Source organism: Methylosinus sp. shoA, from assembly GCF_059718125.1.
In genome coordinates, this window is record NZ_AP046091.1 from 2,950,801 (window position 1) to 3,176,421 (window position 225,621).

Genomic DNA, 225,621 nt, shown 5'->3' on the forward strand with positions numbered 1-225,621 from the left:
GACAAGGACGGGCGCCGGATCGACAAGATCCTCGCGCGCCGCCTCTTGCTCGGACAAAGGCGCGCCGCCGGGTGAAGCGGCGCGCCGAACCGCTCAGTCGCCGAGCGGCAGCTCGCCGGCATGAGTCGACGGCTCCTCGCCGGTCGAGGCCACGACGCCATTGGCCTCGTCACCGTTCGCGCGCGGACGACGACGGCGGCGCGAGTTGAGATGAAAACCGGCCGCCGCCTCCTCATGCTCGCGAACGGCCGTGCGCTCGGCGCGCGCGAAGGATTCGCCCGCATCCTCGCCGCCCGAAGCGCGAATCGGCGTCGGCGCGGTGATGAAGGAGGGCAGAGCGCCCGGCTGCTCGTCGGCGACGGGCGCCGGCTGCGGACGCGGCTGGAAGCGACGATTGTCGCGATTGCGGTCGAACCGCTCGCCGCCCGCTTCGGCGTTGCGCTCGCCGCCGCGATCGCGATCGTTCCGGTTGCGGTCACGGAAGCCTCGGTCCTGGCGCGGCTGACGCTCGTAGCGGGGCGGCTGCTCGCCGCCGCCGATCGGGCGCTCCTCATAGGGCTGGGGCTGCTGGCCGAATTGCGGCGGCGGATTGAAATGCGGCTGCGCCGCGGGCTGCGGCTGATAGGCCGCCGGGGCGTAGGGTTGCGCCTGATAGGCGACCGGCTGCGGCAGACGCTCCGACAATGGCGCGAAGCGGTCCTGCGCTCCGCCGAGATCCTCCTCCTCCTCGCCCGTATCGGCGTCGGCGTCGAAGGAGCGGCCGTAGCCGTTCTGCTGTTGCTGCGCGGCCTGGGCGGCGGCGATGAGGCGGAAATAATGCTCGGCGTGCTGCAGCAGGCTTTCGGCCATGATCGTGTCGCCGGAGGATTGCGCGTCGCGCGCGAGCTGCAGATATTTCTCGGCGATATGCTGCGCCGTTCCGCGGATCTTCACATCGGGGCCGTTCGACTCGTAGGACCGCGTCAGCGGATTGGGTCCCTTACGATTGCTGCGGCCGCGGATACGCTTGTTCTGTCCTGGTCTCATCGAATATCCTCGAGAAGGTCCGTCGCTATTCTGCATGGGCGTCGCCGTTTCATCCGTGATGCCTTTGGTCGAGCGCACAAAGCGCATGAGACGCGACCGGACGTGCGCTCGACGAAGCGTGGTCGCGCGACGAGGCCGCTCGCGATCCGAATCGGCGGCTTCACTCGCTTCTTTCTTGCCGCGCGATCTCGCCCCATGGCGGCCGCGCAAAGGCGCAGCGCTCGATCCGAACGCGTCCGCGCCTCGTCGATCATCTTCTCCCGAGCGTCGGCCGCGACGCTTCGGCGCGACGCCGACCCTTTCCCGTCCGTTCGAGACGAAACTCTTCGGCCCTCGGCCGCGTTTTTCGGCGCGACTCCGGCTTCCTGTCGCTACGACGCTTTCGCACGGCGGTCTGCGCCTGTCGAGAAAGTCGTTCGGCGAGGGCCATCCCACTCACGGCCCGAACGCGCTGCACTTCAGATCCGCTCGATTCGGAGCCTCGACCGCTCTATCCAGCGAGACGGGCTTCTCCACGATCGAGCCGTTTGTTCCGTTATGGGCGCATGTCCCCAGCGGATGACGGGCGTTTCGCGTCGCACGGCGACGCCCGTGAAATCAGCGTTCAATCGAGAAGGACTATAATCTAACGCCTTCGCCCCGCCAAGCGCGAGATCGCGCCTTCGCTCATTTAAATAGGGAGTGTAGCGAATTTGTCACGACCCTGCGCGAACGAAACGCGACGTCCGCGTGAGCTTCAGTCGCGGCGGCGCGCGGCGACGGCGCGTTCGCAGCCGGAAAAATCCCTGCGGATTTCGGCGATCTCGAGGCCCGCCGCAGAAAGAAGCGCCGCAATGGACGACGCCTGCCCCGCTCCCGCCTCGAACAGAGCGAGCGCGCGCGGCGCCAGGAGGCGCGGCAGATCGGCGATGATCTCACGATAACGCGCGAGCCCGTCGGCGCCGCCGTCGAGCGCGAGCGCCGGGTCGTGGCGCCTCACCTCGGGCGCGAGCATGGCGATCTCTCCGCTCGCGACATAGGGCGGATTGGAGACGACGAGATCGAAGCGCGCATCGAGCGCCTGCGCCCATCGTCCGCGCAGGATCATCGCGCGAGAAGCGAGGCCGCAGCGCGCGACATTGACGGACGCGGCCACGCATGCGCGCTCCGAAAGATCGACGGCGACGGCGCGCGCGAGCGGAAGCTCGGAGAGAAGCGCGCAGACGATGGCGCCGGAGCCGACGCCGAGATCGAGGATCGTGAGCGCCTCGCCCCGACGCGCGTGAGAGAGATCGAGCGCGAGCGCGACCAGAGTCTCCGTGTCGGCGCGCGGATCGAGCACATCGGGTGCGACGACGAGATCCTGCGTCCAGAAGCCGCGCGCGCCGAGAATGCGCGACACCGGCTCGCGCGCCGCGCGCCGCCGGGCGAAATCGTCGAGCCGTCGCCGCGCCGCCGGCGCGAGACGCGCGTGCGGCTCGAGCAGCAGATCTGCCGACGTCATCTCTCCCGCCGCGAGGAGGAGCGCGCGCGCGTCGCGGCGCGGCTCCTCGACGCCGCTCTGCTCGAGAAGGCGGGCGATGCGATCGAGCGCCTCGGCGCGCGTCTCCTCGCGCGCGAGCGACGCGCCGTCCATCAGACGGTCTTGGCCAGCAGGGCCGTCACGCGCTTGGCGAAGGCTCCGGCGTCGAGCGGCGCTTCGCCGTCGGCGATGCGCGCCGTATCGAACAGGAGCCAGAAACCGTCCTCGGCGCCCGCTCTGTCGGCCTTGGCTTTCTTCGCCAATGCGACGACGACTTCGTGAACCGGATTGATCTCCAGCACCGGCTTGCCGATGAGACCCTTGCCGCTCTCCGCGAGCATGCGCGCGAGCTGCAGATCGAACCCGTGATCGGCGGCGACGAGACAGGCCGCGCTCTCGCGCAGGCGCGTCGACACGCGCACATCGTCGACATGCTCGCCGAGCGTCTCCTTCATCATCGCGGTGAGCAGAGCGACTTCGGAAGAAGCTTCCGCCGGCGGCGGTTCGGACGCGCCTTCCGGCGTCGGAACGGAGTCGATATCGGCCTTGCCCTGCGTCGCCGATTTGAACGGCTTGCCGTCGAAGCCGAGCGCGCTCGTCACCCAGAAAGAGTCGACGGCGTCGTCGAGCAGGAGAACGTCGACGCCCTTGGCGCGGAACGCCTCGAGCTGCGGGCTCGCGGCGAGGCGCTTCTTGTCGTCGCCAGCGATGTAGTAGATCGCGGTCTGATTGGGCTTGAGACTTGCGACATAGTCCTTCAGCGACAATCCGCCGTCCGGATGCAGCAGGCTGGAGAAGCGCGCGATGGCGAAGATCTCGTCGCGTCGCTGCGGATCCTCGTGCAGGCCCTCCTTGATCACGGCGCCGAAATTCTTCCAGACGGAGGCGAATTTATCCGCGTCCTTCGTGGCGAGATCGGTGAGCTCTTTCACGATGCGCGAGGCGATCGCCTTGCGCATGGCGTCGAGTAGCGGATTGTTCTGCACCATCTCGCGCGAGACGTTGAGCGGCAGATCGGCGCTGTCGACCACGAGGCGCACGAAGCGCAGCCAGGGCGGCAGCAGATCGATCTCGCGCGAGATCAGCACACGGCGCACATAGAGCTTGGAGCGGCTCTTGCGCGCGGGATCGAAGAGATCGTAAGGGCGCGATCCGGGCACGAAGGCGAGCACGGTATATTCGATGCGTCCTTCGGCGCGCCAATGCACGGTGAGCGCCGGCGCGTCGAACTGACCCGAGAGCTGCTGATAGAAGTCTTCATACTCCTTCTCGGCGATCTCGGACTTCGATCGCGTCCACAACGCCGAACCGTCCGTCAGACGGCGCGGCTCCTTGCCGGGCGCCTCGACGAGATCGATCGGAATGGCGATGGCGCCCGAATGCTCGCGCAAGATCCGCTCGATGCGCGAGGGCTCGAGGAACTCGTCCGATTCCGCGTTCAAGTGCAAGGTCACGCGCGTTCCGGGATCGGGCGCGGCGTCGAGCGGCAGCGATGCGATCTGGAACGAGCCCTTGCCTTCCGACGTCCAGAGATAGGCCTCGTTCGAGCCCGCGCGCCGCGTCGCGACCTCGACTTTGTCGGCGACCATGAAGGCGGAATAGAAGCCGATGCCGAAGCGGCCGATGAGCGAGGCGCTCTTCTCGCCGTCCTTCTTCTCGAGGTCGTCGAGAAAGGCGCGTGTGCCGGAGCTCGCGATCGTGCCGAGCGCGGCGACGAGATCCTCGCGCGACATGCCGACGCCATTGTCGGCGACGAGAAGCTCGCGCGCATCCTTGTCGATGGAGATGACGACGAGCGGCGCCGCGGCCTTCGCCGCGAGCGCCTCGTCCGACAAGGCGTCGTGGCGCAGCTTCTCGATCGCGTCGGCGGCGTTGGACACGAGCTCGCGGAGAAAAATATCGCGCTCGGAATAGACCGAATGGGTCATGAGCTCGAGCAGGCGCGCGACATCGGCCTGAAAGCCGTAATCGCTCTTCGAAGCGTCGATCGTGTTGGTCTGGTCGTGATCGCTCACGGGGTCGTCTCCAATCCTCGCGCTCGCCTCCCTTGTCGCCGCCGAGCGGCGCCGAGGCGCGCAAACGTCTTCATTGGTCGGCAATCTTGCCGCTCCGCCCGGCGGCTGGCGCGGGCGGGGCGCGAGCCCTCATATCGGCGATCGATCCGAGAGTTGCAAGGCGGCGGGAAACGGGAAACAAGACGGGCCGGCGCGAGCGTCGCTCGGCCGGCCCGTCCATCGCCACGAACGCTGAACTGCTCGAAACACGCCCTTCCGGGGGGCTGGGGGGCTGACGAATTCCGGAAGCACGCGATCCGAGCCTGTCGAGGCAATGATCCGAATATTGGTCGCCTCCTTTGGCGCGCAAGGGGCTCGATATTGGCAAAAATGTGAATTCGTCGCTGCGGCCGAGCCGAGGCGTCGCGCGAGTGTCACAAATGCGCTTGCTCTCGCCGCGCGCCCGCGCGATCATGGCCGGCGAGCGAGGGATCGGCATGAAAGAAACGGAGACGACGGATCCGAGCGGGCGGCGCGGCCCGCTCTCCGTGGTGGCGGGTCGCGCGATCAATCCGGACAGGAACGAACCTTCGCGGCGCGAGGCGGCGCCGGTCGTCTCTTTCGATCGGCGGGAGCTGCGCATTCTCTTCGATCTCTACGGCGCCAAGGTCGCCGCCGGCGAATGGCGCGATTATGCGATCGATTTCTCGCCGGCGAAGGCGGTGTTCTCGATCTTCCGGCGCACCAGCGAAGCGCCGCTCTACCGCATCGAGAAAGATCCCGAGCTCGGCCGCCGCCAGGGCGCATTCAGCGTCGTCGCCGCGAGCGGGCTCGTCATGCGCCGCGGCCATGATCTCGCGCGCGTGCTGACGGTGCTGCAGCGCAAGCTGGAACTGGTGCGGGATTGAGCGCGCTGGTTTTTACGCGTCGTGCTCGAGCAGGTCGGGCAGGCGTTTGGCCAGGCTGCGCAGCACGCTGTCCGCGCCTTTGAGCATGATGTCGTAGAGCGCGTCGGCCGCCGGGCCCGCCTCGATCCCTTCCTGGACGAAGTGGAAATGCGTCCGGCCGTCCGGCAGCTCGGAAATCGTCCAGGTCACCACCACATCCATGTAATGGCCGAAGCCCTTGAGCTCTTCATGGCCGCCTTTCCAGCCGAACTGCAGCATCTTGCCGGGCTCGATGGCGAGCACGCGGCATTGGAACTCGCCGTCCCAGCGCTCGATCGGCCGGCTCCAGATAGTGAAGGAATGTTTTTCGACGGGTTTGATGTCGTTCGGAAAGAACCAGACGGCGAGCCATTCCGAATCGGTCATGGCGCGCCAAACGGCGTCGACGGGATGGTCGAGGTCCTTTTCGGTCGTGATGCTTCGCGTCTCGGTCACGGCGCTGCTCCTGTTGCAGAATGTGAAGCAACAACCGCGCCAGCAGCGGGCGCGAGACGCCCACGTCTCGAGAAGCGCCCTCGAGGCGCGCCTTCTCGAAACACGTCGACGCGACTGCTAATCGCGAGGCGCTTTCCATTCCGCGACGGGGGCCGCAGGCGCGGCGGCGCCCGTGGGGGTGGTCTGCGCCGGCGCTTCCGGCGCCGGGGCCGCGGGAGCAGGGGCTGGAGGCTTCGGCGCGGTCGCAGCGGCGGCCGGAGCGCTCGCGGGCGCTTTCGGTGCGGGCGTCGTCGCGGCGGCCGGCGCCGCGGGCGTCTTCATCGCCTTGGACGGCGGGACATGCGGCGCCGCAGGGCGGGGCGCGGCCGCCGCGCGAGGCGTCGCCGGCTCGGGTCGCTCGGATGCGACGGCGCGGAGCAGTGGCGCTGGACGCTTCTCTTTCTCCGCATGGGTGTGCGATGCGGCGATCCCCGGCGCCGGCGCGACGCCTTTGTCGAGACGGCGCCGCTCCAAAATTTCGCCGTCGTCGGAGTCGAGCACGAAACGAACATGGCCGCCGCGCGGGTCGACGCCGACCGCGACGATCACATCGTCGCGATAGACGGGCGGACGCGCCAGCCGGAAGCCGCGCCGCGCCAGAAGCTCGACCACTTGGCGCGGAGAGAGCTCGAACACGGGCTCTTCGGAACGATGCGCGGAATAGCCGAAGAACGGCCGGAAGAAGAGGTCCGCCGCCGCGGTCGTCGCGGTCGTCGCGCTCGCGGCGAGCGCCGCCAGCAGGATCATCGTTTTCGGCCGCAGGCCGGGCATGTTCATCATCGGCTCCGTAACAAAATCCCTCTCGTCCGCTCGAGCTTCGAGCAACATTGCGGCGAGCTTTGGACGGGGCGCTTTTCTCTCGGCGCGGCGGCTTCTTGCGCCGCGCCGCCGGTTCGGCTAAGCAACCGTGCTTCATCCACTCCAGCCCGCCGGATAAGCCGTGGCGAAGTCGAAGAAGCCTGTCGCGATCATCATGGGGTCGCAGTCCGACTGGGCCACCATGCGCCATGGGGCCGAGACGCTCGATCAGCTCGGCGTCGGCTATGAGGCGCGCGTCGTCTCCGCCCATCGCACGCCGGACCGGCTCGTCGCCTTCGCCAAGGGCGCCGAGGCGGAAGGGTTCGAGGTGATCGTCGCAGGCGCCGGCGGCGCCGCGCATCTGCCCGGCATGACCTCCGCCTTCACGCTATTGCCCGTGCTCGGCGTGCCGATCGAGTCGGCGGCGCTGTCGGGCATGGATTCGCTGCTCTCCATCGTGCAGATGCCGGGCGGCGTGCCGGTCGGGACGCTCGCCATCGGCAAGGCCGGCGCGATCAACGCGGCTCTGCTCGCCGCCGCCATTCTCGCGCGCTCCGACGCCGAACTCGGCGCCCGCCTCGCGCAATGGCGCGAGCGCCAGACCGAGCAGGTCGCCGCGACGCCTGCGGACGACGCCTGACGCCGATGCCGAAGCCCGGAGCGACCATCGGAATTCTGGGCGGCGGCCAGCTCGCGCGCATGCTCGCCTGCGCCGGCGCGAGGCTCGGCCTCAGATCGCATGTCTTCTCGCCCGTCGCCGACGATCCGGCCTTCGACGTCTGCGCCGCGCGCACGGTCGCGGATTTCGAGGACGAGGCGGCGCTCGCCGCCTTCGCCGCCGCGGTCGACGTCGTCACCTATGAATTCGAGAATGTGCCCTCGGCCACGGCCGCCTTTCTCGACGCCCATGCGCCGGTGCGGCCGAGCGCCCGAGCGCTGGCGCTGACGCAGGACCGGCTCGTCGAGAAGGAGTTCGTGCGGAGCCTCGGCATAGAGACCGCGCCTTTCTCCGATGTCGCCGACGAGGCGGGGCTCGCGCAGGCGGTCGAGGCGATCGGCATGCCCTCGATCTTGAAGACGCGACGTTTCGGCTATGACGGCAAGGGGCAGAGGACGCTGCGCGAGCGGGCCGATCTCGCCGGGGCCCGGGCGCTCGTCGGCGCGCCCTGCCTATTGGAGGGCTTCGTGCCCTTCGCGAAGGAAGTGTCCGTGGTCGCCGCGCGCGGCGCGGATGGAGAATTTCGCGCCTACGACCTCTGCGAGAATGTGCACGAGAACCATATTCTCGCGCTGACCGTCGCGCCGGCGCGCGTCTCGGATCGCACGGCCGAGCAGGCGATCGGGATCGCGCGGCGCATCGCCGAGGCGGCGGATCATGTCGGCGTTCTCGCCGTCGAGATGTTCGTGGTCGAGGAGGCGGGGGGGGAGCGGCTCGTCGTCAACGAGATCGCGCCGCGCGTGCATAATTCCGGACATTGGACGCTCGACGGCGCCGTCGTCTCGCAATTCGAGCAGCATATGCGCGCGGTGGCGGGTTTCCCGCTCGGCTCGACCCGCCGCTGCGGCGCGCGCGTCGAGATGCGCAATCTCATCGGAGATCAGGCGGAGCGCTGGTGGGAGATTCTGGCGGAGGAGGGCGCCCGCCTGCATCTCTACGGGAAAAAGGAGACGCGTCCGGGCCGCAAGATGGGCCATGTCACGCGGGTGATGGACATTTGACCCTGCGGACGGCTGCGACATATTGACGCTGAACAACATTATGAACATAGACCTGGGTTTGCGGATGTAGGAAATGAGAACTCCTCGTTCGGAGAGGAGTATCCGATGACTCAAAGGTACTACGTCTACCAAAATTGGACCCGAAATCGCGGTCGTGTTCACAAAGCAGAGTGCGGAATGTGCAACCACGGCCGTGGAACGCACGCACACGATTCTGGTCACCATGGAAAATGGGACGGCCCGTTCAACAATCGTGACACAGCTTTCGAGCATGCAGCCCGTCTTCGGCGCCTCAACATGCGTGCCTGTGCCATTTGCAGACCATAAATTTCACAGCTCCGCGGCTGGACCCGATCGTCGGTCGCTCGGTAGCACGGCGATCGGTTCTAACTATCTGTTTTCAATAACTCTAATCTGGTTGTCCGGCCTTTGGGCGCATAGTATCACAAATTTTGTTAACTATGATTGGACTGTTAAGCTTAACGAATGCTCGCTATCAAAGGCGTCGCTCACGTTTCTGATCGGTTTCTGCGGGCGCGCCGAGTGAAGTCTGTTTCTCGTTTTCTCAGCGTGGTGACGCTGGTGGCGCTCTGCGGCGCGACCGCGCCGGCGCGCGCTTTCGATTTTTTCGGGCTCCTCGGCTCCGAGGAGGAGCCGCCTGCGCCGAGCCGGGAGGCGTTGCCCTATAAAATCGAATTCGCCGGCCTCGACGACCACCCCCAGCTCGAGCGCGCGCTCGAGGATTCGTCCAGCGCCTGGCGCCTGCGCCTGCAGCCGCCCGCGGCCGGCGCCGGGCTCGCGCGTCGCGTGGTCGCCGATCTGCCGCGCCTCGTCGAGGCGCTCTGGGCCAATGGCTATTACGACGCCGAGGTGACGGTGAGCGTCGTCGGCGTCCCCGTCCAGCCCGACGGACATGGAGCCGATGCGGCGGCGCTGGCCGCCGAGCGGCTGCGCGGGCAATCGCTCGCGCCGATCCGCATCGAGGTTTCGCTCGGCGAGCAGTATCATCTGCGCAAGGTCGTGATCCGCGATGCTCGCGCGCGCGCGCCGATCGACGAGGCGCTGCTGCCGAAAAAAGTCTATGAGCCCGACGCCGATTCGCCGGCCCGCGCCGCCGCGCTGCAATCCATGCAGGCGGCCTGGATCGACGAATTGCGCGCCCATTCCCATCCGCTCGCCAAAATCATCGAGGTGAAGCCGGTCGTCGACCATCGCGAGAAGGCGATGGATGTGACCGTCGCCGTCGATCCGGGCCCGCGCGCGGGGATCGGCGAGGTGACCGCGACGGGCTCGCCCGGGATCGATCCGGATGTGATCCGCTCCTTCATCTATCTCGAGGAGGGCGAGGATTATTCGCCGAAGAAGCTCGCCGACGCGCGCAAATCGGTGGCGCGCATAGAGGCCGTCGGCTCCGTGAAGGTCGAGGATGGCGCGGCGCTCGACGCGAACGGCAATCTTCCGATCATCATCGAGACGGCCGAGCGCAAGCGCCATGCGATCGGCGCCGACGCCGGCTTTTCCAATGTCGACGGGCCGGGCGTGCGCGCCTATTGGATGGATCGCAATCTGTTCGGCGGCGCCGAGCGGCTGCGCGTCGATCTCGAGGGCGGGCTCGCGCCCTTCGGCTCCTCGCCCGGCTACAATGGCCTGTCCTCGATCCGGCTGAACGATCTCGTCGGACGCGCCAAGGCGAGCTTTCTCGCGCCGGCGCTGCTCGGCGCGCGCGACGATCTGCTCGTCGACGGGATCGCGGTGCGCGAGAAGGTCGACGATTATCGCGCCTATTTCGGCAATCTCACACTGTCCGCGCGACATCGCTTCAGCGACGTCGCCTCCGTGCAGGCGGGCGTCGAATTCGAGCGCGGGCACACTTATGACGCTTTCGGCCCGCATGATTATTCATTGCTCGGCTTTCCGCTCTCGGGAAGCTACGACGGCACGGACAATCTGCTCGCGCCGACGTCGGGCGTGCGCGCGATCGCCAGCGTCACGCCTTATGTGAAGACCCTCTCCGACAGCGTCGGCATGCTGCAGTCGAAAGCGCAGGTTTCCGGCTATCATGCGCTGGACGAGGACGGCTGGTATGTGCTCGCCGGCCGCGTCGCCGCGGGCTCGATCGTCGGCGCCGGCATCGCCGACATTCCGGCGAGCCATCGCTTCTTCGCCGGCGGCGGCGGCTCGGTGCGCGGCTATCGCTATCGCTCGCTGAGTCCGGACGAGGGTTTCGGCTTCCCGGTCGGCGGGCGCAGCCTGCTCGAGGCCTCCTTCGAGGCGCGCATCAAGGTGACGCCGGAGATCGGGATCGTGCCCTTCTACGACGTCGGCGCCGCCTTCGCCTCGCCCTTTCCGGATTTCCGGTCGGAGATGCGCTCCGCCGTCGGCCTGGGCCTGCGCTATTACACGGCGATCGGCCCGGTGAGGCTCGATGTGGCGACGCCGATCGGCCGCCGTCCGGACGAGAACAAATTCGCGATCTTCATCGGCGTCGGGGAGTCGTTCTGATGGCGCGCGCTGCGAGAGGCTTCTCTTTCCTTTTTTCACGCACATCGAACACGCCGGGAGGTTCGCGCGCGATCCTCTCCCGGAGGGAGAGAGTGACCGCAGAGCGGCCGGGCGAGGGGTTTCCCACGCGCCGATTTTCCTGCGGGGCCCTCATCCGACCTCGCTTCGCGAGGCCGCCTTCTCCCGTAGGCGGGAGAAGGAGTCGCACCCGATGACGCCGCCTCCCGCCAAGCGCCCGCGCCGCTTTTTGCGCATCCTCCTCGGCGCCCTCGTCCTGCTCGGTCTCGCCGCCGTCGTCGGCGCGCGCTGGAATATTCGCGAGGGACGCAGCTTCCTCGCCGATCTCGTCTCGCGCGCGGCGTCCTCGCCCGGCATGAAGATCGAGATCGGCGCCTTCGAGGATCCGCTGTCGACGCAGCCCACCCTGCGCGACATTTCCATCGCCGACGAGAAGGGCGTGTGGCTGACGGTCGATCATGTGGCGCTCGCCTGGTCGCCGCTCGCTCTGTTCGCGCTCGAGGTCGACGTCGAGCGGCTCGACATCGGGCGCGTCGCGGTCGCGCGCCGGCCGGCGCCGGGGCCTGCGTCCACGGCCAAGAGTGGCGGCGGCGGATTTTTCGTTCCCCAGCCGCCGGTGCGAATGAGGCTCGGCCGCTTGGCGCTCGGCGAGATCGCGCTCGCCGAGCCGGTTCTCGCCGCCGCCGCCTCTTTCTCCGTCACCGGCGATGCGGCGCTGCGCAGCGACGCCGCCCATCTCGCGCTCGAGGTCAAACGGCTGGATGCGCCGGGCGAGATCGTCGTGACGGGCGAGCTGACGCCGGGCACGAATGCGCTGCGCTTTTCGCTCACCGCGCGCGAGCCCGAGGGCGGGGCGATCGTTCGCCTCGCGCAGATCCCGGGACTGCCGGCGTTGAACGTCGCGCTCACGGGGGAGGGGACGTTCGACGATCTGACCGCGCGCCTCTCCGCCGAGGCGGGCGAGATCGAAGCGAGCGGCGCCGCGCATCTCGCGCGCGCCGGCGCCGCGCGGCGACTGGATATCGATCTCGGCGCGCGCGTGGAGCCGCTGCTGCCGAAGTCGGTCGCTTTCCTCTTCGCCGGCGCGACGCGTCTCGCAGGCGCCGCGACTGTCTCCGACGACGGCGCCGCGACGATCGAGCGCATGACGCTCGCTGCTTCGGCGCTGCGCGTCGAGGCGACGGGCCGCCTCGGCGCCGACGGCGCGCTCGCCGCAGAATTGACCGCCCATGGACTCCCCGCTTCCGATGAGGCGCAATTCCGCGCGAAGACGCTCGACGCTACGGTCCATGTCGCCGGCAGCCTGTCGCGGCCGACGGCGCAGATCCGCTGGCTCGTCGAGGACGCGCGCGCGCCCTTCGGCCGCATCGGCCGCAGCGACGGCGAGTTTTCCATGGCCGCCGCCGCGGACGGCGTCGACCGTTTCGATCTCTCGGGCGCGGCGCAGGGCTCGGATCTGTCCTTCGCCGATCATGGATTGGCCGAGGCGATCGGCGACAAATTCTCCTTCCTCCTGCGCGGCCGCGCGACCCGCGCCGGCGAGGCGGAGATCGACGTCGCGAAACTCGAGTTCGGCGCCGGCGAGGCGAGCTTCGCCGGGCGCGTCGGGCCGGCGCTCGTCGACGGCAAGGCGAGCCTCGCTGCGCCGCGCCTCGCCCGCTTCTCGCGTCTCGCGGGGCGCGATCTGCGCGGCGCGCTGGCCCTCGTCGCGGCGCTGAAGGGCGTTCCGAAGGACGAGGCGCTGACAGCGACGCTCGACGGCGCGATCGACTCGCCCGCGACCGGCGCCGCCGCGCTCGACGGCCTGCTCGGCCGCCGCCTCGTCCTCACGGGAGCGGCGGGCCTCGCGCCGGGCGGCGGGCTGCGTTTCGATCGCCTCGCGCTCGGCGCCGATCATCTGCAGGCGACGATCGACGGCGCCGCGATGCGCGAGAGCGCCGACATCGTCGCGAAGATCGCGCTTCCCGATCTTCGTCCGGCGGACGCGCGCCTCTCCGGCCGCGCCGATGTCGAGGCGAAGATCGTCGGCTCGCTGGCAAAGCCCGACGCGCGCCTCGAGGCGGTCCTGACCGATGTTCGCGCAGCCGGCCGCGCGATCCCGAAACTCTCTCTGCGCGCGGATGCGCGCGATCTGCTCGGCGCGCTGGATCTCTCCGCCGTGCTGCAAGGGACGATCGACGGAAACGCCGCGCGCGGCGGCGCCCATGTCGCGAGAGCGGGCGACGGCTGGACGGTCGACAAGCTCGACGTCGCGATCGGACGCGCCGCGCTGAAAGGCGCTCTCGCGCTCGACGCCGCGGGCCTCGCCAGCGGGCGGCTCGCGCTCGCCGCGCCCGATCTCGACGATTTCTCCGCCTTTGCGCTGCAAAAGCTCGCCGGCTCGCTCGACGCCGACATCGCGCTCGACGGCGCGAATGGCGGGCAGAATATTCGCATCGACGCCAAGGGCGCGCGGATTCGTGCGGCGGAGGCGTCGATCGAGCGGCTCTCCGCCAAGATCGCGGCGCGCGATCTGCTGCGCGCTCCGGCGCTCGACGGCGAAGCGGCGCTCGACGATGCGCGTGTCGGCGGCCGGACGATCTCGAAAGCGCGGCTGCGCGCGAGCCCGGCGGAGGGCGGCAGCGCGCTCGATGTCTCCGCCGAGGCGATGGGCGGGGCGTTCGCCGCCCGCGGCGTGCTCGCCCGCGGCGAGCCCATGCGGCTCGATCTCCGGGCTTTGTCGCTGGAGCGCGGCGGCAAGCGCGTCGCGCTCGCGCGGGCGACGACGATCACCCTCGACAAGGGCGTCGTCGTGCTGAAGGATTTCGCGCTCGCGGCGGGCGCCGGCCGGCTCGGCGTCGATGGACGCATCGGCGAGCGCCTCGATCTCGTCGTCGCGGCGCGCGGCCTTCCGCTGTCGATCGCCGCCATGGCCGATTCGAGCCTCGCGCTCGACGGCGCGCTCGACGCCGACGCGCGCGTCGAAGGGCCGGCCTCCGCGCCGAACGGCGAATGGAAGATCAAGCTCGCCAAGCTCTCCGCTCCGCAGACGCGGACCAATGGCCTGCCGCCGATCGACATCGGAGCGCGCGGCGCGCTCGGCGGCGCGCGCACGACGCTCGACGCGGACATGCGCTCGGCGCCGCCGGCCGAATCTCCGTCGCCGGATCGGCGCCGCTCTCGGCTTCCGGCGCGCTCGATCTCGCGATCAGAGGAACGGCGGACGCCAAGCTCCTCGACACGGCGCTCGCCGCCGGCGGCCAGACCCTGCGCGGCAAGGCGACGATCGATCTGCGCGTCTCGGGCGCCGCTTCCGCGCCCCAGTTCGCCGGCGTCGTCGCCCTGCGCGACGGCGCGTTCGCCGATCCGCTCAACGGCGTCAATCTCGATCACATCGACGCGCGCATCGAGGGCAAGGGCCGTGAGCTGAACATCGCGCAGCTCGGCGCGCAGACGCGCAATGGCGGGCGCATCGCGGTGACCGGCCATGTCGCCGTGGCGCCGGAGACGGGATTTCCCGGCGCCATTCGCATCGTCGCGCGCAACGCGCAGCTCGTCGCGAGCGAACTCGTCACGGCGACGGCCGATCTCGATCTCGACATCGGCGGCGCCCTCGCACGCGCGCCGCGCATCGGCGGCCGCGTGAAGCTCGCGAGCATGGAGGTCAATGTTCCCGACCGCCTGCCGGCCTCCGCTCTCGCGCCGCCCGGCGCCACGCATATCGCGCCGGGCGAGTTCGCGAAGCGCATCATCGCGCTCGAGCGAAAGGCGAAAGAGAAGGCGGGAAAGAAAACCTCTTTCGACGCCGCGATCGACCTCGCCATCGCCGCGCCCAACCGTATCTTCGTGCGCGGCCGCGGCATAGACGCGGAATTCGGCGGCGGGCTCAGGCTGACCGGGACGCTGCAGAAGCCGGCCGTCGACGGCGCCTTCGATCTGCGCCGCGGCCGGATGCAATTGCTGACGCAGCGCATCGACATTTCGCGCGGCCGGCTGACCTTCGCCGGCGGCCTCGTCCCGCAGCTCGACTTCTCCGCCGAGACGACGGCGGGCGACGTGACCGCGACGATCGGCGTCTCCGGACCGGCGGCGCTGCCGACCTTCACCTTCGCCTCGACGCCCTCGCTGCCGCAGGACGAGGTGCTGTCGCGGCTGCTGTTCGCCAAGGCGTCGGGCTCGCTGTCGCCGTTCCAGGCGGTGCAGCTCGCCGCCGCCCTCGCGCAATTCTCGGGCGCGGGAACGGGCGTCGACGCCTTCGAGAAGATGCGCCGCGCGCTCGGCGTCGATTCGCTCGATCTCGAGGCCGGCGGCGCCGGCGGCCCGAAGGTGGGCGCCTCGCGCTATATTTCCGACAACATCAGCGTCGGCGTGCGCACCGGCATGAAGCCCGAGCAGACCGCGGTCGGCGTCGGCGTCGACGTGACGAAGAACGTGCGCCTGAAGGGCGAGACGCGGGTGGACGGCAAGAGCTCGGTGGGCGTGGGCGTGGAATGGGAGTATTGACCCCTCGGCGCAGGGCGCCTAATCGAGACTCTCGACGCGCGCTCCTTCTCCCGCTCGGCGGGAGAAGGTGGCCCCGCGAAGCGGGGTCGGATGGGGGTCCGACCCGCCCCAAGGATCTCGGAGCTTCTTCACGAGCCGCGAACCGCCGCCGCCCTCATCCGACCCGGCTACGCCGGGCCACCTTCTCCCGCAGGGCGGGAGAAGGGAGCGCCCCATGCTCTGCTTCTCGGATGGTCGCCCACCGCCTCGGAGCCATCGCATGACCGCCGCCGCCCGCTTGTCGCCGAAAAACTCCTTTCAGGGGCTCATCCTCACGCTGCAGAATTTCTGGGCGGAGCAGGGCTGCGTCATTCTCCAGCCCTATGACATGGAGATGGGCGCCGGCACGTTTCATCCGGCGACGACGCTGCGCGCGCTCGGCCCCAAGCCTTGGAAGGCCGCCTATGTGCAGCCGAGCCGGCGGCCCAAGGACGGGCGCTACGGCGAAAACCCCAACCGGCTGCAGCATTTCTATCAATATCAAGTGATCCTGAAGCCCTCGCCGCCCGATCTGCAGACGCTCTATCTCGCCTCGCTCGCGGCGATCGGCGTCGACGCGAAGCTGCACGATATTCGTTTCGTCGAGGATGATTGGGAGAGCCCGACGCTCGGCGCCTGGGGGCTCGGCTGGGAATGCTGGTGCGACGGCATGGAGATCTCGCAATTCACTTATTTTCAGCAGGTGGCGGGTTTCGATTGCGCGCCGGTCTCCGGCGAGCTGACCTACGGCCTCGAGCGCCTCGCCTGCTATCTGCAGGGCGTCGACGCGATCATGGATCTGAATTTCAACGGCGGCGAAGGCGCGGAGAAGGTCACTTACGGCGACGTGTTCCTGCAGGCCGAGCAGGAATATTCGCGGCATAATTTCGAGGCCGCCGACACGGCCAAGCTGTTCTCCGATTTCCGCGCCGCCGAGGCCGAATGCCGGGCGCTGCTCGACTTCGGCGACAAGGGCGCGGACGGGCGCCATCTGATGACGCTGCCGGCCTATGACCAATGCGTGAAGACGAGCCACGCCTTCAATCTGCTCGACGCGCGCGGCGTGATCTCCGTGACCGAGCGGCAGAGCTATATTCTGCGCGTGCGCGAGCTGGCGCGGGCTTGCGGCGCCGCCTGGCTGCGGACGGAGGGCGGCGGCGCCGGCTGAGCGCCCTCGCGCCAATTCTCGCGCCAACCCACGCAACACGCGCGCCGACACGCGCGTGTTGACAGTGTTCTTTTTATGTTCTAAGTTCGTTCACGGTCCAATTCGGCCGTTTTCATTTCTTCGTGAGGTTGATCATGCAGGTGATCGACGCAGAGTCTCTTTCGCCCGGCGCTCTCGCCGCGCCGTCGTGCCGGGGCCGGGAGCTGGCGTCGCTGAGCGCCAGCGCGCTCGGCGAGCGGTTCTACTCCTGGCGCTCGTCCTGCGGACGGCTCTATGTCTGCTCGATCTTCCAGGCGGAAGAGGACTCGCTGGTCGCGTCCTTCGCCGGGGCGGCGGTCATCGGCGTGGCGCGCGAGGGCGTAGCCCGTCGTCCAGTCTGCGTCTTCGCGTCGGACACGCTGGCGACGGTGGCGGGACGCCGGCTGCGGGCGGATGCGCGCCGGCTCGGCGTGAACGAATGGCATGTGCGTTTCTGCGCCGGCGACCGCGAATTGACGCGCCGCTTCGCGCAGGCGCTGCTGAGCTGAAGGCCGTCGCTCCGGGAGACGAAAAATCCTTCTGGCGTTCGCCGCCGCGCGGACCACAATGGAGCGCGGCCGAATCGCTCGTTCGGCCGCATCGATCGGAGCGAGGCTGTGACGGGCAAGGACGAAGGCGCTTTCCGCACGATCGGCGAGGTCGCGGAGAGCCTGGATCTGCCGCCGCATGTGCTGCGCTTCTGGGAGACGCGCTTTGCCGAGATCGAGCCGGTCAAGCGCGCGGGCGGGCGGCGCTATTATCGCCCGCGCGACGTGGAGCTCGTCGCCGCCATCCGCCATCTGCTCTATGGCCGCGGCTATACGATCAAAGGCGTGCAGCGCCTCTTGCGCGAGCAGGGCGTGCGGGCGGTGATCGAGAATGTGCGCTCCGGCGCGCTCGATCCGCGCGCCGGCGATCTCCGCGAGTCGGAACGCGAGGCCGAGCCATCGCTGTTCTCGCAACGGGCCGAAATCCTCGAGGAGCCCTCGACGCCCGCGCGGCCCTCCGGCGCAGGCTTGGTCGCGCTCGCGCCGCCGCGCGAGCCGCCGACGCTCGACCTGCCGGCGATGCGTCTCTCCGAAGCTCCCGCCTGCGGACTCGATCCGCAGGACGTGCGGCGCCTGCGCAAGGCGCTCGAGCATATTTCCGAGTGCCGGCGCATGCTGCTGCTGACCCAGCGCTGACTTTGTTCGTGCGGCGTTGCCAGCGACGGCTGCGCCCTCTATAAGGACGCCCGTGTCGGAGTGTAGCGCAGCCCGGTTAGCGCACTTGTCTGGGGGACAAGGGGTCGTGGGTTCGAATCCCGCCACTCCGACCAAAACAAAAAAACAACGCCCCATTGGCGAATCTGACCGGGGAAACTGGCGAGACTATTCGTCCGGCTTTCAGGCTCGCCTTCAGCGAGAGAGAGAGCAAATGGCGAAACAACCATTGATCGCCCTTCTGCAGTCGAAGCTGGATGACGCGCGAAAGGAATTGCGGGCCGCTGTGGTGAATTTCGATGTTCCCGACGACAAGCTGCTCGAGTTGCGCGAGACCGCTCGCCGCACCTATCTCGAGTTGAAGGAACAGGACCGTTTCTTCGCTCGCAAGGGATTCTTCGAGTCTCTCAAATTCTGGTGACGATCGAAAATCTCCGCCGTGGCGCAACGTCGCAGGGCGAAATGCTGCTTGTGCTGTAGGAAAATACGCGACAAAATCAGCGGCGGCCGCAACCAGAGTCGAGGCGAATCGCCGAGACATGTGCGCCGCCGAGGAAAACGCCTATGAAAAATAAAGGTATCGCTCTCGCACTCGCGTTCGGCGCCGCGCTCGCGTTCGGTTCGGGCCAGGCCCTTGCCGACGACCGCCTGGACAAAACCAAATACCATATCCAGGAGGCGATCACCCACGCGAAGCTGAAGGATACGGGGCTGCTCGCCTATCATGCCGATCTCGCGCTCGAAAAAGCCGAGGGCCTGCAGAAATTCAAGCCCGACCCGCATCTCGCCGAGGCGATCGTCCACATCAAGGCCGCGATCGAGGAGGGTCATGCCGACCATCTCGCTCCGGCTGGCGAGCACGTCAAAGCCGCATTGTCCGAGCTCGAGCAGGTCGCGCAGTAACGCGAGGCGTCGCCACGGCGAGCCGGCGTGGCGACGCGCCGGTTGCGCGCTCGGGGTTTCAAGCCTTGCCGCCTCGATGCACGACGAGGGCGGGACGGCGCGCCGCCGGATACGGACGGATTGCGCCTGTCATCGGCAGAGGCGCGTAGCGCCGCGCCTCGCTCGGCGCGATCACCCGAAAGGAATTCAATTTCAGCGGGCGGGCCGGCGTCAGGCCGAACCAGCGCGGACGTCGCGCCGGAGCCAGCGCGCCGAGCACGCGCGCATGAGTCTTGCCGAAATGACGCAAGGGCAGCAGCAGCAGCTCGAGTTCCAGCCATTCGTGTCCGGCGCCCGTAGTCGCTTCGACGCCCGCGACGACCGGGGCGACCCCGTCGACGACCGTCATCACGACCGACTCCAGAGTGTGACGATCCTCTTTGTCGAACAGCTCGAGGAAGGAGCGGCCTTTCTGCTCGGCGAGCCACAGCGCGTTGAGCCGCGTTCCGGAGAGCCGGAGCGGGAAGGTCGCGGCCGGGTCGACCTCGATGATGAACGAATCGGCGAGCGCGTCGCGAATTTCCGCCGGATCGATCTCGGAACGCTCGGGCGCAGAACGCGCGCCCTTGAGCCGATGCCAATAATCGTAAAGATGCTTGTTGACCGCTTGTCTCATTTTGTTTCCGAACGGCACGAGTTCGACGACCTTGCGTCGGGTTGGGGCGCGTCACGCCCGTCTTCCGAAGGGCGTGAGCTGGGCAGCAGCTGCCGTGCCAGATTCGGCGGGACGGTTTGAGCTTTCGGCAACCATGCCGGCCGACGGCTGCGAGAGGATCGAGGAATGAACGAGTGGCGCGAAGCCCGGCGCGGCGGCCGGGAGAGGATTCTCAATCTGCCCGCCGTGGTCTCTCTGGTCCTCGGCGCGCTGCTGGCGATCCAGCTGGCCATGGGCGCGCTCCCGGCGTCGGCGGTCGAGGGCGTCTATATCGAGCTCGCCTTCATGCCGGGGCGCATCGCCTTCCCCTTTTGGCCGGAGGCGGCCGCACGTGCGATGGCCGAGGCGCTCCCTTCGAATCTCGATCCGGCGGAACTGGCGCGCGCGCTCAGCGCCGAGCCCGTCCCTTGGTGGACGTTCCTCACCTATGCGCTGCTCCACGCCAATTGGACGCATCTCACGGTCAATGGCGTCACTCTGGCCGCTTTCGGTTCACCGCTGGCGCGGCGCTTCGGGCCCGCCCGCTTTCTTCTGTTTCTGGCGCTGACGGCGATCGCCGGCGCGGCGGCCCATCTCGCGGTTCATCCTTTCGATCTCGCGCCGGTCGTCGGCGCTTCGGCGGCGATCTCGGGAACCATGGCGGCGAGCGCGCGTTTCGCCTTCACCCGGTTCTCGGCGGAGGGGGAGCCGTCGGCGTCGCCGCAGGGCGGCGCGGGCCTTTCGGAATTGTGGCGGAACCGACAGGCGCTGACTTTCGTGGCGCTGTGGTTCGGCGCCAATCTGCTGTTCGGCCTGTTTCCGCGGGCGGCGGGCGGGACCGAGCTGATCGCCTGGGAAGCGCATGTCGGGGGATTTGCCGCCGGCCTGCTGCTGTTCGGCCTGCTCGACCCGCGGAAGGCCGCCGCAGATCGCGCCATTTGAAAGAGCGAGGGGAGGTTTTCGAGATGAACGTCGCCCGCATACTCGCATATAAAGGGACGGAGGTCGCCACCACGACGCCCGCCCGCAGCCTCTTGGACGCGGCCGCGGATTTGACGCGGCGGGGAATTGGCGCGCTGGTCGTCGTGGACGAGGACGATGCGGTCGTCGGGCTGATCACCGAGCGCGACATCGTCGCTGCGATCGCCCGCCACGGCGTCGACGCGCTCTATGACGAGGTTGCTCGCTTCATGACCGCCGACCCCCTATCCATCGCCGAGCACGACAGCCTCGACGCGACGATGGAGGCGATGACCATCGAGCGCCGCCGCCATTTGCCGGTGATGCGCGACGGGCGGCTCGCGGGGATCGTGTCGATCGGCGATGTCGTCAAATGCCGGATCGACGAGATCGAGTCGGAGCGGCGCGAGCTCCGCGCCTATATCGCCTCGGCCTGACCGCGCTGTGAAAAGCGAGTCTTCGGGGGCGCACGCGTCTATGGCGTCGCGCCGACCAGCGGAATATGCGCGAATATGTTCGGCAGCGAGCGTTTCGTCGCCTCGTGGCCGAGCTCGATCAGCTCCTTTGCGCGATGGAAGTCGAACATTCCGACATCCTCGTGCCGGGCGTGGATCGTCGCGTCCGGCGGATCGCCCGCCATGCGCGAGCGCAGAATGCGATCCTGGATGATGTTGAAGGCGTCGATCATCGAGGCGGCGACATTGGGCGCGGCGCCCGGCCGGCGCTGGAAATAGCGCGGCAGAAGATGTTCCGCGACCGCATTGTCGCGGCGCTCGGCGAAAGGCGCGTGCGCCGCATCCTCGCCGCCCTTCTCGCCGTGATGGTCATGGATGATGTGCGAGCGATACATCGTATCCGCCGTCACATTGACGGCGATGACGAAATCGGCGCCGAGCGCGCGGCAGACGGTGATCGGAATGGGATTGACCAGCGCGCCGTCGAACAGCCAGCGGTCGCCGATGCGCACGGGCTCGAAAATGCCGGGCAGGGCGTAGGAGGCGCGCACCGCCTGCGCCAGCGGCCCGCGCTTCAGCCACACCTCGTGGCCCGAGCCGACCTCCGTCGCGACGACGGCGAAGGCGACGGGGAGGTCCTCGATGCGCTGATCGGCGAGCTCGCGCTCCAGCGCGGCGCGCAGGCGCTCGCCGCCGATGAGGCTCATGCCCGAGAAGGAGAGGTCCATCATGCGGAAGACGCGCCGCTTGGTCAGCGACAGCGCGAAGGTCTCGATCTCGTCGAGCTTGCCGGCGGCGTAGCAGGCGCCGACGACGGCGCCGATCGAGGTGCCGGCGACGACGTCCGGGACGACGCCATGGGCCGCGAGCTCGCGCAGCACGCCGATATGCGACCAGCCGCGGGCGGCGCCGGCGCCGAGCGCGAGACCGATTTTGGGCCGTGCGGCTTCGGGCTGCGGCTCGGGAGGAGCAGGCGCGCGGTCGACAGGGGGAGCGTCGGCTCCGCCATCGGCCGCCCATCTGTCGAAGGGATTACGAAAAAAGGCCGTCATCGCGCCTCTCCTCCGTCTCCGCCCGTCGGGGTTTTTTCTATATTGGGTCGAAAGCTGCGCGCAGAAAGTGGCCGGGCCGTTAACGGCGCCGGGGCGACGCGGGGCCGGCTCCCTGCGCTTCGACCGCGGCCGTCGAACGCCGCCGATGGAAATATCCGCTGGCGGAAAATTTCTCCATTCGCCGGAAAAGGAGAAAGGAATTTTTCGTCGCGCGCCGTGGACTCGGCCGCGGGCCCGGCGAAGACTCCGCCGGCGCATCGTTTCTTCCGCGCCGCCGCCTTCCGCCGTGAAACCCCAGATTTGCGCTTTCGCCCGAAAGCGCGCTATCGCGGAGTCGACGCGCGGGCGCGCCACTCGAATGGCGCAATCTCGAGCTTGATGCGACGCGTGGCCGAGGCTTCGGCCACTATGATCTGTTCAGGGGAAACGACATGCAGAGACTGGGCGCGGCCGTCGCCGTCCTCGCGCTTCTGGCGATCGCCGCCGGGCTTCACCGCGGCGGCGCCGATCTGTTCCTGCTCGCCGGCGGCGCTGCGGTCTGCGCCTATACCACTTGGCGCAGCGCGGCGATGTCGAGCTTCCTGAAGATTTTCGCTGCGATCTTCTCCACAGAGACGGTCGTGTTCGGCGTGGCGCGCCTGCTCGATGTCGAGGGCCTGTGGCCGGCCTCGCTCGCCGATTACGCCCTGCCGGACAGTTTCGCGCTGACCGTCGCCGTCTTCTCCATCCTCGTCTATGCGGTTTCGCATATTCCGGTCGTGCGCGAGATGACGCGCATCGCCGACCTCTATTTCGACGCCGACGACCGCGCCGAGCTGCGGCTCTGGCGCGTTCCCGCCTTTCGCCTGCGCGAGCCGGCGATCGCCATAGCCATGATCGTCGCTCTGGTCCTCATCAATCAGGCGCAGGTCGGCATATCGGTGCGGCTCTCCTTCATCCGCCGCGATTATTACACCGCCTTGCAGGAGATGAACGGGGCCGAGTTCTGGCGCCTGTTCCTGTACGGATTCACGCCGTGGGCGTTCACCTTCGTCTTCTCCGCCGTGCTCGAATATGTCGTGCAGTCGCTGCTGATCATCCGCTGGCGCGAATGGCTCACCCGCCATTATATCGGACGCTGGCTCGGCGGACGCCGGCACTACGCCATGGCGCTCGCCGGAAGCGCCGCGGACAACCCCGACCAGCGCATCGCCGAGGATGTGAACCGCTTCATCGACGGCGGCGATTCCGGCCTCGGCATCTACTCCTATTCGATCCTGCTGATCTCCAAGGTCAGCTCGCTCGTCTCCTACTCGATCGTCCTCTGGGACATATCGACCGCCTTCACTTTTCCGGGAACCGACCTCGCCGTTCCCGGCTTCCTGTTCTGGTGCGCGCTGTTCTACGCGACCTTCGGCACGGTGACGACGCATCTCATCGGCCGTCCGCTGACGACGCTCTTGTTCGAGAAGCAGCGCCGCGAAGCCGATTTCCGTTTCTCGCTGGCGCGGCTACGCGAATACACCGAGCAGATCGCGCTGCTCGGCGGCGAGGGCGCCGAGCGCGCCTCGCTCGGACGCAGATTCGCTGCGATCGTCACCAATTTCTATGCGATCATGAATCTGCGCAAGAAGCTCGCCGCCTTCACCGCGACCTATAGCCAATTGTCGATCATCATTCCTTTCGTCCTCACGGCGCCCTTCTTCTTCGCCGGAAAGATCAAGCTCGGCGTGATGCGCCAGGCCGCCGACGCCTTCGCCGATGTCGAAGGCGCTCTCGCCTTCTTCATCGATTATTACGTCTCGCTGTCCAACTATAAGTCGGTGCTCGACCGGCTCGCCTCCTTCGACGCCGCGGCGGATCGCGCCGAGGAGCTGATCGCCGCGCAGCCGGCCGTGCGCGCCGAGCGGCGCGACATCGCACTCGACGTCGTGCTGGCGCTTCCCGACGGCCGCCGCATCGTGGAGGCGAAAGGCGTCGATCTGGCGCCGGGCGAATCGGTGCTGCTCACCGGTCCCTCGGGCTCCGGCAAATCGACGTTGTTCCGCGCCGTCGCGGGCGTCTGGCCCTATTGCGAGGGGCGCATCGCCATTCCCGCCGGCGCGACAGTGATGCTGCTGCCGCAGCGGCCCTATGTGCCGATCGGCTCGCTCGCCCGCGCCGTCGCTTATCCCGCCGAGCCGGAGGCGTTTTCGCGCCACGAGATCGCCGAGGCGCTGGAGGCCGCGCGTTTGCCGGGTTTCGTCGCCCATCTCGAGGAGGAGGCCAATTGGGGCCAGCGTCTCTCGGGCGGCGAGCAGCAGCGCGTCGCCATCGCGCGGGCGCTGCTCGCAAAGCCCGACTGGCTGTTCCTGGACGAGGCGACTTCGGCGCTCGACGAGAAGCTCGAGAGCGAAATCTACACGATGCTGGCGGAGCGCCTCCCGGCGACGACGATCGTCTCGATCGGCCATCGCTCGAGCCTGCTCGCCTTCCACCGCCGCCACATCGACATGGAGCCGACCGATGGGGGCGTCTTCGCGCCGCGCGAGGCGGTTCCGGCGTGACCAAATCCGGCGCATCGGGGCGGGAAGGCGGCCGCTCGCTGAAGACGCGTGTGAAGACGGCGAGAAAGCGCTCGCTGTCCTCGACGCTCTGGCTCGAACGCCAGCTCAACGATCCATACGTCGCCATGGCCAAGCGCGACGGCTACCGATCGCGCGCCGCTTATAAGCTCATCGAGATGGACGAGCGCTTCCATCTGTTCAAGCCCGGCCAGCGCATCGCCGATCTCGGCGCCGCGCCCGGCGGCTGGTCGCAGATCGCCGCGCGCCGGATCAAATCGGCCGACGGGAAGGGCAGGGTCGTCGGAATCGACCTGCTCGAGATGGAGCCGGTTCCGGGCGTCGAATTCACCGTGATGGATTTCAACGACGCCGATGCGCCGGAGCGCATAAAGGCGATGCTCGGGGGGCCCGTCGACGGCGTGATGTCCGACATGGCGGCCAACGCCACCGGGCACAAGCAGACCGACCATTTGAAGATCGTTGCGCTCGCCGAACTCGCCGCCGATTTCGCGCGCGAGGCGCTGGCGCCCGGCGGCTTCTTCGTCGCCAAAGTGTTGCAGGGCGGCACGGAGCATCGGTTGCTCGCGGAGCTCAAGCGCGATTTCGTCCAGGTGCGGCATGTGAAGCCCGCGGCGAGCCGCTCCGATTCGGCCGAGCTCTATGTGCTGGCGACAGGCTTTCGCGGCGGCGCGCGCCGGGAATAAGGCGGCTTTCGCAGAGCTGGGTCCGAAACCTCCAACAAAATTGTCTGAAACCAGACAAAACTCTAGGGTCTTGATAACAAATAAAAATTTCTTGACTGCCCCGGCCGTGCTGACGTTATGTAATCTTGCTATATGAACGCGGGGGGCGCGATGGCGCGCAATCCATACCTTCCAGAACGGCCGATCCGCTGGCGGAGCGGAACCGCCAAAGGGATCGCCGGCATCCCCCCTCTCGCTCGCGACCCGCTCGGCGCCGGCGAGCGCGATTCGACCCCGGCGGATTATCGGAAGGACGCGCGCGGACGAAAGCCGAAGGCGAGCCGCGGACCCGAGAGCGCCGCCGCGAAGACCTCCGCCGAGCCGCGCGTCGCGCGGGCCGCCAGGGATTATCCCGACGCAGGGAAGATCAGCGACTGCGCGGGCTCCTTCTTCTCCGAGAGCAATGCGGGCTGGGGCGGCAATCTCGACATGGCGCAGCTCGCGCACGGGCCGATCGGCTGCGGCCTGTTCACGCAGGCGGCGCGCCTCGATGCGCCCGGATTCGAGCAAGGCGTCGAGAGCTTCACCTCTTTGCACGCTTGCACCGATCTGCGCATCGACGATTTGGACGACGGCGGCGACGCCCGCCTCGCCGCCGCGCTCGATGAGCTGTTCGCGCTGTTTCCCTTGGCTCGGGGCGTCGCCGTGCTCAACGAGGATCCCCTCGTCCTGCTCGACAGCAACGCCAAGGGGATCGCCAAGGCCAAGCAGAAGGAGCGCGGAGCGCTGATCACGACGATGTCCTGCGAGAGCGCTCGCGAATGGTCGCCCTGGGTGCGCGAGACGGCGGCGGGCTTGAAGGCGGCGGCGGCCCTTCTGAAGCCGAGAGCGCGACGCAATGAGGTGGCGCTGCCCTTCTACCGCGACGCGGCGGGTCTGGTGTGGATCGTGTCGAAGCTGCTGCACGAGATCGGCCTCGATCCCGTGCATGAGATCACGGGTTCGTCGACGAGCGACATGGCGCGCATCGGGCAGTGCCGGCTCGTCGTCTGCTTCGCCGAGAGCCTCGACGCGCCGCACGAGCCAGCGCCGGGCGGCTTCGCCTGGCTGCTGCGGCGATGGTTCGACATTCCGGCGGCGAGCGCCTGTTTCGCGAGTCCGTCGGCGACCGACGCCTCGCTGCGCGCCATCGCCGCGCGCTTCGACGGCGGCGTCCGCGCGCGCGCCGAGCGCGTCATCGCGCGAAATCGAGAGAAGGTCGAGGCGACGATCGCTCGATACAAGCCGCGCCTCGAAGGCAGGCTGATGGTGCATTTCCATCCCATGACGAGCGAGCAGCTCGAGCCTTATCGGCTGCTCGGCCTGCGCATCGGCGACGTCTCGGGCTGGCCCGGCAAGACGGTCGCCCGCCGCGTGCCGCGTCTCGTCTGCGATCCGCATAATCCCAGCGAGCGAGCCATCGAGGCTTATCTCGCCGATGCGAAGCCCGACATCGTGCTTCGTCGCGACCATGACGAATATGACGCGCGCAAGCAGGGACGCGGCGCATTGTCCCTCGGACCGCTCGCCGATCGGCACGGCAACGCCTTCTGGGCCTATGACGGCTTCGCCTGCTTCGCCGCGGCGCTCGATCGGGCCGTGAACGCGCCCTGGCGGAAGCTGCCGCAACCGCCTTGGCGCCCGAGCGGATAGCCGCTCCGACATCTTCCGCTCGCTTCCATGACCGAACCCACGAGGCGGCGCGACGCGTCGGCGCCCGACGCGGCGACTCGTCTTTTTTCACCCGACTGAAAGCGCGTTCCGCGCCGAGAAAACGAGGTCCACCATGATCGACCAATTCGTCCTGCCACCGACGCCTCGCGCGAAGGACCGTCGCCTTTCGCTCGCCTCCGTTTCCGCGCTCGCCCTGTTCGGCGCGATCGGCGGGGCGCGCGCCGAAGAGGCGACGCTGCTGCCGCCCATCGACGTGGCGTCGCCGCCCGCCGCCGCGATGGCGCTCGGCGTCGCCGCGGCGCTGCAATCCGACGCGACCGCCTCGAAAGGCTATCGCGCCGATCATCTGGCGAATGTCGGTCCGCTCGGCTCCAAATCCGTCCTCGAGACGCCCTATTCGATCGGCGTCGTCTCGCGCGAACTCCTCGAGAACGCGCAGGCGCGCTCGACGGACGACGTGTTCCGTCTCGATCCGTTCACGCAGAATAATTTCCCGATCAATCGCGGCAATCCCTACTCTGTCGTGGTCAGAGGCTTCGTGACGGGAACGACGACGCTCGACAATATGCGCATGTGGAACACGGCTGTTGTCGACGTCGAAGGATTGGAGCGGGTCGAGGTCGTCCGTGGTCTTTCCGGCTTCCTCTATGGCGCGACCGATCCGGCTGGCATGGTGAATTTCGTCGTCAAGCGACCGACCGCCACGCCCTTCGCGCAATTGACGCTCGGCGGCCAGGGGATCGGCCCCTCGAGCGGCGGCGCGGCTTATGGCCATGCCGATTTCGGCGGACCGATCGACAAGGAGGGACGCTTCGGCTATCGCGTCAACATCGTCGGCCAGATCGGCGACACGGCCGTCTCGTCGCAGCGCATCGAGCGCAATTATCAGAGCGTCGCGCTCGACTGGCGCGCTACGCCCGAGGTGCTGGCGCAGGTCAACGCCTTTCACAGCTATTATCGCGTCGCGTCGCCCGATCCCTTCTGGTTCGTCGGCGGGGGCGCGCGGCATGCTCCCGCGCCGGCCGCGCGGCGGAGCTGGAGCGAGCCCTGGGGCTATTACGCCAATGAACAGACCGGCGTGCAGACCAAGCTCACCTGGAAGCCGAACGACGTGCTGACGACGCGCGTCGGTTTCCTCTACATCGACGGCCGCCAGTCGGATGTGAGCATCAACAATAATGTATTCGCCACCGACGGGACCTACACGCAGGGCGTCGTCGCGGACGCCGCGGGCTCGCTCACGACGCTCTCGGGCTACGCCTTCGCGGATGCGGATTTCGACACGGGGCCGGTGCGGCACAAGGTGACGGGCGGCTATTTCGCGCAGCGCTACGAATCGGTGTTGCCCGAGGATGCGGGCGCCTTTCCGGGCGTGTCGGGCTCGTTCTCCTTCCGCGCCCCCTATTACGGACCGAAGCCCGACTTCACGGTCGGCGCGCGGCCGTCGTCGCTTTATTTCACGCGCAGCAATCAGAATGTCGTGCTCGGCGATCAGCTCGACTTCGGCCCGGTGAGCGTCATCGGCGGCGCCACCTATGCGATGATCCAGACGACGAACTATTCCTATCTGCCGCCGGTAGGGACGCCGAGAACCTTCTCCTCCGCCTATGACGAGGGCCGCCTGACGCCGAGCGTCTCGGGGCTCGTCAAGCTCACGCCCTGGCTCTCGGCTTATGCGAGCTACGTCCAGGGACTGGAGCCCGGCGACAGCGCGCCCTCCTATGCGGCCAATGCGGGCAAGACGCTTCCTCCGCAGCTCGCGCAGCAATATGAGATTGGCGCCAAGGCGAGCCTCGGCGGCGTGCTGGCGACGCTCGCCTTCTTCGACATCGACAGAGCCTATTCCTACGTCGATGCGACGACCAGTTTGTTCCGCTCCGCCGGCCGCGAGCGGCACCAGGGCGTCGAAGCGTCTGCGAGCGGCAAGGTGACCGAGGATGTGACGATCTATGGCGGCTTCACCTTCCTCGATCCGAGAGTGACCAATGAACCGACGCTCACGGGGCTGCGGCCGATCAATGTCTCGAGCCGAATGGCGAAGCTCTATGCCGAATATGCGCCGCCCTTCCTTCCCGGCCTGACGCTCACCGGCGGCGTGCAGCACTATGGTTCTTTCGCGGCCAATGCGGAGAACACCGAATTTCTGCCCGACTACACGATCGCCGATCTCGGCCTGCGCTACGAGACGAAGCTCTTCGACACGCCGATCACCGCGCGCTTCAACGTCACCAATCTCACCGACCACAGCTATTGGATGTCGTCGCGTTTCGTCGGAACGCCGCGGTCGATCTCCTTCTCGATCGCCGCGCGCTTCTGATGAATGGGCGTCAGGCTTCCGCCGCGTCGGCTTTGCTGGTCAATCCCTCGCCCGCCGTCGCGGCGAGGGGCAGGAAGAACAGGATCGAGGCGGCCGACACCGCCGCGACGATCAGAAAGGCCGGCTCGAAATCCGCATATTGCAGCTCTCCGCCGCCATGCAGCGCCCGAGCTCCTTCGAGCGCCGCGGCGCCGAGCGACACTCCCGCCGACAAAGACAATTGCTGTCCCGCCGAGGCGAAGCTCGTCGCCCGGCTGATCGCATGCTGGTCGATGTCGGCGTAGCCGATGGCGTTGAGCGCGGTGAATTCGAGCGAGCGGAAGAAACCGCCGACGAGCAGGATCATCATGATCGCCCAATGCGGCGTCGCCGGCGTGAAAAAGGCGTTGACGCAGAAGAAGAAGGCCGAGATCAGCGCATTGACGATCAAGATCCGGCGAAAACCGAAGCGATTCAAGATCGGCTGTGCGGTCGTCTTCATCGCCATGGCGCCGATGGCGGCGACGAAGGTCAGCGAGCCGGATTGAAAGGCCGAGAGGCCGAAGCCCGTCTGCAGCATCAAGGGCAGCAGAAAGGGAACGGCGCCGAGCCCCGTGCGGAACACGAAGCCGCCCGCCACCGCCGCACGAAAGGTCGGCACGCGCAGCAGCGACAGATCGATGATGGGATAGGGCTCCCGCCGCGCATGGCGCACATAGAGCATGAGCGCGAGCGCGCCCCCGCCGATCAACGCCGCGACGAAGGGAGGCGCGACGAAGCCGGGCCCGGCGACGCTCAGTCCGAAAACGAGGCTGGAGAGGCCGAAGCCCGACAGCAGAAAGCCCTTCACATCTAGCGGCCACACCTGCTCCTCGCGCAGATCGGGAATGAAGCGCGTGACCAGCAGCACGCCGAGAAGGCCGATCGGCACATTGATCCAGAAGATGTAACGCCAGTGGAAATAAGTAGCGATGAAGCCGCCGAGCGGCGGCCCGATCATCGGCCCGATCAGCGCCGGCACGGTGAGATAGGCGAGCGCCCGCACCAGCTGCTCGCGCGGGGCGACGCGCAGCAGCACGAGCCGCCCGACAGGCGTCATCATCGCGCCGCCGAGCCCCTGCACGACTCGCGACAGGACGACGCCGGCGAGCGAGGTCGACAGGCCGCAGAGAATGGAGCCGAAAGTGAAGACGATGATCGCCGCACGAAACACGCGCCGCGCGCCATGGCGGTCGGCGACCCAGCCCGAGACGGGGATGAACACGGCGAGCGAGAGCAGATAGGAGGTGAGCGCGAACTTCAGCGCGACCGGATCCTCATGGAGATCGGCCGCCATGGCGGGCAGGGCCGTCGACAGCACGGTGCCGTCGAGATTCTCCATGAACAGCGCCGTGGCGACGATGAGCGGCGTGACAGCGAAGGAAGGCAACGGACCTCGTGACGTGAGTGAAACGACCGGGCGCTCGGGAGGAGCTTCCCGAAACTGTTTCTATATGCCTATCCCGTGCGCATTGTCGAAACGCGCCATTGCGAGGCCAAAGATGAATTGCCTGGCGGCTTACGAGCCGACGAACCGGCTGAAGAGCGTGGCCGAAGAGGTGCATCTCGTCGACGGTCCGGTGACCGGCACGGGCTATATGGGCCTTTCCGTCCCCTTCACCACACCCATGACGATCGTGCGTCTTTGGGCGGGCGGCTGTCCGGGCGGAGATCGCGGCGCTCGGCGCGCCGTCCTTTTCTGATCGCGCGCCTTCAGGCGCGCATCTGCAGCGACCGCGCCGCGGCGCGGCTCGCGCGGTGCTGGGCGTGGCAGATAGCGACGGCGAGCGCGTCGGCAGCGTCGGGACTTTCCACCCGGCTCGCCGGCAGCAGCACGCGCACCATCATGGCGATCTGCGCCTTGTCGGCATGGCCGTTGCCGACCACGGTTTTCTTGACCAGATTGGCGGCATATTCGGCGACCTCGATTCCGGCGAGCGCCGGGGCGGCGAGCGCGACGCCGCGCGCCTGTCCGAGCTTCAGCGCCGATTGAGGATCGCGATTGACGAAAGTCTCCTCGATCGCCGCCTCATGCGGGGCATGCGCCTCGATGACGGCGGCGAGCCCGCGCTGCAATTGCGCGAGCCGTTCGGCCATGGAGGCGTCGGCTTCGGAGCGCAGGCGGCCGCAAGCGACGAAGGCGAGCCGCGACCCGCGCGACGCCTCGACGATTCCCCAGCCCGTGTTGCGGAGGCCCGGGTCGATGCCGAGAATGCGAATCGTCTCGTCCGTCATTCCGGCAGGTTAGCGCAACGCGCGCAATCTGGAAGATTTGCGCTCCCTTCTCCCACAGGCGCCGCTCGCGGGGAGAAGGGGGGTGCGTCCGAGGCGCTCAGTGGGCCCGGCCGGCCTCACTCGCTTTCGGGACCTCGATCAGGCGGCCCGTGGCCACGTCATAGATATAGCCGTAGATCGGAATATCGGCCGGAACGAGCGGATGCTCGCGAATGCGCTTCACATCCTGCAGCACGCTCTCCTCCTGCGATTTGATCGTGTGCCATTTGACGAAATGGCCCGCCGCGCAGCCGCCGCCATGCTTGGGATTGGACCAGCTCGCGCCGTCGAAGGCGGCGGTCTCGAGACTGTCGTCGAGAAGATCCGCCATCATCTCGTCGCTGAACAGCTCCATGCCGCAATTGGTGTGATGGATCACGAACCATTCGAGTGTGCCGAGCAGCTTGTGCGAGATCACCAGCGAGCGGATGGCGTCGTCGGAAGCGCGGCCGCCGGCGTTGCGGATCACATGGGCGTCGCCCTCGGAGAGGCCGGCGTATTTGGCCGGATCGAGGCGCGCGTCCATGCAGGTCAGAATGGCGAAGCGCCGCGCCGGCGGCAGCGCGAGCTTGCCCTTGTCGCCGAAGCCGGCGACGTAAGTCGCGTTCGCCGCCAATACTTCCTGAAGAATCGTCATTTCGTCCTCCCCTCGGGCGCGACCGCCCCGCCGGGATTTTTTACGGCCCGGGCTCGAGGGGGGTAAATGCGTACTTTTCATGGGATCATGAAATTCATTCATCAGGCTTCGCGGTAGACGAGCAGCATCAGTCCGGCGAGCATGAAGCCGACGGGCCAGAGGAGGCCCGCGATCCGCCCGGCGCGATCCGGCAGGCGGATCTCCAGCCAGCGCGCCGCGGCCGACGCCACGCCGACCAGCGCCAGCGGCGTATGGGTGATCTCGATCAGGAACTCCTGCTTCATATCGACCAGCCCGTGCGAATGGGCGAGCAGCAGCGCGCCGCCGAGCCCGGTGATGAGCGGGAAGGCCAGGGGCGCCCAGGCGGCCGCGACTTTCTTCGTGCGCACGCGCCATTCGAATAGGCCGAAGGCCACGACGAGGGCGAGAAAGACGCGATGCTGGGCGATTTCGGGATCGCGCAGGCTCTCGATGAGTCCGAGCTCGCCGAGCGGCCATACCGCTTCGTCGGCGCGCAAGAAGAGGAAGCCCGCGAGGCCGAGCATCAGCAGCGGCCAGTGGCGCGCCGCCGGCGCCGCGCGCGGCCAGTGTTCCATGAGCGCCAGAAAGCCCATCGCCAGAACGAACAGGCCGGCGATGTGGTGGTTGTATTCCGACCAGGCAATATCCTCGGCGTTGCGCGGGGCGGCGGCGACCGCAGCGACGACGGACGGGGCCTCGGCCGGCAGCGCGGCCGGGTCCGGCGCCGGCCGCGCGACCGACAGGGTCGAATGGTCCGGGCTCTCCAGCCGGATCGGCCATTGCGGCGTCAGCCGCTCGACGATCTCGGAAAAGCTCACGCGACCGCGCGGCTGATCCACGGCGGGCGGCAGCGAGGACAGCGACGCCGCTGCGAAAATGGCGGTGAGCCCGAGGCCGATCTCCGCTTCGGCGAAACGGCGCAGCCGCAGGAGCGGGCCGGCGCCCCTCCCGCGGAGGCGCCGGACGGCGAAGAAATTGAACGCGCCGAGCGTCAAGAGCCCGGCGAGCAGCGCGCCTTTCGCGCCGACCATCACGCCATAGGCGAGGCCGTAGAAGGCTTCGAGCGAGCCGATGTAGACGCCGGACATGGCGAGCCCGCCGCCGAGCAAGAGGGCGGCGCCGGCCATGGAGACGCGCGAGAACAGCCGTCCGACGATCGCCTGCGCCTCGGCGTCCGGCGCGCGGGCGAGCGCCAGGAGAAAATAAGGAATGCCGCCGATCCACAGAGCCGCGCCGGAAAGATGCGCGAGCTCGGCGAGAGCGAGCCATGGCGGACTCTCGACCCGGCTGACCGCATGAGTGGTTCCGAGCCGCGCGCCGAGCAGCGCCAGGGCCGCCGCGAGGAGAAGCCCGCGCGAAGGGGTGAGGCGGCTGGCGGCCGCCAGGACGAGCGCCGGCCCGAGCGCAAGCGCGTCCGCCCTCACGGCGTCGGCGGTCATCGCCGAATACGGATCGAGCTCTAGAGTCGTGATCAGCATCAGCGACAGAGCGGAGGCGTCGAGCGCGACGAGGCCGACGAGCGCGAGCGTGCTCCAGAACACGATCTTCCTGACGCTCGCGGCGGTCGGCGCGCCCCCCGGGCCGAGCCCTGCCGCAACCAACAGCAGAAAGCCGACGCCGCCTGCCGCCAACGATTGCGCGACCGAGATCGCGCCGCGCAGCAGCACGCCGAGAAACCCGTAGATCTCGATGAATTGCTGCATGCGGTCAGCGCAGGACGCGGAAGGAGATATCGCCGCGCGTGATATGACCGTCGATGCTGAGCACCTGCCAATGCAGCTGATAGACGCCCTGCTGCAGATCGCCGAGATGGGCTCTGACGGCATCGGGCGCGGCGGCCTCGACGAGAGGCAGGACAGCGCTGCGCAGATCCGGCCCGATCACCAGCACGCGTGAACGCTTCGCGTCGATACGGCAATTGAAGCGCAGCTCTATGGGCACGTCGGGGCTCGTGACGAGCTGCGCCTCGCGGGGCGTCGAATCAGAGAGGACCGCATGCGCCTGCGAAGGCGAGGCCGCGAACGACGTCCAGAAGGCGATCGCCCCGATCGCCAGGGCGAAATCCCGACAAGACCGCATGCCCCCTTCCCCGCTGTTTCGGCCGCGGGGACAATAGCGCGCCGAGCCGGCCAGTGCTCGGCTTTTTTGCGGGCGCCGGAGCGGAGAACGACGCGCTTATTTCTTGAACAGGCCCTCGGCGGCGGCGAGCGAGGCGGCCTTGGCGGCCCGGGCTCGCTCCAGCCGCTCGATTTCGGCCCGCAGCAGCGCGATGCGCTCGTCGAACTCGGCCAGAGAGAGGGCGTCGAGCGGCTGGCCGAGACGATGTGACGCAGCGTCCTTGTCCTGCGGGCCGCGCGGACGGTCGTCCTCCTCCATCGCTTTCCCCTTCACTCCGTGGTGATCGCCGTCTCGACGTCGCTCGGATCGATTCGCCGCGCGAGGCCGGCCGCGAGCTTTCCCCGATCGAGCTCGCCCTCCCACCAGGCGACGACGATGGCCGCGACGCCATTGCCGCAAATATTGGTGAGCGCCCGACACTCGCTCATGAATTTGTCGACGCCGAGCACCAGGGCCATGCCCGGCGCGAGGCGCGGGTCGATGGCGGAGAGTGTCGCGCCGAGCGTGATGAAGCCCGCTCCGGTGACGCCCGAAGCGCCTTTCGAGGTGAGCATGGCCACCACGAGTATCGTCGCCTGCTGGCCGGCGCCGAGCTCCACCCCCAGCGCCTGGGCGATGAACAGGCTCGCCAGCGTCATATAGATATTGGTGCCGTCGAGATTGAAGGAATAGCCGGTCGGCACGACGAGGCCGACCACGGACTTCGAGCATCCCAAGCGCTCGAGCTTCTCCATCAGCTGCGGAAGCGCGCTCTCCGAGGACGACGTGCCGAGCACGATCAGCAATTCGTCGCGGATGTAGGCGAGAAAGCGAAGGATGTCGAAGCCGACGAATCGGGCGACGAGGCCGAGGCCGAACACGATGAAGAGAACGGCCGTCAGATAGAAGGAGCCGACGAGCCAGGCGAGATTGACGAGCGACTGCGTCCCATATTTGCCGACCGTATAGGCCATGGCGCCGAAAGCGCCGATCGGCGCCGCCTTCATCACCAAAGCGATGACGCCGAACATGGCGTGGCCGAGATCGTCGACCACCGCGCGCAGCGCCCGGCCGCGCTCGCCCATGGCGAGCAGCGCGAAGCCGAACAGGACCGAGAACAGCAGCACTTCGAGGATGTCGCCCTTGGCGAAGGCGCCGACGACGCTCTCGGGAATGATGTCGAGAACGAAATCGACGCCGGTCTTCTGCGCCCCGGGCTGGAGATATTTGGCGATCGCGCCTTCGTCGGCCTTGCCGGCAAAGCCCGCCCCCGGCCGGACGAGATTGCCGACCAGGAGGCCGAGCGCCAGCGCCAGGGTCGAGACCGCCTCGAAATAGACGAGCGCCTTGACTCCGACACGCCCGACCTTGGCGGCGCTCTCGATATGGGCGACGCCGGAGACGACGGTGCAGAAGACGATCGGCGCGATCACCATTTTGATGAGCTTGACGAAGCCCTTGCCGAGCGCCTCGACCCAGGGGCTCGCGGCGATCTCCGGCGCGAGCGCGCCGAGCGCCGCGCCGGCGAGAATGGCGGCCAGCACCTGGACATAGAGGAGGCGATGAAGCGGCTTGCGCACGGGCGTCGCGGCCGTGGTCACAGGAGGGTCCTCGATCGTGGCTCGCTCGTTCCTAGACCGCGGCGGCGGGCGAGGCAATGACGGGCGCGCGGCGCGCAGCTCCGCTTTGTCGACAGGATCCTCCAGGGGTGATCGGATGAAGGTTTCTCATGCCGAGGAGGCTCCGGAGGAGCCGTCTCGAAGCATGCGGAAACCTTCATCCGATCCGCCCTGCGTGAATTGACTCCGCCGCGCGAACGGCCGACAACGTCTCCGGCGCCACGAATGGACCACAGGAATGGCCAAAGTCACGCTCATCGACAATTACGACAGCTTCACCTTCAACCTCGTGCATTATTTCGGGTCGCTCGGGGCCGAGGTGACGGTCTGGCGTAACGATGCGATCTCGGCCGACGCGGTGCTGGCGGCGGGGCCGGACGCCATCGTGCTCTCCCCCGGCCCCTGCACGCCCAAGGAAGCCGGCGTCTGTCTCGACCTGATAGCCGCCGCCTGGGCCGACGTGCCGATCTTCGGCGTCTGCCTCGGCCATCAGTCGATCGGCCTCTCCTTCGGCGGCGACGTCGTCCGCGCGCCGCTGCCCGTCCACGGCAAAATGGCGACGATCCTGCACGGGGGCGAGACCATTTTCCGGGGCATCGAAGGGCCGTTCCTGGCGACGCGCTATCACTCGCTGATCGTCGCGCGCGAGACCCTGCCTTCCTGTCTGCGCGTCACCGCCGAGACGCCGGACGGGCTCGTCATGGGCCTCTCGCACGAGAGCGCGCCGGTGCATGGCGTGCAGTTCCATCCCGAAAGCATCACATCCGAGCACGGCCACAAGATTCTCGGCAATTTCCTCGATCTCGCGCAGGAGTGGAACGAGACCCGCCGCCGCGCGAAAGTGGCGTGATGGCCCTGTCCATTAAACAGTCCCCTCACCCTGAGGAGCGCGCGAAGCGCGCATCTCGAAGGGGGGGACGCCGCGCGCCCTCTGGAACATCCTTCGAGACGCGCCCTGCGGGCGCTCCTCAGGATGAGGGCGTCGGGCGCGAATGACCGATTTGGCGCCCTTCCTCGCGACCATCGCCGCCGGCGCGACGTTGCCGCGCGAGGAGGCGCGTGCGGCGGTCTCGGTCATTCTGGAGGGCGGCGCGACGCAGGCCCAGCTCGGCGCCTTTCTGATGGGGCTGAGGCTGCGCGGCGAGAGCGTCGAGGAGATCATCGGCGGGGCGGAGGCCATGCGCGCGGCCATGGCGCCGGTCGAGGGCGCCGCGGACGCCATCGACATCGTCGGAACGGGCGGCGACGGCGCCGGCACTTATAATGTCTCGACCTTGGCCGCGCTGATCGTCGCCGGCTGCGGCCTGCGCGTCGCCAAGCATGGCGGCCGCGCCGCCTCCTCGCGTTCCGGCGCGACGGATGTTCTGGCCGAGCTCGGCGTGCGCGTCGGCGTTTCGCCCGCCCATGCGGCGCTGTGCCTCGCCGAGACGGGCCTCTGCTTCATGGCCGCGCCGACTCATCATCCCGCGCTGCGCCACGCCGCGTCCGCGCGCAGCGAGCTGCGCCTGCGCACGATCTTCAACCTGCTCGGCCCCTTGTGCAATCCGGCCCGCGTCGAGCGCCAGCTGATCGGGGTCTATTCGAAGGAATTGCTCGAGCCGCTGGCCCGAGCGCTCGCCGAGCTCGGCGCGCGCCGCGCCTGGCTCGTCCATGGGAGCGACGGGCTCGACGAACTGACGACCGCCGGCCTTTCTCATGTCGTGGCGCTGGAGGACGGCCGGCTTCGCTCCTTTTCCGTCGCGCCGGAGGACGCCGGCCTCGAGCGCGCCGAGGCGACGGATCTCGTCGGCGGCGATCCTGCTCATAACGCCCGCGCGCTGCGGACCGTGCTCGCGGGCGAACGGAACGCCTATCGCGACATTGCGGTGCTCAACGCCGCGGCCGCGCTGATCGTGGCGGGCGCAGCCGCCGACCTGCGCGAGGGCGCCGCGCTGGCGGCGCGGGCGCTGGACGAAGGCGCGGCGAGGGAAAAGCTCGCCGCGCTCGTCGGCGTCTCGAATCGGCCGGAGCCCGCGGCGCCGTAACGCCCTGCGGCGCGCCGCCGCGCCTGTCGAAAACAGGCGAAGCGCGGTATTTTCATGCTAATCTCGTTCAGAGAAGCGCGCGCGGTTCCACTGTCGGCGATTCCGTTCTAGGTAAGCAGCATGACCGACATTCTGAGCAAGATCGAAGCCTATAAGCGAACCGAGATCAACGACGCGAAGGTGCGCATGCCGCTCTCGACGCTCGAGCGCAATGTGCGCGACCATGATCCGCCGCGCGGTTTCGTCCATGCGATCGAGGCCAAACTCGCCGAAGGCCGCATCGCGCTCATCGCCGAGATCAAGAAGGCGAGTCCCTCCAAAGGCGTGCTGCGCCGCGACTTCGATCCGCCGGCTCTCGCCCGGGGCTATGAGGCCGGCGGCGCCGCCTGCCTGTCCGTCCTGACCGACGGCCCCTCCTTCCAGGGCCGGCTCGAGGATCTGGAGGCCGCGCGCAAGGCGACGCATCTGCCGGCGATCCGCAAGGACTTCCTCTATGATCGCTATCAGGTGTTCGAGGCGCGCGCCTTCGGCGCCGACTGCATATTGATCATCATGGCCGCCGTCTCGGACGAAGAGGCGAAGGCGCTCAACACGGCGGCGCATGATCTCGGCATGGACGTGCTGGTGGAGGCGCACAACGAACGCGAACTCGATCGCGCTCTGGCGCTGGAGACGCGGCTCGTCGGCGTCAACAACCGCGATCTGCATACGTTCGAGGTCACGCTCGAGACCACCGAGCGCCTCGCCGAGCGCATTCCGAAGGACCGCATCATCGTCGCCGAGAGCGGCGTCGCCAGCCATGAGGATTGCCTGCGGCTCGAGAAATCCGGCGTCTTCGCCTTCCTCGTCGGCGAGAGCCTCGTGCGCAAGGACGACGTGACCGCGGCGACGCGCGCGCTTCTGCACGGCGCGTCGGCGACCGAGCACAGGCGGGCGCGCGTTTGAGATGGGCGCTCTGACGCATCTCTCGAACAAGGGCGAAGCGCATATCGTCGACGTCTCCGACAAGCCGGAGACGAAGCGCTTCGCGCGCGCGAGAGGCCGCATCGTGATGGCTGCGGCGACCCTCGCGCTCGCCGTCGAGGGACAGGCGAAGAAGGGTGACGTATTCGGCGTCGCGCGCATCGCCGGGATCATGGCGGCGAAGAAGACGCACGAGCTGATTCCGCTGTGTCATCCTCTGCCGGTCACCAAGATCGCCGTCGAACTCGAGCCGGATGAAACCCTGCCCGGCGTGACGGTCACGGTGGAAGTCTCTGTCACCGGGAAGACCGGCGTCGAGATGGAGGCGCTGACGGCGGTGAGCGTCGCGCTGCTGACCGTCTACGACATGCTGAAGGCCGTCGACCGCAGCATGCGGATCGAGGGCGTGGGGCTCCTGGAAAAGCGCGGCGGACGCTCGGGCGAATGGCGCCGCGACGAAATGGACCAAAATGGCTGACGACAAATTGCTGTCCGTGGACGAGGCCCTCGCCCGCGTGCTCGCCGGCGTGACGCGTCTGTCCGGTGGGGAAGACGTACCGCTCTCCAAGGCCCTCGGCCGCACTCTGTCGAAGGATCTCGTCTCGCGCCGCACCCAGCCGCCGGTCGCCGTCTCGGCCATGGACGGCTATGCGCTGCGCGCCGCCGATCTCGCCGCGCCCGGCGCGCGGCTCAGACTCGTCGGCGAGAGCGCCGCCGGTCATGGCTATGGCGCGCCGCTGGCGCCGAGCGAAACCGTCCGCATCTTCACCGGCGCGCCCGTGCCCGAGGGCGCCGACACGATTCTCCTGCAGGAGGACGCGACCGTCGACGCCGGCGGCGTCGGCGTCGGCGCCGCCTCTGCGCCCCCGGCGGGCCGCCACATCCGCCCGCGCGGGCTCGACTTCCGCGAGGGCGACGCGGCGCTTTTTTCGGGAACGCGCCTCGGGCCGAGCGAACTCGCGCTGACCGCGGCGATCAACCATCCTCTGCTGCCCGTCGCGCGACGCCCGCGCGTGGCGCTGATCGCCTCGGGCGACGAGCTGGTCCCGCCCGGAGTCGAGCCCGGGCCGGCTCAAATCATCGCCTGCAACGGCTACGCCGTGGCCGCCATCGCGGAAAGCGCCGGCGCCGAGGCGATCGACCTCGGCATCTTCCGCGACGACATCGCCGAGCTGGAGAAAGGCTTCGCCCGCGCCCGTGAGGAGAAGGCGGATGTGCTGGTGACGCTCGGCGGCGCCTCGGTCGGCGACCACGACCTGCTGCGGCCGGCGCTCGCGCGCCAGGGCATGACTCTGGATTTCTGGCGCATCGCCATGCGGCCGGGCAAGCCGCTGATCCATGGGCGTCTCGGCGACACGCGCATTCTCGGACTGCCCGGCAATCCGGTGGCGGCGATCGTCTGCGCTCTGGTGTTTCTGGCCCCGCTGATCCGCGCGCTGCAGGGCGATCCGCGCGCCGGGGCCGACGAGAGCGAGGCTGCGATCGCCGGCGCGCCGCTGAAGCCCAACAAGGGCCGCCGCGATTATATGCGCGCGAGCCTCGCGCGTGACGCCGAAGGCCGCCTGGTCGCGACGCCGCAAGCCTTGCAGGATTCGTCGCTGCTGACCGAACTGGTCCGCTCCCAGGCGCTGCTGATCCGCGAGACCGGCGCGCCGGCGGTCGCGGCGAGCGGCCCCTGCCGGGTGCTGCGGCTGCCGGGAGCGTTCGTCGCCGGCCGGTGATTGACGCTGTTCGTTTTTTGCTGCAATTTTGACTGCCGAGTTTTGGCTCGGCGTGTCATTCGCTGGATTCTCGGTCCAGCAGCGCCGGAGATTCGTCGCTTTCGGCCCGCGGATTTCGATCGACACGCCGACGTAGCGAGGAGTTGTTTCGTGAGACATCTCTCGATTGCCGCGTCGATGGCGCTCGGCGTTTCGATGGGCTCCACGCTCGCCGCGGATCTCCCTTCGAAAAAGGAGCCGCCTTTTCTACCTCCTCCGCCGCCGTCGTGGACCGGTTTCTATGTCGGTCTCAATGCAGGCTATAGCTGGAGCGACCAGGGCCTGCTGATTGTGCAGCAGGGCGACGGGACCGCCGGCTCGCTGGGCTCCTCGTTCGGCTCGGCGGCGGCTGCGGCCGGCGCCTCCAACGACGGGTTCATCGGCGGCGGCCAGATCGGTTATAATCGACAATTCAATAGTTTCGTCGCGGGTATCGAAGCTGACATCCAAGGCCTCGCCGCCTCGAATGGAAATATCCGCCAGTCCAGTCCCCTACCGTTCGCGCAACAGAACAGCATCACGCGCAACGTCGATTATCTCGGCACAGTGCGCGGCCGCGTCGGCTATCTCTTCCTGCCGACGCTGCTCGTCTATGGCACGGGCGGTCTCGCCTATGGCCAAGTGAATCTGAGCATCAACGGCTCTCAGTCGGTCGCGCTTCCCGGAACGCCGACCAACGCCTTCTCGGGCACCGTCTCGGATACGCGCGTCGGATGGACGGCGGGCGGCGGCGCCGAGTGGATGTTCCTGCCGCAGTGGAGCGCCAAGGTCGAATATTTGTATTATGACCTCGGCCGCGTTTCCACCAGCGTCTCCCCGGCCTCGAACACCTATGTGAGCGGAAACGCGATCGTCATGCTCGGCTCTCCCGTTCCGACCTCGCAATTCAAAGGGCATGTCGTCCGCGTCGGCGTGGACTATCACTTCGATTTCTTCCGTCCGTCGGCGAGCCCCGTAGTCGCCAAATTCTGATCGCTCTTTTCGACAAAAGGCACAGACAGTCGGCGCGACTTCGCGCAAGTCGACTGCATTTCCCCAATGATGCGGGACGGCGACCGCGCGGTCGACTTCGAAAGCGCGGCCGCCGTGCAATCGTCGGATCGTCCGACGTTCCCTCGCCCGAACGCTTTCGCCAAAACGCTTTCCTGTGTTATCGGACCCTTCGGAGGGAGACCGAACACATGACCGAATCCGCTGCGCCCCGTCGCGATAAGCCCTGGCTGTTCCGCACCTACGCCGGCCATTCCACGGCCAAGGAGTCGAACCGTCTCTATCGCTCCAATCTCGCCAAGGGCCAGACGGGTCTCTCCATCGCTTTCGACCTGCCGACCCAGACCGGTTATGACAGCGACCATATCCTCTCGCGCGGCGAGGTCGGCAAGGTCGGCGTGCCCGTCTCCCATCTCGGCGACATGCGCACGCTCTTCGACGGAATCCCCATCGCGGAGATGAACACGTCGATGACCATCAACGCCACCGCCGTCTGGCTGTTCGCGCTCTATATAGCGGCGGCCGACGAGCAGGGCGCGCCGCGCGGAAAGCTCCAGGGGACGACGCAGAACGACATCATCAAGGAATATCTTTCGCGCGGGTCTTATGTGTTCCCGCCGGCGCAGTCGCTGCGCCTGACGCAGGACCTCATTCTCTTCACGACGAAGGAATGCCCGAAGTTCAATCCGATGAATGTCTGCTCCTACCATCTGCAGGAGGCCGGCGCGACGCCGGCGCAGGAGCTCGCCTATGCGCTCGCGACGGCTTGCGCCATTCTCGACGGCGTGAAGTCCGCCGGCCTGTCGGATGCGGATTTCGCGGAGGTCGTCGGCCGCATCTCCTTCTTCGTCAACGCCGGCATGCGCTTCGTCACCGAGCTGTGCAAGATGCGCGCTTTCGTCGAGCTGTGGGACGAGATCACCCGCGACCGCTATGGCGTGGCGGACGAGAAATCGCGCCGCTTCCGCTATGGCGTGCAGGTCAATTCGCTCGGCCTCACCGAGCAGCAGCCCGAGAACAACGTCTACCGCATTCTGATCGAGGCGCTGGCGGTCGTGCTGTCGAAGACCGCCCGCGCCCGCGCCGTGCAGCTGCCGGCCTGGAACGAGGCGCTCGGCCTGCCGCGGCCCTTCGATCAGCAATGGTCGCTGCGCATGCAGCAGATCATGGCCTACGAGACCGACCTTCTCGAATATGGCGACATTTTCGACGGCAATCCCGTGATCGCCAAAAAGGTCGCGGCGCTGAAGGCCGAGGCCATGGCCGAGCTGAAGAAGATCGGCGAGCTGGGCGGCGCCGCAGCGGCCGTCGAGATCGGCTATATGAAGTCGAAGCTCGTCGAGAGCAACACCTCGCGGCTCGAGGCGATCGAGGCCGGCGAGCAGATCGTCGTCGGCGTCAACAAATTCACCGAGGGCGAGCCCTCGCCGCTCACCTCCGGCGACAACCAGATCATGGTCGTGCCCGAGCATGTCGAGGCCGAGCAGATCGCGCGGCTGAAAGCTTGGCGCGAGCAGCGCGACGCCAAGGCTGCGCAGGCGGCGCTCGACCAGCTGGTGCGCGCGGCGAAGGAGGGCGGCAATATGGTCGAGCCCTCGATCGCCGCCGCCAAGGCGGGCGTCACCACGGGCGAATGGGGAACCGTGCTGCGCGGCGTCTTCGGCGAATATCGCGCGCCGACGGGCGTCTCCTCCACCGCTCGCCAGGTCGGCGGCCAGCTCGACGCCGTGCGCGAGGAGGTGCAGCGCGTTTCGACCAAGATCGGCAAGCGCGCGAAATTCCTCGTCGGCAAGCCGGGCCTCGACGGCCACTCCAACGGCGCCGAGCAGATCGCCGTTCGCGCCCGCGACGCCGGCTTCGACGTGATCTACGCCGGCATCCGCTCGACTCCGGCGGAGCTGGTCGAGACCGCGCAGAAGGAAGGCGCGCATTGCGTCGGCCTCTCCATCCTGTCGGGCTCGCATGTGACCCTCGCGCACGAAGTGCTGCGGCTGATGAAGGAGAAGGGCCTCGGCGAAGTGCCGCTCGTGGTCGGCGGCATTATTCCGCCGGCCGATGAGAAGCTGTTGCGCGAGAATGGGGTCGCCGCGGTCTATACGCCGAAGAATTATGATCTGAACGCGATCATGACCGATCTCGCCCATCTGATCGAGAGAAGCGTCGAAGGGCGGGCGTGACGCTCACGCGAACTCGAGCCGCCGAGTCTTCCCGTCGGCGAGACGGCGATAGAAGCAGGATTTGCGTCCCGTGTGGCAGGCCTTGCCGTCGCCGCCGGGCTCGACCCTGAGCAGCAGCGCGTCCTGGTCGCAATCGACCTCGATCGACAGCACTTTCTGCACTTGGCCGGAGGTGTCGCCCTTGCGCCAGAGGCTCTGGCGCGAGCGCGACCAATAATGCGCGATCCCGGTCTCGATCGTCTTGTCGAGCGCGAGCTCGTTCATATAGGCGACCATCAATATCTCCTTGGTCGCCGCCTCGACGGTGATGCAGACGACGAGGCCCTGCGCGTCGAAACGGGGCGCGAGGACGAGCCCTTCCTCGATTTCGCGCGCCTCGGCCGGCGGCAGTGCGGACATGGGCGCGTCTCCCGGCGAAAGGCGCTCAGCGCGCGCCGCGCAGAAGCGTATAGAAATGCACCTGCTCGGCCGGATCGTCGCGGAACACGCCCGAGAATTGCACGGTCACGGTCGAGGAGCCCTGCTTCAGCACGCCGCGCATGGACATGCACATATGCTCCGCCTCGACCAGCACGGCGACGCCGCGCGGCGCGAGATGCTGGTTGATGGCCGACGCGATCTGCGCCGTCATCGCTTCCTGTGTCTGCAGCCGCTTGGCGTAAATGTCGACGAGCCGGGCGAGCTTGGAGAGGCCGACGACGCCGCCGGTCGGATAATAAGCGATATGGGCTTTTCCGACGAAGGGCACGATATGGTGCTCGCAATGCGACACGAAGGGGATGTCGCGCACGAGGACGAGGTCGTCATAGCCCTCGACCTCCTCGAAGACGCGCGCCAGCGCCTCTCCCGCATCCTCCTGATAGCCGCGGAAAAATTCTTCATAAGCCTTCACCACCCGGCGCGGCGTCTCCTTCAGCCCTTCGCGGTCGGGGTCGTCCCCCGCCCAGCGCAGCAGCACGCGCACCGCCGCCTCGGCTTCTTCGCGGCTCGGCCGCTCGACGGGCTTCTCGGCCGTCTCCGGACGGCTGAGCAAGGACTTAACCACGGCATCCATGTGGCGCCTCCAGGAAAACAAAGAAGCCCGACGGTCTTCGGGGAAGATGGCCGCTTTCGGCGCGGCCCGAGGAATTATATACTCAGTGGAAGAAATCCACGTAACCCCCCGCTAGCAACTTATCGGCCACATGCTCGATCAAGTCTATAACCAGCGCATTCTGGAGCTCGCCGCGCAGATCCCGCGCCTCGGCCGGCTCGAGGCTCCGGACGCCAGCGCCACCGCCCATTCCAAATTGTGCGGATCGACGGTGACCGTCGACGTCACTCTCTGCGACGGAAAAGTGGCGGATTTCGCCCATGAGGTGAAGGCCTGCGCGCTCGGCCAGGCCGCCTCCTCGATCATGGCGCGCAACATCGTCGGCTCCACGCCGCGCGAGCTGCGCGAGCTGCGCGAGATCGTCCGCAGGATGCTCAAGGAGAACGGCGCTCCGCCGCAAGGCAAATGGGGCGACGTCGCACTCCTCGAGCCGGTGCGCGATTTCAAATCGCGCCACGCCTCGACGCTTCTGACCTTCGACGCCGTCGTCGACGCGATCGGACAGATCGAGCACGCGAGGTCGTGACGCGCGACTCCTTCCGGATGAATCGCGATAAGGGTTTCTTGGCGACTGATCGTTAGCCTCGATTTCGGGACGCGCTCTTTCTCCCGCGAGCGGGAGACGGCGTCGCGCGCGGGGATTTCGCAAGGGAAGACACGAATTGAAGGTTCTCGCCGCCTTCCTCGCCAACACGATCGCCAATTTCCTGATCGGCCTGCTGGTCGCGAAATTTCTCGGCCCCGAGGAATATGGCCGCTTCGCCCTCGCTTTCGCCATCGGCGTCGTCATTCAGACCGCGCTGTTCGACTGGATGCGCCTTTCCGCGACGCGCTTCTACTCGACGCGGGTGCGCGAGGCCGAGCCGGCCATCCGTTCCACGCTCGATTTCGCTTTTCTCGCCGTCACGGCGGCGCTCGCGCTCTGCGGCGGCCTCTTTCTCCTCTTCGCTCCCTCCGTCTCGCTCGGCGACGCGCTGATCGCTCTGGCGCTGGCGACCGCCGCAATCAACGGACTCTTCGATTATTCGACGGCCCTCCTGCGCGCGCGTTTCGAAGACAGGCTCTACGGCCGCGTCGTGCTGACGAAGAATGTTCTCGCCCTGCTGCTCACAGGCGGGGGCGCCTTCGTCTTTCATTCGGCCGGCATGGCGCTCGCCGGGAGCCTCGCGAGCCTGTTCGGCGCCGTGCTGACGGCGCGCGCATCCCTCGCCGATCCGGGCGCTTCGCCCCGCGGCGCGCGCCTCGCCACGGCGCATACGCTCGTCTCCTACAGCGCGCCGATCGTCGCGGCCAATATGCTCTACCAATCCGTGCCGCTGGCGGCGCGGGCGCTGGTGACGAGCTATTACGGCTTCGCCGAGACGGGGCAGTTCTCGCTCGCCTATGACCTCGGCATTCGCGCCATCTACGCGCTCGGCTCGGCGCTCGACGTGCTGCTGTTCCAGATCGCCGTCGCCGCCCAGGAGCGGCACGGGTCGCAGAAGGCCAAGGAGCAGATCGCCCGCAATATGACGATCGTCGCCGCCTTCCTCATGCCCGCCTGCGCCGGGACTTGGTTGACGATGCCGTCGATCGAGGAGCTGATCGTGCCCGCGCAGTTCCGCGGCCCCTTCGGCCATTATCTCGATCTGCTGCTGCCCGGCCTCTTCGCCATGGGGCTCATCCAATTCGCCGTCAATCCGGTGTTCCAGATCGAGAAGAAGACCGCGCCGCTGATCGGCGCCGCCTCCGTCGCCGTGGTCTCCGGCCTCGTCTTCGCGCTCGCTCTGCCGCGGGGCGCCGACGCCTCGAGCCTCGCGCTCGCCCAATGCGGCGCCTATATCGTGGCGCTCGCCGCGCTCGTCGCCTTCGCCGCGCGCACGGCGCCGCAATGGCCGCGCCTGCGCGACATTCTCGCCGCGCTCGCCTCCACCGGCGCGATGATTCTCGCGGTGCGGCCGCTCGCCGGGCTTCCCCCCGGCGCGGCCACGCTGCTCATGCAGATCGGCGTCGGCGCTTTCGTCTATTGCGGCGCGACGCTGCTCCTCGACACCGCCGGGCTGCGCGGCCTGACGCTCCAGATCGCGCGGCCGCCCCTCTCCCGCGTCTTGGCCAGAGCTCGGACCGCGCTATAAACTGCCGGGCGGCGGCGGCGGCGACCTCGATTTCGGCCGGATGGGGAGAGATGTGCGATGGTGCTGCCGCTTCACGACGACGCGCCGCTGCGATATGTGCGGCGGCCGCTCGTCAACTGGTCGCTGATCGCGATCAACGTCGCCGTCTTCGTCGCCGTGTTCAGCGAAGCTTTCGGCGATCCGCTCACGGTTGTCCGCGGCTTCGGCCTCATTCCGGCGGTGCTGTTCGGCCGCGCCGAGCTCGCCCACTGGATCGTCACGCCCGGCGCCGACTGGACCGTGCTGACGAGCCTGTTCTTCCATTCGGGGATCGGTCATCTCGCCGGCAATATGATCTTTCTCTATGTCTTCGGCGACAATGTCGAGGACGGGATGGGCTCTCTTCCCTATCTCGCTTTCTATCTGCTCTGCGGCGTTTCGGCGGGGCTGCTGTTCGCCTTCGGCGCGCCCTTCACCATTCACCCGCTGGTCGGCGCTTCGGGCGCGATCTCTGGCGTCTGCGCCGCTTTCATCCTGCTCTATCCACGCTCGACCATCTTCGGCCTCGTCGCCGGAATCATCCCGATCCATGCGCCGGCCTCGCTCTTCGTCGGCACCTGGATTTTGCTCCAGCTGTTCAACGCCCTCACGGACGAGCAGGGACAGGTCGGCTGGTGGGCGCATGTCGGCGGCATTCTCGCCGGTCTCGCGCTGACGCCTCTGTTCAAGCGGCGGGACGTCCGCTGGTTCGGCCCGAAGCCTTTCGTCGGCCCGTGGCAGTGAGGCCGGCGGGGCTGCAATTGTTCGAATATCGCCGCATACGAGAGATCGCGGGGGCGCCTGACATGTATATTGCGGGATTCGTCATTCCTGTTCCCGACGACAAGATGGACGCCTATCGTCGATGGGCCGAGAACAGCGCGGCGCTCTTCAAGGAATACGGCTGCGTCGAGATCGTCGAGGCCTGGGAGGACAATGTTCCCAGCGGCAAATATACGGACTTCCGCCGCGCCGTCGACGCGAGGCCGGGCGAGAAGATCGTGTTCTCGTGGCAGGTGTGGCCCGACAAGGCGACCCTCGAATCCGCCGAAGCGAGAATGCATGAGGACGAGCGCTTCGCGATCCCCGGCGAAATTCCCTTCGACCCGGTGCGCCTCATTCTCGGCTGTTTCGCGCCGATCGTCACGATGGGCCGCTGAGAACCTGCCGGCCCGCCCTCCGAAGGAGACGCGCGACGAGCGGGCCCGCGCCTTTGGGCGCGGTGACCGTTTGACAGGGATGCACGCCGAGGTTACCAGAGCATTATCCGAGCGTTCCGCGCGCGCTCCGCGCCCCGGAGCGGGTTCCTTCGTTCTCGACGCGGCGCTCGAAGGGCGGCTCGATTTTTCGAACATTCGAGACGAACGTCAATCTCGCCTGGAGTTGCGCGATGAAGGTTCTCGTGCCCGTCAAACGGGTGGTCGACTATAACGTCAAGATCAGGGTCAAGGCGGACGGGACCGGCGTCGACGTCGCCAATGTGAAATTCTCGATGAATCCCTTCGACGAGATCGCCGTCGAGGAGGCGCTGCGCCTCAAGGAACGCGGCAAGGCGACCGAGGTGGTGCTCGTCTCCATCGGCCCGGCCAAGGCCGACGACACGATCCGCGCCGGCCTCGCCATGGGCGCCGACCGCGCCATTCATGTGAAGACCGACGAGACGGTCGAGCCGCTCGCCGTCGCCAAGATTCTCGCCAAGATCGCCGCCGACGAGCAGCCCGGGCTCGTCATTCTCGGCAAGCAGGCGATCGACGACGACAGCAATCAGACCGGCCAGATGCTCTCCGCGCTGCTCGGCTGGGGGCAGGGCACTTTCGCATCCAAGGTGGAGATCGGCGACGGCTCGGTGAATGTGACGCGCGAAGTCGACGGCGGCCTGCAGACCGTCACCCTGAAGCTGCCGGCCGTGGTGACGACGGATCTGCGCCTCAACGAGCCGCGCTACGCCAGCCTGCCGAACATCATCAAGGCGAAGAAGAAAGAAGTGGCGGTGAAAGCGCCCGCCGATTATGGCGTCGACATTTCGCCGCGCCTCGAGGTGCTGAAGACGGCCGAGCCGCCGGCGCGCAAGGCGGGAATCAAAGTGGGCTCGATCCCCGAGCTGCTGGAGAAGCTCAAGACTGCGGGAGTTCTTTGAACATGACGGTCCTACTCGTCGCGGAAACCCGAGGGCCCGCGCTCGCCCCCACCACCGCCAAGGCGCTGACCGCCGCGCTGCAGATCGGCGGCGGCGTGCATGTCCTCGTCGCCGGCGAGGGCGTCGGCCCGGCCGCCGAGGCCGCGGCAAAGCTCGCGGGCGTCGACAAGGTGCTCGTCGTCGACGATGCGCTCTATGCTCATCAGCTCGCCGAGCCGCTGGCGGCGCTGGTCGTCGGCCTCGCCGGCGCCTATGACGCGATCCTCGCGCCCTCGACCTCCTCGTCGAAGAATGTGCTGCCGCGCGTCGCGGCGCTCCTCGACGTGGCGCAGGTCTCCGACATCATCAAAGTAATCGCGCCCGACACGTTCGAGCGGCCGATCTACGCCGGCAACGCGATCCAGACCGTGCGGTCGAAGGACGCCAAGAAGGTGATCACCGTGCGCACCGCGTCCTTCGCCGCGACCGGCGACGGCGGCGCGGCTTCGATCGAGGCGGTCGGGGCGGGCTCCGATCCGGCGCTGTCGAGCTTCGAGAGCGAGGCGCTGGCGAAGTCCGAGAGACCGGAGCTCACCGCCGCCAAGACCATCGTCTCCGGCGGCCGCGGCCTCGCGAGCGCGGAGAATTTCCAGGAATATATCGAGCCGGTGGCCAATCGGCTCGGCGCGGCGATCGGCGCTTCGCGCGCGGCGGTCGACGCCGGCTATGCGCCCAATGATCTGCAGGTCGGCCAGACCGGCAAGGTGGTGGCGCCGGACCTCTATATCGCCGTCGGCATTTCCGGCGCGATCCAGCATCTCGCCGGAATGAAGGATTCGAAGGTGATCGTCGCGATCAACAAGGACGAAGAGGCGCCGATCTTCCAGGTCGCCGACTTCGGCCTCGTCGCCGATCTTTTCCCCGCGCTGAAGGAGCTCGACGCCGAGCTGGCGAAAGCGGGACGGTGACATGCCTCGCCCGGCTCCTCGGCGCCGGGCGCGCCCCGCGCGGATACGGGCCGCAAGCTCGCCTTTCGGTCGGTAAGCCGGTTTTCAGACCGGCGGTTCGCGCGCTATACTGATCAGAACCGGCTCCGCTTGGTGAAGCGAGAGCGTTCACGGCTGTGGTGTCAAGAAAAATGACCTCGGAAATTCGCAAGGTCGGCATCGTCGGCGCCGGGCAGATGGGCAGAGGCATCGCTCAAGTCTGCGCCCTTGCCGGATTCGATGTGGCGCTCAACGACGTGTCGGAACAGCGCATCGCGGCCGGCATAGACGATATTTCGGCGCATCTCTCGCGCGCGGTCGAGAAGGGCGCGCTCGTCGAGGGGGACCGCGACGCCGCCTTGGCGCGCATCCGTCCCGCGAAGGATTTCGCCGCCTTCGGCGACAGCGACATCGTGATCGAGGCCGCGACCGAGAACGAGGAGGTCAAGCGCAACATCCTCGCCGCGCTCGGTCCGGCTCTGCGTCCCGGCGCGATGATCGGCACCAACACCTCCTCGATCTCGATCACCCGCCTCGCCGCGGTGACCGGACGGCCGGAGCAGTTCATCGGGATTCACTTCATGAATCCCGTGCCCAAGATGCAGCTGGTCGAGATCATCCGCGGCATCGCCACCGAGGACAAAACCTTCGAGGCCGCCAAGCAATTCGTCTCGGGGCTCGGCAAGACGGTGACGGTGTCGGAAGATTTCCCGGCTTTTATCGTCAATCGCATTTTGCTGCCGATGATCAATGAGGCGATCTATACGCTCTATGAGGGCGTGGGGTCGGTCGAGGCGATCGACACGGCGATGCGGCTCGGCGCGAATCATCCGATGGGCCCGCTCCAGCTCGCCGATTTCATCGGCCTCGACGTGTGCCTCTCGGTGATGCAGGTGCTGCACGAGGGGCTCGCCGATTCGAAATATCGCCCTTGTCCGCTGCTCGTGAAATATGTCGAAGCCGGCTGGCTCGGCCGCAAGACGCAGCGCGGCTTCTACGATTATCGCAGCGGCACGCCGGTGCCGACGCGGTGATTGGTCGAAGTGCGGGACGGTCGACGCGCGTTCCTTCTCCCACTCGCGAAAGTAAGGTGGCCCGGCGAAGCCGGGTCGGATGAGGGGCCGTCTCACTGCAGCGATCTTGAAGACGTCGTCGGAACCGCGAACCGCAGCAGCCCTCATCCGACCCTCGCTGACGCGAGGGCCACCTTCTCCCGCAAGCGGGAGAAGGGAGCGCCCTTCACCCGCGCCGCAGCAGCTCCGGCCGCCTCTCGCGGGTGAGCCGCAGCGCCTCTTCCTTCCGCCATTCCGCGATCTTGCGATGATCGCCGGAGAGCAGAATCTCCGGGATGGCGCGGCCTTCGAACTCGCGCGGCCGCGTATAATGCGGATATTCGAGAAGGCCAGTCTCGAAGCTCTCCTCGACGCCCGACGCCGCTTCGCCCATGATGCCGGGCAGCAGCCGCACGCAGGCGTCGAGCAGCGCCATGGCCGCGATCTCGCCGCCCGAGAGCACATAATCGCCGATCGAGATTTCCTCGAGCGCGCGCGCCGCGATAATGCGCTCGTCGACGCCCTCGAATCGCCCGCACAGGACGACGACGCCTTCGCCTTCGACGAGGCTCCTCACCCGCGCTTGAGTCAACGGCGCGCCGCGCGGGCTCATCAGCAGCCGCGGCCGCGCGTCGCCCTCCGGCGCGGCGACGTCGATCGCGGCGGCGAGAACGTCGGCGCGCATGACCATGCCGGGGCCGCCGCCGGCGGGCGTGTCGTCGACGGCGCGATGCCGACCGAGCCCATGCTCCCGAATATTGTGCGCCTCGAGCGCCCAAAGCCCGTGTGCGAGCCCGTCGCCGGCGAGGGACAGGCCCAGCGGGCCCGGAAACATTTCGGGAAAGAGGGTGAGGACGGTCGCGCGCCACATGGGGCGGGTTATGACATGGGGGCAGGGGAGGGGGAAGACGGCGCGCTTCGTGCGGCGTGATCGATCCGAGCCATGCAGCCGATTGCCATCATCGCGAGCGCAGCAAAGCGAGGGGGCTTCTGGATTGCTTCGTTGCTTCGCTCCTCGCAACGACGGCCTCGCTCCAGGCGTTCGGCTCTCCTCCCCTCAGCCTCTGCCGCGCCGCGCGAGGCGCCAGTCCGGACGCAGATTGGCGATGAGGACGATCTCCGCGAGGCTCTGGCGGGTCAACAGGCCCGCGAGCGCGCCGTCTGCGTCCAGAACGCCGATCGCCGCCGCATTGGCAAAGCTCTCGATCGTCTTGTCGAGCGGGGCGTTCGCGCCGACGGTCGGCGCGTTCCGGCGCACATAAGGCGCGATCGGCGCACTGCGCGCTTCGCTCTTCAGCGCCTCGATGATGTCGGCGCGGCCGAGCAGGCCCATGAAGCGCCCGCCGGCGGAAACGACCGGAAACTCCTCCTGAGAGGTGGCGAGCAGAATATCCACCGCTTCGGCGAGATCGGCGCCCCAGTCGATCGCGGCGATGCGCGTCTCCATCGCGTCGGCGACGGCGAGGCCGCGGGTCGCTTCGCTCGCAACGGTCATCTGCGCCTCGCCGGCGGCGGCCATGTAGACGAAGATGGCGATGAAGACGAGCAGAGGATTGCCGAAGAGGCCGAGAAAGCCGAGTACGAAGGCGAACATCTGCCCGACCGAGGCGGCGATGCGCGTCGCCTTGGCGCGATCGAGCCACATGGCGAGCGCCGCGCGCAGCACGCGGCCGCCGTCCATCGGAAAGGCCGGAATCATGTTGAAGACGGCGAGGAACAGATTGGCCGCGGCGAGACGCGGGAGAAGCCCGAGATGCGGATCGTCGAGCTGCGTCAGCGCCTCGGGGTGAAAGGTCCCCAGAGTGACGAAGAGCGCGATCGCGATGACGATGTTCACCATCGGGCCGGCGATCGCCACCAGCAGCTCCTGGCCCGGTTTCTCGGGCATATGCGCGAGATTGGCGACGCCGCCGATCGGCAGCAGCGTGACCTCGGTCGAGACGATGCCGAAGCGGCGCGCGGTCAATATATGACCGAACTCGTGAAGCACCACGCAAGCGAAGATCAGCGTGATGAACAACAAACTGTCGCGCGCCGCCTCCCATCCGCCGCTGCGATAGGCCGAGAAGCCGATCCATGCGAGCAGCAGGATGAAGGTGACATGAATGCGCACAGCGGTGCCCTTGAAGCTGCCGAGCGTGAGCGACCAGCGCATGTTTGCCTCTCTACCGGGAGAAGGACGTCGCGATGACGAAGCGCGTCATTGCGAGCGAAGCGAAGCAATCCAGACGTCGCAGGGCGGCGCGACGAGGTCGTACTCATATCAGAATTTCGCCGAGACGAAAAAAGGGCGATCGACGCATCAGCGGCGACCGCCCGCGAGGAGGCGATGGAGGGGGAGGGGAGCGTCAGAGACGATAGCGGATCTGATCGGTCCAGAAGCGCTCGAGGCGCGTCAGGGCCGTGTTGACGGTGCGGAATTCGGAGGGCGACACGCCGCCGATCTGCTCGACCGTTGTCGCATGCTTGTCGTAGAGCGCGGCGACGATGTCGTGGACCTCTTTGCCCTTGGGCGTCAGGCTGATGCGCACAGAGCGGCGATCGATCCGCGAGCGGGCGTGATGGAGATAGCCCATCTCGACGAGCTTTTTCACATTGTAGGAGACGTTGGAGCCGAGATAATAGCCGCGCGTGCGCAATTCGCTCGCGGTCAGCTCCTTGTCGCCGATATTGTAGAGAAGCAGGGCCTGCACCGAATTCACATCGCCGCGATTGCGGCGGTCGAACTCGTCCTTGATCACATCGAGCAGCCGGCGATGCAGGCGCTCGACCAAGGTCAGCGACTCGAGATAGATCGGTCGTATCTCGTTGATCTTGTCTGTGCGCGCCTGCGCCGCTTCGGTCTTCGACGCCGTATTCATGAACAAGCTCCGTCTCGTCTATTCGCGCCGGATGTCGAGCTCCGGCCTATCCATGGGCGGACCTTAGCGAGCGCGGATGAAGACCGCTTTAAGCAACAGTCTGAATCCGCCGTTTACCTCCACTACCGCTCGCGCGGTGAAGGCGCGGTAAATAGATTCAGTCGAATTTTCTGCGCTTTGTCGCTTATTTGCGAGGCGCGCGACCTACAGTCCGTCGAGCCGCGCCAGCGTCTCGCGGGCGCGGCGCAGCCAGCGCTCGAGAAGGCTCTCGTTCATCTCGATCTCGGGCGCGCGGCGCCGGCGCCGCTTGTCGCGCAGCCGCTGCGCTTCATAATCGCGTCCGGCTTCGAAAGTCAGGAAAAAATAGAGGCCGATCAGCATGAGATCGAAGGCGACGAGCCAATAGCCGCCGAAGAAGAAGCCGGGGGCGGTCGCGGTCACGAAGATCTGCGCGCTGGCGATGAGCAGCCACAGCACGCCGCCCCAGGGCGTCGCCAGCCACAGGCCGACCCCGGCGATGAGATCGAGCACGGCGAAGAACACGACGGCGAGCGCGACATGCGTCGGCAGCGTGTCGAAGATCGGCTGTGCGGACGTGAGCATGAGGCTCCATTGCATCACGCCCTGCGCGAGCCAGAACAGCGCCATCACGCGCATGAACAGAGTGAGCAGCTGGCCCCATCGCGTCGCTTCGGTCGAGACGCTCGCCTCTCCGACGCGGATCGGCCGGTGCGGATCGTCGGCGTCGTCGTAGAGCGTGTGCTCGGTCACGCGAAGCCTCTTTCGTCGATGCAAAGCTGCACGACTCTTGACACGCGCTTCCTTCTCCCGCGGAGCGGGAGAAGGAAGCGCGCCTTTTTCTGCGAGCGTTTCTGTTTCACTTCCACTTCGACTACTGTCCGCGCCTGGGCCGCGTCGCGAAGCGCACGGCTTCCTCTGCGGCGCGGAATAGCGCCTTCGATTTGTTCACCGTCTCGCGATGCTCGTATTCGGGATCGCTGTCATAGACGACGCCCGCGCCCGCCTGCACATGCATCTTGCCGTCCTTGACGATCGCCGTGCGCAGCACGATGCAGGTGTCCATCTGCCCCCCGGCGCCGAAATAGCCGATGCAGCCGCCGTAAGGCCCGCGCTTGTCCGTCTCCAATTCGTCGATGATCTCCATTGCGCGCACTTTCGGCGCGCCGGAGACCGTGCCTGCGGGAAATCCCGCCGCGAGCGCGTCGATGCAGTCACGCGACGCATCTAGCGCGCCCTCGACATTGGAGACGATGTGCATGACGTGGCTGTAGCGCTCGATGGCGAAGCTCTCCGTCACCGTCACCGTTCCCGTCGCCGCGACGCGGCCGACATCGTTGCGTCCGAGATCGAGCAGCATCAGATGCTCGGCGCGCTCCTTCTCGTCGGCGAGAAGATCGGCGGCGAGGCGCTCGTCCTCGGCCTTGTCGGCGCTGCGCCAGCGCGTGCCGGCAATGGGGCGGATCGTCACCTTGCCCTCGCGCACGCGCACGAGGATCTCCGGCGAGGAGCAGACGATCTGGAACGCGCCGAAATCGAGGAAGCACAGGAAGGGCGCCGGATTGACGCGGCGCAGCGCGCGATAGAGCGCGAAGGCGGGCAGCGCGAAGCATGCGGTGAAGCGCTGCGACAGCACGACCTGAAAAATATCGCCGGCGCGGATGTAGTCCTTGGCGCGCTCGACCATCCCGAGAAAGCGCTCGAGCGCCGTGTTGGAGACCGGCTCCTGCGCGAGCAGCAGCGGATCGGCCTGCGTCTCGCGCTGCTCGAGCGGCGTCTCGAGCGTCGCGACGACGGCGTCGAGACGCGCGAGCGCGGTCTCATAGGCGGCTTTCGCCGCGACGCCCGGCTGCGGACGCGCGGGCGTGACGATGATGATCTCGTCGCGCACCGTGTCGAACACGACCATCACCGTCGGCCGCAGCAGAATCGCGTCGGGAACGCCGAGCGCGTCGGGCTTGGCCGGCGGCAGCCGCTCCATCAGCCGCACCGTGTCATAGCCGAGATAGCCGAACACGCCGGCCGCCATCGGCGGCAGATGCGCGGCCTGATCGACCGCCGACTCCGCGATGAGCGCGCGTAGCGCGTCGAGCGGCGGCGCATCGCAGGGCTCGAAGGCGTCGGCCTCGCGCAGCGCGCGGCGATTGATCGACGCCCTCTCGCCGTCGATGCGCAGGATGACGTCGGGATCGAGACCGATCATCGAATAGCGGCCGCGCGCGGCGCCGCCTTCGATCGACTCGAGCAGGAACGTGTTCGAAGGCCGCGCGCGCGTGAGCTTCAGATAGGCCGAGACAGGAGTCTCGAGATCGGCGACGAGCCGCGTGACGACGAGCGCGGCGCGCCCGTTCTCGTGCTCGGCCGCGAAGGCCTCGAACGACGGCTCGAATGGCGCCTCGCTCACTGGCCCTGGTCTCCGCCGGTCGCCGCTTCGAGCGCGTTCTGATTGATGCTGACGTTGTAGATCTTTTCCAACGCGCCGACATATTGCTCGAGGATGTCGTTGGTGAAGGCGGGCTTCAGCTGTTCCGCCGCCGCCTTGGCCTCGAGCGAGGTCGCGTCATAGGGCTGCGTCGTCGCATTCTCGACGACGAACGCCAGCCGGCCGCCCTCGATCGCCACCGAGCCCGCGCCATGCACGGGCGTGTCGAAGATCGCGATGATCGCGGCGTTGGGGATTGCAGGATTGGGCGCGCGCTTCACCTCATTGGCGCGCTGCGCCTCGGCCCCCACGGATTTGGCGACGTCGGCGATCGGCTTGCCGGTGCGCAGCTCCGCAGCGAGCGCGTCCGCTTTCCCGGCGAGCGCCTTCTGCAGCCGCTCCTCGCGCACCGCGGTTTCGACGCTCGGTTTCGCCTCCTCGAAAGTCCGAGCGCGCGCGGGCTCGACCTTGGCGACCTCGAACCAGACATAGCCGCCGTCGCGTGTCGCCACCGTGTCGTTGTCGACGCCGACATCGGAGGCGAACGCCGCCTTGAGCAGGTCCTCGGAGCCGAAGACGCTCGGAATCTCCTGCCCCGACTTGTCGCGGCCGGTCGCATCGGTCGCCTCGACGGTCGTCACCTCGAGCCCGACGGAGTTCGCCGCCTCGGCGAGCGCCTTGCCGCTCGCGCGTTGATCCTCGATCGCGTCGTGGACTTTGCGGACCTGCGGCGCGGCGCGCTCGCGGGCGATCTCGCCGCGCAATTCGTCGCGGGTCTGCTCGAAGCTGCGCGTGACGACGCTCGGAACGATCTTCTCGACGTCCAGAATGGCGAAGCCGAAGGCGGTCTGAACAGGACCGACAAAGCCGGGCTTGTCGGAGGCGAAGACCTTGTCGGAAAGCTTGATCTCGCCGAGATCCTTGGCCTCGAGCAGGCCGAGGTCGATGTCCTTGGGCCCGAGCTTGCGCTCGTCGGCGAGCGTGTCGAAGGAGAGGCCGCCCTCGAGGCGCTTCAGCGCCTGCTCGGCCTCCTCCTTCGTGGCGAAGAGGAGCTGGCGCAGATGACGCTTCTCGGGCGTGCCGTAGCGCTTCGTCTTGACCTCGTCATAGAGCTTGCGCGCTTCCTCCTCGGAGACGTCCTGCGGCTTGGCGAGGCTCGCGGGCGTCGCGGAGAGAATGGCGAGCCTGCGATATTCCTTGGCGCGGAAGCTCTGCTCGCGATCCTCGAAATATTTCCTCAGCTCGTCGTCGCTCGGGGCGGCGATTTCCCCGGCGGCGGAGGCGGGCAGCTCGAAATAATCGACGTCGCGCGCTTCGTTGCGGAAGCGGTGCAGCGCCTCGAGCACGAGCTGCGGCGGCTCCAGCGCGGCGACGACCGAATCGGTCAGCTCCTTGCGCACATAGCCGCTCTTCTGCTCGGCGAGGAAGCCGCGCTCGGTATAACCGGCGTCGCGCAGGATCTGCTTGAACCGGTCAGGGTCGAACTTGCCCGTGGGGCCTTTGAACACCGTCTCGTCGCGGACGAGCTTCAGCACCTCCGGGTCGCCGATGGCGAGGCCGAGCGCGCGCGCCTTCTGATCGAGCGTGAGCTCGGTGATGAGACGCTGCAGCACCTGCTCGTCGAGGCCATAACGGCGCGCCTCCTCATTGGTGATGGCGCGGCGGGCGCGCTGCTGCAGGCGGCGAAGCTCGTTCTGATAGGCGGCGCGATAGGCGTCGACGGAGACTTCGCCGGAGCCGACCTTGGCGAGCCGCGTCGTCGAGAAGCCGCGGAACACGTCGCCTATGCCCCAGACGGCGAAGCTCAGAGCGATGAAGCCCATGACGATCCCGAGGATGATGCGGCCGATCCGATGTTGCGATGCGGTGCGCAGGCCTTCCAGCATGACGTTCTCGATCCCCTGGGCTCGGCTGATCCGGCTCTTTCATTCGCGTTCCGGCCGGAATTGGCGCGGACTATAGGTACCGTCGTCTCCACTTGCAATCGCGCCGTCGCCGCCCGCTCGGGCGGGACCATGCGCGCCGCCGCTGTGTCGAATCGGGGAACCCGAGCGGCGCCCGCGCGTTTGGACGCCCTGGGGGGCGCCGCGGCCTCTCTCGTAGAGCTCGCGATCCGGAGTGTGCAGATGAACCTCATGAAGACACTGACGATCGGCGCGGCTGCGCTCGGATGGCTCACTTTTGCCGGCCAGGCCAGCGCAGCGCCGTCAGGCTCCTCGTCCAAAGAGGCGAAATATGCTGCCGCGACAAATTACGAGAGTCGTCCGTCGCAAGGACGCAGTGGCTCCTATCACCGTGCGGCGACCGGCCGCTCGGCCTATGCGCCGCGCGGCATAGAGGCGCGCTGCGCGTCGAAAGGCGGCCGCCTGATCCACGAGCGAGGCGGAGAATGGCGGTGCGTGACGAGAGGGGGGCGGAGCGTCTATGCGCCGCACGGGAAGGGCACATACGGCAAGGGCGCATACAGGAGCCGGGGAACCTATCAGGAGCGCGGAATGAGGGGCGGCCGCTCGGCCTATCCGCAGCCCCGCGGCGGCCGATCGATAGAGATGCGCGAGCGGGGCTCGAGCTATTGGCAGGGACGCGGAACGGGCGCGCAGGCTCGATCCGCCCAATCCGCGCGCGGAGCGACCGAAGGCCGCTCCGTCCAATCTCCCAAGTCTCCCAAGGGCGCGAGCTCGTCGCCCGGAGCGCATGGCCTGGCGCCCTATAGCGACATTCCGAGCAAATCCATGAAGAGCGGCGGGCGTTCCGGCGCCACGTCGCACGGCGCGCAGCCGAGCCGCTGAGGCGGCTTCTCGGAGCCCGGCTGCCGCCGGGCTCCGTCAGGCGTCGGCGAGAGGTTGTGCGCGTCGCCTCTCACGCCACCACTGTGAGCCTCTGCGCCGCGCGCGTGATTCCGGTGTAGAGCCAGCGGGCTCGGTGCTCGCGGAAGGCGTGCGATTCGTCGAACAGCGCCACATCGTCCCATTGCGAGCCCTGCGCTTTGTGCACGGTCAGCGCATAGCCATAGTCGAACTCGTCCGAATCCTTGCGCTGCGCATAGGGAATCTCCGCCTCGCCGCCGTCGAAGAATTGCGGCAGCACGCCGACCCGCTGCAGCTTGCCCGCCGCCTCCTCCGATTCGACCAGCAGCCGCACCTTGCCGCGCCGCACGGCGCCGGCGCTCTTCACCGTGAACAGCGCGCCGTTGAGCAGGCCCTTCTTGCGATTGTTGCGCAGGCAGACGAGCTTCTCGCCGGTCTGCGGCAGCGCGCCTGAAAAGCCGCGCAATTGGCGCAGCCGGGCGTTGTAGGCGCGCCGCGTGCGATTGAGTCCGACCAGCACCTGATCGGCGCCCGTCACCAGCGCCGGATCGAGCGCGTCGCGCCGCACCACGCGCGTGTCGCCATAAACGCCATGGTCGAGCCGCCCGCCTTCACGTATGATCATCGACAGGCGCACGATCGGATTGTCGGCGGCCTGGCGATGCACCTCCGTCAGCATCACGTCCGGCTCGGCCTCGGTGAAGAAGCCGCCGCCCTTCACCGGCGGCAATTGCGCCGGATCGCCGAGCACCAGCACCTTCTTGCCGAAGGAGAGGAGATCGCGGCCCAATTCTTCGTCGACCATGGAGCATTCGTCGATGATGATGAGCGACGCTTTGGCCGCCTCGCTGTCCTCGTTGAGCTCGAAGCTCGGCTCCTCGGTCTCCGAATCGGTCGCGCGATAGATGAGGCTGTGAATGGTGCGCGCGTCCTTGCAGCCCTTGGAGCGCATGACCAGCGCCGCCTTGCCGGTGAAGGCGCCGAAGGCGACGTCGCCGTCGACGTTCTCGGCGATGTGGCGCGCGAGCGTCGATTTGCCGGTCCCGGCATAGCCGAACAGGCGAAAGACCTGCGGGCGGTCCTTCAGCCAAGCGGCGACGGAGGAGAGGGCGCGCTCCTGTTCGCTGGACCAGACGGGCATGGATCGGTTTCTCGACCAGGAGCAGGAAGTCGCGGACACGATGACCGCGTCATGGGCGTCGGCAACGCGGGTGGAGTTTGTAAACGGTCGGCTCGGGAGAGGACGCGCATATGTCTCCGTCGACTTGACGGCCGGCCTCTCGGGTGGCGCCGAGCCATTGCCGGCGCGGAGACCTTCGATCATTTCTCCATTCCGGATATATCTAAATTCCTGAGGCGCCAAGCGCCGTCAACCATTCCGATTTCGCCCGCGCCGACCTCGTCCTGCGGCTCGCGCGACGACGATTGCTCGGGCGGCGACTGCTCGGGCGACGACGTCCGGCGGGCGCTGGCGGCGGCAATATCTCGGCCGCGGCGAAGCTGCTCGGCGTCGGCCGGGCGACATGGCGCCGGAAGCTCGACCGTCTCGGGCCGCTCGAGGCGCCTGACGTAGAGAATGCCGTCGTCGCGCGTTTTCCCACTGGCGGGCTCTCGCGCGCGGGCAGACATTGGAGCCACGACGCCGCGAACAGAACGCAAGAGCGCGTGACGAAGAGAGGAGACCGCCATGACGAGGCCCGAATTCATCCGCTCCGCCGAGCCGCAGTTCAAACCCCGCTACGAGAACTACATCGGCGGCCGCTGGGTCGCGCCGGCCAATGGCCGCTATTTCGAAAACAAGACGCCGGTGAACGGCCGAACCCTGTGCGAGGTCGCACGCTCCGACGAGAACGATATCGAGAAGGCGCTCGACGCCGCTCATGAAGCTCGCGACGCCTGGGGCCGGACCAGCGTCTCCGAACGGGCGCGGCTGCTCAACGCCGTCGCCGACCGCATGGAGCAGAATCTCGCCGCGCTCGCGGAGGCCGAGAGCTGGGACAATGGCAAGCCGATCCGCGAGACGCTGGCCGCCGACATTCCGCTCGCCGTCGATCATTTCCGCTATTTCGCCGCCGCCATCCGCGCGCAGGAAGGCGCCATATCGGAGCTCGACCACGACACCGTCGCCTATCATTTCCACGAGCCGCTCGGCGTCGTCGGCCAGATCATTCCGTGGAACTTCCCGCTGCTGATGGCCGCCTGGAAGCTCGCGCCCGCGCTCGCCGCCGGCAATTGCGTGGCGCTGAAGCCGGCCGAGCAGACTCCGGCCTCCATTCTCGTCTGGGCCGACCTCGTCGGCGACCTGCTGCCGCCCGGCGTCGTGAACATCGTCAACGGCTTCGGCCTCGAGGCGGGACGGCCGCTCGCCTCCTCCAAGCGCATCGCCAAAGTAGCCTTTACCGGCGAGACCGGCACCGGACGGCTCATCGGCGAATATGCCGCGCGCAATCTCATTCCGGTCACGCTGGAGCTCGGCGGCAAATCGCCCAACATCTTCTTCGCCGACATCGCCGCCGAGGACGACGCCCTGCTCGACAAGGCGCTCGAGGGCTTCGCCATGTTCGCCCTCAACCAGGGCGAAGTGTGCACCTGCCCGAGCCGCGCGCTGGTGCACAGAAGCATCTACGACCGCTTCATGGAGCGCGCGCTGCAGCGCGTCGGCGCCATCGTGCAGGGTGATCCGCTCGACGAGAAGACCATGCTCGGCGCGCAGGCATCGCAGGAGCAGATGGAGAAGATCCTCGGCTATTTCGACATCGGCCGCAAGGAAGGCGCGGACATACTGATCGGCGGCGGCCCCGCCGAGCTCGGCGGCGAGTTCGCCGGCGGCTATTATGTGAAGCCGACCGTGCTCGCCGGCAACAACAAGATGCGCGTGTTCCAGGAGGAAATCTTCGGCCCCGTCGTCTCGGTGACCGTGTTCGATTCCGACGAGGAAGCGGTCATGATCGCCAATGACACGATCTATGGCCTCGGCGCGGGCTTATGGACGCGCGACATCAATCGCGCCTATCGCGTCGGCCGCGCCATTCAGGCCGGCCGCGTCTGGACCAATTGCTACCACGCCTATCCGGCGCACGCCGCGTTCGGCGGCTACAAGCAATCGGGCGTCGGCCGCGAGAATCACCGGATGATGCTGGATCATTATCAGCAGACCAAGAATCTGCTGGTGTCCTACAACCCCCGCAGCCTCGGCTTCTTCTGACCGCTGCGGGCGAAGCGATCCGGAGCCGTGGACGAGACTCTGGATTGCTTCGTCGCTGCTCGCAATGGCTGCGCCTCGGAGGTCGCTCGTCATTGCGAGCGAAGCGAAGCAAGGGACCGGCGTCGAATTTACGCTTAGGTAATTTAACCCGCTGTTAACCATGCTGGCATGAAATGGGACTCGCAGCAGAGCTTGCGAGTCCGCGCCGTTGACCGAATCTTCATCCTCCCACATCCGCTTCCGAGGCCGGTCCTTTCCGGTCCTCGCCATCGAGCCCGACGCGCCGATCGACGGCTGGATCGAGAAGCTCGACGCCTGTCTCGAGCGCTCGCCCGCCTTCTTCGCGCGCAAGGCGATCGTCATCGACCTTTCCAAGCTCGGCCTCGAACGCGACGAAGTCGTCGGTCTCCTGGATCGGCTGTCCGAACGCAATGTCCGCGTCATGGGCCTGACCGGCGTCGAGCCCGCCTGGGCCTGCGAGGAACTGCCGCCGATCCTCATGAGCGGCCGCGCGCTCGCCTCCGACGAGCCCTCGAGCGCCGAGCAGCAGCAGCCGGCGCCGCTGACGCCGCACGAGCGGACCGCTTTCGCCGAGATCGGTGCCGCGCTGCGCGGCGAAAAGACCGCAGCCCCGGAGAACGCCGAAAGCGATCGCCATGCCGCGCCGCTCGTCGTCGAAGCGCCGGTGCGCTCGGGCCAATCGATCTTTCATCCCGCCGGCGACGTCATCGTCATCGGCTCGGTCGCCTCCGGCGCCGACGTCATCGCCGGCGGCTCCATTCATGTCTATGGCGCGGTGCGCGGCCGCGTGATGGCCGGTTCCTACGGCGAGACGCGCGCGCGCATCTTCTGCCGCAAGATGGAGGCGGAGCTCGTCGCCGTCGGCGGCTTCTACATGACGGCGGACGAAATCCGCGCCGATCTGCGCGGGCGCGCCGTGCATGCTTTTCTGCAGGACGAAACGATCAGAATCGTCAGGCTCGACTGAGGGGGACGACGAATGTCCAAAATATTGGTGGTCACATCCGGCAAGGGCGGCGTCGGCAAGACGACGTCGACCGCGGCGCTCGGCGCGGCGCTGGCCCAGTCGAATCACAAGGTCGCGGTCGTCGACTTCGACGTCGGCCTGCGCAATCTCGATCTCGTGATGGGCGCCGAGCGACGCGTCGTCTACGACCTCATCAATGTCGCCAATGGCGACGCCAAGCTGCATCAGGCGCTGATCCGCGACAAGCGCGTCGACACGCTGCATCTGCTCGCCGCCTCGCAGACGCGCGACAAGGACGCGCTCACCGAGGAGGGCGTGCGCCGCGTGATCGACGAATTGCGCGAGCGCTTCGACTGGATCGTCTGCGACAGCCCGGCGGGAATCGAGCGTGGCGCCACTCTCGCGATGCGCTTCGCCGATGTCGCCGTCGTTGTCGCCAATCCGGAGATCTCCTCGGTGCGCGACTCCGACCGCATCATCGGCCTGCTCGACGCCAAGACCGAGCGCGCCGAGCGCGGCGAGCGCATGGAAAAGCATCTGCTGCTGACGCGCTATGACGCGGGACGCGCCGCGCGCGGCGAGATGCTGCATGTCGACGACGTGCTGGAGATTTTGTCGATCCCGCTGATCGGCATCATCCCGGAGAGCGAGGACGTGCTGCGCGCCTCCAATGTCGGCAGCCCGGTCACGCTGCACAGCACGACCAGCGCGCCGGCGCGCGCCTATATGGATGCCGCGCGGCGCCTTTGTGGAATCGAGGTGCCGATGGACATCCCCGCCGACAAGAAGGGGCTTCTCGTGCGCCTGTTCGGCCGGAGGGCGGCATGAACTTGTTCAAATTCCTCGACCGCCGCAGCTCGGCGCCGGTCGCGCGCGAGCGACTGCAGATTCTTCTCGCGCATGAGCGCGCCTCGATCTGCAACTCCAATCTGGTCGCGCTGCTGCACAAGGAGGTGCTCGCCGCGGTTTCCAAGCATATAGAGATCGACCCGGAGCGCGTGGAGGTCAATCTGCGCGAGCGCGACAAGGTCTCTCTGCTCGAGATCGACATAGAGATCGACGCGGCGATGAAACGGATCCACGTCGGCGAAGCAGCGTGAGCGCCGTGCGGTCGCGCGCCGTTCGAGACTATTCGAACCAGGGTCGGCCGCGACGTGGCCGCCCCTACGTGTTACTTCGAATGAGAGACGCGCCAGATCGTTCCGTTCGCGTCCTCGCTGAAGAGCAGCGCGCCGTCTTTCGCGACGGCCAAGGAGACCGGCCGCGCCCATACGCGCGCGTCGTCCAGCACGAAGCCGGTCAGAAAATCCTCATATTCGCCGGTCGCTCTTCCCTTCTCGAATGCGAGCCGGACGATCTTGTAGCCCGTGCGTTTCGAGCGGTTCCATGATCCGTGCAGCGCCACGAAGGCGTCGCCCGTGTAGTCGGACGGAAACTGGCTCCCGTCATAGAAGACGATTCCGAGCGGCGCCGAATGCGGCTGGATCAACACGTCCGGCGCGCTCGCCCGGCCAGCGAGGTCCGGCCGCTCGCCGGCATGTCGAGGGTCGACATGATCGCCGATATAGCGCCACGGCCAGCCGTAGAAGGCGCCCTCGCGAACCCGCGTCGCATAGTCGGGCGGCAAATCGTCGCCCAACATGTCGCGCTCGTTCACCACGCACCAGAGATCGTCGGTCTTCGGCTGGACAGTCATCCCCGAGCAATTGCGCAGGCCGGTTGCGAAGACCCGTCTGTTGCGCCCGTCGGGATCGAAGGCGAGCACATTGGCGCGCAGCCGCTCGACGCCGCCGCTCGCGCCGACGCCATTGGCTCGTTCGAGCGCGGCGACATCCGCGGGCGAGGGTTGCGCATGTCCTTCGGCGACATTGGAACGCGAGCCGACGGCGACGAACAGCGTCTTGCCGTCAGGCGAGAAGACGATGTCCCTCGTCCAATGCCCCTCCGTCGGCAAATCCGAGACGATGATTTCGGCGGGGCCGGAGGCCTCGAGATCGCTTTTTCGATAGGGATAGCGCCGCACCTGCGACACTGTCGCGACGTAGAGCCATTGCGGGTTCGGGCCCGGCGGATAGAAAGCGAGGCCGTAGGGCCGCTCGAGGCCCTGCGCGAAGATGCGATCGGCCTCGGGCTTCGACCCGCCGGCGTCGAGGCGGAAGGCGCGCACGCGTCCGCCATTGCTCTCGGCGACGAAGACATCGCCGTTCGGCGCGATGCGGATGACGCGAGGGCCTTCCAGATTTGTGGCGAAGACGCTCGCCGAAAAGCCCGGCAGAGTGTTCGGCGACGCGTTCTGCGGCCGTGCGGCCACCTGCGAACGCGACGCGGCGGGGTCGCTGGCCAGAGGCGCGGGCAGATCGCCGATGGAGATTTTTCGCCGCACGCCCGGCGCATCGGCGCGCCAGTCGGAAAACGCCTGCGCGCCGGTGAGAAGCGGCGAGGTCTGCGCCTGCGCGGCGCCCGAGACGGCGAACGGAAGCAGAATGCAATGCGAGAGAGTCGAAAGACGAAATCTCATATCCCGCCGCCGTTGTCGAAAGTTTCGATGGCGCGCGCCTGGGTGATGTTGCTCCCCGGCGGCACGCTGTGCGTGAGCCAGACATTGCCGCCGATCGACGAGCCGCGGCCGATCGTGATGCGCCCGAGGATCGTCGCGCCGGCGTAGATGACCACGTCGTCCTCGACTATGGGGTGACGCGGCCGGCCTTTGACGAGCGCGCCGCTCTCATCCGTCTCGAAGCGCTTCGCCCCGAGCGTGACGCCTTGGTACAACCGTACGCGCTTGCCGATGCGCGCCGTCTCGCCGATCACGACGCCCGCGCCGTGATCGATGAAGAAGCTCGAGTCGATTTCGGCGCCCGGATGAATGTCGATGCCGGTCTCGGAATGCGCGATCTCGGCGACGATGCGCGCGAGCATCGGCGCCCCGAGCGAAAAGAGCTCGTGCGCGAGGCGATGGCGCACGACTGCGGCGACGCCGGGATAGCAGAACACGATCTCGTCGAGACTGCGCGCCGCGGGATCGCCGTCGAAAGCGGCGCGTATGTCGGTGTCGAGCAGCGAGCGCACGCGGGGCAGCGCGCCGAGGAAAGCGTCGGCGATCCCGCGCGCGTCGCTCTCCCTGTCGCGGCTCTCGTCCTCCTCCGCGAACAGCAGCAATTCCTTGCGAATCTGCTCGGTCAGAGAGTGCAGCGCGCGCTTCAGCGTCGTCGATACGAAAGCGTCGACGGTCTCGATGGTGAGATGGGAGGGGCCGAAATGGCGCGGATAGAGGACGGCGACGAGATCCGCGACGATGTCGACCACCGCCGCGCGCGAGGGAAGCTCGGGAAGAGCCCGGCTCTTGTAGCGGCTCTTCTGCGAGGTCTTGCGCAGAGCGCGCAGCGCGTCGACGACCTGATCGATCGCCGCGCCCTGCGCGTCGCCGTCGTCGACCGGCTTTCGCTCGTCGCCGACGCGCGCGTTCACTTCAGCTGATCCGCGATCTTGTCGATTCCGGCCTTGGCGCAGGCTTCGTCCTTGTCGCCTCCCGGCGCGCCCGAGACGCCGACCGCGCCGATCGTCTCCTCGCCGACCTTGATCGGCAGCGCGCCCTGAATCGCGATCACCCCGGAGAGATGAACGAGGCCGAGGCTCGGATTTTCCTTCACCCGTTGGGCGATATCGCCGGAAGGCGCGCGGAAGGTGCGCGACGTATAGGCCTTGCGCTGGCTGTTCTCGAGCGTGTGCGGCGAGGCGCCGTCCCCGCGCAGAGAGACGATCGCCTGTCCCTCCGCGCCGACGATGGTGACGGAGACGCGATAGCCCTGGGCGACGCAAGCGTCGTGGGCGCCCTGCGCCACCGCGAGGGCGGCGCTGAGGGGAAGGAATTTATGCGCCGGCAGCTCGGCCAGAGCCGCGGGGGCCGCCATGCATGCGACGCCGAGAGAAAGAAGAGCCAGAGGGCGGGCCGGGAATTTGCTCATGGTCGATCCATCCGTTCGAGGATGGGCGCATGCTAGCATTATTTATATCAACTGCAAGGGTATGACTTGAGCAGCGTCGTGGAAGCGCGGAGGATTTTTATCGAATTCATGCGCCTTTCGCGCTTGACCGCCGTTTGCCCATTCCGGATACTCGGCTTACAAAAGAGGAAAAATGGATGACTCGAGAGGCTCCTGGAATCGTGAAGCGCGATCGTTCTTCTCCGGAGCGGCTCTCGCGGATCGTCGCGGAACGGCTCGAGCGGCTGCTCAATCGTCGCGGACGCTCGCTGGCGCGTCTGTCGGAGCAGACCGGCATAGAGGCGGGCGAGCTCGCGCGCATCGCCGCGGGCCGCCAGGCGCCTTCTCTCGGCCATCTCTGGCGCATCGCCAATGCGCTCGGCGTTCCCTTCGGCAGCCTCGTCGCCTCCAAGGAGCGCCAGGGCGTGCTCGTCATTCGCAAGAGCGAGCCGCAGACGGTCGAGTCCGTCGGCGGCGCTTTCGTCTCTCGCGCTCTCTACCCTTATGACTGCCGACGGCCGGTCGAGTTCTACCACCTCACGATCGGCCCCAATCACATCGAGCGCTCCGAGGCGCATGCGTCGGGCACGAAGGAGAACCTCGTCGTCGCGCGCGGCTCGATCGAGGTCGTCGTCGGCAAGGAGCCGGCCGTGCAGCTCGACGAAGGCGACGCCGTCGACTTCCTCGCCGACGTGCCGCACAGCTATCGCAATCTCGGCGTCGTCCCTGCGACGGTCTATCTGGTCATGTCCTATGCCGACGGGGGCGAGGAGGGCTGAGACGATGCTGTAGATCCGCGCTAGTTCGCTCGGTATATCGTTCTTGTAGACGTATACAAAGCAAATATGATTGAACAACATTATCCGTGTAGAATAATTTTCTATTACAAATACTATTGATCGTCCCGAGACCCTCTTGTAGGGATGACGTGCGGCGTCGAATTGGCCGCTCCTTTCGATGCCGGCCGACGTTCTTCGGCGCTCGCGGACCGCCCGCGCGCGTCGGACGCCTCGTTCAATCGCCCCGAGGAACGAATTCAAATGACCACCGAACCCGAAGTCCGACGGACGCTGAGCGAATCCGCGGCCCGTCAACTCGCCAATGCGACGAAGACGAGAGCGCAATGGTCGGGCATAACGCCGCGCTGGCTCGTGTCCTTTCTGCCTTGGACGCCGGTCGAGGCCGGCATCTATCGGCTCAATCGCGTGCGCGAGGATAGCGCGCTCACCGACGCCGACGTGACCTGCAGCCCGGCCCGCGACCGCGACGCCGATCTGCCCGAGACCTTCGTCGATTACGAGGATGCGCCGCGCGAATATTCGATGAATGCGGTGACGACCGTGCTCGACGTGCAGACGCGCGTCTCCGATCTCTACAGCCATCCTTACGATCAGATCCAGGAGCAGGTCCGCCTGCTCACGGAGAAGGTCAAGGAGAAGCAGGAGAGCGAGCTCATCAACAATCCGGAATATGGATTCCTCGCCAACGCGCATCCGTCGATGAAGATCAAGACGCGCACCGGGGCGCCGACGCCGGACGATCTCGACGAGCTCATCGCCAAGGTCTGGAAGGAGCCGGCTTTCTTCCTCGCCCATCCGCGCGCCATCGCCGCCTTCGGGCGCGAATGCACGCGCCGCGGCGTGCCGCCGCCGACGGTGACTCTGTTCGGCTCGCCCTTCGTCACCTGGCGCGGCCTGCCGCTCGTGCCGAGCGACAAGCTGTTCATCGACGAAACGGGCAAGACCAATGTCCTGCTGCTGCGCACGGGCGAGAAGAAGCAGGGCGTGATCGGCCTGTTCCAGCCGGGCATTCCGGGCGAGGTGGCGCCGAGCCTCTCGGTGCGCTTCATGGGCATCAACCGCAAGGCGATCGCCTCCTACCTCATCTCGCTCTATTGCTCGGCCGCCGTGCTGACGCATGACGCGCTCGGCGTGCTCGAGGGCGTCGAGGTGGGCAAATATCACGACTACGGCGACAAATACGTCTGATCTCGTCGGCGCCGGCGGCGCATCGCCGCCGGCGCGTCACTCCAGAAATAGCGCCGAGAGAGAACGATCATGACTTCTGCGCCGTCCAATTCTCCGGCCTTCGGCGCTTCGGCGCCGGACACGCCTTCCGAGGAGACGCTGACGCGCCATGGAGCGCCGGCCTTTCCCGATCCGGCCATGATCGCCCGCATCGCCAATTCCTTCTTCCAGGCGAATGAATCGCCGGCGACGCTCTCTCCCGGGGCGCCGATCGTGCCGCCGGCGCTGCCCGAAGCGCCCGCGCCCTCCCTCGTGACCAGCGTCGCGCCGCTCGCGCCGGCGCGGCCGCCGATGGGGGCGCCCGACGTTCCGCCGACGACCATTCCCTCCATCGCGCCGACGCCCAATCTCTCCTCGCCCTCCGCGCCGGTCGGCCTGCAGCCGGCGGTTCCGCCCTATGGCCTGTCGGACGTGCCGCAGCCGGGCGCATCGGCCGGCGCTTTCGAGCCCGGAAGCCCCGCCGCGGCGGCGATCGACTATTCGGCGGTCCCCAATTCGTTCGCGCAGTTCGGCGGCGTTTCGCCGCTGCAGGCGCCGGCGCCCTATGGCGGCTATGGTCCCGACTCCGCGCCGGGCGGCATGAAGGCCGCGCCGGCCGACAATCTCTATTTCCTGCGCGACCGAACGCCGGCGGTCGCGCCCGGCGCCGCGCCTTCCGACCCCTCGCTCTCGCTCGTCGACCGCTACGACGCCGGGCTTTCAGGCCCGACGGCCACCGCCGACGCCGCGCCGGAGACCTTTGCTTATTCCGGCCCTTCGGAGGCCGATCCGCATCGACTCTCCGACGCCTTCGCGCTCGCGACGCCCAATGTCGCTCTGCCGGAAATCTCCGGCCAGGAGCGCAGCTTCGCGCCGGGCGCGGCCGGACCGGCGGCGACCGATTCGCTCTATTTCCTGGATCGCGCCGGCATGGCCCCCGCCGCGCCGACCGCCGCTCCGGAAGAGCCGCAGGGCTTTGCGCCGCAGCTCGTCGCCCATGCGCCGGCGAGCCGCGGCGCCTTCGATCCCCACGCCGTGAAGCGCGACTTCCCGATCCTGCGGCAGCAGGTGCACGGCAAGCCGCTGGTGTGGCTCGACAACGCCGCCACCACGCAGAAGCCGCAAGCCGTCATCGACCGGCTCGCGCATTTCTACGAATATGAGAATTCCAACATCCATCGCGCCGCCCATGCGCTGGCGGCGCGCTCGACCGACGCCTATGAGGCGGCGCGCGAGAAGGTGCGCCGCTTCCTGAAGGCGCCGTCGGTCAAGGACGTCGTCTTCGTGCGCGGCGCGACGGAGGCGATCAATCTCGTGGCGCAATCCTGGGGCCGGCGCAATGTGCAGGCCGGCGACGAGATCGTGATCTCCTGGCTCGAGCATCACGCCAATATCGTGCCCTGGCAGCAGCTCTGCGCCGAGAAGGGCGCGCGGCTGCGCGTCGCGCCGGTGGACGATCGCGGCCAGATCATCCTCGAGGAATATGAGAAGCTGCTCAACCCCAAGACGCGCATCGTCTCGGTGACGCAGGTCTCCAATGCGCTCGGCACCGTCACGCCCGTACGCGACCTTACGGCGATGGCGCATCGCCACGGGGCGCGCGTGCTGATCGACGGCGCGCAATCGGTCTCGCATATGCCGGTCGACGTGCAGTCGATCGACTGCGACTTCTTTGTTTTCTCCGGCCATAAGGTGTTCGGCCCGACCGGAATCGGCGTCGTCTTCGGCAAGGACGAGGTCCTCGCCGACATGCCGCCCTGGCAAGGCGGCGGCAATATGATCGCCGACGTCACTTTCGAGAAGACGATCTATCAGGGCCCGCCCGAGCGCTTCGAGGCCGGCACCGGCAATATCGCCGACGCCGTCGGGCTCGGCGCCGCGCTCGACTATGTCGAATCGATCGGCATGGAGGTCATCGCGCGTTACGAGCACGACCTGCTCGTCTATGCGACGGAGAAGATGCGGCTCGTGCCGGGGCTGACGTTCATCGGCACGGCGGCGGAGAAGGCGAGCGTGCTCTCCTTCGTGCTCGACGGCCACCGGACCGAGGACGTCGGCAAGGCGCTCGACCGCGAAGGGATCGCCGTGCGCGCCGGACATCACTGCGCACAGCCGATCCTGCGCCGATTCGGCCTCGAGGCGACCGTGCGTCCCTCGCTCGCCTTCTACAACACTTGCGAGGACGTCGACGCGCTCGTCGCCGCGCTCCTGCGTCTGCAGAGCGCTCAATGGGGCTCCGCCCGCTATCCTTGATATGTCGATCGCCTTTGTTGACTGATCGGTCTTGCGCCCATAGTCTATCATTTTTGTAGACGGGGAAGGGCGCTTTGCTGACAAAGAAGGGCAAATACGGCCTCAAGGCGATGGCGTATCTCGCGCGATTTCCGCCGGGACGCCCGGTGCCGGTGACGGAGATCGCGACCACCCAGAATATTCCCAAAAAATTCCTCGACGCGATCCTGTGCGAGCTGCGCAACTGCGGCTATGTCGTCTCGAAGATGGGAAAGGGCGGAGGATACACTCTCGCCCGTCCATCCGAACAGATCACCATCGGCGACATTATTCGCGCGCTCGACGGCCCTCTCGCCCCGCTCCCCTGCGCCAGCAGGACGAGCTACAAACCCTGTGACGACTGCGACGACGTCGAACGCTGCGCCGTGAGGCTCGTCATGCGAGACGCGCAGCGGGCCTTATCCGGCGTGCTCGACAATTACACGCTCGCACAAGCCTGTGAATTGGCCGACAACATCCCGCTCAGCTATGAAATTTGAGAGAGGAGCCATTCTCTCCCCGGCGGCTGCCCGGTCGCGAAGAACGCTCGATTCCCGCCGACGACTCGCATGGACGCGGGGCCGTCTTTTCGCGTCCTCTCCTCCTGTCCGCCTCTCAGGAGCGAGAGCGCGATTTTTTGTTATAATACCTACTTCATAGGTAGACATATTTCGAATTCGAGCCTAGAGTTCACCGACTGGCCCCGCAATTCGAGGCCTCGCCGTACAGCCGGCTGCGACCAATGTCGCCGAAGGAAATCGACGGCTTTTCAAAAACCCGATCGAGGTTGTCGCATATGACGAAGACCCTGAGACGATCAGCGTTCACCGTGTTGTTGTTGAGCGCCTCGGCGAGCGTCCTCGCCGTGGCCGACGAACAGAAGCCCCTCTCCCCGAGCGTCGCCGCCGAGTCGCCCTCGCGCCCGGCGAGACTACATTGGGCTTGGCAGCCGGTTCAGCCTCCCTCCGTCCCGAACGTCGATCAGAAGGAATGGGTCCGCTCTCCGCTGGACGCGTTCGTTCTTGCCAAAATCCGAGCCAACGGGCTGGCGCCGTCGCCGGAGGCGGATCGTGCGACGTTCATCCGCCGCGTGACGCTCGACGTCTGGGGCCTCATTCCGACTCCGGAGGAAGTGGCCGCTTTCGAAAACGACCAGAGCCCCGACGCCTATGCGAAGCTCGTCGACCGGCTGCTCGCTTCGCCGCGCTACGGAGAGCGTCAAGCCCGTCAATGGCTGGACCTCGCCCGCTACGCGGACAGCTCTGGATTCCAGAACGACACCACGCGACCGAACATGTTTCGCTATCGCGATTACGTGATCAAGGCCTTCAACGAGGACAAGCCCTATTCGCAATTCATTCGTGAGCAGATCGCCGGCGACGAGATCGCGCCGGGCGATCAGGACGTGCTCGTCGCGACGGGATTCCTCGCCGGCTATCCGGACAACAGCAATTCGCGCGATCTCGTGCAGCGCAAATATCAGATCACGACAGACATGACCGACACGGTCGGTCAGGCGATTCTCGGCACGACCGTCGGTTGCGCGCGCTGCCACAATCACAAGACCGACAAGTTCACGCAAAAGGACTATTTCTCTCTGCAGGCCTTCTTCGCCAACACCGCCTTCGACGAAAAAATTCCTGCCCGCAAAGGCGAGGTGGAGGCCACCTTCGAGAAGGATCGGGCGATCTACGACGAGGCGACCAAGGCGATCCGCGCCCGTCAGAAGGAGATCATCGATTCGGTCCGCGAGGCGGCGTACAAATATCACAAGGAACGGTATCTCACCGATAGCCGTGAATCGATCTTCAAGCCCAAGGACCAATGGACGCCGCTCGATCGCTGGGTCAATCACCGGCTCGAGGCCGTGACCACGGATCTCGAACTCGGCGCTTTCCTGCGCTATGTCGCCGACGACAAGTCCTCGCCCCAGCACAGCGAGGAGATCGTCAAGAAGGCGGAAGAATATCAGAAGCTCGCGCAGGAGCTGCGCAAATTCCAGAACCTGCGCCCGACCAAGGGCTCACTGAGCTACACCGCGGCGACCGAGCTCGGCCACAACGACTCGCCGCCGACCCATGTCCTCTTCGTCGGAAATCACGAAAAGCCGCTCGAGGAGGTGCAGCCCGCCTTTCCGGAGGCGATGACCAGCGAAAAGCCGAACATCAAGCCGACCGCGACCTCGTCCGGCCGACGCACAGCGCTCGCCGACTGGCTCGTGAGCGAGAAAAATCCGCTCACCGCGCGCGTCTTCGTCAATCGCGTGTGGAACCAATATTTCGGCAAGGGCATCGTCGGCACGGTGAGCGATTTCGGCAAGGCCGGCGACAAGCCGACCAATCAGGAGCTGCTCGACTTCCTGGCCTATAGTTTCGTGCAGGACGGCTGGAGCATCAAGAAACTGCATCGCGCAATTCTTCTCTCCTCCACCTATCGTCAGTCTTCCGCCTATCGCGAGGAGGTCGCCAAGGCCGATCCCGAGAACAAGCTCGTCGCCGTCTTCCCGCGCAAGCGGCTCGAGGCGGAAGAAATTCGCGACTCGATTCTCGTCGCTTCGGGCAAGCTGAACGAGCAAGTCGGCGGCCCGAGCGTGTTCCCGCCCATTCCCGCTAATCTGACCGGCGGCGGAAACTTCGCCTATGATCCGTCCTGGTCCACGGCCAAGGATCCGAACGACTTCAACCGCCGCAGCCTCTACATCTTCACGCGGCGCAGCCTGCCCTATCCGCTGCTCGAAACCTTCGACATGGCCAATCCGCAGCAGATTCACAGCAAGCGCGACGTGACGACGACGCCGCTGCAGGCGCTGACGCTCTACAACAGCGACATCGTCTTCAAATGGTCGCAGGCGCTCGCGGGACGCATCATCGAAGAGGCCGGCGCCGACGAATCGGCGCAGCTCGACAGGCTCTATCTCGTGCTGTTCGGCCGCAAGCCGTCGGATGCGGAGCGTGCGGCTCTCCTCGCTTTCCTCGACCGGCATCGCAATACCATTGCCGGCAAGGCGGAGGACGGCAAGCTGGCGCTGGCCCTGCCGATCGTGAAGGCCAAATTCGTGGATCCGTTGCGCGCTTCGGCCTTCGTCGATCTCGTGCACACGGTCGTGAACAGCAATGACTTCGTCTACCGCTTCTGAAGCGGCTCCCCGATAGGAGGGAATCGAGATGCTCATCAAGACTACACGTCGAGAATGGCTGCGCGGCGCAGCCTATGGGGTCGGCGGCTTCGCCGTCGGCGGAATGATGCCCGGCGGCGGCTGGTTCGGCGCGCCGCTGGCCAATGCGGCGGGTTTTGTCGATCCGCTCGCGCGCAAGGAGCCGCATTTCCCCGCCAAGGTGAAATCGGTCATCTGGCTGCATATGGACGGCGCGCCCAGCACGCTCGATCTCTATGACTACAAGCCCGAGCTCGAACGGCTCGCCGGACAGGATATTCCCGCCTCCTTCCTCGAAGGGATCAAGACCAGCACGCAGGGCGGCGTCGGCAAGCTGTTCGCTTCGAAGCGCACGTGGAAGCAATATGGCGAGAGCGGAGCCTGGTTCTCCGACTGGCTGCCCAATCTCGCGCAGCACGCCGACAAGCTCACTTTCATCAAGTCGAGCGTCACCATCGGCGCGACGCACGACATCTCGATCTTGAAGCTCAACACCGGCGATGTGAACCCCGGTCGCCCGTCGCTCGGCTCCTGGGTCGCTTATGCGCTCGGCGCCGCCAATCCCGATCTGCCGGCTTATGTCGTGCTCTATGGCGGAAAGCGCGAGCCGCGCGCCGGCTCGGTGAATTGGAGCTCGGGATTCCTGCCGGCCGTCTATCAAGGCACGGCGTTCCGTCCCGGCGCGCAGCCGATCCTCTATCAGGCGCCGCCGGAGCTGATCGGCCTGCAGCAGCAGCGCGAGAGCCTCGATCTGCTGAAGAGCCTCAATGATCTGCGCGCCGCCGCGCACCCGGAGGATTCCGAGCTCGCCGCGCGCACCAATTCCTATGATCTCGCCTATCGCATGGAGGCGACGGCGCCGGAGGCGGTCGATCTGTCGAAGGAGACCGCCGCGACCAAGGCGCTCTACGGCATCGACCAGGATGCGACGCAGGACATGGGCACAGTGCTGCTGCGCGCGCGCCGTCTCGTCGAACGCAATGTGCGCTTCGTTCACGTGATTTCGGGTCCGGTCGAGCAAGCTGGCGCCGACGATCAGAGCTGGGACGCGCATCGCCAGCTCGAGCAAAATCACTCGGCGCATACGCGCGCGATCGACAAGCCGGTCGCCGGCCTTCTCGCCGATCTCGAAGCGCGCGGCCTGCTCGATCAGACGCTCGTCGTGTGGACGTCCGAATTCGGACGGACGCCCTATGGTCAGAGCGGCGACGGACGCGACCATAATCCATGGGGCTATACGCAATGGCTCGCCGGCGCCGGAATCAAGCACGGCCTCACCTACGGCCGCACCGACGAACTCGGCTTGAAGACGGTCGAAAACCCGGTCGACACCTATGATTTGCATGCGACCGTGCTGCAACTGCTCGGGCTCGATCATCTGAAGACTGTCTATCATCGCGCCGGCCGCGCCGAGCGGCCGACCGTCGTCTACGGAAAAGTCGTCAACGACATTCTCGCATGAGCCGAAAGCCGGGAAGGAGCGACGGCGTCGTCCGCGCTCCTTCCCGCCTTCCCCCCAATTTGTTTCGCTTTCGATGGCGCGCCGCGCGGCGCGATCCATGACGAGAGGTCGCGTCGCCCAGTCTGGATGTTTGTTACGACATGAAAAATAAGGCAAGCTATCGCAACATGTTTCTACGCGTGGGGTGGGGCGTCCTGTTCCTCGCGAGTCCTGCGTTCGCGGAGTTGGATCTGCGTGATTACGACAACGATCTGATGCGCGATCTCGACAGGACCATCAAGTTCTTCGAGCCGGACATCACGGCCCAGAATGCGTCGGCCGCCAGGGAAGATGCGGCCATCTTGCTGGAAGGCTTCCACTATACGGAAGACTATTTCGGCAAGAAAGGCGTCGCGGACGCCGTGGCGATCTCCCGCGACGGCTCCAAGCTCGTCGATGCGGTGCTGCGCAATGTCGAAAAAGGCGATTTCGACGCTGCCGCCGCCGCCGCGCGCGACACGACGCAGGTCTGCAAATCCTGCCACGACCTCTACAAACCCCGCCTCGCCCGATGAACCAGAAGTGAGACACCCATGACGAGGAAGACCGCGAGAGATTTTCCGGCGGAAGTCCTGAAGCTGTTCGATTTGTTCGTGCATGGCGACATCGATCGGCGCGGTTTCGTCGAAGGCGCGAAGAAAGTCGCGATCGGCGCCGTGGCGGCCGGCGCTCTTCTCGACGAGCTGCTGCCGCGCTTCGCCGAAGCGGCGCAGGTCGACAAGGACGATCCGCGCATCGCCGGGAAGACGCTCGAAATTCCTTCGCCAGATGGATATGGAACGGTTAAGGGTCTTTTCGTCCATCCCGCTAAGGTCGACGGCAAGCTGCCGACCGTGCTCGTGGTTCACGAGAATCGCGGGCTCAATCCCCATATCGAGGATATCGCGCGCCGGCTCGCGCTCGAGAATTTCGTCGTCTTCGCGCCGGACGCGCTGACGCCGCTCGGCGGCTATCCCGGCGACGAGGACAAGGCGCGCGCGCTCTTTGCGACTCTCGACCAGGGCAAGACGCGCAACGACTTCATCGCCGCTTATGGCGCGCTGAAGAACTGCCCGATCGGCAATGGCAGGGTCGGCGCGATCGGCTTCTGCTACGGCGGCGGCGTCGTCAATTTTCTCGCGACGAAGCTCCCCGATCTCGCGGCGGCCGTGCCCTTCTATGGCGCGCAGCCCGCCGCGGAGGACGTGCCGAAGATCAAAGCGCCGCTGCTCATTCATTACGCCGGAAGCGACGATCGCATCAACGCCGGCTGGCCGGCCTATGAAGCCGCTTTGAAAGCCGCGGGAGCGAATTATCAGGCTTTCCTCTATCCGGACGTTCAGCACGGCTTCAACAACGACACGACGCCGCGCTACGATCAGGCTGCCGCCGCGCTCGCCTGGAAACGCTCCGTCGACTTCTTCAACGCCCGTCTTCGGGCTTGATCGCCACGCATGAGAAAGGTCGAACCGATGCGCGCGCCGACGCTGTTGCTCACCCTCCTGCTCTTCCCCGCGGCCGCCGCGGCCGCCGACAATCCGGCCCCGACCGCCGTCGCTGCGCCGGCCGTCACCCCGGCCAATGATCCCGCTTACACCTACAAGACGCTTCGCCTCAATCGTGCGGCCTTCGACGCGCTGCTCGCCAAGCCGGAAGATTTGCTGGTCCTCGACATCCGTCGCCCCGACGAGCTCACCAAGTTCGGCGGCTTTCCCGTCTATCTCAGCATTCAGACCGCCGGCGTGCAGAAGAACCTCTCCTATATTCCGCGCGACCGGCTCATCGTCACCGTGTCCAATCGCGCGCATCGCGCCGGAGCGGTCGGCGACATTCTGACCGGCCTCGGCTATCGCGTGGTCGGCGCGATCGGCGTCCTCGACTATCAGGACGAAGGCGGCGTCTTGACCAAGATCGCTCCGCCGCCGCCGAAGCCGACCAATGAAGCCGCGGCCACAGGAGGCGCCAAATGAGCACGCTCGGAAAAAAGACGATCTTCGCCGCGCTCTGCGCCATGCTTGCCGCGGAGCCGGCGCGCGCTGCGCTGAAACCCGGCGACCCGGCGCCGGATTTCACGGCCGCGGCGGCCATCGGCGGCAAGGATTTCTCGTTCTCGCTCGCGGATGCGCTGAAGAAGGGACCCGTGGTCCTCTATTTCTATCCAAAGTCCTTCACGAGGGGCTGCACGATAGAGGCGCATGAATTCGCCGACCAATATGAGAGCTTCGCTGCGGCGGGCGCGTCGCTCATCGGCGTCTCGGCGGACACGATCGAGACACAGCGCGAGTTCTCGACCAAGGAATGCCGCGACAAATTTCCGGTCGCCGCGGATCCGCAACTTTCCGTGATCGAAGCCTATGACGCCAAGCGCGGCGCGCCCTTGCAGAGCGGCGCGACGGTGTCGGATCGGATCTCCTATGTCGTGACTCCGGATGGAAAAGTGGCCTTGTCTCTGATCGACTCCGATCCTATCAAGCATGTCACGCAAACGCTCGATTTCGTGCGCCGATGGCGAGAGAGCCATGCGCGCTGATCATCGTCGATAAAGAAGGAAGCACCATGAGTTTGTCGTCGCACATTGCGCGCATCGCCGTCGTCGGAGGTCTGGTCGCGGCGGGCCAGGCGGTGTCCTCTTTCGCGCAGAACGCGCCCGCGGGCGGGCCTTCTTCCGCCAAGCAGGCGGTCGAAAATCGCCGCGCGGCTTTCACGCTGATCGGAAATTCGTTTCGCTGGTTCGGCGGCGTCGCCAGAGGCGCCGCGCCCTATGACGAAGCCGAGGCGACCAAGCGTGCGGCGCGCATCGCCTTTCTCGCCGATCAGTTCGACGACGAGTTTCCGCAGGACTCCAATCTCGGCGAGCCGGCGAGCAAGGCGACCGCGGATATCTGGACCGGTCGCGCCGACTTCGACAAGAAGCTCGCGAAATTCAAGGAGGACGCGCGCGCGTTTCAGGTGGCGGTCGGCAAGGAGAAGGGCGCGACCGATGGCTTCAAGGCCGCAGTCGCCTCTCTCGGCCAGGACTGCAAGGGCTGCCACGATGCTTACAAGGCGAAATAATCAGACAGACGACCAATGACCATCGTCGAGAACAAGCCCGAACTCCGCACGGCTCCGCGACCCGCGGACAAGCAACGGCTCGTGTGGGATCTGCCGGTGCGACTCGTGCATTGGTCCCTGGTCGTCTCGTTCGTCGGGGCTTTCGTCACCAATCGGCTCGGCGTCGCGTGGTTCGAATGGCATGTCCGTTTCGGCTATGCGGTTCTCGGTCTCGTCGCGTTTCGGATCATCTGGGGGATCGTCGGCACTAAGCACGCGCGATTTGCGAGCTTCGTCCGCGCTCCTTCCGAGACGCTGCGCTATGTGCGGCATCTCGTGCGAGGCGACGTCCCGAGTTTCGTCGGCCATAATCCTCTCGGCGCCCTCATGGTTGTCGCGCTCCTCGTCGGCCTCGGCGTCCATGCCGCTCTCGGACTCTTCTCGAACGACGAAATATTCAATACGGGGCCGCTCGCCGGCCGGATCGCCAAGGAAACGAGCCTCCTCCTGACGTCTTGGCATCGGCGCGGCTTCTATATCCTCGCCGCGGCGGTCGCCGTCCACATCGCCGCCGTGACGGCGCATGTCCTGTCGAAGCGCGACAATCTCGTGCGCGCGATGATCACCGGCCGCAAGCCGGCGAGCCACGTGCCTTTCGGCGAAGAGATTTCCGGCTCCCGCATCGCTTTCGCGATCGCCGCGCTGGCTTGCGTGATCGCGGCGTTCGAGGCCATGAGCTTGTTCGCCGTCGCCGATGCCGAAGCGGACTCCTTCTGAAGAATCGATCGTCGCGTAACGCGCCGCCGAGCGGGATCCTTCGCAGCCCGCCAAGTCGAGGGACGTTGCTGCTCATGCGGGGGAAATCGGCTATTTTCATATTGCGTCGATAGGAATTATAATGTTTAATGAAGATATATTCGCAATGAGGGTGGGCCAATGTCGTTAGCGACCGCATCCAGATACGCTCCAACATTCGAAGAACCGACGATCGGCCAACCTGCGTCCGGCGTGCAGGGTCTGCTGCAGCCCGACGCGCCGCGTCCCAATTATGTCGCGCGCGGCGTAGCGGTGGGACTCTATGCGGCGGCTCTCGTCGCGGTCGTCACGCTCGGCTTCAGAGCGGTCGACAATCCGGTCGAGGAAGAGAACGTCATCGAGCTCGCGCCCATGCCTGTCGAAGATCCGCCGCCCGACGAGCCGCCGCCGCCGGACGAGCCCGACCTTCCAGAGCCTCCTCCCCCGGAGCCGGAAGCGCTCGCTCCGCTGCCGGAGGTCAAGCCGCCGCCGCCGAAGCCGGTCGAAAAGCCGAAGCCGAAAGTCGAGAAGGAGCGCCCCCGGCAAGAGCCTCGTCCCGCGCCTGCGCTTCCCGCGGCCCGCGCTCCGGCGGCGTCTCCCGGCGCCACGCCCTCCGCGATCGCCAACCATTTCCATGGCTGCATGCAGCGCGCAGCGTCCAACGCCTATCCCGACTCCCAGGCGCCGCGCACGGCCCGCGTCGGCTATCGCGTGACGTTCAGCGCCTCGGGCTCGCTCCTCTCCTTTTCGATCACGCCGTCCGGAAACGCCGTCTTCGACGCCATCGCCAATCGTCTCGGCGCACGCTGCGCCTCCGTGCCGGCCCCGGGCAAGACAGTCAGCCTGCCCGGCTCCCTGACCTTCAGTCCCTAGCAGAAATTCGCCACTCCAACCCGAAAGGTCGCAATTCATGAGTGACGCCGCTTCCGCATCGACCGCTCTCGCGCACAGCCTGACGCCGGTCGAATTGTTCCTGCAAGCCGATCCGATCGTGAAGACCGTCATCGTGCTGCTCATCGTCGCCTCCGCCTGGGGCTGGACCGTGATCGCGGAAAAGCTCATCCGTCTCGGCGTGCTGCATCGCCGCGCGGCGCGGCTCGTCGAGAGCATCCAAGAGGGCCTGCCGGTCGCGAGCGTCGCGGAGACCTTCGGCGCCGCGTCGCCGCAAGATCCTCTGGTGCAGGTCTATCGCGCCATGGTCGACGAGCATTCCCGATCGTCCGACCTACAGCAGACCGAGGCGCAGCGCGACGCGCTGCAGGAGCGTGTGCATCGCGTCGGCCAGCTCGCCGCCGCCAATGCGCTCGATCATCTTCAGGCGCGGCTGCAGGGTCTCGCGACGATCGGCTCGGTCGCTCCCTTCGTCGGCCTGTTCGGAACCGTCTGGGGCATCATGAACTCGTTCCAGGGAATTGCCGCCTCGAACAACACCAGCCTCGCGGTCGTCGCGCCGGGCATCGCCGAAGCCTTGTTCGCCACGGCGCTCGGACTCGTCGCCGCCATCCCGGCCGTGATCTTCTACAATCGCATCAGCGGCGACATCGGCGCCTATGGCAAGCGCCTCACCTCCTTCATCGGCGTCTTCGAAGTGGAGCTGTCCCGTCAACTCTCGCGCAAGGGAGACCGCAATGGCCTTCGCGCTGCGTAAGCACGATTCCGAGTTCGATCCCGCGCCGATCGCGGACATCAATGTCACGCCGCTCGTCGATGTGATGCTCGTTCTGCTCATCGTCTTCATGGTGGCCGCGCCGCTGATGACCTCTGGTGTTCCCGTCGATCTGCCGAAGACGCAGGCCAAGCAGCTCGACGACCAGCAGCCGCCGATCGTCGTGAGCGTCGACGCCAATGGCGTGTTCTTCGTCGACAAGCGCGAAGCCGGCAATAATGACGGCCTCCTCGCTCTGCTCGAAGAGGCGAGCAGCCGCAACAAGGACCGTCGCGTCCACCTCAGGGCCGACAAGGCGGTTCCCTACGGCAAGGTCGCCGAGGCGATGGGGATCGTCAGCGCCGCCGGCTACTCCAAGGTCGCGCTCGTGTCCGAAGCGGCGAGGAGCGCAGCGTCTCGCTGAGCTCCGGCCTCGTCCAGACGGTCCCTCCCATGATTCTATGGAGATGCGAGCGATAGGAATAGATTGCGCCTCCGACGACGCTGCCCACGGCGTCGAGGAGGCCAATCGCCCGTCATGCTGTCGCACAAAGCAAAATATGATCTGAAAGCGCTCATGCGCCTCGCGGGCGCCGAAGACCGGAGTCTCGCAGGGGATATCGCGAGAAACAACAACATTCCGAGAAAATTTCTCGACGCAATTCTCGTCGAGCTCGGAAACGCTGGAATAATCAACAGCAAAGAGGAAGCACGGGCGGCTATTTGCCGACGCGCCCGTCGGACGGGTATTCGTATTCTTGGCGCCCATTGCCTGCGCCAGCAAGACGGCCTATCGGCGCTGCGCCGATTGCTCCGACGAGGGACGCTTGCGCCGTCCACGACATCACGCCGGATGTTCGTGAGTCATCGCCCTCATTCTCGATCACACCAGCATCGCGTCGCTGCGCAATAGGGGCGGCGGCGAAGCGAGAGAGTTACGCCGATCGGAGCTTTCATGAACGTCCGCTCGATCTGGCGAGGAGCCGGTCTGCCGACGGCCTCGGCGGAGCCGAGCAGCGCGTGACGACGCCGATGGAAACAATGGCCGGGTTTCCCGAGTGCGCCCCCGTGGTATCGTCAAGCTCTGGACACCCGCTGCTCGGCTCTGATAATACGGTAGGAAAGCGCGCGCCTATCGTTCTTTCGACACGTTATCAAAACCGCCGATTCCGAGGATCGCATCATGAAAGCGGCAGTCATTGCATCGTGTCTCATCGGAATTTCCAGCTCTTCCCTCGCGCAGTCGCTGTTCGAAGGCTTCGGCGGGCCGGAACAGCCCGTGCAGTGCGGGACCTCGCCGGAGGAGAAACAATGGAGGGCGATCGTGGCCCGCCAGCTTCGCGAGCGCACGCCCAGGCTCAATCTCGGACCCGGGCGGGTGTTCATTCAATTCGATGTCGATTATGCCGGGCGCATCTCAAAAATTGCTTTCGAAAAATATGACAGCAATGCTCAGGCCCTCGTCGCCGCCAGCGTGGTCACCTCGCTGAAACTGCCGCCGCCGCCGGAGTCCGTCGAGAGACGCTGTCGCTCCTTCATGCAGCGGTTCTACTTCCATTGAACCTCCGCGGGCTCGCGGAACGCGGCCGAGCCGCCGCCGCTCCGCGATCGCGACAATTCGACGCCTCGAACGTAATAACCCTTGTCGATAACTAGCGATCCTTCGCCCGCGCCGCCTCCCGCGCCGTGCGTCGCGCCACATTTCGTTCCTATTTGGACCATTCCGGGATCGGGATTATGGTTCGATCCGCACTGCGGCCAGCCGGGCTCAAGCTCGGAGCCGGGCAGGGGATGACATGCACGCGAGAGAGACCCGCCGTTTCATATTCGTCCTTTGCGCTTCGGTCGCCGCCACAGCGGCGCAGGCGGCGCCGTCGGTGGTGATCGACGTGGCCTCGGGACAGATCCTCGAGCAGGATCAGGCGACGCAGTCCTGGTATCCCGCGTCGCTCACCAAGCTCATGACCGTCTATGTGGCGCTCGACGCCGTGCGCGCCGGCCGCATCTCCTATGAGACGCCGCTCGTCGTCTCGCCGCGCGCCGTGTCCATGGCGCCCTCCAAGATGGGCTTCCCGCCGGGCTCCGAGGTGACGCTGCGCAACGCCCTCGTCATGCTGATGGTGAAATCGGCCAATGACGTCGCCGTCACCATCGCCGAGGGCGTTTCCGGCTCGGTCGAGGCCTTCGCGGACGAGATGAATCGCGCCTCGGCCAGGCTCGGCATGCGCGAATCCTATTGGGTCAATCCCAACGGCCTGCCGGACGAGCGGCAGGTCACCTCGGCGCGCGATCTCGCCATTCTCGGCCGCGCGCTGCTCGTCGAATTTCCGGAATCGGCCGCCTTCTACAACATCGGGGCGATGAAGTTCGGTAGCCAGATTCACCCGACCCACAACGGCCTGCTCGGCCGCTATCCGGGCGCCGACGGCATGAAGACCGGCTTCACTTGTCCGGCCGGCTATAATCTGGTGGCGAGCGCCACCCATGGCGGGCAGAAGCTCATCGCCGTCGTGCTCGGCGCGCCCTCGGCGGCGGCGCGCACGGCCAAGGCGGCCTCGATTCTCGATCGCGCCTTCCAGACCGGCTCGCCCTCGGGCTCGCTCGTTTCGCTGCCGACCTTCGGCGTCGCGGCGGCGCCCGATATGCGCGACAGCGTCTGCCGCCATCGCGGCAGAGCCAGCGCGGAGTTCATGGCCGAAGTCGAGGACATGACGATCGCCATCCCGCACGAGAACGGCGCGACCGAGGCGGTCGATGTGAAGACCATCGCGCAATTGCCGCGGCCGCGCTTCGAGCCGACGCCCGTGCGCCTCGGTCGCGAGCCGGGCTATGCGGGCCCGGTCGCCGGCCCGCGCGACCCGGGCTCGCCGGTCGGCTCGCCCTCGACCGTCACCGCCTTCGCGCCCGAGAAGCCGGCGGTCCGCCCTTCGCCGATCGGCCGGCCCGCGCCGGACGCGCTGTCGCTGCGCCGCCCCGCCGGACTCAAGGCTGTCGCCCATGCCAAAGGACCCGCCGGCAAGGCGCACGCGCCGGCGGCCAAGGCGCGATCCTCGAAATCCGTCGCAACCAAGGCCGACAAGCGGGCGGTCGGCGACAATGAGCCGAAGAAAACCGATCGATGACCTCCCCACGCGAGCGCCGGCCGCCGCCGCCCATTCCGCTCACCATCCTCACCGGCTTCCTCGGCGCCGGTAAGACGACGCTGCTCAACCGCCTGCTCGCCGCGCCGGAGTTCGCCGACACGCTCGTGCTCATCAACGAGTTCGGCGAGGTCGGCATCGATCATCTGCTCGTCGAGACTGTCGAGGGCGACATGATCGTGATGAGCTCGGGTTGCGTCTGCTGCACGATCCGCGGCGATCTCGTCGCAGCGCTCGAGGACGCGCTGCGCAAGCTCGACAACGGCCGCATCCGTCCCTTCCGGCGTATCGTGCTGGAGACGACCGGCCTCGCCGATCCGGCGCCGATCCTCCACACGATCATGTCCCATCCTTACCTGATCCTGCGCTATCGGCTGGACGGGGTGGCGACGCTCGTCGATGCGGTCAATGGCGAGGCGACGCTCGACGCGCATGAGGAGGCGGTCAAGCAGGCCGCGGTCGCCGACAGGCTGGTGATCACCAAGACCGACACGCTCGAGGGAGAGGCGCGTCTCGCTGCGCTCGACGAACGTCTGGCGCGGCTCAATCCGGCTGCGCGCCGTCTCGTCGCCGCGCGCGGCGAGGCGACCGCGGCCGCGCTGCTCGACTGTGGGCTTTATGACGCGTCGGGGAAAATTCCGCAGGTCGCGCGTTGGCTCAATGACGAGGCGGTGGCGGCCGCGCGTGAACGCGACCATCGTCACGATCACGACCATCATCACAATCATCATCGCGAGCACGCCCATGGCGATGTGAATCGCCACGACGATCACATCCGCGCCTTCTGCGTCGCGAGCGAGACGCCGCTCTCGCCGCAGGCTTTCGACATGTTCGTCGAAATCCTGCGCCAGGCGCATGGCCCCAATCTCCTGCGCGTGAAGGGAATCATCGGTCTGACCGATGATTGCGAGCGGCCCGTCGTCGTTCACGGCGTGCAGCACATGTTCCATCCTCCGCATCGCTTGGCGGGCTGGCCGGACAGCGACCGCCGCACGCGCCTCGTCTTCATCGTCAAGGATCTCGACGAGAGCTTCGTCTCGAGGCTCTATGCCGCCGTGGCGGGCGTTCCGGCGCCGGGCGCGCCCGACGCCGCCGCCCTCGCCGACAATCCGCTCGCGCCGAAAAAGGCGGGGCTGCTGGGCTGACGCCCTCGCGCCGGAAAAGACGTCATGAGCGTAACATTCGCTGCGAACGCTCTGCGGCATCGCGTTGTGGTCCTGCGATTCTTCTCTGCTACGCCCGCCGCGCGCGGCCTGGGCGCTTCCGCGTGATGCGGCTCTCCGCCCTTCTTCGCTCGGCGGGCCGCGCGCTGCTCGATATCGTCTATCCGCCCGTGTGCCTCGTCTGCCGCGAGGCGGTGGCGAGCCATGACGCGCTGTGCCCAGCCTGCTGGGGCGAGATGGGCTTCATCGAACGGCCCTTCTGCGAGCGGCTCGGCCTTCCCTTCGACCGCGACCTCGGCGCCGGCGCGATCTCGCTCTCGGCCAGCGCCGATCCGCCGGTGTTCGCGCGGGCGCGCGCCGTCGCCCGCTTCGACAGCGACAAGGCGCGCAGCCTCACGCATCGGCTGAAATATTACGACCGCCTGGAGCTGGCCGAACCGATCGGACGATGGATGGCGCGGGCCGGCGCGGAACTGCTCGCGGAGGCGGATCTTCTCGTCCCCGTTCCGCTGCACCGGCTGCGGCTCGCCTCGCGCCGGTTCAATCAATCGGCGGCGCTGGCGCGGGTCGTCTCGCGCGAGAGCGCGGTGCCGGTCGAGACCTCGGCGCTGGAACGCATTAAGCCGACGCCGCCGCAGGTCGGCCTGTCGCGCACGCAGCGCGCCGTCAATATGCAGGGGGCCTTCCGGCTGAACCAGGAGAAGGCCGCCGCCGTCCACGGCCGAAACATCGTGCTGGTCGACGACGTGCTCACCACCGGCGCCACCGCCAACGCCGCGGCCCGCGTCTTGCTGAGGGCGCGGGCGGCGCGTGTCGATGTGCTGGTGTTCGCGCGCGTCGTCGACGCCGCATGACCCGAACGGCGTTGAAATCACGCCTGCAGCGCTTATAAGAACGCGGGAGGTCACGGAACCGTCATGCCGCAGATCGTCATCTACACTACCTCGACCTGCCCCTATTGCCGCGCGGCCAAGCAGCTGCTCGAGCTGAAGAAGGTCGACTATGAGGAGATCTCCGTGGAGGGCGAGCCGGCCAAGCGCGCCGAGATGAGCCGGCTCGCGGAAGGGCGCAGCACCGTTCCGCAGATTTTCATCGACGGGCGGCCCATCGGCGGCTGCGACGATCTCTATGCGCTGGAGTCGGCCGGCGAGCTCGACCCTCTGCTGGCGGCGAGCGAGCAGGCGTCGTGATCCGCTGTTCGTTCGAGCGCCCGACACAGGTTTCGAGCGCTGGTTCAGAGCGAGGCGCAGGCGCTGATCGGGGAGAGAATCGAGATTCTGCCGATCCCGGACTCTTCGACGCCATCGAGGGCTGCGGAACCGATCGAAATCTCGCGCGCGGGACTGGACAAGGGCGATCGCCCTTTCTATAAGGCCGCACTCTGGCGTCCCCGCGGCGCCGACGCCCAGGTAGCTCAGTTGGTAGAGCATGCGACTGAAAATCGCAGTGTCGGTGGTTCGATTCCGCCCCTGGGCACCATTACCCTAAGCTCCCGGTATCCCAGAACGTCTCAGCCAGCCTCATAGCACCTTGAGACTATTATAGAATTTCAGCTCATGACGCCTTCCGCCGTCTCAATCGGCATCTTCGGATATCGCCCGATCTCATGAATTTGTTGGCCTTGATGTTGGCCTCGCCCTGGTATCTGCTGGCCCGAGGCCAACAGCCGGGAGGCGTCAATGCCCCTGACAGATACAGCGTGCCGCGCCGCCAAGGGCCGGGAGACGGAATACAAGCTCTCCGACGGCGGCGGGCTCTACCTCCTTGTGAAGCCGAGCGGCGCGCGGCTCTGGAACCAGGCATACCGGTTCAGCGGTAAGCAGAAGAAGCTCTCCCACGGCGCCTATCCCTCCGTTCCCCTCGTCGAGGCGCGGCGGCTGCGCGACGAAGCCAAGAAGCTGTTGGCCTCGGGAGTCGATCCTGGGGCCAACAAGAAGGCTGCGAAACTGACCGCCGTCATCTCGGCGACGAACACCTTCGGGGGCGTGGCCGAGGAATATCTGCAACGCATCGAGGACGAGGGCGCCGCCGCGTCCACCATCACGAAGAACCGGTGGCTGCTCGTCGATCTTGCCGGCCCCGACCTTGGCGCCCGACCAATCGCGGATATCACCCCGGCGGAAATCCTCGCGTTGCTGCAACGGATCGAACGCAGCGGGCGCCGGGAGACGGCGCGGCGGCTGCGTAGCCTGATCGGCACCGTCTTCCGGCTGGCTGTCGCTACGCTGCGGGCCAAGGACGATCCGACTCTCCTGCTGCGCGGCGCCCTGATGGCGCCGAAGGTGCAGCATCGGGCAGCAATCACCGACGAGAAGCATCTCGGTGCGCTTTTGGTGGCCATAGACGCCTATGACGGCTGGCCGACTCTCCGGTGCGCTCTTCAATTCACCGCGCTGACGTTCGCCCGCCCCGGCGAGGTCCGCGGCGCCACATGGGCGGAAATCGACGCGGAGGAGGCAATCTGGCGCATCGACGGCGCCCGCACCAAGGTTCGCCGGCCACATGACGTGCCGCTCTCGCGACAAGCGCTCGATGTGCTGCGCGAGGTGAAAGAGGTCGCCGGCAGGAGCACGCTCGTGTTCCCTTCTATCCGCTCCAATGCCCGCCCCCTGTCGGAGAACGCCATGAATGCCGCGCTGCGGCGCATGGGCTTTACACAGGATGAGATGACCGCGCACGGCTTTCGGGCGGCTGCAAGCTCGATATTGAACGAACGGGGTTTCCGGTCCGACGTGATCGAGGCCGCGCTCGGGCATCAGGATCAGAACGAAATCCGGCGCGCCTACAACCGGGCGAGCTATTGGCCAGAACGAATCGAGCTGATGCGGGCATGGTCAGACTGCATTGAAAAATTGAAACGAACGCCTTGACGAAAGACCTCGCTGATCGTGCACTGAATGTAAGGGCGCGCTGGCCTCACTGACCATCATCGACCTCTTCCACCGGCCGCCACGAAAGGGGGTTGGCGACCCAGCGGTCGATTTCGGATTCATGCCAGCCCGCGCCGTTGGCGCTGATTTTGATCTGTGCGGGGAAGGTGCCCTCGGCGATCTTTCGGTAAATGGTGGACCGGGAAAGGCCGGTCCGAGTGAGGACGGTTCTCAGGCGGATGATACGGTCTGGTTGGCGCACGGTTGCCTCGACTTCTGCAGGCTTTGTCTGACTGCTCCCGAGCCAGACAGGACAAGGATTTATCGCCGTGCAAGAGGGTTTTACGCGCCGTCGCAGCGTGGCGCGCCGGCGGCGGAAAATAGGCGGGGTCAAAGTCCGATGTTCCGGCCTCTACCGAGGTTGATGCCTTGACTGAAGGCGAGTTCCAATCCGAGTCGGCGGCCCGATTCGACCCCGATGCCGAGGTCTCGCTTGCGGCCGGCGAGGACCGATTCGAGCTGCGGATCGCGTTCGAGGCTCTGCGCCATGTCGCCCATCGCCGATCGCGTGGCCTTGTAGCCGGACATGTCGGCCGCCTGATACTGGCGTTGGCTGGTCTGGCCGAGTTCCCGCCAGCGTTCCACGAAGCGATCGGCGCGGCGCTGCGGATCGGTGCGCAGTTCGGTTTCGAGCTGTAGGGCGCGGATGGCGCGGGCGGTGCGCCCCATGGCCGCTTGAACCGCCCCGGGTATGCCGGAGGCCCCAACTCTTGAGAGACTGAGGTCATGGAAGCAAAGAAGACGACGAACAAATTTTCATCTGAGGTCCGCGAACGGGCGGTGCGGATGGTTCAGGAGCATCGCGGCGAATATCCGTCGGAATGGGCGGCGCTGAACTCGATCGCCTCGAAGTTCGGCTGCACCGGGGAGACGCTGCGCAGTGGGTCCGGCAAGGGGAGCGCGACGCCGGATCGCGCGCCGGTCTGACGACCGACGAAGGGGCGCGCTTAAAGGCGCTGGAGCGGGAGAACCGCGAACTCCGGCAGGCCAACGAGATTTTGCGCAAGGCGTCGGCCTATTTTGCCCAGGCGGAGCTCGACCGCCGGTCGAAGCCATGATCGCCTTCATCGACGAGAACCGCGACAGCTACGGGGTCGAGCCGATCTGCGAGGTCTTGCCGATCGCCCCGTCCAGCTATCGGACGCATGCTGCGGCGCAGCGGCGTGATCCCTCGAAGCGCTCAGTGCGGGCGCGGCGCGACGCCGGGCTCACCGAGAAGATCCGCCGCGTTTTCGCGGAGAATTTTTCGGTCTACGGCGCCCGAAAGGTGTGGCGGCAATTGCGGCGCGAGGGCGAGGATGTCGCGCGCTGCACGGTGGAGCGGCTGATGCGGCGCATGGGCTTGCAGGGCGTCGTGCGCGGCAAGGCGATCAAGACGACGGTGAGCGACAAGAAGACGCTTTGCCCGCAAGACAAGGTGAACCGGCAGTTTGCGGCGGATCGGCCGAACCGGCTGTGGGTGGCGGACTTCACCTATGTCGCGACCTGGCAGGGCTTTGTCTATGTGGCCTTCGTCATCGATGTCTTTGCTCGGCGGATCGTCGGCTGGCGCGTCTCGCGTTCGGCGAAGACGCCCTTCGTGTTCGACGCGCTCGAACAGGCGCTGCATGATCGCCGGCCTGTTCGCGGCGGTCTCGTGCATCACTCGGACCGAGGCGTGCAATATGTCTCTATAAAATACACGGAGCGCCTCGCCGACGCTGGCGTCGAGCCGGCCGTCGGCAGCGTCGGCGACTCTTACGACAATGCGCTCGCCGAAACGATCAACGGGCTCTACAAGGCCGAGGTGATCTGGCGATGCGGACCGTGGCGCAGCCTCGAGCAGGTCGAGTTCGCCACGCTCGAATGGGTGGACTGGTTCAACAACAAGAGACTGCTGGAGCCGATCGGAAACATCCCCCCGGCCGAAGCCGAAGCGCGCTACTATGCGCAGATCAAAGAGCACGCCATGGCGGCGTGGCTCAAACAAAACGGCCTCCGGCAAACCCGGGGCGGTTCAAGAGGCGCCTCAAGCGCATGACCGCCGCCTGGGACGACGACTTCCTCGCAAGCCTCGTCGCAGCCTGAAATCCTTCACCCGATTCCCCTGGCCGCAGACCAGTGCGCAATCCTAAATCGTTAAGCGGCGAACAAGGTTGTGCGGCAAGTGGGGTCGACGCAGGCGCGCAGCGCTTTCGGCGCATGGAGCCCTTGGTCTTGTCGGCCTCGAGGATGTTGAAGGCGGCGTGTCGGATCACGGCGAAGTTCACGGGCGAATGATCCTTGCGCGTGCGGCAGCGGTCCTCGTCGAAGATCACGTCCATCGTCCAATGGAGGTTGTTCTCGATCGCCCAGTGGGCGCGCACTGCGGCCGAGAGAGCTTGCAGGTCCGGCTCGAACGACGAAATATAGAACCGCGTCTCGACGCTTTCCGCGCCGGTTCTCTTGTCGAGGCGCCGCGAGGTGATCGCCACGAGAGAGCGCAGGCTCTTCCACTCCGGGTGGCTTTTGGCGAGCCAGGCGGCGTCGGTGGCGCTGCACGGGCGCTCCTCGATGCGTCCGTGGCCCGCGCCGATGTCGGTCTCGCGCGCGCATGTGGCGGCGCAGGCCGGGTCGGCGAAGAACAACCTTGCGTCGTCATGCAGGCTCGTCTGATTGCCTTTGAGCGCGAGCACATAGTCCGCGCCCTTCTCGACGATGCGCGCGGCGATGGCCTTCTGCGTCTCCACGGCGTCGACGGAGACGATCGCGCCTTTGATGTCGAGCATATCCACTTCGTCTCGTGGCTCGGCATTGACCAAGACGCCGGCCGAGGTCATCGCCATCGACGGCAAGATCTCGCACCGCTCCTATCAGGAGAAGGGCGCGAAGGAGCACCGCCGCCAGCTCGTTCAGATCGACGCTGCGCACCTGCAAAGCCGTCACGATCAGCAGTGACAATCCCTCGCGCTGCTTCTTGTCCTGCCGAAGGAAGCCGCGCCGAGAGCTCCTTGCCGATCGCCGTCGCGATTTGCGCCCCGCGCATCCACCTGTCTCCGCCGAAGCAAAGGCGGATTCCGCGAATCACATCGGGATTCCTCAGGGCAAGAGATTTTTTGATGGGTGGTGAGACGTGCGTCTCTTCCGTCTTGCCCCGAGGCCGGCCGTTTGCACGGCGTTAACCTTAATGCCGTCTATTCGCCCCGAAGCCCCGCGCCGGGATCGATCGATGCGCCGGAATGAGCCCGGCCGGAACAGCGCAAATGCGAGACCACGACCAACTGTCCCGATCCGTCCCGCTCGCTTTCGACCTGTCGCTCGGCTCCCGCCGCAGGCGAATCGAGCTCGGCGCAGGCGGCGCGATCGCCCTCGGCGTCGTCCTCGTCGCGGCGTTCATCATCCTTCCCTGCGCCGCTGCTTATTTCGCCTTTCGCGACGACATGCTCGCCGATCTCGGCGACCGCCAGGCGCAGATGCGCTATGCTTACGAGGATCGTCTCGCGGCGCTGCGTCTCAGGCTCGATCAGGCGACCAGCCGCCAATTCGCCGATCAGGACGACGTCGAGAGCAAGCTGCGCGCGCTCGTGCTGCGTCAGGCGAAGCTTGAGACCCGCGCCGCCGTCGTCGCGCGGCTCGTCGAAGGCGTCGCCGGCGAGGACAAGCTCATTCCGTCCGCGCCCGGCCCCCGTTCCGCCGTCTCGCCGCCGCCCGCCGCGCGCGCCTATGCCGGCCAGAGCGCGGAGCGTCCCGCCGCCTTCGCCGTCGTCGACAAGCCCGAGCCCGTCGGCATGGAGCTGCGCCTCGGCCATGAGGAGGAGAGGCGCGCCGCCGCCCTTCCGCCGCCGAAGAAAGGCATGGACGCGGCCGCGCTCCTTCCCCCGCCGGACGCGGGCGAGCCGCTGCCGGATCGCATCGAGCGCGTCTCCGCCTCGATGGACCGGATCGAGCGCGAGCAGACGGCCAAAGTCGCGCGGCTCGTCGAGCCGATGCGCGCCGCCGCGCGGCGGCTGCGCGGCGCTTTCGACGCCGCCGGCCTTTCGGCCGAGCGCTTCGTCCGCAAGGCGGCGCCCGCCTTCGTCGGCGGCCCCTATGTGCCTGTGGAGCGGCGGAGCAGCGATCTCTTGTTCGAGCGCGAGCTGTTCGCCGCCCAGGACGCGGCGGCGGCGCTCGACGGCCTGCGCAAGGCGTTGCCGAGCGTCCCTCTGCGCAAGCCGCTCGCGGGCGAGCTCGATCTCACCTCGACCTTCGGCTATCGCACCGATCCCTTCCTCGGGCGCCCGGCGCTGCATACGGGCGTCGATCTGCGCGACGATTATGGCGCGAGCGTCCGCGCGACGGCGGCGGGCGTCGTTGTCTTCGCCGGGTCGAGCGGCGGCTATGGGCAGATGGTCGAGGTCGACCACGGCTCCGGCTTCGTCACCCGCTATGCGCATCTCTCCGCCATTCTGGCGAGCGTCGGCCAGCCGCTGGAGGCGGGCGCCGTCGTCGGCCGCATCGGCTCGACCGGGCGCTCCACCGGGCCGCATCTGCATTACGAGGTCAGGATCGACGGCGAGCCGGTCGATCCGACGCGATTTTTGCGCGCGGGGGCGGCGCTGGCGGAGGCGCGGTGAGGGGCTCGTCGCGGTCGCCCGGAAACTTTCGGCGCCGTCCGTCCGGAGCCGGGCGTCGTACGCCTGATATGTTTCCGACTATTCGCCAGCAGAGGCCACGACAAGTATGACATTGGTTTCAGCTAAAAATCGACAAATCGCAACGTTTGTCTGGTCTGGAAAGTGTTTCCGTACGGCCACGGCGGCACGGTAGCACTCGACAACAGTCGCTTCGTGAAGCGAATCAATTCGACATTTGTCGTGGACGTGACTCTGATATTGCTGATATGCCCTTTGCTGTATTGATATTCACTGTCCCCACAATCCCACGGTGGTTCTTGCCGATCGCTCTGGCCTGAATCGCCTGCGCCACGCTATTGACATAAGCAACAATTTCCGCAGTCGTCGGCGTCGCGGCTTTGTACCGGATCGTGTGGAGGCGGTTTGTCGGGCCGAGAGCGACGAAAGGCTTCATTGCCGGCTCGGCGCAAGCGGGCGCACAAACGAACGAAGAGATCGCGGCGTAAAGGAGGATGTGCAATAATCTCATGAACACGCTTTCTTTTTTCGTTGTCATGCCTAGTAGGCGACGGCGGGCGGGGAGTTGTATCGTCATTTCAGGCGGCGAGATTTTCTGAATTCGTAATCGATCAGCGAGGTCGACGACAAGCCAGCATCCGCCCTCGTCCTTGCTGATCTCCAATTTGCAGGGGGCGCAGGCGCATAAGCGCGGTTTATGACCGGTGCGACCGCGTGCGAAAAATCCGCCGCGACACGACCGCCATCGCCGCCGCTGGCGTTTGCGGGCACATCATATAAAACACGGCCCTGCCGAAGGGCCCGCTCTCGGCCTCGCTCTTCCAACGCCAAGGACTCATGGCCGCTCCTCCGCTCCTGTCGCTTCAATCGATAGCGCTCACGCTCGGCGGCGAGCCGCTGCTCGAAGCGGCCGATCTCGCCGTCGCGCCGGGCGAGCGGCTGTGCCTCGTCGGCCGCAACGGCTCGGGCAAATCGACGCTGCTGAAGATCGCCGCCGGGGAAGTGGAGGCGGATGGCGGAACGCGCTTCCTGCAGCCCGGCGCGAGCCTGCGCTATCTGCCGCAGGAGCCGGACCTCTCGGGCTTCGCGACGACGCTCGATTATGTCGTCGATGGGCTCGGGCCCACCGACGATCCGCATGTGGCGAAAGCCATGCTGATCGAGCTCGGCCTCACCGGCGATGAGAGTCCCCGCAATCTCTCGGGCGGGGAGGGGCGGCGCGCCGCGCTCGCCCGCGCGCTCGCGCCGGAGCCCGACATCCTGCTGCTCGACGAGCCGACCAATCATCTCGATCTGCCCGCCATCCTCTGGCTCGAGGAGCGGCTTTCGGCGCTGCGATCGGCGATCGTCGTCATCAGCCACGACCGCCGCTTTCTCGAAAATCTCACCCGCTCCACCGTCTGGCTGGACCGCGGACGCACGCGCGCGCTCTCGCGCGGCTTCGAGGAGTTCGAAGCCTGGCGCGACCGCGAGCTCGACGAGGAGGAGAAGCAGCAGCATAAGCTCGATCGCAAGATCGTCGAGGAAGAGCATTGGTTGCGTCATGGCGTGACCGGACGGCGCAAGCGCAATCAGAAGCGGCTCGCCGGCCTCGTCGAGCTGCGCGCGGCGCGGCGGCGCCATGTCGGCGCGCAGGGCGATGTGAAGCTCGAGGCGAGCGAGGCGCAGCTCTCCGGCGCTCTGGTGGTCGAGGCGCGCGGCATTTCGAAATCCTTCGGCGAGCGCGTCATCGTCGAGAATTTTTCGACGCGCGTGATGCGCGGCGACCGGCTCGGAATCGTCGGCGCCAATGGCGCCGGCAAGACGACTTTGGTGAAGCTCCTGACCGGCGTCCTCGCGCCCGATCGCGGCTCGGTGAAGCTCGGCGCCGCGCTCGCCATGGCGACGCTCGATCAGAGCCGCGCGAGCCTCGATCCGCAGACGACGCTGAAGGACGCGCTCACCGGCGGCGGCTCCGACTTCATCGAGATCAACGGCGAGCGCAAGCATGTCGTCGGCTATATGAAGGACTTCCTATTCGGGCCCGAGCAGGCGCGCACGCCGATCGGCCGGCTCTCCGGCGGCGAGCGCGGCCGGCTGCTGCTCGCGCGCGCGCTCGCCTTGCCGTCCAATCTGCTGGCGCTGGACGAACCGACCAACGACCTCGATCTCGAGACGCTCGACATGCTCGAGGAGATGCTCGCCGATTATCCGGGCACGCTGATCGTCGTCAGCCACGACCGCGATTTTCTCGATCGCATCGCGAGCTCGGTGCTGATGTCGGACGGAAACGGCCGCTGGATCGAATATGCCGGCGGCTATTCGGACATGGCGGCGCAGCGTGGCGAGGGCGTGCGGGCGAGGAACGCCGCGCCGGCGCCGCGCGCCGAAGACAAGCCGAAGGCGGCGCCGAAACAAAAGCCCGCCGCCAAGCCGCGTCTCTCCTTCGCCGAGCAGCATGCGCTCGCGACATTGCCCGCGAGAATGGAGGAGCTGCGCGGCAAGAAGGAGAAGCTGCAGAGGCTCATCGACGATCCGACGCTCTATGCGCGCGATCCGGCGAAATTCTCCGAGGCGACGAAGCTGTTCGCGAAACTGGAGGCGGAGCTCTCCGCCGCGGAGGAGAGCTGGCTGGAACTGGAGATCAAGCGCGAGGAGATCGGAGGGTAGAGCGCCGCGCGCCTCGAGCCCGAGTCCACACGGCCCTCGCCCCGAGGAGCCCGCGAAGCGGGCGGACCGATGCGCCGCCTTCTGAAGCGTCCTTCGAGGCCTTTTGCCTCCGGCAAAAAGGCGCCTCGGGACGAGGGGACTGGACTTGGTTCGGACCGAGAAGGTCTGATTTCCCGGCGCGAGAAAATGATCTATGTTCGCGCCGTCTCGCGACCCGATGGAGCCTCCATGTCCATTCTCGACTTTCGTATTTCCCGTCGCGCCGGGCTCGCCGTCGCGGCTTCGGCGCTGATCGGCTCCGTCCTTCCGGCCGCGGCCGAGAAAGCCGGCAGCGGAAAGGTCTCGGTCGAGGAGCTGATGGCGCCGAACGCGCTGCCCGACGTCGTCGAGGGCAAAGCCGACGCGCCCGTTACAATCGTCGAATATGCGTCGATGACCTGCAGCCATTGCGCCGCCTTCCATCGCGACGTCTATCCGACGCTGAAGAAGAACTACATCGACGCCGGCAAGGTGAAATTCATCCTGCGCGAGTTTCCGCTCGACCCGCTGGCGACGGCGGCCTTCATGCTCGCCCGCAACGCCGGCGACAAGCGCGACGCGGTGATCGACCTCTTGTTCGCCCAGCAGAAGAACTGGGCCTTCGTCGAAAAGCCGCTCGACGGCCTCGCCGGCGTGCTGAAGTTCACCGGCCTCGGCCAGCAGGCCTTCGAGGCGACGCTGAAGGACGAGCTGCTCTACGAGAATGTGAACAAGGTGCGCGACCGCGCGGCGGAGAAGTTCGGCATCAATTCGACGCCGACCTTCTTCATCAACGGCGAGCGCTACAGCGGCGAGATCAGCGTCGCCGATCTCGACAAGATCATCGCGGAAAAGTCGAAGTCCTGACGCCGAAGGCCGTCGTCGCGAGCGGAGTGGTCCGGAGCGGCGGGGCGGCCTCGGATCGGCGCCTCATTGCGTCGCGTTTCGCGTCAGAACGCCGTGCGCCGCTCGAGCGCGGCGGCGAGCGTGCCTTCGTCGAGATAGTCGAGCTCGCCGCCCACTGGCACGCCATGGGCGAGGCGCGTCGTCTTCACGCCGAGCGGCGCGAGCAGATCGGCGAGATAATGGGCGGTCGTCTGGCCGTCGACCGTGGCGTTGACGGCGATGATCGCCTCGCGCACGCCGCCCGCTCCGATGCGTTGCGCGAGGCTGCCGATGTTGAGCTCGTCCGGGCCGACGCCGTCGAGCGGCGACAGCACGCCCCCGAGCACGTGATAGCGCGCCGCGAGCAGGCCGGCGCGCTCCAGCGCCCAGAGATCGGCGACCGTCTCGACGATCACCAGCAGCCCGGCGTCGCGGCGTGGATCGCGGCAGATCGCGCAAGGATCGCTGGTGTCGATATTGCCGCAGACCGAGCAGGCGACGATGCGCTCATGGGCGACGCGCATGGCGTCGCCGAGCGGCCCGAGCAATTCCTCGCGCTTGCGGATGAGATGCAGCACGGCGCGGCGCGCCGAGCGCGGCCCGAGCCCGGGCAGGCGCGCCAGTAATTGCACGAGACGTTCGATCTCCGGGCCGGCGATACGATCGGCCATTGGGGTCCTGGGGCAACAGGGGCGTTCGTGAATAGGCGGTAGTGAGCAAGGCCGCACCGCTCACTACTCCCCACTCGCTCAGAAGGGCAGTTTCAATCCGGGCGGCAGCTGGAGGCCGCCGGTGACGGCCTTCATCTTCTCCGTCACCGCTTCGTCCGCTTTCGCGCGCGCCTGGGCGTGGGCGGTGACGATGAGGTCCTCGACGATGTCGCTCTCCTCGGGCTTCAGCAGGCTCCCGTCGATCTTCACATGCTGCAGGGCGCCTTTGGCGGTCATCGTCACCTTCACGAGTCCGCCGCCGGCCTCGCCCTCGACCAGTATCTGGTCGAGCTCGGCCTGCATCTCGGCCATCTTCGCCTGCATGGCTTGCGCCTGCTTCATCAGTCCCATGAAGTCGAGCATGTCGGTCTCCTCACGTCGTCGGCGGCGCTACCAGGGCTCGTCCGGCTCGGCCTCGTCGTCATAAGCCAATTCGGCGCCGGGCGCTTGATGTGTTTCGTTCTCCCGGCCGCGCACGGCGACGATCTCGGCGCCGGGGAAGCGCGCCATGATCGCCGCGACGAGCGGGTCGGACTCGACGCCGGTGCGTTCCTCTTGCCTGCGCGCGGCCGCCTGCTCGCTCAGCGTCGGCGCGCCGCCCGTGGGCGCGAGGGCCACCAGCCAGCGCGAACCGGTCCATTCCTGCAGCCGCTGCATGAGCTGCTGCGGCAGGCGGGTGGAGCCGCCCGGCGCGAGCTCGAATTCGATTCGCCCCTGCTCGAAACGCACGAGCCGCACATCGGTCTCGAGCGCCATCTTCAATTGCATGTCGCGCTTCTCGCCGGCGAGGGCGACGAGCGCGGAAAAATCTGCGATGGCCGCGCCGGCGGGGGCGGAGAGCTCGGGCCGCGGCGCGGCGAGGCTCCGCGCCGCCGCTTGCGGCGCCGGGGCGAGCGAAAGTGACGGGCCGGGACGTTCCTGAGGCGGCGCCGGCGTCGGTCGCGCGCCCTCGGCCGGGCGCTGCTGGCCGAAGCCGAGCTTACGCAGCGCCTCTTCGGGCGAGGGCAGCTCGGCGGCGTGGGTGAGGCGCACCAGCGCCATATCGGCGCTGGTGAGCGGCCGCGGCGAGCCGCGCAGCTCCTCCACCGCTTTCATCAGAATTTGAAAGGCGCGGGTCAGCGCCGAGACGGAGAGGCTCTGCGCCGCCGCGGCGCCGCGTCTTTTCTCTTCCTCTGTCAGCGCCGAGGAGCGCTCGGCGCCGGGCGCGAGCTTCAGCCGCGTGACGAGATGCGTGAATTCCGCGAGCTCCAGCAGCAGCTGGCCGGGGTCGGCGCCGCCGTCGTGCTGGTCCTGCAGCAGAGCGAGCGCCGTCGCGATCTCGCCCTTCATCGCCGCCTCGAACAGATCGATCACGCGCGACTTGTCGGCGACGCCGAGCATATGGCGCAAATCTTTCGCCGCGATGGCGCCGCCGCCCTGCGCCGCGCCATGGGCGATCGCCTGATCGAGCAGCGACAGCGCGTCGCGCGCCGATCCTTCCGCCGCGCGCGCGATCATCGCGAGCGCTTCGTCCTCTATGTCGACGCTTTCGAGATCGCAGATCTTGCGCAAATGGCCGGCGAGCAGGCCGGCGTCGATGCGGCGCAGATCGAAGCGCTGGCAGCGCGAGCGCACCGTGACCGGCACCTTGTCGATCTCCGTCGTCGCGAAGATGAACTTCACATGCTCCGGCGGCTCCTCGAGCGTCTTCAGCAGGCCGTTGAAGGCGGCCTTGGAGAGCATATGCACCTCGTCGACGATATAGACCTTCACCCGCGCCATCACCGGCCGGTAGCGGGCGTTCTCGATGATCTCGCGAATATCGTCGATGCCGGTGTGCGAGGCGGCGTCCATCTCGAGCACGTCCGGATGCCGCGAATCGATGATCGCCCGACAATGGACGCCGGGCGCGTCCATATGGATCGTCGGCCGGTCGATCGGCGGCCTTCCGTCCGTTGCGGGCAGCTCGTAATTGAAGGCGCGGGCGAGAATGCGCGCGGTCGTGGTCTTGCCGACGCCACGCACGCCGGTCAGCAGATAGGCCTGATGGATGCGGTTCAGCGCGAAGGCGTTCTCGAGCGTGCGCACCATCGGCTCCTGGCCGATGAGGTCGGAAAAGCCCGAGGGACGGTATTTGCGCGCCAGCACGCGATAGGCGCTCTGCGCCTCTCGCTTTTCCTGCGGTTCGGCCGGAAACAGCGGCGCGTCGGAGGGCGCGTCCCGCGAATGCTCGTCGTCCATCGCGTCGCCCGAGGAGAGGAACGGCCCGTCTGATTGATCGGCGCCCGGGCGCGGCGCGGTGGGAGGCTGGACGAAGACCCGCCCGGAACTCGTTAGGGCTGCTTCCTTCCGGACCTGACCCGGTTGGCGAGTGGAGCGTCCACCGCCAACCTCCCGCGCCCTATGTGGCAAAACTCCCGCCCCGGCGCAAGGGCGGGGCGGCCGTGGCTGCGCTCCACTTGCTCCTCTGGAGGAGGAAGGGCCGATGGCGGCGCTCTCGGCCGATGCGGAGTTCTGCGCCCTCGTCGTCGATTGCGTCGACATGCTCGCTGACGGCAAGATGGCCGCGGATCGATATCCCGTGTCCTCGCCGGCATCGATCTCGCGCCGCTCGATCGAGCGGTGGAACAACATCACCGAGAAGGCTGCGATCCCCCGCGCAGGACCTCGACGCTTCCGACGCGCCCGGATGAATCCATCGCGATCTCTCGAATTGGTTTTCGCAATCTTACGGATAAAAGGCGTTCGTCACCATGCCGACATTTCGAGATGCGGTAAACTCCGCAGTTATGCGGGGGGCATGCGGGACGTGGACATTCTGCTCCGCATATGTTCTAGCTCTGTTCGTGTGACCTGTCGGTCGGGAGATGTTCATGACGTCGGATCGCAAGCTGACCTTCTATCATTCGCCCAACACGCGCTCGACGGGCGTCTTCACTCTGCTCGAGGAGCTCGGCGCGCCCTATGAGCTGAAGGCGCTGAACATGAAGGCCGGCGAGCAGCGCCAGGGCGCCTATCTCTCCATCAATCCGATGGGCAAGGTCCCGGCCATCGTCCATGGCGACGCGCTGGTGACGGAGCAGGGCGCCATCTACATCTATCTCGCCGATCTTTTTCCCGAGGCCGGTCTCGCGCCGGCGATCGGCGACGCGCTGCGCGGGCCTTATCTGCGCTGGCTCGTCTTCTACGGCTCGAGCTTCGAGCCGGCGATCGTGGACCGCTGGGCGCAGCACGAGCCCGCGCGCGCGAGCACCTCTCCCTACGGCGATTACGACACGATGCTGGCGACGCTCGTCGGACAGCTGCGGCAAGGTCCCTATCTTCTCGGCGAGCGATTCACCGCCGCCGACGTTCTATGGGGCTCGGCGCTGCGCTGGACCACGGCTTTCGAGCTCGTGCCCGAGCGTCCCGAGATCATGGCCTATGTCGAGCGCGTGACGTCGAGGCCGTCCTTCGGCGCGATCGCGGCGCGGGACGCCGAGCTTGCCGCGCGCCATGCCGCGGAGGCGCAGGCGTGAACCGCGCATCGATCCGCGCTATGTTGACGGATCGGAGCGCGCGCGGGGGCGGCCGGCGCGAGAGCGAGCGGGGACGATCGGGTGAACCTGGAGCAGCGCGAGATTTTCGGCCGCAGGCGTCTCAATTCGACGCTCATCGAGCTGATCGTGAGGCTCTCCGCGCTGGGAGCGCTCGCCTATTGGTCCTTTCAGCTCGTCCAGCCCTTCATCGCCATCGTCACCTGGAGCGCAATCCTCACGGTGGCGCTCTATCCGGTGTTCGAATGGCTGGCCGGCGCGCTCGGCGGGCGTCGCCGGTTCGCGGCGACGCTCATCACCCTCGTCGGTCTCCTGGTCGTCATCGGCCCGGCGACATGGCTCGGCGTCGGCGTCGTCGAAGGGCTGCGCAGCCTCGCCGGCCGCATCGAGAGTGGCGGCATATGGGTGCCGCCGCCGCCGGAGACCTTGCGCTCTCTGCCCTTCGTCGGCCAGTCGGCCTATGATTTCTGGGAGCTCGCCTCGACCAATCTGCGCAGCGCGGTCGCGCAGATCGCCCCGTCCCTGAAGCCGCTCGGCGAATTCGCGCTCGACGCGACCAGAAACGCCGGGACCGGCGCATTCAAATTCCTGCTGTCGGTGATCATCGCCGGCTTCATGTTCGCGCCGGGGCCTGCGCTCGTGCGCGCCATCAAGACGGCGGCGACGCGCATCGATTCCAAGCGCGCCGAGCATTTCGTCGGGCTCGCCGGCTCGACCATCCGCACCGTCTCGCGCGGCGTCATCGGCGTGTCGCTGCTGCAGGCCGCGGTCGGCGGCCTCGGCCTTCAGTTCGCCGGCGCGCCGGGCGCGAGCCTGCTGACGCTCTGCATACTGGTTCTGGCGATCATCCAGATCGGACCGATGCTGATCGTCATTCCTTCCGTCATCTGGAGCTGGACAGCGCTGCCGGGCGTTTCCGCCTTCCTGTTCACCTGCTGCATGCTGACGGTGACGCTGATCGACAATGTGCTGAAGCCGCTGATCATCGCGCGCGGCCTGACGACGCCGCTGCTCGTCATCGTGGTGGGCGTCATCGGCGGCGTCATCGCGCACGGCATCATCGGCCTGTTCGTCGGGCCGGTCGTGCTGGCGGTCGCCTGGGAGCTGCTCGGCGCTTGGCTCGGCGGCGCCGAGCCGGGCGCCGCCGCCGGCGCCGAGGAGCCGGCGATCGAGACGCGCCCGGACGCCCCGCGCATTGCCGCGACGCCGGAATGCTGAGGGCGTCCGGGCGCCGGCGGCGGCGATTTCAGCTGGCGTCGTCCAAGAGCTCGATCATCTGGCGGATGTCGTCCGGGACGAAGGGCTTTTCGATGACGGGCCGGCCGGACCTCGCGATGAATCGCTCGGCCGCCGGCCCGAGAACGTCGCCGGTGACGAAGACGATGCGGCCGGCGATGCGCGGCCGCTCGGCGCACAGCCAATCATAGAAGGCGGGCCCGTCGCCGTTCGGCATGCGAATGTCGCACAAGACGAGGTCGAATGCGACGGCGGAGGCTTCGAGCGTCCGCTTCGCGGCTTCGCCGCTCGAGGCGTGCTCGCAATCGAAGCCCAGGCGCTCGAGGATCTCCGACAGCAGCGCGATGATCTCGACTTCGTCGTCGACGACCAGCGCGCGACGGCGGCGCATTTCCCGTGGCGCCGGCGCGGCGGCGGCGTCCGTCGTCTCGCCCGCGGATCGGCCCGGACCGATCGGCAGACGGATGACGAAGGTCGCGCCTTTGCCGGCTCGCATGGGCTCCAGGACGAGCGAGCCTCCGTGCGCCTCGATCAATCCGCGCGAGACCGCGAGGCCGATCCCTGTGCCCACGCCCTGAGGCTTGGTGGTGAAGAACGGCTCGAAGATGCGGGTGCGAATGGCCTCCGGGACCCCCGGGCCATTATCCGAAATATGGATTTCGAGCGCGCTGCCGGAATGATCCCCGCGCGCGGCGATCGAGACGCGTCTCGGCGTGGGCTCGGCCTCGAGGGCCTGCTTGGCGTTCATGACGAGGTTGAGCAGCACTTGATGGAGCTGGTCGCTGTCCGCCCAGAGCGTCGGCAGCTTTGCGGGAATGTCGGTCGTCACGTCGATGCCGGCCGTGCGGAGCCCATAGGCCAGGAGATCGAGCACTCTCTCGATCAGTTCTGGAACCTTCACCTCGCCGCGTTCGGCCTCGCGCTGCCGCGCCATGGCGAGAAAAGTCTTCACGATGCGCGTGCAGCGATTGGCGGCGGCTTCGATCTTGGCGCCGCGCTCCGCGAAGCTCTCGAACTGTCGGTCGAGCTCGGCGCGCTCCTGCGCCGCCTCGCGCAGCATGAGGGCTTGGCCGAGGACGATGGAGAGCGGATTGTTCAGCTCATGGGCGACGCCCGCCAGCAGCGAGCCGAGCGCCGCGAGCTTCTCGTTCTGATAGAGCGCCTCCTTCTGCCGCTCGATCTCGGCGCGCGCTTCGCGCGCCGGCCGCAAATCGCGCAGATGCGCGGTGAACAGGGCGCCTGCCCCGGTCCCCACGGCCGTGATAGCGAGCTCGATCGGTATGCGCGACCCGTCGGCGCGCATCGCCTCGAGCTCCACGCGGCGGCCGAGGACGGAAGAGGGGCCATTGGCGCGGAAGCGCTTCAGGCCCTCCGTGTGGCTGTCGCGCAGCTCGGGCGGAACGATGAGCTCGGCGACCGTCTTGCCGATCGCCTGCTCGCGGCCATAGCCGAAGGTCGCGGACGCCGCCGGATTGAACTCGACGATCCGGCCCTGCGCGTCGATGACGATGATGCAGTCGAGCGCCGAGTCGACCACTGCCGCATGGATCGCCTCCCGCGTCCGATGTGTGTGCAGCAGCTCCGAATGCGCGCGCTGCCGCTCCTCGCCGCCGAGCTCCCTCAGCACGGAGACGACGCCGCGCAGATCGCCGCCCCCGGGAGCGAACGGCCGCAGCTCTTCCTCGACGCATCGACCAGCGCCGTCCACGTCCGCGATCCACCGCCGCGTATGAAACGGCTCGCCGGCGGCGAGCGTCGTCAGGGCGGAGCGATAGAGCGCGGCGGCGTGCGCGCCGAGCACGTCATCGACGGATCGTCCGACGACGGCGTCTTCGGATGAGCGGAGATGCTCGAGAAATTCGCGATTGACGAAGCGGTAGCGCAGCTCCGTGTCGAGAAAGGCCGCCCGGCCGGGAATCGCGTCGAATAGCGCGCGGAGCAGCGCTCCGCCGTCGGCCGCCTGCGTCGTCGCTCGCCCAGACACGCTCTGTTCCAGCATCGGGTCTCGCTCAATCGGGAGCCGCGGCTGCGAGCGCGGCGTCGGGATGTTCGTGCAGCCAGAGCCTCACCGGCTCGACGATGTTCTTGAGCTCGCGTTCTCGGGCGACGAAGCCGGCCTGCGCGCGGCCGCGGGCCAGGGCGTGCGCGACGTCCGAGATCATCACCGAGCCGGGCGGGGCGGCTTCCTGAATGCGCGTGGCGAGCGCGACCACCTCGCCGAACCGGTCGCCGTTGCGCACGACGACGTCGCCGACGGCGACGCCGATGCGCAGGCGCAACGTTTCGGCGCGCGGCTCGCCGGCCTCGACGGCCAAGGCGTCGCGCTGGCAATCGAGCGCCCATTCGATGGCGTCCTGCGCGCTGGCGAAATCGATCAGCGCGCCGTCGCCGAGCATCTTGAACAGATTGCCGGAGCGTGCGGGCAGCGTGCGCATGACGATGTCGCGGAAGAAGGCGTCGGTCAGCGCGAGCCCGCGCTGCTCGTCGCGCCGGATGAGGCGCGTGTAGCCGACGACGTCGATCGAGACGATCGCCGCGAGGCGCTTGCCCGAGAGCATCGCGCGCGTCATCTTGCGCCGGCGCGACAGGCCGCGGATGCGCGCGAGGATCTCGCGCATGTGATAGGGCTTGGTGACATAGTCGTCGGCGCCGGACTCGAGCCCGACGATGCGGTCGATCGAGGAGCCGACCGCGGTCGCGAAGATGATGCCGGTCGAGCCGCGCGCATGCAGCCAACGCGCCAGCGACAGACCGTCCTCGCCGGGCATGTTGATGTCGAGGATCGCCACATCGACCGACTCGAACTCGACCATCTCGCGAAACCGGGCGGCGTTCTCCGCGGTGAGCACGCGATAGCCGTTCGTCGAGAGGAACTCGGCGAGCAGATCGCGCAAGCCCTGTTCGTCTTCGGCGATCGCTATGGTCTCGAGCATCAGCCGGCGCGTCCGAGCGAGTGAAGTTCCCGTGGCGCCGTGACATTATCGTCATACCGACCCGGTCGCAATCGACCGTGAGCGCGGGCGTGCGGACGGCTCTAGTCCTGCAGCGGGCCCCAGGACGGGTCGGAGGCGTAGGAGGGCGTCGGCACCGGGAATTCGGAGCGGCCGAAGATGTCCACCATGTAGATTTTCGCGCCCGACTGGCCGCCCGGCTCGCGGAAGAACATCAGGAACAGGCCGTTGGGCGCCCAGGTCGGGCCTTCGTTGTGGAAGCCCTCCGTGAGGATGCGCTCGCCCGAGCCGTCCGGCTTCATCACGCCGATGCCGAAGGAGCCGCCCGACTGGCGCGTGAAGGCGACATAGTCGCCGCGCGGCGACCAGACCGGCGTCGAATAATGGCCGGGGCCGAAGGAGATGCGCCGCGCGCCGCCGCCATTGGCGCTCATCACATAGATCTGCTGCGACCCGCCGCGATCCGATTCGAACACGATTTCCGCGCCGCTCGGCGAATAGGAGGGCGAGGTGTCGATCGCATTGGTGTCTGTCAGCCGCGTCGTCGTGCGCGAGCGCAGGTCCATGGCGTAGAGATTGGTCGAGGCTCCCTGCGACAGCGACATGATGATCTTCTGCCCGTCGGGCGAGAAGCGCGGCGCGAAGGTCATGCCGGGGAAATTCCCCACCACCTCGCGCTGGCCGCTCTCTATGCTGAGCAGCAGCACCTTGGGGTCGCCCGCGCCGAAGGACATGTAGGTCACGTCCTGCGAGGAGGGCGAGAAGCGCGGCGTGACGACGAGATCGTCGCCGCGCGAGAGATAGCGCACATTGGCGCCGTCCTGGTCCATGATGGCGAGCCGCTTGCGCCGGCGCTCCTTGGGCCCGCTCTCGTCGACGAAGACCACGCGCGTGTCGAAGAAACCCTTCTCGCCGGTGACGCGCGTGAACACCGCGTCGGACACGAGATGGGCGACGCGGCGCGCATAGGCCGCCTCGGTGACATATTGCTGGCCCGCGGCCTGCTCGCCGGTCGTGACGTCGAACAGGCGGAACTCGGTCTTGAGCCGCCCGTCGGGCCCGCGCAGCGAGCGGCCGGTGACGGCATATTGCGCGCCGATCGAGCGGAAGAGGTCGAGGTCCGGCGCGCCGTCGGCGGCGGTCTGCTCCGGGAGGGTCCCCGGCTCGATCGGCCGCAGAAACACCGAGCGCTTGAAATTATTGACGATGACGCTGGTCAGCGTGCGCGCCGCCTCGTCGCCGGCGAAAGAGTTGACGGCGACCGCGATAGGCTGGAAGCCGCCGCTGGCGCGCAGGTCGAGGACGCGTCCGGCGCGGGCGGGCGTCGCGACGAGCGGGGCGAGCGCGGCGCCGGCGATGAGGCCGGCGGCGGAGCGGCGGGTGAGATCGAGCGTCATTGGATGATCCGGAACGTTTCGGAAGGCGGGGGCGGAAGCGGGGCGCTACATATCGTCGGTCATGTTGAACACTGGGTTACGCCAATGTTCATAGTAGGGGGTGAAGAATTCCGGGATCGGCATCGGACTGCAGCGCCTGATCGCGCCGAGCGCTTGCTCGCCACGACTGCGTTCGACGGGATCCGACGAAGGGTTGAGCAGCCTGGGCGGCCCTTCGAGAGCGCCGTCGCGTCTCAGATGAAACTCGACGACAGGCACATAGGAGCGCGCATTCTTCACCAGAGCGGCTTGCCAGCATCGACGATAATTTTCGATCAGATAGTCGTTTATTCTCGCTTCGATCGTCGGCGACATGCGGGGCGCGCTCGCGGTCGGCGCGCCGAGCGAGGCGGTTCGGGTCATCTCCCGGCCGGCCGCAGCGCGGCGCTGGGGCGCCTCGCGGCTCAGCAGATTGGCGATGCTGGCCGCGTCGAACTTCGACTTGGGCGCCGTCTCGTCGCCGGATTTCGGCTTGGCGGCGGGCTTGTCGGACTTGCTGTCGGGCGGGCCGTCGCCGGCTATGGCTTTCTCCGCGCTCTTCTTGCGCTCGAGCAGCTTGGCCACCTCGTCGACCTTCAGCCGCGGCTCGTCCTTCGGCTTCGGGCGCTCCGCCGCCTCCTGTTTGGCCTGCTTCGCAGGCTTCTCCGGCTCCGCCCGCTCCGCTTTCTCGGGCGCCGGGCGCGGCGGCGGCTTCGGCCGCACGATCTCGGCTTCCTCCGGCTCGCGTTCGGGCGGAGCAGGAGCGGCCTCGGCCTTGGGTTTCGACGGCTCGGGCTTGGCGCGCTCGATCGGCTTTTGCGGCTCCGGCTTCGGGGGAGAGGGGCGCGTCGGCGGCTCGGGCGTCGGCGGCAGGGCGGCGACGCGCTTGGGGGGCGGCGGCGCCTCGGGCTTGTCCTCGGTCTCCTCCTGGCGGCGCCGCAGCTGCGGGGGCGGGGCGGAAATATCCTTCTTCGCCTCGGCGAGCGGCGGCAGCGGCTTGGTCTCGGGCGTCGGCGCCTGCTTGTCGGCGCGTTGGACGGGCTTGACCTCCTTGGCGGTCTTCTCGCCCTTCGTCACTTCATTGACCATGGAATCCGTGACGATGTCGATCGGCACGGATTCCTGTGCGTCCTCGAATTTCCTCGCGTCCGGAAAAGCCAGCAGCGCCGCGAGCAGCAGCCCGACATGGGCCGCCGCCGAGACCGGAAGGCCAGGCTGCGGACGCGTCTTCTTCAATGCGAGCCTTCATTTCTTGTCGGACTCGGTCACCAATGCGACCTTCTTGTAGCCGGCCGTCGTCACCAGCGACATGACCTCGGCCACGCGACCGTAATTCACCGTCTTGGACGCGCGCATATAAATTCGCTCGTCGAAGCCCGCCTTGGCCGTCTCCTTCAGCCGGTCGAGCAGCTTGTCGAGCTCCACCGGCTGATCCATGAGGAAGAGCTGGCCCTTGTCGTCGACGGCTATGGACAGGGGCTTCTGGTCGATGTTGAGCGGGCCGGCCTTGGTCTGCGGCAGGTCCACCGCGACGCCGGTCGCGAGCAGAGGCGCCGCCACCATGAAGATGATGAGCAGCACCAGCATGACGTCGATGAAAGGCGTCATATTGATGTCCGCCATGGCGCCGTAGCGCGGCGTCCCGCGCCGCCTGCGCCCGCCTCCGGCCTTGCGCCCCGCCGCAGCCGACATGCCCATGAGCGCCTCCCCGTCAGGCCGCGCGGTCGCGGCCGCCGGAATGGCCGGCGTGCTGATCGATCTGGCGTGACAGAATAGCCGAGAATTCGTCGGCGAAGCTCTCGAGCCGCGCCTGAGCCCGCGCCACGTCCCCTTGCAGTTTGTTGTAGGCGACGAGCGCCGGAATGGCGGCGAAGAGGCCGATCGCGGTGGCGAGCAGCGCCTCGGCGATGCCGGGCGCGACGACGGCGAGCGAGGTGTTCTTCGACGCCGCTATGGAGCGGAAGGAGGTCATGATGCCCCAGACCGTGCCGAACAGGCCGACGAAGGGGCCGGCCGAGGCGACGGTCGCGAGCACCAGAAGATTGGATTCGAGCTTCTCGATCTCGCGGGCGATCGACACGTCGAGCACTTTGTCGATGCGCGCCTGCAGGCCCATGAACGAGGCGCCGGCGGTCTGGAAGGAGCGCTTCCACTCGCGCATGGCGGCGACGAACAGGCTCGCCATGGCGCCGGTCGGCCGATCCTGGAGCTTGGAGTAGAGATCCTCGAGCGAGGAGCCGGACCAGAACACTTCCTCGAAGCGGTCCATGGCGCGGCGCGTGCGCGCGAAGAGAATGGCCTTGTCGACGATGATCGCCCAGCACCAGATCGAGGCGGCGAGCAGCCCGATCATGACCAGCTTCACGACGATATGGGCGCCGAGAAACATGCCCCAGATGGAGATTTCGGCGGGCGCGGCGGCGATGGGGGCCGCGATTTCGGCTGGGTTCATCGATCAAGGTCCTCGAAACGCGCCTGAATGGCGGAGACGGCGCGGGATCCAGGCCGCTCGCCTGCGAAAGCGCGCGCATGCGGCGACGCCCGGCCGCCGCCCAAATCCGCATATGGCCCCGAAATCCGCCTGGATTTGGGCCTCGATGCGATGCACAATCAAATTTGAACGAAAGGATTAAGGCGAAGTAAAGGACCTATCGGCGGCGTCCTGCGCAAAATCCGGGCGATGCGCCGATTTCACGGGGTCGGCTCGGCGGGGACGAGCGCCGATTCGAATTTTTGCCGCACGTCGGGCGGCAGGCGTCGGGCTTTCCCGCCCTCGACGGCGGCGACCTTGACGAGGGCCGTTACCAGAGCCTCCTCCCCGCGCAGAATGCGCTGGGCCAGATCGGCCGAGGCGCCGGCGACCTGCTCGACCCTCGTCTCGACCGTGAGCAGGTCGTCCATCAGCGCCGGGCGGCGGAAGTCGATGGTCATCGCCCGCACCACGAAGAACAGCCCGCCGCCTGGACCCTCGAGCAGCGCGCGCTGGAAAATGCCGAGGTCGCGCAACAGTTCGGTGCGGCCGCGCTCCATGAAGCGCAGATGCGAGGCGTGGTAGACGAGCCCGGAGAAATCCGTGTCCTCGTAATAGACGCGGAGGGCAAGGCGGTGCGGAACGGGGACGGTCATTCGGCGCTGGGCGTGTAGTCAAGGGGAGCGCCGGCCCCCTCGGCCGGAGCGCCTAGTCCGCTATACAGCAGGGCGGCGCGGGGCGCAGCCGCTTTCGAGCGAGATCTGCTGCGTTCGGGGCGAATGGACGAACAGGGTCGCGAGCGATATGTATTATTGTTATATACCGAAAGCGTCCGCGAAGGCCGGGCGCGGCGCAGCGCGAGTCTCGAAGCGATGAACAAGGAGAAATGCCTGCTCGTCTGCGGCCTCGGCGAAACGGCTTCCGCCGTGGCGCGGCGCCTGATCGGCGAGGGTTATGCGGTGGTGCTGCATCAGGAGACGGCGCCGCACGTGCTGCGCCGGCGCATGTGCTATGCCGACGCCTGGTTCGACGGGGCGACGACGCTCGGCGCCATCGAGGCGCGCCTCGTCCGCTCGGCGAAGGATTTTCTGTGCGGCATGCAGACGCGGCAGTTCATTCCGATCCTGCTGCGGCCTTTCGAGGAAGTCGTCGAGCGCTGGCCTTGGGATGCGATCGTCGCCGCGCCGGAGGGAGGCCGGCCGGCGCGGCGGCTCGTCGATCTCGCCGAACTGACCATCGGCGTCGGCTCCGGCTTCGTCGCCGGCTCGCATTGCGATCTCGTCGTCTGCGCGGAGGGGGCCGACCCCGGAGCCGTGCTGCGCGCCGGGGACGCGCCGCCGCGGCCGCGGATCGAATATGACCGCCGCGCGCTCGAATATTGGGATGTGATCGCGCCCGCCGACGGCGCTTTCGCCGCGGCGCAGCCGATCGGCGCCAAGGTTGCCGCGGGCGATCTCATCGGCCGCATCGGCGAGACGGAGATCCGCGCCCCGGTCGCCGGGCGCGTCAGCGGGCTGGCGCGCGCCGAGTTCGCCTGCTTCGCGGGAATGCCCGTCGCCGAGATCGCGACCGCCGAAGCGGCGCCGGTCGCAGGCGTCGGCGAGCGCAACAAGCTCATCGCCCGCGGCGTCTCCTTCGCGGTGGAGATGGAGTCGCGGGGTTTTGCGCCGGTGGCGTTCGGCTCGCGCTTCCGCGGAGGTTAGACGAGCGGCCTCGAGTGCGGATAGTTCACTCTCGAGGTTGACTGGCGTCCTGACTTCAAACGCGGTGGAAACTTGAAGCTGCTTCTCGATGAGCGCCTCCATTACGTCGAGAAAATCGGGTTCGAATGTTTCCTCGACATGGCGTTGGTTCCATAAGCCCGAACGTCGAACTTTTCCATGTCCCGAGAAACTACCGAGCCATGACGACGACGGAGGATCTATAGACGCAGCGTCGTAGTTGCTCACCAACGCAATGACGTTTCGCTCGATGTAACCGCGAAGAGAGTTTGGTCCAGGGTCGTCATCGATTGAAAGCCAGAGAAACGGCAACCGAACAAAGTAGCTCGAGACTGAGGCTTCGATATGCGATTCCTCCGTCTCTAAGAGGCTGACTGAAAATGTTGTTGAGTGATTTCAGGAGGTTGTGATTCCTTTGGATTTGCGAGAATCGAAGGGATCATAATGGCCTGGACTGAAATCACTCGGCGCAAGTATGGGCGTGCGGGGCTGCGCTACGCAAGTCATTTGACGGACGCCGAATGGGCGTTGATCGCGCCGCTGCTTCCGCCGGGCTCAAAGCTCGGCCGACCGCGCGAAACCGATCTGCGCTCGGTCGTGAACGCGATCTTGTATATGGCGTCGACGGGCTGCCAGTGGCGGCAATTGCCGAAGGAATTTCCACCCTACTCGACGGTGCAGAGCTATTTCTACGCTTGGTCGCGCGCCGGGCTGTTTGCGAGCATCAATCACGTCTTGGTCATGGCGGCGCGTGAGAAGGCGGGACGCGAAGCGAGCCCGAACGCCGGCGTCATCGACAGCCAGTCGGTGAAGACCACGGAAAGCAGCGGCCCGCGCGGCTTCGACGCCGGCAAGAAAATCAAAGGCCGCAAGCGTCACATCGTCACCGACACGCAAGGAAACCTCGTCGGCCTCGTCGTGCATGAAGCCGATATTCAAGACCGCGACGGCGCGCCGCGTGTGCTTGCTTCGATCCGCTCGCTCTATCCGTGGCTGCGTCATATCTTCGCCGATGGCGGTTACGCCGGGGACAAGCTGCGTACTGCTTTGAAGAGCAAAGGGTCGTGGACGCTGGAAATCATCAAGCGCTCGGACAAGGCCAAGGGCTTCGAACTTCTTCCGCGCCGCTGGGTGGTCGAAAGGACATTTGCGTGGCTTGGTCGCTGCCGTCGCCTCGCCAAGGACTTCGAAGCGACGATCGACAGCGCTGCCGCGTGGGTCCTGGTCGCCCACATCAGAACACTTACCCGACGTGTCGCAAGACCTTGATCCAAAAACTGAACATTTTGAGTCCGACTCTTATATAGCGATCAAAAACGAATTTCCGGATGCGATCGGCTTGACTCATCGTTCGCTCTCAATCGACGGTCAGAGGAAGACCACCGCATTAAATGCACAGTCCTTCCACGATCACAATAGAAATCGTTAGGTTGTCTTAGGTTGTTTGATGGCTGCCGAGCTCTTCGAACCAGCTGGCTTTCAGGATAATTTCCTTTAGCGAATTAAAATCGCGGAAACGGGCTCTCTGGTGACGAAGGTGACCGAATGCAACAAAGGTGATCGTGACCATGTCGCTTTCGGAAAAGGAAGTGCGTGGCCAGAGACCGATCCGCTTGGCTCGAACTCTCGAGCCTTATTCTTCTATCCAATGCGCAGGCGGCGCCGGTCGCAGGCGTCGGCGAGCGCAACAAGCTCATCGCCCGCGGCGTCTCCTTCGCGGTGGAGATGGAGTCGCGGGGCTTTGCGCCGGTGGCGTTCGGCTCGCGCTTCCGCGCCGATTAGGCGACAGCGGGCGTGTCGAACACGCCTGCTCAGTCCGAGCCCTCGGGGGAACGATCGCTCCGGCGGGGATTTGGCGGGAAGCGTGCAAACGGAGACGAGGAGGACACAATGCGCAAGCCCGCGGCTTCACTTGCATTCGCCCTCTCGCTCGCCGGCGCGCGGCGCCGCTGAGCGCGGGCCTCTCGGCGCTTACTACAATCCGATTCCAGACGTGAAGGGAGGCGACCTGTCGGTCCCGTCCATCGCGGAATATATTGCGCGAACGGCGCCTGGCGCTATGGATGGCGGTCGTGGAAGCACAGCCTTGTGGTCGAGGCGAACTGTGGCGGCGCCGCCTCACAGACGCCGCGTTGGATCGAGCGGAAGCGCTCCGACGCGACCGCCCTTTTCGCGTCAGGTCCGGATCGCATCGAAAATCGCCGCCGCCTCGGCCGGGTCGAAATCGGCAATGGCCGCCGGCGAGAGCGGGTCGTCGCCTGCGGTCCAGCGCAATTCGGCTTGCGGCGTCGACAGCGCCAGCGCCACCGCGCCATTGAGTTCGTAGAGGCCCCAGGCGAGGCCCGCCCCGCGCAGCGAGGCCATCATCGCGTTCTGCACGAGGCTCCGCACGACGAGATGCGGCGTCGAGATCGCCGCTTCGACATTGGCGCCCGCCGTCGCCTCGCGGCAGGCGGATTCGTCGTAGGACGCATGGCCGCGGCAGGCGAGCGGGCGTACGCGATAGGCGAGGCAGAGCCCGTCCTCGATGAAGGGGCAGATGCGCTTCAGCGCCATGCGCTCGCGCTCGCCGAGGCCGGCCGCCGCCGCGGCGGTCTCGCGGATGCGCGCGACGAGATCGACCCCATGCTGCGCGAGGAAGGCGGCGTTAGCCGCGACGAAACGGGCGACGAGGAAGATTTCCGGCGCCGTCGCGACGACGCGCAGCACGCAGCAGGCGGGGCAGTCGCCCTTGCAGGCGAGCGCCGGCGCGCCGTCCGCCTGGATGGCGACATTGCCGTCGAAACTGTCGAAGGCCTGCAGGCACACAGCGCCGACGAAATCGTGCCGCCCGCGGCGTTCGCGGATCGTGCCGTCGAAGGCCTGCGTCATCGCCGCGAAGAAGGCCCCCGGCCCACGGTCCTCGGCCCCGCTCATCGAACGCCCCTCGCTCGTTCCGTCTCGTTATATAGTAATACTATATGCGGAAAGCGGCCGTCTCGGGAAGCCCCGACGCTGGCCTCCCACGCTTGATCTCGCCATCGTGCTTCGAGACGCGCCCTTCGGGCGCTCCTCGCCATGAGGGCGAGGACCCGATCGCCTGTTTCGAACACGCCGCGCCGATGCTATGCTCTCCTCGAATTATTTTCGATTTTCGAGATTGCGTCGAGACGCCGGGACGCCGGCCTCGCCAGAAAGAGAAGAGCGGCGATGAGATTCGTGATTTCCGCCATCGCATTCAAAGCGGCGTCTCGGGCGTTCTCCTATCCTGCGGCGATCGGGGCCGCATCCGGCAATCACCTCGGGTGACGATCGTTTCGGCGCAGGAGGCGGGGGCCGGCGATCGCGCCTCGCTCGCGCGCATTTTTCGACGCGGCGCGAAGCGTCTTCCTCTTCGCTTCTGGCCTCGGAAGGCGTCGCGACCATCGCGTGAGGCGCTGCGGTCGTCTCCGGCTGCGCTTTTCATTGTCGTCACGTTCGCCATCGGCCGCGCGCAGGCGCTCGACCTCGACGAGGATTATGGCGGAGCTCTCGCCGCCTATCGTGAGGCGGCGCGCCGGCTCGACGCTTCCGGCGAGGAACTGGCGATCCGCGGCGTCTGCGCCTCGGCCTGCACCATCTTCCTCGGCCTGCGCGAGGTCTGCGTCGCGCCGAGCGCCATTTTCTGGTTCCATGCGGCGCGGCTGCCCGGCGTTGCATCCCCCGACCCGCTCGCCACGCTCGAAATGCTGTCCCTGTATCCGCGCGAGGTCCGCGACTGGGCGATCAGAACCCATGCGCTGGAGCGGCTCGATTTCGACGCGGCGGCCTCTCTCACCGGCCAGGAGCTCATCCGCATGGGAGCGCGGCCCTGCCGCGCGCGCTCGGCGGCGTCTCGTCGCGAATAGACGCTCTTTCCCTCAGGCTCGGTCGATCCGCGCCGCGAGGCGATTCCACAGGGCGTTCTCGGCCGAGAACACATAATCGAGCTTGGCGCTCGTCACCGTTTGCGCGCCCTTGGCGATGAGCCAGTCGGCGAATTGCGGCGCGGCGTCGGCCGGCGCGCCGAAGCTGGCGAAGCCGCTGTCGCTGCGCTCGCGCAGGCTCGCGCCGAAGCTCTGCGCGGCTTCGTTCAGCAGCGCCTCGTCGAGCGCGGGCAGGCGCGCGCGCAATTCGCGCGTCGTGCGCGCCAGCTCCTCCGCCGCGATGCGCGAGAGGATCACGCGCGCCGCCTCCTTCGCGCGCGGCGTCCAGGGCGCCGTCAGCGAGGCCACGAGATTGGCCTGCGAGCGCAGGATCACGCCGTCGTCCAGCGTCTTCAGCGCATTGGCGGCGAGTGTCGCGCCGGTGGTGGTGATGTCGACGATGAGATCGGCCGAGCCCGCCGCCGGCGCCCCCTCGGTGGCGCCGGAACTCTCGACGATGCGATAATCGCCGATCGCATGGGCGGCGAAGAAACGCCGCGTGGTGTGCACATATTTGGTCGCGACGCGGAGACTCCGGCCGTGGCGGACGCGAAAGCCCGCGGCGACATCGGCGAGATCGGCCATGACGCGCACGTCGATCCAGGCCTGCGGCACGGCGACCACCACATCGGCGCGGCCGAAGCCCAGGGGAGTGAGCAGCTCCACGCGGCTCTCGGCGTCGGCGATCGTCTCGCGCACGAGATCCTCGCCGGTGACGCCGAGATGCGCGTCGCCGTTGGCGAGCCGCGCGGTGATCTCGGAGGCCGAGAGAAAGGCTGCTTCGGCGCCGTCGACGCCCGAGAGGCTGCCGCGATAGTCGCGCGCGCCGCGACCCTGAGCGACCTCGATTCCGGCGCGGGCGAAGAAGGCGTTGGCGTTCTCCTGCAGCCGGCCCTTGGATGGGACGGCGACGATGAGCTTGTCGGTCGCGGCGGTCATCGCGGCTGTCCTCGCGCAGCGAGCCGGTCGACCCAGATGGCGGCGCCGACGGCGGGAATATCGGTCTTCGCGCCGAGCGTCTTCAGCAGCCGGTCGTAGCGTCCGCCGCCGATCAGCGGCGGCTCGGCGGCCTCGCCGGAACGCGCCTCGAAGACGAAACCCGAGTAGTAATCGAGACGGCGGGCGAAGCTCGTCGAGAAGCGCACGCGCTCGATGTCGATGCCGCGCGCGGCGAGGAAGCTCGAGCGCGTGTCGAGCGAGTCGAGCGCGTCGGAAAGGTCGATCGAGGCGTCGGCGGAAAGGCGCCGCAGCGCCGCCGAGGCTTCGTCGATCTGTCCCTCGATGGAGAAGAAGGCGTCGACCAGCGCGTGGGTCTCGGCGCTGACGCCGGCCCCGTCGGCGAGCGCGGCCTGGTCCAGGAAGCGCTCGGCGATCTCGGCGGCGCTGCGTCCGCCGACCGCGGAAATGCCGGCGATGGAGAGCAGATCCTCGACGAGCGCGCGCGCCTCCCTGGCGTCCATCTTGGTGAGCGCCGCCAGCACGCCGGCCTGCTCCTTGCCATTGGCGGGCGGCGCGAAGATTTCGGCCGGCGGCTCACCTCGCGCATGTCCGATCTCGATGCGGCGGCGCCAAGCGGACGGCAAGTCGAGCCGGTCGAGGAAGGCGGAGACGAGGCCGGCGTCGCCGGCGCCGATCGCGAGGTCCGAGGCGCCGGCGCGGGCGGCCGCCTCGAGCGCCGCGGCGAGGATCTCGGCGTCGGCCGCTTCGCGGTCGTCGCGGCCGAAGCTCTCGAGCCCCGCCTGCCGCAATTCGCCGGCGCCGCGCTCGCCTTCCGAGGGGAAGCGGAACACCGGTCCGCCATAGGCGTAGGAGGCGGCTTCGCCCGCCTCGCCCGAGGCGAGATAGGCGAGGCAGACGGGGATCGTATATTCGGGCCTGAGGCAGAGATCGGCGCCGCCCGCGTCGCTGGTGAGATAGAGCCGGCCGCGGAAGTCCTCGCCCGAATGATCGAGGAACACGCCCGCCGGCTGCAATATGGACGGCTCGCAACGCTCAAAGCCCGCGCGCGCGAAGGAGGCGAGGATCGCGCCCAGGGCTTCGCCGCTCTCGAGATCAGGTTTCGCCGGCTCGTTCACCGCCTTGGTCCCTCCACGTTCGGCCCTCCTTTAGCAAGCGCGGATGGCGGGCGCATCCGCTTTCGGGCGTGAGCGTGAACGAAAAAATTCGGGGGGAGCCGGTTTAGAATCGGCACTCTTTCGGCCGCGTCCCGCCGGCGTCCGGCCAGTCGGCGAGCAGGATCGTCTGCGCCCTGAACTCGACCTTCTTGCCGTTGCGCATTCCTTTTCCTGTGAGAAAATTGAGGTCGCAGGAGCCGCCGCCGTTCGGGTCGAGCGTGTCGCGCGCGGCGAAGCTCAGCCCGGCAACGACGAGCGCGCCATTGCGGCGGACGATGGTCACCGTCTCGCTCCAGCGGTCGCGGCCGATCGCGTCATTCTCGGATTTGATGAGCAGCGAACCTTTGTCGCTCACGGCGAGCGAGGGCAGCGTTCCGGCCCCGCCGCCGACCCAGGCCGCATTCTTCTTCACGAGGCCCGGCTCGGCCGCTCCCTCGGGAGCGTTCGGATCGACGCCGAAATAGAGATAGAGATCCGCGCCTGCGTCGCGATTGTCGACGAGAAGGGCGAGATCATAGCCGCCGCCCTCCGAGAGATGGAGCGTCGTCGCGGAGAGCACGCGCTCCAATCCGGGCGTTTGTGCGAGCGCGGGAAAGGTTGCGAGAAGGAAAAGCGCGGTCGCGGTGAAACGAAGGGGCATTTGCAGGTCGGCTCCGGCGATGAGCGAGACGGCTTCAGGATGCGGGCGGCGAGGGTTCCGTCACTACGGCGCGTGACAGTCGTCAAGGCATCGTTAATGACATTCGGCCCCTGTCGTTGCTCGACGGTAAAGCCTAACCTAGCCTTTCGGCGACAGCAGAGCGAAGGCGATAAGGATATCGTGCCGAGTTTCGAGACGCCGAAATGACTTATGTCCTCGACCGCGCCATGGAGCCCGTCGTCGCCGTCGCGGAGCCGCGGGCGGCCACGAGGAGCGCGACGCGAATCCGGCTCGGCGAGCTGGACGGCGTGCGCGGCTGGGGCGCCTTTTCGGTCCTGCTCTATCACTCCACCTGGGAGATCTTCGGCCAGGCGCAGCCCGTCTTCCGCAGTCTCTTCGCGGGCTGCTCTATGGGCCGCTCGACATCTGCGTCTTCTTCGTCGTGTCCGGCGCGGCGCTCGCCGCGCCATTCTATGCGGGCGGCGGCGCGGCCTATGTCGTCTCGGCGGCGCTGCGGCGCTATCTGCGCCTCACCATCCCGATCGTCGTCGGCGCGCTCATCGTCTATGTCGCGTCGCTGCTCGGGCTCGTGGCGAGCCACGAGGCGTCCGAGCTCGCCCCGAGCTTTCTCGCCGAGGACATTCTCGATCCCACTCTGGCGCAGACGCTCAAATGGGCCTGCTGCAATGTCTACACCAAGCCGGACGTGCTGGGCCCGATCCTGCCCTTCATGTGGACCATGCAATGGGAGATGATCGGCTCGCTGACGCTGTTCCTGACGCTCGCCTGCTATCCGGCGATGAAGAAGCCGGAATTCACCATGCTCGTCGGCGCCTGCTTCCTGGCGATTCCCTTCCCCTATCTCGCCGCTTTTCTGTTCGGCGCGCTGATCGGCCGGGCGCGGGTGCTCGGCCTCGGGGAGAAGGCGACGGCGGCGCTCGCCGCGCTCGATCGCAGCGGGCTGAAGATCGCGGCCGGCCTCGCGCTCTACGCCGTCGCCGCCGGCACGCTGGGCAAGCGGACCTCGCATATGGAAGTGGTGATTGCGCTCGCCGCCGTCGTGCTGATCACGAGCTCGCGGCCGGTCCGCGCCTTTCTCTCGGATCATCCGGTCTCGCAATTCCTCGCGCGAATTTCCTTTCCGCTCTATCTCGTCCATTACATCGTTCTGATCACCTTCACCTCCTGGCTGATCGTGTTCTGCGGCAAGACGCCGGAGATTTGGCAGGCGTGCCTGATCGCCGCGGCGACGGTGGTCGTCTCGATCTTCGCCGCCGTCGCCTTCGCGCCCGTGGAGATGCTGGCGCATCGCGTCAGCCGGCGCTTCTCGACCTTCGTGCTGGAAGGGAAGTGATCAGCCGGGGAAGGGGCCGAGCGCGGCCTTGATCTTCTCCGCATGCGCCTTCAGCCTCTCGCCGTCGGCCATGGTTCCCGGCGGGCGCAGCGCGACGCCTTCGAAGCGAGGCAGGATGTGGAAGTGCAGGTGGAAGACCACCTGTCCGCCGGCGCTCTCGTTGAACTGCTGCAGCGTCAGCCCGTCGGCGGCGAAGGCGGTCTTGGCCGCCCTGGCGACATGCTGGACGCGTGTGATCAACGCCGACAGCGCCTCGGGCGCAATATCCAGCAGTCCACGCGCGGGAACCTTGGGAATGACGAGCACATGGCCGTCGGCGCGGGGCATGATGTCCATGAAGGCCAGCGCCACATCGTCCTCATAGACCTTGTGCGAAGGGATCTCTCCACGGAGAATCTTGGCGAACACATTGTCGGAGTCGTAAGCTGCGGCCATGGACGGTCCCTCGCTCTCGGGCCTCTCGCGAAAAGGCGACGGCGCGCCTTCTACGCCAGCCGGCGCGTGATCGCAATTTGCGGAGCGGACTCCGGCCCGATCGGCTGTTCCAAAGGCGCGCCGCGCGGTCTAGACAGTCTCGCGTCCCGCCTGCTGCGCCGAGGTCCGCCATGGTCGCCGTCAAGAGCCGCGACGCCCAGCGCTTCGTCGAAGCGCCGCCCGCGGCGATCTTTCTGTTCCTGCTCCACGGCGCCGACGCCGGCCTCGTGCGCGAGCGCGCGCTCGCGCTCGTCGGGAAGCGCGTCGACGACCGCCGCGATCCGTTCCAATGCGTCGAGATGAGCGGGGACGCCGTCGCCGCCGATCCGCTGTCGCTGCTCGACGAGGCCAATACGGTCCCGCTGTTCGGCGGACGCCGGGCGATCCTCGTCGAGGCGGGGGCGAAGTCTTTTCTCGCGCCGCTCGAGCAATTGCTCGCCGCGCCGCCCGAGGATTGCGCGGTCGTGGTGACCGCGGGCGCGCTGAAGCGCGACGCGCCGCTGCGTAAGCTGATCGAGCCGGCCAAGCTCGCCGCCGCGATCGAATGCGAGCCGGACGCCGGGCAGGAGCTCGAGACCCTGATCGACGAGAGCCTGCGCGCGGCGGGCCTCTCCGTCGCGCCGGACGCGCGCATGCTGCTGCGCGCGGCGCTCGGCGAGGATCGCCGCATGAGCCGCGCCGAGCTCGCCAAGCTCGCGCTCTACAAGCATGGCGCGACTTCGGTCGAGGCGCGCGACGTCGAGGACATTGTCGCCCACGCCTCGACCATCGCCTCCGACCGGCTGGTGATCGACGCATTCTCCGGCGAGTCGGCCGCGGCCGGAGAGGAACTCGACCGCGCGCTCGCCGGCGGCGCCGATCCCGGGCAATTGCTCGGCGGCGCGCTGCGTTACGCGATGGCGCTGCATCGGGCCCGGCTCGCCGCCGACCGCGAGGACGGCCGCCCGGACGCCGGAATGACCCTATTGATGCGCAGCGGCTTCGGCGTGTTTCCCCGATCGGCGCTGGAGCGCCATTTGAAGAGCTGGACCGCGGCGAAGATCGCGGCCGTCATCACCCCCTTGCGCGAGGCGCAGAGGCGCGCGAGGGTCGACGCCTCGGTCGCCGGCATGGAGGCCGGGCGCGCGCTGCTGGCGATCGCGGCGAGGGCGGGGCGGAAATAGAAGGGTGAGCACCATGGATCGATTGAAGCAACGCCTCTCCCGCGCCTTCTGGTTCACGCTCGCCGTGCTCTTTCTCGTCGAGAGCTGGCTGTGGGACAATGTGAAGCTCGCGCTGGTCTGGCTCGCCCATGCCTCGGGCCTGAAAGATCTGGAGCCGCGGGTTCGGTCCTTCATCGCCGGGCTGTCGCCGATCGCGACGCTCGCCGTCTTCGCCGTTCCGGCGGTCGCTATCTTTCCCTTGAAGCTGATGGCCGTCGCCGCCATCGCGCACGGCCATGTGCTAACGGGCCTCGGCGTCATTTTCGCCGCCAAGACCCTGGCTCTGGGCGTGACGTCCTTCCTCTTCGACGCCAGTCGCGAGAAGCTTCTGCAGCTCGCCTGGTTCGCGCGGGTCTATGCCCTCGTGCTGCGGGTGAACGCCTGGGCGCACGGCCTCGTCGATCCGGTCCGCCGGCGCCTGCGCGAGGCGCGGGCCTATGTCTCCGCGCGCCTCGCCGCCGCGCTCGGCGAGGGACGCTCGCAATTCCTCCGCCGGGTCGCGCTGCTGCGCGCGATGGTGCGGCGGCGCGGCGCGTCGTGAGAGACGCGCCGCGCGCCGATCAGCGGCAGAGCGCGTAGCCCTGGCAGGCGTCCGCCGAGACCGCCTGACCAGAGGTGACGATGATCCAGACGCCATAGGCGAAAGCCATTGCGAGCAGCAGTCCGAGCAACGACAATCTCGGCGTTTCCTGCATTTTCCCCTCCTGCGGTCGGCCGCCGCCTTCCCCCGCGCGCAGTCCGACCCTGCGCCGCAGAGACGGCCGGCGCCATGCGCCCCCGCACGCCGCCGAAGCCTCGGCACGCTGCTTAAGGAAGGGCGCGGAGCGGGAAAGGCGAGCCTCTGCCGCCGCTCGAAATTTTCGTCGTGGAAGCCTTGACACGAACAGGAAAATTCGTCGCGAATTCAAGTCGAAGTGGATGGATCGCGGCCGCGTTCCGAAGCGCGTGGATGCGCCGAGCGATAGGCGTCGAGCAGGCGCTGCCGGTCGACCGCGGCGTAGATTTGCGTCGTCGAGAGCGACGCGTGGCCGAGCAGTTCCTGAATGCTGCGCAGATCGCCGCCGCGGCCGAGCAGATGGGTGGCGAAGGAATGGCGCAGCGCGTGAGGCGTCGCGCTATCGGGCAGGCCGAGCGCGCCGCGCATGCGCTCCATGGCGAGCTGCAGAATGCGCGGCGATAGCCGTCCCCCGCGCGCGCCGACGAACAGAGGCCCGCCGGAGAGGTCATAGGGACAGAGTCGGAGATAGTCCTCGATCGCCCGCCGCACCGGCTCGATGACCGGCGCGACGCGCGTCTTGCCGCCCTTGCCGCGGATGGAGACGCGGTCGATCTTGCCGATCGGCGCCTCGTCTCGATCGATCGAGAGCGCCTCGGAGATGCGCAGGCCGGCGCCGTAGAGGAGGGCGAGGGCGGCGGCGTCGCGGGCGATGATCCATGGTTCGCGCGCTTCGCCCGCGCGCGTCGCCGGATCGACCAGCTCGCGGGCGTCGGCGACGGCGAGCGCCTTGGGCAGCCCATGCGGCCGCTTCGGCGCGCGAATGGCGGCAAAGACATCGGTCTTGGCGAGCCCCTGCTTCTCGAGGAAGCGCAGCAGCGAGCGCACCGCGGCGAGCGCGCGCAGCAGCGAGCGGTTCTCGACGCCTTGCGCCCGCCGGCGCGCCATGAAGGCGCGCAGATCGGCGGGCGCGAGGGCGCTCAAGGCCGCAGCGCCGGCCGGCGCGCCCCGATGCTCGGCGAGAAAGGCGAGAAAGAAACGCGCGTCCCGCGCATAGGCGTCGAGCGTATGGCGCGAGGCGCGCTTCTCGCCGGAGAGATGGTCGAGCCAAGCCTGCGCCGCCTGCGCGATCTCGGGCGCCGCGGGGAAGGCGGCGGGCTCGCGTCTGGTTCTCGCGGGAGAGGAGTGGGGCATCGGGAACGGATCGCGCCGGATCGTGAACGAAGAATTAAGGGCGCATCTCCTTCTCCCGCTTTGCGGGAGGTGGCCCGGCGAAGCGGGGTCGGATGGGCTCGCCCCGCGACAGCGATCTCGAAGCTCTATTCAACACTGCGAACCGCAGCGGTCCTCATCCGTCGCGCTTTCGCGCGACGCCTTCTCTCGCAGGCGGGAGAAGGGGCGCACGTCCAGATTCCGAATCACATCCCCCGCAACCTCTCCAGATCGAACGCCTCTACGTCGCGCAGCAGCTCGACGAAAGCGGTCGCCCAATAATCGGCGGCTGCTTCGCCCTTGGCGGCGCTGGCCGCAGCGGCGTCGCCGAGCGCACCGTCGGGCGACAAGTCCTGCGTCATCCAGCCGAAGCCGATCGGCTTGTCGGCGCGCAGCCACGTAAAATCGCGCTCGAACGCCTCGCTCGCCGAGCGGAAGCGGGCGGCGCGCGTCATATCGACGAAATCGGGCGCGAGCGAGAGCATCAGCGAGGTCTCGATCTCCCCGCCATGCACGCCGAGGCGGATTTCGTCCTCGGGGAAGAGCCCGTCCGGATAGCCGAAGCGATGCCAGGAGCAGGAGACGGCGAGCATGGCGCGCCGCACGCGCAGCTCGAGCGTCGTCTGCGAGAGCAGAGGCGTGTTGCCGCCGTGCGAATTGAGGATGACGAGCTTGCGGCAGCCGGCGCGGGCGACGCTTTCGCCGAGCTCGGTCGCGAGCCGCAGCGCCGTTTCGTGCGACAGCGTGAGCGTGCCGGGAAAATCGCCGTGCTCGATGGAGACGCCAATCGCCTGCAGGGGGAGAAACAGGACGTCGAGGTCCTCGGGCAGGCGGTCGACGACGCGCTCGATCATGCCGCGCATGATGGCGGCGTCGACGCCGACCGGCAGATGCGGTCCGTGCTGCTCGACCGCGGCGACGGGCAGGACGGCGATCACGCGCGCCATGTCGAGATCGCGGAAGTCCAGGGCCGTGAGGTCGGTCCAATAGCGGGACGGAAGCATCGTCGTAGGCCAATCGTTTCGACGCCGGGGGCCGGGGTCTCGCGATTTGCGCGAACCCCGATCGTGGGGAAGGGGCTTCGCTCCCTTTGCCGCCTATCGTACGTCGCTTGTGCCGGCTGCGCAAATCTGGCAAGAATGATGGCCGTTGATATGTCAGCCTTGCTGACCATTCTGCTCCGCCGACGCCCGCCCGAGCGGGATGGTGCGGTCGGACGAATTCGACGCGAGGGACGGGGAACGACGCGGCGGAGCGGCCGAGCGGCCCCGATATTGTCCGGGAGACGCCGCCATGACAGCGATCGACGCCAGCGATCCCGCCTTGCCGAAGGCGCAAGGTCTCTACGATCCCGCCCAGGAGCACGACTCCTGCGGAGTCGGCTTCGTCGCCGATCTGCACAATCGCAAGAGCCACGACATTGTCGAGATGGGCCTGCAGATTCTGCTCAATCTCGACCATCGCGGCGCCGTCGGCGCCGATCCCAAGCTCGGCGATGGCTGCGGCATTCTCGTGCAGATCCCGCATGAGTTCTTCAAGGAGAAGTGCGCCGAGCTCGGCTTCGCGCTGCCCGAGCCCGGCCATTACGCGATCGGCCAGTTCTTCCTCTCGCGCGACGACGCCGAGCGCGCCAAGGCGAAGGAGTTCATCGAGGCGGCGGCCTCGGCGCAAGACCTCCTCGTGCTCGGCTGGCGCGATACGCCGGTCGATTCGAGCGATCTCGGCGAGGCGGTGAAGGCGGTCGAGCCCGTGCATGGGCAGGTGTTCATCGGCCGCGGTCCGTCGGTGACCGACGACGCCGATTTCGAGCGCCGCCTCTATCTCGCGCGCAAGACGGCCTCGAACGAGATTTACGCGCGGGGCGCCGTCGCCCGCGAGCATTATTCGGTTTCGCTGTCGTCGAGCACCATCGTCTACAAGGGCATGGTGCTGGTCTCTCAGCTCGGAAAATATTTTCTCGATCTCGAGGACCCGCGCTTCGTCAGCGCCATCGCGCTGGTGCATCAGCGCTTCGCGACCAATACGTTTCCGTCGTGGCGCCTCGCGCATCCCTACCGCTTCGTCGCGCATAACGGCGAGATCAACACGCTGCGCGGCAACATCAACTGGATGGCGGCGCGGCAGGCTTCGGTTGCCTCGCCCTTGTTCGGCAACGACATCGCCAAGCTGTGGCCCATTTCTTACGAGGGGCAGTCGGACACCGCCTGTTTCGACAATGCGCTCGAATTCCTCGTTCAGGGCGGCTATTCGCTCGCCCATGCGGTGATGATGCTCATTCCAGAAGCATGGTCCGGCAATCCGCTGATGAGCGAGGACCGCAAGGCGTTCTACGAATATCACGCCGCGCTGATGGAGCCTTGGGACGGGCCGGCGGCGATGGCTTTCACCGATGGCCGCCAGATCGGCGCGACGCTCGACCGCAACGGCCTGCGCCCGGCGCGCTATCTCGTCACCGACGACGGGCTCGTCGTGATGGCGTCGGAAATGGGCGTGCTGCCGATCCCGCAGGACAAGATCGTCCAGAAATGGCGCCTGCAGCCGGGCAAGATGCTGCTCGTCGATCTCGAGCAGGGACGCATCGTCTCCGACGACGAGGTCAAAGCGGAGCTCGCCGCTTCGCATCCCTATAAGCAATGGCTCGAGCGCACGCAGATCGTGCTCGAGGATCTGAAGCCCGTCGAGCCGCGCGCGTCGCGCGCCGACGTGTCGCTGCTCGATCGTCAGCAGGCCTTCGGCTATTCGCAGGAGGAGCTCGATCTTCTGCTCTTCCCGATGGCCGTCACCGGCCAGGAGGCGGTCGGCTCCATGGGCACGGACACGCCGATCTCGGCGCTGTCCGACAAGCCGAAGCTGCTCTACACCTACTTCAAGCAGAACTTCGCGCAGGTCACCAATCCGCCGATCGATCCGATCCGCGAGGAATTGGTGATGAGCCTCGTCTCCTTCATCGGCCCGCGCCCGAACATTCTCGACCACGAGGGCTCCTCGAAGAAGAAGCGGCTGGAGGTGCGTCAGCCGATCCTCACCAACGAGGATTTGGAGAAGATCCGCTGCATCGGCCATGTCGAGGACAGCTTCGACACCAAGACGCTCGACGTCACTTATGACGCGAAGGCCGGCGCCGCCGGAATGCGCGACGCGCTGATCCGGCTCGGCGCGCGCGCCGAAAAGGCGGTGAACGGCGGCTACAACATCATCATCCTGTCTGACCGCATGGTTGGGCCCGACCGCATTCCGATTCCGGCGCTGCTGGCCACCGCCGCCGTGCATCATCATCTGATCCGCCGCGGCCTGCGCACCTCGGTCGGCCTCGTCGTCGAGACCGGCGAAGCGCGCGAAGTGCATCATTTCGCGCTGCTCGCGGGCTATGGCGCCGAGGCGATCAATCCCTATCTCGCTTTCGAGACGCTCGAGGCGTCGACGGACGAGTTCCCCTCGGACGTCGACGAGCGCACGGCCGTCAAGCGCTTCATCAAGGCGGTCGACAAGGGCCTGTTGAAGGTCATGTCGAAGATGGGCATCTCGACCTATCAGTCCTATTGCGGCGCGCAGATATTCGATGCGGTCGGACTCGCGCAGAGCTTCATCGACGAATTCTTCGCCGGCACGACGACTCGCATCGAGGGCGTCGGCCTCGACGAGATCGCCGCCGAGACCGTGCGCCGGCACAAGGACGCCTTCGGCGACGCGCCGATCTATCGCGACGCGCTCGATGTCGGCGGCGACTACGCCTTCCGCATCCGCGGCGAGGCGCACAGCTGGACGCCACAGACGGTCTCGCTGCTGCAGCACGCCGTGCGCGCCAATGCGCAGGACAAATATCGCGCCTTCGCGAAGCATCTGAACGAGCAGGACGAGAAGCTGCTCAACATCCGCGGCCTGTTCCGCATCAAGACGGCGGCGGAGGACGGCCGCGCGCCTGCGCCGCTCGAGGAGGTCGAGCCGGCGAGCGAGATCGTCAAGCGCTTCTCGACCGGCGCCATGTCCTTCGGCTCGATCTCGCGCGAGGCGCATACGACGCTCGCCATCGCGATGAACCGCATCGGCGGCAAGTCCAACACGGGCGAGGGCGGCGAGGAGCCGGAGCGCTTCAAGCCGCTGCCCAACGGCGACAGCGCGCGCAGCGCGATCAAGCAGGTGGCCTCGGGCCGCTTCGGCGTGACGACGGAATATCTCGTCAACTCCGACATGATTCAGATCAAGATGGCGCAGGGCGCGAAGCCCGGCGAAGGCGGTCAGCTGCCCGGCGACAAGGTCGATGCGGTAATCGCCAAGGTGCGCCATTCGACGCCCGGCGTCGGCCTCATCTCGCCGCCGCCGCATCACGACATCTATTCGATCGAGGATTTGGCGCAGCTGATCTTCGATCTGAAGAACGTCAATCCGCGGGCGGCGGTGTCGGTGAAGCTCGTCTCCGAGGTCGGCGTCGGCACGGTCGCCGCCGGCGTCTCCAAGGGCCGCGCCGATCATGTGACCATCGCCGGCTATGACGGCGGCACGGGCGCTTCCCCGCTGACCTCCATCAAGCACGCCGGCAGTCCCTGGGAGATCGGCCTCGCCGAGACGCATCAGACGCTCGTGCTGAACGGTCTGCGCTCGCGCATCGCCGTGCAGGTCGACGGCGGGTTGCGCACGGGCCGCGACGTCATCGTCGGCGCGCTGCTCGGCGCCGACGAGTTCGGCTTCGCCACGGCGCCGCTGATCGCAGCCGGCTGCGTGATGATGCGCAAATGCCATCTCAACACCTGCCCCGTCGGCGTCGCGACGCAGGATCCGGTGCTGCGCAAGCGCTTCGTCGGCCAGCCGGAGCATGTCATCAACTTCTTCTTCTTCGTCGCCGAGGAAGTGCGCGAGCTGATGGCGGAGATGGGCTATCGCCGCTTCGACGAGCTGACCGGCCAGATGCAGATGCTCGACAAGGAGAAGGCGCTCGCCCATTGGAAGGCGAAGGGGCTCGACTTCACGAAGCTGTTCCACAAGCCGGCGGGAGAGGGCGGCGCGATCCGCCACAGCGCCTGCCAGGATCATGGGCTCGACAAGGTTCTCGACAACAAGCTCATCGACGAGGCGCGCGCGTCGATCGACCGCGGCGCCAAGGTCTCGATCGAGACGGCGATCCGCAATGTCGACCGCTCGACCGGCGCCATGCTGTCGGGAGAGGTCGCGCGCGTCTATGGGCACGCGGGCCTGCCGGAAGACACGATCGACATTCGCGCGACCGGCACCGCAGGACAGAGCTTCGGCGCCTTCCTCGCGCGCGGCGTGACGTTGCGGCTCGAAGGCGAGGCGAACGACTATGTCGGCAAGGGCCTCTCGGGCGGCAAGGTGGTCGTCTATCCGTCACGCGACGCCAGGCAGATCACGCCGGAGAAATCGATCATCGTCGGCAATACGGTGCTCTATGGCGCGATTGCGGGCGAGGCCTATTTCCGCGGCGTCGGCGGTGAGCGCTTCGCCGTGCGCAATTCCGGCGCGATCGCCGTCGTCGAGGGCGTCGGCGATCATGGCTGCGAATATATGACCGGCGGCGTCGTCGTGGTGCTGGGGCCGACGGGGCGCAATTTCGCCGCCGGCATGTCGGGCGGCATCGCCTATGTGCTGGACGAGGACGGCGGCTTCGCCGAGCGCTGCAATCTCTCCATGGTCGATCTCGAGCCGGTGCGCGACGAGGAGATCGCGATGACGCAGTCCTATCACCAGAGCGGCGACCTCGAGCAGCATGGGCGCGTCGATGTGATGGGCGACATGACGCGCTTCGACGCCGAGCGCCTGAAGCAGCTGATCTCGAATCATCTGCGCTACACCGGCTCGACGCGCGCGCGCGCGATCCTCGACGATTGGGATGCCTATAAGCCGAAGTTCCGCAAGGTCATGCCGGTCGAATATCGCCGCGCGCTCACGGAGATGCGCGCGCGCAGCCAGTCCGGCGAAAAGCTGAAAGCGGCGGGAGAGTGACGAGGGCCTCGTCCCACGGCTCTGGGTTGCTTCGTCGCTGCGCTCTTCGCAATGACGGCGCGAAACTCAAGCAGCTGCGGCTTCGATCCTGATGTGCAGAATCTCCGGCGGGGCGCCGAAGCGTACCGGCAGCGCCGTGCAGCCGAGTCCGCCGGAGACGATGAGATGCTTCTCGTCCTCGACGATATGTCCATAGACATAGCGATTGCCGAAATGCGAAGGCACGATCGGCGCCCAGCCCATGATGCGCACCTGGCCCCCATGCGTGTGGCCGCTGAGCGTCAGCGCCACGCGTTGCGGAACCTCGGGGAAAATATCGGGCTCGTGCGCGAGCAATATCACCGGATCGTCGGTCGTGACCGCGGCGAGAGTCGCCGGCAGATCATGGAGACCTCGCCATGCGCGGCGGCCGACGCGGATCGCGTGCTGATCGGCGAGGCCCGCGATCCAGAAGGCGCGGTCGCCGCTTCCGAGCCGCACGGCTTCGTTTTCATAGACCGGAACGCCATTGGCCTCGAGCGCCCGCCGCGCGATCGTCGTTCCGCGTCCGTCGCGCTGGACCGTCAGATCGTCCCAAAGGTCGTGATTGCCGAGGACGGCGTGCACGCCGAGCGGCGCCGAGAGGCGCGAAAGCGCGCGCGCCCAGTCGGCCGAAGCAATGGGCGTCGCGAGGCGACGGCGGATTCCGGCGACATAATCGCCGAGCAGGACGATCACGTCCGGCCGCAGCGCGTTCATGTGCTCGACGATCCCTTCGATGCGCCCGAGCGACATCCAGGGATCACAGGCGTGCAGGTCGGAGAGCGCGGCGATGTCGAGCGGAAAGCCCTTCGGCCAGTTCTTCGGCGCGACGCGATAGCGCGCGATGCGCGGCGCCTGCATCGGCGCGACGCCGAAGCCGTAAGCCGCGCTCGCGAAGGCCGAGACCGCGCCGCCGACGGCGGTCGCCAGAAATGCGCGGCGGGTCATCGACATTCGGCAGTCCTCGCATTGGAGAGCGCATCTCTTGTTCGACGATTGCGCCCTTTTCGCGTCGCCTCACCAGCCGCCGAAGTTCCGGCAGTACGGCGCGGCGCGAAGCCAGGGACGCGCGGGCGGCGCGTAGGCGTCGGCGGCGTTGTAGGCGGCCGGGCGATATTCGTCGTCATAGGGGCGGGGGGCGTCCCAGGTCCCGCCTTCGAATCGCGCGGGCGCGAAGGAGGCGACGCGGATCGGACGCGGGCGCTCCTCTGCGATCCAATAGCGGACATGACGCCGCGGCGCCGGATAGGCGGCCGGAGCGGAATAGCGCGGGCGGTGATAGGCCGCAGGCGATTCGGGCCCGATGCCGGGAATGACCAGCGGATCGCGGGGAGCGGCGAGCGCGCCCTCGGCCAGCAGACTCGAAACAACAGCAATGGTGAACTTCATACTCGAACGCATGATCGACGCCCTTTCGTCTCGGAACGGGGGCGCGGTGGGGCGGCCGTGTCAAATCGGCGCAGCCGCTTCGTCGCGCGTCGAGACGCAGCAAGGCGTGTTCCGGTCGGAAAGCCGAGATCATGAACGAGCGCCCCTCTCCCGCGAAAGACAGGCTGTCCGGGGAAAAATTTGGTGCAACGCAAGCGAGTCTTTGGAGGCAACTTCGCAATCCACGATGGGTGCCATCCGCCCGCCTTCCGACGTCCGCTCCTTGCGAACATCGACGAAAGAGGACGAAGGGGCGCTTCGAACGCGGAAAATGCAATCTGCGCAAGTCCTCCGACGCTGTGGTTACAACCGAAAAACTTTCCCCGGACAGCCGTGCGCTGCGCGGGAGAGGGAGGGTCGAGGGGCGTTTTCTTCCGTCGAAAGAAAAAATGTCAGCCGAGCTTCGCTTTCAGCGCATGGCCGGCGAGCGTCTTGCCGAGCGACCAGACGGCGGCCGGCGCGTCATGGGCGTCGGCGATCACTTTGTCGAAGGAGCGCTCGATCCAATCGCAATCGAAATCGTCGATGGTGAGCGGCGGCAGCAGCTTGATCGTGTGATTGCCGTGGCCGGCGACCTGCGTCAGCACCTTGTGCTGCTCGAACAGCGGAATGCTGATGAGCTGGCAGAACAGGCCCGAATTGACCGTCTCCAGAAGGTTCCAGGCGGCTTTGAGCTTCAGCGAGCGCGGCTCGCCGAACTCGACGCCGATCATCAGCCCCTTGCCGCGCACGTCGACGACGAGCTCGTAGCGCTCGGCCATGGCGTGGAAGGCGGCGAGGAGGCGCTCGCCTTTCGCCGCGGAATTCTCGACGAGACGCTCGCTCGCGATCACCTCGAGAGTGGCGAGGCCGGCGGCCATGGCGAGATCGTTCTTGCCGAAGGTCGATCCGTGCACGACCGCGCGATCCATGCGATCGAACACTTTGTCGAAGATCCATTTGCGCGCCAGCACGGCGCCGACCGGCACATGGCCGCCCGAGAGCGCTTTGGCGATCAGCATCATGTCGGGCTCGACGCCATAATGCTCCACCGCGAAGAATCTACCGGTGCGGCCCAGGCCGGTCTGGATTTCGTCGGCGACGAGAAGCGTTCCATATTTGCGGCACAGAGCCGCCGCCTCGGCGAGATACTCGTCATGCGGAATATTGACGCCCTTGCCCTGGATCGGCTCCACGAAGAAGGCCGCGACGTCGCGTCCGCGCAGAGCGGCGTCGAGCGCTGGAAGATCGTCGAAGGGGATTTCGCGCACATTGGGCAGCAGCGGGCCGAAGCCCTTCTTGAAGATCTGGTCGCCGTTGAGCGAGAGGGCGCCGCAGGTGAGGCCGTGGAAGGAATGCCCGCAATGGACGAGGCCGTCGCGGCCCGTCGCGGCGCGGGCGAATTTGATCGCCGCTTCGACCGCCTCGGTCCCCGAATTGGCGAAGAACGCCTTGTCCAGCCAAGGCGCATAGGCGAGCAGCCGCTCCGCGAGAAGGCCCGCCGGCACGGAGACGTCGAGCTGCACCAGATTGGGGAGATCCGCGGACAATACGCTCATCAGCGCGGCGCGTAGCGAGGGGTGGTTGCGGCCGATGGCGAATACGCCCCAGCCGCTCAAGAGATCGAGATAGCGCGCCCCCTTGCGGTCGAACAAATATTGGCCGGAGCCGCGGACGAATCCTACATCATAGCCGATCGTCTTCAGCACGCGCACCCACATTTCGTTGAGATGCGCGGCGTGCAATTCGAATCGATCGGCCTCGCGCTCGGCGTAGAGCGCGGCGAGATCGAAATTCGGCGCGGCGCCCTCGGGGGCGATGCGGCGGTCGTCTTGCTGAGACAGATAGGTCATGAGCGGGTCCTGTGGCGCTGGGCGCAACCAGCTCGCGATTTTCTCGCGGGAATTGCGTCCGGTCAACCGCCCCGGCGCCGACCATATCGATTCGGGCGGCTCTGTCCAGAGGCGCTTCGAACAGGTCGCGCGCGTCGGCCGGATCGTCAGTTTCGCGCGGGAGACGGCGTTCGAGAGAGTTCGACGCGTAAGGCTCGCCCGCGCGTCTCGCAGGCCATGCGAATGGACCGAGCAGGACACATTTCGGACTCGTTCTCGACGCGGCAAATTCACGCGTACGGTAATTCGCGTAACTTTCACACAGCCCCCTGCAACGCAACGCATTTATCGGATTCGTATCCACAACAAACGGCTTCGCGACAAAAAAGTCGGTTGGACGCCGCGCCGGCGATGATATCTTAACTCCAGTGATTCACGAGCGACGCCGCGATTCGCACATTGAATGAGCGGGCCGGAAGAGGCGAGCGTCTGCAACCGGATCGGCAGGGGGAGTTGGTCTGTTGGGCGCCAAAATTTCATTCCAGAATGAGTTGAGCGCGTCGACCATCAATGTCGAAGGCGAACAAGCCGCACTCGATCTGATCGAAGTATCGGGAGCCATCAAGTGGTTCGATGTCTCCAAAGGCTATGGGTTCGTCGTTCCGGACGATGGGGGCGCGGATATCCTTTTGCATGTCACGACATTGCGGCGGTCGGGATTTCAAACGGCCTATGAGGGCGCGCGAGTCGTCTGCGAAGCGCAGCGGCGGGCGAAGGGCATGCAGGTGTTCCGCGTCGTCGCCATCGACGAGTCGACGGCGATCCATCCGGCGCAGAGCGCCTCGGCCCGCACGCATGTGCAGGTGACGCCGTCGAGCGGCTACGAAATCGCCATCGTCAAATGGTTCAACCGCGTGAAAGGATTCGGCTTCCTGACGCGCGGGGAGGGAACCGACGATATTTTTCTCCATATGGAGACCGTGCGCCGCTTTGGCCTCGCCGAATTGAAGCCGGGCGACAGCGTGCTGGTGCGCTATGGCGACGGCCCGAAGGGGCTGATGGCGACCGAGGTCCGGCCGCTCGAATCGGCGCTGCCGGCGTCCCATTAGAGCGCTTTCCGCTCGAACGGAATCGTTCGAGCGATCAGATTCGCCCCATACGAAGTCATGAGACAAGCGGTTTCCGATCGGATCGGAAACCGCTCTGGCCGGAACGCGTCGCGATCCGGGGCGCGCGACGTTCCGACGCTTTTCAATTTTCGATCCGCATGGCAAGAGCAGGGCCGACGAATGGGGCGCGGTCGCACGGCGGCGTGCGTCCCCGCAGAGCAGCGAGGCGGATCGTCATGCGGTGCAGATTGCCGAAGGGAGTGGGGCGCTTCATCCTGGCGCTCGCGGCGCTCGTCGCGGCGGTCGCGGGATCGGTGCCGCCCGGATCGCCGGCCCGCGCGGCGGCGGCGGAGCCGCTCGAGATCGTCACGGCGACCGGCGCGCATCCGCTGCGGGTCGAGGTGGCGCGAACGCAGAAAGAGCGCGAGAAGGGGCTCATGTTTCGCGCCTCGCTCCCCGAGGACGGCGGCATGCTCTTCGACTTCCACGAGGAGCGGCCGGTCGCCATGTGGATGAGGAACACGCCTCTCTCGCTGGACATGATTTTCGTCGGCCGCGACGGGCGGGTGGTCTCGCTCGCACTCGGCGCGGAGCCCTACTCGGAACGGATCATTTCCTCCGGCGCGCCGGCGCTGGCCGTGATCGAGGTGAGCGCCGGCACGGCGAAGCGCCTGTCGGTCGCTGTCGGCGACTTGGTGCGCCATCCGATCTTTCGCAGATAGCGTCGCCGCCGCGCTTGTGAGCGGCCGTGGCTCGTGCTAGCGAAACGGGGACGGAGGCGGGCGCCTCGGCCTATTCGCGAGACGGGGTATAGCGCAGCCTGGTAGCGCGGAAGTTTTGGGTACTTCAGGTCGCAGGTTCAAATCCTGCTGCCCCGACCATCGGGCCCTTGCTCCCGCCGTCGCAGAGGTTTCATTCGATCGGCGTAGAGCCGCATCTTGCCGAGGGCCGATATGACCGCACGCATCCACCGTCCGACGCCCAGCGCGACCCAGTCCGGCCCGGGACCCGCCAAGCCCTGGGTGCTGGAGTTCGAGAGAGAGACGCCGCGCGAGCTCGACCCGCTGATGGGATGGACCAGCTCTTCCGATGCGAAGGCGCAGATCAGGCTGCGATTCGCCACCAAGGAAGAGGCGATCGCCTACGCCGAACGCAATTTCCTCGTCTATCGCGTCGAGGAGCCCAGGCCCGGCGCAGCGCGGCGCATCATCTCCTATTCGGACAATTTCCGGACGCAGCGCGTCGGTCAGTGGACGCATTGACGCCTTGCTCCCGCAGCTCTGCGCTTTCCGCGTCGCGGCCCCGTAGCTCAGCCGGATAGAGCAACCGCCTTCTAAGCGGTAGGTCGCAGGTTCGAATCCTGCCGGGGTCGCCATTCGGGGCCGCGCTACTTTTTTTGCACCGGCGACGCCCGCGGCCCGCAGCCGGGCGCGATGCGCCGCACGAAAAAGATCACACATTGTCGCGCCTGTGCCCTCGATGCGCCTCCGACGAGGCGCGGCCTGCATGCCGCACGCTCTGAGCGCGAGAGAGGGCAAAATTACAACTCATCGGCCAATTCGCGCAGTTTCCATGAAGCGCGCAACCTTCTCTCTCTCCCGCGCCAGCGGGGGAGGGGCGCTGGGCGGCTCGACCAATGCGTCTTGCGCCCGACCGACTGTGGGGGGTAGTCAGAATTCGACCGCGTTCTCGAAACGCCTCCGTCTCAGTCCGATCGGCGGGAGAGAGCGCCTCTCGCTTCGTCCGAATTGCGCCGTCGATCATGACGAGCGCTCCCGAGCGCGAAAGAACAGGCATGACCGTCGCCGACGACTTCCACCACGAGATCGCCGATCGGCACGACAAGCTGCTGATCGTCGATTTCGGCTCGCAGGTCACCCAGCTGATCGCGCGCCGCGTGCGCGAGGCCGGCGTCTATTGCGAGATCACGCCGTTCCAGAGCGCCGAGCGCGCCTTCGCCGAGATCCGCCCCAAGGCCGTCATCCTCTCCGGCGGCCCGTGCTCCGTCACCGACGAAGGCTCGCCGCGCGCGCCGCAGAGCATCTTCGATTCGGGCGTTCCGGCGCTCGCCATCTGCTATGGCGAGCAATTGCTCGCGGCGCAGCTCGGCGGCGCGGTGGAGGGCGGCCATCATCGCGAGTTCGGCCGCGCCGAGCTCGGCGTGATCGAGGAGAGCCCGCTCTTCGCCGGCGTGTGGGAGAAGGGCGGCCGCTATCCGGTGTGGATGAGCCATGGCGACCGCGTGACGCGCCTGCCGCAAGGCTTTCGCGTCATCGCCGCGTCCGAGAACGCGCCCATGGCGGCGATCGCCGACGAGGCGCGGCGCTATTACGGCGTGCAGTTCCATCTCGAGGTGGCGCATACGCCGGATGGGGCCAGGCTCATCGCCAATTTCGTGCATAATGTCGCGGGGCTGAAATCGGATTGGACGATGGCGGCGTTCCGCGGCGAGGCGGTGGAAGCGGTGCGCCGGCAGGTCGGCGCCGGCCGCGTGCTGTGCGGCCTTTCTGGCGGCGTCGATTCCGCCGTCGCCGCCGTGCTGATCCATGAGGCGATCGGCGACGCGCTCACTTGCGTCTTCGTCGATCACGGCCTGTTGCGCGCGGGCGAGGCGGAAGAGGTCGTGCGTCTCTTCCGCGATCATTACAATATTCCGCTCGTGCATGTGGAGGCGCAGGAGACATTTCTCGCAGCGCTCGACGGCGTCGGGGATCCGGAGGCCAAGCGCAAGACGATCGGGCGCCTGTTCATCGAGACTTTCGAGGAGGAGGCGAAAAAAATCGCCTCGGACGGACGCGGCGCGCCGCAATTTCTCGCGCAAGGCACGCTCTATCCGGATGTGATCGAGAGCGTGTCCTTCTCCGGCGGACCGTCGGTGACGATCAAATCGCATCACAATGTCGGCGGCCTGCCCGAGCGCATGAATATGCGGCTCGTCGAGCCGCTGCGCGAATTGTTCAAGGACGAGGTGCGCGCGCTCGGCCGCGAATTGGGTCTGCCGGAGGCTTTCGTCGGCCGTCATCCTTTCCCCGGCCCGGGCCTCGCGATCCGCTGCCCCGGCGTGGTGACGCGCGAGAAGCTGGAGATATTGCGCAAAGCGGACGCGATCTATCTCGACGAGATTCGCAAAGCGGGACTCTATGACGAGATCTGGCAGGCTTTCGCGGTTCTATTGCCGGTTCGCACGGTGGGCGTGATGGGCGACGGTCGCAGCTACGACCATGTCTGCGCGTTGCGCGCGGTGACGTCGACCGACGGCATGACGGCGGATTTCTATCCTTTTGACATGAGCTTTCTGGGCCGCGCCGCGACGCGCATCATCAACGAGGCGCCGGGCGTCAATCGCGTGGTGTATGACGTGACGAGCAAGCCGCCGGGGACGATCGAGTGGGAGTGATTCCGGGCTTTCGCGGTGAAATCCGATCTGGCGAGGGCGCGCGACGCCGCGGGGGCTCGGTTGTTCCGTGACTTAGCCGAGGGCGCAACAGGCGTTCTTTCAGCGTCGCCCTCTTCCGCCGAGGCCGACATTGGCAAAGCGATCGTCTCCTCCGTGTTTCCGTCGGATTTCTCGATCGCTCGTCCTGCATCATGCTTACTCGACCGCGAACGCTTTCTTGATGTCCGTTACTTGGCCGAAACAGGCGGACGAGACGTTCCGCCCTCGCCGCGGCCGCTCGCAATGCGGACGGCGCGCGGCGAGGGCTCACGCCATCAGCGATGATGGTGGTGATGATGATGGTGATGGTGATGATGTTGATGGTGACGGTGGTGATGATGCCGGTGGCGCGACGGATGGGCCGAGGCGGCGAGCGGGGCCATGGCCACGGCGAAGCCCAGGGCCAGAGCGGCGATCAACTTCTTCGTCATTGCGATCTCCTGTGCGAGGGGTCCGATCGGACGAGCGCGAGAATGCTCCGCCAGAGATGAACAAAGCCGAAAGACTCGCGCCGGCGCCCAAGATAGCGGCGCCAGAGCCCGAAAGCAAAGCTTGTCCGCCTCCTCGGGCCCGGCTCAAAATAAGCCGGCCCGATCCCCTATCGCGCGGATTTCGGAGCTTCTATGAGTGAAGGCTCACGCCGCGCCGGAAGGACAAGTCGATGCCGATCTGGAAGCCCGACCTCGATCGCCGGAAGAACGCCACGCTCACCCGTTTCGCGCAATCCATCGAGGCGACGCAGGGTTTCGCCGAGCGCTTCGATTATGACGGGCTCTATCGGTGGAGTCTCGAAAATTCGGCCGTCTTCTGGTCGGCGGTGTGGGATTTCTGCGGCGTCATCGGCGAGAAGGGCCGGCGCGCGCTCATCGACCCCGACAAAATGCCCGGCGCCCGCTGGTTCCCCGACGCGCGGCTCAATTTCGCCGAAAATCTTCTGCGTCCGCGTCCGGCGGACTCCGAGGCGATCGTCTTTTGGGGCGAGGATCAGGTCGAACGCCGGCTCTCCTTCGGAGAGATCGAGCGGCAGGCCGGCGCGCTCGCCGCTTTCTTCCGCACGCAGGGCGTAGAGCCGGGCGATCGCATCGCCGCCTATATACATAATGGGCCGGAGGCGATCATCGGCATGCTCGCCGCTTCCTCGCTCGGCGCGGTCTGGTCCTCCTGCGCGCCGGAGTTCGGCGTCGCGAGCGTGCTCGACCGCTTCGGCCAGATCGCGCCGCGCATCCTCATCGCCGTCGACGGCTATTTCTACAAGGGCAAGACGCTCGATCGCGCCGACAATATTCGCGAGATCGCGGGGAAGCTTCCGAGCGTGCAGAAGATCCTGCTCGTACCCTATACGAGCGCCTCGCCCTCGCTCGACGGGCTCGGCGATGCGCAGCTCTGGCCGCAGGCGCTCGCCGCGCACGAGGGCGCGACGATGCGCTATGAGCGTCTGCCCTTCGATCATCCGCTCTACATCATGTTCTCCTCGGGCACGACGGGCGCGCCGAAGTGCATCGTGCATGGCGCGGGCGGCACGCTGCTGCAGCACTTGAAGGAGCATCGGCTGCAGAGCGACATCGCGCCCGGCGATCGTTTCTTCTATGCGACCTCGACCGGCTGGATGATGTGGAACTGGCTGGCGAGCGGTCTCGCGAGCGAGGCGACGCTGCTGCTCTACGACGGTTTTTTCTCCGCCGGCAAGGACGGCGCGCTGCTGCTCGATTATGTGGCGAAGGAGAAGGCGACCTTCTTCGGCACGTCGGCCGGCTATCTGAAGCAGATCGAGAAGAGCGGGCTGAAGCCGCGCGAGAGCCATGATCTCTCCAGCATGCGAATCATCGCCTCCACCGGCTCGCCGCTGCTGCCGGACAGCTTCGATTATGTCTATCGCGACGTGAAGGCGGATGTGCAGCTCGCCTCGATCAGCGGCGGCACCGATATCGTCTCATGCTTCGTCTGCGGCAATCCCTGGAGCCCCGTCTATCGCGGCGAGATTCAATGCGCCGGCCTCGGCATGGCGGTGCAAGTGTGGGACGAGGAAGGCAAGCGCGTCATCGGCCATGAGGGCGAACTCGTCTGCACGCAGCCCTTTCCGTCGATGCCGATCTATTTCTGGAACGACGCCGACGGCGAGAAATATCGCAAGGCCTATTTCTCGGAGCATCCGGGGATTTGGCGTCACGGCGATTTCGCCACGGAAACCGAGCACAAGGGCTTCCTCATCCACGGCCGTTCGGATGCGACGCTCAATCCGCAGGGCGTGCGCATCGGCACGGCGGACATCTACAATATCGTCGAGCGACTGCCGGAGATTCTCGAATCTCTCGCCATCGATCAGGAGTGGGAGGGCACGACGCGCATCGTGCTGTTCGTGAAGACGCGCGACGGCGCTTCGCTCGACGACGTGCTCGCGGCGCGGATCAGGCGCGAACTGTTCGACAAGGCTTCGCCGCGCCACGTGCCCTCGGTGATCATCGAGGCGCCGGACCTGCCGCATACGCGCTCCGGCAAGCTGGTCGAGCTCGCGGTGAAGGAGATCGTGCACGGGCGTCCGGTGAAGAATGTCGGCGCGCTGTCCAATCCGGAAGCGCTCGAATTCTTCGCCGCTCTGCCGCAGCTTTCGAGCAAAGGCTGACGCGCGCGTCGCCCCAGGCAATCCGTCATTGCGAGCCGAAGGCGAAGCAATCCAGAGCCGTGGGGCGGCCCCTGGGTTGCTTCGTCGCTTCGCTCCTCGCAACGACGGGCGGGATGATGAGCGTGAACTGCGCTCGTCACGAGGCCGCGCTATCTAATCGCTTCGTTTCATCCGCTTCACGGAGCCGCCGACATGAAGATCGACGACGTGCGCAACACGGCCTTCGCCATGCCGCTCACCAATCCCGCTTATCCGCGCGGGCCTTATCGTTTCTATAATCGCGAGTTCATCGTCGTCACCTATCGTACCGATCGCGAAGCGCTCGAGGCGGTGGTGCCGGAACCGCTCGAAGTCGACGAGCCGATCGTCAAATATGAATTCATTCGCATGCCCGATTCGACCGGCTTCGGCGACTATACCGAGACCGGCCAAGTGATCCCGGTGCGCTACAAGGGCGAGACGGGCGCTTACGTCCACGCCATGTATCTCGACGATGACGCGCCCATCGCCGGCGGACGCGAGCTGTGGGGCTTTCCGAAGAAGCTCGCCTCGCCCAAGATCGAGCACGACGGCGATGTGATCGTCTGCACGCTGCGTTATGGCAAGGCGCTCTGCGTCTCCGCCTCGATCGGCTACAAGCATCGCATTCTCGAGACGGCGCCGATCGCCGAATCTCTTCGTCGGCCGAACTTCCTGCTGAAGATCATTCCCCATGTCGACGGCTCGCCGCGCGTGCTGGAGCTCGTGCGCTACCACATGACCGACATTGCAATGAAAGGCGCGTGGGCCTCGCCCGCGGCGATCGATCTCTATTCGCATGTCGCCTGCGACGTGGCGCGGCTGCCCGTACGCGAGGTGGTCTCGGCGGTTCATTTCACCGCCGATCTCACGCTCGCGCTCGGCGAGGTCGTGTTCGATTATCTCGCGCCGGGCGCATGACCGTTCCGCCGACCGCGGCGCAGGAGAGGCGTTCCGGCCTCGGGCGGAGCGCCGAATGGTTCGGTCATCCGCGCGGCCTGACGATCCTGTTCTCGTCCGAGATGTGGGAGCGCTTCTCCTATTATGGAATGCGCGCTCTGCTCGTGCTCTATATGGTCGATCATCTGCTGATCGATCCCGCGCGCTCGGGCGAGGCGGTCGGGCTCGCCGCTCTGCGCCGCCTGCTCGAATCCGTCTCCGGCCCGCTCGACGTTCAGCCCTTCGCCTCGCAGATCTATGGCCTCTACACCGGCTTCGTCTATCTGACGCCGATCCTCGGCGGCGTGCTCGCCGACCGCTGGCTCGGCCGGCGCCGGACAGTGGTCCTCGGCGCGGCGCTGATGGTCGCCGGCCATTTTCTGATGGCCGTCGAATCCTTCTTCCTGATCGCGCTGACGCTGCTCGTCTTCGGCAACGGCGCCTTCAAGCCGAACATCGTCACGCAGGTCGGCGGCCTCTATGACGCGCACGACGCGCGACGCGATCGCGCCTATTCGATCTTCTATGTCGGCGTCAATATCGGCGCCTTCTTCTCGCCGCTGGTCGCCGGAACGCTCGGCGAGCGGCTCGGCTGGCATTACGGCTTCGCCAGCGCCGGAATCGGCATGGCGGTCGGCCTCGCCGTTTATCTCTTCGGCCTGCCCCTGCTGCCGCCCGATCCGCCGCGCGAGAGGCGGAGCGATCCGGCGCCGGCGCATGATCTCGCGCGGGTAATGACGGGACTGCTGCTCCTGTTCCTGCCCTCGGCTTTCTTCTGGGCCGCCTATGAGCAGCAGGGCAATACGATCGCGCTCTTCGCGGCGCGCTCCGTCGATCGCAGCGTCGATCTTCTCGTCTGGCGCGGCGAGATTCCGGTGACCTGGCTCCAGGCGATCAATCCGCTGATGATCTTCCTCTTCACGCCGGCGCTCGTTTCCTTTTGGAGTCGTCTCGCGCGAGCAGGGCGGGAGCCGTCGACGCTTCGCAAGCTGGCGCTCGGCTGCCTCGGGCTCGCGCTCTCTTATGCGATTCTCGCGGGGGCGGCCTGGATGAATGCCGACGGCAAGACCTCGACGCTGTGGCTCGTCGCTTATTTCGCGCTGCTCACGCTCGGCGAGCTGCATTTCTGGCCGATCGCCCTTTCGCTGGTCTCGCGCCTCGCGCTGGAGCGCTCGTCGGTGATGGGCCTCTGGCTCGCGAGCAATTTTCTGGGCGCGCTCGCCGCGGGCTGGCTCGGGGGATTCTGGGCGAGCTTCTCGCCCGCCGCCTTCTTCCTGCTGGTGGCCGCGGTCGCTCTCACGGGAGGCGTGATGATCTTCGCCTCTCATTCGACCTTGGGCGGATTGATCGGCGAGCGAGCCTGAGCGCGCCGAGCGCTTCCGCTGCTGCCCCGAGGGGCCGTCCACATATGACGCCCGCGCCGAAGAGCGCGAAACGTCGCTCGTCACGACGCCTCGCCCGTCAGCCAGTCGCGCGCGCCCTCGAGGATCGCGGCGACGCATGGGTGCTTCACCTTGCGCTGCGCGGTGATCGCATAGAATCGCTCGCTGACGCCCTCGAGCGTGGCGATGAGCCGGACGCCATATTGCCGCTCGATCGCGTCGCGCACGGCGACGGCCGCCATGAGCACGCCGGCGCCGGCGGCCGCGAAGGTCTTCAGCAGCGCGCTGTCGTCGATCTCCGCGACGATGGAGGGGAACAGCCGGTTGGCGTCGATCCATTGATCGAGCGAGCGCCTGAGCGCAGTGTTGGTCGTCGGCAGCAGCAGAGGCGCGCCGTCGAGCGAGCGCGGGAAACCGTCGGCGCAGCGCACATAGAGCGCCGGCGCCGCGAAGGCCGCGACGCCGCTCTCGCCGAGCAGATGATTGTAGATGCGCGAGTCGGCGGCGCTCGTCGCCGGCGCGTCGGAGATCACGAGATCGACGCCATGCACCGGCAATTCGGTCAAGAGGCGCTCGAGCTTGTCCTCGTGGCAGACGATATGGGCGGGCTGCGCGCCGCCGGGAATGGCCGGCTCCAGCAGCCGATAGACGAGGAGCTTGGGGAGCGCGTCCGATACGCCCACGCTCAAGCGTGGGTCGCGGGCGCCGGAGCGGTTCTCGAGCGCCTTGGTCAGCTCGCGTCCGATCGAAAAAATCTCGTCCGCATAATTGAACACGGTGCGGCCGGTCTCGGTCATCACCAGACCGCGGCCCTGCTTGCGGAACAGCTTTTCGCCGATCGCCTTTTCGAAGATGGCGAGCTGGCCGCTGATGGTCGGCTGGGCGAGGCGCAGCTTCTCGCTCGCGCGGGAAACTCCGCCCTCGCGCACGACGTTCCAGAAATAGAACAGGTGCTGGTAGTTGAGCCGGTCCATGGACCTATCCAAAATATCGATGGAAAAAATATATATAATCTATTTTACGATATGTGAAGCCTGCCGTAGCCTTTGCGCATAGGAGGCGAGCCATGCAAAAGCTGATCGAAGGGCTGCATCATTTCCAATCCGAGGTTTTCGGCAACCAGCGCGAATTGTTCGAGCGCCTCGCCGAGGGCCAATCGCCGGAGACTTTGTTCATCACTTGCGCGGATTCGCGCATCGACCCCTGCCTGTTGACCAATTCACAGCCGGGCGAGCTGTTCATCCTGCGCAACGCCGGCAATCTCGCGCCGCCCTATGGCGCGGTGCGCGGCGGCGAGGCGGCCTCGATCGAGTTTGCCGTCGCCGGGCTCGGCGTGAAGGATGTGATCGTCTGCGGCCATTCGCATTGCGGGGCGATGAAAGGGCTGCTCGCGCCGCCGCCCGCCGAGGATTTTCCGGCGCTCACCGAATGGCTGTCGCATGCGGAGGCGACGAAACGCATCATGCGCGACAAATATCGCGATCATGATTCGACGCAGAAGCTCAACATCGCGATCCAGGAGAACGTTCTGGCCCAGCTCGAGAATTTGCGCACCCATCCGGCCGTCGCTTCGGCGCTGTCGCAAGGCAGGCTGAAACTGCACGGCTGGGTCTACAAGATCGAGACCGGCGAAGTATTCGGCTACGATCCGAGCGCGCTGCAATTCGTCCTGCTCACGAAACGGCCCTCCGCCGCGCCGGCGGCGTCGGAGGTTTTGCGCCGCGTCGAGGTTTGATCCGCGACGACGTCCAGGAGATGCGAAATGTCATCGGCAGAAGTTCCGAGAGAGTCTTTTTTCGTCCGTTTGCGTGACGACGCTCTCGCGTCGATCGTCGTCTTTCTCGTCGCCCTTCCGCTCTCGATGGGCCTCGCGCTCGTCGCCGGCTATCCGTTCGAGAACGCCGCCGCCGTCGGCCTCGTCAGCGGCGCGATCGGCGGCATCGTCGTCGGCCTGCTCTCGGGCTGCCCGCTGCAGGTGAGCGGCGCGGCCAATGGCGCGGCGGTGATGGTGGCGGTCTTCGTCAAGGATTTCGGCCTCGACGCGATCGGCGTCATCGTCATCATCTGCGGCCTCGTGCAGCTCGCCGCCGGCGCGCTGCGGTTCGGGCCGATCTTCCGCGCCGTCTCGCCGGCGCTGATCCAGGGAATGCTCGCCGGCATCGGCCTCTTGATCTTTGCCTCGCAATTTCATGTGATGGTGGACGATATTCCGCCGGGCGCGGGGCGCGAGTTCGGCGGCGTCGTCAATCTCTATTGGCTGCCGGAGGCCGTTTGGAAAGGCGTGACGATGGAGGAGCACCGGCCGGCGGCGCTGATCGGCCTCCTCACCATCGCGCTGATCGCCGGTTGGAGCGAATTCGCGCCCAAACGCCTGCGCGCGCTGCCGGCGCCGCTGATCGGCGTCACGGCGAGCGCGGCCCTGGCCTGGCATTTCGATCTCGGCCTCAAATTCGTGCCGGCGCCGGACAGTCTCCTCGCCGCCGTCACGCTGCCGACGAGCGCCGCTCTGTCGCGATTCGGCGAGGGCGCGCTATGGATCGCGGGCCTGTCGATCGCCTTCGTCGCCGGCGCCGAATCGCTCATCACGGCGACCGCGGTCGACGCGATGCAGCGCCATACGCCGCGCACACGATATAATAGAGAGCTCGTGGCGCAGGGCGTCGGCAATGTGCTCTGCGGCTTTCTCGGCGTGCTGCCGGTCTCGGGCGTGATCGTGCGCAGCTCGGCCAATGTGATGGCCGGCGGGCGCACGCGGCTCGCGACGATGCTGCACGGCGTGTGGATCCTGGTGTTCATCGTCCTGCTGCCGGGCGTGCTCAAGCTCATTCCCGTCGCGAGCCTCGCGGCCGTGCTCGTCTATGCCGGCGTCAGGCTGATTCGGCTCGGATTCGTGAGGATCCTCTGGGGGCAGGACCGCGCCGAGGCGGGCGTCTATGCGGCGACCTTCGTCACCGTCGTCGCCACGGATGTGCTCACCGGTCTCGCGGTCGGCGTCGGCCTGTCGGTCGCACGCCTGCTCTATACATTCTCCCGCTTCGACGTGAAGGTCGAGGAGCGCGCCGACCATTTCGATATCGCGCTCGTCGGCGCGGCGACCTTCATCGCTCTGCCGACCCTCGCGGGCGCGCTGGAGGCGCTGCCGCCGGACGCGCGCGTCCATGTGAATTTGAGCCGGCTGAGCTTTATCGACCACGCCTGTCTCGATCTGCTCGCCAATTGGGAGCAGCAGTTCGAGGCGTCGGGCGGAGAGCTGGTCCTCGATTGGGAGGCGCTGCACGGCCTGTTCCAGGAACGTACCCTGCGCGCCACGCCGGTCGGTCCGGCCGCCGCGTCGTGAGGCGCGGCGGGCGACCGTCATCGCCCGCCGCGCAACGTCAACGGGCGTCGGCGAGCTTGCGGCGCGCCGCCGCCGCATCGAGATTGCGTTCGACGAGCGGCGCGATTCCGGCCACGATCCGCTGCACGCCGGCGGCGTTGGGATGGACGCCGTCCTCCTGCATCAGCGCCGGATGGCCGAACACGCCTTGCAGGAAGAAGGGATAGAGCGAGGCGCCCCAGCGCGCGGCGAGCCGCGGATAGAGCCGGTCGAAAGTGACGTTGTAGACGAAGCCGAGCTCCGGCTTCGACAGCATGCCGCCGATGACGACGCGCGCGCCTTCGCGCTCATAGCCGTCGATGATCCAGTTCAGATTGCGCTCGACGACGGCCGGATCGGTCTGCGTGAGCATGTCGTTGCCGCCGAGCTCGACGATGGCGACATCGGCCGAATAGCCGTGCGGGTCGGCGGCGATGCGGGTGGCGGCGTCGGATGTCGTATCCCCCGGCAGGGAGCCGTTGAAAATATCGACATTGCGATAGCCGTCGGCGCGCAGGCGCCGGGCGAGCGCCGGAGCAAAGCCGTAGCCATCGGGAACGCCGAGGCCCGAGCTCAGGCTGTCGCCCAGGATGACGAGCCGCAACGGCGCGCTCTGGCTGCGGGCCGTCGGCGCGAAGGAGAAGACGGCGAGAAGAAGGACGGCCGCGGAAAAACCGTGACGCTGCAGCTTCGCTCGCGCGCGCGGCTCATGCTTCATGGCTCGCCTCGAATGATCCGATGAAAGGCTCGGGCAGGCTAAGCGCGACGCGTCAATTGGACATGAAAAAAGTCCGGCGCATTTGCCGGGCTCGTGGATTTTTGTCGCCGGCGCCGCCGCTATTCGGCGAATTCCATGATCACGGCGTCGACGGCCAAGCTGTCGCCGGGCTTGGCGACGATCTTCTTGACGGTCACGTCGCGCTCGGCGCGCAGCACATTCTCCATCTTCATCGCCTCGACCATGCACAGCGGCTCGCCCGACTTCACCTCCTGGCCCTCGGCCACGTCGATCGTCTTGACGAGACCGGGCATGGGGCAGAGCAGATGCTTGGAGGCGCCGACATTGGTCTTCTTGGGCATCAGCGCGGCGAGCTCGGCCTCGCGCTTGGTGTAGACGCGCGCGTCGACCGCGACGCCCTGGTGGGCGAGCTGATAGCCGTTGAGGATCGGGCGAACCTGCACATAGATGGTCGCGCCGTCGATCGTTCCTTCGAGCACGGGATCGCCGGGACGCCAGGGCGAGGAGATCCTCCGCGTGCGCGCCTCGCCATCGAAATGCACGATCAGCGCCTCTCCCTGCGTGTCGAGCGTCACAGGGAACTGCTTGTCGCCGAGCGCGCAGACGCGGCTGCTCTCGAACTCGAACGGCCGCCCATGGGCGAGCTGGCCGGTGATCTGGCGCTTGCGCTGATTGCCGATGTGGTCGACGAGCGCCGCGACGGTCGCGAGAACATGAGCGAGCTCGCCGTCGGGCTCCGGCGCCGCGAATCCGCCCGCATATTCCTCGGCGATGAAGCCGGTGGAGAGCCGTCCCTCGCGCCAGCGCTCATGCTGCATCAGCGAGGCGAGGAAGGGGATGTTGTGGCGAATGCCGTCGATCACGAAGCGGTCGAGCGCGCCCGCCTGCGCGTCGATCGCCGAGAGGCGGTCGGGGCCGTGCGTCACGAGCTTCGCGATCATCGGATCGTAATGGATCGAGATCTCGCGGCCTTCCGCGACGCCCGTGTCGTTGCGCACGGTGATGGCGCCGTCGCGCTTTTCTTCCGGCGGGCGATATTTCACGAGACGCCCGATCGACGGTAGGAAGTTGCGCGTCGGGTCCTCCGCATAGATGCGGCTCTCGACGGCCCAGCCGTTGATCGTCACTTTCTCCTGGCGCAGCGACAGCGGCTCGCCCGCGGCGACGCGAATCATCTGCTCGACGAGATCGATGCCGGTGATGAGCTCGGTCACCGGATGCTCGACCTGCAGACGCGTGTTCATCTCGAGGAAGTAGAAGCTCTTGTTCTGCCCTGCGACGAACTCGACCGTGCCGGCGGAATCGTAATTCACGGCCTTGGCGAGGGCGACGGCCTGCGCGCCCATCGCCGCGCGCGTCTCCTCGTCGAGAAGCGGGGAGGGGGCCTCCTCGATCACCTTTTGATTGCGACGCTGGATCGAACATTCGCGCTCGTTGAGATGAATGACGTTGCCGTGCTTGTCGCCGAGCACCTGAATTTCGATGTGGCGTGGATCGACGATGAATTTTTCGATGAAGACGCGGTCGTCGCCGAAGGATGACGCCGCTTCGGAGCGCGCGCGGGTAAAACCCTCGATCACTTCGTCGGCCTTATGGGCGATGCGCATGCCCTTGCCGCCGCCGCCGGCGGAGGCTTTCAGCATGACCGGATAGCCGATCTCATCGGCGATGCGCACGGCCTCGTCGCCGTTCTCGATGACGCCGAGATAGCCCGGAACCACATTCACTCTGGCGGCGGAGGCGAATTTCTTCGATTCGATCTTGTCGCCCATCGCCTCGATGGCGCGGGGATTGGGGCCGATGAAGACGATTCCCGCGTCGGCGAGCGCGGTGGCGAAGGCGGCGCGCTCCGAGAGGAAGCCATAGCCCGGATGCACGGCCTCGGCGCCGGTCTCCTTGCAGGCGGCGATGATCTTGTCGATCAACAGGTAGGATTGCGCGGCGGGCGGCGGTCCCAGACGGATCGCCTCATCGGCCATTTCGACATGGAGCGCGTCCGCGTCGGCGTCCGAATAGACGGCGACGGTCGCTATTCCCATTCGTCTCGCGGTCTTGATGATGCGGCAGGCGATTTCGCCACGATTTGCGATGAGGATCTTACGAAACATGCGCGCCCCGATACGAGCCGACGGCGCGCCGCCCCATTCGCGGGGGGCGCGCGCGGGTCTTTTCTTAGTTCTTGGTTTCGGACTGCTCTTCGGGACGGTTCACCTGAACATGATCCACGATGCCGAAGTCCTTCGCTTCTTCCGCCGACATGAAGTGATCGCGATCGAGCGTCTTCTCGATCGTGTCGTAGTCTCTGCCCGTATGCCGGACATAGATCTCGTTCAGTCGCTTCTTGATCTTCATGATGTCCTCGGCGTGGCGCAGGATGTCCGACGCCTGGCCCTGGAAGCCGCCGGAGGGCTGATGCACCATGATGCGGGCGTTGGGCAGAGCGAAGCGCTGTCCCGCTTCGCCCGCCGCCAGCAGCAGCGAGCCCATGGACGCCGCCTGGCCGATGCAGAGCGTCGCGACCTTCGGACGGATGTATTGCATCGTGTCGTAGATGGCGAGGCCCGAGGTGACGACGCCGCCTGGCGAGTTGATGTAGAGGAAGATCTCGCGCTTCGGATTCTCCGCCTCGAGGAACAGCAGCTGGGCGATGATCACCGAGGCCATATGGTCCTCGACGGGACCGGTCAGAAAAATGATCCGCTCGCGCAGCAGGCGTGAATAAATGTCGAAGCCGCGCTCGCCGCGGCTCGTGTTCTCGATCACCTGGGGGATCAGATATTGATTGTAGACCTCGATGGGATCACGCATCTCTGGCGCCTTTTCTCGATTTGCCTTGGCCTGCCCCCGAATGCGCGGTCCGAACCGACTGCGCCCGATCGAGGCGTCGCGGGCGCGGGCTCCCGGCCGTCCCTCGCCGCGCGGCCCGCCGCGAGCTCGAAGGATGCGGCCGTGAGCCGGCGCGCCCGCCTTTGCGGCTGTTGGTAGCACATTGCCGCAGCGCGTCCAGCGGCAAACCACGAATGAGGGGGCGAGGTGAACGCCTGCGGGATGCGATCGGGGAGGCCTCGGCTCTCTCGAGAGGGGAGGTCTCGATCGGGACGGGGCTCCGCCCGCCTCAGACGGCCGGGCGGGCCAGTTCGTCGTCCTCGTCCTCCGCCATCAGCTCCTCGCGGGTCACCGGCTTGTCGGTGACGCCGATCTTGGTCACCAGATGGTCGACGACGCGCTCCTCGTAGAGCGGCGCGCGAATCTGGGCGAGGGCCTGCGGATTGTTGCGGTAGAAGTCCCAGACCTCCTTCTCGCGGCCGGGGAACATACGGACGCGCTCGACCAGGGCGTCGGTCACATCCTTGTCCTCGACCGTCACGCCGGCGTTCTGGCCGATCTCGGCGAGGACGAGGCCGAGGCGCACCCGGCGCTCGGCGATGCGGCGATATTCGGCCCGGGCCCCCTCCTCGGTCGCGCCCTCGTCCTCGAAGCTCTTGCCGCTGCGCTGGCGCTCGGCGTCGAGCTGCCCCCAGATCGTCGTGAACTCCTGCTCGACGAGGCCCTCCGGCAGCTCGAAGGAGAAGCGCTTGTCGAGCGCGTCGAGCAGCGAGCGCTTCAGCTTCGCGCGCGAGGTCTTCTCGTAATCGGCCTCGAGGTTGCCGCGCACGGCGGTCTGCAGGGCGGCAAGATTTTCGAAGCCGTATTTGGCCGCGAAGGCGTCGTCGATCGGCAGCTCCTTGGGCGCCGCGACGGCCTTCACCGTCACGTCGAACTCGGCGTCGCGGCCGGCGAGATTGGCGGCCGAATAGTCGTCCGGGAATTTGACCTTCACGACGCGCTGTTCGCCCGGCGCGGCTCCCTCGAGCTGGTCCTCGAAGCCCGGAATGAAGGAGCCCGAGCCGAGCACCAGATCGATGTCGCCGCCGGTTCCGCCTTCGAAGGCCTCCCCGTCGAGCTTGCCGGTGAAGTCGATCGTCACGCGGTCGCCCTTGGCGGCTTTCGCGTCCTCGACGGTCTTCTCCTCATATTCGCGGATGCGCTCGGCGAGCTGCTCGATCGATTTCGCGACATCCTCGTCGCCGACCGCGGCGACCGGGCGCTCGATCGAAATGTCGTCGAAGGCGCCGACCTCGAAGGTCGGCAGGACCTCGAAAGCCACGGAATAGGCGAAGTCGCCCTCGGCCTCGAGCGCCTTCTCGATCAGCGTCTGGTCGACCGGCAGGTCGAGCTTCGGCTCGAGAGCGACGCGCAGGCCGTGATCCTCGACGATCTTGCGATTGGCCTCGTTCACGGCCTCCTGCAGAACCTCGCTCATGATGCCCTTGCCGTAGAGCTTCTTGAGATAGGAGGTCGGAGCCTTGCCGGGACGGAAGCCCTTGATCTGCGCCTTGCTGCGCAGCTCGGCGAGCTGCGCCTCCAGCTTGGCGGCGAGCTCCTCGACCGGCAGCACCACCTTGAATTCATGCTTCAAGCCCTGCGATAGGGTCTGCGTCACTTCCATCTCGTCTCGCCTTCTCGAATCTCGACCTCGCCGGGCCGCGCCGGGTAAAATTCCACAATCCGGGCGCGGAAGCGGCGGCTGGTGCGGGCGGAGGGAGTCGAACCCCCACGACTTGCGTCACCGGAACCTAAATCCGGCGCGTCTACCAGTTCCGCCACGCCCGCGGCTCCAATGCGCCGCGGCCCCGCGCGAAAAGTCGCGAAGGGCCGAACGCCGAAAGAACCCGCATCCATGCCGGGCGCCGGACGAGGGCGGCTCGAAGGCCGCGCGCGCCGCCTCGGCCCGGGCGGGCGCTCTATAGCACGGCGCGCCGTCGCCGCTAAAGAAAATGTCATGCGCATGGAGAGCCCTGTTGATGGAAGCCGGCGCGTCGGCAATAGTCGCGCGCGTCGAACCCTCGAAAGGACGCCTCATGCCGCTCGACTGCTCGCGCCGATCCTTCGTCGGCGGAGTCGCCGCGACTCTCGTCGCGCTCGAGGCGCGGGCGCAGGCGCCGACGGCCGGTCCGCGGGTTCTCGAGGCCCGCCCGGGTCTCTTGCGCCTGCTGCCGGAGCCGGCGGCGGCGACCGAGGTCTGGGGCTTCGACGGCTGGTCGCCGGGACCACTCTTGCGCTTGCGCCAGGGCGAGGACCTCTCGGTCCGCCTTGTCAATCGGCTGGAAAAGCCGCTGAGCCTCCACTGGCACGGCATGCGCGGCGACAACGCCATGGATGGCGTCGCGCCTCTGGTGCAGGCCGCGGTCGCGCCGGGGGGCGATTTCCATTATTCGCGCAAAGCCGTGGATGCGGGCCTCTTCTGCTACCGGCCCGCGGTTTTTCCGCAGACGCCGGAGTTGATCGCGCGCGGGCTGAAGGGCCTCCTCGTCGTCGACGAGCCCGAGCCGCTCGCGGCCGATGTCGATCTCGTGATGGCGCTCGATGATTGGCGGCTCGACAAGGACGGGCGCGTCGAAGGAGATTTCGGAGCGCATGCGGCGGCCGCCGGATCGGGGCGAATCGGTCCGATCGTCGCCGTCGACGGCCGGCCGGCGCCCTCGATCCGGGAGTTTCCGCCCGGCGCGCGCGTGCGGCTGCGGCTCGCCAATCTCGCCAACGCTCGCATCATGTTCATCGCCTTCGACAATGTGCAGCCCTTCGTCGTCGCGGTCGACAGCCAGCCCTGCGACGCTTTCGAGCCGGTGCGACGCACCATTCCGGCGGCGCCCGGCGCGCGCTTCGAGCTGATGTTCGATCTTCCCCGCGAGAGCGGCGCGCGTTGCGGGCTGATACTGCGCAGCCTCTCCGAGGCGGATCGCGAGCTCGTCGCCTTCGTGGCGAGGGGGCCGGCCACGCCCTCGCGCCCGCCGATCGTCTCCCTGCCGCAAAACCCGCTGCTGCCCGCCGAAATTCGGCTCGAGGCGTCCAAGAAGCTCGACCTCGTGCTGGAGCCGCCCAAGACGACGGGCGCCCGCTGGTCGATCAACGGCGCGCCGAGCAAGGCCTATGAGGGGCCGCCTCTCTTGAAGGTGAAGCGGGGGACGCCCGTCACCTTCGGCTTCGTGAACCGCGCCGAATCGGCGGTCGTCATGCATGTGCACGGCCATGCGATCCGGCTGCTGCACGATCTCGACGATGGTTGGGAGCCCTATTGGCGCAATGGCGTCGTCGTTCCGCCCGGCAAGACCAAGCGCGTCGCCTTCGTCGCCGACAGCCCCGGCAAATGGGCTCTTCACGACGATATACTGGAGCATGAGGCCGCCGGCCTCGCCGCGTGGTTCGCGGTCGATTGAGCGCCGCGCGCGATCGACGGGGCGGAGGTGGACAAATACGGTCGAGTGTGCTGCGATAAACAGAGCGACTTCAACCTGAGCGAGCAATCGGCGCCGGGAAGACGTTCGATCGGCCGCCGATTGTGGAGACCAGGTAACAGTCCGACAAGACTGTCGGTATATCTTCATGAATCAAAAGCGTATCGGAGAAGCTGCGACGCTGCTTCGGCGATATCCCCGGACTTGCGAAGAGACGCCATGACGAAGGCTGCTTTGACCTACCAGCCCAGGGACCCGGACGAGTTTCCGCGCTGGAAATTCGATTATCTCGACATCGATTACGACAGCGCGGCTCAGGCGGTCTGGATGAGCTACAAAGCCTCCTCGCCGCATTCCTACTCTCTGCGGATGCTCGCGGAGATCGCCGATGTGCGCGAGTCCTTGCGTTTGCTGTTCGCCTCGCCTGCGGTCGAGCGCCATCCGATCCGCTATTTCGTGATGGCGTCGAAGAAGCCGAATGTCTTCAGCCTGGGCGGGGATCTCGCTTCCTTCGCCGCAGCCATCCGCCGACGCGACCTCGATTCTCTCTATCGCTACGGCCATGTCGCGATCGATGTCATCTATGGATTGACCTGCAGCTTCGACCTGCCCATCGTCACCTTGTCGGTCGTCGCCGGCCAATGCCTCGGCGGAGGCTTCGAAGGCGCGCTGACGACGGATTTCCTCATCGCCGAGAGCGGCGCCAAGATGGGCGTCCCGGAGCAGGCTTTCAACACTTTTCCCGGAATGGGAGCGGTGACGCTGCTGACGCGGCGCGTCGGCGCCGCCCTGTCCGAGCAGATCATCTCGAGCGGCGCGGCTTACACCGCAGAGCAGATGCAGGAGTTCGGCGTCGTCGACGTCGTGGCTCCGTCAGGCGCGTTGCGCGAGACGGCGGAGGCTTGGATGCTCGAAGGGGAGGATCGCTGGCTTCGCCGACGTGCGCTGGCGCAGACGCGGCGGCATTGTTTCCCGATCGACGAGGCCGAGCTCATTCGTATCGTCGAGCTCTGGGCCGATTGCTCGTACAATGTGCTGGATCAGGACCTGCGCCACATGGAGCGCCTGGTCGCCGCGCAAAAGAGGCTCACGCCCGGCGTTCGCAAGCAACCGGCCGACTAGCTCGGCGTCCGAGAGACCAGAAAGCGGGCCCCGATGTCCGGATCGCCGATCGAAGACGGGACGACGCGCGACGAGGTGACCGCCGAGATTCACCGCGATCTCGTCGAGACATTGTTCGGCACGCCGGGTTCTTTCGCGGCGGGCCTGTTCGGCGGTCTGCTGTCTCCGGGGATCGCCTGGCTGCTCACCGGCGATCGGGTCTACGCCTATCTTCTCGCCGTCATGACGGGATGGGCGGCCTATCGGGCTCATTTGCTGTTCGCCCACATTCGGACGCCGCTCGAGGAGCGGCGGCGCGACGCGCGCAAATGGGAGATTCGCTACGCCATCGGCGGCATCGGCTTCATGGTCGTGATCGGCGTGACCGCCGCCATTCTCTTCGCCACGCATCGAGACGAGATTTCGGCCTATTATGGCGTCGTCATCATGATGGGGTGCGCCGGCGCGCTCGCCGGGCGCAATGCAGGCAGCCCGCCGATCGTGTTCGGGCAGATGATCGCCTTGTGCGCGCCGTTGACCTTCACGGCCCTGTTTCACGCCGACGTCGAATATTGGGGGCTCGCGCTCATCTTCGTTCTCGTCTTCGTCTCGGTCAAATCGACGACCAAATTCCTGCACGCCAATCTCGAAGCGGCGCTGCGCAACGGGCGTGACGCGAATCTTCAGCGGCGGCGGTTCAAATCCGCATTGAACAGCATGAGCCACGGCCTCTGCATGGGCAACGCCGACAAGTCGCTCACCGTCGTCAATCATCGCCTCATCGAGTTCTTCGGCCTCGCGCAGGACGAGCGGCCGCAGCAGCTGCGCGCGCTCGCGGCGCGGATCGCCGAAGCGACGGACATGCCTCGGGAGGACCGCCGCGCCTTCGTCGAACAATGGGAGTCGCATGCGGCGCTGCCCAAGACCAGCGTGTTCTCGCGCGAGCTCGGCGACCGCATCTACGACTTCCGCTGCGAGCCCGCCGACAACGGGGCCTTCGTCACCGTGATCGAGGATGTCACCGAACAGCGCAAAGCGGCGCGCGAAATCGAACGCATCGCCCATTTCGACACTCTGACCAGCCTCGCCAACCGCTTCCAGTTTCAGCAGCGGCTGGAGCGCGATCTTCGCCATGTTCACAAACGCGGACTCTGTCTCGCTCTGCTCAGCATCGATCTCGATCAGTTCAAGGAGGTCAACGACACGCTCGGCCATTCGATCGGCGATCTGCTGCTGCGCGCCGTCGCCGACCGGCTGCGCGAATGCGTGCGCACGGTCGACATGGTGGCGCGCTTCGGCGGCGATGAATTCTGCGTGCTGATGCATCCGACGCCGGAGATGCCGCCGGCGGACGCGCTCGCCCAGCGCATCATCGAGAGGCTCGGCCGTCCCTACACGATCGAAGGCCACACGATCGTGATCGGCGCCAGCGTCGGCCTCTGCGTCGCGCCCCGTGACGCGACGACGACCGAAGGCCTGCTGAAATGCGGCGATCTCGCCATGTATCATTCGAAAGCCGCCGGCCGGCGCAGGGCGCTCTGGTTCGACACGGCGATGGAGGACGCGCTGCTGCGGAAGCGGCGCATCGAGCGCGATCTGCGCGAGGCGCTCAGAACCGACGCGCTCGATGTCCATTACCAGCCGATCTTCGACGTCCGCGACCAGTCGGTCTCCTCCTGCGAAGCGCTAGCGCGCTGGCGGCATCCGCAGCTCGGCGCCGTCTCGCCGGCAACGTTCATTCCGATCGCCGAAGAGACGGGCGTCATCGTCGATCTCGGCGAATGGGTGCTGCGCAACGCCTGCCGCGATGCGCGGCGTTGGCCCCGCTTGTCTCGAATCGCCGTCAATTTCTCCTGCAAGCAATTCCAGCAGCCCGATCTCGTCGCACGCGTGGAGGCGGCGCTCTCCGCGGCCTCGCTCGATCCCGGCCGGCTCGAGGTGGAGATCACCGAGTCGACGCTGATGCAGGACACGGAAGACGCCGCCGCGAAGATCGCAGGGCTGCGCGCCTTGGGCGTCCGCCTCTCTCTGGACGATTTCGGAACGGGATTCAGCAGCCTCGCTTATCTCAACAGCTTTCCGGTCGACAAGGTCAAGCTCGATCGCTCCTTCGTTCTCCAACTGTCGTCGTCGCCCAAGGCCCAGGCGATCGTCGGCGCAGTCGCGCAACTCACGCGGGACCTCGGGGTCGAACTCGTCGCGGAGGGCGTCGAGACGAGCGAGCAGCTCGCGCTGCTGCGCGCCAAGAACGTCCATTTGATACAAGGGTTCTTGTTCAGCGCGCCGAAACCCCGAGAGGAGCTCGACGTGCTGTTTTCGGGGCAGCGCGCGGATAGTCTGCTCAAAGTCGTCGCCTGAGAGGCCCGCGCGCCCTCAGACGCGTCTGCTTGCGGCGACGGAGACGGCCTTCCTGCGGACCGGCGGCGCCGTGATGCGTTGCGCCCGGAACATGCTGTAGGACGCGTTATGGCGCCGGCCGCACTGGCGCACATAGCTCGCGGCCCCGCCGACGCCCGGTTCGCTCGCGACGATATGCTTGACGATGCCGAGCTCCTGCATCTGCAGGGCGGTCAGCACCTCGCCGTTTTCCATGAGGCGCTCGGCCTTCACGAAGCCGAGTTTTTGCGCCAGCGCGCCATAGATCCCCACGGCCGAAGTCAAATCCGCCTCGAAGCAGAATCGGGCGTCGTGATCGGCGACGATCATGGAGCAGGACAGGGCGAAGTCCATGTCCACTCCTTTCAGATAGGATCTCACCCACGCGATCGATATGACGGGCGCGTCTAGAATGAGATGCGAATTGGCTGAGGCGAGATCGTCGAACCCGTCCACCGCCATAGGTTCTTCGTCGCTGCGATGAGCGAAGTCGTACACGAGGTATTTGAGTCCTCGCAGTCGATCTGTCGAGATGTGCTCGAGCAACAGGCTCAGCCCTTCCACGCTGTCACGATCGAAGCCCGGTTCGAGCTTGCTCACAAGCAGCGTATCCAAATCGTCGAAACGGTGGAGCCTCAGGGCGCGCTGGCGCGACAGGAAATCCAAGTCGTCCAACCATGCAGTAGGAGAAACATAAGTTTCGTCAGCGACAACGGTGGACATGTCGATCTTAGAAACTACCGCATTCATGCTTCGTCTCCTCATGGGGAAGGTTGAATAACGGTTAACAGAATACTTAAAATTTTAAAGGATTTTCGTGGCAAGATCCCGTTAAGGTTAATATCAAGAGCGAAAATTTACGTACGTACCCCAAGTGGTTTGGGAGCCTTGCCGGGCTGCGGCATTTAGCCGCAGGCCAGTTCCATAGCTCATGTGATTCCCACCCCAGCGAGCGGAGCGCGCGACGGCGCGCACGGCCGCGCCCGCGCCTCGCGCGGCGAGCGGCGAAAGAACAGTCCCTAGGTCGATGAGATCATGTGCTAAGAGCAGATGCGGCGCTGGCGGCGGCGGACCGGCGACATTCGCCGCCAATGCGGGATTGGAACGACGACAGACCGACGCTCGCGAATGAAGCGGCGGGAAACGACAACGAGGGAGAGAAGCGATGATCCTGAGAATTCTCGTCGCGGCGGCGCTGGCGACGACCGGCCTCGTCTCGCAGGCCGAGGCCCATGGCGGCGTCAGTCTCGACTCCGGCCAGTGCATCATGAAGATCGGCCCGGACACGATGAACTTCACCGGCTATCAGCCGCTGAAGTCTCGCGATCAATTCTGTGACGACATTCCGGACGTCGGACCGACCATCATCGTGCTGGACGCCGTGCAGGACGAACTGCGCGACATGGCGCTGGAGATCCGCGTTCTGCGCGACGTGGGGCAGAGCGACGACAACGAGAATCTCGAACAGAACACCGAGGTCTATGTTCCGCCGAAGAAATATCGGACCGGCACGCTCAACTTCGAGTACAATTTCGCGAACAAGGGCAAATATATCGGACTCGTCAAGGCCAAGGCGGACGACGGCCGCGAATATGTCTCGCGCTTCCCCTTCTCGGTCGGCACCACCGTCGACAGGGATCTCTTCGTCGCGGGCTTCTTCGCCGTGCTCGGACTCGTCGGCTTCGGATTGTGGTACAAGAACGCTTTCATCGACAGGAACAAGAAAAAGAAAGCGGCCTGAGACGCACAGGCGCTAGGCGCGGCCGCGTTCGCGCGCGGCCCGCCCGTGTTTCGCGAAGCGACGTTCAGGCGATCTCGACGATACGCCCGTCGACCAGCGTGACTCGCCGGTCCATCTGATCGGCGAGGTCGAGATTATGCGTGGCGATCAGCGCTGCGAGGCCCGTGTTGCGGGCGAGCGCCATCAATGTCGCGAACACATGCTCGGCCGTGCGCGGATCGAGATTGCCGGTCGGCTCGTCGGCCAGCAGCACATGCGGCGCATTGGCGACGGCGCGGGCGATGGCGACGCGCTGTTGTTCGCCGCCGGAGAGTTCCGAGGGCAGATGGCGCGCGCGCGGCCCGAGACGCAGATAGTCGAGCAGCTCCTGCGCGCGGCGCTCGGCCTCGCGCCGGTCGAGCCCGCCGATCGTCTGCGGCAGCGCGACATTCTCGAGCGCCGTGAACTCCGGCAGCAGGTGATGGAACTGATAGACGAAGCCGATCGCCGTGCGGCGCAGCGCCGTGCGATCATTGTCGGACATTTGCGAGGTCGCGCCGCCCGCCAAGTAGATTTCGCCCGCGTCGGCGCGCTCGAGCAGCCCGGCGATATGGAGCAGAGTGGATTTGCCGGCTCCGGAGGGCGCTACCAGCGCCACCGTCTCGCCGGGCGCGAGCGCGAGATCGACGCAGGTCAGAATGTCGAGACGCGTCGCGCCTTCGCGATAATGGCGGGCGACGCCCGCGAGCACGAGAACCGGAGAGGCCATGTCCTTCACTCGTGCCGCAGCGCGTCGATCGGATCGAGGCTCGCCGCCTTCCACGCGGGATAGATGGAGGCGAGGATCGCGAGGACCAATGTCATCGTCACCACCAGAGTGACTTCGCGCGGCTCGACGATCGAGGGAAGGCGCGAGAGGAAATAGAGCTCGGCCGGAAACAGATTGGCGTGCATCAGTCTGTTGAGCGCGAGACGGATGGCGTCGAGATTGGTGGCGAGCGTGAGCCCGAGAAGAAAGCCGGCGATGTCGCCTGCGATCCCGATCGACGCGCCGATGATGAGGAAGATGCGCAGCACCGAGCCACGCGTCGCGCCCATGGTGCGCAGAATGGCGATGTCGGAGGACTTGTCCTTCACCAGCATGGTGAGGCCCGAGACGATATTGAGCGCCGCCACCAGCACGATCAGCGTCAATATGATGAACATCACATTGCTCTCGACCTGCAGCGTGTCGAAGAAGGTCTTGTTGCGCTGGCGCCAGTCGGTGAGGATCAGCGGGCGTTCGATCTTCGTCTCGACATCGGCGCGGAACGTGTCGACCGATTGCGGATTCTCGATGAAAGCCTCGATGACCGTCGCTTCGTTCTCGCGGTTGAAGAACAATTGCGATTCGGCGAGCGGCATATAGACGAACACCCGATCATATTCGGACATGCCGATCTGGAAGATCGCGACGACCGGATAGGCTTTTATGCGCGGCGCGACGCCGAAGGGCGTCGAGGCGCCCTTGGCGATGAGCAGGCTCACATTGTCGCCGACGCGGATGCCGAGCGTCTCGGCGAGACGCTGGCCGATGGCGACGCCGCCGGCGGCGTCGAAGCCCTCGAGCGTTCCGTCCTTCACATTGCCGGCCATGCCCGGCAGACGCAGAATATCCTGCTCGCGCATGCCGCGCACCAGCGCGCCCGACTGGCCATAGGGCGAGGAGATTCCCGCCGCGCCCTCGACCATCGGAATGACGAGCTTCGCGCCGGGCAGGCGCTGCATCTGATCGGTGACCTGCGCCCAGTCGGTCAGCGGGCGTTCGACCGCCTGCACGAAGGCGTGGCCGTCGATGCCGACGATCTTGTCCATCAGCTCCTTGTGGAATCCGTTCATCACCGACATCACGACGATGAGCGTCGCGACGCCGAGCGTGATGCCGAGAAAGGAGAAGCCGGCGATGACGGAGACGAAGCCATTGGCGCGGCGCGCCCGCACATAGCGGAGGGCGACGGCCCATTCGAAGGGCGCGAAGACGCGCGCGCGAGATTGCGGCGGCGCGGCGCCGGTCGCCGTGGACAGGGAAGATTCGCTCATCGCTTCCATTGTGCCGTCCCGCCCGAACCGGTTCAAGCGCGCCCGCGAGGCGCCGCGCAGCGCCTCCACCGGATTTTCGGCCGGCGAATCGGACGCCTTGCAGCGTCCTGTTCGACGACAGCGGCGCGATCATGGCGACAGGGCGGCGAGAGCGCGGCGAAGCATGCGCCGCCACGAATTGCAGCCGCTTTCTTCCGCTCGCCCATTTGCGCGGCGTCTTCTCCTACAGGCGGGAGAACGAGCACGCGTCCCGGGTCACTCCGCGTCGGGCTGGCGCGAGGGATGGGCGGCGGCGAAAGCCGGATGGGCGGCGCAATGCGCCTCGATCGCCAGCAGCTTCGGCAGGTTCGCGAGCGGCGTCGCGAAACGGCGCGCGGCGAAGAGCTGCGGGACGAGGCAGACGTCGGCGAGCGTGGGCTCGGCGCCGAAACAGAAGGGGGCGCCCCGAACGAGGCGCTCGATCGCCTCGAGGCCGCCGTTCAGCGTCCAATGGCGGACCCATGAATCGACCGCCTCCTCGCTCTGGCCGAGGCGGCCGCGCAGATAATCGAGCACGCGGCGATTGTTGAGCGGATGAATGTCGCAGGCGATGGCGAGAGCGACGCCGCGCACCTCGGCCGCGAGCACAGGGTCGGCGGGAACGAGCCGCGGCTGCGGCGCGAGCCAGTCCAGATATTCGATGATCGCCAGCGATTGGCCGAGCACGGTTCCGTCTTCGAGCTCGAGCGCCGGCGCGAGGCCTTGCGGATTTTTGGCGAGAAAATCGGGAAGCCGCTGCTCGCCGCGCGCCAGATGCACGAAGACGCGCTCGACCTCGAGCCCTTTGAGCGCCAAGGCGATGCGCACGCGATAGGCGGCCGAGGAGCGAAAGTAATCGTAAAGCTTCATCGCGCGAATTCTCCGGAGCCGGGCCTTCAAAACTGCCTGCGGAGCAATATGTCGAAAGGCGAATTCGAATCGCAAGGAGGCGCGAATGGAGCCTTCTCCCGAGGCGCGAGCGTCGCGCGTTGAGCCCGTCGACAATCCGATGGGTACGGATGGGTTCGAATTCGTCGAATTCGCCCATCCCGAGCCTGCCGCGCTCGCGGCTCGGTTCGAGCGGATGGGCTTTGTCGCCGTCGCGCGCCACCGCTCGAAGAATGTGACGCTCTATCGCCAGGGCGACGTGAACTACGTGCTGAACGCCGAGCCGGACAGTTTCGCCGCCGCTTTCGCGCGCGCACACGGCCCCTCGGCCTGCGCCATGGGCTTTCGCGTCACGGATGCGGCCCTCGCTCTCGGCCGCGCCCTCGACATGGGCGCGACGGCGGCGCAGGCGAAGATCGGGCCGATGGAGTTGAACATTCCGGCGATCGTCGGCGTCGGCGGCGCGCTGATCTATCTCGTCGATCGCTATGGCGAGAACGGCTCGATCTGGGACGTCGATTTCCGGTGGACGGCCGAGCGCGATCCGCGTCCCGAGGGCGTCGGCCTCACGACGCTCGATCATCTGACCCACAATGTCTATCGCGGCCATATGGACGAATGGGCCGGATGGTACGAGCGCTTCTTCGGCTTCCGGCAGATTCGCTATTTCGACATAGAGGGAAGGCTCACCGGCCTGCATTCGCGCGCCATGGCGAGTCCTTGCGGAAAGATTCGCATTCCGATCAACGAGAGCGTCGACGACAAGAGCCAGATCGAGGAATATCTCGCGGCCTACAAGGGCGAGGGGATCCAGCATATCGCCTGCGCCTGCGGCGATATCTACCGCACTGTGGCGGCGCTGCGCGCGCGCGGGCTCGAGTTCATGCCGGCGCCGCCGGGGGCCTATTACGACCGCATCGACGATCGCCTGCCCGGACATGGCGAGCCGGTGGAGACATTGCGCGAGCTCGGGCTCTTGATCGACGGCGCCGGCGGCGCGCGGCCGAAGCTGCTGCTGCAGATTTTCTCCAAGACGATGATCGGGCCGATCTTCTTCGAATTCATCCAGCGCAAGGGCGACGAAGGCTTCGGCGAAGGCAATTTCCGCGCGTTGTTCCAATCGATCGAGGACGATCAGGTGAAGCGCGGCGCGCTGAAAGCGGAGGCGGGGCGATGATCTGTTCTCATCTCTCCGGCTTCGGCAATGAATTCGCGAGCGAGGCGCTGCCGGGCGCTCTGCCTCTCGGCCAGAACTCGCCGCAGCAATGCCCCTATAAGCTCTATGCCGAGCAGATCTCCGGCTCCGCCTTCACCGCGCCGCGCGGCGCCAATCTGCGCTCATGGCTCTATCGTATCCGCCCTTCGGTGCGTCACTTCGGGCGTTTCGAGCGCGTCGATCTCCCTTATTGGACGAGCGCGCCGGCGCGTGGCGAGAACGATCCGCCGATCGGGCAATATCGATGGGACCCGCCGCCCATGCCGCAGGGCGATCTCGGCTTCGTCGAGGGCGTGCGCAGCATGACCACGGCCGGCGACGTCGACGCGCGCCGCGGGCTGTCGATCGGATTCTATTTCGCCACGCGATCGATGACCGACGATTATTTCTACGACGCCGACGGCGAGCTCATGATCCTGCCGCAGGAGGGCGCGCTGCGCTTCGTCACGGAATTCGGCCGGCTGGAGGTCGCGCCGGGTGAGATCTGCGTCATTCCGCGCGGCGTGAAATTCCGCGCGGAGCTCGCCGGCGCCGCGGCGCGCGGCTATTTCTGCGAGAATTACGGCGCGCCCTTCACGCTTCCCTATCGCGGGCCGATCGGCGCCAACGGACTCGCCGAGCCGCGCGATTTTCTGGCGCCCGTCGCCGCCTTCGAGGACGCGGAGACGTCCTGCCGGCTCACGGTGAAATGGGGCGGAAAATTCTTCGCCTGCGGCCTCGACCATTCGCCGCTCGACGTCGTCGCCTGGCGCGGCAATCTCACGCCCTACAAATATGATCTGAGGCGCTTCTCGCCGGTCGGCTCGATTCTCTTCGATCATCCCGATCCGTCGATCTTCTGCGTGCTCGGCTCGCTCTCGGGCGAGCCGGGCGTCGCCGACATCGATTTCGTCATCTTCCCCGAGCGCTGGCTCGTCGCCGAGCACAGCTTTCGTCCGCCCTGGTACCACGTCAATGTGATGAGCGAATTCATGGGGCTGATCTACGGACGCTATGACGCCAAGCCCAGCGGCTTCGCGCCCGGCGGCGCCTCGCTGCACGGCGCCATGCTGCCGCACGGACCGGACGCCGAGGCCTTCGAGAGGGCGACCAATGAGACATTGGCGCCGGCCAAGCTCGAAGGAACGCTCGCCTTCATGTTGGAGACGCGGCTGCCGCAGCGTCTCACGCGTTACGCCGCGACTCTGTCGACGCTGCAGAAGGACTATGCCGACTGCTGGTCCGGTCTTCCGCGGCGCTTCGACGGCGCGCCATGAGGTCCGCATGAAGCTCGCTTCGCTCCGCGGCGGCCGTGATGGACGGCTGGTCGTCGTGTCCAGGGACTTGACGCGCGCGACCGAGGCGGCGGCGGTCGCCCCCTGTCTGCAGGCCGCGCTCGACGATTGGGCGCGCGCCGCCCCGCGCCTCGCCGAACTCGCCGAGGCGCTCGAGGAAGAACTCGTCCCGGCCTTCCGCTTTTGCGAGCACGATTGCCTCTCGCCGCTTCCGCGCGCATTTCAATGGGCGGACGGCTCGGCCTATGTGAATCACGTCGCCCTGGTGCGCAAGGCGCGCGGCGCCGAGATGCCGCTCTCCTTCTGGAGCGATCCGCTGATCTATCAGGGCGGCTCCGACGGGTTTCTGGCGCCGCGCGAGCCCATTCCCTTTCTCGACGAGAAATTCGGGCTCGATCTCGAGGCCGAGGTCGCGATCGTCACCGACGATGCGCCGCTCGGCGTGGACGCAGGCTCGGCGCTCGCGCATGTCGCGCTGGTCATGCTCGTCAATGACGTGACCTTGCGCGGGCTGACCGCGAGCGAGCTCGCCAAGGGTTTCGGCTTCTTCCAGTCGAAGCCGGCGTCGGCCTTCTCGCCGGTCGCCGTCACGCCCGACGAGCTCGGCGCCGCCTGGAGCCGCGGAAAGCTCGCTCTGCCGCTGCTCTCCTTCGTCAATGACGCGCCGCTCGGGCGGCCCGACGCCGGCTGCGACATGACCTTCGATTTCGGGGCGCTGATCGCTCATGCGGCGGGGACGCGGGCGCTCGCGGCGGGCTCGATCATCGGCTCCGGCACGGTGTCCAATCGCGCCGCCGACGGCGGCCCGGGCAAGCCCATCAGGGAAGGCGGGCTCGGCTATTCCTGCATCGCCGAGCAGCGCGTCGTCGAGACCTTGCGCGGCGGCGCGCCGCGCACGCCGTTTCTGAAACCGGGCGACAGGGTGCGGATCGAGATGCGCGACGCGCGCGGCCATTCGATCTTCGGCGCGATCGAACAGGAGGTCGCCGCGCGAGCGAAGTGAGGAGCGAGCAATGGCGGAGAAGACATCCGCGCTGGAGAGCATATCGATCGACGCGCTGCCCTTGTCCGCTTCGCGCATTGCTCTCGGCACTTGGGCGATCGGCGGCTGGATGTGGGGCGGCAGCGACGAGGCTGCGGCGATCGCGACTATTCACGCGGCGCTCGATCACGGCGTCACGCTGATCGACACGGCGCCGGTCTATGGCTTCGGCCGCGCGGAGGAGATCGTCGGCAAGGCGCTCGCCGAGGGCGGACGTCGTGAGCGCGCGCTCATCGCCACCAAGGTCGGGCTCGATTGGAGCGAGGGCCGGCCGGTCCGCAACGCCGGCCGGGCGCGGATCGAGACGGAGATCGAGGAGTCGCTGCGCCGGCTGCGCACGGATGTGATCGACATCTATCAGCTGCATTGGCCGGACCCGGCGACGCCGATCGAGGAGACGGCGGCGGCGATGGAGGCGTTGCGCCGCGCGGGCAAAATCCGTGCGATCGGCGTCAGCAATCTGTCGCCGGCGCAAATGGACGCTTTTCGCGCCGTGGCGCCGCTGCAGACGGCGCAGCCGCCATACAATCTGTTCGAGCGGGGGATCGAGGCGGATGTGCTGCCCTATTGCGTTCGCGAGCGCCTCGTCACGCTGTGCTACGGCGCGCTGTGCCGCGGCCTCCTCGCCGGGACGATCAGCGAACAGCCCCGCTTCGAGGGCGATGATCTCAGGCTTCGCGATCCGAAGTTCCAGCCGCCGCGTCTGCGGCAATATCTCGACGCCGTGGAGCGGCTCGACCAATTCGCGCGGGAGAATTACGGCAAGCGCGTGATCCATCTCGCGCTGCGCTTCGTCCTCGACAAGGCGTGGACGAATATCGCCTTGTGGGGCGCGCGCCGCCCGGAGCAGCTGGCGCCGATCGCGGAGATTTCGGGCTGGCGGCTCGACGAGGCCGCGATGAATGCGATCGATGCGATTCTCGCCGAGACGATCGTCGATCCCGTCGGGCCGGAATTCATGGTGCCGCAGGCGCGGCGCGAAGTTTGAGCGTCGGCCTCCCCCGCCGTCCGAGGGCGGCGCTCCTCTGGGAGAAAGGAGCGCCGCCCATTGACGGCCGATCTGAGGGATGCGCCATGGGAACACAGGCCGCGGCGTCGCCGCTCGCAGATCCGACTGTGGCGCTGTCGTCGGAGAACGTCCGACCTCTGCCTTTTAACTCGGCCGACGGATTCCGCGAGCCTCGGCGGCTGCGAACCGCGTCTCGACGCCCATGTCCGGACCGCATTGGGGGATGCGCCAGCGGCGCTGCGGCCGAGCATTTCGGTGGCGTTCGAGACGCGGGGTCCGCCATCGCAGCCGGCGAGCGCCCGCGGAAATCCTCCGCTGGTCGTTTCGCGTCGGGGATATTCGCGAAACGAGGACCCTTGGGGGGCTCCTGCACGATCGCCTCGCGCCTCGAGAGGCGGTCGCATCATGCGGGAAGTTCAGAACACGCCGGGCGCGAAGACGCGCGCCATCGACGGTCCGATGTCAGGCGAGAACCGGCGGCGCTCGGGAGCGGAGATTATCGGGGCTTTCGTCGAGATCGCGGCCGAGCCGTGCGGCGAATTCAAAACGGGTCGAAATTTCGAAACGATAGACGATATGGGTAATGACGCTCGGCAAAATCGGCGCCGCGCTGGAGACGCAGGCGTCGCAGCAGACGACGAAGGGAATCGGCGTCGTTCCTTTGGCCTTCTCGCCGTCATGGCAGAAATCGGCGCGATCCGCGAAGATGCTGACGCCTGCTCCGCTGTGGCCGCGGTGCGAGGCGAAGCCGAGCGCGCCCACGACGACCGTCAGCGCATAGAGCGCGACAGCGAGCCGTTTGAATGAGAGAGAGCGTAGCATTCCGGCCATAATCATCAGCCTTGCACTCATCGCGCGGGGAGTCAAGAAAGGCCGACGTAAGGCCGTGCCGATTTGGGAGAGTGGGGGCGCCCTCGAATCGTCCGCTCTGTCGAGAGCCTTGACGCGCGGCCGTGCGCGGGAGTTATTTGCCGCCGCGGCCGTGATCGGGACCGCATGGCTTCGGGAGGAAATCCAATGTCGTTCGTCGTCGCCCGCTGGGGAATCGTCCTGGCGGCTCTGTCGCTCGCGGCTCTCGCGCCGGCCTCGACAGGCTTCGCCCATGGCCCGTCGCGCCAGAAGGTCACCGAATCGATCGAGATCGCCGCGCCCGCCGAGAAGGTCTGGGCCGTGGTCGGCAATTTCCAGGATCTGAGCTGGCTGCCCGCGGTCGCCAAGACGGAAGGGACCGGCGAAAATGCGCCGGAGAAGGCGACCCGCCACATCACGCTGAAGAACGGCGGCGAGATCGACGAGCTGCTGACCAGATATGACGCCAAGGATTTCACGCTCGCCTATCGCATCGAAAAGGTCGATGTGAAGATCCTGCCGGTGAATAATTATTCCTCGACGCTGACGGTGAAGCCGCAGGGCGACAAGAGCGTCGTCGAATGGAAGGGCGCCTTCTATCGCGGCTATCCGAACAATGATCCGCCGCCCGAGCTTTCCGACGAGGCGGCGCTCGCGGCGGTGACCGGGCTCTACAAGTCGGGCCTCGCCGCGCTGAAGGAAAAGATCGAGAGCGGCAAGTGAGGGCCGAGGCTGCGGGCCTACCGGCCCGCACGCCGGTCGGCAAACTCCTGGCCCTCATCCTGAGGCGCTTCTCGCGGAACGCGAGAAGCCTCGAAGGATGCTCCAGCCGGCGGCGCCCTTCGAGACGCCCGCGTCGCGAGCTCCTCAGGGCGAGGGGGCAGGAGACGGAGGGGATGGCGTCCCGGCGCGTGTCGGCGCTGGCGCTTCTCACGCTGGCGTTCTCTTCGCCGGCTGCGGCCGACGAAGCCTTCGTCACCAATCAGGGAAGCGGCGACGTGACCATCGTCGATCTCGTGACGATGAGCCCGGTCGCGACGCTTCCGATCGGCGGCAAGCCGGCGGGCGTCGCCGTCGCGCCGGATGGCGCGCGCGCCTATGTGACGAGCCCCGAGGGCAAATATCTCACCGTGATCGACGCGCGCGAGCGCAGCGTCCTGCGGCGCATTTCGCTCGAGGGCGGCCCGCTCGGCCTCGCCGTCGCGCCGGATGGCGCGCGCGTCTATGTCGCCGATATGTATGACGGTCGCCTGTTCGCGGTCGATCCGGAGACGGGGACGGTCGTCGCGACGGCCGCCGTCGGCGTCACGCCGTCCGGCGTCGCCGTGACGCCGGACGGACGGCTGATCCTCGTCTCGATCCGCGACGCCGATCGCCTGGCTCTCGTCGACGCAGCCTCCTTCGCGAAGATCGGCGAGATCGAGGTCGGGCGTCATCCCTTCGGCGTGACGATCGACGCCGCCGGCGCGCGCGCCTATACGGCCAATGTCGAATCGGACGACGTCAGCGTGATCGACATCGCGTCGCGCCGCGTCGCCGCGACGGTGAAGGTCGGCAGGCGCCCCTATTGCGTCGCGCTCGCGCAGGGGCGCGGCTTCGTCACCGATCAATATGCCGAGGCGGTGAGCGTCTTCGATCTCGGAACGCTCGCGCCCGTGGGGCAGGTGAAGGTCGGCGAATATCCGGAAGGGATCGGCGCGAGCCGCGACGGCAAGACCGTCTATGTCGCCAATTGGTTCACCAACGAGTTCTGGTCGATCGCCGCCGACAGCCTGGAAGTGGTCGGCAAGGCCAAGACCGGCGACGGCCCGCGCGCCTTCGGCGCCTTCATCCGCGCGATGAACTGATCGTCTCGGCGACATGCTCCGGCCGCACGCCGAGGCCGATGAGCCGCGCCGGCAGCCGGCGCAAGATCGGAAAGCGGTCGAGGAGCCTCACCGCCAGCGGCGGCTCGATCGGCGCGTCGGCGGCGAGCACGCTGCGGATCACGCGGTTCTGGATGAAGAGCTGCAGGCTCTGCGTGACGCGCGCCGGGAATTCGCGGCGCTTCTGCACGGCGGCGAGGTCGGCGTCGTCGAGCGTCCCGTCGCGCAGCGGGGCGGCGAGCAGATTGGCGGTCGCCACCGCATCCTGAATGGCGAGATTGACGCCGACGCCGCCGACTGGCGACATCGCATGGGCGGCGTCGCCGATGCAGAGCAGCCCGGGCCGGCTCCAGGTCTTCAGCCGATCCACCTGCACGGTGAGCAGATTGACATTCTCCCAGCCGGCGAGCTCGCCGACCCGCGGCGCGAGAAACGGCACGGTCGCGGCGACGCGCTCGCGAAAAGCGTCGATCGGCCGGCGCCGCATCGCCGCGGCGGCGCCCTTGGGGATCACATATCCGCATTGCCAATAGGCGCCGCGCTCGATCATCGCGATCATGAGGCCCGGCGCGATGCGGCCGAAGGTCTCCTCCGGATCGCCGGGCTCGCGCCGCAGCTTGAACCACAGCACATCCATCGGGGCGCCGAAATCCTCGACCTCTAGGCCGGCGGCCGCGCGCATGGCCGAGGCGCGCCCGTCCGCCGCGACGACGAGGCGCGCGCCGATCTCGATCTCTCCTTCCGGCCCACGCGCGCGCACGCCGGAGATGCGTCCTTCGTTCTCGATCGGACTTTCGGCCGCGGTGGACATCAGCAGGCGGAAATTCGGCAGCTTCTTCGCCTCGCCGGCGATGAAGTCGAGGAAATCCCATTGCGGCATGAAGGCGATGAAGCCGCATCGCGTCGGCAGATGGGTGAAGTCCGCCATGACGATCTCGCGATCGCCGATCCAGGCGGCGATCTGGCGCGCCTTGCGATGCGGGAGGCGCAGGAAGGGCTCGAGCAAGCCGAGCTCGTGCATCACCTCGAGCGTCGAGGGATGGATCGTGTCGCCGCGGAAGTCACGCAGGAAATCCGCATGCTTTTCGATCACGACGGTCTCGACGCTGGCGCGGGCGAGCAGAAAGCCCGCCATCAACCCGGCCGGTCCTCCGCCGACGACGCAGCATGTCGTGTCGATTTCGTATGGCATGAGCGGCCTCCGGCGCGCAGCCCGAGCTTTCGGGCGTCGGTTGTCCGAGGGGGGAATATCGCGTCGCTCGCCGCTCTCGGCAGCGGAGGCCGCGCGCTCGCAATTCAGAGGGGCGAGCAAAGCCTATCTACCGCATTTCCGGACGGGGCGGGCTTCTCGTGCGGGACGGCGCCGATTCCTCCCTTGTCGGAGCGCGTCTTTCGAGATGTTCGCGTCTGCCGCCCATCGCCCGGAAGAGTCCCGCCAGCGCTTCGGCCGGGCGTCAGGAGAGATCGGGGAACAGTTGCCGCAAGCCCGCCTCGCTCGAGGCGCAGACCCCGCGCTCCGTTATGAGCGCGCCGACGAGCCGCGCCGGCGTCACATCGAAGGCCCAATTCCGGGCCGGCGAGCCGTCGGGGGTCAGCTGCACGCGTTTCATCGAGCCGTCGTCGGCGCGGCCGGCGATATGCGTCACCTCGCTCGCGTCGCGCTCCTCGATCGGGATCTCGGCTACTCCGTCGCGCATGCGCCAGTCGATCGTCGAGCTCGGCAAAGCGACATAGAAGGGCACGCCATTGTCATGGGCGGCGAGCGCCTTCAGATAGGTGCCGATCTTGTTGCAGACGTCGCCGCGCCGCGTCGTGCGGTCGCTGCCGACGATGCAGAGATCGACGAGGCCGTGCTGCATCAGATGGCCGCCGGCGTTGTCGGCGATCACCGTATGCGGCACGCCTTCGCCGGCGAGCTCGAAAGCGGTGAGGCTCGCGCCCTGATTGCGCGGGCGGGTCTCGTCGACCCATACATGAAGAGGCACGCCATCGCGCGCGGACTTGTAGATCGGCGCGAGCGCGGTGCCCCAGTCCACGGCGCAGAGCCAGCCGGCGTTGCAATGGGTGAGGATATTGACCGGACGGCCCGGATGCTCGGCGGCTGCGGCGCAGATCAGCGCTGCGCCATGATCGCCGATCGCTTCACAGGCGAGCGCGTCCTCGTCGGCGATCGCGGTCGCCTCGCCGAAGGCGAGGGCGCGCCGCTCGGAGGGCGGGGCGGCGAGCAGCACGGCGCGCATGCGGTCGAGCGCCCAGCGCAGATTGACCGCGGTCGGGCGCGCGGCGGCGAGCCGCGCATGAGCGGATTCGATTGCTTCGTCGGCGGGATCGGCGCCGGCGGCGAGAGCGAGACCATAGGCTCCGGTCACGCCGATGAGCGGCGCGCCGCGCACCACCATGCTCGCAATCGCCTCGACGGCGTCGTCCAGAGACACGAGCCTCCGCGTCTCGAATCGATGCGGAAGCAGCGTCTGGTCGATCGCCTCGACGCTTCCGTCCGCATGGGGCCAGATGGTGCGGTAATGGCGGGATTGGATTCGCATCGGGACTCGTGAAGAGCGGAGCCTTGCTCGACGCTTATCTCGAGAACCTTCGAAAGTCGACGCCCCGATGTGAGCAACGGCCGGACGTCCCATCGGCGACGGGGCGTCCGGCCGTTCGGTCCGCCGGGCGTTCAGGCCGCTTTCTTCGCGGGCGCCGAAACGAGCGCGTGCGCTTGATCGAGCGCGGCGGTCAGGTCGGCGTAGGAGGCGGAGGGCTCCGCGGCGCCGTTCGGCACGAGCCCGCTCATACGTAGGGATTTTTCATTCCGGAGCCAGATGAAGAAGCAGGCGGCCGCGATGCTCGCGAGCGCGGTGAAGGGCTCTCCGGGAAGGAAGGACAGATCGGGCGCGCATTCCTTGGCGTATACGCAGGCGTCGGACCAATCCTGAAACCAGTTGATGATCGTTTCCATGATCGACCTCGTCGGAGCCTCCATGGAGTCTGCTCGACCATCGAGGCTCTACGGATTTCGTTCGGCGTCCGCAGCGCATGAGCGCTCCGGTCTCGGTTGCAGGCAATATATTGCGGCGCACAAAAACTTCAAGCGATAATTCGTCGCACCCATGAGCATCTCACACCGATCCTTTCGATTCCGTTGTCGGAGAGGCGTCGCAGAAAATTCGCGCCGCAGCATGGAGAGCCGCGACGGGGCCGTTCGGGAGCGCGGCGCGAGACCTCGCGCCCGGTCACAGGCTGCATTGGATGTGGTCGCGCAGCACCGGATAGATCTGATTGTCCCAGCGCCTGCCGTTGAACACGCCATAATGGCCGACGCCGGCTTGCAGATGGTGCGACTTCATATAGGGACGCAGCCCGCTGCAGAGGTCCTGCGCGGCGAGGGTCTGGCCGACGGCGCAGATGTCGTCTTTCTCCCCCTCGACCGTGAGCAGAAACGTCTTCTTGATCGCGCGCGGCGTCACCGGGCGCCGTTTGAAAAGCAGCTTGCCTGCGGAAAGGGCATTCTTGTGGAACACGGTCTCGATCGTCTCCAGATAGAAGCGCGCGTCGAGATCCATGATCGCAAAATATTCCTCATAGAAGGTGCGGATGCGATCGGCTTGCTCGTGATCTCCCTCGACGCGATGGCGGAACATGTCGACGAAGGCGTTGGCGTGGCGGTCGACGTTCATGCTCATGAAGCCGGCGATCTGCAGAAAGCCCGGATAGACGCGCCGGCCGGCGCCGGGGAGGGACCGCGGCACCACGCCGATCACATTGTCGCGAAACCATTCGATCGGCTTCGATATGGCGAATTCGTTGACCTTGGTCGGCGAGACTCTGGTGTCGATCGGTCCCGCCATCAGCGTGAGGCTCGCCGGCTGCGCCGGATCATCGTCCTCGGCCATCACCGCGACGGCGGCGAGCGCGGCGACCGCCGGCTGGCAGACGGCGACGACATGCGAGGGCGCGCCGAGAAATCGGATGAAGTCGATGAGATGCTGGACGAAGTCGTCCATGCCGAAGACGCCATGCGATAATGGAATATCACGCGTGTTGAGCCAATCGGTCACATAGACGTCGTGGTCCTGCAGCAGCGTGCGGATGGTGCCGCGCAGCAGCGTGGCGAAATGCCCGGACATGGGCGCGACGAGCAGAACGCGGGGAAGATTTTCCGCGTCCTTGCGCGCGAAGCGCAGCAGCGTGCAGAAGGGCGTCGAATAGACGGCCTCCTCCGCTATGTCGATGACGGCGCCATTGTGGGTCGAGATCTGGGCGACGCCGTAGGCCGGGCGCTCATGCGTGAAGCCGAGCAGAGCGACGAGCTCGCAATAGGCCTGAAAACATCGCAGCGGCGACGCATAAGGCGTGGATTTCCAGAGGCGGAGCAACCGTTCGCCGCTCGCCGCCGCCAGACGGAGACGATTGCTCACGTCGGCATAGCTCTGATAAGCGTCATACATCATGCGGCTCAGCGAAACCTTCCGTTGCCGATGCGGCCGATCGAGCAAGCCCCGTGCCACAGGAAGGCTCTAGCATGGCACAGGGCTTGCTGCGGAGTCCGCGACAGGAGGCGCCTCACTCATGCCGGCGACGACGCTCACGATCAGCAGCAAGAATTATTCGTCCTGGTCCTTGCGGGGATGGCTGATGGCGAAGCTCTCCGGCGTCGCCTTCGAGGAGGTCGTCGTCAGCCCGGACGACGTGGCGGCGCGCGCGGAAATCCTGCTGCTGTCGCCGTCGATCCTCGTGCCCTGCCTCACCTATGACGGCGCCAAGATCTGGGACACTCTGGCGATCGGCGAGTTCCTGAACGAGATCGCGCCGGCGGCGGCGCTGCTGCCCGCCGACCGCATGCGGCGCGCCCATTGCCGCTCGATCTGTGGTGAAATCCACTCGGGCTTCACCTCGCTGCGATCGGCTCTGCCCATGAATTTGAAGGCGCATTTCCCGAAGTTCAAAGTGTGGTCGAAGGCGCAAGGGGACATTGTGCGGGTGACGCAGATCTGGCGCGAGTGCCTGAGCGCCTATGGCGGTCCTTACCTGTTCGGGTCGATCTCCATGGCCGATGCAATGTATGCGCCGGTGGCGACGCGTTTTCGCACCTATGACGTTCCGCTCGACGACGTCTCCCGGGCCTATTGCGACCGCATCTTCGCTTGGCCGGCGATGCAGGAGTGGATCGCGGCCGCTCTGCTCGAGAAGGAGGAGATCGAGGAGCTCGAGGTGGAGTTCTGAGATCGTCGACGGGAGATCGGCGCCGAGGGTGCGGTTTCCGCTGCGCCGTCCCACGGATTCAGACAAAGCCGGTGCGAGGTTTTGGATAAGGGCGCGCCGTCTCGGGCGTCAGGGACGACGGCGTCTGAACATTCTCATGGGGCCGACAAACAGCCGCTTGCGCCTGGGGCCATCAGAGATTATACCCGCGGCACTCACAGCGCCGCCTTCCACGGCGCCGGGGGCGCGTAGCTCAGCGGGAGAGCACTACGTTGACATCGTAGGGGTCACAGGTTCAATCCCTGTCGCGCCCACCATAAAATCAAAAACTTACAACAAGTCTCGCGAAGCCTCCGAACCAACTCACCAAAAACTCACCAGTGCGGCGAAGGCTGCGGCGCTCGGCGGCCGGGCGGAAAAATTCGCGAAAACGCCCACCTGCGGAACTGACAAAACCCCGCGGCCGAGGCTCATACGAAGAGAAACCCATCCGGCCGCTCGCCGGTCTCATAGACGCTCGGCCCGGCGTCGTCATTCGTGGCGCAGGCAATCGCGATAGCGCAGGCGACCGCGCCGTCGATTCGCTCCCGCGCCTTCCCCTTCGTGAATAGGCGATTGCCCGCGCGATCGGTCTCCACCACCACATTGTCAAAGCACCAGCGCAAGACAGGGTGACCGCCGTGCTGGAATTGGCGTCCGACGATCGCCCGCTCCAGATCCTTGATCGCCGGCGCCATCGTCACCCAGCCCTGCCGCACCTCGACCGCGGGGAATCCATCCTCGAGGAGGCTGTTCAGCGTCGAGCGGGCAAGGTGCGGGTCAAGCCCGATCTCCCGCACGTCGAAGCGGCTGCAGAGATCGCGGATGCAGTTTTCTACGGCTCGGAAGTCGACGACGTTTCCGACCGTCGGCTCGATATGCCCTTCATCCGCCCAGCGCACATAAGGGACACCATCGCGATCCTGCCGACCGCGAAGATTGTCACCTGGACAAAAAAAGTGCGGGAGGACCGCATAGCCGTCGCCAACGCGCCAGAGCGCCACCACCACGGTCAAATCGGAATTCGACGAAAGGTCGACGCCGAGATAGCAGGGCTCGCTCGCCAGCGCCTCGAGGTCGAGAGGTTCCGCGCCTTCGTCATAGATCGCCATGTCGACGAAGGGGTCGACGGAATGGTCGAGCCAGACGTTCAAATGCAATTGTTTGAACGCCTCCCGATCGGCCGGACGCGCCTCAGCCTCTCGCGCAAGCTGGCGCAGCCCTTCGATATCGGGAAAGCCCTGCGCCAGCCCCGGATTGGCGCGCCGCCATGTCGCTTCATCGCGCCAATCCGCATCCGCCGGCGACTCGAATAGAATGGGGAGAGTTCCAGGGTCGTCTATCTCGCCGCGCGCCACCTTGCGGGCGTAGTCGACGATCTCATAGGCGACATTCTGCTGGCCTCGGCCCGCCGTCGTGATGACAACCAAGAGCGAGCCCGGCGTCTTCACCAAGCCCGTGCGCAGCACGTCCCACAAGTCCCGCTTCGGCCAGGCGTGCAGCTCGTCGACGAGGGCAAAGGTCGGGGTCGAGCCGTGCTGGCGAGCAGCATCACATGAGATCGCGCGCAAGCTCGCGCCGGACTTCGGGTGCTCTATGCGATGTCGATAATCAATGAACCGCAGCGCTTTCTCTATGCGCTCATCCTCACGGCAAATCGCCGCGGCTTCTTCGAAGGCGATGTGTGCCTGTTCCCGATCGGACGCCGCGAAGAGCGCCAGTCCGCCGGGAATGCGCTCGGGACCGATCGCATGTAGCAGGCCGAGCCCGGCGCCGAGCGAGGTCTTACGATTTCCTCGGGGAAGCAGCATCACCACATTGCGCACGATGCGCCGGCCGTCAGAATGGCACGGCCCGTAGATTTTCCGGACGATGCGCTCCTGCCAGGTCGTGAGGTCGAAGGTCCGCTTCGGAAGCCGCGATTTCGGGTGACGGAGCCGGCGCAGGAAGCCGACCGCGCGCTCGCCGTAACCAAGCGGATCGGCGATCGGCGAGCCGTCGAATATCCACGAAGGGTAGGAGTCGGTCACAGATCGAAGTCCGAAAGGTCGTCGTCATCCTCGGCGATCGGCGCCTTATTCCTGCTGGCAGGCGTCAGGCCGAGCTCGGCCGCGAGTCGACGCGACTCCGTGAGGGCTTGGAAAAGCGTTTGATGCGCCGGATGACGCTTCTTCTCCCCGCGCGTCGTCTCGATCATGTCGCCCTCGGCCGCGATGATCTTCTGAGACGAGCGGACCAGCCCGCAGGCCAAGCAATACGCCTCGAGCACCTGCAGGTCTTGCCGCGTGATGGTCTTGCGCTCCCGCAGGCCGGGAACCACACGCCGCCACTCCGTTTTTGCCTCGGAGGGCAGCCACGCGGGTGCCGGTGGGAGCCGGGACAGGCCGCCGGCTATGGCCTCGAGCTTCGGCTTCGCTCCTCTCATATGGTGATATCCCTATAAGTGTTTGCTCAATTGTCGTCTATCGGGAGCGAGCCTCCCACGTCGGTCACGGCCCCCTCGCTCGACCTCGATCCCACCCCCGGCTCTTGGCTTGAACGCGCCGTCCTGGGTCGCCGTCTTGCGGTCATGGCAGGGTTTGCAGAGCGGCTGCCAGTTGCCCCGATCCCAGAACAGCGCCTCGTCGCCCTTGTGCGGAACGGTGTGGTCGACGACGGTCGATGGCCAGCCGCACTTGCAGCACGTCGGGTGTACCTCGAGGAATTCGGCCCGAGCCTTGCGCCAGTCGCCGCCATATCCGCGCTCACCTGCATTCGGTCGCCTTGCATCGGCGCGCGCTTTCGACTCCTTCTCGCAATCCGGGCAACGCGAGCCGGTGAAGAGGCGGTGATGGTGAGGGCAGTGTCTCGGCGCGGCGTAGGGCATTCGATCCATCAATGATTGAAGCGCAGACTTGCGAGATTGAACGGTTTCTTGTGACCAAGCGGTGGAGGCCCGCATCTCGCTTTTCGTTTTTCGGCTGTCCGCGTCGCCGTCAAGGAACGCCTCCAAGTTGTTGCGATGCGCGCCGGTTCATCCGCGGTCGCGCATCGCCGCCATCGCTGGCAATTACGAAGTCGCCTGCGTCACTGGCGCGATATGCGGATGTCCGAGAACCGCGACAGCGGAGAGCAGCGCCGCGCTCGCATTCGCCGAAGGCGTGATGGTGAGGCGCGTATATCGCTTGTTCCCCACATATCCGAGCTTGCGAACCTCGTTGTCGTCGTCGAACTGAAAGCCCGCCGCGGTCTCCGGCGCCGCGCCGCTCGTCTGCGAGATCATGTCGGCATCAGCGACGGCCGTCGCGCCGTCCATGTTGGCGGCGTCGCTCTCCTCGAGCAGCACGGCGAACGTTGCGTCCGCATCGGCAATCGATCCCGTCGCGATGATGTAGGTCAGCGACTCATAGGCGAGACGGTCAATGATCTGCCCGACCGCCGCAGTATTGTCCGCGACGGACACCGGCGAAAGGACGCGCTTGACGAGGATGTTGTTGGTCATGTCGCGCATGGCAATGTCTCCTTAAGAGGTCGCGATCTTGAGCTTGCGGATCGCCTCGGCACGAACCACGGCGCCGCCAACACGACGGCGAGCGTGAAAGCGAGTGAGGCCAGAGGTCGCGACGCTGTAGGGGTCGCGAAGCAAGCTCAACGTCACGCGATCGTAAATTCTGTAGCCGCTCGCGAAGTCGCCGAATGCGATCGGATAGGCGCCACCCGACACATCTGGCATATCGACGGCCTCGATGATCGGACGGCCGAGCAGCGTTTCCGGCGTGCCAGCAGTGAGAGCCGGTTGCCAAAGATAAGTTCCGGTCGATGGGTCTTTGAGTTTTCGAACTGCGGCGATGGACGAGCCATTCATAAGCCATGTGCCACGCTGGCGGTAAAACGGCTTCAGCGCGTAGTAGAGATCGACCAAGCCATCGGCTTTGATCGCGCTGGCGTCGCCGCCTGCGGTGTAGCCGATGTTGCTGTCCGACATGAAGCCGAGCGGCTTTTTCACGCCGTCGCCGGACACGAACGCCAAGCCCTCGATGCGACCGAACTCTTCAGCGAGATCGAAGGCTACTTCAGCAGCGATATCGACGGCCGCGTCCTCGAGCAGCTTGTTGCTCACATCGACATAGCACGCGATCTCATGAACCTCGATCTCGATCTGTCCATATGCGCTCTGCGTCGACGGTCGCGTCTCCGTCTCACCCACCCATGACGCCGTAGGAGCGCCAGTCCGGCGAGGGATAATCACACTCCCGCTCGACGTGGCGCCGACGCGCGCGGCCTGTCGAATCGGCGAGAATTGCACGATTGCCTTGTCGACCTCGCGGCTGAATTCCGCCGGCGCGAGATATCCGCCCGTGGTGTCGTCGGAGACACGAAGTGACTTGATCTCGTTCGCGTCGAGGGCTTCGCGGCCCTTGCGCACGAAGGTCGTGAAAGCCTTCGTCTCGATCTCCTTGGCGTCATCCTTCTTCGTGACTGCGCCAGGGCGATTCAGCTTCAATTCGAAGGCGTCGGCGCGCTTCTCTGCATCGGCGAGCTTCTTCTCGAATTCGTCGAGCTTCGCGCTTTTCGCCTCCAGCTCCTCCACCTTCGTCTTCAGTTCGGCGACGCCGCCGATGTCGATTTCATCTTCCATATTTGCACCTTTGATGTTCGTGACTCGCGCTTTGTCATTGGCCGCGAGCGTCACGATCGATATCTCGCCGAGCCATGCTTTCGTGATTGTGCGGACACCGCGCGCATCGCGTGTCGCGTCGATTGTGAGGAAGCCGATCGACAGCCCTTTGATCGCGCCGCTCTTCAACAGCGAATGCGCTTCAGCGCCACGACGGACATTCAGGTCAATGCGACCACGCATTTGCAAGCCGGCAGGCGTCTCATAGAGCGAGTCGATTATGCCGATCGGTTCATCCTGTTGATGCTGCCAGAGCAATACAGGCCATGTTCCCGCGATCTTATGATCCGCGAGAGACGCAGCGAAAGCGCCGAGAGCGATGATATCGCCGGACGAGTCGACATTTCCATAAGCAGCCGCGAGCCCTTCGAACGCGCCAGCGTCTCGCTCTCCGGCGAATTTGAATTCGAGCGTGATGTCTTTCGTTTCGAGCGTCACTGCGTCGGCTCCTGCGTCTGTTGCGGAACCGTCGCCGCGTCGAGCGGCAACACTTGAACTGAACGCATCGGCCTGTCGCCGCCCTCGACCGGCGGCAGCCCCTCACGATCACGCGCTTCGTTCAGTGTCAGCACGCCGCTCTCGATCCCCGTCTTCAGCGCAGCGAAACGCTTGTCGAGATCGGCGCGCACGAAGTTCGCAGTATCGAACTCGATGCAATATCCCGCGTCGCGCTCTTCGTCGGTCAACAGCGTACGTTCGAGCGCATCCTCGAAAAGCTCGATGATCGGCGATATCGTTCTGTCCAAAAACAACTGGGCCAGCGCAGCGCTATTGTTCAGCGTCGCGTGTTCGAGATCGTTGAGCAGCACGGCGGGGATATTGAGAAGCCGCGCGATTTCGAGCGTCTGGAACTTGCGCATTTCCAAAAATTGCGCATCGACGCTCGACAGTTGCAGTGGGACGAATTTCATTCCTTGCTCAAGGACCAAGGTTCGGCCCGCGCCATGGGCGCCTGCATGCGCGTGGTCGAATGACAAACTCAAGAGTTTGAGCGTCGCATCTGTGAGTCTATGTTGCGATTCCAGCACGCCGCTGGGACGCGCTCCTCGAGAGAATAGCCGCGTCGCATATTGTTCCATTATCGCGGCGAGGCCGATCGCCTCGGCGCCGAGCGCGACCAGTCCGAGCCCTTTTGTGCCGTCGAGGGTTGGCCCGCGGAGATGAACCACATCCTTGTAGGTGAACGTTTCGACGCCGCCTTGCTGCAATGCGACCGAATAGCTTGGCTCGCCAGTCACCATGTCGACGATGATGTTGCAGCTACGTGGATCGATCCGCGGAATCTCACGAGGCTCGCCTCGCACGCGATTCACCAGCGCTAGGCCGTTGCCCCAGAGCAGGGCGTCGGTGACAAGCTGGCGCTTCCACTCGCTCTCGCCGAGCCACGGCACAGGGCGCTCGAGCACGCGAGCGGCGGGATGATCGACCGGCGCGATCGTCTCTCGCCCGGTCGCAGTTTCGCGGATCAGATGGCAGTCGAGCGTGGCGACGGCCTCGCTGATAAGCTTGACGCCAGCAGCGAGGGTCGGGACGCGCAGCGCCGCCAGCGCGTCCACGTGCAGCCCCGAGCCCGACGCAGGCACGCCGAAAATATCGAGCGACGCCGGTGACGACAACGGGACATTCAGCGCCTTTGCGGCGAGTTGGACGAGGCGTGATTTGAAGTTGTCGAGCATTGCGACCTATTCGTCGCGCGCGCGACGAATAGGTCAATGGCGCTGACGTAATTAGTTTTTCTCTTGTATTCCCAGGCTTTCGCAGCGTTGCTTGACCGCTAAATCAGCCCGCGCTCACGAAGGTGAATGAGAGCCTTGCAGTGCGTCAGCGCCTCTCGTCTCAAGCGAAGTTCGACCGCCAGCTTCAAGACTTCTATCTGTTGTTGCGTGCCGTCGAACCATCCGGCCACATCGAGCGCTTTATGAGTGATGTGCCTAGCGTGATTAGGATCGGCTGCGAAGTCCATCGCCCCTCCCGACAGGCGCTCGCCGTTGCGCATGCGTCTGTATATAGTTGCCCGGGAGACTCCCTTGGCGGAGACAAGCTCCTCGACGAAGTGATTGCGCTTTCGGCCGGCTCCCGTGCGGGCGCCTCCGCGAGTAGATGGGGCATCGGTCATCATGTGATCCTTATTTGATTTCGTATCATGGTGAGACGATATCAAAACGGCATAGAGTCTCCGAAATAATCGGAGCCATTGCCGGCGTATCCGGCAATGCCGCGATCGGCCGGCGCGCTCGGAGCGAACAAATCTATGGGCAATGACGCAAGCGAAAAATCTGCGCTTGCGTTCACCGTATCGACAGCGGAGGCGACGGCAAGTTTGACTACGGTCAATGTCGTGTCCTTCCTGTTCGAAGATCGATCATGACTTCTTCGCCGGTCACGATGCTGCGGATTGTGATCTTTCCGGAACTATGTTCCGGGTCCGGCTCGCGCCACCAGTCGCGGCGCCGCGCATTCTCCGCCGCCATTGCCTCCAGCCGGCGGGCGATGGCCGCCTCGGGCTCTACAACCGGCGGGTGAGCGACGGGCTCGGGAGCGGGGAGAAAGGCGGGATTTGGATTTTCAGTTTTGGGTGTGTGCGCTGCTACGATTGCTACACCCGCTACGCTTTGAGATGCTGGCTCGGGAAGCGTAGCGGGTGTAGCAATCGTAGCAGGGGGGTATGGCGGATCGGCTATTTTGAAAGGGCGATAGGCCATCGTCACGCCCTCCCGGCCAGACGGAACGCGCGCGGGCGCTTCGATGTCTCGACGGTCCAATTATGGGCGGTGAGAATTCCGATCGCCTCTTCCGCCGCATCCTTCGTGCGAGTGGCGCTGGGGCCGAACTGCAGAATTTCGCGGAATGTGACCTCCGCGCTCTCCCGCCCCTTCAGCCAATCGAGCAGAGCCGAGGCGCGCAACAGTTTCGGGTCGAGCCGCGATGCAGACTGAAGCCTCTCGGCCTCGGCCAGATACCAGTTCAGCAGCTCCACCGCGTTCTCCATCGCGGCGAGCCCAATCTCTTCCGCATGGAGATCATTGGCGACGGTCAGTACGCCAGCGATACGCGCCGCATGTTCCGCGGCCTTCGAAGCAAAGTCGCGGATCAGGGCAAGATCTCCGCCATTGCCGCTCTGGCGCTCGATATGGTCGAAGAACCGCTTCCACAGCGCCGCGGCGTCTGCCGACAAGGGGAGCGCGCGCGGCGCCAGCTCATTCGGCGAGCCCTCGACCATTGGAGCCGGCGACTCGAGCATCGAGAGGATGCGCGCGCCATAAGCCTTGATCGCCGCCTCGTCTGACGAGTCTGGGTCGCGGTAGAGGCGGGTGCCGGCGATGCTTTCGGGAGCCGCGACCAGCACGCGAGACAAAAGGCCCTGGTCGCGCAGCACAGGATTCGCGAGGAAGCTGGCCGAGGCGTCCGGTTGGATCATGATGTGGAACGATAAGCGCCGGCCAGGAAGGATCGTAACACCGTCCAGCGCGCGGATGCGTTTGATAGGCTTGCCGTCCCATATTTCCGACAGCGCGGCCGCCGTACGTAGACGGTTGTCAGGTTCGTGTCCGATCTCGGCGATGGTCGTAGCGACAAGCCGGAGCAGTGCCACAGCGCCGGCAGCTGTGGTCGGCTCGGTCTTCATCGCGGCGTCGCGGGCGAGGAAGGCGGCGTAGTTCTTTTTGCCGAAGCGCTCCTCTGCGGCTCGGAAATCTCCAGCCTCGATAGCGTCCTCATAGGCGACGAGCGCGGTGTCAGCGGCCTCCCGCTGGCGTTGAAATTCCGCTATGGCGACAAGCGTCGGGTCGGTCTGTTCGGTCATTCTCTTTCCCTCCTTCGACAAGCCACCCCCGATCGCCGAAAACGCTTGTTCCGGCGGAGGGTTGCTCGGGTGAGCGGCTTGTGATACTTGCACTTGTGTCATTAGCACAAGGAAACAGACTTGTGAAGCCTGCACAAGTAAGAATGGCGAGGGCGGCGTTGAACTGGTCTCTAGCGGACCTCGCCAAAGCCGCGGGCGTTCACCGCAACACGATCTCCAATTTCGAGACAGAGAAGTATGCGGGGAGCGAGGAAGCCGTCGCCGCTATTCGCGCCGCGCTCGAAGCGGCGGGTATCATCTTCGTCGACGAGAACGGGGAAGGGCCGGGCGTCCGGCTCAAAAAAGGGAGGTAAAAATGGTACGGGTGAACGTGGTTATCCGGGAGTTGGGCAGGCTGAAGCCCGACTATTCGCTAGATTTTGATCTACCGGAGGTGCCTGCAATTGGCAGCTATATCTCTGTTCAGCGGCATCTCTGTTCAGCGGCCGGACAAGCAGGAGCCTTTCGGCGAGGATCTGATTGTTCGCAAGGTCTGGTGGCGTCTGAAGCATCCGGAAACCGCTGGCTCGGAGCCGAAGCCAGCGAAAATCGGCTCGCTCAATGAAATCTTCGTGGAATGCGATCCTGCCCTCAGTCCGTATTCCAGCGACGACTGGCGTCGTCTCGCCGAAGGAGCGAAAAGTCGCGGCCTTGAGGTCGAAGAGTTTGAGGTGGCTCGGGTTAGCGTGCGGGAGAGCGACTTGAAATGAATCATATCGTGCGGGTTTGGAATGAAGATGAGGAGGTCAGTGTCTACCAGAAATCCAAATCCGTTTGGATCCCCGTCGGCACCTATTTGGGGCACCACATAGAAATGAAAGGCCGAAGCGCCAGCTCTTTGGCGTGACGCGGCACGATACAAGGGGAACTGACATGTTTGAGGTCGGGAAGCGATACGAAATCCGCATGATCATCGGCGGCGAGGAAACCGCGGTGTGGCGTACCGTTGAGAAGTACGAGCACCCGCTCGTAAAATTTGCGGCCGATCACTTCGATGCTACGAATAACTATATGACAGCGCGCACGATCGGAGGCGAAATCATTAACGTCACCTCGCCAAATTTCATCAGCGCCGTGGAGCAAGAAGCCAAGCCGATTCCAGACCACTTGAAGCCCGGCAAACCGCCCAAGGGGGTCTAGCATCGGCGAAATGTTGTCGGGTGCGGATTACGCGATGACGGCGGCACGCCGAGCCGTCCTCCGAAAACGGCTGGCGTCGAGTTCATCGCGGAAAATGGCGGTGGGCCGGGCGTGCGGTTTGCGGAAGGGGCGGTAGCGACGAGTCTCGGCTTGTCCGGGAATTTCCGCCTGCGAGCTTCGGAGCGCATTCGCCGAGACGATCGCCGATTATCGCGACCGGTGCAAAGAGCGCGGCGTCGAGCCGGAGAAGCCCTATTGCGGAGCCCTATCTCTGCGCATTCCGCCCGAGCTTCACAGGCGCGTCGCCGAACAAGCCGCGAAGGCCGGCGAGAGCATTAATCAGTTCATCGCCGAAAGGCTCGCGGAAGTCGCGTAGGGCGCCATATTCGCGAGCGCGTCCAGCGCGGATGCGGCCAAAAGTCCGCGCCGCACATTGGGATGGAACTCGTCCTACGGCAAACTCGTAGCGGCTCCATCCGGACCCCGCATCCTATCGTTGGAATCAGCATTGACACGGCCGGACGTTCGGCCATGCTGAAGGTATCGTTTAATTTTAGCTGGATCGAACGGCATGCCCCTCCAAGCTTTGGACGACGACAAAGATCAGCCCGCCCCCGTACCTCAACCTCAGCCAGACGACAGAGGGTCAGGAACACGCAATGAGCCACCTGGAAAGCCGATCATCCGAAGAGCCTGAATGCAACTCCAAGCGATGACGCGAAGGCCATTGAGCCGACCAGACCAAGCGCCATCCCGGCCTTCAGGCGGCGGCGCTTGGCTTGGTTGGCCGCGTAAGAGAGGTCAATTCGCTCCTGATAATGAAAAACAATATAAGCGAGCATCCGACCGACTTGCTCGCCATGTCCATTAATGTAGCCATCGACGAGCCACATCTTTGGCGTGCTGCCCAAATAACCGAATCCTGCAGGCGCTACAACGGAGGCTACAGCGATTGCGCCTGACATGAACAAGCCGCCAGCGACAAAGAAAGGCCAAGCGACACCCGAGTAAGCATGATCTCTAGCTAAAGTTGCGCCGATTCCAAACACCGCGATCGAAATCGTTACGTAGGCAGCGAAGAATGTAGTCGCTTTCGACTCGGCGGACTTCTTCTCGTCAATAAGGTCGGCAAGCCGTTTTTCCACTTGTGCTAACGCCTCGCGGGCAACCACCTCGTTAACGTGAATCGACTTCAGAGATTCCAAGTCAAACATCGTAGCTCTCCACTTCTGTGGGGATTGTCACGCAAAACTGTGGCGGCGCCAATGAGTCGAAGACCATCGACACTTATCATTGTAGTGGTGGCACGGCACACGGCTCGAAAGCCGCGCCACCACCGTCGTCACGCGATACGATGCGTCGAGGTCGGCGCCGAGGGCTTCGCCGCGCGCTGCAGCAATCTGAACCGCGCGCTCGCTCTTTGCCTGTTGCCTCCGATGTGCTGGCTGTGAATCGAGTCGCAGAATTTGCGACTTGATCGCTTTTCCGGTCGCCGCCGTGCTTCGTTTCCGGGTGCAGCACCTCATAGATCGCCTTGCGCCGAAAGATCGCGCTCGCCTTTTGCGCCGGCGTGAGCGGATCGATTTTCGGGCTCGCCAGCGCCAGCCAGCCGCCGACGCCGGAGCCGAGGCCAGACACGCCCGTCGAGATCGGGAGGTTTATACAGTTCGCGAGATTTCCATCTTTGGGCTTATGGAGGCTTCCTCCTCTAAGGACCATATCGCCATTCGGAACGCGCGCGACAAAGAGAACTTTGCCATCGGTGCCAGTGATGGTCATAGGCGTTGCCATGTGTCTCGATCCTCGCGATTGCGGGCGTCGGACGACGCCCGCAGCATGTTCGCGATGTTATTCGAAACGCTCTACAGTGTAGCGCGGCCTTCAACCTGTAGACATAATATTGTTTTTCCTATCTATGCGCATCTATTCTAGGATATTCTGCTTAGTTCCCCGCTGCAGCTCGACAACCTGCGCCTCTATCCTATTCATGCGCCTCTCGATCAGCTTCGCCACTTTGTCCGCGGCCTCCACCAGCGCGGCATCCGGCCGGCGGATGTAATGCCGCGCGGTGACGCCCCGGCTTGCATGTCCAATGATCGACCCTGCGGTCGCCTCGCTGTAGCCGAACTCGTCCGCCGTGGTGGAGAAGGTCCGGCGGCCATCATGGCTTCTGGCGTCGTCGAGCCCGGCTGCGTTGAATAGACCGGCGATCTGTTTTTTGAGGTCCGCGGGGCGCTTGCCGCTGCGATTCGGGAAGACGAATTCGTTTTCATCGCGGGGCAGGGCAGAGAGAAGGGCGACCACTGGCGAGCCGATCGGACGCATAGACCGGCCGGTTTTCGTCTGCTCGAGGCGAAGGCAAGAGCCGGCGGCGTCGAACTCGCTCCAGCGCAACCCGACGATTTCCTCACGGCGCGCGCCGGTCAGCAAGATCAGCCGGACGGCCGCGACCGCAAAAGGAAGAGCCTCCTCCTTCTCCTTCAGCACGGCGCCGAGGCGCGCAAGTTCCGCCGGAGAGAGAATGCGGTCCTTTGGGTCGCCTTTCTGCGTCTCGACGCCGTGCGTCGGGCTTCGTCCGGCGACATGACCGCGACGTTCCGCCCAGGTCCATATCCCTCCGAACAGCTCGACCACGCGGCGGGCGGTTCCGGCGCCGCCGGTCACCACGGCCTTGCCGCGCAACTTCGTCTTGAAGGTGCCGGCCGTCTTTCCGGCCGCGATATCATCGGCCATGCGCTGGACATCCGCCCGCGTGAGACGATCGGCCTTCTTCGATCCGATCAGCGGGACGATGTGACGGGCGATCCGGCCGCGGTCGACGGCAAGCGTCGAGGCCCGCTTCGGCTTGTGGAAGCGCGTCGTCACCAGCCCCTTGTCCGCCGCCTCGAGATAGAGGTCGCACAGCTCGGAAACTGTGAGCGCCGCCCGGCGAGACGCGCGCTCGGCCGCCGGATCGGATCCCTTCACGACGCCGCCGAGAGTCGCCATCGCCAGCTTGCGAGCTTCCTCGCAGGTGATGACGCCGTGCCGGCCGAGCGTCATCCTTTTGCGGGAGCCGTCCGCGTTCCTGTAATCCGCAAAATAGGTGCGCTTGCCGGTCGGTAGGATGTAGACGCCGAAGCCCTTCATCTCGGAACACAAGATGGTGAACTGCTTCGGCCGGGGCTCGGCGGATTCGACGATTGTCTTCGTCAATTTCGGCATGGCGGTGACCCTTACGGTGAGCATTTAACTCACCATAAACTCACTACGAAATCGGAAACGGGGGAAGAGACCAGCATAGCCGAGAAAAAGAACGAATAGAGAAACAAGTGTATAAACATATATATATCATAGACAGGAATATGCTGGAAAAGATGAGAAAAGCTATCACAGCTGCGTTGACATCGTAGGGGTCAATCCCTGTCGCGCCCACCATTCGACCGCCATTTCGCGAATATGACGGACATGGCCGCGGCCAGCGGGATCGCGAAACAGACCTCGGACACGGCCGTGGGCCCGAGTTTCGCTTCGACGAAATGCACGATGGCCGGATCAGCCGCGATGGTCTCGCCCGCAACCCATCCGAGCAAACCAGCGCCGGCCAGGGCAATACCGCGGAATCGCTCGATCAGCTCGCCGAGCGCCGCCGCGCCCATGGCCACGACCGGAATGCTGACGACGAGACCCGACGCCATTGCGACGTGATCGCCCCGCGCGACGGCTGCGATCGCGACCACATTGTCGAAGCTCATCACCAGAGTGGCGACGGCGATCGCGCATGCCGCCCGAAACACGCCGACGGCGCCGTCCACGATACGGCCGCCGCCCCGGTCGGACGACCCCAGATTACAGGCGATGTGAAACAGCGCGGCTCCGGCGAGCCTCAGGAAAGGCGTCCGCATCAGAAACGACACGATCGTGATAAAGAAGGTCGTCAGTATCACGGCGACGCCGACGCCGAGCGTTATGCTCCATCGTCGCTATCGCGGGGGGAGTTCGCGGGCGGCGAGGGTGATCGCGACGACATTGTCGCCGGAGAGCAGGAAATTGACGCTCGCCACCTGGAGCGCGAGACCCCAGAACGACGGCTCCGCCAATCGAGAGACGAACGGCTGCACGGAACGCTTCTTGGTTCGAGGACATCGGGGTCTAGGCATGATACGAGGCGAGAATGACTTTTCGACTGTGACAAAGGCGGCGCCCCGCGGCTCGAACTTCAGCGAGGCGCCGGTAATTTCGTGAGGACGGCGGCGATGGCGAGATACGACGCTGTCGCCCGACGGTCGGAGGAGCGCTCATGTGGCCTTTGGCGGGTTTCGCGTTTGGAGCCGTTGTCGGCGCGGTCGGGATCGCGTTGCGCGGAAAGGAGATGGCGCAGGTCGCCCGCCCGGGAGCCAAGGCGGTGATCAAGGCGGCGCTCGTCGCGTTGCACGAAGCGCGCGTCCGCCGAGCGGAGCTCGTCGAGCAGGCGGAAGATCTGTTCGCCGAGGCGACCGCCGAAGTCGCAGAGGAGCGGACGGAGACTGTCGCCGCGGGGATCCGCGCCAAGGCGCAGAAAGCCGCGGAAGCGCGCAACGAGGAGCTCGTTCGCCGAGCCGAGATCGCTGCCGCCGTCCACTCTCTCTACGCGGAGTCGTCCGGCGAGCCGCCGAGCGACAAGCTCGCGGCGGCGATCGCCGCCGCCGAGGAGCGCGCTCGCGCGATCATCGAAGCGGGCAGGACGGCCGGCGAGAGCGCCGCCTCGGCCGAGACGCTCGATCTTTCCGCGATCGAGCGGACGCGCGCAGGCGGGGTCGACCATGAATGATGCGCTGCCGATCGCGACCATCGTCCATACGATGCAGGGACGTACGCGGCTGCGCCTCGCGGAGATGCGCGGCGACGAAGGATTTTTCGCCGGTCTCGCGAAAAGGCTCGTCGAGATCGGCGGCGTGCGCCGGGCGGACCCGGCGCCTCTCACCGGCGGCATATTGATCCTGCACGACACGCCCCTCGCGGGAATTGGCGAAGCGGCGGAGAAGGCGGGGCTGTTTCGTCTCCGGACCGATCGGAGCCGGCCAGTCGAGAGGCCGGTGGAGCTGGATTTGAGCCCACTCGCAGTGGCGGCCGCCGCTCTCGCGCTGGCCGCCGCTTGGCAGCTCTACAAGGAGAAGGTCTTCCCGTCGGCTCTCACGCTCGTTTGGTATGCGGCGAGTCTCGCCGGGCTCCGCACGACGGGCGGCGAAGACTGGAGCCCCGACGAATAGAAGGCTCAACGGGCGAGGATTTCGGCGAGATCCGTCTTCTCCCAGGGCAGATCGAGATCGGCGCGGCCCACATGGCCATAGAGCGCGAGGCGGCGATAGAAGCCGGCCGGGCCGGCGAGCGACGGCTGCGTTCTGAGCGCGAAGCGGCGCTCGACGGCCGCCGGTCGAAAATCGAGATGTTGCTCGATGAGACGCGCGAGCTCGGCGTCTGGCGCGGCGCCCGTCCCGAATGTCTCGACCGCGACGCTGAGCGGCCGGGCGCGTCCGATCGCATAGCCGAGATGGACCTCGCAGCGGTCGGCGAGCCCTGCCGCGACGATATTCTTGGCGGCGTGACGGGCGGCATAAGCGCCGATGCGGTCGATGCGCGAGGGATCCTTCCCCGAGAGCGCGGCGCCGCTGTGGCGCGCGTATTCGCCATAGGTGTCGATGCCGTTCTTGCGTCCGGTGAGGCCGGCGTGACGGGCCGGCCCTTCGACATCGAAGGGCGCGCGGGGATTGAGGATCAGGTTGAACTCCGTCGCGGCGTCCAGACGCAACGAGCTTTCGTCGAAGGCGCCGACCGCGAGCCCGCGCAGCCGCTCTTCGAGCTCCGCTCTGCGCTGCTCCGGCGAGACGACGGCGGCGATGGAGATCGTATGGACGCGCGCCGGCTTGCCGTCGCGATATTGCACCGAGACTTGCGTCTTGGCGTCGGGCGACAACCAGCCCGCGTCGGCGGCTCCGCGCGCTTCATCGAGGGCATGCGCGACGCGATGGGCGAAGCTGATCGGCGCGGGCATCAGCTCCGGCGTCTCGCGGCTGGCGTAGCCGAAGACATTGGCCTGATCCTGAGCGACGACGCTCTCGATCGCCGAATCGTCGTCCGTTTCGGGCGGAGGAGAGCGGATGTCTGCCGGAAGCTCCGTGAAGCTCGAGAGGATGGAGCAACGGCGGGCGTCGAAACGGCCGTCGACATAGCCGGCTTCGGCGACCACTTTGCGCGCGAGAGTGGGCAGATCGACGTCCGCCTCGGCGGCGAAGCGGGCGGCGAGAAAGATCACTCCGGACGCGATGGCGCATTCGACGATCGCTCGCGCCGCGGGGTCCTGCCTCAGAAAGGCGTCGATCGCCGCGTCGCTGATCTGGTCGCACAGCTTGTCAGGATGCCCGGCGGTGACTGATTCGGAGGTGAAGATCATGTCCGGAACCATCTCGACTCCTCAGGAGTTCCGGGCCGCGGTCCGCGGCGGCTCGGTCGGAAGAAGATAGCGGATCGCATCATTCGCCGCCGCTGCGCCGATGACGACGCCGGCTATGCCGAGCAGCTCGCGTCCGCCGATCGGCGTGAGGCCCAGAATTCGGCGCGCGGCGGGAGAGACCTGCGCCGCCGCTTGCGCGATGGTCGAAAGAAGGATGGCTCCGGCGAGCTTGCGGTTGGGAGATCGGACCAGCTTGCCGGCGAGACCGGGGCGTTCCGATCGGCAGGTCACCGCATGGAGCAGCTGGCCCAGGGTAAGTCCATGAAAGGTGACCGTGCCTGCGCGTGCGAGGTTGCGCGCTCCTCCGGCGAGACGATAGGCGGCGAGCGTGCCTGCGCCGATGACCGCGCCTTCGAGGAGAAGATATCGGAAATCGGCCGGCGTCAGGATCGGCGCGCGAGGATCGTGAGGGGGGCGCTCCAGCAGGCCGTCTTCCGGCTCCTCGAGGCCGAGCGCCAGCGCCGGCAGCGGCTCGCTGGCGATATTGAGCCAGAGCAGCTGCGTCGACGTCATGGCGATGCCCCCGTCCAGAAGCGCCGCGCCCAGCATGGCGAAAGTCTCGGATACGCTGGTCGAGATGAGGTAGCGCAGAACCCTGCGGATATTCGCATGGGTTGCGCGCCCGAGGCGCACGGCTTCGACGACGCCGCCGAGATCGTTCGAGACGAGCACCATGTCGGCGACCTCGCGGGCGACGTCCGTTCCCTCTCCGCCCATCGCGATGCTGATGTTGGAGGCCCGCAGCGCCGGACCGTCATTGATGCCGTCGCCGGTCATCCCGACGACGCAGCCGCCATTCTGCAGGGCTTTGACGATGTTGAGCTTGTCGACCGGGCTGACGCGCGCGAAGACTTGCGCCTGGCCGGCCAGCGCCGCCAGCATGTCGGGAGGAAGGGCCGTGATCTCGCCGGCCTCGAGCACCCTGATGTCGCCGCCGTCGCCGAGGTCCAGCTTATGGGCGATGGCGAGAGCGGTCGCGCTCTGGTCCCCCGTGATCATGACGGAGCGAATGCCGGCGCGATGAAGCTGCTCGAGCGCCGGCTGGACGCTCGGACGGATCGGATTGACGAGCCCGGCCAGGCCGAGCCAAACGAGCTCGCTCTCGTCTCGCGGATCGCCGCCCGTCTCCGACACCGCCACGCCGAGAACGCGCAGGGCGCGCGCGGCCATCCGCCCATTGGCTTCACGAATCCTCGCGTGCGCCGCTTCGTCGAGCGGCGCGACGCCGCCGCGCGCCGCCGAGCCCGAGCAGCGGCGCAGCACTTCCTCCGGATCGCCCTTCACGCAGAGCAGCCGCGTTCCGTCGCCGCGCTCATGCAGCGTGCTCATCCGTTTGCGATTCTCCGACCGGGGAACGCCGACGACGAGCGGCGCCTCGCGACGCAGCGCCGCCACGTCGACGCCGAAAGCGAGCGCCGCCTCGAGCAGCGCGCTCTCCGTCGGCGTTCCATCGACGTGCGAGCCCTCGCCCGCCGGCCGCAAGACGGCGTCGCTGCACAGAGCCGTGACCTCGAGCAAACGCTTCGTCACGGCAAAGGCGTGCGGCGCAGCCTCGCGCTCGCCATCGACGAGACGCCCGCCTTCCAACGCCAGGAGCGAGCCGTCGACATGGACCGCGACCGTCTCCATGCGATTTTCCGTGAGCGTGCCGGTCTTGTCCAGGCCGATCACTTGCACGGCTCCGAGCGTTTCGACGGCGTCGAGCTTGCGCACCACCACTTCGTGGCGGCGCATGTTCTCGACGCCGAGCGCCAGAGTCGTCGTCGCGACGGCGGGCAGGCCCTCGGGGATCGCGGCGACGACGAGCGAGATCGCATTGCGGAGCATCGGGATGACGCCATGCCGGCGGTAGAGCCCGATGCCGAAGACCAGGCTGCAAACGAGCGCGTTGATGAAGATCAGCTCGCGTTCGACCTCGCCGAGCTGGCGCTGCATCGGCGTGTCCGGGGGGCGCAGCGAACCGAGGAGACGCTGGACGCGGCCGATTTCCGTCGCGCCGCCCGTCGCAGTGACGAGCGCGGTTGCGCAGCCGCCGGTGACCGCCGTGCCGCGATAGAGCATGTTGCGGCGCTCCGGCAGTACGGTATCCGGACGAAGCACCGACCCCGCCTCTTTTTGCACCGGAACGGCCTCGCCGGTCAGGGCCGATTCGTTGACGGAGAAATCCGCGCCGACGATCAGGCGGGCGTCCGCCGGAATCAGCATCCCGCGCTCGAGTGAGAGAATATCGCCGCGCACGACGTCCGCGGGATCGACGAGGACGCGCGCGCCGCCGCGCATCACTGGGACGGGCCGTGGAGAATAATCCGAGAGGCTTCTGATCGTCCTTTCGGCGCGGTGTTCCGTCGCAGCGGCGATGCCGGCATTGAGCAGCACGACCGCGCCGATGACGGCGGCGTCGATCATTCCGCCGGTCATGAGCGACAGTGCCGCGGAGCCGGCGAGGAGAAAGACCGGCAGGCTGACCATCTGATCGGCGAAAATGGCGAGGGGCGAACGCGGCTTCACGCGGGGGATTTCGTTGCGCCCGTGGACCATCAGGCGGCGCGCCGCCTCCTGCGGGTCGAGACCGGCTTCGGCGCTGGTCCCCAGCCGCTGTGCGGTGTCGCCGCAGGTCATTGCGTGCCATTGCATATCCGCCGTTTCGGCATTGGCGACGGCGGCGCACAGGGGCCACGCCACAGGCTCTTCGACCCTCTCGCCCTGCGAGCCGTCGACCGCGTGGTCGATGGTCTGTAAAATGCTCCGGGTCGACGCCGGCTCGGAAAATTCGATGAGCACAGTCGCGGTCAAGGCGCTCGCGCGAACGGACGCTACTCCTGGAAGAGCGAGCAGGCCTTCCGTCACCGTTTCGGCGAGCGAGTCTCGCCCTGCGAGCCCTGGATGACGAATCCTCACGCGACCTCGGACAGCCTCATGGACGATTTCCGCGCGACGCATAGACAAATCGGCGCTCTCATTCGCAGACATTGTCATCGTCCGACGTTCGACCGGGCGCCCCCGAAACACTCTCGATCCTATCCGCTTCGCGCTCATGAGTAACGACCGCTGTGGCTTCGACATCGGCTCCGGCCTTATCCGACGACGATGACCGCCGTGAGTCGCATTGCTCGAACCGTGCCGGGCGAGCACCCACTCCGCGTGCATTCGCGAGCCCGCCTCGCTCTGAACCGTCCCGAGAAATTCATCGCCGACCAGATTGACAGCGCCGAGGGCTCCGTGTACCCCCACCGCGCGGACCGGGGCTGTAGCTCAGATGGGAGAGCGCTGCAATCGCACTGCAGAGGTCGGGGGTTCGAATCCCCCCAGCTCCACCAATCCGAGCGTGACAAATCGGTATTGACGAGCCGCTTCCACGGGCTCGGACTGGTCTCACTCTCAACGGATACGCGGACTATTTTATTCGCCTGCCGCCACGCTCGAGTCGTCACGCGCATCTGCGAGCCGAGGAGCGTCCTCCCGAGGTCAGATGTCGCTCGGCCCTTCGACCGGCAGATCTGTCTCGCCGAGCTGAACGAAGCGCTCGAGCAGCCAGGATGCGGCGGGGCCCGGCGGGGTGTCGCGGCGCCAGACGCCGGCGAAGCGATAGACGCCGCCGGGGTGGTCCGGCATGGCGAGCCGCACCAGCGCGCCACTCGCCAAATCGTCCGCGATCATGGGCAGGGGCATGTTCCCCCAGCCGATTCCCTCGCGCAGCAACGCGTGCTTGGCGCCGAGATCGGCGAGGCGCCAGGTGCGCGGGCTGATCACCGAATAATCGCGCCCCTCGGTGAAGCGCGAGCGATCGGTCAATACGAGCTGAGTATGCTCGCGCGCGGCGCCGGGCGCAATGCGCTCCATGCGCCCGAGGGGATGGTCCGGCGCCGCCACCGGCGCCATCGCCACCGATCCGGCGGCGACGCATTCGACGCCTTCGACGCCGGCCGCGAGCGGTCCGGAAATCCCGATCATCGCCGTGCGATCGAGCACCATGGCCGTGATCGCGCCCAGAGCCTCCATGTGCAGGCGCAGCTGCACGGTGGGAAACTTCTGCGCGAACTCCCGCAGAACGGTTCCCAGCCGATCGCTGGGCAGCATCACGTCCACCGCCAGATCGACCTCGGCCTCCAGCCCGTCGAGCAGGCCCTTCACTTTGGCGCGCAAGCCGTCGACGCCATGCGAGATCGCCCGAGCCTCCGCCAGCAAGGCGCGTCCCGCGCCCGTGAGCTGCGGCTTGCGCGCGCCTTTGCGCTCGAATAGGCCGAGACCGAGCTGCGCCTCGAGATTGGCGATCCCGTAGCTGATGACGGATACGGCGCGGTTCAGCCGTCGCGCCGCCCCGGCGAAGCTCCCGGCGTCGACGACCGCGAGAAAAATCTTCAGCTGGTCGAAAGTGGGAGTCCCCGGATTGCTCACTTTTCCACTTCCTCGAACATTTCAACAGAAATTATCCGACTGAACAGAAGGGCGTGCAATCTCTAAATCCGTCTCCACAGAACGCGTCCGATCGAACGACAGGAGACGAGCGATGATCGAACTGAGACCTTTCGAAAGCCTCGGCGGAGCCGATCACGGCTGGCTCGACGCCAAGCATCACTTCTCTTTTGCCGGCTATCATGATCCCGGGCGGATGCACTGGGGCAATCTGCGCGTCTGGAACGACGACACGATCGCTCCTCACTCGGGCTTCCCGATGCATCCGCACCGCGACATGGAGATCATCACCTATGTCCGCGAAGGCGCGATCACGCACCAGGACAGCCTCGGCAACGAGGGGCGAACCGAGGCCGGCGACGTGCAGGTGATGAGCGCGGGCTCCGGGATCGCCCATTCCGAATACAATCTCGAGGACGAAACGACGAAGATCTTTCAGATCTGGATCATTCCGACCCGTCGAGGCGGGGCGCCGAGCTGGGGCTCACGGCCTTTCCCGCGAGGGCGGAGATCCGGCCGGTTCGTGACGCTCGCTTCGGGATACGAGAGCGACAATGACGCGCTGCCGATCCGCACGGACGCGCGCGTGGTCGGCGCCACGCTCGAGGCCGGCGAGACGGCGGAATATCGGCTCGGACGCGAACGCAAGGGCTATCTGGCGCCGGCGAGCGGCGCGCTGCGGATCGAGGACGTGCGCGTGAACGCTCGTGACGGCGCCGCGATCAGCGATGTCGACATCCTGCGCGTCACTGCGCTCGAGGACAGCGAAATCGTTCTCGTCGACGCGGCCTGAAACAGGGCGGCCGGCGCCGGTCCCTTTCGGAACCATCCGCGCTCCCGCTTCGTCTGAGCAAGGGCGCGCTGTTTCTGGCTGTTCGTGTTCACGCTGCCGGACGCGTCGGATTCTTCGGGTCGCTCGGTCATCCGCCCGCGTAATCCGCTCCGCTCCGTTCCGCCGACCCGTCCTCCCGCCGCGTCAGCGGACGTCGAGTTGTTCGGCGCGAGAGCGACTCGTCACTGATTTCTTCATCCGATCGCCCCCGCAGGTTTACGATTTTTTGAAGTGACGGCCGGTCCGGCTCTGAGATACGTTGCTCTCGAGGTCGAAGCTTTCAACCGATGGCGGGAGAGCATGACGCAGACGGGGACGTTGGAGAAGCGCGCAGCCGCCCCGACGGGCGCCCTGCGGCGTTGGGGCTGGCTCCTGCCGGCGGGCGTCGCGGCGGGAGTCCTCGCGCTCGGCGGCTCGGCGCTCTATCGGACGCTCGTGCGTGAGACGAGCGTCCGGTATCTGACGCAGAAGATGACGCGCGGGCCCATCGTGCGCGCCGTGACGGCGAGCGGCACGGTCAATCCGGTCATCACCGTGCAGGTCGGAACCTATGTGTCCGGCGTCATCCAGGCGCGCTACTGCGACTATAACACCAAGGTCGCGAAGGGGCAGCTCTGCGCCAAGATAGACCCGCGACCCTATCAGATCGTCGTCGATCAGGATCGGGCGAGCCTCGCGGTCGCACGGGCGCAGCTCGTCAAGGACAAAGCGAGCCTCGCCTACGCCAGGTCCGCCTATGAACGCAATCAGCGTCTGGCGCAGACCAAGGCCGTCTCGCAGGACGCGCTGGACAGCTCCAAGAGCGCCTATGAGCAGGCGCAGGCGCAGATCGGCCTCGACGAGGCGACGATCGAGCTGCGCCGGGCCGAGCTCGCCGCCGCCGAGATCAATCTCGGCTACACGAATATCGTGTCCCCGGTGGACGGCACCGTCGTTTCGCGCAGCGTGGAGATGGGCCAGACGGTCGCCGCGAGCTTCCAGACGCCGACCTTGTTCCTGGTCGCGACCGATCTCACGGCGATGCAGGTCGACACGAATGTCTCGGAGAGCGACATAGGCGCCGTTCAACTGGGCCAGACCGCGAGGTTTTCCGTCGAATCCTTCCCCGACCGGCTCTTCGAGGGCGAGGTGACGCAGGTGCGGCAGTCGCCGCAGACGATCCAGAACGTGGTCACCTACGACGCGGTCGTCAGCGCGCCCAATCCCGATCTGTCGCTCAAGCCCGGCATGACGGCGACGGCGCGCGTCATCGTCGACAAGCGCGACGACGCGCTGCGCGCGCCGAATGCCGCCTTGCACTATGCGCCGGGCGGGCTCGCCGCGACCGGCGCCTCGCCGAGCGCGCCCGACGGCTCGGGAGCGGTGCGCCTCTTCGTGCTGCGCGACGGCGTCCCGCAGGCGGTCTTCGTCACGCCGGGGCTCGACGACGACGCCTATACGGAAATCGTCAAAGGCGATCTGCGGCCGGGAGACGAGGTCATCGTCGGCGAACAGCAGGGCAAACGGCGCCCATGAACGCCGTAACCGGCCGGGACGTCGTCATCCGCGTCGATGGGCTCGCGCGCGCCTTCAGAGTCGGCGACGTCGAGGTGCAGGCGCTGCGCGGCGTCGATTTCTCCGTGGAGCGTGGCGAATTCGTCGCCATCATGGGCGCCTCCGGCTCCGGAAAATCCACGCTGATGGCGATCCTCGGCTGTCTCGATCGTCCGAGCGGCGGACATTATTTCTTCGAAGGCGTCGACGTCGCCGCCCTCGGCGAGCCGGAGCTCGCCACGATCCGCAGTGAAAGGCTCGGCTTCGTTTTCCAGAGCTTCAATCTTCTCGCGCGCACCAGCGCGATCGAGAATGTCGCCCTGCCGCTCTTCTATTCGGGCAGATCGACCGACGGCGCGCATCGACTCGACCGCGCCCGCGCGGCGCTGAAGCTGATGGGCCTCTCCGAGCGCGAGAACAATACGCCCGCGCAACTCTCCGGCGGCCAGCAGCAGCGCGTCGCCATCGCGAGGGCGCTCATCAACGCGCCGAGCGTGCTCTTCGCCGACGAGCCGACCGGCAATCTCGACACGAAGACCTCGCACGAGATCATGGAGACGCTGACTGCGCTCAATCGGGAGAAGGGCGTCACCATCATTCTCGTCACTCACGAACCCGACATCGCCGCCTATGCCGATCGCGTCATCACCATGCGCGACGGCAGCATTCTGTCCGACGAGCGCCACGAGACGACGGGCGAGACGCAGGGCGGCCTCGTCGACCTCGCCGCCGCCACCTCTCTGTTTCGCTCTCGCGAGCACGCCTCTTCGACGCAGCCGGCGCGGGTCTCCGCCGTCGCTTTCGCTTCCATGATCGTCGCCGCCGCCGTGCAGGCGATTCTGCGCAACAAGCTGCGCTCGGCGCTCACCATGCTCGGCGTGTTCATCGGCGTCGCCGCGCTCATCGCCATGGTCGCCGTCGGCAATGGCGCCAATGACGCGGTGCGGCGGCAGATCGAGAGCCTCGGCACCAATCTCGTCGTCGTGCTGCCCGGCGCGGTGGTGAGCGGCGGCGTGCGCTCGGGCTACGGCAGCGCATCGACGCTGACCGTCGCCGATGCGCAAGCGATAAGGCGCGAGGCGGGTTCGGTCGGCCTCGTCTCTTATCTGACGCGGCAGATGAGCCAAGTGCAATACGGCAATCGCAATTGGACGACCAATGTTCAGGCCGTGTCGGTCAATTATCCGCCGGTGACGAACTGGCGCATCGAGAGCGGCCGCGGAATCGGCGACGACGACGAGCGGAGCGCGGCGCTCGTCGTCGTCATCGGCCGCACCGTCTATCGCCAGCTCTTCGCGGAGGGCGAGAATCCGCTCGGCGCGACGCTATTGGTGAAGGGCGCGCCGCTGCGCGTCATCGGCGTGCTCGCAGCCAAGGGCCAGAGCATGTTCGGTCAGGATCAGGACGATCTGGTGATGATCCCCTTCCGCACCGGCGAGCAGAAAGTGCTCGGCGTCGCCTCGCCGACGCAGCAGACGAATCAGAGCGCCGCCTATCCGCCGCCGCCCAATCCATTCAATCTGCGGCCGCGGCTCACCGGCTATGTCAACCAGATCTTCGTGCAGGCGGCCGGCGCCGACAAAATCCAGCCGGCGATCGAGGAGATCGAGCGGATCCTGCGGCGCCGCCACCGCATCAAGCCGACCGACCTCAAGGATTTCGACATTCGCAATCTGAGCCAGATCGCCGAGACGGCCGAGAGCAGCAGCAAGGTGATGGCGATCCTGCTCGCCGTCGTCGCCTCCATCTCGCTCCTCGTCGGCGGCATCGGCATCATGAACATATTGCTCGTCTCGGTCACCGAGCGCACGCGCGAGATCGGGCTGCGCATGGCGGTCGGCGCGCGGCGCCTGCATGTGCTCACGCAATTCCTCGCCGAAGCGGTGCTGATGAGCGTCACCGGCGGCCTCGCGGGGATCGTCGCGGGCGTCGCCGTTTCTGCAATCGTCTCGCTGTTCTCGGAGTGGTCCTCGCCGGTCTCGATCGTCGCCGTGGCCGTCGGCTTCCTGTTCTCGGCGGCGGTCGGCGTCTTCTTCGGCTATTATCCGGCGTGGAAGGCCGCGCATTTCGATCCGATCCAGGCGCTGCGCTATGAATGATTCGAACATGTCCATCCCGCGCGTCCATATGTTCGATCCGGGACATTCGAGCCGATCGAGCAGCGGCCTACTCATCGCCGAGGGGAGCAGGAAGCCCGAGCGCGCGCCGCGGAATTTATCCGGGATCCGGAGATGCGCCCGGGGCGTCGGCGATCTGGTCGTGAAGCGCCCGCTCGCCGCTCCGATGTGCTAGGAAGATCGGCCGAGCGGCGAGAGGCGGAAACGACGGTCCGTCCCGAGGAACGTCCGCCGGGATACAGTCGAGGGAGGATCGAATGGCCGATGCGGCTCGCAATGTCGTCTGGCTCGAGGAGGTGACGCGCGAGGACGTGCCGAGCGTCGGCGGCAAGAACGCCTCGCTCGGCGAGATGATCGTTCACCTCACGAGCAAAGGCGTCAGGACTCCGCCCGGATTTGCGACGACGGCCGACGCGTTTCGGCGCTACATCGAGAGCAATGGGCTGAACGGGCTCATCGCCGCGACGCTGGCCGAACTGGAAGACGGGAGGATCGCGCTCGCCGAGGCCGGCCGCGCCATCCGCGACTCCATTCTGCGCGGCCAATGGTCGTCCGAGACGGCGGGCGCGATCGCCGACGCCTATCGCGAGCTCGGCCGGCGCGTCGGCAAGACGGAGCCCGATGTCGCCGTGCGCTCGAGCGCCACCGCCGAAGATCTGCCGAATGCGAGCTTCGCCGGACAGCAGGAGACCTATCTCAATATTCGCGGCGAGCGCGCACTGCTCGACGCCTGCCGGCGCTGCTACGCCTCGCTCTTCACCGATCGCGCCATCAGCTATCGCAAGGCGCAGGGCTTCGACCATCTGAAAGTCGCCTTGTCGGTCGGCGTGCAGATCATGGCGCGCTCGGACATGGGCGGAGCGGGAGTCATGTTCTCGCTCGACACCGAGACCGGCTTCGACAAGGTCGTGCTGATCGACGCCTCCTGGGGGCTCGGCGAGAATGTCGTGCAGGGCGCCGTCGACCCCGACGAATATGTCGTGTTCAAGCCGTTCCTCTCGGACGGCGCGCTCACGCCGATCATCGAGAAGAAGCGCGGCGCCAAGATGGTGAAGATGATCTATGCCTCGGACGGCGACAAGCCGACTCGCAATGTCCCGACCTCGAAGGCCGAGCGCGCCGCCTTCGTGCTCGACGACGCGGACATCCTCCAGCTCGCGCGCTGGGCGCGGCTCATCGAGGAGCATTACGGCCGGCCGATGGACATGGAATGGGCCAAGGACGGCGAGACCGGCGAGCTCTTCATCGTGCAGGCGCGTCCGGAGACGGTGCAGTCGCGTCGCGGCGCGAGCGCGCTCGCGACCTATCATATTCGTCGCAAGGGCCGCGTCATCTGCTCGGGGCTCGCGATCGGCGACGCCGTGACGGCCGGCAAGATCTGCGTGATCGAGGATGTGCGCGACATCGGCCGTTTCGTCGACGGCGCGATATTGGTGACGCGCACCACCGATCCCGATTGGGCGCCGATCATGAAGCGCGCCGCCGCCATCATCACGGAGCATGGCGGCCGCACCTCGCACGCCGCCATCGTCAGCCGCGAGCTGGGATTGCCGGCGGTCGTCGGCGCGGCCGACGCGACGCGCCTCCTCCACGACGAGCAGGTCGTCACTCTGTCCTGCGCGGAGGGCGACGCCGGCTTCGTCTATGAGGGGATCGCCGATTTCGAGGCCGAGGAGCTCGACCTCTCCACCGTGCCGGCGACGCGCGTGAAGGTCATGCTCAATCTTGCCGATCCCGCCGCGGCCTTTCGCTGGTGGCGTCTTCCCGCCGATGGCGTCGGCCTCGCGCGCATGGAGTTCGTCGTCAACAACGACATCAAGATCCACCCGATGGCGCTCGTTCATTACGACAGGCTGAAGGACGAGGAGGCCAGGCGCAAGATCGCCGAGGCGACGATCGGCTACGCCGACAAGAGCGAATATTTCGTCGATCGTCTCTCCCGCGCGCTCGGGCGGATCGCGGCCTCGGTCCATCCGCGGCCCGTGATCGTGCGCATGAGCGATTTCAAGACCAACGAATATGCGCAATTGATCGGCGGCGCCGAGTTCGAGCCGAAAGAAGAAAATCCGATGATCGGCTTTCGCGGCGCCTCTCGCTATTATTCGCCGCGCTATCGCGAGGGCTTCGCGCTCGAATGCCGCGCCATCCGCCGCCTGCGCGAGGAAATGGGCTTTGCCAATGTCATCGTGATGATTCCCTTCTGCCGCGCCGTGAAAGAGGCGGATCGCGTGCTGGAGACGATGGCGTCGAACGGGCTGAAGCGCGGCGAGAACGGGCTGCAGGTCTATGTGATGTGCGAAATTCCCTCGAATGTCATTCTGGCGAAAGCCTTCGCCGAACGTTTCGACGGCTTCTCCATCGGCAGCAACGACCTCACTCAGCTCACGCTCGGCGTCGACCGGGATTCGGCCGAGCTCGCCGAATTGTTCGACGAACGGGACGAGGCCGTGAAATGGATGATCCGCACCGTCATCGACGCCGCGCGCGAGGCGGGCGCGAAAGTCGGCCTGTGCGGCCAGGCGCCGAGCGATCATCCGGAATTCGCCGAATTCCTCGTCGAATGTGGTATCGATTCGGTGTCGGTGACGCCGGACAGCTTCGTCGCCGTGAAGCGCGTCGTGGCGGCGGCGGAGCAGTGATCCACGCATGAAGCCCGCGCGCGGCGGCGGCTACGCTGAGGGCGTCGGCGGCGCGCGGGTTGTGGTCTCGATCGTTTTCGCGAACGGTAACGTCTGCATTGTGAGGGAGAACAGCATTATCTAGATTGATCGTGGCGTTGGAGGCGGCGCCGTCGGAAAAGTCGCACAATCCTTGCATCTTATGGTGGCGCCTATGCTGTCTTTTATGCGTGAACGGTTGCTCGAAGTGGTCCAAGCGGTTGCGCCGCTCACCCTTTTCGTCAGTCTGCTCCAATTCACGATCGTGGATGCGCCCCAAGCCCTGTTCCTGCAATATCTCGCAGGCTCCGCATTGGCGATCCTGGGAATGACGCTGCTGTTCGCCGGCATCGACTATGGAATCTTGCCGATGGGACGGTATATCGGGGCGGCTCTGCCCGCAAAGGAATCGCTGCTGTTGATCGCGGGCGTGTCTTTCGCCCTGGGTTTCGCCACGACTGTCGCCGAGCCGGATGTGCTCGTGTTGGCGGCGCAGGTCGATGCGGCCTCGCGCGGCGAGATTTCCAGACAGACGGTGCTCTATGTGGTCAGCGTCGGCGTCGGCGTTCTCGCCGTGATCGCAATGATGCGAATCCTCGTGGGGTGGCAGATGAAATATCTGCTCGCCGCGGTCTATCTCGCCGCGATCCTCCTCTCGCTGTTCGCCCCCGAGCAATTCGTCTCGCTCGCCTTCGATGGAGGCAGCGTCACCACCGGCGTGCTGTCCGCCCCCGTCCTGATCGCGCTCGCCGTCGGCCTCAGCTCGGTTCTGGCCGGAAGGTCGGCGGTGTCCGACGGCTTCGGACTGCTGGGCTTCGCCTCCGTCGGGCCGATCATCGCGCTCTTGCTGATGGGGATATTGCTACGATGAAGGAGATGTTGCTCGCCGAGAGCCTCGCCGCGCTTCTGAGCGTTCTGGAGGCCGTCACGCCGCTGGTCGCGCTGTTCCTGCTCTTCCAGTTTCTCTGGCTGAGGCTCCCGCGCCAGCAGGTCGTCGACGTCCTCATCGGAACCGCCATGGCTTCGACGGGACTGTTCATGTTCCTGCTCGGAATGGAGATCGGCTTTCTGCCCTTCGGCAAGGCCATCGGCATGGCGTTCGGCAGGATGGATCAAAGCGCGCTTTTCATCGCCGTCGGCATTGTGCTGGGCTTCCTTACGGCATGGGGCGAACCGGCCGTGCGCGTGCTGGCGGATCAGGTGGAGGAATTGTCCAATGGCTCGATCCCCAAGATATTGATGCTGACGGCCATTTGCATCGGCGTCGCCTTATGCGTCGGTCTCGGCGTCGCGAGGCTTATCTTCGGCGTTCCGCTGCTCTATCTGCTGGCTCCGGGCTACCTGCTCGCCATCGCGCTCATGTGGCGGAGCGACCAGCAATTCGTCGTCATCGCCGTGGACGCGGGCGGCGTCGCCACGGGGCCGCTCGCGAACACGTTCCTTCTCGCGCTTGCGATGGGGGCGTCCGTGACGATCGGAGACCAGGACCCTATCGCGCATGGTTTGGGTCTGGTGGCGCTGATTTCTTTGGCTCCGATCATTTCGGTGATGACGCTCGGCTTCCTCGTCCGGAGCCGTATGAACGGGAGTGGCGGGAATGCATGATCCATGTCTGATCGTGAGCATCGTGCGGAAGGGATGGGGCGATACGGTGCTGGAAGCGACGATGAACGCCGGCGCTCATGGCGGCACGGTGCTGTTCGGCCGCGGCATCGGCCGCAACGAGCAGCACAGGGTCTTCGGCATACAGATCGAGCCCGAGAAAGAAATCGTGCTCACCGTCGTGCCTGCCGATCTCAAGGACAAGATGCTGGACGAGATCGTGAAGGCCGCGGAGCTCGGCGCTCCGGGCCATGGCCTCGCTTTCGTGGTGCCGGTCGAGGCGCTCGTCGGCGTCGCGCATCTCGTTCAATGAGCATTCGTCTTTCGGCGCGCGCCCGAGCGATTCCCCGCGACGGTCACAAGTCGAACAGATCCCGGAATTGGTGCGGCTGGGATCGAAGATATTGGCTCGGCGCGCGCACGCGCCCGCCGAGCGCCGCAGCCGCATGCCACGGCCATCGCGGATCATAGAGGATGGTTCTGGCGATTGCGATCATATCGGCGTCCCCGGTGGCGACGATCGCCTCCGCCTGCTCGAAACCGGTGATCAGTCCGACCGCGATCACCGGCACGCCGACCGCGTTCTTCACCGCGCGCGCGAGCGGAACCTGATAGCTCGGTCCGACCGGAATCTTCTGCGCGGGATGCAGCCCGCCGCTCGACACGTGAATGGCGTCGCATCCGCGCGCCTCGAGCGCGCGAGCGAAAGCGATCGTCTGCTCTATGTCCCAGCCGCCTTCGACCCAATCCGTTCCCGATACGCGGACGGAGACCGGCTTCCCGGCGGGGAAGGCCGAGCGAATGGCGTCGAACGCTTCGAGCGGAAAGCGCATGCGGTTCTCGAGCGAGCCGCCATAATCGTCGTCGCGCTTGTTGGAGAGCGGCGACAGGAACTGATGCATCAGATAGCCATGCGCCGCATGAAGCTGGATCAGCTCGATCCCGAGGCGCGCCGCGCGCGCCGCCGAAGCCGCGAAGGCGTCGCATATGCGGCGCAGTCCGTCTCTGTCGAGCGCCTGCGGCGCCGCCTCGTCCGCGGCGTAGGGGATCGGGGAGGGCGCCTCCGTCCGCCAGCCGAGCGGGTGATCGGCGGGAAGCTGGGCGCCGCCTTTCCACGGAACTTCGGTCGAGGCCTTGCGTCCCGCATGGGCGAGCTGAATCGCGATCGGCATGTCGGACCCGCGCCGCACGCCGTCGAGCACGCGGCGCATGGCGGCTTCCGTCTCGTCGTTCCAAAGCCCGACGTCGCCATAGGTGATGCGCCCTTCGGGCGATACCGCCGTGGCCTCTATCGTCAGCAGCGCCGCGCCGGAGAGCGCGAGATGGCCGAGATGGATCAGGTGCCAGTCGGTCATGCAGCCGTTCTCGGCCGAATATTGGCACATGGGGGCGATCACGATTCGATTGGCGAGCGCGAGGTCGCGAACGCGGATCGGCTCGAAGAGAGCGGGTCCCGGCATGAGGTGACTCCGTATACGATGGTTCAAGGCGATGGCTTCGAGCGGCGCGCCGGACGGCGGTCGGGAGCGCGCGCGTCGAGCTCCGGATAATGACGGAATATGCCATTTTCATTGAAAGGAACACGCCGGCCGCTCGTCAGATAGGCGCGGATGCGCGGACGCTGCGCGATGGCGCGATGCAGGCGCCCGACGCGCGGCGTCTCGACGAGGACGGCCCGCGTCGATGCGGGGAAGGCGTAGAGCAGTCCCTCGACCGCCTGATACAGCGACAGATCGGCATAGGTGACGGCCTCGCCGACGAGGCGTTCGTCGCCATGCGGATTATTCGCGAGGATCGTTTCGAACCAGCGCAGGAATTTCGGAATGCGAGTCTCCCGAAAATTTTTCGCGCGCGTGGCGGCGGCGTCCTTCTGCTCTTCGTAATAGAGATCGGCGCCGAGGGGATGATGCGTCTCGTGAACCTCCGCGACGAGATCGGCGATGGTGAGCTGGACTTGCAGCGTCCAGAGCCGCAGCTTTTCATCGTGCGGCGCGAGGCCGTGACGGTCGCCGAGATAGAGCAGGATGGCGGCGGTCTGGCCGATGAGGAGGCCGCCATCCTTCAGGAAGGGCGCCGCGAAAGGCGGCGTCGCAATGTTCCCTCGCGCGAGCAGCGCCAGCATTTTTTCTTCGCCGTCGCGCTCGCGCGCGACATCCAAATAATCGGTGCCGGCCTCCTCGAGGGCGAGGCGGACGAATTCGCCGCGGCCTTGAATCTCCGGCCAGTAGTAGAGCTCATAAGCCATGCGCTCCCTCCTCGCGGCGGAGCCTCGAGAGGTCATCGTCTTCCGCCGATCTCGTCGATATGGAGCAGCAGATCGGCGGGATCGTCATAGACGCGAATGGCGCCCGCCTGGCGCAGCTCGTCGGCGCCGTAGCCGCCGCTCAGCAGGCCGACGCCGAGCGCCCGGCAGCGCGTCGCGGCGAGCATGTCCCAAATGCTGTCGCCGACGACCACCGCCGTCGTGATCGGCGCGTTCAGCCGCTCCGCTGCGGCGAGGAAGAGATCGGGATCGGGCTTGGCGTGGCGAACCTGATCGCGCGTCACGATCGGCGTCGTCAGCGGATCGACGCCGAGCGCGGCGAGATTGACGCTCGCCGTCTCCATGCGCCCGCTGGTCGCGATCGCGTAAGGAACGCCGGCGCCGGCGAGCCATGCGAGCAGCTCCCGCGCGCCCGGCAGCGGACGCACGCGGTCGGCGATGGCGAGATAGGCGGCCGCATGCGCTTCGCTGAGGCGCCGCACGCGCTCGGGGTCGATTTCGACGCCGATCTCGCGCAGCAGCTGATCGACGAACAGGCCGCCGCTCATTCCGACCCGGCGATGAATGCGCCAGACCGACAATTCGATGCGCTCGGAGTGGAGCGCCTCGCTCCAGGCGAGAACATGCTGATACACGCTGTCGACCAGCGTGCCGTCGAGGTCGAAGAGAAATACGGGCTCGATGCGTGTCGCCATAACCGCCTCTCACTCGAATGGATGGGCGCCTGCTTCGTTCGGCGAGCCTTCGGAATCCGCCCGTTCGCGAGGATAGCCGACCGTTTGCGAAAGCAGGACCTGCTGGTCGTGGGTCAGCCCGAGCGCCTCGGCGATCGCCTCGCGGGAGATCCAGGCGCGGATGACGGCGGCGAGCCCGTTGGCGGCCGCGAACAAATAGACATTCTGCGAGATTGCGCCCACAGCGACCGACGCGAAGCTCTCGCGCTGCGCGACGGGCGTCAGCCTCATGCGACTATGATCCGCGACGAAGACGAGGTCGAGCGGCGCCTCGTCGACGAAATCCTGATAGCCGGTCACGCGCCTCACGTCGCTCGAGACGACGAGCGACAGGGCGTGGGCTTCGGGATCGTAGAGATAGGCGCCCGAGGCGAGCGCGACATAGAGATCGATCTCCCGCGCGTCGAGGGCGGAGGGCGCCGTCCGTAGCCCGCCGGGACGGCTCACGCCGCAGGCCGCCCAGAGCAGGTCGGAGAGCAGCGGCAGAGGCAGCTCGGTCGCCGCGAACTTCCGCGTCGAACAGCGCTTCGCCAACGCCTCCAGCAGAGGCATGCCGCCTTCCTTGCGGGGGGAGGGGAGGGCGATCTGCGCCGCCGCCTCTCCCCGCGCGGGCTTGGGCCGCAGCCGGCCCATCACGCCGAGCGCGAGCTTGGTCAGAGTGCTCATGAACCGTTTCCTTTCTTCCTCGTCGCGCAGTTATGGCGGCGCGCGAGGATTTCGACAGCGATTGCGCGCTGCGGCCGGAGCCTCTACTCTCGTCTCCGGCTCGGCCTCGGCGCGAGCCTACCGCGCAGCTTCTGACATGATGGCGATCCGACGACGACCGATCCTGTCTCTTCTCGCCCGCCTCGGCTTCGTTCTCGCCGTCGGCCTCGCCTCGGCGCGGGCGGAGCGTCTGCCGCTCGCCGACAATCTCGTCGATCTGCGCAGCGCGCAAGGGCGCGAGTGGCTCCTCGAGGCGGATGCGCGCGAGGCCTATTGGCCGCTGGCGGCGGAATTCGTCACGCAGGCGAACGGCGCCTTCTGTGGCGTCGCGACGCTGGTGATGGTGCTCAACAGCCTCGAGTTCCCGGCGCCGGCCGCTTCCGGCGCCGAATTCGCGAGCTTTACGCAAGAGAATGTCTTGGGCGTGAGGACCGAAGCGATCGTGCGCCGCGAAAGCATCCTGCAGAGAGGAATGACGCTGGACGAGCTCGGCGCGCTCTTTGCGAGCTTCGGCGTCTCGACGCGGACCGTGCATGCCGCGCAGTCCTCGCTCGACGAGTTCCGCGCGCTCGCGATCGATCATCTCGCCAGGAAGAAGCATCACGTCGTCGTCAATTATCTGCGCGCCTCGCTCGGGCAGCAGCGCGGCGGGCATATTTCGCCGCTCGCCGCCTATGACGGCAAGACCGACCGCTTCCTCGTGCTCGACGTGGCGCGCTACAAATATCCGCCCGTCTGGGTCGCCGCCGCGGATCTGTTCGCCGCGATGAATACGATCGACGCGGGCAATGAGGGCCGCAGCCGGGGCTTCGTCCTGTTGGCCGGGGAGGCGGCCAGCGACGGACGATCGGCGATCGGCAACAGGCAGTAGGCGGAATTCGGCGCATCGGCTACGACGTCCGCCGACTGTCCAATACTCGAAGAAGACATGAAGCTCCTGCTTGCCGCCGCTCTCATCCTGCTCGCCTTCGCCGCCGCGGCCGAGCCGGTCGCGACGGGACGGCGCGGCATGGTCGTCACCGAGCACAGATTCGCGAGCGAGGTGGGCCTTTCCATTCTCGAGGCGGGCGGCAACGCGGTCGACGCAGCGGTCGCCGTCGGCTATGCGCTCGCCGTCGTGCATCCATGCTGCGGCAATCTCGGCGGCGGCGGCTTCCTTCTCCTTCATCGCGCCGACGGCGAAGATCGCTTCGTCAATTTTCGCGAGAGCGCGCCGATGGCGGCCTCCGCGGACATGTTCCTCGATTCGTCGGGCGAGGTCGTCCCGAATGCGAGCCGCATCGGCTTTCGCGCCGTCGCCGTTCCGGGGACCGTGCTCGGCCTCGAGACCGTGCGCGAGAAATATGGGCGCCTGCCGCGCGAGACCCTGATCGCGCCCGCGATCGCGCTCGCCGAGAACGGTTTCGTTCTCGAGGAGTCCGACCTGCCGCCGCTGCGGGCGGCGCGGCGCCTCGGGGACGATCCCGTCGCCGTTAAGATATTCTTTCGCCCGGACGGCTCGCCTCTGCAGGCGGGCGATCGGCTCGTCCAGAACGATCTCGCGCGGCTGCTCCGCGAGATAGCGGCCCGAGGGCCGCGCGCCTTCTACGAGGGTCGCGTTCCGCAGGCGATCGAACGCGCCGCCGCCGCGGCGAACGGCGTCATCTCGGCGCAAGATTTCGCGCGTTATCGCGTCGACGAAGGCGAACCCGTGCGCTGCGCCTATCGCGGCTATGCGATCCTCTCTTCGGCGCCGCCGAGCTCGGGCGGCGTCGCGCTCTGCGAAATCCTGAACATTCTCGAAGGCTATGATCTCGCCGGCCTCGGCTTCCACACGCCGCAGTCGCTGCATCTCATGATCGAGGCGGAGCGCCGCGCGTTCAAGGACCGCAATCTGCTGCTCGGCGATCCGGACTTCGTGCGCAATCCGGTCGAGCGGTTGACTGCCAAATCCTATGCCGCGGACATTCGCGCGACGATCTCGCCGGACCGCGCGACGCGCTCGGCCGATCTCGCGCCGGGCGCCGCGCTGCGCGAGCGGCCGGAGACGACGCATTATTCGATCCTCGACGACGAGGGCGCCGCCGTCGCGGTGACCTATACGCTCAACGGCTCCTTCGGCGCGCAAGTGATGGCGCCGGAGACGGGCGTGCTGCTCAACGACGAGATGGATGATTTTTCCGCGCGGCCCGGCGCGTCCAACGGTTTCGGGCTCGTGCAGGGGAGCGCCAATGCGATCGCGCCGGGCAAGCGTCCGCTCTCCTCCATGTCGCCGACGATCGTGACGAGGGACGGCAAGGTCGTCCTCGTGCTCGGCAGCCCCAACGGTCCTCGCATCATCTCGGTGACGCTGCAGGCCCTGCTCGACGTCGTCGATCATCGCATGAATCTCGCTCAGGCGGTGTCGGCGCCGCGCATCCATCACCAATGGCTGCCCGACGTCGTTCTCGCCGAGCCGGGCGCGCTCTCGCAGGAGACGCGGAGCCGGCTCGAGGAGATGGGCCACAGGATCGAGGATCATGCGCCCTTCGGCGCCTGCGAGGCGATCTCGGTCGCGGATGGCGTGATCACCGGCGTCCACGATCCGCGCTCGCCTGCGGGCGCCGCGCGCGGCTATTGAGGCGGCGCGCCGGTCTCGATCTCGACTTTCGCGATCATGCCGGGCCGCAGCACATGGTCCGGATCGGATGCGTCGATGATCACGAGATCGGCGTCGCCTCCCTTTTCCGCGCCGTCGCCCGCCGGCCGGCCGACCTTGCCGACGGCGCCCGTGAAGGCGCGGTCGTCGAGCCCGTCGACGGTGAATGTCGCCTTGTCGCCGACGCGAATTTCGCTCGCGTTCGCGACATGCGCCTCGACCTGCAGAGCGACGGGGGCGGGCGCGACGACGAACAGCTCCTCGCCCTCGGCCGCCGTCGCGCCGACCTCGGCCTTGCGCGACGTGACGGCCCCGTCGATCGGCGAGACGACTCGTGAGGCGGAGACGGTCTTGACGGCGGATTCGAACGCGGCCGTCGCCTGCGCGAAGGCCTCTTTGGACCGCGCCGCCCGCCGCTGGGCGTCGTCGAAGGCGGCCTGCGCCTTGTCCGTCGCGCGGCGCTTGCCGGCGCGCTTCTCGCGCTCCAGGGTGGCTGTCGCGATCTCGAGCCGCGCGTCGTCCGTATGGAGCCGTTCCTCGGCCTCGGCCATGACCACTTCGGCGCGATCGCGTGCGGCCTCATGGGCGCGCTCGTCGATCGTCGCGCAGACGGAGCCCTCCACGACCTCGCCGCCGACCTCGCAGTCGACCAGCTCGATCGGTCCCGCAATCGCGGCGCGCAAGGCGACTGCGCCGACAGGAACGACTGCGCCGGCCGCGCTCGCCTTGTGGACGGCCGGCGCGAGCGCGTGCGCCGCGCCTTCGACGTCCGGCGCTCGATGCGAGGCCCAATAGACGCCTCCGCCGGCGAGCGCGACGAGAGCGGCGAGCGCCGCCGCGATGCGGCCGATCCGACCGGAGTTTCGCTTTTCCGGCGCGGCGGCCGGCGGATCCATTTCGTCCGCCGCCGCGGCGTCTCCGAATTGGAGATGGTCGGCGAGGCGGTCGAGCAGCTGCGCCGCCCGTTTTTCGAGCCCGGAGGCGATGTGACGGTCGCGATTCTCTATCGACGTGTGAGAAAGAGCGCTGGAAAGCAGCGTCTTGCCGTCCGCTTCCGTGAAGACCAGGGTTTCCACAGCCTCCGTCTGCGGCGCGTCGTCGGAGCGCAGCGTCTGAACAAGCCGATTCGGCGCGTCGATCTCGCGATATTCGCCGCCGAGGCGATGCGTCTCGCCTTGCGGCCCGCGCAATGCGATGCGCCAGGTTCCGCCGACGCGCAGATCGATCTCGCATTCCAAGAGGCGGAGGCCGCTCGGCCTGAACCAGCGCTCGACGTCCTCCACGCACGTGAACGCCTCGAACACGCGCGACCGCGGCGCGTCGAAGCTGCGCTGCAGGGAAATGGCGGGGCTGTCCGCCTCTATGGTGATCTCGGGTTTCTCCTCCATGCTCCTCTTTCCTGTTCGTCCTCTACGCCGGCGAGGCCGAAAAAGCGTCGCGACGACCCGGCCCGGGCCGCGGTGCGAAAATGGCCGCGAGGCGCCGCTCCCGCGGCCGAGGGATTTCACGTGGATTGTGTGACAGCGCGATGACTCCGCGCCGGCCGATGCGCCTCACAGCGAGCGCCAACGGGCCCAAGCCATTGCGTACACAAGGGTTTGTCCGCCGGCGTGCGCGTTTCCCGGCGCGACGATCATGGCCGGGGGAGGGCCGGACCGTGGCCGGCGGCGGCGGGTTTGCGGCCGCGCCGGCGTGAGCGTCACAAATCTGTAGCGCAGCCTCGCTAGTTACCGCGGGCCCGGCGATGGAGGGCGGTGGCTCGGGGCGGGTGTCACGTGATCGAAACGAACCGCGTGCGTTTGTGCGCTCAGCTCGTCCAGAGCTATGACGAGCTGGTCAAGCAGCTGACGAGGCGACTGGGCTCGTCCGATTTCGCGCATGAGGCGCTGCATGAGGCGTTTCTGCGTCTCGACCGGGTGAACGAAGCGACCCCGGTCCGTAGTCCCAAGGACTATATCTTCTGCACGGCGATCAATATCGCCAAGGATCACAAGAAGGCCGGGCTGCGTCGCCTGAGCGCGGCGACGGTGGATGCGCTGCTCGACATTTGCGACGAGTCGCCGGATCCTTCGAGAGTCGCCGAAGCGCGCTCCGAGATCGAGGCGTTCAAGCGGGCGATGGAGCAGCTTCCCGCCCGCCGCCGCGAGGTTCTGCGTAGAATCGCCATCGAAGGCCGGACGACGCAGGAGGTGGCCGCCAGCCTGCAGGTCACGACGCGGACCGTCGAGACCGATCTGAAGCACGCCTTGACGCATTGCGCCGATAGCCTGAGCCGCAAGCCCGTCGCGCGTCTCGGCGGGCCGAGGCCGAGAGCCTGAGGTCCTCGTGCGCAAAAAGCGCGAAATCGCCCTTCGGGATAGAAAGGCGCCGATCGTCTAACCATGTGTAGATCGGCGGCATGGGATTGCGTCGCGGCCGTGCGCGTCGCGGCGGCCCCTTTCTCGTGCGTTTCGCCGAGCGCCGACGGAGCGGGCGAGCGAATGGGGCGGAGGCGCATCCGGGGCGCGGAAATGGACATGGGCCGGGAAAATCGCCAAGATTCTGAGGCTCGCCCTTTCTCGGAGGATCGCGAAGCCGCCGATTCTCCCTGCGAGCCTCGACAGCTCCTCGACGACGCCCTGAATTGGATCGTGCGGCTGAAATCAGGCGAGGCGACCGAGGCGGATCTGGGCGCGCTGAGGCGCTGGCGCGACGGAAGCCCTCGTCGCGAGGAGGCGTTCCGCGACGCGGCCCGCCTGTGGCGCCGCATTCGAGCGGCGGCGCGGGAGCTCGCCGACGAGGCGCAGGCCGAAACGGCGATCGCGCCGCTCGAGGCGCTCGGACGCCGCTGGAGGTGGCGCCGCGCTTTGTCGTCTCTTCGCTCGTCATTCGACGCATTGGCCGCCGACGCGCGCGCCGGCAAACGCCGGCGGTGACGCGCGTCCCGTGAGACGCCCGTCTCCCTCCCGTCGGCGACCGTCCCCTGCGCGTCCAAAAAATTTTTCGATGTCTGTGACGATTTTTTTTCGGGTCGGCTCTCGCCGGGTCGTCTTCAGAGAGAGGACGTTTGTTTTATCGTCGCTTCGAGCTCGGTTCGACCGTTCGGAGCGGCGTTTCGCCGTGTGGTGTGAGAGGCAGGATGGTTCTGTCCAAGGGTGAGGCGGGAGCCCGCAGATGCTTGCGGCTCCACGGCGATTTCGACTGTTCCGCCGTCGCCGTTCTCGTGGCTTGCGGCGCTTTGACGGCGGCCGCTCCGGCATGGTCGGCGAGCGCCTCGAAAGCGGGGGAAGGCGCCGTGGCCGATGACGCCGGAAAACCCTCCGCCGCCGCCAAATCGGCCGCGAGCAAGCCGGCGCCCCCGGCGCGCTTCGACATCGACGATTTCGCGGTGGAAGGCGCCGACCGTCTGACGCAGGTCGAGGTCGAGGAGGCGATCTATCCCTTCCTCGGGCCGGGCCGCACCGCCGAGGATGTCGAGAAGGCCCGCGCCGCGCTGGAGAAGGCCTATCACGACAAGGGCTTTCAGACCGTCGGCGTCTCCGTCCCGCAGCAGAGCGTGAAGGGCGGCGTCGTCGTTCTCAAGGTCGCGGAGCTGAAGGTCGGCCGGCTGCGCGTGAAGAACGCGCGCTATTTTGATATCGACAAGATCAAAGAGCGAGCGTCGTCGCTGAAGGAGGGGACCGTCCCGAATTTCGGCGAGGTGACGAAGGACATCGTCGCGCTCAATCAATGGCCCGACAGGCGGGTGACGCCCTCGCTGCGGGCCGGCGTCGCGCCGGGCACGGTGGACGTCGATCTCACCGTCGAAGACAAGCTTCCCGTCCATGCGAATGTCGAGCTCAACAACCGGCGCTCGCCCAATACGTCGGCTCTGCGGGTCGTCGGAACCGTGCGCTACGACAATCTCTGGCAGCTCGGCCACTCGCTGAGCTTCACCTATCAGGTCGCTCCCGAGCGGCGCTCGGACGCGGAGGTCTTCTCCGCCTCCTATCTCGCGCGCATTCCGGACGTCGAGTGGCTGTCGGTGCTCGTCTACGGCCTCACCTCGAAGAGCGATGTGGCGACCATCGGCGGCGTCAATGTCGTCGGCCCGGGCGAGACGATCGGAACGCGCGCCGTGATGGCGCTGCCGTCGATCGAGAATTTATATCACTCCTTGTCGCTCGGGCTCGACTACAAGCATTATGGCGAGGTCGTAAGGCTCGGAACCGACGTCACCTCGTCGCCGATCACCTATTATCCGCTGGTCGTGACTTATGGCGGCGCCTATCAGACCGAGGATTTCACCACTCAGCTCAGCGCCTCGCTCACCTTGAACACGCGGACGCCGAGCAGCGCCCAGAACGCTTTCGACAATAAGCGCGCCTATGCGTCGGGACGCTTCGCCCATTTCAATCTCGACGTCTCGCATCTGCAGGAATTGCCCGCCGGCTTCGAGGCCTATGGCCGGTTCGTCGGCCAGATCTCCGACGGCCCGCTGGTGTCGAGCGAGCAGATCAGCGTGGGCGGCCTCGACAGCGTCAGGGGCTATCTCGAATCCGAGGTCCTCGGCGACAATGGCGCGATCGGCAATTTCGAGCTGCGCAGCCCCGACGTCGGCGAGATGCTGCAGGACGCCGTGAAGCGCGAGGCGGGGGAGGGCGAGCCGCCGATCGCGATCTTCAATGGTTGGCGGTTGTTCGGCTTCGTCGACAAGGGCGTCGCCGAGGTCCTGCACCCGCTCGCCGAGCAGCAGGCGCATTTCAATCTCTGGAGCTACGGCTTCGGCACGCGCGTCAAGCTGCTCGACCATTTGAGCGGCATGTTCGTCTATTCGACGCCGATGAGCCGCCAAGCCTATACGCAGGCGAGAGAGCCGCGGCTGAATTTTCGTGTCTGGGGTGAATTCTGATGACGATGCGAACCGAACCGCGCCTCTCCCGCTATGCGCGCGCCGCGGCGCGGCGGATGCTCCCGCTGCTCGCGATGCTGACCTTGTGCTCGTCCTCCGCCATGGCCTGGTGGAACGACGAATGGGAGATGCGCAAGAAGATCACCATCGACGCCAGCGCGGCGGGCGCCAATATCACCGATCCGATCGGTCCGGCGCCCGTGCTGGTGCGGCTGCACATGGGCAATTTCCGCTTCTCCTCGGCGAAGGAGGACGGCAGCGACATTCGCTTCGTCGCCGGCGACGACAAGACGCCGCTCAAATACCATGTCGAGAAATTCGATTCTCTGCTCGGCGAGGCGCTGGTCTGGGTCGGCGCCAATGTCCAGGCGGGCGGCAAGACCGACATCTGGCTCTATTACGGCAATAAGAAAGCCGTCGCCGCTCCCGACGCGAAAGGAACCTATGATCCGGACGCGTCTCTCGTCTATCATTTCGCCGAGCGCGGAACGCCGGCGACGGACTCGACCGTGTGGGCGCATAATGCGGCGAGCATCGGCCAGATGGCCGACGGCGCGATCATCGGCTCCGGCCTCAGGCTCGACGGCCATGGGTCCTTCACTCTTCCGGCCTCGCCGACCATGGCGGTTCCCGCCGGCTCCGCCTTCAGCCTCTCGCTCTGGGCGAAGCCGGTCGCGCAGACGCCCAATGCGGTGCTCTACAGCCGCCGCGACGGCGCCGACTCTCTGATCGTCGGGCTCGACAATGGCGCGCCCTTCGTCGAAGTGACCAACGCCGGCGTGGTCAGCCGCAGCGCCGCGGGCGCTCCGGTGGCCGTCAACGCCTGGCGTCACATCGCCGTCGTCGCCGACGCTGGTCATGTCACGCTCTATGTCGACGGCGCCGTCTATGCGAAGATCGACGCGGTTCTCCCGTCGCTGCAGAGCGCCGCTGCGCTCGGTCCCGAGACCGACGCCGCGACGCCGGGATTCGTCGGCGACATCGACGAAATGCAGATGGCGAAAGTCGCGCGTTCGGCGGGCTTCCTCAAATTCGCGGCGATCAGCCAGGGCTCCGATCCGTCGAAACTCGTCTCCTTCAGCGTCGACGAGGAGGCGGCGTCCTGGTCGTCCGGCTATCTCGCGGTGATCCTGCGCTCGGTCACGCTCGACGGCTGGATCGTGATCGGCCTGCTGATGATCATGGCGGCGATCAGCTGGATGGTGATGATCGACCGCACCTCCTATGTGAATCGCCAGGCCAAGGCCAATGAGCAATTCATCAAGAGCTTTCGTGAGATCGCGACCGATCTGACGGCGCTCGATCACGGCGACGAGGAGACTCTCGGCACATTCGGCGGACGCATCAGCGAAGCCGAGGCCGAGATGATGCGCCTCTCCGCCCTCTATCGCATCTATCACATCGGCGCCTCGGAGATCGCGCGCCGCTTCGCGGCGGCGGGCGGGCGGCCGACGGTTCTGTCGGGCGCCACGATCGCGGCGATCCGCGCCGCGCTCGACAGCGGCGTCGTCAAGGAAACGCAGCAGCTCAACCGAATGATGGTGGTGCTGACGATCGCCATTTCCGGCGGGCCGTTCCTCGGCCTGCTCGGCACGGTGGTCGGCGTGATGATCACCTTCGCCGCGATCGCGGCGAGCGGCGATGTGAACGTCAACGCCATCGCGCCGGGCATCGCCGCGGCGCTGGTCGCGACGGTCGCGGGCCTCGGCGTCGCCATCCCGGCCTTGTTCGGCTATAATTATCTCATCTCCCGCATCAAGGATCTGACCAGCGAGATCCACGTCTTCGTCGACGAGTTCGTGACGAAGATGGCCGAAGCCTATTCCGAGCGCCGCGGCGGTCTCGCCGAGCGGCCGGCGGCAGGGGAGTAAGCGCGATGAAGGCGCAGGACGACGGCAAGCCGTACGACGACATCAACATCACGCCGATGCTCGATCTCGCCTATGTGCTGCTGGTGATCTTCATCATCATGACGACGGCGACCGTGCAGGGACAGAAAGTCAACCTGCCCAAGGCCTCGGCGGCGCCGAGCCTCGCGACGCAGACGACGAAGGCGATCACCGTCGGCGCCGACGGCAAGATCTTCCTCGATACGATTCCCGTCACGCTGCCCGAGCTCGAGCAGCGGCTCATCCAGCAGAAGGCGCTGACGCCGGATTTTCCGATCGTGCTGCGCGGCGACGCACAGGCGCAATATCAAAGCGTCATCAACGTGCTCGATCTTCTCTCGCGCATCGGCCTCGCGCAGGTCGGTCTCGCCACCAAGCCGCTCGTCAAATGAGTCGCCGTCGGCCCGGCGCCGATACTGCGGGGACGCATCGATGAAATCGCCGATCGGTCCGAAACATCAGCATGCGCGCGCGCCGTCGCGGCGCGCGCCGCGCGCGCGCGGCTGGCTCCAGCGCTACCGAGCGGCGATCGTCGTCGGCGGCGTGACATTGACGATCGGCGGCGTCGTCGTCGCGCTGACGCGGCATGACGATCTTCCGCCGGCGAAGCAGGTTCACGAGCTGACCGTCATCAGCCTTCCGCCGCCGCCCCCTCCGCCGCCGCCGGATCAAAAGGTCATCGAGGAGACGAAGCTCGAGGAGCCACAGCCGGAGTTTCAGGAGCAGAAGCCGATCGAGGAGCCGAAGGCCGATCCGGTCAAGGACGCCAAGGCCGACGAGCCGCCGGGTCCGCTGTCGCTCGATGCGAAAGGGCAGGGTCCCGGCGATTCCTTCGGCCTCGGCGGCAAGCCGGGCGGAAGCGCTTATGGCGGCGGGGGCGGCGGCGGCGGCGGATGGGGCTGGTACGCCTCGATCGTGCAATCGCAGCTGCGCTCCGCGCTCGAGCAGAACAAGAAGACGCGCAAGGCCAAGATGCGCGGCAACATCCGGCTGTGGGCGGATCAGACGGGGCGCGTGATCCGCGTGCAGCTCGCCGGCTCGACCGGCGATCCAGAGCTCGACGCGGCGCTGCGCAACGAGGTGTTCGGCAATCTGACGCTGCGCGAGCCGCCGCCGAAGGGAATGCCGATGCCGATCATCATCCGCATCACGGAGCAGCGTCCGGGTTGACGGCTGGGACGGCGAGAAATGCAAATCGATTGGCCACGACCAATGGTGGCCGGAGCGGGCTGGGGAGTTCGATGTTCGAGAGAAAATCAGCTGTGCGTCGCGGGTCGCTGCGCATCGCCGCGTCACTGTCGGCGCTGATCTGCGCGGCGCCGGCTTTCGCGCAGGGCGCCTCGGAGGCGGTAGATTCGGTGGACGTCGGCAAGACGGCGGAGTCGACGCGGCCGAAGGTCTCGAAGGCGCGGGCGATCTCCCCCAATGCGACGATCAATCTCGTCAATCTTCTCGTGAAGCAGGGCGTGATCACCGAGGAGCAGGCCCGTTCGCTCATCGATCAGGCCGAGAAGGAGGCCTATGTCCAGCGCCAGGCGACGAAGGACGCGACCGCCAAGGCCGGCGACGCCGCCAAGGCGGCCGCCGCGGCGAGCGCCGCCGCCTCGCCGCCCGGCGTCAAGCATGTGACCTATGTGCCGGAGATCGTGAAGCGGCAATTGCGCGAGGACATCAAGAAGGAAGTGATGGCTCAGGCCGAGAAGGAGAATTGGGCGTCTCCGGGCAAGTTCCCGGAATGGGCGACGCGCATCCGCTTCTACGGCGACATGCGCGTGCGCTATCGCGGCGTGTTCTATCCGTCCGGCAACGATCAGATCAACGCCGTCGATTTCAACGCCATCAACACCGGCGCGCCCTATGACACGAGTCAGAGCTATGCTTATTACTGGCCGACTCTCAATGTGACGCAGAACCGCAATCAGTTCCGCTTCCGCGCCCGCTTCGGCGCGCTCGTCGATTTCAGCGACGGCTTCATGGCCGGCTTTCGTTTTGCCGGCGGCGAGAACAATTCGCCGGTGTCGCAGAACCAGACCTTCGGCTTCAACGGCGGAAATTTCGTCAAATATTCGCTGTGGATCGATCGCGCCTATCTGCGCTATCAGCCGGCCGAGCAGCTCTCCGTCACCGCCGGGCGAATGGATAATCCGTTCTGGTCGCCGACCAATCTCGTCTGGTATCGCGACATCGGCTTCGACGGCTTCGCGGCGCAAGGCAGATATGATGTGGCGGAAGACGTCGCCGTCTTCGCGTCCGGCGGCGCCTTTCCGCTCTTCAACACCGATCTCAACGCCGGCATCAATCTTCCGGCCTATGACCAGGGTCCGCCCACCAAGCTCCCGAGCCATGACAGATGGCTGTTCGCGGGCCAGATCGGCGTCGCCGCGCGCATCGATCCCGAATATTCGTTCAAGCTCGCCGCCACCTATTATGACTTCAGCAATGTGCAGGGGCAGGTGTCGAGCCCCTGCGTGGTGGTCGGCGCCGCGGATGTGTGCAGCACCGACATGGCGCGTCCGGGCTTCGCGCAGCGCGGCAACACTTATATGCCGCTGCGCTCGATCATCGCCGATGCGTCGAATAATTTCGGGGCGCTGCACCAGTTTCAATATTTCGGACTGTTGCAGCAGTTCCGTCCGGTGGTCGCCGCCGGCCAGCTCGATATCGCGTCCTTCGATCCGATCCATGTGATCCTGGACGGCGAATATATCGTCAACACCGCCTTCAGCCGCAGTCCGGCGCTGCAGAGGCTCGCCGTCAATAATTTCCAGGCGACGACGACGGGCGGCGTCGGAGCGCTCGGAAGCGGCGACATGGGCTATCTGGCGAGCGCCACGATCGGACGGCCGGAGATGCGGCATCTGTGGGATTGGAACGTTTTCGCGGGCTACAAATATCTGCAGTCGGACGCGACCGTCGACGCTTTCGTCGACAACGAGTTCGGGCTCGGCGGCACGAATCAGAAGGGCTATTTCGTCGGCGGCAATCTCGGCGTCGGCGAGAATGTGTGGCTCGCGCTACGCTGGATGAGCTCCGACAGTATCGCCGGCGCGCGCTACGCCGCCGACATCCTACATCTCGATCTCCAAGGAAAGTTCTGATCATGCGCGTCGGAACGCTCGCCCTCGCGCTGTCTTTCGCCTTTCCGCCGCTCCTTCCTGCGGCGAGCGCCGATTCGGAGGCGGACCGCCTCCGCGAGGCCTTGCGCGGCGCGATCACGCAGCAGCGCGCGCTCGAGGATCAGCGCGCCGCGCTGCAAGCGAAACTCACGGAAGCCGAGAGCGCGCGCGCGCGGCTCGAGGGGCAGATCAAAGCGGCGAAGGCCGAGGTCAAGCAGGCCGAGAAGGCGCATCGCGAGGCGGTGGAGGAATTCAATCAGCGCCTCGCCGAGCGCGATCAGACCTTGGAGAAGTGGAAAGTCGCCTACGAAGAAGCCGCCGACGTCGCGCGCGCGAAGGACGCGGAGCGCGCGAAATTCGAAACGCAGTCGGCGAGCCTCAAGGCGAATCTCAAGACCTGCAAAGCGAGGAATGCGGAGCTCGCCAAGATCGGTCGCGAGCTGCTGCAGCATTACGAGGCGGCGAATTTCGCCGATCTCGCTCTGGCGAGCGAGCCGCTCGGCGGCGTGCGCCGCGTCGAGATCCAAAATCTGCTGCAGGATTACAGCGACAAGATCCTCGATCAGAAGGTGACGCCATGAACATCGTGACGATAAGGTCCGCGATCCTTTCCCGAGCGCTTCGCGCTCTCGCGATCGGAGCGGCGGTCTCGTCGCCCGTCAGCGCCATGGCGCAGTCGCAACCTCCGGCGCCGAAGCCGAAACCCGCGCCGCAGGTGTCGGCGATCAAGCCGCAAGCGCCGGCGGCGGCCGCGGCGGTCAAGGCGAACGACGACGTCGTCGCTCATGTCGGCGGAACGAACATCACGGCAGCGCAGCTGCGCGCCTATGTCGAGGCGCTCGGCGCGCGCGAGCAGGCGGCCATCACTAAGGAGCCGGGCTTGCTCAACCAGGCCGTGCGGCTGATGCTCAACGAGCGTGTCGTGCTGCAGGAGGCGCTCGCCAAGAAATGGGATCAGCAGCCCAAGGTGGCGGCGCAGCTCGAGCAGATGCGCGAGCGCGCGCTCGTCGAGCTCTATCTGCAATCGGTCTCCGTTCCGCCCGCAGGCTATCCGAGCGACGAGGAGCTGCAGAAGGCCTATGACGCCAATCGCAGCGCCTTCGTGGTTCCGCGTCAATTCCAGCTCGGCCATGTTTTTGTCCAGTCGCCGAAGGACGCCGGCCGCGCGACGGAGGATAAAGCGAAGAAGACGCTCGAGGAGATTCAGCGCAAGCTGAAATCGGGCGCCGATTTCGCCGCCGTCGCGCGAACGGACAGCGAGGGCAAGGACGGCGGCGAGCTCGGCTGGCTCGCGGAAGGCCAGATCCGCCCCGAGATTCGCGCGCGTGTGATGGGCCTCGCCAAAGGCGCGGTGTCGGAGCCGATACAGCTCGACGACGGCTGGCACATCGTCAAGCTGCTCGACACCAAGGCGTCCTCCACCCGCCCGCTTTCGGAAGCGCGCGACCAGCTCGCGCAGCAGATGCGCGTCGAGCGCGCGGCCTTGCTGCGCCGGGCCTATGTCGCGGAGCTCGTCAAGCGCAATCCGCCCGTCGTCAACGAGATCGCGCTATCGAATATTCTCGACGGCGTTCGCAAGTAAGCCGCGCACGAAAGACCCCCATGTCGGATTCCCTCATCGCTTCATTGTCGCTCGACGAGCTGCGCGAGCTCCTGCAACAGGCCGGCTATCGCGTCGAGACGGCGACCGATCCCGTCGCGGCGGCTCCTTATCTACGCTCGGCGACGAGCGGGCTTTCTTTCGACATTCGGCCTGGCAGCCGCCTCGCGGGCGAGGGCGAAGCGCGCTTCGCCGATATCGCTTTCGTCTGCGTGCTGCAGATCGCCGGCGAGCCGCCGGCGGAACTGATCAACGGCTGGAACGTCGCGCGCCGCTTCGCGCGGCTTCAGCGCGACGGCTCCTTCGTCGCGCTCTGCATGGACGTCTCGACGGTCGGCGGCGTGACGCAGGCGCATCTGCGCGCCCAGATCGAGATTTGGGACCGCCTCGTTCAGGACCTCGTCGTCTATCTGCGCGAAGGTCTGCGCCGGCCGGCGGCCGCGACCGAAGCGTCTCCTCCCGCCGCGCCGGCTCCGGCCCCATGACGATTTTTGAAGCACGGATGGTCTCGCCATGACATTGCGCGCTCGCCCCCTTATTCGCAGGCCGGCCGGTCCGGCGTCGATCTTCATCGTCCCCGTTTCCCGCAAGCGGCTGCTCGCGGGGGCGAGCGCGCTCGTCCTCGCCGCGATCGTCTCGCAGGGGCCGGACGGCGCGGCGGCGCGTCCGCTGGGAGGAGCGAGCGCGCCGGCGGCGCCGACCGTGGCGGTCGATGCGGCGACCGCCGCGGCGCAACAGGCCGCGGCGATCGCCCGTCAGAGCCAGAGCACGATGACGCGCGCGACGCAGGCCATTCAGGCGATGCAGGCCGCGCAGGCGGCGGCGCGCGCGGCGGCGGCCGGCGCCGCGGCCCATCCGCCGATCGCCGACGGTCTGAGCCTCGGGGGCGCCGGCAAGGCGCCGGGGCTCGTCGTCGATCCGCGCGTCGGCGCCAATCCCAATCTCTGGATCAACGCCGATCTGCCGAAGCAGACAGTCGGCGACGGCAAGACCAAGGTCACGATCAAGCAGAACGCCGCGCAGGCGGTGATGACATGGCTCTATTACAACGTCTCGCCCGACACGACGGTCGTCTACGACCAGCAGGGCAATGTGAATTGGGTGGCGTTGAACCGCATCGACGCGACCGGCGCGCCGAGCCGCATCCTCGGCCAGATTCAGGCCGACGGCACGGTGCTGCTGATCAATCCGAACGGAATCATCTTCGGCGCCGGCTCGCAGATCGATGTCCACTCGCTGATCGCCTCCTCGCTCGACATCGACGGGACGCAGGCGGCGAGCGTGTTCAGCGGAAGCGCCGCGTACAACAAGATGACCTTCGATATCGAAGGCCTCGGCGCCGTCACCGCTTTCGCGCCGCCGAACGAAGCCGCGGCGAACCGCAATTTCGTCGGCGGCGAGGCAGGGCAGGGGCTGTTCCCCATAGCGATGCGGCTCGGCGTGACGGTCGGCAACTCGACGCGCTTCTCGATGGGAACGATGGACGGCGTCACCGCGGCGCAGAGTCCCGGCGGCGGCGCGATCGTCGTCGAGAGCGGCGCCTCGCTCGAGACCTCGATCAATGCGACGGGCGACGGCGGCTATGTCGCGCTGCTCGGACCGCGAGTCTCCAATTCCGGCAGCGTCACGACGAAGAACGGGCAGATCATCCTCGCGGCGCAGGGCTCGGTGATGCTCAGCGAGCCGCAGGCGACGGCGACGGGCGTGCATACGGCCATCGTCGTCGACCAGGACTTTTCGCAAGGCGAAAATCCGGCGAACTCGACCTTCGCGCCGCCTTCGCTCGGCGGCGCCGGCCTCGCGACGAACGACGGCCTGCTGCTCGCGCCGAGCGGCGCGGTGACGGTTTCTGGCGACAGGATCGAGCAGCACGGAGTCCTCGCGGCGACGACCAGCGTGACGCGTCCCGGCTCGATCACGCTCGCCGCTTCGGGCGACGTCGTCTTCGGCGGAGACAGCGTCACCGCCATTCTTCCGGACGAAGAGAGCGGATCGGTTCCGACGGGAACAGCGACTCCGGCCTATTTCGCGAGCAGCCTTCAGCCGCGCATCGACATCAGCGGCGCCGGCGTCGATTTCCAGTCCGGCTCGCTGCTGCGCGCGCCGAGCGCCGCAGTCGCCGTTCGCGGCTTCTCCTCGCCGGTCCTGCTCGAGTCGGGCGCGACGATCGACGTCTCCGGCCTCGCCGACGTGCAGGTTCCGGTCGCCGATTACCTCGTCACTTTCCTCGTCACGTCGAACGAGATCGCCGATTCTCCGCTCGCCGCGGCGCTCATCGGCAAGACGGTGACGATCGACACGCGCCTCTTCGGCACGCGCTCCGACGGCGTGAGCTGGGTCGGCTCGCCGGTGGTCGACGCATCCGGCTATGCCGGCCTCATTCCGCGAACCATAGAAGAGATTCTGACGGTCGGCGGCTCGCTGAACGTCTCCGGCGTGACGTTCATTCAGCAGCAGGGCTCCATCGTCGATCTCTCCGGCGGCTATGTCGCTTATACCGGAGGCGTGATCAACACGACGCGGCTCGTCGGAGCGGATGGGCGCTTCTACGACATCGGCTCCGCCGATCCGGGGATTCGCTATGTCGGGGTCGCGGCGGCGGGCGGCTTCACGGTCGCTCACTCGCGCTGGGGCGTCAGCGAGACCTACGCCAATCCGCTGCTCAACCGCACGCATTACGAAAACACTTATGTCGCCGGCGCCAGCGCCGGTTCGCTGTCGGCCTCCACGATCCCGATCCTCGACGGAACGATCATCGCGCGCACGGTCGCAGGCCTGCGTCAGCGCAGCAACGCCATCGGCGGCGGCGCTGGTCTGCAGACCTCGCTCGAGCAATTGCCGGCGGGAGCGTCGCTGACGATCACCGGCGGCGGCGCCTATCTGCTCGAGACGAGCGCGCAGGCCGGCGATGATCCTTACGGGCTCGCCGACTATTCTTACGGAGAGAGCTATTCGGCGCCGACGACGGTGGCGCTGCTGACGGACCGTCTCTCCGAGACGGGCTTCGGTTCGATCACGATCGATGGCGCGGGCGACATTCGCCCCGTCGTGAACATGGCCGAGGGCGCGACGCTCACGGTCGCGGCGGGCGGCGCGGTCGATCTGGCCGGCGTGCAGACGATCGACGGCGTGATCAACGCCGCGAGCGGACGCATCACGCTCACCGGGAGCTACAACGGCTCCAACGCTTCCTCGGCTCCGCCGCCGCTCGTCATCGGTTCGCATGCCGTGCTGAATGTGCGCGGCCTGTGGGTCAATGATGCAGGCGCCGTCGGCGACGCGCTTCAGGGCGCGGCCTTCGTGAACGGCGGCGCGGTCCGCATCGACACCGTCGCTTCGAGCTATCGGCTCGTCGAGAACGACGACAGCCATATATTGGACGCGACGCAGAGCATTATTCTCGCGTCCGGCAGCGTCATCGACGTGTCGAGCGGCGGCTATATCGGCGCCGACGGCCGGCTGAAGATGGGGGCGGACGGATTGCCCGTCGGCCGCGGCGGCAATCTCTCGCTGCGGACTTATGTCGGCGGCTGGGTCGCGCTCAATCCCCTGGCCAATGACTATAACGAGCATCCGAGCGGCGGCGATCAGCCGAACGCGGCGACCGTCGTCTTCGGCGGAACGATCCGTTCCGAAGGTCTCGGCGCGGGCGGAACCTTCGAGCTCCAGGCTCCGACCATCACGATCGACGGGCGGACCAATGCGATCACGTCCTATGCGTCCGGCGAGCGCTCCGGCGAGATCGTGCTGCCGTCCCGCTTCTTCGCCGACAATGGCTTTTCCGATTATTCGCTGACCAGCGTCTACGGCAGTTCGATGGTGACCGCGGGAACCCATGTGCTCCTGCGGCAGACCAACTATCTGCCCTCGGACGCGCTGACCGCGCTGCCGACGGGCGCCGATCTGCGCGAGGTCGCGACCATCGGCCTCGCGCCGGACGGATTGCGCAATCCGGTGAGCTTCGCGCTCCGGCAGGTCGCCTATGTCTATGGCGAGACGGGGCCGAGCACGACGGCGCGCGTCCTGCTCGACGCCGGCGCGCGCATCGTCGCGGAGGCGAGCGTGAACGCACAGGCGTCGGTCACGCTCGAATCTCTCGGCGGTCCGGTCGCCGTGCTGGGCTCGATCACGGCGCCGGGAGGCGAAGTCGACCTGCGCGCCGAGCGCACCAATGTCAGCGGCGTCGATCGTCTCCAGGTGACCGTCGGCGCCGACGCCGTTCTCGATGTGAGCGGCGTGTTCGTTCGCGATCCCAGAGAGATCGCCTATCGCACGGGCGTCGCGCTCGACGGCGGATCGATCGATCTGTTCGCCGAGCGCGCCGTCGATGTGAAGCGCGGCGCGCGCCTGCTGCTCGACGGAGCGTCGGCCAGCGTCGAAATCCCCTCCGGCGCGGCCATGCCGTCGACGCTCGTCACGCAGACGATCTGGAGCGACGGCGGCGCGCTGACGATCGACGGACCGGGCTCCTTCGCCGGAATCGTCAGCGCGCGCGGCGGCGCGCCGCTGGCGAACGGCGGCTCGCTCGCAGTGACCGCGCCGACCGTCGTCGAACAGGCCGGCGTCGTCGGCGTCACGACCAGCCGCTTCGCGGCGGCCGACAATCTGCTCATCGGCGTCGACACGCTGAACGGCAGCGGATTCGATTCCATCTCCTTGCCGGACGTCTCCTTCGTCGGCTCTCTATCGATCGCGTTGCGCGGATCGCTCATTCTCGGCGGAATGCTGACCTCGCTGCCGGCGAGCGGCGGGTCGCCGGCGACCGTCGAGCTCGACGCCGGCTATGTCTGGCTTCGGCAGTCCAATCTCGATCCTTCGGATACGACGCCCGGCCACGGCGTGCTCGATGTCTCGGCGCAATGGATCGACATCGGCACGCCGAGCACCCCTGCCCAGGACGAGGGCACACGGGTCACTTTCCAGAATTTCGGCTCGGTCACGCTGACCAGCGCCGACGCGATCCGGCTGATGGGGTCCAATGTCGCGTCGACGGGCAATCAATACGTCGGCTCGCTCGCGGTCGCGGGCGATCTCACGCTGCGGGCGGCGGAGATCTATCCGACGAGCGGCGCGAGCTTCACGCTCGCGGCGACCGGCAAGATCACCGTCGAGCAGAACGGCGTGGCGCGCGCGCCTTTGTCGGCCGGCGGCGCGATCATTCTCGACGCGCGCGAGATCGTCCAGAACGGCACGCTCTGGGCGCCCTTCGGGCAGATCGTGCTCGGCAATGCGACGACGACGGCGAGCGTGACGCTCGGCGCGGGCAGCCTGACCTCGGTCTCCGGCGCGGGAATGGTCGTCCCCTACGGCTATACGGTCGACGGGGAGAGATGGTTCGTCGGCGACACGAATTACGACACCGATTACGACGGCTTCCGCCTCGTCTCGAGCCCCGCGCGCGCGATCACGCTCAATGGCGCGAGCGTCGCGACGCGCTCGGGCGCGCGGCTCGATCTCTCGGGCGGCGGCGACATCTACGCCAGCGAATTCGTGGCCGGCGTGGGCGGCAGCCAGAACGTGCTCGCCGGTCCCGATGTCTACGCGCTCGTTCCGACGTCTTCCGCCCGGGTCGCCCCCTATGATCCGACCTTCGCTTATGCGCCGGACGCGGGATCGGACGGCGGCGCGGTGTTCGATTCGAGCCTGCTGAACACAGCGGCGGGCCGCGCGATCTACATCTCCGGCGGCAATGGCGTGCCGGCGGGCTATTACACGCTGATGCCGGGCATGTATGCGACTCTGCCCGGCGCCTATCGCGTCACTCTCGCCTCTTCCTCGTCCGGCAGCGCCGCGTCGTGGAGCCAGACGACGATGGACGGATCGATCTATGTGACCGGCCATTTCGCCAATCTCGTCACCGGCGCGCGCTCGTCGCAGAATGTGGTGTTCCAGCTCCAGGCGCAGTCGACCTGGTCGCGCTATTCGCAGATCGACATCACTTCGGGCGCGAACTATATTCGTGAACTCGCACTGACCGCCGGAACGGCCATTCCCGCTCTGCC

207 protein-coding genes, 7 tRNA genes, 1 other RNA gene, 4 pseudogenes and 1 other annotated feature (2 of these 220 cut by a window edge) are annotated in these 225,621 nt (G+C 66.6%); of the genes and pseudogenes, 128 read left to right on the plus strand and 91 right to left on the minus strand.

What is annotated here, in order from left to right; translation table 11 throughout:
* Positions 1-75, plus strand: partial view of a hemolysin family protein gene (locus AC6IW9_RS13410; protein ID WP_497764264.1) — the end only. Its footprint begins 1,233 nt before the window's first position; the window shows 75 of its 1,308 coding nt (coding positions 1,234-1,308); the start codon falls outside the window, past its left edge; its stop codon occupies positions 73-75.
* Between the two features lie 18 nt (positions 76-93).
* Here AC6IW9_RS13410 and AC6IW9_RS13415 read toward each other — a convergent pair whose 3' ends face one another.
* The 3 genes from AC6IW9_RS13415 to htpG form a co-directional block, all read right to left on the minus strand.
* Positions 94-1,026 (minus strand): DUF4167 domain-containing protein, encoded by a 933-nt coding sequence (locus tag AC6IW9_RS13415; protein ID WP_497764265.1) that lies wholly within the window; start codon positions 1,024-1,026, stop codon positions 94-96.
* A gap of 736 nt (positions 1,027-1,762) precedes the next feature.
* Positions 1,763-2,641, minus strand: a complete 879-nt coding sequence (prmC, locus tag AC6IW9_RS13420) for a peptide chain release factor N(5)-glutamine methyltransferase (RefSeq protein ID WP_497764267.1) — start codon at positions 2,639-2,641, stop codon at positions 1,763-1,765.
* A complete protein-coding gene (gene htpG, locus AC6IW9_RS13425; RefSeq protein ID WP_497764270.1) occupies positions 2,641-4,542 on the minus strand; it encodes a molecular chaperone HtpG in 1,902 nt (633 codons plus the stop codon). The genes prmC and htpG overlap by 1 nt, the downstream gene beginning before the upstream one ends.
* Positions 4,543-5,018: 476 nt before the next feature.
* Here htpG and AC6IW9_RS13430 point away from each other — a divergent pair, with 476 nt between their 5' ends.
* Entirely contained in the window at positions 5,019-5,429 is a 411-nt protein-coding gene (locus AC6IW9_RS13430) for a DUF2794 domain-containing protein (protein WP_497772521.1), read from the plus strand.
* A 12-nt stretch (positions 5,430-5,441) separates the two neighbouring features.
* Here the strand turns inward: AC6IW9_RS13430 and AC6IW9_RS13435 are convergent, their stop codons facing one another.
* Together AC6IW9_RS13435 and AC6IW9_RS13440 are read right to left on the minus strand one after the other, a co-directional pair.
* Positions 5,442-5,903 (minus strand): SRPBCC family protein, encoded by a 462-nt coding sequence (locus AC6IW9_RS13435; protein WP_497764273.1) that lies wholly within the window; start codon positions 5,901-5,903, stop codon positions 5,442-5,444.
* Positions 5,904-6,020: 117 nt separating this feature from the next.
* Positions 6,021-6,719, minus strand: coding sequence for a hypothetical protein (locus tag AC6IW9_RS13440; protein WP_497764275.1), 699 nt, complete (start codon positions 6,717-6,719; stop codon positions 6,021-6,023).
* A 196-nt stretch (positions 6,720-6,915) separates the two neighbouring features.
* Here AC6IW9_RS13440 and purE point away from each other — a divergent pair, with 196 nt between their 5' ends.
* The 11 genes from purE to smbP all read left to right on the plus strand — a co-directional run bounded on the left by purE (position 6,916) and on the right by smbP (position 18,770).
* The gene (gene purE, locus AC6IW9_RS13445; RefSeq protein ID WP_497772522.1) at positions 6,916-7,380 is read left to right on the plus strand and encodes a 5-(carboxyamino)imidazole ribonucleotide mutase; all 465 of its coding nucleotides are present in this window, start codon (positions 6,916-6,918) and stop codon (positions 7,378-7,380) included.
* Between the two features lie 5 nt (positions 7,381-7,385).
* Positions 7,386-8,459: a 5-(carboxyamino)imidazole ribonucleotide synthase gene (locus tag AC6IW9_RS13450; protein ID WP_497764278.1), complete on the plus strand. Its 1,074-nt coding sequence runs from the start codon at positions 7,386-7,388 to the stop codon at positions 8,457-8,459.
* Positions 8,460-9,002: 543 nt separating this feature from the next.
* Positions 9,003-10,961, plus strand: a complete 1,959-nt coding sequence (locus AC6IW9_RS13455) for an autotransporter assembly complex protein TamA (protein ID WP_497764281.1) — start codon at positions 9,003-9,005, stop codon at positions 10,959-10,961.
* Positions 10,962-11,172: 211 nt separating this feature from the next.
* Positions 11,173-14,388, plus strand: a complete 3,216-nt coding sequence (locus AC6IW9_RS13460) for a translocation/assembly module TamB domain-containing protein (protein WP_497764285.1) — start codon at positions 11,173-11,175, stop codon at positions 14,386-14,388.
* Between the two features lie 47 nt (positions 14,389-14,435).
* Entirely contained in the window at positions 14,436-15,461 is a 1,026-nt protein-coding gene (locus tag AC6IW9_RS13465) for a translocation/assembly module TamB domain-containing protein (protein ID WP_497764288.1), read from the plus strand.
* 259 nt (positions 15,462-15,720) lie between these two features.
* Positions 15,721-16,647 (plus strand): glycine--tRNA ligase subunit alpha, encoded by a 927-nt coding sequence (locus AC6IW9_RS13470; RefSeq protein ID WP_497764290.1) that lies wholly within the window; start codon positions 15,721-15,723, stop codon positions 16,645-16,647.
* Positions 16,648-16,781: 134 nt separating this feature from the next.
* Positions 16,782-17,174: a hypothetical protein gene (locus tag AC6IW9_RS13475; RefSeq protein WP_497764292.1), complete on the plus strand. Its 393-nt coding sequence runs from the start codon at positions 16,782-16,784 to the stop codon at positions 17,172-17,174.
* 108 nt (positions 17,175-17,282) lie between these two features.
* Positions 17,283-17,849: a MerR family transcriptional regulator gene (locus tag AC6IW9_RS13480; protein WP_497764294.1), complete on the plus strand. Its 567-nt coding sequence runs from the start codon at positions 17,283-17,285 to the stop codon at positions 17,847-17,849.
* A gap of 56 nt (positions 17,850-17,905) precedes the next feature.
* Positions 17,906-17,983 (plus strand) — tRNA-Pro (locus AC6IW9_RS13485).
* A gap of 98 nt (positions 17,984-18,081) precedes the next feature.
* On the plus strand, positions 18,082-18,288 hold the full coding sequence (locus AC6IW9_RS13490; RefSeq protein ID WP_497764296.1) for a hypothetical protein: 207 nt from the start codon (positions 18,082-18,084) through the stop codon (positions 18,286-18,288).
* Positions 18,289-18,431: 143 nt separating this feature from the next.
* Positions 18,432-18,770: a small metal-binding protein SmbP gene (gene smbP / locus AC6IW9_RS13495; RefSeq protein WP_497764298.1), complete on the plus strand. Its 339-nt coding sequence runs from the start codon at positions 18,432-18,434 to the stop codon at positions 18,768-18,770.
* A 58-nt stretch (positions 18,771-18,828) separates the two neighbouring features.
* On the opposite strand, the gene AC6IW9_RS13500 is transcribed toward smbP, so the two are convergent.
* The gene (locus AC6IW9_RS13500; protein WP_497764300.1) at positions 18,829-19,425 is read right to left on the minus strand and encodes a PAS domain-containing protein; all 597 of its coding nucleotides are present in this window, start codon (positions 19,423-19,425) and stop codon (positions 18,829-18,831) included.
* A 165-nt stretch (positions 19,426-19,590) separates the two neighbouring features.
* Here AC6IW9_RS13500 and AC6IW9_RS13505 point away from each other — a divergent pair, with 165 nt between their 5' ends.
* Positions 19,591-20,385, plus strand: coding sequence for a rhomboid family intramembrane serine protease (locus AC6IW9_RS13505; protein ID WP_497764302.1), 795 nt, complete (start codon positions 19,591-19,593; stop codon positions 20,383-20,385).
* Positions 20,386-20,408: 23 nt separating this feature from the next.
* On the plus strand, positions 20,409-20,840 hold the full coding sequence (locus tag AC6IW9_RS13510) for a CBS domain-containing protein (RefSeq protein WP_497764304.1): 432 nt from the start codon (positions 20,409-20,411) through the stop codon (positions 20,838-20,840).
* 38 nt (positions 20,841-20,878) lie between these two features.
* Here the strand turns inward: AC6IW9_RS13510 and AC6IW9_RS13515 are convergent, their stop codons facing one another.
* The gene (locus tag AC6IW9_RS13515; protein WP_497764306.1) at positions 20,879-21,910 is read right to left on the minus strand and encodes a patatin-like phospholipase family protein; all 1,032 of its coding nucleotides are present in this window, start codon (positions 21,908-21,910) and stop codon (positions 20,879-20,881) included.
* A 431-nt stretch (positions 21,911-22,341) separates the two neighbouring features.
* Here AC6IW9_RS13515 and AC6IW9_RS13520 point away from each other — a divergent pair, with 431 nt between their 5' ends.
* The 4 genes from AC6IW9_RS13520 (at position 22,342) to AC6IW9_RS13535 (ending at position 29,148) form a co-directional block, all read left to right on the plus strand.
* Complete coding sequence (locus tag AC6IW9_RS13520; protein WP_497764308.1) at positions 22,342-24,435, plus strand: ABC transporter ATP-binding protein/permease; 2,094 nt, start codon at positions 22,342-22,344, stop codon at positions 24,433-24,435.
* Entirely contained in the window at positions 24,432-25,139 is a 708-nt protein-coding gene (locus tag AC6IW9_RS13525) for an RlmE family RNA methyltransferase (protein ID WP_497764309.1), read from the plus strand. Before AC6IW9_RS13520 ends, AC6IW9_RS13525 begins: the two co-directional genes overlap by 4 nt.
* Positions 25,140-25,289: 150 nt before the next feature.
* Complete coding sequence (locus tag AC6IW9_RS13530; protein WP_497764311.1) at positions 25,290-26,810, plus strand: nitrogenase component 1; 1,521 nt, start codon at positions 25,290-25,292, stop codon at positions 26,808-26,810.
* Positions 26,811-26,943: 133 nt separating this feature from the next.
* Positions 26,944-29,148, plus strand: a complete 2,205-nt coding sequence (locus tag AC6IW9_RS13535; RefSeq protein WP_497764312.1) for a TonB-dependent siderophore receptor — start codon at positions 26,944-26,946, stop codon at positions 29,146-29,148.
* 10 nt (positions 29,149-29,158) lie between these two features.
* Here the strand turns inward: AC6IW9_RS13535 and AC6IW9_RS13540 are convergent, their stop codons facing one another.
* Positions 29,159-30,556, minus strand: a complete 1,398-nt coding sequence (locus tag AC6IW9_RS13540) for a DHA2 family efflux MFS transporter permease subunit (RefSeq protein ID WP_497764313.1) — start codon at positions 30,554-30,556, stop codon at positions 29,159-29,161.
* Between the two features lie 112 nt (positions 30,557-30,668).
* On the opposite strand from AC6IW9_RS13540, the gene AC6IW9_RS13545 reads away from it, so the two are divergent.
* Positions 30,669-30,869, plus strand: coding sequence for a hypothetical protein (locus tag AC6IW9_RS13545; protein ID WP_497764315.1), 201 nt, complete (start codon positions 30,669-30,671; stop codon positions 30,867-30,869).
* 10 nt (positions 30,870-30,879) lie between these two features.
* Here the strand turns inward: AC6IW9_RS13545 and ruvC are convergent, their stop codons facing one another.
* The 6 genes from ruvC to dctA all read right to left on the minus strand — a co-directional run bounded on the left by ruvC (position 30,880) and on the right by dctA (position 35,796).
* Entirely contained in the window at positions 30,880-31,401 is a 522-nt protein-coding gene (ruvC, locus tag AC6IW9_RS13550; protein ID WP_497764316.1) for a crossover junction endodeoxyribonuclease RuvC, read from the minus strand.
* Positions 31,402-31,498: 97 nt separating this feature from the next.
* Positions 31,499-32,077, minus strand: a complete 579-nt coding sequence (locus AC6IW9_RS13555; RefSeq protein ID WP_497764318.1) for a beta-class carbonic anhydrase — start codon at positions 32,075-32,077, stop codon at positions 31,499-31,501.
* Positions 32,078-32,178: 101 nt separating this feature from the next.
* Positions 32,179-33,801 (minus strand): CopD family protein, encoded by a 1,623-nt coding sequence (locus tag AC6IW9_RS13560; RefSeq protein ID WP_497764320.1) that lies wholly within the window; start codon positions 33,799-33,801, stop codon positions 32,179-32,181.
* A gap of 4 nt (positions 33,802-33,805) precedes the next feature.
* Positions 33,806-34,177 (minus strand): copper resistance CopC family protein, encoded by a 372-nt coding sequence (locus AC6IW9_RS13565; RefSeq protein ID WP_497764321.1) that lies wholly within the window; start codon positions 34,175-34,177, stop codon positions 33,806-33,808.
* A 96-nt stretch (positions 34,178-34,273) separates the two neighbouring features.
* Positions 34,274-34,474, minus strand: coding sequence for a DUF1192 family protein (locus AC6IW9_RS13570; protein ID WP_497772523.1), 201 nt, complete (start codon positions 34,472-34,474; stop codon positions 34,274-34,276).
* Positions 34,475-34,485: 11 nt separating this feature from the next.
* Positions 34,486-35,796, minus strand: coding sequence for a C4-dicarboxylate transporter DctA (gene dctA / locus AC6IW9_RS13575; protein ID WP_497764323.1), 1,311 nt, complete (start codon positions 35,794-35,796; stop codon positions 34,486-34,488).
* Between the two features lie 256 nt (positions 35,797-36,052).
* On the opposite strand from dctA, the gene AC6IW9_RS13580 reads away from it, so the two are divergent.
* From AC6IW9_RS13580 to AC6IW9_RS13610, 7 genes are all read left to right on the plus strand, one after another.
* A complete protein-coding gene (locus AC6IW9_RS13580) occupies positions 36,053-36,664 on the plus strand; it encodes an anthranilate synthase component II (protein WP_497764324.1) in 612 nt (203 codons plus the stop codon).
* Positions 36,665-36,806: 142 nt separating this feature from the next.
* Positions 36,807-37,838 (plus strand): anthranilate phosphoribosyltransferase, encoded by a 1,032-nt coding sequence (gene trpD, locus AC6IW9_RS13585; protein WP_497764325.1) that lies wholly within the window; start codon positions 36,807-36,809, stop codon positions 37,836-37,838.
* 120 nt (positions 37,839-37,958) lie between these two features.
* Complete coding sequence (gene trpC / locus AC6IW9_RS13590) at positions 37,959-38,783, plus strand: indole-3-glycerol phosphate synthase TrpC (protein ID WP_497764327.1); 825 nt, start codon at positions 37,959-37,961, stop codon at positions 38,781-38,783.
* A gap of 1 nt (position 38,784) precedes the next feature.
* Complete coding sequence (gene moaC / locus AC6IW9_RS13595; protein WP_497764329.1) at positions 38,785-39,279, plus strand: cyclic pyranopterin monophosphate synthase MoaC; 495 nt, start codon at positions 38,785-38,787, stop codon at positions 39,277-39,279.
* Complete coding sequence (locus AC6IW9_RS13600; RefSeq protein WP_497764330.1) at positions 39,272-40,522, plus strand: molybdopterin molybdotransferase MoeA; 1,251 nt, start codon at positions 39,272-39,274, stop codon at positions 40,520-40,522. Before moaC ends, AC6IW9_RS13600 begins: the two co-directional genes overlap by 8 nt.
* 177 nt (positions 40,523-40,699) lie before the next feature.
* Positions 40,700-41,533: an outer membrane protein gene (locus tag AC6IW9_RS13605; protein ID WP_497772524.1), complete on the plus strand. Its 834-nt coding sequence runs from the start codon at positions 40,700-40,702 to the stop codon at positions 41,531-41,533.
* A 209-nt stretch (positions 41,534-41,742) separates the two neighbouring features.
* Positions 41,743-43,728, plus strand: a complete 1,986-nt coding sequence (locus AC6IW9_RS13610) for a protein meaA (protein WP_497764332.1) — start codon at positions 41,743-41,745, stop codon at positions 43,726-43,728.
* Between the two features lie 3 nt (positions 43,729-43,731).
* Here the strand turns inward: AC6IW9_RS13610 and hisI are convergent, their stop codons facing one another.
* Both hisI and folE read right to left on the minus strand, forming a co-directional pair.
* On the minus strand, positions 43,732-44,127 hold the full coding sequence (gene hisI, locus AC6IW9_RS13615) for a phosphoribosyl-AMP cyclohydrolase (RefSeq protein ID WP_497764333.1): 396 nt from the start codon (positions 44,125-44,127) through the stop codon (positions 43,732-43,734).
* Between the two features lie 25 nt (positions 44,128-44,152).
* Positions 44,153-44,782, minus strand: a complete 630-nt coding sequence (folE, locus tag AC6IW9_RS13620; RefSeq protein ID WP_497764335.1) for a GTP cyclohydrolase I FolE — start codon at positions 44,780-44,782, stop codon at positions 44,153-44,155.
* Between the two features lie 130 nt (positions 44,783-44,912).
* On the opposite strand from folE, the gene AC6IW9_RS13625 reads away from it, so the two are divergent.
* The 7 genes from AC6IW9_RS13625 to AC6IW9_RS13655 all read left to right on the plus strand — a co-directional run bounded on the left by AC6IW9_RS13625 (position 44,913) and on the right by AC6IW9_RS13655 (position 51,089).
* Positions 44,913-45,347 (plus strand): iron-sulfur cluster assembly scaffold protein, encoded by a 435-nt coding sequence (locus AC6IW9_RS13625; protein ID WP_497764336.1) that lies wholly within the window; start codon positions 44,913-44,915, stop codon positions 45,345-45,347.
* A 136-nt stretch (positions 45,348-45,483) separates the two neighbouring features.
* Positions 45,484-46,935, plus strand: coding sequence for a lipopolysaccharide biosynthesis protein (locus AC6IW9_RS13630; protein ID WP_497764338.1), 1,452 nt, complete (start codon positions 45,484-45,486; stop codon positions 46,933-46,935).
* Between the two features lie 57 nt (positions 46,936-46,992).
* Complete coding sequence (locus AC6IW9_RS13635; RefSeq protein ID WP_497764339.1) at positions 46,993-47,697, plus strand: rhomboid family intramembrane serine protease; 705 nt, start codon at positions 46,993-46,995, stop codon at positions 47,695-47,697.
* A 62-nt stretch (positions 47,698-47,759) separates the two neighbouring features.
* Positions 47,760-48,113: a DUF1428 domain-containing protein gene (locus tag AC6IW9_RS13640; RefSeq protein WP_497764341.1), complete on the plus strand. Its 354-nt coding sequence runs from the start codon at positions 47,760-47,762 to the stop codon at positions 48,111-48,113.
* Positions 48,114-48,343: 230 nt separating this feature from the next.
* The gene (locus AC6IW9_RS13645; RefSeq protein ID WP_497764343.1) at positions 48,344-49,090 is read left to right on the plus strand and encodes an electron transfer flavoprotein subunit beta/FixA family protein; all 747 of its coding nucleotides are present in this window, start codon (positions 48,344-48,346) and stop codon (positions 49,088-49,090) included.
* 2 nt (positions 49,091-49,092) lie between these two features.
* A complete protein-coding gene (locus AC6IW9_RS13650) occupies positions 49,093-50,037 on the plus strand; it encodes an electron transfer flavoprotein subunit alpha/FixB family protein (protein WP_497764345.1) in 945 nt (314 codons plus the stop codon).
* A gap of 170 nt (positions 50,038-50,207) precedes the next feature.
* Positions 50,208-51,089 carry a 3-hydroxybutyryl-CoA dehydrogenase gene (locus tag AC6IW9_RS13655; protein ID WP_497764346.1) on the plus strand — a complete coding sequence of 294 codons (882 nt, stop codon included), beginning with the start codon at positions 50,208-50,210 and terminating at the stop codon, positions 51,087-51,089.
* 205 nt (positions 51,090-51,294) lie between these two features.
* Here AC6IW9_RS13655 and trmD read toward each other — a convergent pair whose 3' ends face one another.
* The 6 genes from trmD to AC6IW9_RS13685 all read right to left on the minus strand — a co-directional run bounded on the left by trmD (position 51,295) and on the right by AC6IW9_RS13685 (position 58,294).
* A complete protein-coding gene (trmD, locus tag AC6IW9_RS13660) occupies positions 51,295-51,978 on the minus strand; it encodes a tRNA (guanosine(37)-N1)-methyltransferase TrmD (RefSeq protein ID WP_497764347.1) in 684 nt (227 codons plus the stop codon).
* Positions 51,979-52,164: 186 nt separating this feature from the next.
* Entirely contained in the window at positions 52,165-53,262 is a 1,098-nt protein-coding gene (locus AC6IW9_RS13665) for a site-2 protease family protein (RefSeq protein ID WP_497764349.1), read from the minus strand.
* A gap of 193 nt (positions 53,263-53,455) precedes the next feature.
* Positions 53,456-53,968 (minus strand): transcriptional regulator LdtR, encoded by a 513-nt coding sequence (gene ldtR / locus AC6IW9_RS13670; protein WP_497764351.1) that lies wholly within the window; start codon positions 53,966-53,968, stop codon positions 53,456-53,458.
* 204 nt (positions 53,969-54,172) lie between these two features.
* Positions 54,173-54,739, minus strand: a complete 567-nt coding sequence (locus AC6IW9_RS13675) for a DUF6163 family protein (RefSeq protein WP_497764354.1) — start codon at positions 54,737-54,739, stop codon at positions 54,173-54,175.
* A 121-nt stretch (positions 54,740-54,860) separates the two neighbouring features.
* On the minus strand, positions 54,861-56,390 hold the full coding sequence (gene trpE / locus AC6IW9_RS13680; protein WP_497764356.1) for an anthranilate synthase component I: 1,530 nt from the start codon (positions 56,388-56,390) through the stop codon (positions 54,861-54,863).
* A complete protein-coding gene (locus AC6IW9_RS13685; protein WP_497764359.1) occupies positions 56,387-58,294 on the minus strand; it encodes a SurA N-terminal domain-containing protein in 1,908 nt (635 codons plus the stop codon). The genes trpE and AC6IW9_RS13685 overlap by 4 nt, the downstream gene beginning before the upstream one ends.
* Before the next feature lie 240 nt (positions 58,295-58,534).
* On the opposite strand from AC6IW9_RS13685, the gene AC6IW9_RS13690 reads away from it, so the two are divergent.
* The gene (locus AC6IW9_RS13690) at positions 58,535-59,197 is read left to right on the plus strand and encodes a hypothetical protein (RefSeq protein ID WP_497764361.1); all 663 of its coding nucleotides are present in this window, start codon (positions 58,535-58,537) and stop codon (positions 59,195-59,197) included.
* Between the two features lie 70 nt (positions 59,198-59,267).
* On the opposite strand, the gene AC6IW9_RS13695 is transcribed toward AC6IW9_RS13690, so the two are convergent.
* Complete coding sequence (locus AC6IW9_RS13695) at positions 59,268-60,356, minus strand: ATP-dependent DNA helicase (protein ID WP_497764363.1); 1,089 nt, start codon at positions 60,354-60,356, stop codon at positions 59,268-59,270.
* A 284-nt stretch (positions 60,357-60,640) separates the two neighbouring features.
* Here AC6IW9_RS13695 and AC6IW9_RS13700 point away from each other — a divergent pair.
* From AC6IW9_RS13700 to minE, 5 genes and pseudogenes are all read left to right on the plus strand, one after another.
* A pseudogene (locus AC6IW9_RS13700) lies at positions 60,641-60,751 on the plus strand (helix-turn-helix domain-containing protein); the annotation flags it as partial.
* Between the two features lie 151 nt (positions 60,752-60,902).
* Positions 60,903-62,420 carry an acetaldehyde dehydrogenase ExaC gene (gene exaC / locus AC6IW9_RS13705; protein ID WP_497764365.1) on the plus strand — a complete coding sequence of 506 codons (1,518 nt, stop codon included), beginning with the start codon at positions 60,903-60,905 and terminating at the stop codon, positions 62,418-62,420.
* 208 nt (positions 62,421-62,628) lie between these two features.
* A complete protein-coding gene (gene minC, locus AC6IW9_RS13710; protein WP_497764366.1) occupies positions 62,629-63,408 on the plus strand; it encodes a septum site-determining protein MinC in 780 nt (259 codons plus the stop codon).
* A 12-nt stretch (positions 63,409-63,420) separates the two neighbouring features.
* Positions 63,421-64,236: a septum site-determining protein MinD gene (gene minD / locus AC6IW9_RS13715; protein WP_497764368.1), complete on the plus strand. Its 816-nt coding sequence runs from the start codon at positions 63,421-63,423 to the stop codon at positions 64,234-64,236.
* Positions 64,233-64,508 carry a cell division topological specificity factor MinE gene (gene minE, locus AC6IW9_RS13720; RefSeq protein ID WP_497764369.1) on the plus strand — a complete coding sequence of 92 codons (276 nt, stop codon included), beginning with the start codon at positions 64,233-64,235 and terminating at the stop codon, positions 64,506-64,508. The genes minD and minE overlap by 4 nt, the downstream gene beginning before the upstream one ends.
* Before the next feature lie 71 nt (positions 64,509-64,579).
* Here the strand turns inward: minE and AC6IW9_RS13725 are convergent, their stop codons facing one another.
* From AC6IW9_RS13725 to AC6IW9_RS13735, 3 genes are read right to left on the minus strand one after another with little or no spacing between them, the layout of a single operon-like run.
* Positions 64,580-65,926, minus strand: a complete 1,347-nt coding sequence (locus AC6IW9_RS13725; protein WP_497764370.1) for a PQQ-dependent sugar dehydrogenase — start codon at positions 65,924-65,926, stop codon at positions 64,580-64,582.
* Entirely contained in the window at positions 65,923-66,813 is an 891-nt protein-coding gene (gene epsC / locus AC6IW9_RS13730; RefSeq protein ID WP_497772525.1) for a serine O-acetyltransferase EpsC, read from the minus strand. The genes AC6IW9_RS13725 and epsC overlap by 4 nt, the downstream gene beginning before the upstream one ends.
* Positions 66,814-66,872: 59 nt before the next feature.
* On the minus strand, positions 66,873-67,373 hold the full coding sequence (locus AC6IW9_RS13735; protein ID WP_497764372.1) for a GlcG/HbpS family heme-binding protein: 501 nt from the start codon (positions 67,371-67,373) through the stop codon (positions 66,873-66,875).
* Between the two features lie 176 nt (positions 67,374-67,549).
* On the opposite strand from AC6IW9_RS13735, the gene AC6IW9_RS13740 reads away from it, so the two are divergent.
* The 23 genes from AC6IW9_RS13740 to AC6IW9_RS13850 all read left to right on the plus strand — a co-directional run bounded on the left by AC6IW9_RS13740 (position 67,550) and on the right by AC6IW9_RS13850 (position 88,948).
* Positions 67,550-68,170 carry a helix-turn-helix domain-containing protein gene (locus AC6IW9_RS13740; RefSeq protein ID WP_497764373.1) on the plus strand — a complete coding sequence of 207 codons (621 nt, stop codon included), beginning with the start codon at positions 67,550-67,552 and terminating at the stop codon, positions 68,168-68,170.
* Positions 68,171-68,431: 261 nt separating this feature from the next.
* Positions 68,432-69,379, plus strand: a complete 948-nt coding sequence (locus AC6IW9_RS13745) for a family 2A encapsulin nanocompartment shell protein (protein WP_497764374.1) — start codon at positions 68,432-68,434, stop codon at positions 69,377-69,379.
* A 69-nt stretch (positions 69,380-69,448) separates the two neighbouring features.
* Entirely contained in the window at positions 69,449-71,650 is a 2,202-nt protein-coding gene (locus tag AC6IW9_RS13750) for a family 2A encapsulin nanocompartment cargo protein cysteine desulfurase (RefSeq protein ID WP_497764376.1), read from the plus strand.
* A 74-nt stretch (positions 71,651-71,724) separates the two neighbouring features.
* Positions 71,725-72,168 carry an RrF2 family transcriptional regulator gene (locus tag AC6IW9_RS13755; protein ID WP_497764377.1) on the plus strand — a complete coding sequence of 148 codons (444 nt, stop codon included), beginning with the start codon at positions 71,725-71,727 and terminating at the stop codon, positions 72,166-72,168.
* 296 nt (positions 72,169-72,464) lie between these two features.
* On the plus strand, positions 72,465-74,804 hold the full coding sequence (locus AC6IW9_RS13760) for a DUF1549 and DUF1553 domain-containing protein (protein WP_497764378.1): 2,340 nt from the start codon (positions 72,465-72,467) through the stop codon (positions 74,802-74,804).
* Positions 74,805-74,832: 28 nt separating this feature from the next.
* Positions 74,833-76,284, plus strand: coding sequence for a DUF1501 domain-containing protein (locus AC6IW9_RS13765; protein ID WP_497764379.1), 1,452 nt, complete (start codon positions 74,833-74,835; stop codon positions 76,282-76,284).
* Positions 76,285-76,424: 140 nt separating this feature from the next.
* Positions 76,425-76,838, plus strand: coding sequence for a hypothetical protein (locus tag AC6IW9_RS13770; RefSeq protein ID WP_497764380.1), 414 nt, complete (start codon positions 76,425-76,427; stop codon positions 76,836-76,838).
* Positions 76,839-76,856: 18 nt separating this feature from the next.
* Positions 76,857-77,747 (plus strand): dienelactone hydrolase family protein, encoded by an 891-nt coding sequence (locus AC6IW9_RS13775; protein WP_497764382.1) that lies wholly within the window; start codon positions 76,857-76,859, stop codon positions 77,745-77,747.
* 9 nt (positions 77,748-77,756) lie between these two features.
* Positions 77,757-78,272: a rhodanese-like domain-containing protein gene (locus AC6IW9_RS13780; protein WP_497764384.1), complete on the plus strand. Its 516-nt coding sequence runs from the start codon at positions 77,757-77,759 to the stop codon at positions 78,270-78,272.
* A complete protein-coding gene (locus AC6IW9_RS13785; RefSeq protein ID WP_497764386.1) occupies positions 78,269-78,832 on the plus strand; it encodes a peroxiredoxin in 564 nt (187 codons plus the stop codon). Before AC6IW9_RS13780 ends, AC6IW9_RS13785 begins: the two co-directional genes overlap by 4 nt.
* A gap of 26 nt (positions 78,833-78,858) precedes the next feature.
* A complete protein-coding gene (locus AC6IW9_RS13790; protein ID WP_497764388.1) occupies positions 78,859-79,356 on the plus strand; it encodes a c-type cytochrome in 498 nt (165 codons plus the stop codon).
* A gap of 15 nt (positions 79,357-79,371) precedes the next feature.
* Entirely contained in the window at positions 79,372-80,112 is a 741-nt protein-coding gene (locus AC6IW9_RS13795; RefSeq protein ID WP_497764389.1) for a cytochrome b/b6 domain-containing protein, read from the plus strand.
* 159 nt (positions 80,113-80,271) lie between these two features.
* A complete protein-coding gene (locus tag AC6IW9_RS13800; RefSeq protein WP_497764390.1) occupies positions 80,272-81,003 on the plus strand; it encodes a hypothetical protein in 732 nt (243 codons plus the stop codon).
* Between the two features lie 37 nt (positions 81,004-81,040).
* The gene (locus AC6IW9_RS13805) at positions 81,041-81,778 is read left to right on the plus strand and encodes a MotA/TolQ/ExbB proton channel family protein (RefSeq protein ID WP_497764392.1); all 738 of its coding nucleotides are present in this window, start codon (positions 81,041-81,043) and stop codon (positions 81,776-81,778) included.
* Entirely contained in the window at positions 81,759-82,199 is a 441-nt protein-coding gene (gene tolR, locus AC6IW9_RS13810; RefSeq protein ID WP_497764393.1) for a protein TolR, read from the plus strand. The genes AC6IW9_RS13805 and tolR overlap by 20 nt, the downstream gene beginning before the upstream one ends.
* Positions 82,200-82,313: 114 nt before the next feature.
* Complete coding sequence (locus AC6IW9_RS13815) at positions 82,314-82,688, plus strand: hypothetical protein (RefSeq protein WP_497764395.1); 375 nt, start codon at positions 82,314-82,316, stop codon at positions 82,686-82,688.
* Between the two features lie 270 nt (positions 82,689-82,958).
* Positions 82,959-83,336, plus strand: a complete 378-nt coding sequence (locus AC6IW9_RS13820; RefSeq protein WP_497764398.1) for a hypothetical protein — start codon at positions 82,959-82,961, stop codon at positions 83,334-83,336.
* Between the two features lie 235 nt (positions 83,337-83,571).
* A complete protein-coding gene (locus AC6IW9_RS13825; protein WP_497764401.1) occupies positions 83,572-84,897 on the plus strand; it encodes a D-alanyl-D-alanine carboxypeptidase family protein in 1,326 nt (441 codons plus the stop codon).
* Entirely contained in the window at positions 84,894-86,060 is a 1,167-nt protein-coding gene (locus AC6IW9_RS13830) for a CobW family GTP-binding protein (RefSeq protein ID WP_497764403.1), read from the plus strand. The genes AC6IW9_RS13825 and AC6IW9_RS13830 overlap by 4 nt, the downstream gene beginning before the upstream one ends.
* Before the next feature lie 125 nt (positions 86,061-86,185).
* Positions 86,186-86,932, plus strand: a complete 747-nt coding sequence (locus AC6IW9_RS13835; protein ID WP_497772526.1) for a ComF family protein — start codon at positions 86,186-86,188, stop codon at positions 86,930-86,932.
* A 63-nt stretch (positions 86,933-86,995) separates the two neighbouring features.
* Positions 86,996-87,268, plus strand: a complete 273-nt coding sequence (grxC, locus tag AC6IW9_RS13840) for a glutaredoxin 3 (protein ID WP_497764406.1) — start codon at positions 86,996-86,998, stop codon at positions 87,266-87,268.
* Positions 87,269-87,481: 213 nt separating this feature from the next.
* Positions 87,482-87,557, plus strand: a tRNA-Phe gene (locus AC6IW9_RS13845).
* Between the two features lie 200 nt (positions 87,558-87,757).
* Positions 87,758-88,948, plus strand: a complete 1,191-nt coding sequence (locus AC6IW9_RS13850; protein ID WP_497764409.1) for a tyrosine-type recombinase/integrase — start codon at positions 87,758-87,760, stop codon at positions 88,946-88,948.
* Between the two features lie 46 nt (positions 88,949-88,994).
* Here AC6IW9_RS13850 and AC6IW9_RS13855 read toward each other — a convergent pair whose 3' ends face one another.
* Both AC6IW9_RS13855 and AC6IW9_RS13860 read right to left on the minus strand, forming a co-directional pair.
* The gene (locus tag AC6IW9_RS13855; protein WP_497764411.1) at positions 88,995-89,210 is read right to left on the minus strand and encodes a helix-turn-helix transcriptional regulator; all 216 of its coding nucleotides are present in this window, start codon (positions 89,208-89,210) and stop codon (positions 88,995-88,997) included.
* 128 nt (positions 89,211-89,338) lie between these two features.
* Positions 89,339-89,692, minus strand: a pseudogene (locus AC6IW9_RS13860) (Ti-type conjugative transfer relaxase TraA); the annotation flags it as partial.
* Between the two features lie 42 nt (positions 89,693-89,734).
* On the opposite strand from AC6IW9_RS13860, the pseudogene AC6IW9_RS13865 reads away from it, so the two are divergent.
* Positions 89,735-91,028: pseudogene (locus AC6IW9_RS13865) on the plus strand (IS3 family transposase).
* Positions 90,021-90,137: a sequence feature (AL1L pseudoknot), on the plus strand. It overlaps the preceding pseudogene by 117 nt.
* Here AC6IW9_RS13865 and AC6IW9_RS13870 read toward each other — a convergent pair.
* Positions 90,970-91,755 (minus strand): ISAs1 family transposase, encoded by a 786-nt coding sequence (locus tag AC6IW9_RS13870; RefSeq protein WP_497764413.1) that lies wholly within the window; start codon positions 91,753-91,755, stop codon positions 90,970-90,972. The pseudogene AC6IW9_RS13865 and the gene AC6IW9_RS13870 overlap by 59 nt on opposite strands.
* 25 nt (positions 91,756-91,780) lie before the next feature.
* Between AC6IW9_RS13870 and AC6IW9_RS13875 the strand changes: the two genes are divergently transcribed.
* Both AC6IW9_RS13875 and AC6IW9_RS13880 read left to right on the plus strand, forming a co-directional pair.
* The gene (locus tag AC6IW9_RS13875; protein WP_497764415.1) at positions 91,781-91,924 is read left to right on the plus strand and encodes a hypothetical protein; all 144 of its coding nucleotides are present in this window, start codon (positions 91,781-91,783) and stop codon (positions 91,922-91,924) included.
* 305 nt (positions 91,925-92,229) lie between these two features.
* On the plus strand, positions 92,230-93,579 hold the full coding sequence (locus tag AC6IW9_RS13880) for a M23 family metallopeptidase (protein ID WP_497764417.1): 1,350 nt from the start codon (positions 92,230-92,232) through the stop codon (positions 93,577-93,579).
* A gap of 223 nt (positions 93,580-93,802) precedes the next feature.
* Here AC6IW9_RS13880 and AC6IW9_RS13885 read toward each other — a convergent pair whose 3' ends face one another.
* Entirely contained in the window at positions 93,803-94,261 is a 459-nt protein-coding gene (locus AC6IW9_RS13885; RefSeq protein WP_497764421.1) for a hypothetical protein, read from the minus strand.
* 173 nt (positions 94,262-94,434) lie between these two features.
* Between AC6IW9_RS13885 and AC6IW9_RS13890 the strand changes: the two genes are divergently transcribed.
* Together AC6IW9_RS13890 and AC6IW9_RS13895 are read left to right on the plus strand one after the other, a co-directional pair.
* Complete coding sequence (locus tag AC6IW9_RS13890) at positions 94,435-96,246, plus strand: ABC-F family ATP-binding cassette domain-containing protein (RefSeq protein WP_497764423.1); 1,812 nt, start codon at positions 94,435-94,437, stop codon at positions 96,244-96,246.
* Between the two features lie 228 nt (positions 96,247-96,474).
* Positions 96,475-97,131 (plus strand): DsbA family protein, encoded by a 657-nt coding sequence (locus AC6IW9_RS13895; RefSeq protein ID WP_497764425.1) that lies wholly within the window; start codon positions 96,475-96,477, stop codon positions 97,129-97,131.
* 83 nt (positions 97,132-97,214) lie between these two features.
* Here AC6IW9_RS13895 and recR read toward each other — a convergent pair whose 3' ends face one another.
* From recR to ffs, 4 genes are all read right to left on the minus strand, one after another.
* Positions 97,215-97,820 (minus strand): recombination mediator RecR, encoded by a 606-nt coding sequence (recR, locus tag AC6IW9_RS13900; RefSeq protein ID WP_497764427.1) that lies wholly within the window; start codon positions 97,818-97,820, stop codon positions 97,215-97,217.
* Positions 97,821-97,898: 78 nt separating this feature from the next.
* Complete coding sequence (locus AC6IW9_RS13905; RefSeq protein WP_497764430.1) at positions 97,899-98,222, minus strand: YbaB/EbfC family nucleoid-associated protein; 324 nt, start codon at positions 98,220-98,222, stop codon at positions 97,899-97,901.
* A gap of 27 nt (positions 98,223-98,249) precedes the next feature.
* Entirely contained in the window at positions 98,250-100,079 is a 1,830-nt protein-coding gene (locus tag AC6IW9_RS13910) for a DNA polymerase III subunit gamma/tau (RefSeq protein WP_497764431.1), read from the minus strand.
* A gap of 57 nt (positions 100,080-100,136) precedes the next feature.
* Positions 100,137-100,234, minus strand: an RNA gene (gene ffs, locus AC6IW9_RS13915) — signal recognition particle sRNA small type.
* 477 nt (positions 100,235-100,711) lie between these two features.
* On the opposite strand from ffs, the gene AC6IW9_RS13920 reads away from it, so the two are divergent.
* Positions 100,712-101,356, plus strand: a complete 645-nt coding sequence (locus AC6IW9_RS13920; protein ID WP_497764433.1) for a glutathione S-transferase family protein — start codon at positions 100,712-100,714, stop codon at positions 101,354-101,356.
* 81 nt (positions 101,357-101,437) lie between these two features.
* The gene (locus AC6IW9_RS13925) at positions 101,438-102,592 is read left to right on the plus strand and encodes an AI-2E family transporter (RefSeq protein WP_497764435.1); all 1,155 of its coding nucleotides are present in this window, start codon (positions 101,438-101,440) and stop codon (positions 102,590-102,592) included.
* A gap of 28 nt (positions 102,593-102,620) precedes the next feature.
* On the opposite strand, the gene AC6IW9_RS13930 is transcribed toward AC6IW9_RS13925, so the two are convergent.
* From AC6IW9_RS13930 to ybgC, 7 genes are all read right to left on the minus strand, one after another.
* Positions 102,621-104,609, minus strand: a complete 1,989-nt coding sequence (locus tag AC6IW9_RS13930; protein WP_497764437.1) for a hybrid sensor histidine kinase/response regulator — start codon at positions 104,607-104,609, stop codon at positions 102,621-102,623.
* A 10-nt stretch (positions 104,610-104,619) separates the two neighbouring features.
* Entirely contained in the window at positions 104,620-105,543 is a 924-nt protein-coding gene (locus AC6IW9_RS13935; RefSeq protein ID WP_497764438.1) for a response regulator, read from the minus strand.
* Between the two features lie 101 nt (positions 105,544-105,644).
* The gene (gene tolB, locus AC6IW9_RS13940) at positions 105,645-106,958 is read right to left on the minus strand and encodes a Tol-Pal system beta propeller repeat protein TolB (protein WP_497764439.1); all 1,314 of its coding nucleotides are present in this window, start codon (positions 106,956-106,958) and stop codon (positions 105,645-105,647) included.
* Between the two features lie 45 nt (positions 106,959-107,003).
* A complete protein-coding gene (tolA, locus tag AC6IW9_RS13945; RefSeq protein ID WP_497764440.1) occupies positions 107,004-108,212 on the minus strand; it encodes a cell envelope integrity protein TolA in 1,209 nt (402 codons plus the stop codon).
* A 9-nt stretch (positions 108,213-108,221) separates the two neighbouring features.
* A complete protein-coding gene (locus AC6IW9_RS13950) occupies positions 108,222-108,674 on the minus strand; it encodes an ExbD/TolR family protein (RefSeq protein ID WP_497764441.1) in 453 nt (150 codons plus the stop codon).
* A gap of 13 nt (positions 108,675-108,687) precedes the next feature.
* On the minus strand, positions 108,688-109,428 hold the full coding sequence (gene tolQ / locus AC6IW9_RS13955) for a protein TolQ (protein WP_497764442.1): 741 nt from the start codon (positions 109,426-109,428) through the stop codon (positions 108,688-108,690).
* Between the two features lie 239 nt (positions 109,429-109,667).
* Entirely contained in the window at positions 109,668-110,102 is a 435-nt protein-coding gene (gene ybgC / locus AC6IW9_RS13960; protein ID WP_497764443.1) for a tol-pal system-associated acyl-CoA thioesterase, read from the minus strand.
* A 216-nt stretch (positions 110,103-110,318) separates the two neighbouring features.
* Between ybgC and AC6IW9_RS13965 the strand changes: the two genes are divergently transcribed.
* Complete coding sequence (locus AC6IW9_RS13965; RefSeq protein ID WP_497764445.1) at positions 110,319-111,149, plus strand: hypothetical protein; 831 nt, start codon at positions 110,319-110,321, stop codon at positions 111,147-111,149.
* Between the two features lie 90 nt (positions 111,150-111,239).
* Here the strand turns inward: AC6IW9_RS13965 and AC6IW9_RS13970 are convergent.
* Positions 111,240-111,518 (minus strand): annotated as a pseudogene (locus AC6IW9_RS13970) (GIY-YIG domain-containing protein); the annotation flags it as partial.
* Between the two features lie 93 nt (positions 111,519-111,611).
* Here AC6IW9_RS13970 and AC6IW9_RS13975 point away from each other — a divergent pair.
* Both AC6IW9_RS13975 and AC6IW9_RS13980 read left to right on the plus strand, forming a co-directional pair.
* A complete protein-coding gene (locus tag AC6IW9_RS13975; protein WP_497772527.1) occupies positions 111,612-112,436 on the plus strand; it encodes an IS5 family transposase in 825 nt (274 codons plus the stop codon).
* 324 nt (positions 112,437-112,760) lie between these two features.
* Positions 112,761-112,949, plus strand: a complete 189-nt coding sequence (locus tag AC6IW9_RS13980) for a hypothetical protein (protein ID WP_497764446.1) — start codon at positions 112,761-112,763, stop codon at positions 112,947-112,949.
* Positions 112,950-113,342: 393 nt separating this feature from the next.
* Here AC6IW9_RS13980 and AC6IW9_RS13985 read toward each other — a convergent pair whose 3' ends face one another.
* Positions 113,343-114,083, minus strand: coding sequence for a hypothetical protein (locus AC6IW9_RS13985; RefSeq protein ID WP_497764447.1), 741 nt, complete (start codon positions 114,081-114,083; stop codon positions 113,343-113,345).
* A 368-nt stretch (positions 114,084-114,451) separates the two neighbouring features.
* Here AC6IW9_RS13985 and AC6IW9_RS13990 point away from each other — a divergent pair, with 368 nt between their 5' ends.
* On the plus strand, positions 114,452-115,033 hold the full coding sequence (locus AC6IW9_RS13990; RefSeq protein WP_497764448.1) for a hypothetical protein: 582 nt from the start codon (positions 114,452-114,454) through the stop codon (positions 115,031-115,033).
* A gap of 12 nt (positions 115,034-115,045) precedes the next feature.
* Here AC6IW9_RS13990 and hisG read toward each other — a convergent pair whose 3' ends face one another.
* The 3 genes from hisG to AC6IW9_RS14005 all read right to left on the minus strand — a co-directional run bounded on the left by hisG (position 115,046) and on the right by AC6IW9_RS14005 (position 117,844).
* Positions 115,046-116,029, minus strand: coding sequence for an ATP phosphoribosyltransferase (gene hisG / locus AC6IW9_RS13995; RefSeq protein WP_497764450.1), 984 nt, complete (start codon positions 116,027-116,029; stop codon positions 115,046-115,048).
* A complete protein-coding gene (locus AC6IW9_RS14000) occupies positions 116,026-117,165 on the minus strand; it encodes an ATP phosphoribosyltransferase regulatory subunit (protein WP_497764452.1) in 1,140 nt (379 codons plus the stop codon). The genes hisG and AC6IW9_RS14000 overlap by 4 nt, the downstream gene beginning before the upstream one ends.
* A 103-nt stretch (positions 117,166-117,268) precedes the next feature.
* Entirely contained in the window at positions 117,269-117,844 is a 576-nt protein-coding gene (locus tag AC6IW9_RS14005) for a hypothetical protein (RefSeq protein ID WP_497764453.1), read from the minus strand.
* A gap of 424 nt (positions 117,845-118,268) precedes the next feature.
* Between AC6IW9_RS14005 and AC6IW9_RS14010 the strand changes: the two genes are divergently transcribed.
* On the plus strand, positions 118,269-119,198 hold the full coding sequence (locus tag AC6IW9_RS14010; RefSeq protein ID WP_497772528.1) for an acyltransferase family protein: 930 nt from the start codon (positions 118,269-118,271) through the stop codon (positions 119,196-119,198).
* Here AC6IW9_RS14010 and AC6IW9_RS14015 read toward each other — a convergent pair whose 3' ends face one another.
* Positions 119,199-119,633 carry an HIT family protein gene (locus AC6IW9_RS14015; protein WP_497764455.1) on the minus strand — a complete coding sequence of 145 codons (435 nt, stop codon included), beginning with the start codon at positions 119,631-119,633 and terminating at the stop codon, positions 119,199-119,201. It lies immediately after the preceding gene.
* A gap of 170 nt (positions 119,634-119,803) precedes the next feature.
* Here AC6IW9_RS14015 and holA point away from each other — a divergent pair, with 170 nt between their 5' ends.
* Together holA and AC6IW9_RS14025 are read left to right on the plus strand one after the other, a co-directional pair.
* Positions 119,804-120,835, plus strand: coding sequence for a DNA polymerase III subunit delta (gene holA / locus AC6IW9_RS14020; protein WP_497764456.1), 1,032 nt, complete (start codon positions 119,804-119,806; stop codon positions 120,833-120,835).
* A gap of 13 nt (positions 120,836-120,848) precedes the next feature.
* Positions 120,849-121,415, plus strand: a complete 567-nt coding sequence (locus tag AC6IW9_RS14025; protein ID WP_497772529.1) for a hypothetical protein — start codon at positions 120,849-120,851, stop codon at positions 121,413-121,415.
* 19 nt (positions 121,416-121,434) lie between these two features.
* On the opposite strand, the gene AC6IW9_RS14030 is transcribed toward AC6IW9_RS14025, so the two are convergent.
* From AC6IW9_RS14030 to AC6IW9_RS14040, 3 genes are all read right to left on the minus strand, one after another.
* Positions 121,435-121,569, minus strand: a complete 135-nt coding sequence (locus tag AC6IW9_RS14030; RefSeq protein WP_497764458.1) for a hypothetical protein — start codon at positions 121,567-121,569, stop codon at positions 121,435-121,437.
* 209 nt (positions 121,570-121,778) lie between these two features.
* Positions 121,779-122,783, minus strand: a complete 1,005-nt coding sequence (locus AC6IW9_RS14035; protein ID WP_497764459.1) for a tyrosine recombinase XerC — start codon at positions 122,781-122,783, stop codon at positions 121,779-121,781.
* A 224-nt stretch (positions 122,784-123,007) separates the two neighbouring features.
* Complete coding sequence (locus tag AC6IW9_RS14040) at positions 123,008-123,805, minus strand: creatininase family protein (protein WP_497764461.1); 798 nt, start codon at positions 123,803-123,805, stop codon at positions 123,008-123,010.
* Positions 123,806-124,094: 289 nt separating this feature from the next.
* Here AC6IW9_RS14040 and gltB point away from each other — a divergent pair, with 289 nt between their 5' ends.
* Complete coding sequence (gene gltB, locus AC6IW9_RS14045; protein WP_497764463.1) at positions 124,095-128,756, plus strand: glutamate synthase large subunit; 4,662 nt, start codon at positions 124,095-124,097, stop codon at positions 128,754-128,756.
* A gap of 66 nt (positions 128,757-128,822) precedes the next feature.
* Here the strand turns inward: gltB and AC6IW9_RS14050 are convergent, their stop codons facing one another.
* From AC6IW9_RS14050 to AC6IW9_RS14060, 3 genes are all read right to left on the minus strand, one after another.
* Positions 128,823-129,731, minus strand: a complete 909-nt coding sequence (locus AC6IW9_RS14050; protein WP_497764464.1) for a metallophosphoesterase — start codon at positions 129,729-129,731, stop codon at positions 128,823-128,825.
* A 63-nt stretch (positions 129,732-129,794) separates the two neighbouring features.
* On the minus strand, positions 129,795-130,178 hold the full coding sequence (locus AC6IW9_RS14055) for a hypothetical protein (protein WP_497764465.1): 384 nt from the start codon (positions 130,176-130,178) through the stop codon (positions 129,795-129,797).
* 419 nt (positions 130,179-130,597) lie between these two features.
* Entirely contained in the window at positions 130,598-132,037 is a 1,440-nt protein-coding gene (locus AC6IW9_RS14060; RefSeq protein ID WP_497764466.1) for an aspartate aminotransferase family protein, read from the minus strand.
* A gap of 500 nt (positions 132,038-132,537) precedes the next feature.
* On the opposite strand from AC6IW9_RS14060, the gene AC6IW9_RS14065 reads away from it, so the two are divergent.
* The 6 genes from AC6IW9_RS14065 to guaA all read left to right on the plus strand — a co-directional run bounded on the left by AC6IW9_RS14065 (position 132,538) and on the right by guaA (position 136,522).
* The gene (locus AC6IW9_RS14065) at positions 132,538-133,125 is read left to right on the plus strand and encodes a cold-shock protein (RefSeq protein WP_497764467.1); all 588 of its coding nucleotides are present in this window, start codon (positions 132,538-132,540) and stop codon (positions 133,123-133,125) included.
* 236 nt (positions 133,126-133,361) lie between these two features.
* Positions 133,362-133,847, plus strand: a complete 486-nt coding sequence (locus tag AC6IW9_RS14070; protein WP_497764468.1) for a DUF192 domain-containing protein — start codon at positions 133,362-133,364, stop codon at positions 133,845-133,847.
* Positions 133,848-133,929: 82 nt separating this feature from the next.
* Positions 133,930-134,006: transfer RNA gene (locus AC6IW9_RS14075), tRNA-Pro, on the plus strand.
* A gap of 72 nt (positions 134,007-134,078) precedes the next feature.
* Entirely contained in the window at positions 134,079-134,387 is a 309-nt protein-coding gene (locus AC6IW9_RS14080) for an ETC complex I subunit (protein ID WP_497764470.1), read from the plus strand.
* A 36-nt stretch (positions 134,388-134,423) separates the two neighbouring features.
* Positions 134,424-134,500, plus strand: a tRNA-Arg gene (locus AC6IW9_RS14085).
* A 420-nt stretch (positions 134,501-134,920) separates the two neighbouring features.
* The gene (guaA, locus tag AC6IW9_RS14090; protein WP_497764472.1) at positions 134,921-136,522 is read left to right on the plus strand and encodes a glutamine-hydrolyzing GMP synthase; all 1,602 of its coding nucleotides are present in this window, start codon (positions 134,921-134,923) and stop codon (positions 136,520-136,522) included.
* Positions 136,523-136,836: 314 nt separating this feature from the next.
* Here guaA and AC6IW9_RS14095 read toward each other — a convergent pair whose 3' ends face one another.
* Positions 136,837-136,992, minus strand: coding sequence for a hypothetical protein (locus tag AC6IW9_RS14095; RefSeq protein ID WP_497764474.1), 156 nt, complete (start codon positions 136,990-136,992; stop codon positions 136,837-136,839).
* A gap of 230 nt (positions 136,993-137,222) precedes the next feature.
* Between AC6IW9_RS14095 and AC6IW9_RS14100 the strand changes: the two genes are divergently transcribed.
* From AC6IW9_RS14100 to AC6IW9_RS14110, 3 genes are all read left to right on the plus strand, one after another.
* Positions 137,223-139,181, plus strand: a complete 1,959-nt coding sequence (locus AC6IW9_RS14100; RefSeq protein WP_497764475.1) for an acetoacetate--CoA ligase — start codon at positions 137,223-137,225, stop codon at positions 139,179-139,181.
* Positions 139,182-139,373: 192 nt separating this feature from the next.
* On the plus strand, positions 139,374-140,120 hold the full coding sequence (locus tag AC6IW9_RS14105) for an acetoacetate decarboxylase (RefSeq protein ID WP_497764476.1): 747 nt from the start codon (positions 139,374-139,376) through the stop codon (positions 140,118-140,120).
* Positions 140,117-141,502 (plus strand): peptide MFS transporter, encoded by a 1,386-nt coding sequence (locus AC6IW9_RS14110; RefSeq protein WP_497764478.1) that lies wholly within the window; start codon positions 140,117-140,119, stop codon positions 141,500-141,502. Before AC6IW9_RS14105 ends, AC6IW9_RS14110 begins: the two co-directional genes overlap by 4 nt.
* Before the next feature lie 80 nt (positions 141,503-141,582).
* Here AC6IW9_RS14110 and nhaR read toward each other — a convergent pair whose 3' ends face one another.
* Positions 141,583-142,494, minus strand: coding sequence for a transcriptional activator NhaR (gene nhaR / locus AC6IW9_RS14115; RefSeq protein ID WP_497764480.1), 912 nt, complete (start codon positions 142,492-142,494; stop codon positions 141,583-141,585).
* Positions 142,495-142,586: 92 nt separating this feature from the next.
* Between nhaR and AC6IW9_RS14120 the strand changes: the two genes are divergently transcribed.
* Entirely contained in the window at positions 142,587-143,255 is a 669-nt protein-coding gene (locus tag AC6IW9_RS14120) for a carbonic anhydrase (RefSeq protein ID WP_497764481.1), read from the plus strand.
* 27 nt (positions 143,256-143,282) lie between these two features.
* Entirely contained in the window at positions 143,283-144,857 is a 1,575-nt protein-coding gene (locus AC6IW9_RS14125) for a SulP family inorganic anion transporter (RefSeq protein WP_497764482.1), read from the plus strand.
* Positions 144,858-144,894: 37 nt separating this feature from the next.
* Here the strand turns inward: AC6IW9_RS14125 and AC6IW9_RS14130 are convergent, their stop codons facing one another.
* From AC6IW9_RS14130 to AC6IW9_RS14150, 5 genes are all read right to left on the minus strand, one after another.
* Entirely contained in the window at positions 144,895-145,593 is a 699-nt protein-coding gene (locus tag AC6IW9_RS14130) for an arylesterase (RefSeq protein WP_497764484.1), read from the minus strand.
* 119 nt (positions 145,594-145,712) lie between these two features.
* A complete protein-coding gene (locus AC6IW9_RS14135) occupies positions 145,713-147,722 on the minus strand; it encodes an acetyl-CoA carboxylase biotin carboxylase subunit (protein WP_497764486.1) in 2,010 nt (669 codons plus the stop codon).
* A 64-nt stretch (positions 147,723-147,786) separates the two neighbouring features.
* Positions 147,787-148,422 (minus strand): ATP-dependent Clp protease proteolytic subunit, encoded by a 636-nt coding sequence (locus AC6IW9_RS14140; RefSeq protein WP_497764487.1) that lies wholly within the window; start codon positions 148,420-148,422, stop codon positions 147,787-147,789.
* 307 nt (positions 148,423-148,729) lie between these two features.
* Entirely contained in the window at positions 148,730-150,103 is a 1,374-nt protein-coding gene (tig, locus tag AC6IW9_RS14145; RefSeq protein ID WP_497764489.1) for a trigger factor, read from the minus strand.
* 79 nt (positions 150,104-150,182) lie between these two features.
* Positions 150,183-150,267 (minus strand) — tRNA-Leu (locus AC6IW9_RS14150).
* 248 nt (positions 150,268-150,515) lie between these two features.
* Here AC6IW9_RS14150 and AC6IW9_RS14155 point away from each other — a divergent pair.
* The 3 genes from AC6IW9_RS14155 to AC6IW9_RS14165 all read left to right on the plus strand — a co-directional run bounded on the left by AC6IW9_RS14155 (position 150,516) and on the right by AC6IW9_RS14165 (position 155,348).
* Positions 150,516-151,871 (plus strand): multicopper oxidase family protein, encoded by a 1,356-nt coding sequence (locus AC6IW9_RS14155; protein WP_497764492.1) that lies wholly within the window; start codon positions 150,516-150,518, stop codon positions 151,869-151,871.
* A gap of 237 nt (positions 151,872-152,108) precedes the next feature.
* The gene (locus AC6IW9_RS14160; protein ID WP_497764494.1) at positions 152,109-153,011 is read left to right on the plus strand and encodes a crotonase/enoyl-CoA hydratase family protein; all 903 of its coding nucleotides are present in this window, start codon (positions 152,109-152,111) and stop codon (positions 153,009-153,011) included.
* Positions 153,012-153,044: 33 nt separating this feature from the next.
* The gene (locus AC6IW9_RS14165; RefSeq protein WP_497764496.1) at positions 153,045-155,348 is read left to right on the plus strand and encodes a putative bifunctional diguanylate cyclase/phosphodiesterase; all 2,304 of its coding nucleotides are present in this window, start codon (positions 153,045-153,047) and stop codon (positions 155,346-155,348) included.
* Between the two features lie 15 nt (positions 155,349-155,363).
* Here AC6IW9_RS14165 and AC6IW9_RS14170 read toward each other — a convergent pair whose 3' ends face one another.
* The gene (locus tag AC6IW9_RS14170; protein WP_497764497.1) at positions 155,364-156,116 is read right to left on the minus strand and encodes an enoyl-CoA hydratase-related protein; all 753 of its coding nucleotides are present in this window, start codon (positions 156,114-156,116) and stop codon (positions 155,364-155,366) included.
* A 415-nt stretch (positions 156,117-156,531) separates the two neighbouring features.
* On the opposite strand from AC6IW9_RS14170, the gene AC6IW9_RS14175 reads away from it, so the two are divergent.
* Positions 156,532-157,107, plus strand: a complete 576-nt coding sequence (locus AC6IW9_RS14175; RefSeq protein ID WP_497764498.1) for a hypothetical protein — start codon at positions 156,532-156,534, stop codon at positions 157,105-157,107.
* A gap of 64 nt (positions 157,108-157,171) precedes the next feature.
* Here the strand turns inward: AC6IW9_RS14175 and AC6IW9_RS14180 are convergent, their stop codons facing one another.
* From AC6IW9_RS14180 to maiA, 3 genes are all read right to left on the minus strand, one after another.
* Positions 157,172-157,855 (minus strand): ABC transporter ATP-binding protein, encoded by a 684-nt coding sequence (locus tag AC6IW9_RS14180; RefSeq protein ID WP_497764499.1) that lies wholly within the window; start codon positions 157,853-157,855, stop codon positions 157,172-157,174.
* 5 nt (positions 157,856-157,860) lie between these two features.
* A complete protein-coding gene (locus AC6IW9_RS14185; RefSeq protein WP_497764500.1) occupies positions 157,861-159,165 on the minus strand; it encodes a lipoprotein-releasing ABC transporter permease subunit in 1,305 nt (434 codons plus the stop codon).
* Between the two features lie 255 nt (positions 159,166-159,420).
* Complete coding sequence (maiA, locus tag AC6IW9_RS14190) at positions 159,421-160,053, minus strand: maleylacetoacetate isomerase (RefSeq protein ID WP_497764501.1); 633 nt, start codon at positions 160,051-160,053, stop codon at positions 159,421-159,423.
* An 85-nt stretch (positions 160,054-160,138) separates the two neighbouring features.
* Between maiA and hppD the strand changes: the two genes are divergently transcribed.
* The 4 genes from hppD to AC6IW9_RS14210 are packed head-to-tail and all read left to right on the plus strand — an operon-like array spanning position 160,139 to position 164,591.
* Positions 160,139-161,248 (plus strand): 4-hydroxyphenylpyruvate dioxygenase, encoded by a 1,110-nt coding sequence (hppD, locus tag AC6IW9_RS14195; RefSeq protein WP_497764502.1) that lies wholly within the window; start codon positions 160,139-160,141, stop codon positions 161,246-161,248.
* Positions 161,245-162,543 carry a homogentisate 1,2-dioxygenase gene (hmgA, locus tag AC6IW9_RS14200; RefSeq protein ID WP_497764503.1) on the plus strand — a complete coding sequence of 433 codons (1,299 nt, stop codon included), beginning with the start codon at positions 161,245-161,247 and terminating at the stop codon, positions 162,541-162,543. Before hppD ends, hmgA begins: the two co-directional genes overlap by 4 nt.
* Before the next feature lie 7 nt (positions 162,544-162,550).
* Positions 162,551-163,564: a fumarylacetoacetate hydrolase family protein gene (locus AC6IW9_RS14205; RefSeq protein WP_497764505.1), complete on the plus strand. Its 1,014-nt coding sequence runs from the start codon at positions 162,551-162,553 to the stop codon at positions 163,562-163,564.
* A gap of 10 nt (positions 163,565-163,574) precedes the next feature.
* Positions 163,575-164,591 (plus strand): aldo/keto reductase, encoded by a 1,017-nt coding sequence (locus AC6IW9_RS14210; protein WP_497764507.1) that lies wholly within the window; start codon positions 163,575-163,577, stop codon positions 164,589-164,591.
* Between the two features lie 483 nt (positions 164,592-165,074).
* Here AC6IW9_RS14210 and AC6IW9_RS14215 read toward each other — a convergent pair whose 3' ends face one another.
* A complete protein-coding gene (locus tag AC6IW9_RS14215; RefSeq protein ID WP_497764508.1) occupies positions 165,075-165,434 on the minus strand; it encodes a hypothetical protein in 360 nt (119 codons plus the stop codon).
* 195 nt (positions 165,435-165,629) lie between these two features.
* Here AC6IW9_RS14215 and AC6IW9_RS14220 point away from each other — a divergent pair, with 195 nt between their 5' ends.
* Positions 165,630-166,184 carry an SRPBCC family protein gene (locus AC6IW9_RS14220; RefSeq protein ID WP_497764509.1) on the plus strand — a complete coding sequence of 185 codons (555 nt, stop codon included), beginning with the start codon at positions 165,630-165,632 and terminating at the stop codon, positions 166,182-166,184.
* Between the two features lie 173 nt (positions 166,185-166,357).
* Entirely contained in the window at positions 166,358-167,308 is a 951-nt protein-coding gene (locus tag AC6IW9_RS14225; protein ID WP_497764510.1) for a beta-propeller fold lactonase family protein, read from the plus strand.
* Here AC6IW9_RS14225 and AC6IW9_RS14230 read toward each other — a convergent pair.
* The 4 genes from AC6IW9_RS14230 to AC6IW9_RS14245 form a co-directional block, all read right to left on the minus strand.
* Positions 167,289-168,518 (minus strand): FAD-dependent oxidoreductase, encoded by a 1,230-nt coding sequence (locus tag AC6IW9_RS14230; protein ID WP_497764511.1) that lies wholly within the window; start codon positions 168,516-168,518, stop codon positions 167,289-167,291. The genes AC6IW9_RS14225 and AC6IW9_RS14230 overlap by 20 nt on opposite strands.
* A gap of 262 nt (positions 168,519-168,780) precedes the next feature.
* Positions 168,781-169,869: an S-methyl-5-thioribose-1-phosphate isomerase gene (gene mtnA / locus AC6IW9_RS14235; protein ID WP_497764512.1), complete on the minus strand. Its 1,089-nt coding sequence runs from the start codon at positions 169,867-169,869 to the stop codon at positions 168,781-168,783.
* Positions 169,870-170,000: 131 nt separating this feature from the next.
* Positions 170,001-170,282, minus strand: coding sequence for a hypothetical protein (locus AC6IW9_RS14240; protein ID WP_497764513.1), 282 nt, complete (start codon positions 170,280-170,282; stop codon positions 170,001-170,003).
* 274 nt (positions 170,283-170,556) lie between these two features.
* Positions 170,557-171,771, minus strand: coding sequence for a polyhydroxyalkanoate depolymerase (locus AC6IW9_RS14245; RefSeq protein ID WP_497772530.1), 1,215 nt, complete (start codon positions 171,769-171,771; stop codon positions 170,557-170,559).
* A gap of 121 nt (positions 171,772-171,892) precedes the next feature.
* On the opposite strand from AC6IW9_RS14245, the gene AC6IW9_RS14250 reads away from it, so the two are divergent.
* Positions 171,893-172,546 (plus strand): glutathione S-transferase family protein, encoded by a 654-nt coding sequence (locus AC6IW9_RS14250; RefSeq protein WP_497764515.1) that lies wholly within the window; start codon positions 171,893-171,895, stop codon positions 172,544-172,546.
* 221 nt (positions 172,547-172,767) lie between these two features.
* Positions 172,768-172,842 (plus strand) — tRNA-Val (locus AC6IW9_RS14255).
* Positions 172,843-172,995: 153 nt separating this feature from the next.
* Here the strand turns inward: AC6IW9_RS14255 and AC6IW9_RS14260 are convergent.
* The 9 genes from AC6IW9_RS14260 to AC6IW9_RS14300 all read right to left on the minus strand — a co-directional run bounded on the left by AC6IW9_RS14260 (position 172,996) and on the right by AC6IW9_RS14300 (position 181,158).
* Entirely contained in the window at positions 172,996-174,594 is a 1,599-nt protein-coding gene (locus AC6IW9_RS14260; protein WP_497764517.1) for a terminase large subunit, read from the minus strand.
* Entirely contained in the window at positions 174,591-174,989 is a 399-nt protein-coding gene (locus tag AC6IW9_RS14265) for a phage terminase small subunit P27 family (protein WP_497764518.1), read from the minus strand. Before AC6IW9_RS14265 ends, AC6IW9_RS14260 begins: the two co-directional genes overlap by 4 nt.
* A 12-nt stretch (positions 174,990-175,001) precedes the next feature.
* Positions 175,002-175,505, minus strand: coding sequence for an HNH endonuclease (locus tag AC6IW9_RS14270; protein WP_497772531.1), 504 nt, complete (start codon positions 175,503-175,505; stop codon positions 175,002-175,004).
* A gap of 108 nt (positions 175,506-175,613) precedes the next feature.
* A complete protein-coding gene (locus AC6IW9_RS14275; RefSeq protein WP_497764521.1) occupies positions 175,614-176,054 on the minus strand; it encodes a hypothetical protein in 441 nt (146 codons plus the stop codon).
* Between the two features lie 12 nt (positions 176,055-176,066).
* Positions 176,067-177,659 carry a phage major capsid protein gene (locus AC6IW9_RS14280; RefSeq protein WP_497764523.1) on the minus strand — a complete coding sequence of 531 codons (1,593 nt, stop codon included), beginning with the start codon at positions 177,657-177,659 and terminating at the stop codon, positions 176,067-176,069.
* On the minus strand, positions 177,656-178,897 hold the full coding sequence (locus AC6IW9_RS14285; RefSeq protein ID WP_497764525.1) for a phage portal protein: 1,242 nt from the start codon (positions 178,895-178,897) through the stop codon (positions 177,656-177,658). Before AC6IW9_RS14285 ends, AC6IW9_RS14280 begins: the two co-directional genes overlap by 4 nt.
* 98 nt (positions 178,898-178,995) lie before the next feature.
* A complete protein-coding gene (locus AC6IW9_RS14290; protein WP_497764526.1) occupies positions 178,996-179,340 on the minus strand; it encodes a hypothetical protein in 345 nt (114 codons plus the stop codon).
* A 38-nt stretch (positions 179,341-179,378) separates the two neighbouring features.
* A complete protein-coding gene (locus tag AC6IW9_RS14295) occupies positions 179,379-179,555 on the minus strand; it encodes a hypothetical protein (protein ID WP_497764528.1) in 177 nt (58 codons plus the stop codon).
* A gap of 370 nt (positions 179,556-179,925) precedes the next feature.
* Complete coding sequence (locus AC6IW9_RS14300) at positions 179,926-181,158, minus strand: DUF3987 domain-containing protein (RefSeq protein WP_497764530.1); 1,233 nt, start codon at positions 181,156-181,158, stop codon at positions 179,926-179,928.
* A gap of 8 nt (positions 181,159-181,166) precedes the next feature.
* Between AC6IW9_RS14300 and AC6IW9_RS14305 the strand changes: the two genes are divergently transcribed.
* From AC6IW9_RS14305 to AC6IW9_RS14320, 4 genes are all read left to right on the plus strand, one after another.
* The gene (locus tag AC6IW9_RS14305; protein WP_497764531.1) at positions 181,167-181,376 is read left to right on the plus strand and encodes a helix-turn-helix transcriptional regulator; all 210 of its coding nucleotides are present in this window, start codon (positions 181,167-181,169) and stop codon (positions 181,374-181,376) included.
* Between the two features lie 90 nt (positions 181,377-181,466).
* Entirely contained in the window at positions 181,467-181,772 is a 306-nt protein-coding gene (locus AC6IW9_RS14310; RefSeq protein WP_497764532.1) for a hypothetical protein, read from the plus strand.
* A gap of 163 nt (positions 181,773-181,935) precedes the next feature.
* On the plus strand, positions 181,936-182,202 hold the full coding sequence (locus AC6IW9_RS14315; protein ID WP_497764534.1) for a hypothetical protein: 267 nt from the start codon (positions 181,936-181,938) through the stop codon (positions 182,200-182,202).
* Positions 182,203-182,401: 199 nt separating this feature from the next.
* On the plus strand, positions 182,402-182,578 hold the full coding sequence (locus tag AC6IW9_RS14320; protein ID WP_497772532.1) for a YlcI/YnfO family protein: 177 nt from the start codon (positions 182,402-182,404) through the stop codon (positions 182,576-182,578).
* A gap of 304 nt (positions 182,579-182,882) precedes the next feature.
* Here the strand turns inward: AC6IW9_RS14320 and AC6IW9_RS14325 are convergent, their stop codons facing one another.
* The 5 genes from AC6IW9_RS14325 to AC6IW9_RS14345 all read right to left on the minus strand — a co-directional run bounded on the left by AC6IW9_RS14325 (position 182,883) and on the right by AC6IW9_RS14345 (position 186,302).
* Positions 182,883-183,416, minus strand: coding sequence for a hypothetical protein (locus AC6IW9_RS14325; protein WP_497764535.1), 534 nt, complete (start codon positions 183,414-183,416; stop codon positions 182,883-182,885).
* A gap of 76 nt (positions 183,417-183,492) precedes the next feature.
* A complete protein-coding gene (locus tag AC6IW9_RS14330) occupies positions 183,493-183,981 on the minus strand; it encodes a hypothetical protein (RefSeq protein ID WP_497764537.1) in 489 nt (162 codons plus the stop codon).
* A 144-nt stretch (positions 183,982-184,125) separates the two neighbouring features.
* Entirely contained in the window at positions 184,126-185,406 is a 1,281-nt protein-coding gene (locus tag AC6IW9_RS14335) for a tyrosine-type recombinase/integrase (RefSeq protein WP_497764538.1), read from the minus strand.
* Between the two features lie 191 nt (positions 185,407-185,597).
* Positions 185,598-186,152, minus strand: coding sequence for a TerC family protein (locus AC6IW9_RS14340; RefSeq protein ID WP_497772533.1), 555 nt, complete (start codon positions 186,150-186,152; stop codon positions 185,598-185,600).
* A gap of 12 nt (positions 186,153-186,164) precedes the next feature.
* The gene (locus AC6IW9_RS14345; protein ID WP_497764539.1) at positions 186,165-186,302 is read right to left on the minus strand and encodes a hypothetical protein; all 138 of its coding nucleotides are present in this window, start codon (positions 186,300-186,302) and stop codon (positions 186,165-186,167) included.
* 179 nt (positions 186,303-186,481) lie between these two features.
* Here AC6IW9_RS14345 and AC6IW9_RS14350 point away from each other — a divergent pair, with 179 nt between their 5' ends.
* Complete coding sequence (locus AC6IW9_RS14350) at positions 186,482-186,991, plus strand: hypothetical protein (protein ID WP_497764540.1); 510 nt, start codon at positions 186,482-186,484, stop codon at positions 186,989-186,991.
* Entirely contained in the window at positions 186,984-187,430 is a 447-nt protein-coding gene (locus tag AC6IW9_RS14355; RefSeq protein WP_497764541.1) for a hypothetical protein, read from the plus strand. Before AC6IW9_RS14350 ends, AC6IW9_RS14355 begins: the two co-directional genes overlap by 8 nt.
* A 5-nt stretch (positions 187,431-187,435) precedes the next feature.
* Here AC6IW9_RS14355 and metK read toward each other — a convergent pair whose 3' ends face one another.
* Positions 187,436-188,623, minus strand: a complete 1,188-nt coding sequence (gene metK, locus AC6IW9_RS14360; protein ID WP_497764542.1) for a methionine adenosyltransferase — start codon at positions 188,621-188,623, stop codon at positions 187,436-187,438.
* Between the two features lie 9 nt (positions 188,624-188,632).
* Positions 188,633-191,464: a cation-translocating P-type ATPase gene (locus tag AC6IW9_RS14365; RefSeq protein WP_497764543.1), complete on the minus strand. Its 2,832-nt coding sequence runs from the start codon at positions 191,462-191,464 to the stop codon at positions 188,633-188,635.
* 448 nt (positions 191,465-191,912) lie between these two features.
* Between AC6IW9_RS14365 and AC6IW9_RS14370 the strand changes: the two genes are divergently transcribed.
* Positions 191,913-191,988: transfer RNA gene (locus AC6IW9_RS14370), tRNA-Ala, on the plus strand.
* A gap of 148 nt (positions 191,989-192,136) precedes the next feature.
* Here AC6IW9_RS14370 and AC6IW9_RS14375 read toward each other — a convergent pair.
* Positions 192,137-193,066, minus strand: a complete 930-nt coding sequence (locus AC6IW9_RS14375; protein ID WP_497764544.1) for a LysR family transcriptional regulator — start codon at positions 193,064-193,066, stop codon at positions 192,137-192,139.
* Positions 193,067-193,178: 112 nt separating this feature from the next.
* Here AC6IW9_RS14375 and AC6IW9_RS14380 point away from each other — a divergent pair, with 112 nt between their 5' ends.
* The 7 genes from AC6IW9_RS14380 (at position 193,179) to AC6IW9_RS14410 (ending at position 202,138) form a co-directional block, all read left to right on the plus strand.
* A complete protein-coding gene (locus AC6IW9_RS14380; protein ID WP_497764545.1) occupies positions 193,179-193,877 on the plus strand; it encodes a pirin family protein in 699 nt (232 codons plus the stop codon).
* Between the two features lie 339 nt (positions 193,878-194,216).
* On the plus strand, positions 194,217-195,431 hold the full coding sequence (locus tag AC6IW9_RS14385; RefSeq protein WP_497764547.1) for an efflux RND transporter periplasmic adaptor subunit: 1,215 nt from the start codon (positions 194,217-194,219) through the stop codon (positions 195,429-195,431).
* Positions 195,428-197,548, plus strand: a complete 2,121-nt coding sequence (locus AC6IW9_RS14390) for an ABC transporter permease (RefSeq protein ID WP_497764549.1) — start codon at positions 195,428-195,430, stop codon at positions 197,546-197,548. Before AC6IW9_RS14385 ends, AC6IW9_RS14390 begins: the two co-directional genes overlap by 4 nt.
* A 275-nt stretch (positions 197,549-197,823) precedes the next feature.
* Entirely contained in the window at positions 197,824-200,205 is a 2,382-nt protein-coding gene (ppsA, locus tag AC6IW9_RS14395) for a phosphoenolpyruvate synthase (protein ID WP_497764551.1), read from the plus strand.
* Between the two features lie 193 nt (positions 200,206-200,398).
* Positions 200,399-201,094: a DUF1538 domain-containing protein gene (locus AC6IW9_RS14400; protein WP_497764552.1), complete on the plus strand. Its 696-nt coding sequence runs from the start codon at positions 200,399-200,401 to the stop codon at positions 201,092-201,094.
* Positions 201,091-201,828 (plus strand): DUF1538 domain-containing protein, encoded by a 738-nt coding sequence (locus AC6IW9_RS14405; protein WP_497764553.1) that lies wholly within the window; start codon positions 201,091-201,093, stop codon positions 201,826-201,828. The genes AC6IW9_RS14400 and AC6IW9_RS14405 overlap by 4 nt, the downstream gene beginning before the upstream one ends.
* Positions 201,821-202,138: a P-II family nitrogen regulator gene (locus AC6IW9_RS14410; RefSeq protein ID WP_497764554.1), complete on the plus strand. Its 318-nt coding sequence runs from the start codon at positions 201,821-201,823 to the stop codon at positions 202,136-202,138. The genes AC6IW9_RS14405 and AC6IW9_RS14410 overlap by 8 nt, the downstream gene beginning before the upstream one ends.
* A gap of 43 nt (positions 202,139-202,181) precedes the next feature.
* Here the strand turns inward: AC6IW9_RS14410 and AC6IW9_RS14415 are convergent, their stop codons facing one another.
* The 4 genes from AC6IW9_RS14415 to AC6IW9_RS14430 are packed head-to-tail and all read right to left on the minus strand — an operon-like array spanning position 202,182 to position 205,488.
* A complete protein-coding gene (locus AC6IW9_RS14415; RefSeq protein ID WP_497764557.1) occupies positions 202,182-203,285 on the minus strand; it encodes an NADH:flavin oxidoreductase/NADH oxidase in 1,104 nt (367 codons plus the stop codon).
* Positions 203,286-203,308: 23 nt separating this feature from the next.
* On the minus strand, positions 203,309-204,070 hold the full coding sequence (locus tag AC6IW9_RS14420; protein WP_497764559.1) for a glutathione S-transferase: 762 nt from the start codon (positions 204,068-204,070) through the stop codon (positions 203,309-203,311).
* Between the two features lie 32 nt (positions 204,071-204,102).
* A complete protein-coding gene (locus AC6IW9_RS14425) occupies positions 204,103-204,783 on the minus strand; it encodes an HAD family hydrolase (RefSeq protein WP_497764560.1) in 681 nt (226 codons plus the stop codon).
* Between the two features lie 9 nt (positions 204,784-204,792).
* A complete protein-coding gene (locus tag AC6IW9_RS14430; protein WP_497764561.1) occupies positions 204,793-205,488 on the minus strand; it encodes a SagB/ThcOx family dehydrogenase in 696 nt (231 codons plus the stop codon).
* Positions 205,489-205,624: 136 nt separating this feature from the next.
* Between AC6IW9_RS14430 and AC6IW9_RS14435 the strand changes: the two genes are divergently transcribed.
* The gene (locus AC6IW9_RS14435) at positions 205,625-206,398 is read left to right on the plus strand and encodes a phytochelatin synthase family protein (RefSeq protein ID WP_497764562.1); all 774 of its coding nucleotides are present in this window, start codon (positions 205,625-205,627) and stop codon (positions 206,396-206,398) included.
* A 57-nt stretch (positions 206,399-206,455) separates the two neighbouring features.
* Positions 206,456-208,126 (plus strand): gamma-glutamyltransferase, encoded by a 1,671-nt coding sequence (gene ggt, locus AC6IW9_RS14440; protein ID WP_497764563.1) that lies wholly within the window; start codon positions 206,456-206,458, stop codon positions 208,124-208,126.
* Here the strand turns inward: ggt and AC6IW9_RS14445 are convergent.
* The gene (locus AC6IW9_RS14445; protein WP_497764565.1) at positions 208,120-209,532 is read right to left on the minus strand and encodes an SRPBCC domain-containing protein; all 1,413 of its coding nucleotides are present in this window, start codon (positions 209,530-209,532) and stop codon (positions 208,120-208,122) included. The genes ggt and AC6IW9_RS14445 overlap by 7 nt on opposite strands.
* A gap of 387 nt (positions 209,533-209,919) precedes the next feature.
* Between AC6IW9_RS14445 and AC6IW9_RS14450 the strand changes: the two genes are divergently transcribed.
* The 11 genes from AC6IW9_RS14450 to AC6IW9_RS14500 form a co-directional block, all read left to right on the plus strand.
* Entirely contained in the window at positions 209,920-210,462 is a 543-nt protein-coding gene (locus AC6IW9_RS14450; protein ID WP_497764568.1) for an RNA polymerase sigma factor, read from the plus strand.
* Positions 210,463-210,660: 198 nt separating this feature from the next.
* Positions 210,661-211,059, plus strand: coding sequence for a FecR/PupR family sigma factor regulator (locus AC6IW9_RS14455; protein WP_497764570.1), 399 nt, complete (start codon positions 210,661-210,663; stop codon positions 211,057-211,059).
* Between the two features lie 203 nt (positions 211,060-211,262).
* The gene (locus AC6IW9_RS14460; protein ID WP_497764571.1) at positions 211,263-213,014 is read left to right on the plus strand and encodes a ShlB/FhaC/HecB family hemolysin secretion/activation protein; all 1,752 of its coding nucleotides are present in this window, start codon (positions 211,263-211,265) and stop codon (positions 213,012-213,014) included.
* On the plus strand, positions 213,014-214,885 hold the full coding sequence (locus AC6IW9_RS14465) for a DUF2341 domain-containing protein (protein WP_497764573.1): 1,872 nt from the start codon (positions 213,014-213,016) through the stop codon (positions 214,883-214,885). Before AC6IW9_RS14460 ends, AC6IW9_RS14465 begins: the two co-directional genes overlap by 1 nt.
* A gap of 5 nt (positions 214,886-214,890) precedes the next feature.
* Complete coding sequence (locus AC6IW9_RS14470; protein ID WP_003609740.1) at positions 214,891-215,295, plus strand: ExbD/TolR family protein; 405 nt, start codon at positions 214,891-214,893, stop codon at positions 215,293-215,295.
* 40 nt (positions 215,296-215,335) lie between these two features.
* Positions 215,336-216,073: an energy transducer TonB family protein gene (locus AC6IW9_RS14475; RefSeq protein WP_497764574.1), complete on the plus strand. Its 738-nt coding sequence runs from the start codon at positions 215,336-215,338 to the stop codon at positions 216,071-216,073.
* Between the two features lie 71 nt (positions 216,074-216,144).
* Positions 216,145-218,001, plus strand: a complete 1,857-nt coding sequence (locus tag AC6IW9_RS14480) for a putative porin (RefSeq protein WP_497764577.1) — start codon at positions 216,145-216,147, stop codon at positions 217,999-218,001.
* Between the two features lie 2 nt (positions 218,002-218,003).
* Complete coding sequence (locus AC6IW9_RS14485; RefSeq protein WP_497764580.1) at positions 218,004-218,600, plus strand: hypothetical protein; 597 nt, start codon at positions 218,004-218,006, stop codon at positions 218,598-218,600.
* Positions 218,597-219,601, plus strand: coding sequence for a peptidylprolyl isomerase (locus tag AC6IW9_RS14490; RefSeq protein ID WP_497764581.1), 1,005 nt, complete (start codon positions 218,597-218,599; stop codon positions 219,599-219,601). Before AC6IW9_RS14485 ends, AC6IW9_RS14490 begins: the two co-directional genes overlap by 4 nt.
* Before the next feature lie 20 nt (positions 219,602-219,621).
* Positions 219,622-220,104: a YbjN domain-containing protein gene (locus AC6IW9_RS14495; RefSeq protein WP_497764582.1), complete on the plus strand. Its 483-nt coding sequence runs from the start codon at positions 219,622-219,624 to the stop codon at positions 220,102-220,104.
* Positions 220,105-220,132: 28 nt separating this feature from the next.
* Positions 220,133-225,621: the beginning of a filamentous hemagglutinin family protein gene (locus AC6IW9_RS14500; protein ID WP_497764584.1), read on the plus strand. Its footprint extends 6,799 nt past the window's final position; the window shows 5,489 of its 12,288 coding nt (coding positions 1-5,489); it begins with the start codon at positions 220,133-220,135; the stop codon falls past the right edge of the window.

Excerpts from the sequence above, each read along its gene's own strand:
- AC6IW9_RS13645 (WP_497764343.1), top strand. The coding sequence starts at position 48,344 with ATGAAGGTTCTCGTGCCCGTCAAACGGGTGGTCGACTATAACGTCAAG.
- AC6IW9_RS13695 (WP_497764363.1), bottom strand. The coding sequence starts at position 60,356 with ATGCCCGTCTGGTCCAGCGAACAGGAGCGCGCCCTCTCCTCCGTCGCC.
- AC6IW9_RS13490 (WP_497764296.1), top strand. The coding sequence starts at position 18,082 with ATGGCGAAACAACCATTGATCGCCCTTCTGCAGTCGAAGCTGGATGAC.
- AC6IW9_RS13740 (WP_497764373.1), top strand. The coding sequence starts at position 67,550 with ATGACTCGAGAGGCTCCTGGAATCGTGAAGCGCGATCGTTCTTCTCCG.
- AC6IW9_RS13800 (WP_497764390.1), top strand. The coding sequence starts at position 80,272 with ATGTCGTTAGCGACCGCATCCAGATACGCTCCAACATTCGAAGAACCG.
- recR (WP_497764427.1), bottom strand. The coding sequence starts at position 97,820 with ATGGCCGATCGTATCGCCGGCCCGGAGATCGAACGTCTCGTGCAATTA.
- AC6IW9_RS13430 (WP_497772521.1), top strand. The coding sequence starts at position 5,019 with ATGAAAGAAACGGAGACGACGGATCCGAGCGGGCGGCGCGGCCCGCTC.
- AC6IW9_RS13650 (WP_497764345.1), top strand. The coding sequence starts at position 49,093 with ATGACGGTCCTACTCGTCGCGGAAACCCGAGGGCCCGCGCTCGCCCCC.
- AC6IW9_RS13690 (WP_497764361.1), top strand. The coding sequence starts at position 58,535 with ATGAACCTCATGAAGACACTGACGATCGGCGCGGCTGCGCTCGGATGG.
- AC6IW9_RS13775 (WP_497764382.1), top strand. The coding sequence starts at position 76,857 with ATGACGAGGAAGACCGCGAGAGATTTTCCGGCGGAAGTCCTGAAGCTG.
- AC6IW9_RS13905 (WP_497764430.1), bottom strand. The coding sequence starts at position 98,222 with ATGCTCGACTTCATGGGACTGATGAAGCAGGCGCAAGCCATGCAGGCG.
- guaA (WP_497764472.1), top strand. The coding sequence starts at position 134,921 with ATGACCGTCGCCGACGACTTCCACCACGAGATCGCCGATCGGCACGAC.
- AC6IW9_RS14220 (WP_497764509.1), top strand. The coding sequence starts at position 165,630 with ATGTCGTTCGTCGTCGCCCGCTGGGGAATCGTCCTGGCGGCTCTGTCG.
- AC6IW9_RS14055 (WP_497764465.1), bottom strand. The coding sequence starts at position 130,178 with ATGCGTTCGAGTATGAAGTTCACCATTGCTGTTGTTTCGAGTCTGCTG.
- AC6IW9_RS14070 (WP_497764468.1), top strand. The coding sequence starts at position 133,362 with ATGCGGTGCAGATTGCCGAAGGGAGTGGGGCGCTTCATCCTGGCGCTC.
- exaC (WP_497764365.1), top strand. The coding sequence starts at position 60,903 with ATGACGAGGCCCGAATTCATCCGCTCCGCCGAGCCGCAGTTCAAACCC.
- trmD (WP_497764347.1), bottom strand. The coding sequence starts at position 51,978 with ATGTGGCGCGCGACCGTCCTCACCCTCTTTCCCGAAATGTTTCCGGGC.
- AC6IW9_RS13570 (WP_497772523.1), bottom strand. The coding sequence starts at position 34,474 with ATGGAGGAGGACGACCGTCCGCGCGGCCCGCAGGACAAGGACGCTGCG.
- AC6IW9_RS14170 (WP_497764497.1), bottom strand. The coding sequence starts at position 156,116 with ATGAATGCGGTAGTTTCTAAGATCGACATGTCCACCGTTGTCGCTGAC.
- AC6IW9_RS13605 (WP_497772524.1), top strand. The coding sequence starts at position 40,700 with ATGGCGCTCGGCGTTTCGATGGGCTCCACGCTCGCCGCGGATCTCCCT.
- AC6IW9_RS13560 (WP_497764320.1), bottom strand. The coding sequence starts at position 33,801 with ATGCAGCAATTCATCGAGATCTACGGGTTTCTCGGCGTGCTGCTGCGC.
- AC6IW9_RS13460 (WP_497764285.1), top strand. The coding sequence starts at position 11,173 with ATGACGCCGCCTCCCGCCAAGCGCCCGCGCCGCTTTTTGCGCATCCTC.
- AC6IW9_RS13985 (WP_497764447.1), bottom strand. The coding sequence starts at position 114,083 with ATGAGCGGGGCCGAGGACCGTGGGCCGGGGGCCTTCTTCGCGGCGATG.
- AC6IW9_RS14385 (WP_497764547.1), top strand. The coding sequence starts at position 194,217 with ATGACGCAGACGGGGACGTTGGAGAAGCGCGCAGCCGCCCCGACGGGC.
- AC6IW9_RS14480 (WP_497764577.1), top strand. The coding sequence starts at position 216,145 with ATGTTCGAGAGAAAATCAGCTGTGCGTCGCGGGTCGCTGCGCATCGCC.
- trpC (WP_497764327.1), top strand. The coding sequence starts at position 37,959 with ATGACCGACATTCTGAGCAAGATCGAAGCCTATAAGCGAACCGAGATC.
- AC6IW9_RS14110 (WP_497764478.1), top strand. The coding sequence starts at position 140,117 with ATGACCGTTCCGCCGACCGCGGCGCAGGAGAGGCGTTCCGGCCTCGGG.
- AC6IW9_RS13640 (WP_497764341.1), top strand. The coding sequence starts at position 47,760 with ATGTATATTGCGGGATTCGTCATTCCTGTTCCCGACGACAAGATGGAC.
- AC6IW9_RS13835 (WP_497772526.1), top strand. The coding sequence starts at position 86,186 with ATGCGGCTCTCCGCCCTTCTTCGCTCGGCGGGCCGCGCGCTGCTCGAT.
- AC6IW9_RS13760 (WP_497764378.1), top strand. The coding sequence starts at position 72,465 with ATGACGAAGACCCTGAGACGATCAGCGTTCACCGTGTTGTTGTTGAGC.
- AC6IW9_RS14025 (WP_497772529.1), top strand. The coding sequence starts at position 120,849 with ATGGATCGATTGAAGCAACGCCTCTCCCGCGCCTTCTGGTTCACGCTC.
- ldtR (WP_497764351.1), bottom strand. The coding sequence starts at position 53,968 with ATGAATACGGCGTCGAAGACCGAAGCGGCGCAGGCGCGCACAGACAAG.
- AC6IW9_RS14035 (WP_497764459.1), bottom strand. The coding sequence starts at position 122,783 with ATGCCCCACTCCTCTCCCGCGAGAACCAGACGCGAGCCCGCCGCCTTC.
- AC6IW9_RS13930 (WP_497764437.1), bottom strand. The coding sequence starts at position 104,609 with ATGCTGGAACAGAGCGTGTCTGGGCGAGCGACGACGCAGGCGGCCGAC.
- AC6IW9_RS13830 (WP_497764403.1), top strand. The coding sequence starts at position 84,894 with ATGACCTCCCCACGCGAGCGCCGGCCGCCGCCGCCCATTCCGCTCACC.
- AC6IW9_RS13520 (WP_497764308.1), top strand. The coding sequence starts at position 22,342 with ATGCAGAGACTGGGCGCGGCCGTCGCCGTCCTCGCGCTTCTGGCGATC.
- AC6IW9_RS13880 (WP_497764417.1), top strand. The coding sequence starts at position 92,230 with ATGCGAGACCACGACCAACTGTCCCGATCCGTCCCGCTCGCTTTCGAC.
- AC6IW9_RS13820 (WP_497764398.1), top strand. The coding sequence starts at position 82,959 with ATGAAAGCGGCAGTCATTGCATCGTGTCTCATCGGAATTTCCAGCTCT.
- AC6IW9_RS14230 (WP_497764511.1), bottom strand. The coding sequence starts at position 168,518 with ATGCCATACGAAATCGACACGACATGCTGCGTCGTCGGCGGAGGACCG.
- AC6IW9_RS13815 (WP_497764395.1), top strand. The coding sequence starts at position 82,314 with ATGCTGTCGCACAAAGCAAAATATGATCTGAAAGCGCTCATGCGCCTC.
- AC6IW9_RS13765 (WP_497764379.1), top strand. The coding sequence starts at position 74,833 with ATGCTCATCAAGACTACACGTCGAGAATGGCTGCGCGGCGCAGCCTAT.
- AC6IW9_RS13685 (WP_497764359.1), bottom strand. The coding sequence starts at position 58,294 with ATGCTGGAAGGCCTGCGCACCGCATCGCAACATCGGATCGGCCGCATC.
- AC6IW9_RS13475 (WP_497764292.1), top strand. The coding sequence starts at position 16,782 with ATGCAGGTGATCGACGCAGAGTCTCTTTCGCCCGGCGCTCTCGCCGCG.
- AC6IW9_RS14160 (WP_497764494.1), top strand. The coding sequence starts at position 152,109 with ATGACGAAGGCTGCTTTGACCTACCAGCCCAGGGACCCGGACGAGTTT.
- AC6IW9_RS14210 (WP_497764507.1), top strand. The coding sequence starts at position 163,575 with ATGGCGGAGAAGACATCCGCGCTGGAGAGCATATCGATCGACGCGCTG.
- AC6IW9_RS13515 (WP_497764306.1), bottom strand. The coding sequence starts at position 21,910 with ATGACGGCCTTTTTTCGTAATCCCTTCGACAGATGGGCGGCCGATGGC.
- AC6IW9_RS14180 (WP_497764499.1), bottom strand. The coding sequence starts at position 157,855 with ATGGCCTCTCCGGTTCTCGTGCTCGCGGGCGTCGCCCGCCATTATCGC.
- metK (WP_497764542.1), bottom strand. The coding sequence starts at position 188,623 with ATGGTTCCGGACATGATCTTCACCTCCGAATCAGTCACCGCCGGGCAT.
- AC6IW9_RS13470 (WP_497764290.1), top strand. The coding sequence starts at position 15,721 with ATGACCGCCGCCGCCCGCTTGTCGCCGAAAAACTCCTTTCAGGGGCTC.
- tig (WP_497764489.1), bottom strand. The coding sequence starts at position 150,103 with ATGGAAGTGACGCAGACCCTATCGCAGGGCTTGAAGCATGAATTCAAG.
- tolQ (WP_497764442.1), bottom strand. The coding sequence starts at position 109,428 with ATGAACCCAGCCGAAATCGCGGCCCCCATCGCCGCCGCGCCCGCCGAA.
- AC6IW9_RS14425 (WP_497764560.1), bottom strand. The coding sequence starts at position 204,783 with ATGGCGACACGCATCGAGCCCGTATTTCTCTTCGACCTCGACGGCACG.
- AC6IW9_RS13790 (WP_497764388.1), top strand. The coding sequence starts at position 78,859 with ATGAGTTTGTCGTCGCACATTGCGCGCATCGCCGTCGTCGGAGGTCTG.
- moaC (WP_497764329.1), top strand. The coding sequence starts at position 38,785 with ATGGGCGCTCTGACGCATCTCTCGAACAAGGGCGAAGCGCATATCGTC.
- AC6IW9_RS14430 (WP_497764561.1), bottom strand. The coding sequence starts at position 205,488 with ATGAGCACTCTGACCAAGCTCGCGCTCGGCGTGATGGGCCGGCTGCGG.
- AC6IW9_RS13440 (WP_497764275.1), bottom strand. The coding sequence starts at position 6,719 with ATGAACATGCCCGGCCTGCGGCCGAAAACGATGATCCTGCTGGCGGCG.
- AC6IW9_RS14135 (WP_497764486.1), bottom strand. The coding sequence starts at position 147,722 with ATGTTTCGTAAGATCCTCATCGCAAATCGTGGCGAAATCGCCTGCCGC.
- hisI (WP_497764333.1), bottom strand. The coding sequence starts at position 44,127 with ATGTCCGCACTGCCGCCGGCCGAGGCGCGCGAAATCGAGGAAGGGCTC.
- AC6IW9_RS14315 (WP_497764534.1), top strand. The coding sequence starts at position 181,936 with ATGTTTGAGGTCGGGAAGCGATACGAAATCCGCATGATCATCGGCGGC.
- AC6IW9_RS14380 (WP_497764545.1), top strand. The coding sequence starts at position 193,179 with ATGATCGAACTGAGACCTTTCGAAAGCCTCGGCGGAGCCGATCACGGC.
- AC6IW9_RS13965 (WP_497764445.1), top strand. The coding sequence starts at position 110,319 with ATGAACAAGGAGAAATGCCTGCTCGTCTGCGGCCTCGGCGAAACGGCT.
- AC6IW9_RS13415 (WP_497764265.1), bottom strand. The coding sequence starts at position 1,026 with ATGAGACCAGGACAGAACAAGCGTATCCGCGGCCGCAGCAATCGTAAG.
- prmC (WP_497764267.1), bottom strand. The coding sequence starts at position 2,641 with ATGGACGGCGCGTCGCTCGCGCGCGAGGAGACGCGCGCCGAGGCGCTC.
- AC6IW9_RS13745 (WP_497764374.1), top strand. The coding sequence starts at position 68,432 with ATGACCACCGAACCCGAAGTCCGACGGACGCTGAGCGAATCCGCGGCC.
- AC6IW9_RS14140 (WP_497764487.1), bottom strand. The coding sequence starts at position 148,422 with ATGCGTGATCCCATCGAGGTCTACAATCAATATCTGATCCCCCAGGTG.
- AC6IW9_RS14120 (WP_497764481.1), top strand. The coding sequence starts at position 142,587 with ATGCAAAAGCTGATCGAAGGGCTGCATCATTTCCAATCCGAGGTTTTC.
- AC6IW9_RS14470 (WP_003609740.1), top strand. The coding sequence starts at position 214,891 with ATGAAGGCGCAGGACGACGGCAAGCCGTACGACGACATCAACATCACG.
- AC6IW9_RS14305 (WP_497764531.1), top strand. The coding sequence starts at position 181,167 with ATGGCGAGGGCGGCGTTGAACTGGTCTCTAGCGGACCTCGCCAAAGCC.
- AC6IW9_RS13870 (WP_497764413.1), bottom strand. The coding sequence starts at position 91,755 with ATGCTCGACATCAAAGGCGCGATCGTCTCCGTCGACGCCGTGGAGACG.
- AC6IW9_RS13910 (WP_497764431.1), bottom strand. The coding sequence starts at position 100,079 with ATGGACGACGAGCATTCGCGGGACGCGCCCTCCGACGCGCCGCTGTTT.
- AC6IW9_RS14130 (WP_497764484.1), bottom strand. The coding sequence starts at position 145,593 with ATGAAGCATGAGCCGCGCGCGCGAGCGAAGCTGCAGCGTCACGGTTTT.
- AC6IW9_RS13735 (WP_497764372.1), bottom strand. The coding sequence starts at position 67,373 with ATGAGCAAATTCCCGGCCCGCCCTCTGGCTCTTCTTTCTCTCGGCGTC.
- tolB (WP_497764439.1), bottom strand. The coding sequence starts at position 106,958 with ATGACGCTCGATCTCACCCGCCGCTCCGCCGCCGGCCTCATCGCCGGC.
- AC6IW9_RS13850 (WP_497764409.1), top strand. The coding sequence starts at position 87,758 with ATGCCCCTGACAGATACAGCGTGCCGCGCCGCCAAGGGCCGGGAGACG.
- AC6IW9_RS13625 (WP_497764336.1), top strand. The coding sequence starts at position 44,913 with ATGCTCGATCAAGTCTATAACCAGCGCATTCTGGAGCTCGCCGCGCAG.
- AC6IW9_RS14105 (WP_497764476.1), top strand. The coding sequence starts at position 139,374 with ATGAAGATCGACGACGTGCGCAACACGGCCTTCGCCATGCCGCTCACC.
- AC6IW9_RS14265 (WP_497764518.1), bottom strand. The coding sequence starts at position 174,989 with ATGAGAGGAGCGAAGCCGAAGCTCGAGGCCATAGCCGGCGGCCTGTCC.
- AC6IW9_RS14125 (WP_497764482.1), top strand. The coding sequence starts at position 143,283 with ATGTCATCGGCAGAAGTTCCGAGAGAGTCTTTTTTCGTCCGTTTGCGT.
- AC6IW9_RS13935 (WP_497764438.1), bottom strand. The coding sequence starts at position 105,543 with ATGCTCGAGACCATAGCGATCGCCGAAGACGAACAGGGCTTGCGCGAT.
- AC6IW9_RS14275 (WP_497764521.1), bottom strand. The coding sequence starts at position 176,054 with ATGCGCGACATGACCAACAACATCCTCGTCAAGCGCGTCCTTTCGCCG.
- AC6IW9_RS14475 (WP_497764574.1), top strand. The coding sequence starts at position 215,336 with ATGAAATCGCCGATCGGTCCGAAACATCAGCATGCGCGCGCGCCGTCG.
- smbP (WP_497764298.1), top strand. The coding sequence starts at position 18,432 with ATGAAAAATAAAGGTATCGCTCTCGCACTCGCGTTCGGCGCCGCGCTC.
- AC6IW9_RS14250 (WP_497764515.1), top strand. The coding sequence starts at position 171,893 with ATGCCGGCGACGACGCTCACGATCAGCAGCAAGAATTATTCGTCCTGG.
- AC6IW9_RS13505 (WP_497764302.1), top strand. The coding sequence starts at position 19,591 with ATGAACGAGTGGCGCGAAGCCCGGCGCGGCGGCCGGGAGAGGATTCTC.
- AC6IW9_RS14445 (WP_497764565.1), bottom strand. The coding sequence starts at position 209,532 with ATGGAGGAGAAACCCGAGATCACCATAGAGGCGGACAGCCCCGCCATT.
- AC6IW9_RS14465 (WP_497764573.1), top strand. The coding sequence starts at position 213,014 with ATGACGATGCGAACCGAACCGCGCCTCTCCCGCTATGCGCGCGCCGCG.
- AC6IW9_RS13545 (WP_497764315.1), top strand. The coding sequence starts at position 30,669 with ATGAATTGCCTGGCGGCTTACGAGCCGACGAACCGGCTGAAGAGCGTG.
- AC6IW9_RS14325 (WP_497764535.1), bottom strand. The coding sequence starts at position 183,416 with ATGTTTGACTTGGAATCTCTGAAGTCGATTCACGTTAACGAGGTGGTT.
- AC6IW9_RS14205 (WP_497764505.1), top strand. The coding sequence starts at position 162,551 with ATGAAGCTCGCTTCGCTCCGCGGCGGCCGTGATGGACGGCTGGTCGTC.
- AC6IW9_RS13600 (WP_497764330.1), top strand. The coding sequence starts at position 39,272 with ATGGCTGACGACAAATTGCTGTCCGTGGACGAGGCCCTCGCCCGCGTG.
- AC6IW9_RS14225 (WP_497764510.1), top strand. The coding sequence starts at position 166,358 with ATGGCGTCCCGGCGCGTGTCGGCGCTGGCGCTTCTCACGCTGGCGTTC.
- ruvC (WP_497764316.1), bottom strand. The coding sequence starts at position 31,401 with ATGACGGACGAGACGATTCGCATTCTCGGCATCGACCCGGGCCTCCGC.
- AC6IW9_RS13795 (WP_497764389.1), top strand. The coding sequence starts at position 79,372 with ATGACCATCGTCGAGAACAAGCCCGAACTCCGCACGGCTCCGCGACCC.
- AC6IW9_RS14485 (WP_497764580.1), top strand. The coding sequence starts at position 218,004 with ATGCGCGTCGGAACGCTCGCCCTCGCGCTGTCTTTCGCCTTTCCGCCG.
- AC6IW9_RS13975 (WP_497772527.1), top strand. The coding sequence starts at position 111,612 with ATGGCCTGGACTGAAATCACTCGGCGCAAGTATGGGCGTGCGGGGCTG.
- AC6IW9_RS14095 (WP_497764474.1), bottom strand. The coding sequence starts at position 136,992 with ATGACGAAGAAGTTGATCGCCGCTCTGGCCCTGGGCTTCGCCGTGGCC.
- tolR (WP_497764393.1), top strand. The coding sequence starts at position 81,759 with ATGGCCTTCGCGCTGCGTAAGCACGATTCCGAGTTCGATCCCGCGCCG.
- ybgC (WP_497764443.1), bottom strand. The coding sequence starts at position 110,102 with ATGACCGTCCCCGTTCCGCACCGCCTTGCCCTCCGCGTCTATTACGAG.
- AC6IW9_RS13780 (WP_497764384.1), top strand. The coding sequence starts at position 77,757 with ATGAGAAAGGTCGAACCGATGCGCGCGCCGACGCTGTTGCTCACCCTC.
- AC6IW9_RS14495 (WP_497764582.1), top strand. The coding sequence starts at position 219,622 with ATGTCGGATTCCCTCATCGCTTCATTGTCGCTCGACGAGCTGCGCGAG.
- AC6IW9_RS13770 (WP_497764380.1), top strand. The coding sequence starts at position 76,425 with ATGAAAAATAAGGCAAGCTATCGCAACATGTTTCTACGCGTGGGGTGG.
- holA (WP_497764456.1), top strand. The coding sequence starts at position 119,804 with ATGGTCGCCGTCAAGAGCCGCGACGCCCAGCGCTTCGTCGAAGCGCCG.
- AC6IW9_RS14420 (WP_497764559.1), bottom strand. The coding sequence starts at position 204,070 with ATGGCTTATGAGCTCTACTACTGGCCGGAGATTCAAGGCCGCGGCGAA.
- AC6IW9_RS14270 (WP_497772531.1), bottom strand. The coding sequence starts at position 175,505 with ATGCGGGCCTCCACCGCTTGGTCACAAGAAACCGTTCAATCTCGCAAG.
- folE (WP_497764335.1), bottom strand. The coding sequence starts at position 44,782 with ATGGATGCCGTGGTTAAGTCCTTGCTCAGCCGTCCGGAGACGGCCGAG.
- AC6IW9_RS14080 (WP_497764470.1), top strand. The coding sequence starts at position 134,079 with ATGACCGCACGCATCCACCGTCCGACGCCCAGCGCGACCCAGTCCGGC.
- AC6IW9_RS14060 (WP_497764466.1), bottom strand. The coding sequence starts at position 132,037 with ATGACCTATCTGTCTCAGCAAGACGACCGCCGCATCGCCCCCGAGGGC.
- AC6IW9_RS14455 (WP_497764570.1), top strand. The coding sequence starts at position 210,661 with ATGGGCCGGGAAAATCGCCAAGATTCTGAGGCTCGCCCTTTCTCGGAG.
- minD (WP_497764368.1), top strand. The coding sequence starts at position 63,421 with ATGTCCAAAATATTGGTGGTCACATCCGGCAAGGGCGGCGTCGGCAAG.
- mtnA (WP_497764512.1), bottom strand. The coding sequence starts at position 169,869 with ATGCGAATCCAATCCCGCCATTACCGCACCATCTGGCCCCATGCGGAC.
- AC6IW9_RS14185 (WP_497764500.1), bottom strand. The coding sequence starts at position 159,165 with ATGAGCGAATCTTCCCTGTCCACGGCGACCGGCGCCGCGCCGCCGCAA.
- AC6IW9_RS13535 (WP_497764312.1), top strand. The coding sequence starts at position 26,944 with ATGATCGACCAATTCGTCCTGCCACCGACGCCTCGCGCGAAGGACCGT.
- AC6IW9_RS14390 (WP_497764549.1), top strand. The coding sequence starts at position 195,428 with ATGAACGCCGTAACCGGCCGGGACGTCGTCATCCGCGTCGATGGGCTC.
- AC6IW9_RS14245 (WP_497772530.1), bottom strand. The coding sequence starts at position 171,771 with ATGTATGACGCTTATCAGAGCTATGCCGACGTGAGCAATCGTCTCCGT.
- AC6IW9_RS13635 (WP_497764339.1), top strand. The coding sequence starts at position 46,993 with ATGGTGCTGCCGCTTCACGACGACGCGCCGCTGCGATATGTGCGGCGG.
- AC6IW9_RS13890 (WP_497764423.1), top strand. The coding sequence starts at position 94,435 with ATGGCCGCTCCTCCGCTCCTGTCGCTTCAATCGATAGCGCTCACGCTC.
- AC6IW9_RS14490 (WP_497764581.1), top strand. The coding sequence starts at position 218,597 with ATGAACATCGTGACGATAAGGTCCGCGATCCTTTCCCGAGCGCTTCGC.
- AC6IW9_RS13920 (WP_497764433.1), top strand. The coding sequence starts at position 100,712 with ATGACGTCGGATCGCAAGCTGACCTTCTATCATTCGCCCAACACGCGC.
- AC6IW9_RS13805 (WP_497764392.1), top strand. The coding sequence starts at position 81,041 with ATGAGTGACGCCGCTTCCGCATCGACCGCTCTCGCGCACAGCCTGACG.
- ggt (WP_497764563.1), top strand. The coding sequence starts at position 206,456 with ATGAAGCTCCTGCTTGCCGCCGCTCTCATCCTGCTCGCCTTCGCCGCC.
- AC6IW9_RS13895 (WP_497764425.1), top strand. The coding sequence starts at position 96,475 with ATGTCCATTCTCGACTTTCGTATTTCCCGTCGCGCCGGGCTCGCCGTC.
- AC6IW9_RS14005 (WP_497764453.1), bottom strand. The coding sequence starts at position 117,844 with ATGCCCCTTCGTTTCACCGCGACCGCGCTTTTCCTTCTCGCAACCTTT.
- AC6IW9_RS13565 (WP_497764321.1), bottom strand. The coding sequence starts at position 34,177 with ATGCGGTCTTGTCGGGATTTCGCCCTGGCGATCGGGGCGATCGCCTTC.
- AC6IW9_RS13500 (WP_497764300.1), bottom strand. The coding sequence starts at position 19,425 with ATGAGACAAGCGGTCAACAAGCATCTTTACGATTATTGGCATCGGCTC.
- AC6IW9_RS14240 (WP_497764513.1), bottom strand. The coding sequence starts at position 170,282 with ATGGAAACGATCATCAACTGGTTTCAGGATTGGTCCGACGCCTGCGTA.
- AC6IW9_RS14405 (WP_497764553.1), top strand. The coding sequence starts at position 201,091 with ATGAAGGAGATGTTGCTCGCCGAGAGCCTCGCCGCGCTTCTGAGCGTT.
- hppD (WP_497764502.1), top strand. The coding sequence starts at position 160,139 with ATGGAGCCTTCTCCCGAGGCGCGAGCGTCGCGCGTTGAGCCCGTCGAC.
- AC6IW9_RS13655 (WP_497764346.1), top strand. The coding sequence starts at position 50,208 with ATGACCTCGGAAATTCGCAAGGTCGGCATCGTCGGCGCCGGGCAGATG.
- AC6IW9_RS14410 (WP_497764554.1), top strand. The coding sequence starts at position 201,821 with ATGCATGATCCATGTCTGATCGTGAGCATCGTGCGGAAGGGATGGGGC.
- nhaR (WP_497764480.1), bottom strand. The coding sequence starts at position 142,494 with ATGGACCGGCTCAACTACCAGCACCTGTTCTATTTCTGGAACGTCGTG.
- gltB (WP_497764463.1), top strand. The coding sequence starts at position 124,095 with ATGACAGCGATCGACGCCAGCGATCCCGCCTTGCCGAAGGCGCAAGGT.
- AC6IW9_RS14015 (WP_497764455.1), bottom strand. The coding sequence starts at position 119,633 with ATGGCCGCAGCTTACGACTCCGACAATGTGTTCGCCAAGATTCTCCGT.
- AC6IW9_RS14100 (WP_497764475.1), top strand. The coding sequence starts at position 137,223 with ATGCCGATCTGGAAGCCCGACCTCGATCGCCGGAAGAACGCCACGCTC.
- AC6IW9_RS14040 (WP_497764461.1), bottom strand. The coding sequence starts at position 123,805 with ATGCTTCCGTCCCGCTATTGGACCGACCTCACGGCCCTGGACTTCCGC.
- maiA (WP_497764501.1), bottom strand. The coding sequence starts at position 160,053 with ATGAAGCTTTACGATTACTTTCGCTCCTCGGCCGCCTATCGCGTGCGC.
- minE (WP_497764369.1), top strand. The coding sequence starts at position 64,233 with ATGAACTTGTTCAAATTCCTCGACCGCCGCAGCTCGGCGCCGGTCGCG.
- AC6IW9_RS14400 (WP_497764552.1), top strand. The coding sequence starts at position 200,399 with ATGCTGTCTTTTATGCGTGAACGGTTGCTCGAAGTGGTCCAAGCGGTT.
- AC6IW9_RS13725 (WP_497764370.1), bottom strand. The coding sequence starts at position 65,926 with ATGAGATTTCGTCTTTCGACTCTCTCGCATTGCATTCTGCTTCCGTTC.
- AC6IW9_RS14415 (WP_497764557.1), bottom strand. The coding sequence starts at position 203,285 with ATGCCGGGACCCGCTCTCTTCGAGCCGATCCGCGTTCGCGACCTCGCG.
- AC6IW9_RS13950 (WP_497764441.1), bottom strand. The coding sequence starts at position 108,674 with ATGGGCATGTCGGCTGCGGCGGGGCGCAAGGCCGGAGGCGGGCGCAGG.
- hmgA (WP_497764503.1), top strand. The coding sequence starts at position 161,245 with ATGATCTGTTCTCATCTCTCCGGCTTCGGCAATGAATTCGCGAGCGAG.
- AC6IW9_RS14030 (WP_497764458.1), bottom strand. The coding sequence starts at position 121,569 with ATGCAGGAAACGCCGAGATTGTCGTTGCTCGGACTGCTGCTCGCAATG.
- AC6IW9_RS13785 (WP_497764386.1), top strand. The coding sequence starts at position 78,269 with ATGAGCACGCTCGGAAAAAAGACGATCTTCGCCGCGCTCTGCGCCATG.
- purE (WP_497772522.1), top strand. The coding sequence starts at position 6,916 with ATGGGGTCGCAGTCCGACTGGGCCACCATGCGCCATGGGGCCGAGACG.
- AC6IW9_RS14350 (WP_497764540.1), top strand. The coding sequence starts at position 186,482 with ATGTGGCCTTTGGCGGGTTTCGCGTTTGGAGCCGTTGTCGGCGCGGTC.
- AC6IW9_RS13510 (WP_497764304.1), top strand. The coding sequence starts at position 20,409 with ATGAACGTCGCCCGCATACTCGCATATAAAGGGACGGAGGTCGCCACC.
- hisG (WP_497764450.1), bottom strand. The coding sequence starts at position 116,029 with ATGACCGCCGCGACCGACAAGCTCATCGTCGCCGTCCCATCCAAGGGC.
- trpD (WP_497764325.1), top strand. The coding sequence starts at position 36,807 with ATGACCGATTTGGCGCCCTTCCTCGCGACCATCGCCGCCGGCGCGACG.
- AC6IW9_RS14435 (WP_497764562.1), top strand. The coding sequence starts at position 205,625 with ATGATGGCGATCCGACGACGACCGATCCTGTCTCTTCTCGCCCGCCTC.
- AC6IW9_RS14460 (WP_497764571.1), top strand. The coding sequence starts at position 211,263 with ATGGTTCTGTCCAAGGGTGAGGCGGGAGCCCGCAGATGCTTGCGGCTC.
- AC6IW9_RS14215 (WP_497764508.1), bottom strand. The coding sequence starts at position 165,434 with ATGCTACGCTCTCTCTCATTCAAACGGCTCGCTGTCGCGCTCTATGCG.
- AC6IW9_RS14050 (WP_497764464.1), bottom strand. The coding sequence starts at position 129,731 with ATGTCGATGACCCGCCGCGCATTTCTGGCGACCGCCGTCGGCGGCGCG.
- AC6IW9_RS13665 (WP_497764349.1), bottom strand. The coding sequence starts at position 53,262 with ATGCGCTGGTCGCTCACGCTCGGCAGCTTCAAGGGCACCGCTGTGCGC.
- AC6IW9_RS13450 (WP_497764278.1), top strand. The coding sequence starts at position 7,386 with ATGCCGAAGCCCGGAGCGACCATCGGAATTCTGGGCGGCGGCCAGCTC.
- AC6IW9_RS13580 (WP_497764324.1), top strand. The coding sequence starts at position 36,053 with ATGGCCAAAGTCACGCTCATCGACAATTACGACAGCTTCACCTTCAAC.
- AC6IW9_RS14165 (WP_497764496.1), top strand. The coding sequence starts at position 153,045 with ATGTCCGGATCGCCGATCGAAGACGGGACGACGCGCGACGAGGTGACC.
- ppsA (WP_497764551.1), top strand. The coding sequence starts at position 197,824 with ATGGCCGATGCGGCTCGCAATGTCGTCTGGCTCGAGGAGGTGACGCGC.
- AC6IW9_RS14285 (WP_497764525.1), bottom strand. The coding sequence starts at position 178,897 with ATGCTCGACAACTTCAAATCACGCCTCGTCCAACTCGCCGCAAAGGCG.
- AC6IW9_RS13825 (WP_497764401.1), top strand. The coding sequence starts at position 83,572 with ATGCACGCGAGAGAGACCCGCCGTTTCATATTCGTCCTTTGCGCTTCG.
- AC6IW9_RS14175 (WP_497764498.1), top strand. The coding sequence starts at position 156,532 with ATGATCCTGAGAATTCTCGTCGCGGCGGCGCTGGCGACGACCGGCCTC.
- AC6IW9_RS13555 (WP_497764318.1), bottom strand. The coding sequence starts at position 32,077 with ATGACGATTCTTCAGGAAGTATTGGCGGCGAACGCGACTTACGTCGCC.
- grxC (WP_497764406.1), top strand. The coding sequence starts at position 86,996 with ATGCCGCAGATCGTCATCTACACTACCTCGACCTGCCCCTATTGCCGC.
- AC6IW9_RS14155 (WP_497764492.1), top strand. The coding sequence starts at position 150,516 with ATGCCGCTCGACTGCTCGCGCCGATCCTTCGTCGGCGGAGTCGCCGCG.
- AC6IW9_RS13530 (WP_497764311.1), top strand. The coding sequence starts at position 25,290 with ATGGCGCGCAATCCATACCTTCCAGAACGGCCGATCCGCTGGCGGAGC.
- AC6IW9_RS13610 (WP_497764332.1), top strand. The coding sequence starts at position 41,743 with ATGACCGAATCCGCTGCGCCCCGTCGCGATAAGCCCTGGCTGTTCCGC.
- AC6IW9_RS14290 (WP_497764526.1), bottom strand. The coding sequence starts at position 179,340 with ATGATGACCGATGCCCCATCTACTCGCGGAGGCGCCCGCACGGGAGCC.
- AC6IW9_RS14330 (WP_497764537.1), bottom strand. The coding sequence starts at position 183,981 with ATGACCATCACTGGCACCGATGGCAAAGTTCTCTTTGTCGCGCGCGTT.
- AC6IW9_RS13750 (WP_497764376.1), top strand. The coding sequence starts at position 69,449 with ATGACTTCTGCGCCGTCCAATTCTCCGGCCTTCGGCGCTTCGGCGCCG.
- AC6IW9_RS14335 (WP_497764538.1), bottom strand. The coding sequence starts at position 185,406 with ATGCCGAAATTGACGAAGACAATCGTCGAATCCGCCGAGCCCCGGCCG.
- AC6IW9_RS14355 (WP_497764541.1), top strand. The coding sequence starts at position 186,984 with ATGAATGATGCGCTGCCGATCGCGACCATCGTCCATACGATGCAGGGA.